Origin of the sequence: Stenotrophomonas sp. PI_27 (genome assembly GCF_027854495.1) — a bacterium.
Taxonomy (GTDB): domain Bacteria; phylum Pseudomonadota; class Gammaproteobacteria; order Xanthomonadales; family Xanthomonadaceae; genus Stenotrophomonas; species Stenotrophomonas pavanii.
Window position 1 is genome coordinate 1 of record NZ_JAJNOF010000007.1, and the last position, 226,528, is coordinate 226,528.

Below are 226,528 nucleotides of genomic sequence, written 5' to 3' on the forward strand. Positions count from 1 at the left end.
CGCGCTCGGTAGTGCCGGCCGCTGGCCGGCAGCCCGTATCCCGTGCATCCACGCATGGCGCGGATCTACCGCGCTCGGTAGTGCCGGCCGCTGGCCGGCAGCCCGTATCGCGCGCATCCACGCATGGCGTGGATCTACCGTGCTCGGTAGTGCCGGCCGCTGGCCGGCAGCCCGTATCGCGCGCACCCACGCATGGCGTGGATCTACCGCGGTCGGTAGTGCCGGCCGCTGGCCGGCAGCCCGTATCCCGCGCACCCACGCATGGCGTGGATCTACCGTGTTCGGTAGTGCCGGCCGCTGGCCGGCAGCCCGTATCCCGCGCATCCACGCATGGCGTGAATCTACCGTGCTCGGTAGTGCCGGCCGCTGGCCGGCAGCCCGTATCGCGCGCATCCACGCATGGCGTGGATCTACCGCGGTCGGTAGTGCCGGCCGCTGGCCGGCAACGTCCTGGATCGCGTCTCCGGCATGGCGTGAATCTACCGGGCTTCGTCGAGCATTTGTTCGAGGCCTGCGATCTCCGCAGCGTCGTTGAAGGCGTCGTCCTCCAGTCGCGCACGCACGAACGCCAGGCCATCGGCCGCCGCTGCGTCCAGTGTGCCGCGGTGGTCGACCGGATAGCGCCGGAACGCGACCGGCTCGCCGCGCAGGGCCAGGCCAGCGGCATACAGCAGGGTCGTCAGATAGGGGACATCGCGGTCCTCGCTGCCATGGGCCAGCATCAGCGGCTGGCTGAAGCCGCGGCGCGGCACGCCCAGGTAGTCATGCAGCATCGTCCAGATGCCCGGCACGCCGGTCAGCGGTGCAGTGAACATGCTGCCGGTATCCATGCCGTCGAGCGTGCTGGCCAGATCACCCAGGCACTGCTCGCGTGCCAGTGCAATGCGGGCGCGCCCGGCATCGCTCAGTACCCGGTCGACCTGCGGCGCAACCTGCAGCAGGCCGTCGAGCAGGTACGCGTGATACGCGTTGAGCGCGCCGGGATTGGCAGTGCGGTTGTCGGGTTTCATCACCAGCGCGGTCAGTTCGACGGCGGTCGGCGTTCCGGCGGTGAAACTGCCGCGGTACTGCAGTGAGGGCCCGCCATGGGAAGCCGCCAGGTGCCCGGCGACCAGCGCGGCTGCGCCCCCCTGCGAATAGCCTACCGAGACCCAGCGCGGCGACAACGCTGCTGCGCCCAGGTACTGCCGGCTCGCCTTGACCATGTCGATGGTGTTGCGCGCCGCGGTACGCACGTGCAGGTAGGCATGGCGGCCTGGGCTGCCCAGGCCCTGGTAGTCGGCGGCGGCGACGGCATAGCCCCGGGCCAGGAACACGTCCAGGAAGCGCCCGTCGCGTTCGGCATGGGTGGGGCCGGAGACCGAGGGCGCACAACGGTCCGCAATGCCCTGGGTGCCATGCGCCCACGACACCACCGGCCAACCGCCGATGGGCGGCGTGCCGGCGGGCAGGTACAGCAGGCCGGTGCCTTCGGCCAGCGCGCCGTGGTGATCCGGGGTGCGGTAGTGCAGCTTGTACGCCTGGGCGGCCCTGGACGGCACCCAGGGCGCGCGATAGGGCGCGGCAGACAACAGATCGCCCGGTGCGCCCCGCGCGAAGGCCGCGGGCGCCAGGGTCAGCGCCAGCAGGGCGCTGGCGAGAAGACAGGACAGGAAACGGAAACTACAGGGCCGTGTCGGCATGGGGCGCTCCGTGATGGCCGGTGTGGCCGCAGCGCCGCAGTGTGGACACCCACGCCCGGGCAGGATGCGACCGCCGTCGCAACCGCCGGGGATTCGTAGCATTCCGAGTGTCGTGGTCCACGCATGGCGTGGATCGACCGACAAAGAAAAGGCCCCTTCCGGGGCCCTCTCTCACTTCTTTTCCAGTCGCGCGTTGCGCTGGCCGGTGCTGGCGGACTTCTCGCCGGCGAACGGGTTCAGCTTGCGGATCATCCACGGGTACTTCGGCCACTTGCCTTCCAGCCACGGGTGGTCCGGCTGGTTCAGCTGCAGGACGCGGCGGGCGTCGTCGGCCAGGGTCTTGTTGCCCAGGTGGGTGTAGGAATCGGCCAGCACGGCCACGGCGTCGTACTGGAAGGCGCTCTGCGGGTAGGTTTCCAGCAGATAGTTGGCGCGGCCCACGGCCGAGACCCAGGCGCCGCGGCGCATGTAGTACAGGGCGTTGTCCAGCTCGTGCTGGGCAAACACGTCACGCAGCTCCAGCATGCGCTGGCGCGCATCGGCGGCATAGCGGCTGTTCGGGTAGCGATCAACCACGATGTTGAAGTCCGAGTACGCCTGGTGCGGCGTGGACAGGTCGCGGCGGCTGGCATCCAGCGACCATACGCGGCGCAGGAAAACCGTACTGCGATTGGAGTTGGCCAGGCCGCGCAGGTAGTACAGGTACGCAATGTTGCGGTGCGTCGGGTAGGTCCGGATGAAGCGGTCGATGCTGGACACGGCGTCATCGTGCTTGCCGGCCTTGTACTGGGCGTAGGCGGTTTCGATCATCGCCTGCTCGGTGTACGGGCCGTAGGGATACTGGGCCACCAGGCGACGGAAGCTGGCTTCGGCGCCGCTCCAGTTGCCGCCCTGCATCAGCTTGTGGCTTTTCTCGTACAGCTGTTCGACCGGCACGCCTTCGTCGGGGCGATCACCCTTCTTGGCGCCGCGGTGGCAGCCGGTTGCGGCGATGACCAGCACCAGCAGCAGGGCGGTGAGGCGGACGGGCGCGGAGAGCATGGCGGAGCGTCGGATCATGGGGTCGAGGCGGGACGCGGCTGGAATACGAAGGGTCGATGATAGCCTAGTGTCCTGTCCAGCGACTGAAACCGGCCGCCGGGACCCCAAAATTTCAAAGAATGCCCCCTGCCATGTCTGAACAACCCTCTGAATCGGCCCGCCAGGCCATCGTCCCCGACACCGCCGCCGGCCGCCGTTTCGACGCGGTCGTGGCCGAACTGTTCCCCGAATACTCGCGTTCGCGGCTGACCGAGTGGATCAAGGCCGGTGAGGTCCTGCTGGACGGTGCCCAGGTGCGCCCGCGCGATCCGCTGCGCGGCGGCGAGGTTGTGACCCTCAATGTGGTGCTGGAAACCCAGACCGACGCGCTGCCGGAGGACATCCCGCTGGACGTGCTGTTCGAGGACGAGCACGTGCTGGTGATCAACAAGCCGGTCGGCCTGGTGGTCCATCCGGGTGCCGGCAACCACAGCGGCACCCTGGTCAACGCGCTGCTGTTCCGCGATCCGTCGGTGGCGGTGCTGCCGCGCGCCGGCATCGTGCACCGCCTGGACAAGGACACCAGCGGCGTGATGGTGGTGGCCAAGACCCTGGAAGCGCAGACCGCGCTGGTCGAGCAGCTGGCGGCACGTGACGTGCACCGCCAGTACCTCGCCATCGTGATGGGCGCGCTGGTGGCCGGTGGTACCGCCGATGCCCCGATCGACCGCCACCCGCGTGACCGCCTGAAGATGGCAGTGCGCGAGGACGGCAAGGAAGCGGTGACCCACTACCGCCTGCGCGAGCGCTTCCGGGCGCACACCGCGCTGGAGTGCCGCCTGGAAACCGGCCGTACCCACCAGATCCGCGTGCACATGGCACACGTGCGCCATCCGATCATCGGCGACCCGCTGTACGGCGGCGCGCTGAAGCTGCCCAAGGGCGCCAGCGACGAACTGGTCGCCGCGCTGCGCGGCTTCAAGCGCCAGGCACTGCACGCCGAGACCCTGGAGTTCACGCACCCGATCACCGGTGAGGCGGTGCGCAATACCGCGCCGGTGCCAGAGGACATGCTGCACCTGATGAAGGTGCTGCGCGAAGACAGCGAAGCCTTCGCCGCCCGCGAGCGGGACCGCTGGTGATGGCAGCCGCGCTGCCGTTGCTGCAGGCCGACTGGCCGGCGCCCGCAGGCGTCCATGCGCTGACCACGCGCCGGCACGGCGCGGGCATCTCGCCGGCGCCGTTCGCGCAGTTCAACCTGGGCAACCGGCACGCGGCCGATGGGGATACCCCGGCCAACGTGGAGCACAACCGCCAGCTGCTGCAACAGGGGCTGGCACTGCCGTCGGCACCGCACTGGCTGCGCCAGGTGCACAGCAGCACCGTGCTGCGCTTCGATGCACCGCCGGTGCCCGGCGCGAGCGAGCCGGTGGCCGACGCGGCGGTAACCTCGGTGCCGGGCGTGGTGCTGGCGATCCTGACCGCCGACTGCCTGCCGGTGGTGTTCGCCGCCGCCGATGGCAGCGAGGTGGGCGCGGCCCATGCCGGCTGGCGTGGGCTGGCCGACGGCATGCTGGAGGCCACGGTGGCCGCCCTGCAGACGCCGCCGGCGCAGCTGCGGGCCTGGCTGGGCCCGGCCGCCGGGCCGGCCGACTATGAGATCGGCGAGGAGGTCTATCACGCCTTCGTCGGCCATGATCCGGCCGCCGAGGCGGCGTTCGTGGCCACCCGCGCAGGCCACTGGAAGGTGGACCTGTTCGCCCTGGCGCGGCAGCGCCTGCAGTCTGCGGGGATGGACCCGGCACAGGTGTATGGCGGCACGGTGTCGACCATGGCCGATCCGGACCTGTATTCGCACCGGCGCGACCGTCGTACGGGGCGCATGGCGACCCTGGCCTGGATCGCGCCCTGACTGCGCCGCTGTTCGCGCGCGTGCTGGGGCCGGCCTTCGCCACCCTGGCAGGGCCAGTGCAGGCGCTGCATGCCGCGCCGTTGCCCTGCCGCTACGTGGGACAGGCGCGCATCGTGAGGGGGCGGCACTGGCTGGTGCCGCTGCTGGCTGCGTTGGCGCGGTTGCCACAGGACGGTGACGCGCTGCCCACCGAGGTGGCGTTCAACCACTACCGGCAGGGCGAGCAGTGGGCGCGACGGTTCGGCCGCTGGCCGATGGTGTCGCGGCTGTGGGCGCATGAGGGGCATCTGCGCGAGCAGCTGGGCGCGGTGCGTTTCGAGTTCGCGCTGCAGGCCCGCGAAGGTGGCATCGACTGGTCGGTGCGGCGGGTCTGGGCGTTCGGGCTGCTGCCGCTGCCGGCACGGTGGTTTGCGGGCGTGCAGTGCCGGGAGGCCGGGGAGGGCGAGCGTTACACTTTCCGGGTTGATGTGACGTTGCCTTGGGTGGGAGCCCTGATCCGCTATGAAGGCTGGCTCGAACCGCAGTGAGGCCGCCGCCGGGGCGGGCAACCCGGTGATCGTGTTCGATGGCGTATGTGCCCTGTGCAATCGCTGGGTGCGCTTCCTGCTGCGTTTCGACCGCAAGCAACGTTATCGCTTTGCAGCGATGCAGGGCGAGCGGGGCAGTGCGCTGCTGCGCGCGTACGGGCTGGACCCGCAGGACCCGGCGTCGTTCCTGCTGCTGGACGCGCAGGGCGCGTGGACCGATACCGATGCGATCCTGCGTGTACTGGCCGGGCTGGGCAGTGCATGGCGCCTGAGCGGCGTAATGCGGATGGTGCCGCGTCGCTGGCGCGATGCAGCCTATCGCGCGCTCGCACGGAACCGCTATCGCTGGTTCGGCCGGCATGACGCCTGCCACCTGCCTGTACCGGAGCAGGCCGCGCGATTCCTGGATTGAAGAAAAGGGGACGGAGGGGATTAAGTCGTTTGTGCATAAACGACTTAATCCCCTCCGTCCCCTTTTTTCCTTCAGCCTTCCAGCGCGTCCAGGTAGCTGCGGCGCCAGTGGTTGATGTCGTAGGTGCGCAGGTGTTCCATCATGGCGTGCCAGCGCTCCTTGCGCTTGCGCAGCGACATCGTCGCCGCGGTGGCGATGGCGTCGGCAACGCCATCCAGGTCGTGCGGGTTCACCAGCAGTGCCTGCTTGAGTTCGTCGGCGGCGCCGGCCAGCAGCGACAGCACCAGCACGCCGGGATCCTCCGGGTCCTGCGAGGCCACGTACTCCTTGGCCACCAGGTTCATGCCATCACGCAGCGGCGTGACCAGCCCCACCGCCGCCGCCCGGTAGAAGCCGGTGAGGGTGGCATGGGTGAAGTTCTGGTTGACGTAGCGCAGCGGTGTCCAGTCAGGTTCGGCGTGGCCACCGTTGATGTGCCCGGCGATCTGTTCCAGCTGGCTGCGCAGCTGCCGGTACTCGGTGACATCGCCGCGCGAGACCGGGGCGATCTGCAGGTAGGTCAGCGAGCCGCGCTGGTCGGGATGGCGCTGCAGGTAGCGTTCAAAGCCAAGGAAGCGCTCGGGCAGGCCCTTGGAGTAGTCCAGGCGATCCACGCCGATCGCCAGCTGGCGGTCGCGCAGGCTGGCGCGCAGGTTCTTCACTGCGGTCTTGGTGGCCGCGGTGCCGGCCTGGCGCGCGATCAGCTCGGTGTCGATGCCGATCGGGAACGCCGCTGCGCGGAAACGGCGCCCGCCCGGCGCTTCCAGCGTACCGTTGTCGAGCACGCGACCGCCGCCGAACAGGCGCAGGTAGGTCTGGAAGCGATCGGCATCGCGCTGGGTCTGGAAGCCCACCAGGTCATACGCGTAGAGCGCGGAAAACAACCGCAGGTGATCGGGCATCGCCTGCAGCAGGTCGGCCGAGGGCATCGGGATATGCAGGAAGAAGCCGATGCGGCAGCCGATGCCGCGCTCGCGCAGCAGTGCACCGAGCGGGATCAGGTGGTAGTCGTGGATCCAGACGATGTCGTCCTCGCGCAGCAAGGGCGCGAGCTTGTCGGCGAACAGCGCATTGACCTTGTGGTAGGTCTCGCGGGTGGCACGGTCGTAGTCGACCAGATCCAGGCGGAAGTGCAGCAGCGGCCACAGCGTGCGGTTGGCAAAGCCGTTGTAGTAGCCGTCCACCTCGCGCTTGCTCAGGTCCATGGTGACGTAGTCGATGTCACCGTCCTTCTGCCGGTGCAGCGTACCGCTGCCATCCTTTACCGTCTTGCCGCTCCAGCCGAACCACAGGCCGCCGCGTTCCTTCAGGGCGGCCAGCAGGCCGACAGCCAGGCCGCCGGCGCGGTTCTCGCCGGGTACGGCCACACGATTTGAAACCACGACCAGACGACTCACGATGCCTCCTGCCAGGACCGCGACAGGCGCATCGCGGCGGTGATCAGGCCGACGTGCGAATAGGTCTGCGGGAAATTGCCCCAGGCCTCGCCGCTGTCGAAGGCCAGATCCTCCGACAGCAGGCCCAGGTGGTTGCGCTGCTTCAGCAGCAGCTCGAACATCTCGCGCGCCTCGTCCATGCGCCCGATCGCCGCCAGCGCATCGATGTACCAGAACGTGCAGATGGTGAAGCTGGTCTCCGGCTCGCCGAAGTCATCCGGCGCGACATAGCGGTACAGCGAATTGCCATGCTTGAGGTCGCGGCCGATCGCATCGACGGTGGCGATGAAGCGGGCGTCCATCGCGTCGATGAAGCCGATGTCGGCCAGCAGCAGGAGCGAGGCGTCCAAGCGATGGCCGCCGAAGGTATCGGTGAAGTGGCCCAGTTCCTCATTCCAGGACTCAGCCATGATGCGCGCATGGATGGTGTCGGCGCGCTCGCGCCAATAGTGCGCACGGTCATCGCGCTTGAGGCGCACGGCGATCTTGCACAGGCGGTCGCAGGCGGCCCAGCACATCGCGCTGGTGTAGGTGTGCACCTCGGTGCGGCCACGGAACTCCCACAGGCCCGCATCGGGCACGTCATGCAGGGCGAAGGCCTGTTCGCCCAGCGGTTCGAGGCGGGCGAAGGTGTGTGCGTCGCCGGGATCCTGCAGGCGGCGGTCGAAGAACAGCTGCGTGGAGGCCAGCACCACGCTGCCGTAGACATCGTGCTGGCGCTGTACCCAGGCCAGGTTGCCACGGCGCACCGGGCCCATGCCGCGGTAGCCGGACAGGCTGGGAACCTCATCTTCGTCCAGCTTCGCTTCGAAGCCGATGCCATACAGCGGCTGCAGCGTGCCGTCGGTGGTGGCCAGGTTGAAGATGTAGCCGAGGAACTGTTCCATCGTGCGCGTCGCGCCGAGACGGTTCAACGCCCGCACCACGAAGGCCGCGTCGCGCAGCCAGCAGTAGCGGTAGTCCCAGTTGCGCACGCTGCCCGGCGCTTCCGGAATGGAGGTGGTCATCGCCGCGATGATCGCGCCGCTGTCTTCGTACTGGCACAGCTTCAGGGTGATCGCGCTGCGGATCACCGCGTCCTGCCATTCCAGCGGGATGGACAGGTAGCGCACCCATTCGCGCCAGTAGTCGCGGGTGCGCTGGAAGGCTTCCTGCACATAACCGCTGATCGAGCGGTTGAGCGACTCATCCACGCCCAGGATCAGGTGGATGGGATGGTTGAGCACGAACGGCAGGCCATCGCGCACGAAGCGCACCGGCACATCGGTGGTCAGCCGCAGCACGTGCTCGGGCAGGATCCAGCGCACATGGTTGCTGCCCCAGGTCGACTCCGGCACGCGTGCGCCCCAGTCAGCCAGCGGGCGCGCACGCACGGTGATGCGTGGGCTGCCGGCCAGCGGGCGCACCTGGCGGATCAGGCTGACCGGCCGGTAGAAGCGGTCGTTCTGCCGCCAGCGTGGGGCGAAGTCGAGGATTTCCAGCTCGCCGCCGTGCGCGTCGCGCAGGACGGTACGCAGGATCGCCGTGTTGGTGAGGTACTCCTGCTCGCTGCCGGCGAAGTCTTCCAGTTCGATGGCGAAGTCGCCGCCGGTCTGCTGGTTGGGGCCGAGCAGGGCGCAGAAGGTGGGGTCGCCGTCGAAGGTGGGCAGGCAGCTCCAGACGACGCGGGCATGTTTGTCGACCAAGGCGCCGAAGCTGCCGTTGCCGACCACGCCCAGATCAAGATCGGGTTGGGTCATCACGCGGTACATCTCGGTTGCGGCCGTGGGGGTTGGCCGGGTCAATAGGCATTCTCACGCAGCCAGGCGTGCACGCTGCGTATGTCGGGCAGCGCAAACACCGCCGCGCTGGGTTCACGTTCACCCACCAGCACGCTCCAGCCGTGCTGGACGTTGGCGGCGTCGAAGCCGAATTCATCGGTGAGGTCATCGCCGAGGAAGACCGGAAGACGGCCGCGGAAGGGCAGGTACTGCATCATCCGGCGCACGGCGCGCCCCTTGTCGCTGCCTACCGGAACGAATTCGACCACGTGGTCGCCCGGCTGCAGGCGGTAACCGGGCCGGCCGCGCACGTGGCGGTTGGCAAAGGTGCGCACGTCACTGGCCGCGTGCGGCGCGCCGCGCCAGTGCAGGGCCAGGCCGACGCCCTTGTCCTCCACCAGCACGCCGGGATGGCCGTGGGCGAAGCGCATCGCCTGCTGGTGCAGTGCGTGCAGCCATTCGGCGGTGTCGTCATCGTGTTCGTCGCGCAGCACGCGACCATCGTGGCCGCGCAACTCATGCCCATGCAGGCCGGCGGCAGGCAGCTGGAGGGGAGCGAACAGCTGGTCCAGCTGTTCAAGCGGTCGGCCACTGACCAGTGCCACGGCGCCTTCCAGGCGGTCACTGATGCGGCCGATGGCTTCACGCACATCCGGCAGGAGCTGCACGGCATCCGGTCGTGCAGCGAATTCGACGAGGGTGCCATCGACATCGAGAAACAACGCACAGGCGTCGTCCAGCAATGGCGGTGGCGGACGCAGGGGGAGCGATTCAGCCATGACGCCCAGCCTGCCAGCGCCGGCGTGTACGTGGGGTCGAGGACAGGCTACTGATCGGGGTAGTGCCGGCCGCTGGCCGGCACCCTGAGGTTGCCGGCCAGCGGCCGGCACTACCTACCAGACTGGCGAGTCAGAACGTATAGCGGACGCGGCCGTAGTAATACGCACCGTTGCTGCCGATCGGCGACAGCACGTCGTACGGCAGGTTGCCGAAGTAGTAGATGTCGTTGTTGGATCGATCCGGGTAGTTGTCGGTCAGGTTCTGGCCGCCGATGGCCACGCTCCAGCGCGGGGTGATGCGGTACTCCACTTCCGCATCCAGCTGCCACTCGGCCTGGTAGGTCTGGCGCGGGATGTAGCCATCGCCGAAATTGAACACGCGGGTGGCGCTGCCGTAGCGGTTCACGCGGGTGCTCAGCGACCAGTGGTCGTTGTTCCAGGCGGCCGAGAAGCTGCCACGCGTGCGCGGGGTGGCATCGGTCAGGGTGTTGGTTTCCTCGATGCCGAACAGTACGTAGTCCGGGTTCAGGGCGCGCAGCTGCGCCGGCGTGGCCAGTACATTCTTCAGCGTGGTCTTGGTGTAGGCGTAGGTGCCGGTCAGCAGCAGCTGGCCATCGCCCAGCGACTGCCGCCAGTTGCTTACCAGCTCGGCGCCACGGGTGCGGGTATCGGCGGCATTGACGAAGAAGCTGGCGCTCTGCAGTCCGCTGACGCCGTAGTTGGCGGCCACGTAATCAGTCAGTGCGTCACCGGTGATGCTCTCCGACAGCGCGATGCGGTCATCGATGTCGATCTGGAAGAAGTCCAGTGACAGGTCGAAGTGCTCGCCGATGCGGCTGGTGAAGCCCAGCGAGGTGTTGATCGACTTCTCCGGCTTCAGGTTCTGCGCACCCAAGCCACGCGCGATCGGATTGTTGACCGACAGCAGGCGGCCCTGCACCAGCTGGCCGCCGGCGTTGTAACCGGTGGAGGTGGATTCGTAGCCGATCTGCGCCAGCGACGGCGCGCGGAAGTTGTTGGAGATGGCACCGCGCAATGCGAACGCCGGGGTGAATTCGTAGCGCAGGCCGAGCTTGCCGGTCAGTTCGCCGCCAAAGTCGTCGTTGTGCTCGTAGCGGGCGGCCAGATCGCTGGAGAAGTGATCGCCGAACTGGCTGGACAGGCTGGCATAGGCGCTGGCCAAGTCGCGCGCCAGGGTGGCGGCGTCCTGTGGGGTCAGGCCGCCACCGGCCTGCGAACCGGTCGGGCGGTCGGTGTACGGGCCGGCCGCATAGCTGGCCGGGTCGCCGGGGCGGGTCTGGTAGCGCTCATGGCGCGCTTCCACGCCCAGGCCCAGGGTGTGGCTGATGCTGTCGCTCTGGGTGAACACGCGGCTCAGATCGAGATTGCCCACCGTCTGTGCGTACTGGTAATCGGCAGTCTTGAAGCGGGTCGGGCTGGTCGGGCCCAGCGAGGCGTTGAGCGAATCGCGCAGGCGGTAGGTGAAGTCGTTCTGGCCGTAATCCAGGCTGCCGTCGTAGCTCCATTCGCCCCACTGCCCGCGCACGCCGGCCACGGCCTGCACGTCGCGGTTCTCGCCTTCGGAAATGGGCCGGTAACCGTTCGGATAGACCTGCTTCCAGTTGGCCTCGCCATCGGGATAGCGGAAGTAGTTGGCGCCTTCGGTGTCACGCTGGTTGAAGGTACCGAACGCGTAGAACGTCGAGGTCTGTCCCACCGGGACCTCGGTGTTCAGCCACAGGTTGATGTCCTTGCTCTTGCCATCGCCCAGCACGTAGTTGCGCTTGCCCTGCAGCGCCAGGTTGTCCGGCGTCTGGTCCCACGGCGGAATCTGGTCGAAGCCGGCGCGGTTGGTGCCGTTGCGGTGCTTGTATTCCAGGCCGACGCGCAGGAAGCCGCCGTCCTCGCCCAGCGAGGTGCCGACCTTGGCGTTGATGTTGCCGGTCTGGCCGTCGGTGAGGGTGCGGCCGATCGGCTTGAGGTCGGTGTGGTTGGCACCGTAGCTGGCCTCGATCTCGCCACCGTCGCCGCCGTTGTCGAGGATCACATTGATCACGCCGGCCACGGCGTCCGATCCGTACAGCGCACCGGCACCATCGCGCAGCACTTCAATGCGCTTGATCGCGCTGACCGGGATCGAATTGAAATCGACCGGGGTGGTGCCCTTGCCGATCTTGCTGTCAGTGTTGACCAGTGCGGTGTGGTGGCGGCGCTTGCCGTTGACCAGCACCAGCACCTGGTCCGGCGACAGACCACGCAACTGCGCCGCGCGCACGTGGTCGGCGCCACCGGAGTTGGACTGGCGCGGGAAGTTGAACGACGGCAGCAGCGCCTGCAGCGCGCTGCCCAGTTCGCCGTTGACCACGCCGGCCTTGCGGATGTCCTCGGCGGTGAGCACATCCACCGGCGAGGTGGATTCGAGCACGGTGCGGTCTGCGGCACGGGTGCCGGTGACGATCACGGTGTCCAGGTTGGTGGCGTCCTGGGCCAGGGCCGGGGCGGCAGCGGAGGAAAGCGCGAGGGCGATGGCGAGGCCGAGCGGCGACGCGGGCAGGCGGGCGGACATGGGGGGCTCCAGCAACAACGACGACGGGGAAGGGGGAGATAGTTTCACTTACATCCATCCGGATGAAGCGATATATTATCTTCGCGTGATGGCCGGTGCCGATGCAAGTCCCTGCCGGTCCGGCATGAGCTGATGCCCGGTTGGCATCAGCACGCCGGGCCGGTGGCGCTGTACGCTGCCGGCTCGCCCTGTCCCCCTTCCCCGGAGCTGTACCGATGAAACACCTTGGCCTCGTCTTCGCCGTGCTGCTGGCCACCAGTGGCTGCGCCAGCCTGTCTTCGCAGGCGCCCAGCGCCTATGCCACGGCCACCACCGCCGAACTGAAGGGCGATGCTGCCCGCCCTTCCGCCGGCCATGGCTGGGTGCGCAGCGAGCTGTACTTCGGGGTGGGCGAGGAGCAGGGGGCCGGCAACCGCCCGCAGGCCGACACCATCAGCGACGCGCAGTGGCGCGCCTTCCTGGACAAGGAAGTAACGCCGCGCTTCCCGGACGGCCTGACCGTGTTTGATGCCTACGGCCAGTGGCTGTTCCGCGGCGATGCCGCGCCCAACCGCCTGCGCACCAAGGTGCTGGTGGTGCTGCACGAGGACACCCCGCAGCGCCGCGCCGACATCGAGGCGATCCGCCTGGCGTGGAAGCAGCAGACCCGGCATCAGTCGGTGCTGTGGTCGCGGCAGGCGGTCGAGGTATCGTTCTGAGTTGAAGGTGCCGCCGCGGTGCCGCAGGGAGCAATGATGAACTACAGGAAATGCCTGCTGGGCCTGGCATTGGCAGGCGTACTGGCACCGACGGCGCAGGCGGGTGGGGACGACGGAGAAACGCTGCGCTTCCAGGTGGCCGCGCATGTGCAGGCGCATGCCGATCCGCAGCAGGACGGCAGCATCGCGGTGCAGCTGTCACCCTCGGGCAAGCGCCAGACGCTGGCCGGCGCGGCCGATGCCGACGGCAATTCGCGCTGGTCGCTCGAAGATGTCGATTTCGATGGTTACCCGGAACTGGTCGCACGCGCTCCGGTAGGCATGGTCAACGAAGCGGTGGCGGTGTACCGGTTCGATCCGGCCGTTGAGGCATTCCGCGTGCTGCAGGCCGAGACCCACGGCAAGGACAGCTGCGGTGAGCTGATGGGGCTGACGGTCGACCGTCCGAGCCGCACGCTGACCAGCAGCTGCCGCAGCGGCCCGATGTGGTACACCGACCAGTATCGCTTCGCAGGCGCGACACTCCATCTGTACCGCGCCGAGCGCGTGCTGATGCTGGGCGATACGTTGAACGCCGCGCTGCAGTGGAACCAGACCGACGAGCAGGGCCCGTTGGCAGTCTGGCGCACCTATGATGCCGCCGGCCGCGTGCTGGAAAGTGCCATCGCCGATGGCCTGGGTGCTCCGCCGGATGGACCGTTGCGTGGTCGGCAGGCCACCGTGGTGCCCGCGCGCCTGTTCCTGTTCGACCAACCCGGCGCATCCAGCACCAGGCGTTACCTGGTCCAAGGCGACCGCGTGGAACTGCTGGATGAACGGGACGGCTGGGTGAAGCTGCGCTACCGCAACCCCAGGCAGGGTGAGGTGGTGGGCTGGATCAACGTCAACGATTGACTCGATCTCCGCCGGTAGTTTGCCTATCGAGGTGATGTGCGCCTTGCCCACGGAGGCATCACTTCTTCGGGTCTAGCCTCGGATGTTCTCCCCTCGAGGATGTCTCCGATGAGCAAGCGCGTTGCCGAGATCGTTGTCGATACCCTGCAGCAGGCGGGCGTCCGCCGCTGTTATGGCATCGTCGGCGATACCTTGAATCACGTCACCGATGCCCTGCACCGCAGTGAAATCGACTGGGTACATGTACGCCACGAAGAAGTGGCCGCCTTCGCTGCCGGCGCCGATTCGCTGGTGAGTGGCGAGTTGACCGCCTGTGCGGGTTCCTGTGGTCCCGGTGGCCTGCACTTCATCAATGGCGTCTTCGAGAGCAATCGCAACCGTGCACCGATGGTGCTGATCGCCAGCCAGGTAGTGACCAGTGAGCTGGGCATGGAATTTCCGCAGGAAGTGGATTTCAAGGCGGTCTATGGCAGCTGTACGGTGTTCTGCGAACAGGTGCACAGCCCGGAGCAGGCGCGTCGCGTCGTGGCCCTGGCCTGCCAGGCGGCGATCAGCCGCCGCGGCGTGGCGGTAGTGATCCTGCCGGCCGACATCAGCCAGGCTGAGGTGAAGCACGATGTGCCGTTCTCGGTGCACTACACCCAGCCGGTGCTGCGTCCGGCGGATGCCGAACTGCAGCGCATCGCCGAACTGCTGGGGCAGGGCAAGCGCATTGGCATCTACGCCGGTGCCGGTTGCCAGGGCGCACACGCGCAGCTGCTGGAACTGGCCCGGCGCCTGCAGGCGCCGGTTGCGCATACTTCGCGCGCCAAGGATTTCGTCGAGCCGGACAACCCGTACAACATGGGCATGACCGGCATCTTCGGCATCGAATCCGGCTTCCACACGCTGATGGCGTGCGACACGCTGCTGCTGCTCGGCGCCGACTTCGCCTGGGGCCAGTTCTACCCGGACAAGGCCACGATCATCCAGGTCGACCGCGATGGCAGCCACCTCGGCCGCCGCCATCCGGTGAACCTCGGCGTGGTCGGTGACATCGCACCGACCCTGGACGCGCTGCTGCCGATGCTGCCGCCGCGTGAGGACAGCAGCTTCCTGGACGAATGCATCGAGCGTCGCGACAAGGCACTGAAGACGCGCGAGCAGGAAGAACAACCGGGCGAGGGTGAACTGATCCACCCGCAGCACCTGACCGCCTTGCTGTCCAGGCACGCCAGCGATGATGCGCTGTTCACTGCTGACGGCGGCTCGCCGATGGTGTGGGTGCTGCGCCACATCCGCGTCAACGGCCGTCGCCGCACGCTGACCAGCCTGCTGCACGGCACGATGGCCAACGCGATGCCGCAGGCGCTGGGCCTGCAGAAGGCCTTCCCCGGGCGGCAGGTGATCTCCCTATCCGGTGATGGTGGCCTGGCGATGCTGCTGGGTGACCTGCTCACGGCAGTGCAGGAGAACCTGCCGATCAAGGTGGTGGTGTTCAACAACGGCTCGCTGAACTTCGTCGAGCTGGAGCAGAAGGTGGAAGGCCTGCTGGACAACTACACCGACCTGAAGAACCCGGACTTCGGCCGCCTGGCCGAGGTGATCGGCTTCCACGGCCGCACGGTGACCCGCAGCGAGGATCTGGAAGAAGCGGTGCTGGATTTCCTGTCCCAGCGCGGCCCGGCGCTGCTGGACGTGCATACCAGCCGCGCCGAACTGGTGATGCCGCCGCAGATCGAGGCCAAGCAGGTGGCCGGTACGGCGCTGTATGCCGCCAAGGCGGTGTTGAATGGCCGCTTCGACGACGTGAAGCATCTGCTGGTGGACAACTTCCTGAAGAAGTAGGGCGAGGATGCAGGGCTGCGCCCTGCACCCGCGGTAGTGCCGGCCGTTGGCCGGCCACCTCGGAAGCAACGGCGGCCATTCTTGGGTAGGCGCCAACCTTGGTCGACACGGTAGATCCACGCCATGCGTGGATAGCGTGGAAATGATCGAATTGTTCTTGTACTGCCGGGCCATGCTCGGCTCAGAGGCGTCGCGTACAGCAGCCGAGCATGGGCCCGGCACTGCAGCGAGAGCCTGGCTTGGCTTTGGATCTTTTGATGTTCTTCCGTGGCTGGCACGCGCAGGAAACTGTCAGGGGCCGGTCGGGATGGGCTGCGCAGGACCGTTGGCGCCATGGATGGCGCCATCGAGCCCCCCAAGGACGGGTTTACGGCGCGTCCTGCGCTGCCCACCCCGACCGGCCCAACGCGCAATGCCAGTCGACTGACAGTCGACTCTACCCGCGACCAGCCACGCGGGGCCCGCCGTCCGCTGGAACCCATCATTCCACCGCGGAATTGGCGCCCGGGCCCTGCTGGGCCTACCATCGGCGCTCCCCACCCCCTCCGCCCCTTCCATGTCCGCTCCCGCTTCCGCCGCACCGCGTCGCTGGTTCGTCGCCGGCGACTTCAATGGCTTCTTCGGCCTGGTCGTCGACAACCTCTCCATCCTCGGCTTCATCGCCATGGCCCTGGTCGGGATCTTCCAGTTCCCCGCCGACGTGGTGTTCGGCCGCATGTTCCCCGGCACGGCCTTCGGCGTGCTGGTCGGCAACCTGCTGTACACGCTGATGGCGCGTCGGCTGGCTGCGCGTACCGGCCGCGACGATGTCACCGCCATGCCGCTCGGCCTGGATGCTCCCACCAGCATCGGCATGGCCCTGCTGGTGCTCGGCCCGGCCTTCATCGCCTTCAAGCAGCAAGGCATGGATCCGCATGCCGCAGGCATCGCCACCTGGCAGCTGGGCATGGCCGCGCTGGTCATCATGGGCGTGCTCAAGTTCGTGCTGTCGTTCTTCGGCGAAGCAGTCACCCGCGCGCTGCCGCGTGCGGCGCTGCTGGGCTCCATTGCCGGCATTGCGCTGGTGCTGATGGGCCTGCTGCCGCTGCTGGAAACGCTGCGCTCGCCGCTGGTCGGCTTCACCACGCTGGGCCTGCTGCTGTATGTGCTGATCGCCAAGGGCAAGTTGCCGGTGCGTGGTCCGGGCGTGCTGCTGGCCTTCGTGTTCGGCACCGTGCTGTATTACGGCCTCGGCCTGGCCGGGCTGGGCGCGCCCGGCTTCCATGTGCCGGAGTGGGTGCCGCCGCAGGTGGTGCTGCCGCTGCCGACGCTGGGCTTCCTCGACGGCCTGCCCACCGCGATGACCTACCTGCCGCTGCTGCTGCCGTTCGGCCTGCTGATGGTGGTCGGCGGCATCAACGTCTCTGAAAGCGCGCGTGCGGCCGGTGATGACTATCGCACCCGCGACATTCTGCTGGTGGAAGCGGTGGCCACGCTGGTGGCCGGCATCTGCGGCGGCGTCGCGCAGACCACACCGTACATCGGCCAGCCAGCGTACAAGCACATGGGCGCGCGCAGCGGCTACACGCTGCTGACCGGCCTGTTCGTCGGTATCGGCGGCATGCTCGGCATCATCTCCGGGCTGGTGCAATGGCTGCCGCTGGCGGTGCTGGCGCCGATCATCGTGTACGTGGCCATCGACATCACCACCCAGGCCTTCCAGGCGACGCCGCGTCACCACACCGGCGCGATGGTGTTCGGTTTCCTGCCGTCGGTGGCTTACCTGCTGGCGATCAAGGCGCCCGGCTGGATCGCACCGGACCAGCTGCCGCAGCTGCTGACCAAGCTTGACGGCCACGGTCTGCCGGAGCTGGCGGTGATCTTCACCCTGGGCAATGGCTTCATCATCACCTCGATGCTGTGGATCTCGGCCGTGGCGGCGATGGTCGATGGCCGCCTGCGCCGTGCCTGTGGCGTCCTGCTGGTGGCCGCCGGGCTGACCCTGTTCGGCCTGATCCATTCGGTGGATCCGCGCGGTGGCATCTACCTGCCATGGGACCTGGACGGCCTGGCGCGCATCATCAGCTGGCAGTTTGCCGGTGCCTATGTGGCGTTGGCACTGCTGCTGGGGTTGTTGTCGCTGCAGAAACAGCCGGTGCAGCCGCTGGGTGGGAACAGCTGACCCCCCCGGTAGTGCCGGCCGCTGGCCGGCACCGTCGTGGGCTTCGGGCGAATGGTGCAGCTGCCGGCCAGCGGCCGGCACTACCTGTGGGCTTCGGGCGGAGGGTGCAGCTGCCGGCCAGCGGCCGGCACTACCGTTCGGCGTCCAGTTCGGGGTAATGGCGGAAGATGCCGTTGGTGTTGAACGGCAACCGCCGCTCCGACGCCAGATAGGCGGCGATGTTCGGTCGCTTCGCCACCCGCTCCTGCAACGCCCGCAGCAGGGGCACGGTAGGGCCGAGCGCCTGCATGCGCTGCGGGAACATGTAGTCCAGCCCGCTCAGCAGCTGGAACAGCGACAGATCGACATACGAATGCTCGCGCAGGGCATGGCGGCCACCGTTGGCGGCCAGCACCTGTTCGAAGTAGCCGAGGAACTTCGGCAGGCGCTCGCTGCGCAGTGACGCGGCACGTGCCTTGGCTTCGGTCTTCTGCTCTTCGTAGTACTTCGACGCGGCAATCGGATGGTGGGTGTCATGCACCTCGGCCACCAGATCCGCGATGGTCAGCTGCAGTTGCAGCGCCTGCATCCGCCGCGATGCGGCCTGCGGCACCAGGTCCAGCGTCGGGCCAAGGAAATCCAGGATCGCGGCGACCTGCGCGATGACCTGGCGACCGGCCTTCAGGAACGGCGGCGCGAAGGGCTGTGCGCCTTCGCTGCGGCCCTCCAGGAACGACTGCATCACTGCATCGCCGTGCACCCGCGCCATGTCGATGTAGTCGGCGCCGGCGTCTTCCAGCGCCAGCCGCACGAACTCGCCACGGCCCTGGATGCCGGTCCAGTAATACAGCGCGTACTGCATGGTGGTGCCTCCACAGTGCAAGGCGTACAGCCTCGCGCGAAGCATGCAAAGCAGGCGTGAGCGCGACACGGGTGCAGGCGAACCCCAACGGCAGCGGAACAGGCGGGGAACCCGTTGCAACCGTGGGGGTCACACCCTTTCCATGCGTGTGATACGAGGTGCTGCATCATGCAGAGCGGAAAGGCGGTCTGGCCCTGGGTGTTGGGTATGGTGGTGATCGGTGGCGCGGGCGGCTGGTTGTTCCGCGATCAGCTGAAGCACATGGCAGACGGTGTTGCGGTACCCGTGCAATCAACCCCCGCCAGTACCGGCGCGCCGCCACAACCGCAGGCGGCCGCGCAGCCCGCGCCGGCACCACCGCCGATCAGGCATCCGCTGGATACCGAGGCCGCGGCTGACCCGGCGCTGCCGACGCTGGCCGACAGCGATGCGGCCGCCTGGGGCGCATTGAGCCAGCTGTTCCAGGGCGAGGGGCCACTGACCCTGCTGCTGCGCGACCACCTGATCCAGCGCCTGGTTACCCAGCTCGACAACCTGGACACGCCCAGCGTGCCGCCGACCGCGCTGGCCGCGCGACCGCTGCCGGGCAGCCTGCAGGTCGAACCCGCCGAGGGCGGCGAACGCATCGCCGCCAGCAACGCGGCGCGCTACGCGCCCTACGTGCAGGCCTTCACCGCGCTCGACCCGGCGGCAACGGCCACCGCCTACAAGCGCTTCTATCCGCTGATCCAGCAGGCCTACGTCGACCTGGGCCGGCCCGAGGGTTACTTCAACGACCGTCTGGTAGCAGTCATCGACCACCTGCTGGAGACCCCGGAACTGGCGCAGCCCCCGGCGGTGCAGCGCGATGCGCGCGGCCGCTACCGCTTTGTCGATCCCACCCTGCAGTCGCGCTCGGTCGGCCAGAAGGCGCTGCTGCGCATGGACGCAGCCCAGGTGCATGCGGTCAAGCAGCAGCTGCGGGCGATCCGCACCGCGATCACCCGCTGAGCCGGTCCGCCGCCCCGGACTGATCGGGATCAACGCGCCGACCACACCCGCTCCGGCATGCTGGCCGCAGGCTGACTGGCCCCGGGGTGCAGTCGCAGCCACCCTTGAAACCGGGTGGGGCAACCGCATCTTTCCAGCATTGCCGGCCCAGGCCGGCCCTGATGACCGATGAGGATTCGCAATGCGGATGGACAAGCTCACCTCGCGTTTCCAGCAGGCGCTGGCAGACGCACAGTCGTTGGCCGTGGGCCGCGACAACAGCATCATCGAACCGGTCCACCTGTTCAGCGCGCTGCTGGACCAGCAGGGTGGCAGCACGCGCCCACTGCTGGCCCAGGCCGGGGTGAACGTGCCGGTGCTGCGCGAGCGCCTGACCGAGGCGCTGGACGCACTGCCCAAGGTATCCGGCCAGGCCGGCAACGTCTCGATGGGCAACGATCTGGGGCGCCTGCTGAACCAGACCGACAAGCTGGCGCAGCAGCACGGGGACGCCTTCATTGCCAGCGAGTGGTTCGTGCTGGCGGCGCTGGACGACGGCGGCACGCTGGGCATGGCGCTGCGCGCCGCCGGTGCCGACAAGACCCGCCTGCAGGCGGCGATCGACAAGCTGCGTGGCGGTGAGAACGTGCAGTCGGAGAATGCCGAGGAACAGCGGCAGGCGCTGGAGAAGTACACCATCGACCTGACCGCGCGTGCCGAGAGCGGCAAGCTCGACCCGGTGATCGGCCGTGACGAGGAAATTCGCCGCACCATCCAGGTGCTGCAGCGCCGGACCAAGAACAACCCGGTGCTGATCGGCGAGCCGGGCGTGGGCAAGACCGCGATCGTGGAAGGGCTGGCCCAGCGCATCATCAACGACGAAGTACCCGAAGGCCTGCGCGGCAAGCGCGTGCTGTCGCTGGACATGGGCGCGCTGATTGCCGGGGCCAAGTTCCGCGGCGAATTCGAGGAGCGCCTGAAGGGTGTGCTCAACGACCTGGCCAAGAACGAAGGCCAGATCATCCTGTTCATCGATGAGCTGCACACCATGGTCGGCGCGGGCAAGGCCGACGGCGCGATGGATGCCGGCAACATGCTGAAGCCGGCGCTGGCACGCGGCGAGCTGCACTGCATCGGTGCGACCACGCTGGACGAATACCGCAAGTACATCGAGAAGGACGCTGCGCTGGAGCGCCGCTTCCAGAAGGTCTTCGTCGGTGAGCCGTCGGTGGAGGACACCATCGCGATCCTGCGCGGGCTGAAGGAAAAGTACGCCGTGCACCACGGGGTGGAGATCACCGACCCGGCCATCGTGGCCGCCGCCACGCTGTCCAACCGCTACATCACCGACCGCCAGCTGCCGGACAAGGCCATCGACCTGATGGACGAGGCTGCCTCGCGCCTGCGCATGGAGATCGACTCCAAGCCGGAGGAGCTGGATCGGCTGGAGCGCCGGGTGATCCAGTTGAAGATCCAGCGCGAGATGCTGAAGAAGGAGAAGGACGAGGCCTCGCGGCAGCGCCTGGCCGACCTGGAAAACGACATCGACGGGCTGGAGCGCGAGTTCTCCGACCTCAATGAAATCTGGAAGTCGGAGAAGGCCGCGCTGCAGGGCGCCACCAAGATCAAGGAACAGGTCGAGCAGGCCAAGCTGGAGCTGGAGGCCGCGCAGCGCCGCCAGGATTTCGCCAAGATGAGCGAGATCCAGTACGGCCTGTTGCCGCAGCTGGAAAAGCAGCTGGCCGCGGCCCAGGAAGCCGAGCACAAGGACTTCAAGCTGGTGCAGGATCGCGTGACCGACGAGGAGATCGCCGAGGTCGTATCGCGCTGGACCGGCATTCCGCTCAACAAGATGCTCGAAGGCGAGCGCGACAAGCTGCTGCGCATGGAAGAGGTGCTGCACAACCGCGTGGTCGGCCAGGAGGAAGCGATCAAGGTCGTCTCCGATGCGGTGCGCCGCTCGCGTGCAGGCCTGTCCGATCCGAATCGCCCGGCCGGCTCGTTCCTGTTCCTTGGCCCGACCGGCGTCGGCAAGACCGAGCTGTGCAAGTCGCTGGCCGAGTTCCTGTTCGACAGCGCCGACGCGATGATCCGCATCGACATGAGCGAGTTCATGGAGAAGCACAGCGTCGCCCGCTTGATCGGTGCGCCCCCGGGCTATGTCGGCTACGAGGAAGGCGGCTACCTGACCGAGGCGGTGCGTCGTCGCCCGTACTCGCTGATCCTGCTCGACGAAGTGGAGAAGGCGCATCCGGATGTGTTCAACATCCTGCTGCAGGTGCTGGACGATGGCCGCCTGACCGATGGCCAGGGCCGCACCGTGGACTTCCGCAACACCGTCATCGTGATGACCTCGAACCTGGGCTCGCACCAGATCCAGGACATGAGCGCCGACGACAGTCCGGAGGCCTACACGCAGATGAAGGCAGCGGTGATGGGCGTGGTGCAGGCGCACTTCCGTCCGGAGTTCATCAACCGCCTGGACGACATCGTGGTGTTCCACCCGCTGGACAAGCAGCAGATCAAGCAGATCGCGCGCATCCAGATGCGCGGGCTGGAGAAGCGCCTGGCCGAGCGCGGGCTGAAGCTGGCGGTCTCCGATGCGGCGTTCGACCTGCTTGGCAACGTCGGCTTCGATCCGGTGTACGGCGCGCGCCCGTTGAAGCGTGCGATCCAGTCGCAGCTGGAAAACCCGCTGGCGCAGCAGATCCTGTCCGGCGCCTTCGTCAACGGCGATACCATCGAAGTCGGCAACGACGGTGGTCGCCTGGTCTTCGCCAAGGCTTGAACCGGTGGCGCCCCGGCCATGGCTGGGGCGCCATCCGAGCCTTGGCAGCGCACGACGGTCCTGTTTCACTTTCGCAAGGATGAGGAGAACCGCATGGACGTTGCCCGCAGGGCTTCACTCTGCATGACGCTGGCGTTGGCTGCTGTTTGTGGACACGCTGCGGCCGCCGAACAGGTCCAGCTGCCGCCGATGAAGGGCTACCAGCAGGCCCACCAGAGCACCGACGCGCAAGGCAACCGCATCACCGAGTACGTGCCACAGGGCCAGACCGTGCACGACTGGACCGACATGGTCACCGTCAACGATGCGCCGAACAGTGGCCATGTGAGTCCCCGTGAGTTCCTCGGCATCATCGAGGCGGGGTGGCGCATCGCCTGTCCGGCGGCGCAGAGCCACTGGATCCGCGAAGGTGAAGAAGGGGGACGGCCCTTCGCCCTGCTGATGCTCGGCTGCCCGCAGAATCCGGGGACAGGCAAGCCCGAGTTCACCTGGATCAAGGGCATGCAGGGCAGGCAGGGCTTCCACACCGTGCAGAAGTCGTTCCGCTCCGAGCCGGAGAAGGAGGACGTCGTGCAGTGGATCGGCTGGCTGCGCGAGGTCGGGCTGTGCGGCAGCGGCGACGCGCCGGCCTGCCGCTGACCGCAGAAGGAAAGGGCGCCCAGCGGCGCCCTTCATGCATCAGAAGCGGTGGGTGTAACCGCTCATCAGCCCGAACTGGTTTGCCTTCTGCACGATCGGGCTGTCGGCCGCATCGCCGAGCAGGCGCGTGGCTTCGGCCGAGATGTACCAGTTGCCGTTGCGGCCGACGCGGTGGCTCCACTTCAGGCCGACACCGGCGCTGACCAGGCCGGCCTTCGGCGTGTGTTCGGCAAAGCCGGTGCGCGCCGCCTGTGCCGGACTGACGCCGTACCAGGTCTGCAGGTAACCGCGGTTGCCGTAGTCGGTGGAGACGCTGGCGCTGACCACGCCGCCGGCCAGGTCGAACAGCGGCAGGGTCAGGTTCAGATGGATCTGCTGGGTGGCCAGGCCATTCTCGGCCTTGTCCTCATCCTTGCGGGTGAACTGCCAGGAGCCGCTCAGCACGGCTTCGCCCAGCGTATAACCCGCCGAGACGCCGACCAGGGGACGGGCATCGATATCACCCATGCCGCGCAGGAAGTCGGAACCGCCAAGCAGCGAGTCCTTGTCCTTGCGGATACCACTGGCACCCACATAGGCCCGCACGCGGGTGTGCTCGCCGAGGGAGGTGCCCCAGCCGATGCCACTGGTGCCCAGAAACCAGCCCCCCGGCGCGGTGGCATCGAACGACAGCGAGGGCGTTGCACGATACTCCTCACTGCCGCTGTAGCGTGGTGCCACGCCGCCCCCGGCGGCGAGCTCGAAGGTCCAGTGGTCATCCTTGGCGTAAGCGATCGGGGCGGCGAACACCGGCAGCAGGGCCAGGCAGAGCAGGGCAGGGGAACGGCGAAGCGGGGACATGGAAACTCTCGACAATGGGAGGAAAGCAGCACGCGCATCCGGCGCGCGCTGCAGGGTTGCCAGCGTGGCGATACGCCGGCGACCGATCCGTCCGCAGTTGTGCGGGAGTTGTAACCAACTGTAAGCGCGCCCGTGGGCGTTCAGCTGGCAGCCAGCGGCCAGTGCATTTCCAGGCGTGCGCCGCCAAGGGTGGCGCGGCCGATGCGCAGCTCGCCGTGGTGGCGCGCGGCGATGCGGCCGACGATTGCCAGGCCCAGGCCGAAGCCGCCGGTGTCGCGGCTGCGGCTGTCATCCAGTCGGGTGAACGGGCGGACCACCTTCTCACGGTCGGCCTCGGCGATGCCGGGGCCATCGTCGTCCACGCGCAGGCAGGCGCGTCCGCCCACACCGACCAGCGACACCTCCACCTGCGAGCGCGCGTGGCGCAGCGCATTGCCGACCAGGTTGCTCAGCGCCAGCTGCAGCAGGCGTGGCTCGGCATCCACCCGTGGCAACGCACTGGGCTGCACGCGCAGCACCAGGCCGGCGCGTTCGGCATCACGGCGCGCATCGGCCAGGCAGGCCTGCAGCCAGTCATTGGCTTCGATACGCTGCATCGGCTCGCCTTCGCTGGGATGCTCCAGCCGTTCGTAGGCCAGCAGTTCGCTGACCAGCCGGTTGAGTTCGGCCAGGTCGCCATGCAGCCCCTCCGCCAGTCGCGCGCGGCGTTCGCGATCATCACTGTCCTGCATCAGGTCCAGGCCGAAGGCCACGCGCGCGATGGGCGTGCGCAGTTCGTGCGAAATGGCATGCGTGAGATCGCGCTGGCGCTGCACCAGTTCGGCCACGCGCGCGGCCATGCGGTTGGAATGGTCGACGATGACGCGGATCTGCGAGCGCGGCGAGACCTGTGCGCGTGCCTGCAGATCACCGGCACCGATGCGGTCGGCATGCAGGCGCAACGCTTCGAGATCGCGCCAGAGCAGGCGTACCCAGGCATACAGGCTGGCGCCCACCAGCAGCAGGATGCTGAGGTAGGCGGCGAGGGTCATGTACGTGGTCATCTGCACGGCCCCAGGCAGGCGCAGGTGCAGCCAGCGACCATCGACCCCCTCGATGGGCAGCAGGACCTGCTGGTACTGATCGCGCACGATGAAGCCATCGGCCTGCACGGCCGCCTGTTCCTGCCGATCGAGCGCGGGAGGACCGTCGAGCAGGGTCAAGGCAATGCCGTAGTGGGGTTGCCATTGCCGCAGGCGCTCACGCTGCTGGCCCGCGTCCAGGCCCGCAAGGCCGCTGCGCAGGGCGTACACCTGCCCGCGCACCTGCTGGACGAAAACGCGATCCTGCACGGGCGTGTAGATGCCATCCAGGATGTGGTTGAGGAAGAACACCGAGGCCAGGAAGCAGGCACCGGTGACGAACCACAGCCACAGGAACAGCCGCTTCATTCCGACCAGGCCGCAGGATTGAACTGGTAGCCGCGTCCCCACACGGTCTTGATGCGCCGCGGTTCGCGTGCGTCGTCACCGAGTTTGCGGCGCAGCTTGCCGATGCAGACGTCCACGCTGCGGTCCAGGCCGTCGAAGCCTATCCCGCGCACCGCCTGGAGGATCTGGTCACGCGAGAGGATCTGTCCGGGCTGGCTGGCCAACAGCCACAGGATCTCGAATTCGGTGGTGCCCACGTCCACCACCGCGCCGTGCAGGTGCACTTCGCGCTGCATGCGATCGATCAGCAGTTGCCCGTGCATCAGCCGGCTGGGCGTGCCGGTAGTGCTGCTGCCATGGCGGCGGCGCAGCAGGGCGCGCAGGCGGGCCAGCAGCAGGCGCGGCTCGATCGGCTTGTGCACATAGTCATCGGCACCCGACTCCAGGCCCAGCACCTGTTCGATGTCGTCCTCGCAGGCGGTCAGCATCAGGATCGGCACATCGGAAAAGCTGCGGATCTGTCGGCACACATCGATGCCGCCCAGGCCGGGCAGCATCAGGTCCAGCACCACCAGCTCCGGCACGTGCTGGCGGCAGGCCGCGCCCGCAAGGTCACCGCGGGCCACATGCCGCACGGCAAAGCCATGTTCGTGGAGGTAATCGCTGACCAGTTCGGCCAGGCGGCGGTCGTCCTCCACCAGCAGCACCGAGGTGGGTGAGTGGCTGGGCGCAGGGGTCCAGGAAGATGGCTGCATGCGAGGGGCCTCCGTGCCCGGGCAGGAGCGCCCGGCGGCGAAGCCTAGCAACGGTCCATGACGACTGCCTGAATCGCGACCAACCTGATAACCGTGGGTACGGCCGTCATCGCCAGTGGCTTTCAGCAGCGGCCCGCGGCTGGCCTATGGTGGCCGTTTCCCCGGATGGAGCCTGGCCCGATGAGCGACCCGCAGTGGCAACTGGAAACCCTGGCCGTGCACGGCGGCTACCGTCCCGACCCGACCACCCGCGCGGTGGCCGTGCCGATCTACCAGACCGTGGCGTATGCGTTCGACGACACCCAGCACGGCGCCGACCTGTTCGACCTGAAGGTGCCCGGCAACATCTACACCCGCATCATGAACCCCACCACCGACGTGCTGGAACAGCGCCTGGCCGCGTTGGAAGGCGGCATCGGCGCGCTGGCGCTGGCCTCGGGGCAGGCCGCGATCACCTACGCCATCCAGACCATCGCCGAAGCCGGTGACACCATCGTCGCCTCCAGTGCGCTCTACGGTGGCAGCCTCAATCTGCTGGCGCACACGCTGCCGCAGTACGGCATCCAGGCGCGCTTCGCCGACCCGGCCGACCCGGCCGCGTTCGCCGCGCTGATCGACGAACGCACCAAGGCGGTGTTCGTCGAATCCATCGGCAACCCGCGCGGCAATGTCACCGACATCGCCGCCATCGCCGAGGTCGCGCATGCCGCCGGGGTGCCGCTGATCGTCGACAACACGGTGGCTACGCCCTTCCTGCTGCGCCCGTTCGAGCACGGCGCCGACATCGTGGTGCACTCGCTGACCAAGTACCTGGGCGGGCACGGCAACAGCCTGGGCGGCGCGATCATCGATTCCGGCCGCTTCGATTGGGCGGCACAACCCACGCGCTTCGCGCGGCTCAACCAGCCCGACCCCAGTTACCACGGCGTGGTCTATACCGAAGCGTTGGGGCCGGCGGCCTACATCGGCCGCGCGCGGGTGGTGCCATTGCGCAATACCGGCGCAGCGCTGTCGCCGTTCAATGCGTTCCTGCTCCTGCAGGGCATCGAGACCCTGGCCCTGCGCATGGAACGCATCAACGCCAATGCGCTGGCTGTGGCGCAGTTCCTCAAGGCGCACGCCAAGGTGGCCTGGGTGCGCTATGCGGGATTACCTGACGATCCCGAGCATGCCGCCGCGCAGCGCTACCTGCGCGGGCATGGGTCGGGCGTGCTGACCTTCGGCCTGCCCGGTGGCCGTGAAGCCGGCGCACGCTTCCTCGATGCGCTGAAGCTGTTCACCCGCCTGGTCAACCTGGGGGATGCGAAGTCGCTGGCGACCCACCCGGCCTCGACCACGCATCGCCAACTGGATGCCGCCGAACTGGCCAAGGCCGGGGTCAGCGAGGACACCGTGCGCCTGTCGATCGGCATCGAGCACATCGGCGACCTGCGCGCCGACCTGGAACAGGCCCTGGCCGGCGCCTGATAGCCACGCGCTTGGTCGTCATCGCCACAGGCGATCACCACGGGCCGAGCGATGCGTTACGGTGGAACTGCCTCTCCAAGGCAGTGGCAACGTGGCGATCCAGATCCCCGGTCGATGCGGGTCGACCGGGGATCTTTTTGTTTCCGGGGTCAGATCCGTTTTCCTGCGGAAAACGGATCTGACCCCAGGAGTATTTCCGATAGATCGCGGAAAACCGTCGAAGGCGGGCTGGGTCCGGTTGCGGGAGTGTCCGCGGCATGGATGCCGCGGCCAAGCCCCCATGGAAGGGTTTACGGCGTCTCCCGCAACTGGACCCATCCCGCCATTCCACGGGATGCCAGCTTTTGCTTCTGCCTTTGCCGTTGAAGTTGATTCAGCCGGTGCAGGGCTGCAAGCCCTGCCGCAGACCCCTCACACCACCGGGATGCTGTGCTGCCCCAGGTTCCGGTACGGCGGCGTCGACATGATCATCTCCGCCAGTGAATAGGCCAGCTCGCGCTCGGCCATCACCGTGCCATCGGCACCATGTTCCAGCAGATGCTTCACCTCGGCATCGCTGTGCGCACGCGCCAGCAGCGTCAGGTCCGGATTGATCGCCCGCAGCTTGGCCAGCGCTTCACCGGCTTCCAGCGGCTGCGGAATCGCCAGCACCGCGATCTTGGCCCGCTCCGGATGCGCCTCGGCCAGCACCCGGTCGGCCGCCGCACTGCCGCGGATCGCCGCCAGGCCCTTGGCGTGGGCTTCCTCGACGTGTTCCTTGTTGTCATCGATCACCAGCACCGGCACGCCACGGTCGCGCAGCACCTGCGCCAGTTCGCTGCCGACCCGGCCATAGCCGATCACGATGGCGTGGTCATGCAGGTCGCGCGACGGGCCGATCGCTTCGGGCGGCTCGGGTGCCTGCGGCGACTGCTCCTGCTTGGCCTGCCAACGGTCCAGCAGGCCGAACACCAGCGGGTTGAGCATGATCGACACCAGCGCGCCGGCCAGCACCAGCGACTGGCCTTCCTTCGGCAGGATCTGCAGGGCCACGCCGAGGCCGGCGATGATGAAGGCGAACTCGCCGATCTGCGCCAGGCTGGCCGAGATGGTCAGCGCGGTGCTGGTCGGGTGGCCGAAGGCACGCACGATGAAGAACGCCGCCGCCGACTTGCCGAACATGATGATGGCGACGGTGGCCAGCACCTGCCACGGATGCTGGACAAGGATGTTGGGGTCGAACAGCATCCCGACCGAGACAAAGAACAGCACCGCGAACGCGTCGCGCAGTGGCAGCGAATCATGCGCGGCCTTGTGGCTCAGCTCCGATTCGTTGAGCAGCATGCCGGCGAAGAACGCGCCCAGCGCGAACGAGACGCCGAACAGCATCGCCGAGCCGAACGCCACGCCCAGCGCGATCGCCAGCACGGACAGGGTGAACAGCTCACGCGAACCGGTGCCGGCGATGCGCTCGAGGATCCACGGGATGACCCGCCGGCCGACCACCAGCATCACCGCCACGAACAGGCCCAGCTGCACGAACGTCCAGCCGATGTCGGCCAGCACGCTGCCCAGCGAGTGCGATTCCTTGGACGCGTCCGGACCGAACACGCCGGCCATTACCGGCATCATCACCAGCGCCAGCACGCAGGCCAGGTCTTCCACGATCAGCCAGCCGACCGCGATCTTGCCGCGCATGGTTTCCAGCAGGCGGCGTTCCTCCATTGCCCGCAGCAGCACCACGGTACTGGCGGTGGCCAGCGAGAAACCAAAGATGACGCCATGGATGGCCGGCCAGCCCATCAGCGAGGCCACGCCCCAGCCGAGCAGGGTGGCGACCGCGATCTGGCCGATGGCGCCGGGGATGGCGATCGCCTTGACCGCCATCAGGTCCTTCAACGAGAAGTGCAGGCCGACGCCGAACATCAGCAGCATCACGCCCAGTTCGGCAAGCTGGTTGGCCAGTGCCTGGTCGGCGACGAAGCCGGGGGTGAACGGGCCTACGCAGATGCCAGCAACCAGGTAACCGACCAGGGGAGACAAGCGGAGCTTGTTGGCCAGCGCGCCGAAGATGAAGGCGAGCCCCAGGCCAACGGCAACGATGTTGATCAGGTCGGTGTCATGGTGCATCGGCACTCGCAGGCAATCGGGGGTATCCCGATTTTCACCGATGAGGCCAGATACGGCAAATCCGCCGGCCACGTGCCGTGGCCGGCGGATTTGCCCACGCATTCCTCTTCAACCCACGCCTTCGGCGCGCCCCTTCAACAAGAAGGGGCTCTCCTCCAGGCGCGGCCCGGGTTATGCCGGCCAGCGGCCGGCAGTACCCCTTACCAGGTGTACTTGATCCGTCCGTACACATACGCGCCGTTGAAGCCGAACGGCGAGTAGTTGCTGTACGGCAGCATGCCGAAGGTGGAGTTCTGCAGGTCTTCGGTGCGGTCCGGGTACTTGTCGAGCAGGTTGTCGGCGCCCACGGTGAGGGTCCAGTTGCTGCTCGGCTTGTAGCTGGCCGAGGCATCCACCACCCAGGCGTCGCCGTAGGTCTGGTCACGCAGCGCGGTGGCCGAGTTGCGCACGGTGAATTTGCCGTAGCGGGTGGCGGCCAGGCCCAGCTCCCAGTGGTCCGAACGCCAGGTGCCGCTCAGGATCGCCTTGTCGCGCGGGTAGCTGTCCTCGATGCGACCGATCTCATCACGGCCGATCAGCGACTGGGTCAGGCCCAGCGTACCGAATACCGCCGGGGTGCCGCCGACGCGGCGCACTTCGGTGTCGTTGTAGCTGTAGGCCGCGGTCAGCTCCAGGCTGCTGGCGGTGAACGGTACGGTGTAGCTGGAGACGAAGTCGACGCCACGGGTGCGCGTATCCAGGCCGTTGGTGAAGTAGGAGAACGCGGTCACCTGCGGCAGGCCCAGGGTGCCCAGCAGCGCGCTGGTGGCCGCGTTGGTGGTGATGCTGGACGACAACGCGATGCGGTCGTCAATGTCGATCTGGTAGGCATCGACGGTGATGTACAGGCGATCGACCGGCTGCAGCACCAGGCCCAGGCTGTAGGAGGTGGAGGTCTCGGCCTTCAGCGGCGAGGCGCCCAGCGCCTGCGCGGCCTGGCTGGTGGTCGGGAAGGTGCCGCGCTCGACGAATACGCCATTGAGGAACTGGCTGGTCACCGCCTGGTAGCCCTGCTGGGCCAGCGAGGGCGCGCGGAAGCCACTGGAGGCGGTGGCCCGCAGCGCCACCTTGTCGGTGAACGCGTAGCGCGCCGACAGCTTGCCCGAGAAGCGGTCGCCGAAGTCCGAGTAGTCCTCGTAGCGGCCGGTGATGCCGGCCGAGAACTTCTCGGTCAGGTCCGCTTCCAGGCCGGCGTAGACCGCGTAGTTGTGGCGGTCGGCATGCACTTCATTGGTCGGGGTGAAGCCCGCGAAGCCCTGCGCGCCGCTGCCGGTGTACGAGTTCAGTTCGCCCGGGTTCTGGTCCCACTTCTCCTTGCGGTACTCGCCGCCGAAGGACAGCGTGACCGGGTAGGCCAGGCCCCAGTCCAGCGACTTGGTCAGATCGGCATTGAAGATGTCCTGCTGGTACTTCAGCGTGCCGTCGTAGAACGAGCGCGGGCTGGTCGTACCGAGGCTGTAGTTGATGCTGTTGCGGGTGTGGAAGTCCAGGGTGTTCTCGCCGTGGTTCAGGCTCAGGTCCCAGGTCCAGCCGTTGTCGGTGTTGCCCTTGACCCCGGCCACCAGCGAGCGGTCCTTGGAATACTGGTTGATCTCCGGCACGTAGCCGTCCGGGTAGGTCTGCGCCAGCAGCGCGCTCTGCCCGCTGTGGTTGCGCGAACGGTAGAAGGCGAACGAGGTGATGTCGCGGTTGCTGAGCAGCGCGCTGGCGTAGCCGGTCACGTGGTCGCTGAAGTCGAAGCTGGCATTGGCCGAGGCCGCGGTGGCATCCACGCGCGGGTCGCCGACGATGAAGGTCTTCTGGCCGATGCTGGGGAAGTTGCCGGTGTTCGGCGTGGTGCCGCGGTACGGGCCGGCGCGGTTGCTCTCGTCCTGCTGGCTGATCTGGCCGGCCACGTGCACGCGGCCGCGGCCGTTGCCGAACTCGACGCCGGTGTCGCCGGACAGCTGGTACTTGTTGCCGTCGCCGGCCGAGTACTGGCCGTAGTCCACTGCCAGGCTGCCGCCACTGCCGCTGCCCTTGAGCACGATGTTGATGACGCCGGCGATGGCGTCCGAGCCGTACTGTGCCGAGGCACCGTCGCGCAGCACTTCCACGCGCTCGATCGCGGCGATCGGGATCGCGTTGATGTCCACCGCCGACGAGCCACGGCCGATGCTGCCGTTGACGTTGATCAGCGCCGAGGTGTGGCGGCGCTTGCCGTTGACCAGCACCAGCACCTGGTCCGGCGACAGGCCGCGCAGCTGCGCCGGGCGCACGCCGCTGGTGCCGTCGGTCAGCGCCGGGCGCGGGAAGTTCAGCGAGGGCAGGGCGCGCGACAGTGCGGTGGCCAGTTCACTGGTACCGGTGGACTGCAGCACTTCGGGGGTGATGATGTCGATCGGCGACTGCGATTCGGCGACCGTACGGTCGGCCACGCGGGTGCCGGTGACGATCACCGTGTCCAGGGTGTTGGCAGCGGTGCCGGCCTGCTGTGCAGCGGCGACGAACGGAGAGCCACCGAGTGCGACAGCGACGGCGGCGGCGATCAGGCGGGTCTTGCGGGTCATCGGGATGGGCTCCGGTTCGCGGGGGCGGCACCGGAATCGACATCACGAGCGTGAGGCGGACGGCGGTTGTTGCGGTGCGCAATACAGCAATTAACGGGATATTCAGTGCCTGTCAAATGCCAGGCGTCAGAAAAAACGTTGCAGCAGCAACCATTTAGCCCGGATCAGCGCTGGCAGGAAGGGACCCCGGGACGCGCGCGGCGGGGACGTGGGAGAGAGGAACGTCGGCCACTGCGCATCCCGGGACGCGTCAAGTATTCGTTAACGCTAGAATTGCGTCGCAGGAACAGTGCTCACCAGCACATTCCATCCGGTTATATGGACCCCTCCCCCGATGATCTCCCTTCGTAATTTCGCCTTGCGCCGCGGCGAGCGGCTGCTGTTGTCCAATGTCGACCTGACCCTGCACGCCGGTTACCGGGTGGGTGTGGTCGGCCGCAACGGTGCTGGCAAGTCCAGCCTGTTCGCGGCGGTGAAGGGCGAGCTGGAGGCCGACAAGGGTGACGTCGACCTGCCCGGCAAGGTGCGCATCGCCAGCGTGGCCCAGGAAACCCCGTCGCTGCCGGATCCGGCGCTGAGCTTCGTGCTGGGCGGCGATACCGAGGTGGCCGCGGTGCTGGCCGAAGAGGCCGAGGCGACCGCGCGCGAAGACTGGGAGGCGGTGGCCAACGCGCACACCAAGATGGCCGAGATGGGGGCCTACGACGCCGAAGCGCGTGCCGGCAAGCTGCTGCACGGCCTCGGCTTCCCTGCCGAGACGCACCACCGTGCGGTGTCCTCGTTCTCCGGCGGCTGGCGCGTGCGCCTGAACCTGGCCCGCGCGCTGATGATGCCCAGCGACCTGCTGCTGCTCGACGAACCGACCAACCACCTGGATCTGGACGCGGTGTACTGGCTGGAACAGTGGCTGCTGAAGTACCCGGGTACCCTGCTGCTGATCTCGCATGACCGCGAGTTCCTCGACAACGTGGCCACCCACACCCTGCACCTGCACGGCGGCGGCGCCAAGCTCTACCCGGGCGGCTACACCGATTTCGAGCGTCAGCGCGCCGAACAGCTGCGCCAGCAGCAGATCGCGCACGAGAAGGAACAGGCCGAGCGCGCCCACCTGCAGAGCTTCATCGACCGCTTCAAGGCGCAGGCCAGCAAGGCCGCGCAGGCGCAGAGCCGCATGAAGCGCCTGGCCAAGCTGGCCGGCACCGAAGCGGTGCGCGCCGAGCGCGAGTTCCGCATCGAGTTCGCGCCGCCGGCCAAGCTGCCGTTCTCGCTGATCCGCCTGAACCACGTCGAGGCCGGTTACGGCAAGGACGCGGTGATCCTGCACAACGTCGGCTTCGGCCTGGAAGCGGGACAGCGCATCGGCCTGCTCGGCCCGAACGGTGCGGGCAAGACCACCCTGGTGAAGACCCTGGTGGGCGAACTCGCACCGATCGTCGGCGAGCGCATGGCGCACCCGGACCTGAAGATCGGCTACTTCGCCCAGCACACGGTGGAATCGCTGCACGAAGGCCAATCGCCGATGGAGCATTTCCGCGAGATCGCCCCGGACGCACCGAACCAGTCCTTCCGCGATTTCCTCGGCAAGTGGAACTTCCCGGGCGATCGTGCATTCGAGCCGGTTGATGGCTTCTCCGGTGGCGAGCGCGCGCGCCTGGCGCTGGCGCTGATCGCCTGGCAGCAGCCGAACGTGCTGCTGCTGGACGAACCGACCAACCACCTTGACCTGGAAATGCGCGAAGCACTGGCCGAAGCGCTGGCCACCTTCGAAGGCGCGATCGTGATGGTCTCGCATGACCGCCACCTGATCGGCCTGGTCTGCGATACCTATTGGCGCGTGGCCGATGGTGTGGTTGAACCGTTCGATGGCGACCTGGACGCGTACGCCGCGTGGCTGCGCACCCGCCCGCAGGCGCAGGGCACCAAGGCGCGCATGGAGCAGGTGGAAGAGCCGGTGGTGGTCAAGACCGCACCGGTGGCGCAGGTGGTGCAGAAGAAGCCGGTGAACCCACACAAGCTGGCGGCTGCCGAGGCCAAGGTGGCCGAACTGGAGAGCGCGCTGGCCGAGCTCGACCGCCAGCTGGCCGATCCGGCCAACTACGCCGATGCGACCCGCATGGCGGTGATCGGACGTGACCGCGAAACCACCGCCGCGCAGCTGGAAAAAGCTGAGGCAACGTGGATGGAACTGCTGGAGTCCTGATCACGCAAAAAAGGGGACGGAGGGGATTAAGTCGTTTGTGCCACAAACGACTTAATCCCCTCCGTCCCCTTTTTTTGTCATGCGCCCTGCGCCTGCAGCCACTCGCGGAAGCGCTTGGCCGGCTCGCGTTCGGCGCGCGAACGCAATCGCGTCAGCCAGTAGCGGCCCAGCTCCAGCGTGGTGCCGAACGGCTGCAGCAGGCGGCCTTCGGCCAGTTCCTGCTCGAACATGCGCAGGGGCAGCAGCGCCACGCCGGCTCCCCCTGCGGCGGCCATCGCCACGGTCAGCGAGGAATCGAACACCGGCCCGCGCGCTTCCACACCGCTGACGCCGGCCGCCTGCAGCCAACGTGGCCATTCGTCGCTGCGGTAGGAGCGCAACAACGGCAGTGTGGCCAGGTCGCGCGGCTGCTTCAGCCGCCGCGCCAATGCCGGTGCGCACAGCGGCGCGAACGGGGCATCCAGGATCGCCGTGCAGGCCTGTCCCTGCCAGTCGCCATCACCGAAGCGGATCGCCAGGTCCAGCCCTTCGCCGGCCAGGTCGATGCGGTTGTTGTGGGTCTGCAGGCGCAGTTCGATGTCCGGGTGCGCCGCCTCGAACGCGGCCAGCCGTGGCAGCAGCCAGCCGGTGGCAAAGGTACCCACCACGCCCAGCGTGAGTACTTCCCGGGCCGGCCCGCCGGTGTAGCGCGCAATGCTGGCGGAGATGCGTTCAAACGATTCGTTGAGCACCGGATACAGCGCCGCGCCCTCGTCGGTCAGCGCCACGCCGCGCGGCAGGCGATGGAACAGGCGGATGCCGAGCCGGTCTTCCAGGCCCCGGATCTGGTGGCTCAGTGCGGCCTGGCTGACGCACAGCTCCAGCGCGGCTCGGGTGAAGTTCTGGTGGCGGGCGGCCGCCTCGAACGCTCGCAGCGCGTTCAGTGGCAGGGTGGGGTGCAGCATCGGAGAGCCGTGAGCCAGGGTGATGGCTGATCCTACCCGTTCAATGAGGAATTTCGTAAATCTCAAACAGTTGATCGCGCCAGGCATGAGTTCAACTTATGGGTTGCCCTGATTTTTCGCGCTGGTCGGTCGCAGGGGAGGCGCCAATAATCGGGCAGTCCACCAGGAGAACCCCTATGCTCGCCCGTCGCCGATTCCTGCAGTTCAGTGGTGCTGCCGTTGCTTCCTCGCTGCTTGCCCCGGCGCTGGCGCGAGCTGTTTCCCCAGCGTCCGGCATACCCGCCGCCATTGCCGGCGCCGCCGATTTCGCCGCGCTGGAGAAAGCCAGCGGTGGCCGCCTGGGCGTCACCGTGCTGAATACCGGTAACGGCCGTCGCATCGGCGGGCATCGGCAAGATGAGCGCTTCCCGATGTGCAGCACGTTCAAGTCGCTGCTGGTTGCCCATGTGCTGAGCCTTGCCGATGCAGGCCGCGTTTCGCTCGACACCCGTGTGCCCATCGCCGGGAAGGATCTGCTGTCCTACGCCCCGGTGGCGCGCCGCCATGTGGGCAAGGACCTGACTGTCCGCGACCTGTGCCGGGGCACGCTGACCACCAGCGACAACACGGCGGCCAACCTGCTGCTGGAGGTGGTGGGCGGGCCGTCGGCGCTGACGGCATTCCTGCGCGGGCAGGGCGACAGCATTACCCGCACTGACCGCAACGAGCCGGACGTGAATCTGTTCGTGAAGGGAGACCCGCGCGATACCACCAGCCCGGCCGCGATGGCCACCAGCCTGGCCCGCTTCGCGGTGGGCAATGGCCTGCAGCCTGCATCGCGCCAGCAGTTCGCCGATTGGCTCATCGACAACCAGACCGGCGATGCCTGCCTGCGCGCCGGGCTGGGCACGCGCTGGCGGGTGGGGGACAAGACCGGCAGCAACGGCGATGACACGCGCAACGACATCGCCGTGCTGTGGCCGCATGCGGGCGGCGCGGCGTGGGTGGTCACCGCCTATCTGCAGGGCGCGTCGGTCGATGACGACCAGCGCGCAGCGGTGCTTGCACGGGTGGGCGCGCTGGCCGATGCAATGATTGGATGAGGTAACCGGGGTCATTCGAAATGGCTTGCCGGATCGGTCGGGCACGCGCATCCTGCGCGCGTTCGAACCCCACGGAAGACCCCGATGAGCCATGAGTTGATCTACCTGCTGCTGATCTTCGCGCTGCTGGTGATCCCGCGCGCGCTGCAGCGCTTCAGCCTGCCCGCACCGCTGACCTGCCTGCTGTTCGGCATCATCGGCATGCTGTGGCTGGGCGACCAGGCGCATGACGCGGTGATCGGCCTGCTGGCCACGCTGGGGATTTCCTCGCTGTTCCTGTTCGCAGGCCTGGAGGTGGATCTGCAGGCGCTGCGGCGCGGCATGTGGCCGTTGCTGGCGCATCTGGTGATCCGCAGTGCCACGCTGTTCGGGGTCGGCTGGTTGGCCTGGCGCTACGCGGGCCTGCCGTGGCAGGCGGCCGGACTGCTGGCGCTGGCACTGCTGACACCGTCCACCGGCTTCATCATGGACTCGCTGTCGCGGCTGGGCCTGAGCGAAGACGAGCGGTTCTGGGTCACCAGCAAGGCCATCGCCGGCGAACTGCTGGCGCTGGCGGCATTGTTCATTGTGCTGCAGGCCGGCGACCCGGGCCACATGGCGCTGTCCAGCCTGGCCCTGCTGGCGATGATGGTGGGCCTGCCGCTGCTGTTCATCGCGCTGGGACGCTGGGTGGCGCCGCACGCCCCCGGTTCGGAGTTCTCGCTGCTGGTGATGGTGGGCATGGTGGCCGCCTACATCACCTACCTGCTGGGCGTGTACTACCTGGTAGGCGCCTTCATCGCCGGCCTGGTCGCGCGCCTGCTACACCAGCGCATGCCGCTGCTGGCCTCGCACGAGAACCTGCACGCGCTGCGCCTGTTCGCCTCGTTCTTCGTGCCGTTCTACTTCTTCAACGCTGGCACCAAGGTGCCCAGCGAAGCGCTCAGTTTCGAGGCGCTGGGGCTGGGCATCGTGATCACCCTGGTGGTGCTGCCGCTGCGCATCGGCGTGGTCTGGCTGCAGCGCCGGGTGATGTTCGGCGAGAGCTTCCGCAGCAGCCTACGCGTCTCGCTGGCGCTGGCACCGACCCTGATCTTCACCCTGGTGCTGGCGGCGATCATGCGCGAGCGCTTCCAGATTCCGGCGGTGCTGTTCGGCGCGCTGCTGCTGTACGCCGCACTGACTACGCTGCTGCCGTCGCTGGTGTTCCGCACGCCGTTCGACGTCGACCCGGTCGAGCAGGAGCCGGCGGGCGAGGGCGGGATCGCACCGGTCGCGGCCACCGACGGCGGCCATGCCGAGCCGCTGAAGGCACCACTGCCACCGCCGGGCTGAGCCGCAGCCGCGTGCAGCGGCTTGCACTCCGGTGCGCCAACGCAGACACTGCGCGCCCGTGAAGCGCGCCCTGCCGTGGGCGGCCACCGTCAGGAGCAACAGGCGTGACCCAGGAAAGCAACCCAGACCGCAGCCTGTTGCCGGGCAAGATCCTGTTGTGGTTTTCGGCGGCCGCGCTGCTGATCCTGCTGGCCTGCAGCTGGTCGATGCCCCCGGTCGATGCCTCCGGTTTCCGGCAGACGCAGACTGCACTGTCGATCGACTGGTTGCTGCGCGGCGGCCCCTGGCTGGACTACGTGACCCCGGTGCTGGGCGCGCCCTGGTCGATTCCCTTCGAATTCCCGTTCTACCAGTGGTTGGCGGCGTTGCTGTCCAGCCTCACCGGCATGAGCGCCGACAACAGCGGGCGCCTGGTGTCTGCGCTCTTCCATGTCGGCTGCGTGTGGCTGGTCTACCGCACGCTGCTGGCGTGGCGCCCCGACCGCACGCTGGCGCTGTGCGTGGCCGGCGCGTTTGCCGTCTCGCCGTACGCGCAGTTCTGGGGGCGCTCGGTGATGATGGAGTCCAGCGCCGTGTTTTTCGGCCTGCTCTTTGTCTGGGCGATGGCGCGCCTGCGCAGCCAGCCGCGCGCGTGGGTGGGCGTGGTTGCCATCGTCGCCGCGGTGCTGTCGGCGGCCATCAAGGTCACCTCGTTCTTCGGCTTTGCCGCGTTCGTTGCGCTGGCCTTCCTGTGGCTGGCGCTGCGTGAACATGGCTCGCGCCCGCAGTGGCTGCGGCAGCATTGGCGCCTGCTGTTCTGGGGTGGCCTGTCCGCACTTGCCGTGCTGGCCACGCTCACCCTGTGGCTGCAGCATGCCGACGCGCTGAAGGCGCAGTCGGCGCTGGGCCGGCAGATCACCTCCGATGCGTTGTCCACCTGGAACTACGGCACCCTGCAGCAGCGCCTGGATCCGGCCACCTGGTGGGGCACGGTGTTCAAGAAGCGCTTCTCCGGTGCGATCGGCTCCAACTGGATCTTCCTCATCTTCGTCATCGCCGGGCTGTGGCAGAAGCGCACGCGCGCAGCGGTGGGGATCCTGCTGCTGGCCTACCTGGCGCCGTTCCTGGTCTTCACCAACCTGCACATCGCCCATCCCTACTACCAGGCGGCCAACATCGTGTTCGCCACCTCGATCATCGGCCTGGTGCTGTGGTCGACGGTGCTGGCGGCCGAAGCGGCAGGCAAGCCGCGCCGCGGCGTCGCGCTGGCGATCGTCCTGTGCGTGCTGTCGGTGGGCTTCGGCCTGGTGAAGTCGCTGAAGGACATCAGGGAAGCGCGCGAGCCGACAGCGGTTTCGCAGATCGCCGAGGTCATCCGTACCGGCACGACGGCGCAGGGCGTGGTGGTCGCGTTCGGGCAGGACTGGTCCTCCGAACTGCCGTACTTCTCCGGCCGCCGCGCGGTGATGATTCCAGACTGGGCGTCGGACGAGGTGCTCGCGTCGCTGGCCGCCGACGACGCGGCGCTGGGTGGGCTGCCGCTGGCCGCACTGGTCAACTGCCCCAGCCAGGTGGGAAGCAGCCCCGGACGCATGCAGTGGCAGGCGGAGATCATCCGCCGCTATGCCGCCGGTGGCCAGAAGCAGGAGATCGGCGGTTGCGAGGTCTGGCTGCACCGATGAGGTGACGTGGCCGGTGCGCAGGGTTTGCGCGCACCGGCCCGGGTCGTTAGGGTTGGGGGCATGAAACTGCCTGCCGTTGCTGCTGCTTCCGCCCTCCTGCTCACCCTTGCTGCCTGCTCGCAGCGTTCCGATTCGGTCGCCCATGATCTGGCGACCGCACCGGCCGATGCCTTCATGGCGGCCATCGCCGCGCATTGCGGCCAGGCCTTCGAGGGCCGGGTGGTGGAGGACACGCCGGCACCCACCGGCAAGGACCCATTCGCCGGCCAGCGCCTGGTCATGCATGTGCGCGGCTGTGCCGACCCGGCCCATGAGCTGCGGATCCCCTTCCATGTCGGTGATGACCATTCGCGTACGTGGGTGCTGACCCGTACCGAAAATGGCCTGCGCCTGAAGCACGATCATCGCCACCCGGATGGCAGCGCCGATGCGATCACCCTCTATGGCGGCGACAGCACGCCGCCGGGCACCGCCGAGCGGCAGCAGTTCCCGGCCGACACCGATTCCGTGGCGATGTTCCGTCGTGCCGACATGCGGGCCTCCACCTTCAACACCTGGGCGATGGAAATCGATCCGGACCAGACCTTCGTCTACGAGCTGACGCGACCGGAAGGCCGGCGCTTCCGCGTGAAGTTCGACCTGAGCAGGCCGGTCGACCTGCCGCCGCCACCGTGGGGCGACGAGAAGGCACCCGCACCCTGACCCCTGAAAGATCCCCAGTGGATCCACGCCATGCGTAGATGCGGGATACCTGACCGGGGTCAGAGCCCTGGCCGTCGGCCAGGGATCCGACCCCGGTGCTCAGCGCGCGCCGAAGCGCGCCCGGCAGCCGTTGCTCACCCACACCTGGCCGCGCGAATAGCCCCAGCTGCGGCCTTCCTGGCAGGCACTGCCGGACAGCTGCTGCTGCAGCACCGGCCGGCCCTGGCGCTCATCCCAGTCGCAGTTCTGCGTGCGGTTGTTGTTGCTGCTGCAGGTGATTGAATAATTGCTGTTGCCGCCGCCCCAGCCACCGCCGCCGCCGCCCCAGCCGCGGGCCTCGGCGAACTCGGCGCGGCAGCCGTTGCTGACCCAGACCGCGCCGTTGCGCACGCCCCAGGTGCGGCCTTCGTCGCAGGGGCTGCCGGAGAGCTGGCGGACCAGGCGGGCGTTGCGCCAGCCGACCGGGCAGCTGCGCTCACGGTTGCTCTGGCTCTCGCAGCGGATGGTTTCGCCGGGACGGCCGTTGCTGCCGCCCCAGCCACCGCCATTGCCGCCGCCCCAGCCGCCGCGGGCTTCAACGAACTCGGCGCGGCAGCCGTTGCTGACCCAGATGCTGCCATTGCGGCTGCCCCAGGTGCGGCCCTCGTCGCAGGCGCTGCCGGACAGCTGGCGGACCAGCTGCGCATTGCGCCAGCCGGTGCTGCAGACACGTTCTCGGTTGTTCTGGCTTTCGCAGCGGATCACCCCGTCCTGCGCAGCGGCCGGAGCGGAGGGCAGGGCGAGCACGGCCAGCGTGCTCAGGGTCACGGCCAGGCTGGCCAGGGACAACGATTTCATGGCGGCATCCCATACGGTGGCAGGTGGCCGACTATAGGGACCGGGGCGATCAAGCCGGCGTGACTGCCCGGATTTGCCCCGGCCGGGGCCTCGGCCGCAGAATACGAGGCTTTCCGGCCCCCATCCGGTGCCGGCGTTCTCCAGCGGAGCTTCCCCCCATGCGTACCCACTTCTGCGGCCTGGTCGACGAGACCCTGATTGGCCAGACTGTCACCCTCGCCGGCTGGACCGACGTGGCCCGTAACCAGGGCGGCGTCTGCTTCATCGATCTCCGGGATCATGAAGGCATCGTGCAGGTGACCGTGGAGGCCGACAACGCCGAAGTGTTCGCCGTGGCCGCGTCGCTGGGCTACGAGGACGTACTGCAGGTGGAAGGCGTCGTGCGCGCCCGCCACGCGGTGAACGACAAGATGCGCACCGGCAAGGTGGAAGTGATCGCCACGGCCATCACCGTGCTGAACAAGGCCGCGCCGCTGCCGTTCCACGCCCACGAGAACCCGGGCGAGGAAACCCGCCTGAAGTACCGCTACCTGGACCTGCGCCGCCCGGAAATGCAGCGCATGCAGCGCACCCGCATCAAGCTGGTGCAGGCCCTGCGCCGCCACCTGGACGAAAAGGGCTTCCAGGACATCGAGACCCCGATCCTGACCAAGGCCACCCCGGAAGGCGCACGCGACTTCCTGGTGCCGGCGCGCATGCACCCGGGCGAGTTCTACGCCCTGCCGCAGAGCCCGCAGCTGTTCAAGCAGATCCTGATGGTGGCCGGGTTCGACCGCTACTACCAGATCGCGCGCTGCTTCCGCGACGAAGCGCTGCGCGCCGACCGCCAGCTGGAATTCACCCAGCTGGACATGGAGTTCGCCTTCGTCCGCGAGCGCGACGTGCAGGACTTCGTCGAGGACATGATTCGCGCCATCTTCAAGGAGGTGGTCGATGTCGAGCTGGATGCCAGCTTCCCGCGCATGACCTGGGCCGAGGCGATGCGTCGCTATGGTTCGGACAAGCCGGACCTGCGCATCGCGCTGGAACTGGTCGACGTGGCTGAACTGGTCAAGGACAGCGAGTTCCCGGTGTTCACCGGTCCGGCCAACGATGCCGAAGGCCGCGTCGCCGCGCTGCGCATCCCGGGCGGCGCGTCGCTGAGCCGCAAGCAGATCGACGAGTACGCCGCGCATGCCGCCAAGTACGGCGCCAAGGGCCTGGCTTACATCAAGATCGCCGACAACGGCGAAGTCAGCTCGCCGATCCAGAAGTTCTTCAGCGAAGAGCGCTTCGCCGCGCTGGTGGCCCATGTCGGTGCCGGCAACGGCGACATCGTGTTCTTCGGTGCCGGTGGCTACAACAAGGTCTCCGACTTCATGGGCGCGCTGCGCCTGAAGGCCGGCAAGGACTTCGGCCTGGTTGCCGGCGGCTGGGCGCCGCTGTGGGTCACCGACTTCCCGATGTTCGAGTGGGACGAGGAAGAACAGCGCTACGTCGCCCTGCATCACCCCTTCACCGCACCGGCCGTGGACGATATCGCCGACCTGCGCGCCAATGCCCGTACCGCGGTCTCGCGCGGTTACGACATGGTGCTCAACGGCAATGAAATCGGCGGCGGTTCGATCCGTATCCACCGTCCGGACATGCAGAGTGCGGTCTTCGAACTGCTCGGCATCGGTGCCGAAGAGGCCCGCGCCAAGTTCGGCTTCCTGCTCGACGCGCTGAACTACGGCGCGCCGCCGCACGGTGGCATCGCCTTCGGCATCGACCGCATCGCCGCCCTGATGGCCGGCACGGAGTCGATCCGCGACGTCATCCCGTTCCCGAAGACCACCGGTGCACAGGATCTGATGACCGACGCGCCGTCGCCGATCGTCGACGCGCAGCTGGCCGAAGTGCACATCCAGGTTCGCCCCAAGACCAACTGATCAGGAGATCCAGGCAATGACCGAGTTTGCGTTTTCGCTGGAGTGGGAAAAGCTGGGCAATGAAGGCTCCGAGGCCACCCTGGTCACCGAGCGTGCACGCGTGTTCGGTGGTTGGCTGGTCCGTGTCGGTACCAACCCGGCGGCGATGGCGCTGACCTTCGTCGCCGACGGCGAAGGCCGTTGGGACGGTGAGGACTTCGGCGTCGAGGATTACGAGGACGACGAAGAGGAAGAGTACGACGAGGACGAGGACGGCGAGGAAGAAGAGGACGAAGAGGAATACGAGGAAGAGGACGAGGACGAAGACGCGGAATCGCCTGAAAAGGCTTGACCCGCGCTTCGCCCTGGCGTCAACTTCCTGCATGTATTCGATCCGCCGCGCCACCGTGGACGACGCGCCGACCCTGTCGGCGCTGGCCGCCCGCACGTTCACCGAAACCTTCGGCCATCTGTACCCGCCGCAGGACCTGCAGGCCTTCCTCGAAGAGGCCTACTCGATCGAGCGCCAGCGCGTGATCCTGGCCCACCCCGATTACGCGGTGTGGCTGCTGGAACTGGACGGGGAGGCGGTCGGCCATGCCGCCGCCGGCCCCTGCGGCCTGCCGCACCCGGAGGTGAAACCCGGTGACGGCGAACTCAAGCGCCTGTACCTGATCAAGACCCAGCAGAGCTGTGGCTGGGGCAGCCGCCTGCTGGAAACCGCGCTGGCCTGGCTGGAGCACGAAGGCCCGCGCACGCTCTGGCTGGGGGTATGGTCGGAGAACTTCGGCGCGCAGCGCTTCTATGCACGCTACGGTTTCGAGAAGGCCGGCGAGTACCTGTTCCCGGTTGGCGATACCAACGATCTTGAATTCATCCTGCGCCGCGCACCGCGCGCGTCCTGACGTTCACCGCGGCTTGCTGCGCGCGCGTGTTCAATCACCCCACGTTCCTGCCCCGCTGACCGCCAGGCTGTTTGCATGACTCCCCCCGTACTGCTGCTGCATGGCATCTGGAATGCCCGCGCCTGGGTCGGGCCGCTGGCCTGGCGCCTGCGCGCGCGCGGCTTCCAGGTGCATGCGTTCGGCTACTCCTCGGTGTTCGGCGGCCCCGACGTGGCCGTGCCGCAGCTGCTGGAGCGGCTGGCCGATGCCGGCCCGTTGTCGCTGGTCGGCCACAGCCTGGGCGGACTGCTGGCGCTGGAGGCGCTGCGGCGCAAGCCGGAACTGCCGGTGCAGCGCGTGGTCTGCCTCGGTTCGCCGCTGCGCGGCAGTGGGACCGCGCGCTCGTTGTCCGAACACGGCTGGGGCCTGGCGCTGGGGCGCAGCAGCGAATTGTTGCTTGATGGCCTGCCGGACTGGCAGGGCAATGCCGAAGTCGGGCTGATCGCCGGATCGGTGCCGCACGGGCTGGGCAGCCTGCTGGGTGCGATCGACGATGCGTCCGACGGCACCGTGGCACTGGCCGAGACGCGGCTGCCGGGCCTGGCCGACCATTGCGTGGTCCGCACCAGCCACAGCGGCCTGGTGGTGTCGCCTGATGCCGCGCGGCAGACCGCGCATTTCCTGCGCCACGGCCACTTCGACCACAGCCGCGACGCGGCGGCGGCCTAGCGGCAGGGGAGGCAGGGCCCTACAACAATAGCGGGCCTAGACACGGTTGCCGCCCCCGATCAGGTAGAATCCGCGCCTTGATCCTGAAGCAGCCAGACGGTAGCACCCATGGGTAGAGGCCCCTCCATCGAAGCCCGCAAGAACGCGTCCGACGCGAAGCGCGGCAAGATTTTCACCAAGATCATCCGCGAGATCGGCGTTGCCGCGCGCGGCGGTGGAGGCGACCCCAACAACAACCCGCGCCTGCGCGTGGCGGTGGACAAGGGCCTGGCCGTGAACATGTCCAAGGACGTGATCGAGCGCGCCATCAAGAAGGCCACCGGTGAACTGGAAGGCGTCGATTACGAGGAGATCCGCTACGAGGGCTATGCCCCGGGTGGCGTGGCCGTGATCGTCGACTGCCTGACCGACAACCGCGTGCGCACCGTGGCCGACGTCCGCCATGCGTTCAGCAAGTGCGGCGGCAACATGGGTACCGAAGGCTCGGTGGCCTTCATGTTCAAGCGCCTGGGCGTGCTCAGCTTCGCCCCCGGCGCCGACGAGGAAACGATCACCGAAGCGGCCATCGAGGCCGGCGCCGACGACATCGTGGTCTATCCCGACGACGGTTCGATCGACGTGGTCACCAGCCCTGACGCGTTCAACGCGGTCAAGGACGCGATGGCCGCTGCCGGGCATGTCGCCGACCACGCCGAGATCACCTTCCGCGCCGACAACGACATCAAGGTCGAGGGCGAGGTCGCCCTGCAGGTCAAGAAGCTGCTGGACATGCTCGAAGACCTGGACGACGTGCAGAACGTGTATTCCAACGCCGAACTCGGCGCCGACGCCTACGCCTGAGCCGTCCCCGACGGCCTGGGCGCGGGCCGTTGAACGGTCACCGCGGACAGTCATGAGCCCATACGCCTGCCAGCGCACTCCGTTCCGCCCCGCCAGGAGCGCGGCATGACCCGCATCCTCGGCATCGATCCCGGTTCGCAGCGGACCGGGGTCGGCATCATCGATGTCGATGCTGCCGGCCGCGTCAGTTACGTGCACCACCAGCCGCTGGTGCTGCTGGGCGCCGACGACTTCCCGCAGCGCATGAAACTGCTGGTGCTGGGGCTGGCCGACCTGTGCCGCGAGTACCAGCCGCACGAAGTGGCCATCGAAAAGGTGTTCATGGCGCGCAATCCCGATTCGGCGCTGAAGCTGGGCCAGGCCCGCGGCGCGGCGATCTCGGCGGTGGTGCTGCGCGACCTGCCGGTGCACGAATACGCTGCCAGCGAGATCAAGCTCGCCGTGGTGGGCCGTGGTGGCGCCGAAAAGCAACAGGTTCAACACATGGTCGGGCTCATGCTCAACCTGAAAACCAAGCTGCAGGCCGACGCGGCCGACGCGTTGGCGGTGGCGATCACCCATGCCCACGTAAGGGCAACGGCCAACCGCCTGGGGCTCACCGCCCGCCAGGCGTGGGGCCGCAAATGAGGAGCTGCACGCAATGATCGGTCGACTGCGCGGCATCGTCGCCTACAAGGCGCCGCCGTGGCTGGTGGTGGACGTGAACGGAGTGGGCTACGAACTGGAGGCGCCGATGAGCACCTTCTACGACCTGCCCGAACTCGGCCGCGAGGTCACCCTGTACACCCACTACGCGCAGAAGGAGGACAGCGTCTCGCTGTACGGCTTCCTGCGCGAGGGCGAGCGGCGCCTGTTCCGCGACGTGCAGAAGGTCAGCGGCATCGGCGCGAAGATCGCGCTGGCCGTGCTGTCCGGCGTCAGCGTCGAGGAATTCGCGCGGATGGTCCAGGCCGGCGACATCACCGCATTGACCCGCATCCCGGGTATCGGCAAGAAGACTGCCGAGCGCATGGTGCTGGAACTGCGTGACCGTGCCGCCCAGTTCGGTGCCGGCGGCGCGCTGCCCACCGGCAGTGGCCCGGCGCCGGCCGATCCGCTGTCCGATGCCACCGTGGCCCTGCAGCAGCTGGGCTACAAGCCGGCCGAAGCGGCCCGCATGGCCCGCGATGCCTTCAATGAAGGCGACGAAGTGGCCACCGTGATCCGCAAGGCGCTGCAGTCGGCGCTGCGCTGAACGGCCTTCCTTTCCCTCAACGAACCGCCTGAGCTTCGCCAGGAGTCCCATGTCCAGCAGTCAAACCCCGCACGCAGCCGCGCCCGGCGGCCACGGCCACGCTCCCTCCGCTGGAGGGCTGGCGCTGGTCATCGGTGCGATCGGCGTGGTCTTCGGCGATATCGGCACCAGCCCGCTGTACACCCTGAAGGAGGCGTTCTCGCCGCATTATGGGCTCAACAGCGACCACGACACCGTGCTGGGCGTGCTGTCGCTGGCGTTCTGGGCGCTGAACCTGGTGGTGACGCTGAAGTACGTCACCATCATCATGCGCGCCGACAATGACGGCGAAGGCGGCATCATGGCGCTGATGGCGCTGACCCAGCGCACGCTGCGCAACGGCTCGCGCTCGGCGTACGTGGTGGGCATCCTGGGCATCTTCGGCGCCTCGCTGTTCTTCGGCGACGGCGTGATCACCCCGGCGATGTCCGTGCTCAGTGCGGTGGAAGGCCTGGAGGTGGCCGCGCCGGGCCTGCATGTCTTCATCGTGCCGGTCACCCTGGTGGTGCTGCTGGCGGTGTTCGCCGCGCAGCGCTTCGGCACCGAGAAGATCGGCAAGGCGTTCGGGCCGATCATGGCGATCTGGTTCCTGTCGCTGGCGGCGATCGGCATCTACAACATCGTCGACGCACCGGAGGTGCTGAAGGCGTTCAATCCGTGGTGGGGCATCCGCTTCTTCATGGAGCATGGCTGGCACGGCATCTTCATCCTTGGCGCGGTGGTGCTGGCGGTGACCGGCGGTGAGGCGTTGTACGCCGACATGGGCCACTTCGGCCTGCGTCCGATCCGCCATGCCTGGTACTTCTTCGTGCTGCCGTGCCTGGTGCTGAACTACCTGGGGCAGGGCGCGCTGGTACTCAACCACCCCGAGGCGCTGAAGAATCCGTTCTTCGAGGCCGTGCCCTCGTGGGCGCTGTACCCGATGATCATCCTGGCCACCATGGCGGCGGTGATCGCGTCGCAGTCGGTCATCACCGGCGCATTCTCGGTCTCGCGCCAGGCCATGCAGCTGGGCTACATCCCGCGCATGCGCATCAAGCACACCTCGCACGACACCATTGGCCAGATCTACATCCCGGGCATCAACTGGGGCATCGCGGTGATGGTATTCGGCCTGGTGCTGGCCTTCCGCAGCTCGTCCAACCTGGCCGTGGCGTACGGCATTTCGGTGTCGGCCACGATGCTGATCGACACCCTGCTGCTGGCCGTGGTGGCGCGCACCTTGTGGCCGAAGTCGCGTGGCTGGCTGCTGCCGCTGTGCGTGGTGTTCTTCATCATCGACCTCGGCTTCGTCATCGCCAACGGCGCCAAGCTGCTGCAGGGCGCCTGGTTCCCGGTGGTGCTGGGCATCTTCCTGTTCACCATGATGCGCACCTGGCGCCGTGGCCGCGAGCTGCTGCGCGACGAGATCCGCAAGGACGGCATCCGCCTGGATACCTTCCTGCCGGGCCTGATGCTGGCCCCGCCGGTACGCGTGCCGGGCACCGCGGTGTTCCTCACCGCCGACCCGACCGTGGCGCCGCATGCGCTGATGCACAACCTCAAGCACAACAAGGTGCTGCACGAGCGCAACGTGTTCCTGCACGTGGAAACCCTGCCGATCCCCTATGCGATGGAAGGGCAGCGGCTGAAGATCGAATCGGTGGGCGACGAGTTCTACCGGGTCTACGTGCGCTTCGGTTTCATGGAGACCCCGGACGTGCCGCTGGCGCTGATGCGTTCGTGTGACCACGGCGGCATCTACTTCGACCCGATGGACACCACCTTCTTCGCCAGCCGCGAGACCATCGTGGCCACCGCCAACCGCGGCATGCCGATCTGGCGCGACAAGCTGTTCGCGCTGATGCATCGCAACGCCGCCCCGGCCACCGGCTTCTTCCGGATTCCGGGCAATCGCCTGGTGGAACTCGGGGCCCAGGTCGAGATCTGAGGTCTGGTAGTGCCGGCCGCTGGCCGGCATCCGCCGCACCACTGGTGTTCATGGGGTTGCCGGCCAGCGGCCGGCACTACCGTGCTTCCGGCCCCGGAATGCAACCATTTACCGCATAATCACGGTATGACCGACGACCGCATCATCGGCGCCGGCGCCACCCGCGAGGATGACGCCGCCGACGCCAGCATCCGCCCCAAGCGCCTGGCCGACTATCTTGGCCAGGCCCCGGTGCGCGAGCAGCTGGAGATCTACATCGAAGCGGCCAAGGCCCGCGGCGACGCGCTCGACCACGTGCTGATCTTCGGGCCGCCCGGGCTCGGCAAGACCACCCTCAGCCACGTCATCGCCAACGAGCTGGGCGTGGCCCTGCGGGTGACCTCCGGCCCGGTGATCGAGAAGGCCGGCGACCTCGCAGCGCTGCTGACCAACCTCCAGCCGCACGACGTGCTGTTCGTGGACGAGATCCACCGCCTGTCGCCGGTGGTCGAGGAAGTGCTGTACCCGGCGATGGAAGACTTCCAGATCGACATCATGATCGGCGAGGGCCCTGCCGCCCGCTCGATCAAGATCGACCTGCCCCCGTTCACCCTGATCGGGGCCACCACCCGCGCCGGCCTGCTGACCGCACCGCTGCGCGACCGCTTCGGCATCGTCCAGCGCCTGGAGTTCTACAGCGTTGAAGAACTGACCCGGATCGTGCGCCGCTCGGCCACCATCCTCGGCATCGACTGCACCGCCGATGGCGCCGGCGAGATCGCGCGCCGCGCGCGCGGCACTCCGCGTATCGCCAATCGCCTGCTGCGCCGCGTGCGTGACTACGCCCAGGTGAAGGCCGGCGGCCATATCGACGAGGCGGTGGCACAGGCCGCGATGAAGATGCTGAAGGTCGACCCGGAGGGCTTCGACGAGCTGGACCGGCGCCTGCTCAAGACGATGGTCGACTACTTCGACGGCGGCCCGGTCGGCATCGAATCGCTGGCCGCGGCGCTGTCCGAAGAGCGTGGCACGCTGGAAGACGTGGTCGAGCCGTACCTGATCCAGCAGGGCTTCCTGGTGCGTACCGCGCGCGGCCGCATGGCCACCCACAAGGCTTACCGGCACATGGGCCTGAAGCCGAAGAATCCGCCGCAGGACCTGTTCGCGGAGGTTCCCGATGTCGGTTGAGCCGCGATTCAGTTGGCCGACACGCATTTACTGGGAAGATACCGACGCGGGTGGCGTGGTCTACCACGCCCGCTACGTGGCCTTCATGGAACGGGCCCGGACCGAATGGATGCGCGCGCTCGGCTACGGCCAGGAGCGCATGCGCGCCGAGCACGGGATGGTCTTCGCGGTGCGCTCGATGCAGATGGATTTCATCAGGCCGGCACGGCTGGATGACACCCTGCAGGTGACTGCCCGCCTGGTCCAGCTGAAGAAGGCCAGCATGGTCTTCGACCAGCAGATCCTGCGCGACGGCGAGCTGCTGCTGTCGGCCCAGGTCCGCATCGCCGCACTGGAAGCGGCCAGTTTCCGCCCGCGTGGCATGGACGAGGCCGTCCTTGCCGTGCTGCAACCCCACCTCCACCCCGAATCCGAACACTGAGGAACAACGGATGATCGCAACGCTCCTGGCCCTGCAGGCCACGGTCACCGAGGCACTGCCGGCCGACGTCAGCAACGCCGCGACACAGACCCTTGCCCAGGCCACCACCGGCGGCGGCATCAACTACCTCGAACTGATGGCCAAGGCCAGCCTGCCGGTGAAGATCATCGTGCTGCTGCTGCTGGTCGGCTCGTTCGTCAGCTGGGTGATCATTTTCCGCAAGGCCCGCGTGTTCAAGCAGGCCACCCGCGAAGCCGACGAGTTCGAGAACCGCTTCTGGTCCGGTGCCGACCTGGGCAAGCTGTACAGCGCGGCCACCGACCGCAGCCGCAGCGTGACCGGCCTGGAAGCCATCTTCGAAGCCGGCTTCCGCGAGTACACCCGCCTGCGCGACAAGCGCCGCCTGGATGGCCGTGCGCAGCTGGAAGGCGCCCAGCGCGCCATGCGCACCACCTATACCCGTGAAGTGGACCAGCTCGAGCGCAACCTGGAGCTGCTGGCCAACATCGGCTCCACCGCGCCGTACGTGGGCCTGGTCGGTACCGTGTTCGGCATCATGGTGACCATGCACGACATGATCAGCAGCGGCGCGCAGGCCGGCATCGCCGCCGTCGCGCCGGGCATCTCCGAAGCCCTGTTCGCCACCGCCATCGGCCTGTTCGTGGCGATCCCGGCGGTGTGGGCGTACAACCGCTTCACCACCCGCGTCGAGCGCATGTCGGTGCGGTTCGAGACCTTCGCCGAAGAGTTCAGCTCCATCCTGCAGCGCCAGAGCGCTGGCGACGAGTAAGCGCCTGACCCGGGAGTCCAAGCCATGTCCGCTGCCATCGGTCGCCGCAAGCGCCGCAAGCTGAAATCGGAAATCAACGTCGTTCCCTACATCGACGTCATGCTGGTGTTGCTGATCATCTTCATGGTCACCGCGCCGCTGCTCACCCTGAGCTTCGACGTCGACCTGCCGCAGTCCAATGCCAAGGCGCTGGAGAGCAAGCAGGACCCGGTGATCGTCTCGGTGCGCCAGGACGGCCAGCTCAGCCTGAAGCTGCCCGACGCCAAGGAACCGACCGCCGTGTCGGCCGAGGAGCTGGAAGGCCGCCTGGCCGGCATCGCCGCCCAGGACAAGGGCGTGCGCGTGATCGTCGCCGCCGACCGCGCCGTGGCCTATGAGAAGGTCATTGCCGCGATGGACGTGATCAAGCGCGCCAAGGTAGACAAGGTAGGCCTGGCCACCGATGCACGCTGACGCCCTGCCACCCCCGCATCAGCGCGAACCCGGCTGGGGCCTGCCCCTGGCGCTGGCGTTGCTGGTGCACCTGCTGGTCGCGCTGGTCTTCATCGTGGCCTGGCTGTGGTCACCCCAACGCAATACCGACGCCGCCGCAGGCGATCCCTCGGTCGAGGCCAGCCTGGCGCTGTCCGCGTCCGAGGCCTCCGCCGCGCGCCAGGCGCTGCGCCAGTCGGAGAAGCTGGAGGACCTGCCGCCGCCGGTCGCCGAGCCGATCCCGGTGCCGGAAGACACCATCCCGCCGCCGCAGCCGATTCCCGAACCGCGCCCGCAGGACGCCCCCACGCCGCAGCAGCAACAGGCGCAGGAGCGCGTCGCGCAGCCGGATACCAAGGACCAGGAGGCGGTCAGCGCGCTGGCCATCTCGCAGGAGAAGGCCAAGCAGGAGCAGGAAGCCAAGCGCCGCCAGGAACAGATCGACCTGACCGAGCGCAAGCGCCAGGAAGAAGCGGAGCAGAAGCTGCGCCTGGCCAAGCAGCAGGAAGCGGACGAGAAGAAGAAGCAGGCCGAGCAGGAACGCGTGGCCGCCGACAAGGCCGAGGCCGAGAAGCAGAAGAAGATCGCCGAGATCCGGGCCCGCCGCGAGCAGGCCGAGAAGGAAGCCAAGCTGGCCGAGCAGAAGCTGCGCCAGGTCGCCGCCGCGCGCAATGCCGCCGGCAGTGCGGCCGCCGGTGCCAGCGGCGCCTCCCAGCCGGCCGCCGGTGGTGGCGGCAGCAGCGACGATCTTTCAGCCAAGTACGCCGCAGCGATCCAGGCCAAGGTGCTGTCGCAGTGGGTGCGCCCGGATACGGTGCCGCTGGGCCAGCGCTGCCAGATCACCATCACCCAGATTCCGGGCGGCACGGTAATGCAGGCCAAGGTCAGCCCGAACTGCCCCTACGACGAGGCCGGCAAGCGTTCGATCGAGGCCGCCGTGCTCAACGCGCAGCCGTTGCCGTACCGCGGCTTCGAGTCGGTGTTCGCACGCACGCTCAACTTCACCTTTACCGCCCAGGATCGCTGAGGCGGGGAGGGCAGGGCGGCTCTGGGGCCGCCCGCGCCGACTGATGTCGCGATTGCCGCTGGCGGACCGGGGCTCGACCCGACAGGCTGTGGGCGGTCGTCGGGCACCGTAGCGCTGGGCGGTGACCGGGGCAGGCGGCGCGATGTTAGCCACGACGTTAACGGTGTGTGAGAGGACGGGCTGGAACTGACCCGGAATTCACGTACCCTTGGTTCATGATTGCGAAGCGGTTCACTGCCGCTTTGTTATCCCTCGTTCCGGTTTCCCCCTATTGAGCGCTCCATGAAAAAGATGCCTCGCTGGCTTGCCGTGTTTGCGGCCCTGTTGCTGCCCTTTGCTGCCGTCGCGCAGCAGAAGGGGCTGGATATCGACATCATCGGCGGCAATGCCTCCGCCCTGCCGATCACCATCGTGCCGATGCCCTACCAGGGTTCGTCGGCCGCTCCGCAGACCGACGTCGCCGGCGTGGTCCGCGCCGACCTGGAGCGCTCGGGCCAGTTCCGCACGCTGCCGGAAGCGCAGATCGTCGAAAAGCCGGTGCGCGGCGGCGACATCCAGTTCGCCACCTGGCGCGCGCTGAAGCAGAACTACATCGTGGTCGGCCGCGTGCTCGATGCCGGTGCCGGCGCCTACCGCGTCGAGTACGAACTGTTCGACGTGCCCAAGGGCGAGCGCCTGCTCGGCCTGGCAATGACCGCCCGTGGCAATGCCATGCGCGACGTTGCCCACCAGATGGCCGACGCCATCTACGAGAAGATCACCGGCATCCGCGGCGCCTTCTGGACCCGCATCGCCTATGTGACCGCCAGCGGCAAGGGCGACGCCATGCGCTATGCGCTGATGGTGGCCGACTCGGATGGCTACAACCCGCAGACCATCGTGCGTTCGGCCGAGCCGCTGCTGTCGCCGTCGTGGAGCCCCGATGGCAGCAAGCTGGCCTACGTCAGCTTCGAGCGTGGCAATTCGGCGATCTACATCCAGAACATCGGCACCGGTGCACGCGAGCTGGTGACCAGCTTCCGTGGCATCAACAGCGCCCCGGCATTCTCGCCGGACGGCCGCAAGCTGGCCCTGACCCTGTCGCGCTCGGGCAACCCGGAGATCTACGTGATGGACCTGGGCAGCAAGCAGCTGACCCAGCTGACCAACCACTTCGCCATCGATACCGAGCCGACCTGGGCCCCGGATGGCAGCGCCGTCTACTTCACCTCCGACCGCGGCGGCCGTCCGCAGGTCTACAAGGTCGGTGCCGGTGGCGGCAGCGCCGAGCGCGTGACCTTCCAGGGCAACTACAATGCCAAGCCCTCGGTGTCCTACGATGGCAAGAAGATCGCCGTCGCCCAGGGCTCGGGCAACAGCTACAAGATCGCGATGATGGACAGCTCGCTGGGCTCGCCCCGCTGGAGCACGCTGTCCCCGGGTTCGCTGGATGAATCTCCGAGCTTTGCGCCCAACGCAAGCATGGTGTTGTACGCCGCCCGCGAGGGTGGCCGTGGTGTGCTGTATGCCGTTTCCGCCGATGCGCGCGTGCGCCAGCGGTTGGTTCTGGCTGACGGAGATGTGCGCGAACCGGCATGGTCCCCATACCGTACCCAGCGCTAAAAGAGTGTTAATATTTTCGCTGTCTTGAACCCCTCATCGGCTTAGGAGCCACAAAGGTATCGCCATGAACAAGTCCACCCGCGTTCTGCTTGTTTCCCTGCTGTCTGTGGCCGTCCTGGCCGGTTGCTCGAAGAAGGTCAAGGAAGAAGTGCCGGCTTCGGTCGACACCGGCACCTCGACCACCACCCCGACCGGCCCGTCGACCTCCGGCCTGTACGGCCCGGGCGACCTGGACACCGACGCTTGCCTGCGCCAGCGCGTTGTCTACTTCGACCTGGACAAGGAAGACGTGAAGCCGGAATTCCAGGCCATCATGGCGTGCCACGCCAAGTACCTGCGTGACCGTCCGTCCTCGCGCATCACCCTGCAGGGCCACACCGACGAGCGCGGTTCGCGTGCGTACAACCAGGCCCTGGGTGAGCGTCGTGGCAACGGCGTCAGCTCGGCCCTGCAGGCCAACGGTGGCTCGGCTTCGCAGCTGACCGTCGTGTCCTACGGTGAAGAGCGTCCGGTCTGCACCGAGTCGAACGAGTCCTGCTGGTCGCAGAACCGTCGCGTCGAAATCGTCTACACCGCGCAGTAATCCATGCGCATCGGCATCAAACTGATGCTGGTCGTTGCGGCAGCCCTCGTGGCTGCCGCACCGGCGCACGCACAGCGACAGAGCCTGGCCGACCGTGTCGGCGCGCTCGAGCAGCAGATGTACAACAACAGTGCCAACCAGGACCTGTTGAACCAGATCAATCAGCTGCGGCAGCAGGTCACCAGCCTGCAGGCCTCGATCGAGCAGTTGCAGCACGACAATGCCCAGCTCAAGCAGTCCGCCCAGGATCAGTACCTGGATCTGGACAGCCGCCTGAACCGGTTGGAAGGGGGCAATGCCGCCCCGGCCCTGCCGCCCGTTCCGGCGAGCGCGCCGAAGGCCGCACCGGCCCCGGCAACACCCGCAGCGGCGGCCACTTCCGAGCGGCCGCCTTCCGTACACGGTGATGCGGGCAGCCTTGCCGCCACCGGCGACGAGCGCACCTCCTACAACGTCGCCTTCGATTCACTGAAGGCCGGCAAGTACGATGATTCGGCGCAGCTGTTCCTGAGTTTCCTGCAGCTGTACCCGAACGGCGTCTATGCGCCGAACGCGCTGTACTGGCTGGGCGAGAGCTACTACGCCACCCGCAATTTCCCGATGGCGGAGGCCCAGTTCCGTGAACTGCTCTCGCGCTATCCGACCCACGACAAGGCCGCTGGCGGCCTGCTCAAGGTTGGCCTCTCGCAATACGGCGAGGGCAAGGTCGACCAGGCCCAGCAGACGCTGGAAGCCGTCGTGGCGCAGTACCCCGGCTCGGACGCCGCGCGCACCGCGCAGGACCGCCTGCAGTCGATCCGGCTGGGCAAGCAGATCCGCTGACCTGCCTGACGGGCGTACACTGCGCACCCCGTAGAGCCGAGCCCATGCTCGGCTGCTTTCGTTTCCGGCGCCGATACACCGGTCGCCCGCCCCTGAAGAATTGCCTGCCATGACCGCCGTTACCCCGTCCAACGCCGTCGCCACGCCCAGCGACATCGTGCAATCGCCCCTGCCGCGCCTGAAGATCACCGAGATCTTCACCTCGCTGCAGGGCGAAGCCGATACCGCCGGCTGGCCGACCGTGTTCGTGCGCCTGACCGGCTGCCCGCTGCGCTGCCAGTACTGCGACACCGCCTATGCCTTCCACGGCGGCACCTGGTGGGATATCGACGATATCGTGGCCGAGGTGCTGGCCCAGGGCGTGCGCCACGTCTGCGTGACCGGCGGCGAGCCGCTGGCGCAGAAGCGCTGCCTAGTGCTGCTGCAGAAGCTGTGCGATGCCGGCATGGACGTCTCGCTGGAAACCTCCGGCGCACTGGACGTCAGCGCGGTGGACCCGCGCGTGTCGCGGGTAGTGGACATCAAGACCCCGGGTTCGGCCGAAGTGGCGCGCAACCGCTGGGAAAACCTGCCGCTGCTGACCGCGCGCGACCAGATCAAGTTCGTCATCTGCAGCCGCGAAGACTACGACTGGGCCAAGGCCCTGCTGGCCGAGCACGATCTGGTAAAGCGCTGCACCGTGTTCTTCTCGCCCAGCAAGAGCGAGATCACCGCACGGCAGTTGGCCGACTGGATCGTCGAAGACCGGCTGCCGGTGCGCTTCCAGATGCAGTTGCATAAAATCCTGTGGAACGACGAGCCCGGCCGATGAGCCGGTGCAGCGTTCCCTGATGTAGCTCCGGCGCGGGACAGCGTGCTGGCTTTCCCCTCCCAACCGGAAGATTTCCCATGAAGAAGGCAGTCGTGCTTCTCTCCGGCGGCATGGATTCAGCCGCCGTCATCGCCCTGGCCCAGGAACAGGGCTTCGCCGTCCACGCCCTGAGCGTGCGCTACGGCCAGCGCCACACCTCCGAACTGGACGCCGCCGCCCGCGTGGCCAAGGCCCAGGGCGTGGTCGCGCACAAGACCGTGGACGTGGACCTGCGCAGCATTGGCGGCTCGGCGCTGACCGACGACATCGACGTGCCCGAGGCCGGCGGTGCCGGCATCCCGGTCACCTACGTGCCGGCGCGCAACACCATCATGCTGTCGCTGGCCCTGGGCTGGGCCGAAGTGCTCGGCGCCAACGACATCTTCTGCGGCGTCAACGCAGTGGACTACTCCGGCTACCCGGACTGCCGCCCCGAGTTCGTGGCTGCGTTCGAGGCACTGGCCAACCTGGCCACCAAGTCCGGCGTGGAGGGGGCGGGCATCAAGGTGCATGCGCCGCTGCAGTTCCTCAGCAAGGGCCAGATCGTCAGCGAAGGCGTGCGCCTGGGCGTGGACTTCGGCCTGACCGTGTCCTGCTACAACGCCGACGCCAACGGCGCCGCCTGCGGCCACTGCGACGCCTGCCGCCTGCGCGCGCAGGGCTTCGCCGAAGCCGGCGTGCCGGACCCTACGCTGTACGCCTGAGGTGATGGGGCTGATGCCCCCAATGGTGGGTGCGAACCGTTGGTTCGCACTCTCTGTCCCGCCGCTACCGGCGGCTGGAGTCTGGTAGTGCCGGCCGTTGGCCGGCAGCCTCATCAGGCAACCACCCCGACGCCTCGATGAAGGCCCGCACCGCCTTCGGATCGGCATAGTCCAACTCGATCATCCGCGCGATCCCAGCCTTTTCATCCTTCTGCCGCCGCATGTACTCCTGCGCGATGCGATACCCGGCGTAGTACCCCACATCACTCACCCCGAACGGATTGCGGGCGCTGTTGTACAGCCAGTTGTCCAGATCTTCGCCGTCCATTTCAGCGACGAAGCGCGCGCGGATTTCCGCCTCGTGCGCGGGCCCGTAGGTGTACAGCGGCAGCGCCGGCCGACGCCCGCTCAGCCGCTCGGCCACGTACTCGGCCACACCCTCGCGCACCACGTACTGGGCCAGGTTGCCGGTGGTCTCACGCTGCTGCGTGTGCACGTACTCGTGCAGGTTGTTCTGCGCGTTGTTCGCGCCCGGGCGGGTGTCGTAGAAGATCCGCAGCCGGTCGCGCATCTTCTCCGGCAGCTCGCTCACGTCCACGCGCTCATCGCCCAGCGCCATCTCCGCGCCAATCAGCACCTTGTCGCCCAGCGTGGTGCCACCGGTGCGCAGCACGCCCACCGCATAGGTGATGGTGGCCGGGCGCAGGGCAGGGTAGAGCGAACGGAACGCGACCAGGTCGCGCTCCAGCGTGGCGCTGGCCTGCTGTGCATTCGCGGTCAACGGCCGTACCGAGGTCCAGAAGCGTGGCCATGACTGCATGGCCTCGGCGTATTCGCGGGCACTGTAGTGGCGCACCTGCATCAGCGCGTGCAGGCCGGGACTGCCCGGATCGATGTAGCGCTGCTGGACCAGCGACACCCGGCGCTCGGCATCGGGTTCGGCGCGCACCGCGTCATAGGTGGCCCAGAAGCGGGCGATGTCGTCAGTGACGACCTGGGATGGGGCGGCCAGGGCTGCGCAGGGCAGCAGGGCGGCAAGCAGGCTGACGATCAGACGCATCCATGGCTCCAGACAGGACCACGGATGGGATGCGCCAGTGGCGCCAAAGGTTTAATCCCGCTGGTAGTGCCGGCCGCTGGCCGGCAACCCCGACACACCGGGGTTCCACGCGACCGGCCAAAATGGGGTAGAATGCCCACCCCGCCGAAAGGCCGGGGCGATGCATTGGGCCGTTAGCTCAGTCGGTAGAGCAGAAGACTTTTAATCTTTTGGTCGAAGGTTCGAATCCTTCACGGCCCACCAATTGCATCAACGACTTAGGCGCCCTTGCGGCGCCTTTTTCGTGTCTCCGGAAAAATTGCCGGAAAAATTAAGTGGTTCCACGCTCAAGTGCGTTCCTCCTGCCGGGCGGTTGAACGACCGGCAGTTCATGGTCGTAGCGCTGCCGCATCGTTTCGGTAACGTGGCCGCCTGCAGCCTTGTTGTCCCCGTCCGTGATGCCCCGGTGTTTGAGCCCGTGCAGTGCGAAGCGCTCGCTCTTGGAGATCACCCCGACGCGAATCGCCTCGGTAATGAAGCGCTGCCAGGCACTGTCGAGGGCAGACTTGGTGATGGGATCGCCACCTCGCTCCACCAGCAAGAACCTGTCGCTAGCGCGCAGTGGAACAGGGCGCACGCGGCCCTTCCGGTTCCAGATGCGGTGGCGCCGCGCCAGCAGCTGATCCCACGCCTCGATCATCGCCTCATCCCATTCCGTTACGTTGTCACGAGACCCTTTGCGGCGATTGCTATGCACCCCCTCGACCTGGCGGTGCGCGTCAGTCAGTGTGCAGACCTCGATGCCGCGTAGGCGGACGCTGTAGGCCAGGATCATCACCGGGGCCAGGTAGTCGGGAAAGCTGCCCTTGGCATTGGCGGGAAGCGCGCCCCGTTCGCGCGCGAACGCCAGCACTGCGCGAAACGCTTCCTGCGACGGCATGCGTGCGTCGCCGCGTTCTTTTGCCTGGCGTACGCCTTTGGCAGGGTTGGTCTTGCAGTAGCCCATTCGTACACCCCACGAAAGGGTGAGCCGTAGGTAACGGTGCAAATGATTGGCCTTGCTGGGGTACGCGGGTAAGGCGGGCTGGGTCCGATTCGCTGGGCGGCCTGCAGCAAACGTCTCCACCAGCCGTTGCACGACAGGCGTTGTGATGCGTTCGACCTGGATAGATCCCAGCAGGGTCCCATCCTTTCGAACGTAGTTCGCCAACACCTCGGCGTAGCCCAGGTAGTTCCTGCGGGTGCCGGCAGCGAGTTGTTTGAAATCGCTCGATTCGTGGTAGCGGTCGAAGAGAAAGCGTAGCGTGCCGCGTCCTACGCCTGTGCGCATCTCTTCCACGATGGCGTGCAGATCGGACAGACGGGCGCTGGCGTGGGCGACCGTACGCTTTATGCGCCGGCCACCCTCCGCGTGATCTTCGTAGACGAACCAGCGGTCGTCGTGCCAGTAGATCCCCTTCGGCAACGCATCCTGCTCGATGTGCCCAGGTATTGCCGGGTTGAACTTCCTTTTTCTGCCGCGTGTCATCAGATGTTGTCCTCTTCCCTTACGTCTTTGGGCTGCGGATCGATCAATCCCAGCGCGGCGTTCACCGCGTCGAGGGTGGTCCAGATTCCGCCTCGGCGGTCGTATTTGTAGCGGATGCCTTCCCTGTCTGCCCAGCGGCGGACGGTGATGGCCCTTGGGGGTGGGCCGTCGGGAGCGCAGATCCGCTGCAAGTCTGTGAAATGGAGGATCTGCGCCATGCTCAACCTCTGCCTGCGGCGAACAATTTCATCTGTAACACGTTGTTCGGCAAGGGTTCCTCCACTGCCGCGGCGGTCGGCTGCAGGCCGTGTTGCTTGTGCCAGTGCGCCCACGCCAGGTCGAACGTTTGGTGCTTCGCTGTGGTACTGCAACGGCATTCGATGAGATGGCCACCGCCCGCGCCCTCGCGACGTAGATCGTGGATGTACCGCGCCGGGTGGTTATCCGGGCAAGCGGGGAGGGGGCGCAGTGGCGTCTTCTGTCGCTGTGTCATGCGGCCTCCCGCGCACCGTCACAAACCACACAGGGTGCGGCCAGCGCGGACGCCACGGCGACGATGTACGCACCCTGGGCGAAGGGGCTGGTACCGGCCAAGATGTCGGCGGCGACGTGAGGAAGGCCAGCGCTCTCGAACTCGGCGGCGAGGAACCGGCGGCCGGCATCAATATCAACCATGGGCGACCTCCCGACGGACGGCCATTGGGGCGCGGCGACGCAGCGCCTGCGGGATTTGCCCCACGGCCAAGCCGCTATGCCGGCGGCGGGGCGGGCGTGTCTGCCACATCTTGAGCATGGTGGCGCCAGCGACCGGCAGCAGCACGCACATGGCCAGCAGTGCGACGAAATCAGCCATTGGCCACCTCCTGCGCAGCCTGCGCCACGGCAGCGGCGGTTGCCCGCTTGCCGGGCAGCATGTTGGCCACTTCGTAAGGGAACGGAATGCGGTCGGCCAGGTCGGCAAGCTCGGGCGAAATCCAGCTGGTCTCGTCTTTGAAGTCGGTTCCCCTCACCAGCTCCCAGCCCTTCCTGCTGCCCCTGCGGCGCTCGAACACGCACTGCGCGATCTTGGCCGGTCCCATGTTCAGCATCGCCGTGGCGATGACGCGGTTGTGGGTGATATGGAGGGTGACCGTAGCGCTGGCGTCGGTTTCACCGTCTGCCCCAGCATTCACACAGTTATGCACACCCGTGATAGCCTCCGCACCGGGTCCGGTGCTGGAATCCAGCGACTTTGCGAGGGTGGTCATGGCTTGGCCTATCATCTGTTGCATGGTTCTCTCCTGAACTTCGTTGGTGGATGGCCTCGGGGGCGGTGTTGGCGCACTCCCCGCCGGGCCTTTGCTGTTGCTGCGGGTCTTACTTCTGGAACACCCAGCACTTCACGGTTGTGCTGGTCGTTTGGGTGGAACGGATCGCGCTGTTCACGGCGGTATTGGCGCTAATGAACTTGTGGCGCTTCGACTCGACCAGCAGCCGTCGAAGGTCGCCAATGTCGGGCACCTGCTGACCGAAGTAGCCGGCCTTTTGAATGAACTCGTTGAGGTTGATGGCGATACGGCTTTCTTCACGCGAATGGTTCAGCACGGTTCGCCTGTCGCCACTGGCCTGCATCTCGATGTACTCGTACGCATCCCAGAACTCGGAGACGATGCGGTGATCGGCGCCTATGGCGTCCTGACGTTCGGTGGCCATTTTGACCAGGGCGTCTCGGGTCTCGCGCACCATGTGTTCCGGCAGGTTGACCACCAGCCGTAGCGCATCGAGCAGGGCAAGCATCTGCGCGTGGTTCTTGATGATGCGCTCGACGCGCAGCTCCTTCTCTTCGCGCAACCTGGCTTCGTAGAACCGAACGCGCTCGGTGAACTTCTCCATCACGGCGGTTTCCGCCTTGAGCGCTGCCAGCAGGAAGTAGCTCAGCTTCTCAACCGGTAGCGCATTGAGATTGTCCGCAGCCTGCCGGCTCTCGGTCGTCGCAGTCGGCTTCTTGAAATGCAGCTTCACGATGCGAGTGAGAATGGCTTCGCTGCCATCAACAGGCGCGTTCTGGCTGATGACGATGGTTCCCTGGAACGGCGGCTCGTAGGTTTCGTTGCCACCGTTGCGCACACCGCGCGTGGCCAGGGTGCCGCCGCCGTAGTAGTCCTTCAGTTCGTCCCACTCGAACGATTTGGCGTGTGCCTTGTCTCCGTTGTCGCTGCGGTCGGCTTCCAGCAGCACAATAGGCATGCCGGAAATCTGCCCCATGGCGCGGGCGCGGCCGGCCTTCGTGGACTTGGCGGGGTCAAAGCCTTCATGGTCGGCGCGGGCGAGCAGCTTCCATAGGAAGTTGAGCAGCGTGGTCTTGCCGGCGCCGGCTTCGCCCGTGGCTTCCAAGAACGGGAACGACTTGTGACTGCTACGGATCTGATTGGCGTACAGCGAGCCGAACCAGAACGTGAGGGCCACGATCCCGTGTGTGCCAAAGCACGTCCACAGCCAGCCGAGCCAGTCGGTGGAGTAGTTTTCGTGATCGCGCTGGATGTCCATGCGGATCGACCGCTGCGTGGTCTTGATGCGCAGCTTGTTGAACTCGAAGTAGTCCTCGGCGTTGGCGAGGGTGACCTCGCCGGCGCGCACGGCCAGGTCAGGGAAGATGTACGCCTTGTGTTCGGGGCTGTACCCGACGAAGTCGACCGTGTCGACCTTTTTGATGTTGAACAGCTGGTCTTCCATCATCCGGTCCAGCTGCTGGCCGCTACCGCTGAACACAGCACCCTGGGCAAGGCTGATGATGCGCTTCTTGAACTCGGTGGCACTGGCCACCTGGGCGCCGGTGAAGGTGCCTTTTACCGATGGCGCGTCGTGCGGGAAGTCAACGCGGAAGTAGTACCAGCTTTCGTCGGTCGCTTCGTGGCGCTGGAAGTAGAGCGCCTCGGGGTAGCAGTTGGCGATCTGCTGCACAGACGCACAGGCGCGCTGGATTTTGGCCACCGCCTCATCGCTGAGCGTACCTTCTTCGTCGTCGGGATTCTTCTCGCGCATCATCTTGTCGAAGCGCACCGCGTCGAACTCGAACCAGAACAGGCGCGAGGCGAACTCGATGTGGAACTCGGTCTTCTGCTCGCGCTGGTAGATCACAAGGCCCTTGTCGACGGCCGTGCGCGCCATCAGCACCGCGCCGTTGTGGCGCGCCTGGTCGAGGTCAGCCTGCCACTGTGCGTCGCCGTCCTCAGCCGCCTGCGCACGCAGGTGCAGATCGTTCCAATCGGTCTTCTTCTCGCCCACCTGCTCGATCTGCGCGGCCAAGCAGCGATAGCCCAGCTTCTCGGCCCGGCGGGCGTGCTTGATGGTGTAGGCGCGTGCGCCCGGCTCATTGTCCAGACCCCATACCAGCACCGGCAGGTCGTTGGGGCGTGCGGCCTTCAGTTCCTTGAGAGACAGTTCGGGATAGGCGTTGCTCGACATCGCGGCAACGGCGCAGATGCCGCGCTGCAGGAGCGCGATGGCGTCGAAGATGCCCTCCACGATCCAGACCTCACGGGCGGTGCGCAGCTGATCCTGTGCGGCGGCACCCCACCACACCCCAGCGTAGCTCTCGCCCGGCGCAAAACGGGCCTTCTGCTTGCCGAAGCGGTGCGGACGGTCGATCAGCCGTTCCCACCAGCCGCCCTTGACCAACGGGAACCGCACCGTGGCGGTACCCTCGCGCTTCGTGCGGTCGTAGTAGCTTTCCTGCGTATAAAGGCCGCGCAGTGGCTTTACATTGAAGCCGCGGCCGGTGGCCAGGTAGGCGTCAGCGGCAGCATGCGGCGCCTGTGGCGTCTGCGGGTTGCTTTTCGAGTAGTCGTCGAACAGATCATCGTAGAGGTCACGCACGCGCACCTCTTGCCCGCACTTGGCCTGTCGGCCACAGCGCAGCACCCACGGCTTGAGGTAGCTGGTGTAAAGCTCCTTCTTGCCGCAGTGAGGGCACTTGCCCCCGCGCATGTACTCGGTGCCGCTACGGTGCTTAAGGCCATAGTCGCGCTGGACGCGCGACAGTACCTGTTGGCGGATTTCTTCTTGCATGGCGGCTCAGCCTTCGTTCGCCGCATGAGCGGCGGTGCGGTGGTGTTGCATGGTTCTCTCCTGACCGCCCCCGGCGGCGTTGGCGCGCCGTCGGGGCCGGGTGGTGCATTACTCGTCTGCAGGGCGGGATCGGCTCAGGATCGCGGCCAGGTCTTCGGCCATGTACTGCGCGACGGCAGACGTGTGATCGGCTTTGATATCCAGCATCTTTGCCGCTTCGCTAGGCAGCTTGGCCAGCAACGCGGCTGCGTCGGCGATGCGGCACAGTCGCAGGTAGTCGGCGCTGCCGATGACCTGCGCACCGCGATCCATCGGGCCGGGCAGTACCGGCGTATGCCCGTTACTGCTGGCCATCAGTTCACCCCGCCTGGGTAGCTTTCGCCTGTGCGCAGCCATTGGAAGAAGCGCTCGGCCTCGCCCTTGGCGAGCAGGTAGACGACGGTTCCGATCTGGATTCCCCCGGTAGCGGTCCTGAGCACGTTGCGAGAGTGATGCGCGGTGAACGTCGCTGCTGTGTCCGACTCGATGTGTACCAGCGCCAGAAACAGGATCTTGTGCTGGTCGAACGAGGCACGCAGGCCGAGGCCAGGAATCGGCGTCTCCAGCACGATGACCGGACGCAGGCATGGTTCGGGGATGGTCACGTTGTTGGGCGGCGCCATCAGTGCGCCCCCTTACCATCAGCGCCACGGGCGTCCCTACGTGCATCGCACTGTGCGGTGTAGGCCATCAGTACGTCGCCCAGGGTGATGGCGAGCGGGGACACGCCCACACCGACCAGCCGGGCAATGAACGCCTGGTAGTCTTCATTGGGCCATTCGAGGGTGTCGGCGATGAGGCCGAAGGCGAGCGAAATCTGACGCGCGGCAGCGTTGCCGGGCGTGGAAGGGGCGCCATGAGGCATGGAGACGTCTCCTGTATCCGAGTTGTGGCCTCGGCGAGACGTTTCTAAGCGCCGCACCGAGGAAGTCGGGAGGTTAGAAACCGGGATACAGACCGGCCGACAGCTTTCCCCTTGCGGGTGTTGTATCGCTGCCGCCTCCCGACGCAGAAAAACGTCGGTGCGCTCGTTTTGCAGGCGCAAAAAAACCGCGATGCTGACGGGCGCGGATGCCGCTGTATCCTCGGAGTTTCTAAGCTCCTTGGCGCAGATCCTGCTCCCCGTCCTTGGGGAAGTCAAGTAAATCTGTGTAGAAATGTGCAGATTGGTTGATGCGGTGGACAGGCTCATGCGGACACCTGTGCGGCAGTCGTTGCAGGCAACACGTCGTACGCGCCACCGGCGGCGATGTGAGCCTCCACTAGGGCGCGAAGCTCGGCAGCGTCGCGCTGTTTCTGCGCGAAGGGCACGTACTCGACCCCTGCCGGCGCGGTGACGAAACTCGGCTGCATCGCCGAGGACCATCCATCAAATTGTGTCTTGTGGCGCATCACGGGCGCAGCACTCCCTTGCTGGCACCGTATGGCGCCAGGTCAGTTGGTGGTGGAAGGGGAAATGGCGGTCAGGAGAGGGGCGGGGCGCCGCATTCCTGCTGATTGCATTCGGTGGCTTCGATCCAGTCGATCTGCGCATCACCGAGTTCCTGGCGCCAACGTTGCTGCAGCAACGAACGCTCATAGCCGGGCGTCGGCGGTAGCTCGCATGCTGGGGCATTGGGCAGGCCGCTGGGGCTGGCGATGCTGGTCAGTTCCGACATACCCGTGTAAGTCGCGCCGCACATGGGGTTCTGGCACACGTACGCATCGGTCCGCAGATGACGGTGCTGCAAGGCACTGGTGCGCTTCGTCAACGGCGTGCCGCAGGCGTCGCAGGTGAAGACGGCGCGTTTTCCGACCGGCCCGCTCATGCCTTGGCCCTGCGCTTGGCTGCGGTCGCGACAGCCTTCGCCGGCGCCGAGGCCGTACCCCGAGCGGTCTTGGTGGTGCGAATCCGGGCGGATTTGGGCGATTCTGTGTGAGAATCAGGGGCGGCTTTCATGCCGAGGGCTACAGCGGCTGCGTGGGTCTTGCCGATCCGGCACTTGCTGTCGATCCGCAAGGCGTTGTTCACCGCATGGCGGCTCAACCCGTTGGCTTCTGCGAAGGCAGCAACCGACAGGCCGTTGTCGACAAGCCACTGGCGCGCCTGCTCAGCAGTGCGCAGCTTGGATGCGGTAGTCCGTCGTTTGGCGTTCATTCCGTTTCCCCTGTGTATTTCTGGGTGAAATGGTGGTGAAGTTAACTGCACCTGTCAAGGGGGAATTTGCGTGTCTGTAGGTATTCGCCTGAAAGAAGAACGGAAGCGGCTGGGTCTGACCCAGGAGGCCATGGGATTGGCCTGCGGTGTTGCCAAGCGCACGCAGATCCTGTTCGAGCAAGATGCCCACCTGCCTGGTGGTGCCTACTTCGTCGCCGCTGATGAACTCGGCGTCGATGTGACCTATGTGCTGGTGGGCAGGCGCGAGCGTCTGGCCGAGGCTGATGCCGACCTGCTCGATGCGTGGCGCAGTGCGTCGGCTTCGGCACGTGCCGCCGTGATGGCCGCGCTGCGCGGCGTGGCGCCGGCGTCGACCACAAGCGCGCCTCGAACCTCCTTCGAGAACACCAGCATCGGCCAGCAGATCAGCGGCGATGTTGATCTGCGCGGGCAAAAGATCGTTGTCAAGGCTCCGAAAGGATCGAAGAAAGCCGCCCGCTGAGGCTCACCCCGCATCGCATTCAGGCCGCTAACTCGCCCGTACAGGGCGCCGGTGGGGCGCGGTTTTCGATGTGAGGGAATATGGGTTGCAGCAGTGGCGTGAAGCGTGGCGAGGTGGTGTGCGTGTGCGGTGGCCCCACCGTGTTCGAGGGGGCCGTGATTGGCCAGGTGTTTACCGGCGACGTGCAGATGCAGTGTCCCCATGTGCACCACCACGGCGCGCAAGCCAATGAACGCGAACGGGCGCCCACGGAGACGGGGCGCCCGTTGTCGACAGCATTGATCGCGCTGGCGATCTGGCAGGCGACTTATCCGGCGGCAGCGGTCGCAGATGACTGCGGATCATCGCTCGCGCATGCAGCCATGTTCTTCGCCGCAGGCGCGCTTGCCCGCTACGTGAAGCCAAAGTTGGCCGGGTGGGTGCGAAGCACAATAAAGTTGACTTGCAAAGGCAGCCCGACCGACACGGCTAAGATCCGCAGCGGCAAATCTGGACTACCGATAGGGATGCCCCAGCGCTAGTATCCCTTCAAACAATCAGACGTTGGATTACTGAGATGAAAGCAAGGTTCCCTGGCTACTACCGTCCTACGGAGGCTGAACTCGATGCTCTCTGGCAGGATGGGACGCTGGTGGTGCTTGATACGAACATCCTTCTCCACCTTTACCGCGTGCCCGCGTCAACGCGAACTCTTCTGCTGTCCATCCTTGAGCGGCTGAAGGATCGTCTCTGGATTCCGCACCAGGTCGCTATCGAGTACCAACGCCGAAGGCTCGGAGTAATACGCGACGCTTTCTCCGCATCAAGGCGGCTGCTTACCGACATTGAGAAAGCCCAAGAACAGTTTGTGCGAGCCGTCCAGGCCGCCCAGCCGGAGAAGCGAGAGCTGCGGCGGGTGCCAACTGCATTGGCTGAGATTCAAACGCACGTCGCGCAGATCCGTGACGACGTACAGGGCGCAATTGCGGATCAGCTGTCCCCTACTGCCCACGACTTCATTCGGGACGCAATCGATGCGCTTATTGGCGACAAAGTGGGGGCTGCCCCAAGAGACCAGCAAACGCTTGCAGGCTGGTACAAGGAAGGCGCCTCACGTTTTGCATTGCAGATGGGTCCGGGCTACAAGGACGCCGTAAAGGCTAACTCCCCTTCCCCAAAATTCTTCGCGGGAGGTCTCACCTATGAAAGTGAGTACGGTGATCTAGTTCTCTGGAAGCAGATCATTGAGCATGCGGCGGAAGAGGGCATAAAGAAGGTGGTCTTTGTCACTCAAGACAACAAGGAGGATTGGTGGTGTCGCGTGTCCGATCCGGCCAATGGCGAAGCGAGTACGCAGGGTCCTCTACAGGAGCTTTCCGAAGAGATTCGGCGTGAGGGGCACGTTGACTTGTTCTGGATGTATCACCTTCAAGAATTCATGGAGGTGGCGAGCGAGCGATTCGGAATTAACGTCTCGGAGGAGGCGATCACAGACGTATCTATGGCGGACAAGGCGGCGGCGACCACCGCCGGTACCATTCTGCCTGGACAGATTTCTGTGCAGGGGATGTCAAGTTCTAGGTTCAGCATGCAGACGCATATGAATTTGCTCGCAGACTTGGGCCTGCATGCGTTCACTGTGCGAGAGGGTTTCTCGGTCGGAACATCATTTCACCGACCGCACTACGCTGCGATTCTGACCTCGTATGAGGCGCTATGGGGCGATCCGTTCGACACCGCAGCGACGATTGCTGAGATCTTGCAAGAAATCACTACGGGTCTAAAAGCAAAAGTTCTAGACGTCTACGTAATGTACGTGGAGCGGCCAGATCAGGCTGATCAGGACCGTACGGTAAGCTTCCTGAAGGGCTTGCTCAGCAGGGCGCGGATCTTCGACGAGACCACGATCTGGAACTGTCATCTCCAGCCCGGCAGTGAAGAAATTACTCTGGTTTCAGCTCGTACGTTCTAAGCGCCGCGTTCGAGTTCTAAGGAAGTGACGAAGCCCCCACTACCGTCAACGGTGTGGGAGGCTTTGGACACCAGCCAATTGGTGCCATCGATTTCCGGTTTGAAGCCGCTCACCGTCACCGTCTGTTCTGGATAGATATCGGCGCGGCCGAGCGCGAGGCGGTAGCTGAGCTGGGCGGTGCCGCGATCAAGCCGTTTGAACTCCGCCTCAGCGTGCTGGCGCGCTTCCTCCGCAGTGGCATAGGTGGGCTGCAGCTTCTTCTCGTTCTCTGACGTACCGACCAGGACGCCGGTGCGGCGAGCGGCCTTGCGGTCGCCCCAGTACGCGCGCACGCCTGTGTACTTCTCGCGGTCAGCCACGGTGTAGCGGTGTTGATCGCCGGATGCGCGAGTGATCTGGACACCGGGAAGCGGCTGGCCGCTGGCGGTAGTGCCGGCGCCGATGGGCGCGAAGATCAGCGCGCCGGCCTTCACCGTAGCCACCGCATCAAACCGCTTCCCCAAGCGCGTCAGGAGATTGATATCGCTCTCGTTAGCCTGGTCAAGATGCGGGATGCGGACGGACGCAAGGTTTGCGGCAATGGACGGGCGCAACGAATGCTCGGCGGCGATTGTGCCGAGAATGTCGCCCAGCGTGGCGTCATGCCAGCTGCGCTCGCGGCGGCTGCGGACAGCACCGGTCAGATCCGCCGAGCGCGCCCGGATGGAGACGATATCGGGAGCGCCGCTGTGCTCCACGTCATCGACCACGAACGTGCCCTTATCGAACAATCCGCTCTCGCGCCAGCCGATGGCCACCTGCAGCGTGACGCCACGTCGCGGCAGCGCCACGCGCCCATCATGGTCGTGCAACCGCAGATTCAGTTCGTCGGCTTCGTCGCCCCGGCTCTCCGTCAGCGACAGATCTAGCAGGCGCGGCGCGAGGCGGTCGGTCAGATCCTGCCCGTCCAGCACCACGCGCCATGCGGGGATCGGGTACGGTGCCGCCCTCATGCGACCGCCTCGGTGGCGCCGTCGTCGTCGCGCTCCAACTGCATCTGAAAGTCGATCAGGCGCGGCGTGCCGTCGGGAAAGAACTCCTTGCGCGTCTCGTTCAGGCAGACCAGCAGATAGGCGCCGTATACGCGGCCACTGCCCTCTACCAGCGCCTGTGGCTTGCCCTGGTCGCCCAGCTCCCGCAGCGTGTCGAGGACCTGCAGATCGCCTACCAGCTCGGCGGCGATGGTGCCCTGCAGGGTGATGGTGTCGTCGCCTGGGCCAACGTACTGACGGGCCGGGCGTGCGCCCAGCCGCTCGCTGCTGGCGTGGCGCCACGTCATCTGCCGTTGCAGCTGCTCGTAAGCAGCTGTTGAAAGGGAAAACACAAACGTGCCGTAGGTCATCATCATGGCGGTGGGCCTCAGTCGCTCAGGCGGGAGCCACGGCGGCTGGCCCGCTCGCGCTCGATGGTTTCAATGGTCTGGCGGACCAGGTCGGCGATGGCCTGGCCGTCGCTGCCCGGTGCCGCTGTGATCTGGATCGTGTAGCTGTTGCCGCCTGCGGCACCCGTGGCGGCCTGCGCGGCACCCGGCGCCACTACCGGGCCGGTACTGGCCATGACGGGCAGCGCAGCGGCGCCCAGGGCGATTCCTGCGCCTGCCTGCTTCATCCGGTCGCCCAGGGTAGCCACCTGCGACAGCGGCTCGCCCTGGCTGCGGTCGAGACCCCCGGCCAGGCCCTGCATGGTGAAGTCACCGAACTGCGCGAACACCCGCGATGGGCTGTGGATGCCGAGCATGCCCTTGAACTTGCCCACCACGCCCGAGGCGACGCCGGCGACGGCATCCATGGCCGCGCTGCCTTTGGACACGATGCCGTTGACCAGCCCCTGCACCATGTCGATGCCGGCCTGCATCATCTGCGCAGGCCAGCCGAGCAGGATCTGATTGACGCCTGCCCACATCGCGCTCAGGCCAGAGCGGATCTTGTCGCCGTTGCCGGTAAACAGGCCCACGATCAGATTCCACGCGCCCTGCAGGTACGTCCACGCACCGCCTACAGCGTTCTGGATCACCGGCAGGATGGTGGTAAAGGCGCTGACCAGCCAGCCGATGGCCTGCACCGCCATGCGCAGGTTCACCGTCAGCACGGTGCCCAGGATCTGGCCGAACCCGCGCCCGGCATCGGTGGCGCCCTGCAGCTGCTCGCTGGTGGCCTCGAACGGGGCGAACAGCTTCATCACCCAGCCCCACGCCTGGCTCATCGCCGAGGACACCATGTCCCACACCGGGCCGAGCGGTTCGAGCGCGGTGGCCAGCTCGGCCATGATCGGATTGACCACGTCGACAATGCCCTGCCAGGTGCCGATCATGAATGCCTTGATCGGCTCCCAGTACTTCCACACCAGCGCTGCCACCACGCCGATGGCGGCGCCGATGGCCAGCACCGGCAGGCTGATGCCCCCGAGCAGCGGCAGCAGCATGCGGCCAACGTTGAACAGCATCGGGAACGCCCGGCCGCCCAAGGACAGCACCTGGCCCGCCAGCTTGCCCAAGCCGCCGCCACCGCTGAGCAGCATCACAGCCTTGTGGATCTGCGTCAGCGCCATCGCGCCGACCCCACCTGCGACAACCAAACCGCCGAGCGCAGCAGCCAGCGCGGTGCCGCCGATGGCCAGCTTGGCGATGGTGGCGACCAGCTGAGGGTTGCTCTTGACCCACTCGGCCATGCGGTCGGCGACCTTGGCCACGCGCGCAGCCAGTTCCTTCACCGTGGGCAACAGGGTCTTGCCGATGCGCTGGGACAGCACGATGGCGCTGTTCTTGAGCAGGATCAGGCCATTCTCGGCCGTGCCGACACGGGCGGCGTACTCGGCGTTCATCGAACCGCCGTACTTCTGCTCATCGGAGACCTTGCCCAGGTTCTCCTTCAGCAGGTCGAGGTTCGTCAGCAGCGGTGCGATGGCGCCGATGGACTCGCGGCCGAACAGCTGCGTCATGGTCGCGGCCTGTTCGGCCTTGGGCAGCTGCTTGAGTTTTTCCAGCACGCCGAGAATCGCGCCGCCAGCATCGTCCTGCATCGCCTTGGCCAGATCCCCTGCCTTGAGGCCGAGCTTGTCGAACGATGCCACCTGCCGGGCAGTTGCGGCATCGCCTGAGGACAGCGTGAGCAGCATGTTCTTGATGCCCGTGGCAGACACTTCCGACTCGATGCCCATGCCGGCCACCGTCGCGCCCAGCGCCGCCAGCGGGCCGCTACCCAGGCCGGCTACCTCGCCAAGGGCACCGATACGGTTCACCACCTCGCTGATCTTCTGCACGCTGGCCGGGCCGGTGTTGCCCAGGTAGTTGATCTTGTCGGCCAGCACGACAACGTCATCCTGGCCCATGCGGAACGCGGTGCGCCAAGTCGCCATCGTCTGGCCGGCGTCTTCGGCGGTGGTATCGAACGCCACACCCATCTTCGCCGCGTCCTCGGCGAAACGGGTCAGCTCGTTGCTGGCGATGCCGGCCTGGCCGGCGGCGGCGACGATCTTGGCGATGTCGGTGGGCACCATTGGCAGGCGCCGCGACAGCTCTTGGATGTCGTTGCCCATCTTCTCGAAGCCGTCCGGCGTGTCGAAGTCCACTACCTTCTTCACGTCGGCCATAGCCGACTCGAAGTCCATGGCCTGAGTGATGGGCAGGACCTGGGCGCGCAGCGCGCCGAACGCGGCCAGTGCGACACCCGCACCGTGGGCTGCTGCATTCATGCCGGCGCTGTGGATCTTCTGGCTACGGGCCTTTGCTGCGTCCAGCGCAGCCAGGCGAGCGCGCTGCTGCTCCATCTGCTGCGAGGCGGCGGCGATATCCGTGCGCAGCCTGCGCTCATGCGCACCGAGCTGGCGCGTGCTGATGCCGGCCCGATCCAGTCCCGAGCGCAGCCGCTGTAGCTCGACCTGCTGCTGCTTCTGCTGGGCGCTCAGCTGGGCGGCGGCAGTCTTGGCCTGGCTGAACTCACGGCTCAGCTTGCGCGTGGGGGTGCCAGCCTCCCTCATCTGGCGGGCCAGCGCCGCCACGCGCGCCTGCGCCTGCTGGTAGCTCTGCTCGGTACCGCGCAGCGCCTGCTGCTGCTGGCGGTAGGCGCTCACATCGCGCTGGGCGTTGTTCAGACGCCGGAGGGTGGCTTGCTGCGCCTGCAGGGCCGAGGCCAGCCCCTTGCTGCCGGCCATGACTTTGCGGAAGGGAGCGGTGGCCTGATCGAGAGCCTGCAGCACCACCTGCAGGCGAAGGTTGCCGCCGCTCATGCGACGACAACCGCTGCGCCGGCTACGCCGAGCGCGTGTCGGTCGGTGAGGACACCAGCGCCGCCAGCAGGCGGCACAGCGCGCTCAATGCCCAGACCAGCAGCCCGCCGACCGAAGCCAGCAGGAGCAGCACAACAGCGATGGCGATCAAGGTGGCCATGGGCGAAAGGTATCACGGCTCGGCTCCACTTCTTACACGGGCGCGCTCGCGCCATTCGATCAGTTCAAACAGCGAGAGGGCCGATAGCTCGGTGAGGGTGAATGGGAAGATCACCGCGATATCGGCCATGAAATCCTCTACGCGCTGAGGAATTCCCGCTGCGCCTTCGGCACAAAAAAACCAGCGGCGAGGGTGCCGATGGCGACCAGGTCGGCAGGGTCCAGCTTGTTCACGTCGGCAGCCGTCAGCGTCGGCTCGGTGATGCGCGGCAGCAGCGCGGCCACCGCGCTAACGTCGATCTGCAGCAGGTCCACCAGCTTGATGCCGCGCAGCTCCCCAGCGTTGGGCTTGCGCAGCTTGATGGTGGCGATGACCTGCTCGCCGCGCTGGATTGGGTAGTCGAGGGTGACTGTGTTGGGGTCGATGGCTTCGGCGCCGGCGGTGGTGGTGGCTTTGTCAGTCATGTCGTGGGTCTCTCAGGGCAGAGGTGGGCCGGGCCGCTGAGGCAGCCCGGTTATGTGGGTCAGGCGCCGATGGCGCGTCGCTGGCCGGCCAGCTGGTCCACGCCGTTGACGATGAACACCATGCCGACCATGTCGATCTCGATCTCGGTACGGCCGTTGATGCTCAGCTTGTAGTAGCTGGCGGTGGTCTTCACGCTGAACTCGGTGTCGTCACCGACCTTGCCGGTGCCGGGGTCAATCTCGCTGTGGCGGCCGCGGATGACGATCTCCACCGCATCCACGTCGGCGCTGTCTTCGCGCTGGTATGCGCCAGCGAAGCGCAGCTGCACGGCGTTGTGGGCGATGGCGCCGTACTGGCGCAGCACGTCGCGCATCAGTCCGCCGCACTTCCATTCCAGTTCGATCTTTTCCTGGCCGAGGTCGATATCGATGGGGCCGAGCATGCCGCCGGCGCGGTATTCCTCCATCTTGCGGGTCAAGGTCGGCAGCTTGACCTCGGTGACCTGGCCCAGGTAGCTGAGGCCGTCGTTGAACAGGTTGAGATTCTTGAGCTTGCTGGGCATGGACATGGGAAGGGTTCCTCAGTACGGCATCAGCCGTTGATACGGGCCGGGAAGTCGGCGAAGTAGCGGTCGGTGATGCGCTGGTTCAGTACCAGGTTCTCCAGCGGCGGTACCGGCGTGTAGTCGTAATCGATGGTCACCCGGCCGGCCTTCAGCTGGCTGGGCTCGTTGGCGGCTTCGTCGTACCAGGCCGATGCACCCAGCACGTAGCCCGCGTTCACCAGCTCGCGGAATTTGGCATTGATGCTCTCCAGCATGTCGCGGATGAGCGACGGATGCTCGGGCTTGTCGATGTAGACCATCTGCGCCTCTGCAATGGTGTCGGCCAGGATCTGCGCGGTGCGCGTGGCCGTCTCGAAGGCGAACAGCGGGTCGTCGCTGCAGGTTCGCGAACCCCAGAACTTGTAGCCGTTGGAGTTGATGAGGGTGGTGATGTCGGCGGCGTTAAGCAGGCCAGCGTCGGTCGCCGGATCCTGCAGATCCCAGTGTACGTCGCGGCTGATGCCGGTCACGCCGGCGACGGCCACATTGGAGATCGATTTGTGCCAGCCCTGCTGCTCATCGATCATCGCGCGCAGGCCCAGGGCGCGGGCCGTCGCGAACGCCATGCTGGTGGTGGCGTCGGCAGTGTTGAACGCGACGAAGTCGGGATAGATCAGCATCAGCTCGCGCTGGCTGAACTGCTCGCGATAGGCGATGGCCTCGCTGACCGAGGCACTGGCGGCACAGCTCACGTAGGCCATCGCGCGCAGCTTCTTGGCGATGACCGCCAGTGCGGCCGAAACCGGTTGGGTGTCCAGACCGGGTGCGCCCAGGATGCGCGGACGCACGCCTACCTGCGCCTCAGCCACCAGCAGCGCCTGCATGCCGGTGAAGGTGGCGCCGTCCTTCTTGCCGATCACGTTGGCGGTGGTGGCGCTGTCGTCGGAACCTTCGGCGACGCGCACCACCACGGTAATGGCGTTGGCTTGGTCGGCAATGGCCTGCAGCGTGGCGCGCAGCGTGCCGCTGGTGCCGGCCTTGCCGACGGCGCCCAGCACGTCGGTCAGGAGCACGGGACGGTCGAGGGGGAACAGCGTGGCGTCGGCGTCCTGCGCGGTGCAGACGACGCCGACAACAGCGGTGGCAACAGTGCGGATCGGATGCACGCCGCCGTTGATTTCGATGACGCGTACGCCGTGGTGGTAGTCGGTGGCCATGAGGGAACTCCTGCGGTTATGGGGTGCGGAAGCGAAGCGGGACAGAGAGACGGGTGGTGCTGGAGGCGCCGGCGGGCACCGTGCGCTGGCCATCTAGATCCAGCACGAACGTGCCTGGCTCCTGACCACGCGAGAGGGTGATGCGACTGAGGCGCAGGCGCGGCTCCCAACGCATCAGCGCCGTTGCAGTAGCGCCATACAGGCGCAACCGCGTTGCTTCGTTGAACGGCTGGTCGATCAGCTCCGGCAGCAGCGAGCCGTAGTCGCGGCGCTGGATGCGCGAGCCGATGGGAGTAGTGAGAATGTCGGCAATGGACTGCCGCAGATGCGCGGTGTCGTCCTTGAAACTGCCTGCCTGACCGTCCATGCCGATCATGCCGGCGGTCCCGACGTGCCGCTGCCCGGCTGCACCGCGCCGTGCTTATGCTGCTTGAGGCTGATGCCGCCGCCCACAACGTCCTCGGAAGCCTCAGCCCTGCCGTTGATGGTGACCTGGCCGGTGATGCTGGTATCGCCGTTGATGGTGACCGGCCCGTTGATCGTCACGCCACCATCTGCGGTGATCGTGGCAATGCCACCGCTGGGCAGGATGGCTGCGAGCGCATGTGACGCGCTGTCGTAGCTGATGACAGCGCCATCACTGAACTTGACCGTGACCAGATCCGCATTGTCGGACGGGGCGGGGTACTGATCGCAGTACAGGCCGCGCAGGGCGACCGCATTGGCCAGGTCGCCGTCGCTGCACACCAGCGTCACCTGCTCGCCGATGCTCGGCGGTGCCCACACCGCGAGCGTGCCGGCGGCGGATGCCAGCCATGGGATGTAGTCGGTATGGGCCTCGCCCGTGCGGACACGACACAGCGCCCGCGCATGATCGACCGTCGTCACCACGCCATGGCGCAGCAGGTTGTTGATCTGTTGGGGCTGGGCGCTATCCATGCGCCCATGTTGTGCCGTGCCTCGCGCGCGCGCACGTAATGGCACGCGTAGATCGACGCGCTACAAAGCTGCGGTTACCACCAGCCGGCCGCGCCTACGCTGGCCACCATGATGGAACGGCTGACGTTCCCGCCGGCCCTTCGCATGAGGCAGTGGAACTCCACATCCGCGCGCACATTCTGGCCCGAAGCGCTGGGCACGCTGACCTGGGCCGAGCATGACTGCGAAGCGCTGGCATTGCGCCAGTCCGGCGCCGTACTGCCAACGTTCGCTGCGCCGACGTTGGCGAACTCGAAGCGCACGTCGTACTCGCCCACGCCGCCGTTGCGCAGCCACATCCCGCGCTCTGCCACGCGGCTGGAGTTGTTGCCGCCGCCGATGGTCGACACCCAGACCTCGTAGGCGCCATCAGCGTTAATGCGCAGCTCCACCTGCGCCGAGGTGTTGCCCTGCGCGTTGGTGTCGGATTGGTTGTGTGCGGAGAAGCCCTTGCCGTGAAAGGGCAGAACGTAGGTTGCTGTGCCCTTTGCAGCCCACAGGTTCGACACGTCGACGCCGCCGGAGCGATATCCCACGTCGCCACGCTTCTGACCGTACTGGATGTGGGCATACCGGAGCGGTTGCCCGCTCCGCCGGTACCCGCCGGCGGTCGGGCCATCGCCCATCACGTCGGGGTCGAAAAGGTCGTCGAAGTCCACGCCACCACTTCGGTATCCGCTCGCCATGTCAGCAGCCCTGCTTCAGAGCGGCGACTTCCGCATGCAGTTCGTCCACCAGGTCGGCAAGTTGAGCAATGGCCCGGTATGCCGGTGGCATCACCTGTTCTAGCTTTATGGATGCAACTCGCTCGCCGCCGAACTCAATGCTCTCAGCATCAACAGCTTCCGGCATGACTTTGGCGAACTGCTCTGCGTCGAAGAACAGACGTTTGCGCCCGTCCGGGTTGTACTCCGGCTTGTATCGGCCAATCAGGGTCGCAATGCGACGGACCTCGGCAAGGCCATAGGGCATTGGGCCGTCAATGTCCTTCAGCTTGCGTGACGATCCGAAGTCGAAGCCACCAGTAGCCACGAATCCGCTCGTTCTTGCAGCGAATAGTTCGGTGGCCGTGCCGGTGTTGCCGTTGCGAATACGTCCAAAGATCGCGTCTCCGGCCGCAGTGTAGAGCCACGCCCAGTGGTTTCCGTCCTGCATGGCGATGCCGCCACCATATGAGCCGGAGGTGATAAGCCCTGCGGCCTGTGGCGCGTCTGGATCGAACGCACCGCTGCCCTTGATACCACCATTCGCAACGAACGCCCCCGAGCCGCTCAGGCTCGCGACGATTACCCCGTCATCGCGCGTCCACGTGTGGGTTCTGGCCCGGTAACACGCATGAGCGTTAGGTAGAGCTCCGTCGTAGCTACCGCGACAGTCATAGTAGACCGTGGTTCCATCGCTGAAGATGCGGCTAACGGTATTGCCCGGATAGCCAACGCGAAGGCCAACAGTGGCCAGTTCGCCCGTCATCGTATCGCCGGCCTTGTTCACCTTCTTGGCCGGGTCAAAGTTGCCGCTGGTCCAGATGGTGCCGCCGGCCGAAAGGGTGGCGGTATACCCGCCCGCCGAGTTGGTGAAGTCGAAGTAGGCCCCGTTTTTAACGATGGAGGAGCCGGTATCGCCCAGCACCAAGATGCCGTTGCTGGCCACCCCACTCCATCCGTAGGAACGCAGCATGGCCCCATTCACCGCCAGTGGCCCGGTGAAGGTGTCTCCGGCACGGTTGGCTTTGCCGTCGAGCGCGGGCTGCAGGCCATCTACCTCGCCGATGGGGTGCGTGTGGGGAGCAGACGGAAACCTGTTCGGCAAGCCAGTGAAGTTCTTCCACTCCAGGTAGTAACCGCCGTGCTCGCCGTCGAGCAGATCGGCGTTGAGGCCGTTCCCATGGCCCTCATCGCGCAGCGCAGCGGACTTCAGGCCCAGCTCGACGCGGAACATGGCAGCGGTGGCCAAGCCGAGCAGTGTCTTGACGAAGGTGGAAGGCGCCCCGGCGCCGAAGCGGTTGTTGATGTAACGTGCCAGGCCGCGCGGGGTGATCGCCGTGGCAGGATCGCTGCCGGCGTCTGCCTCCTGCTCGGTGGCCAAGCGCACCACACCGATCTGCGTGGTCGTCGCCGGCGGATTGATGAAGTCGATATCGCCGACCTCGATGCTGGTGGCGTTGATCTTGGCGAAGCGAATGTCCGTGGCCAGCAGAAGGGTCGCGGCCGCTGCCTTTTCCATGATCGGCGTGGACTGCGAGTAGACGGCAAAGAGCGTGCCGTCCTGCAGGTACAGACCAAAGGCGCGCAGCGTGTATGTATCGGTGCCGTCGTCGCGCACGTTCAGGTGCAGCGTGTCGTCGGCAACGGCCTTGCCACCGAAGGTGGTCAGGCGCTTGAACTCCGCCGGCAGGGATGCGCCCACGGTGCCCACATCGAAGTGCTGAGCGGTCAGGCCGACCTGCGTGACCTTGACCGGCGCGGTACCGGTGTTCTCTGCGTTGACGATGGCGGCAAAGCCTGCCGGCGTAATGGTGATCTGGGGGATGGGCATGGGTATGTCCTACGGTTCGCTGGCGGCCAGCTGCAGGCGGGTAGAGGTAAGCACGCGGGCCACGCCCAGGACGCCGATGGCGCCCTCGGCGTTGATGCCCTGAGTGAAGGAGTAGTGCGAACGCACGGGCTTGGCGCGGTCCACCGCAGCCATCACTTGGTCGATAAAGTCGGCGGTGGCGTCTTGCCCACCTTGACCGCTGAGGGTCAGCAGCAGCTCGAAGGTGTGGGGCTGGCCGGGCGGGTCCATCTGCCACCACTCGCGCAGCTGCACCTGTCCGCCGAAGCTGGCCACCACGTCGGCAATGCTCTGCGCGGTGCCCTTGTGCCGTTGGATCTGGAACGAGCTGGCGATGCGGGCGCGCTTGATCTGTTCCGGCCACTCGCTGTCCCAGGTGTCCACCGACACCGTCCACGCCAGGAACGGCAGAAACTCCGCCGGGCACGTCCACGGGTTCCACAGCAGGTGGTGAACCATCGGGATGCCCATCAGCTGCGCATCGGCGCCCTCCACGGCCCGTTCCAGCGTGGTGGCATTGGGGGGCAGCAGGGTGCGCACCTCAGTCATTGGTGCCCACGTGTTCGATCACCACAGCGGTGCAGTACGCCGCGCTCTGCGGACTGACCGTGATATCTGCGGCGGGACTGTCCAGCTGCACGCGCTGCACGCCCTCGACATGCAGCGCCGAGTACAGCGCCGAGAGAGGAACGTCACGGCCCAGCCGCTGCGACTGGCTCAGGAAAAGCCGCATGCGGCGGTTGGCCTCGGCAATGACCAGGGCGCTGTCAGGTCCGTTGAAGGTGGTCAGCTGCGCGCGGACTTCGTACGGCTCAATGGTGGCTGCCGCCACAGTCACGTGGTCGGTGAGGGGGCGCACGTTCCCGTTGAGCAGGGCCGATTCCACCGCAGCCAGCAGCTGCGCGGAGGGCGTGCCATCGCCCTCCCGCGAAAGCACGGTCACCACGACTTCACCGGGCGAAGGGCTGGCCACGCTGGCGTCGAGTACGGCCACGTCGGCCGAAAGGGTGTGGAAGATGTAGGCACCTTCGGGGCCGGCAACCGACAGACCCTCCGGCGCCAGCTGGATGCGGCGCCGGAAATCGGAATCGCTCTCGTAGACCGCCGGTGTGCCCGTCTCGGGATCGGCGGGGGTCAGCAGCTTTCGCTGAACCCCGTACGGCACAGCCAGGTTGTCGAGGTCGCCGCCCTGGGAGTACGGAAGAAGGAGGCCGCGAGCGCGCTGGTTGAACTGCTCGCGCAGCAGCACCTCTCGGTACGCGCTGGCCTGCAGGATCTTCACCACCGGGTCGGATTCGACAACGGCGGTGTACTCCGGGCAAAGGCGGCGGAACTCAGCCAGACGCTCGGCGTAGATCGACTCAAACGAGCGCTGCTCGAAGATGTCGGGCGCCGGCAGCTTGTCGACTTCGATGGCGGTAAATGTGGACACGACAGCGCCGATTCGGGGATGCGTTTCAGCATCCCATCGCGCGCGCGCGTGGCCACCGGCTACTCCGTGTAGGGCGGGGGATTACGCTACAGACTGTCCAGATGGTCGAGGATCAGATCGCGCACCAGCTGTTCATCGGCGGGCGAGAAGCCCAGCAGGCGCCGACGTGCATAGGTAACGCGGGGCCCGCCCTTGCTGACCGCATCGCTGCGGCCCTCCTGATGGATCAGTGCAATGCGCGATACGCGGCCGGTGAAGCCGACAGCCACCTCATTGGGGGTCACACGTACGCGAAGGTGCCGCGCCTGCCGGATCTTGGCGAACATTGCGCCGCGCTTGATGCGCCCGGCCTTGGCCCGACGCAGGGGCGCGGCACGGCGCGCCGCGTAGGGTGTGCCATCGGGGTTTTTCTGCGTTGCGATGCGCTGCTGCTGTGCCCGGCGCAGCGCGGTACCGACTTTGCGCGCCAGCTTGCCGCGTTCGGCCGGCTGCAGACGCCGCAGCAGGGGCGCGGCCCAGGCTTCCAGTCGCTGTAGATCCTCGCTCACTCCGTGATCGCCGGCAGGGTGGCGATCTGGACACCGTCTGCGACCAGGACGCCGCCGGCCAGCGTGTCGGCGTGGGCATCCTCTGCAGGAGGCTCGGGCAGGTGCTGCAGCTGCACGCTGCCATCAGCGGCGCGGGTGACCAGCACCCGTTCGGTGAGCGGCATCTTGATGGCCAGATCCACCAGGCTGTCGCCCAGCACGTCCACCTCAAAGGTCAGCTTCTCACGGTTGGCAGGGTTGGCCAGTAGTTCGGGCTGGTGACGGGTCAGCCACTGCAGCAGCGGCACCATGACTGCCTCGGGTGCGCTGCCAAAGTCGGTCAGCACCAAGTCCAGGGTGTAGCGGTACTCGAACGCCAGACCCGGCCGGTAGGTACCGGCCAGGCCGCCACCGTCGACAAAGATCAGCAGCTTGTCAGGGTCGCTGGCCAGTGCCGGGACGGCGGCGACCAGGTGGTCGCGCAGCAGCTGCGGCTTTTTCATGGCGTACCTGCCTGCCGTTCAAGCTCGGCGTGCAGCTCGCGGGCCAGTTCCTGCAGGGCCACTACCTGCTCGGCGGTGGCGTGGCAGGTGGCGTAGTTGCTGGCGACGGTTTCGGCGACGGCAGAGAGCGGAGTGGCGGCGGCGGGCGCATCAGGATTTCCGGCAGGGCCGGCGGTGGGGCTGCCGCTCGCAGCGGTGTCGTGGAGCTGCACGAACCCAGCAGGAACAACACAGGCAGCATCAGCGTTCGCGGTGACATAGACGGGAACCTCTTTGACGATGGTGGCGCCGCGCTCGTGCACCAGCTGTACGCGGTCCACGTACTCGGTCACGACGCGGGTGGTGCCTTCGGCCAGCTTGAGGCTGCTGGCCAGGGCGGCGTTGTCGGCGACGGCCTTGGCCAAGGCCGCGTTGGCCTTGTCCAGCGCGATGGTGGCGCGGCTGACGCGCGACTGCTGGCAGCTGAAGAGGCCGGCGGTGGCCAGCACCAGGGCGGCCAGTGCGAGGGCGCGGTAGAGCATCAGCGCGCCCCCAGCGCGGCCAGGGCGCGCGTGGTGCGGGCGGTGCGGTCTGCCATGCCATTGGGCGTGGCGCGGCTGCGGGCGTTACCCAGGTTGATGACGCGGCTGACGGTCAGCACGTCGCGCTGATCGGCGTAGGTGTTGAGGCCGTTCTCTTTCCAGAACGCAGCCGCCGCCATGGCGCCGATCTCCGGCTCGATCAGCAGGCCCGGCTGTTCTTCCAGCGGCTGGCCGATCAGCTGCCCCATGCGGCGGTAATTGCCCCGGCCGGTATGCTGCAGTGGGCCACGGCCGCGGAACAGATAGCCGTCGCCGCTGGCCTCGCTACCGTTGCCGTTGCGGTTGGCGTAGACGCGGTTGCCGAGCTTTGCCGGCTGATGAACGAACCCGGCGGCCTCGGCCGGCGAGATGTACCGGCCGAACACTTCGAGCAGGCGTTCGCGGCTGTAGCTGAGCGACTCTTCGACACGCGACAGGCTCAGGCTCTCGTGGCCGACCTGTGCCAGGAAGTAGGCCGCGCGCACCGGCGTGTTGATGCCGAAGCGCCTCATGGCCGCGTTCAGCGCCTCGGCCCAGCGCTGTGCGCGCTGCAGCGGGCACTGCATGATCTGAGAGAGCAGAGCAGGGGTCAGCATGTCAGTTGCTCCCGAACAGGTGGGCCACGTTCCCACGCGCCCGATAGACCGCCACCAGCAGCACCACCAACAGTGCCAGCTGCCAAGCGGTGACGCGGGCGCCGGCGCCCTGCAGGATGATCTGCAGGGCCTGCCCACCGGTGCTGGCAATCAGCAGCCAGGCGCACCAGGCGATGCCGTGGCGATGGTTGGCGTTGGGCGCCGGCCGGTAGGTCAGCAGGCGCACGCAGATGGCCACGCAGCACAGCAGCGTGGCGGTGGTCAGTAGCTCAGCCATCGGAGCCTCCGCGCGGCAGGCGGCTCGGATCGGCGCTGCGGCTGCGCTCGATCAGGGCCAGGGTGAGGGTGATGATGGTGGCCGCACACAGGAACGCGGCCAGGCCGCTGGACGCCACGTCAAACCGGCGCATGACCTCCGTGCCGCCCATGTAGCCGGCCACCACGCTGATGGCCAGGTAGATCAGCCGCTTCCAGAGCGTCAGATCCTTGGCCGATACGACGAACAGCGTGGCACCGGCGAACGCGCCGATGAATGCGTCCGTCTCGATGCCCGGCAGCAGCGAGGCGAGGCCGACGCCGGTGGCCAGTGCGGCCATGCTGCCGGTGGAAGTTGGTTCGGTCATCTTCAATCCCATAGCTGGACAAGGGGACGCATCACTGCGCCGGTTGAGGGTGTCGGTACGTCCGGCAGTTCCACCACGGTGCCCATGGGCAGGACAGGGCCATGCAGGCTGATTCCATAGTTCAGCGCCATCACCCTCTCGACCATGCCGGCGGTGGTTCCGAGGTGCCGATGACACAGCGCGTCGATGGTGTCGCCCTGTAGTGAGCGGACGCGCATCAGATCAACTCCACCGTGACCCGGCGCAGCCCTTGCAGATCGCTGATGGCGTTGCGGTGATCGCGCCGCAGTTCATCAATGGTCGGGGTCAGATCGTCGGCGCGTTGATTGCCTTGGGCGGTAGCGTCATAGGACCGGTAGCGCTCGTGCAGCTCCACGGCGGTGCAGCACTGCACTGCGCGCCGGTACAGCTGCAGCAGCACCGACTCTCCGTCGATCTGCCGCGCCGGTATGTCTGCCAGCGCAGCAAAGCCGTCCGCTTCCTTGCGGGCCTGCCACAACGCCAGCTCCCGCGTCACCGAGGCGACGGCAAGCACCACGGTGTTGCGCAGCCGCGCCGCCAGCACATCACCCGGCACCCGGATGGCTTCGCGCAGCGCCTCCACGTCGATCTCCGGCCAGAATGCACCGGCGGTGACGGGGGCGAGCTTGGGTGCAGGCGATGCGTTGGCGGTGAATGCGCTCATGGTGTGTCCGTAGGTCGCCGGTGGTCGGGGCGTCACACCAAGGGAGAGAGGTCTTGGTGATCGGCCCCGAGCCGGCGGGGTCGCGGGGTACGCTCGGTGTGAGGTCAGTCGTTGGACTGGCTGTCCTCGAACTTCTTCTTCAGGCGCTCGGCGCGCTTGAGGTCTTCCTTGCCGCCGCAGCTGTCATGCAGCTGGATGGCGGTGCGCAGGTCTTCGATGGCCCGGGCGACTGCGTCGGCGCTCAGCGGCGCAGCCTCGGTATCGGTGGCCAGCAGGCTGCGTCCACGCGCCAGCAGCAGACGGGCGCGCACTTCGTCGGGCATGTCCTGGCCGTCGGTGAGCGTGGCCGCCCGGTCGATCACATTCAGGTCGAACGGGGCGCTGGTCTTGAGCGCGTTCAGCGCGGCCAACCCGATCTCCTCAGCCACCACGCAAGCCGCTGTGCGCTTGTGGGTGTCCGGCATATCCAGACCGTGGGCCAGGACGTACCGCGCAATGTCGAGGCCGGCATCGAACAGCCCGGCATCGAAGTGCCACAGCATCAGCGTAGAGACGATTTCGTCCTTGCCGCCGGCGTCCGCCGAAAGCACACCCTCCAGATACGGGGCGTAGGACGGCAGCAGTGCAGCCTTGAGCTGAGCCTTGCCCTGCGTGGACTGGATCTGTTTCAGGCGGGCGCGGTCGGAGGCCAGGCGCACCTGCATCTGCTGGTAGATCGTGGTCCCTTCCATCAGGTTGCTGCCGGCGGTGCGCGCCGCCTCCTTCGAGGCGAGCGCACGCTTTACATGGCGGCTTGCGGGGGTGTCGGCCATGGTCAGATCCCGAACTCGATGTTCTCGGCCACCGCGCCCAGACCATAGTCCTCCACCACGTAGTCATCATTGGACGACTCAAAGTTGGCGACGCGGTTCTTGTTCGGCTGCTCGATGATGTGACGGCGGCGCGAGGCAATCTGCCAGTACAGCGACAGGTTGCTGAGGCTGGTCACCATCAGCGACTTGGCCGGGAAGAACGGCACGATGACCGGCTGCAGGCCACCGATGCGCTTGGCGCCCAGGATCAGTTCGGCCGCGACCTTCTCGGTGGGGGCGTTGTCACGGTTGATGATCGGGAAATACTTGTCGTGCACCAACTGGCGGCCGCAAATCACCACCAGGCTCGGATCTTCCTGATGCCACGGGTCGATCAGGTTGGCGACCAGGTCCATCACCAGGGCATCGATGTTGCCGTAGTCAGCGTCGGTACCGCCCACCTTGATCTTGCCGCTGCCATCGACGCCTTCGGTCATGACGCGCTCGGGCGCATGCTCGCGGTACTTCTGCAGCCAGCCCTTGTTCACATCCTGAAGCATCGGATTGGCGACGCGGTTGGTGTTGATGGCAATGCTGGTGCCGTGCCAACCGATCATGATCCGGTCCAGTGCCTGGCGCTGGATGATCGCGTCCCGGATCAGGGTCTGGAACTCGGGGCGATGTGCCCAGGCGTCCAGACGGGCATAGGGCAGGGCGGTGTCAAAGTCGGTCTTCTGGCACTCGTAGGTGTTGGACACCAGCGAGGTCGGATCGGACGGATTGCGCTCGCCGTTGCCGCTGGTGTCGGTGCGGCCGGCAATGGTGCCGGTGATGCCAACGCCAACCTTCTGGCCCTTCAGTTCGTTCACGCCGACCATGTTGATCGCCTGCAGGAAGGTACTGCTTTCCTGCATGCGGGCTTCGAGGCTCTGCTGCACGGTCGGCTCGACAGAGAAGGTGTTGGCCACACCGCTGACGTTGTTCAGCGTGGCAACCTGCTGGGTGTAGCCCTCGAACAGGCGGCGGGTTTCGGTACGCATGGGGTAGCTCCGGAATGTTGAGAGAGGGTCCGATCAGCAATCGGTGATGTTGGCGGCGTCCACATCCTTGCCACCCGGAACAACCGGACGCTGGGTGAGTGCCTGCGGGGTGTCGTCCAGCCTCTTGCGCAGGCCGGCGACCTGAGTGGACAGCGCCTGCACCTGCTCGCGCAGTGCGCGGTTGTCCTGGCCGAGCTTGGCCATGGCCGCATCCTGTTCACCCACCGCGCCGAGCAGCTGAACGGCGAACTCGGCCACGTTGAACTCGGGATCTTCCTTGGCAGGCGCCGGCGCGGCCTTCTTGCCCAGGCCGAGGCTCGAAAGGAACGCGGCGACAGGGCCGGGGCGATCCTCCGGCTCATCCTCGGCGGTGAACTTGATGACCGTCTCGGTGGCTTCGGTGAACAGGTTCTCCGGGGCCTGCTTGCGGTCCTTGAGCGGGCTGCTCTCCGGGTGCTGGGCCGAGAACGCGAGCATGCTGGTGCCCAAGCTGGCGGGGGAGTCCGTCACGGCCAGGCCGAACAGGTACGCCTTGCCGCTGTCGGCGAACTCCGGGGAAATCTCGATGCTGGTAAAGACCTTCTGCTTGCGCACGTTGACCATGTCGACCAGGTCATCGGTCGGCTCGACCTGGGCGAAGAGCGCCAGCTTCTTCTTGCCGGCAATTTCGACTTCCTCGGCCTTCACCGCCAGCACGTCGCCATAGGCGCGGAACGGGCTGTCCGGCAGCGTGCTGCGGAAGTGTTCCAGCCAGATGCGTGCGCCGTACACCTCCGGGTTGTAGGTCTCGGCGATCTCGGCAATCTGCTGGCGCTCGATCACTCGGCCATCGGTGGTGGCGCCTTCGACGGCAACACGAAAGAACTCGGAACGCTTCTTGGTTTTGCTGGCCATCTCGCCCTCTTCTGGTGTCGTTGCGCATCGGTTCTCGATGCGATGACCCATGGTCGAATGAGGGCGCTGTAGCGGCAACGCGGTCAGTTTGTAAGCCGCTGTTCTACGTGGGTTTTTCGTGTCGCGCGCGCGTGGCGGCGGGCAACCTGTTCACGTGACCAGCGTAGCCGAAAAACTCCACGTCGATCCACGACGCCAAGCCAAGTTCCTGTACTGGATGGGTTGGCGCGTGTGCGATATCGCCTCGCTGATCGGCGAGAAGGAAAAGACGGTCCACAGCTGGAAGGCGCGAGACGAATGGGACCGAGCAGACACCGTCGAGCGCATCGGTGGCGCCTTGGAGGCACGCCTGGCCATCCTGATCCACAAGGAAGGCAAGACCGGCGGTGACTTCAAAGAGATTGATCTGCTGCACCGCCAGCTGGAACGGCAGGCGCGCATTCAACGGTACCAGGGCGGTGGCAACGAGGCTGACCTCAATCCGGCGGTGGCCAACCGCAACGCCGCTCCCAAGAAGAAGGCGCGCAAGAACGAGTTCAGCGAGGAAGAGATCGAGCGCCTGCAGACGGCGTTCGTGGATGGCTGCTTCGACTACCAGCGCGATTGGTACCGGGCGGGCAACGAACGCACGCGCATCATCCTGAAGTCGCGCCAGATCGGTGCCACCTACTACTTCGCACGCGAGGCGCTGATCGACGCGCTGACCACCGGCCGCAATCAGATTTTCCTGAGCGCATCCAAGAGCCAGGCGCACATCTTCCTCGGCTACATGCGCGGGTTCGTGCGTGAGGTGCTGGACCGTGACCTGACTGGCGACCCGATCACCCTGGCCAATGGCGCCGAGCTGTTCTTCCTGGGCACCAACGCCCGCACTGCACAGGGCTACCACGGCAATTTCTACTTTGACGAGTTCTTCTGGACCTACGGTTTCAACCAGCTGAACAAGGTCGCCAGCGGCATGGCGATGCACAAGAAGTGGCGCAAGACCTACTTCAGCACGCCGTCCACCATGGCGCATGAAGCCTTCGATTTCTGGACCGGCGAGCGCTTCAACAAAGGACGCTCGGTGTCCCAGCAGATCCAGCTGGATGTGAGCCACGCGCGCCTGATGGGCGGCCGGCGTTGCGAGGACGCGATCTGGCGCCAGATCGTGACCGTTCTCGATGCGGCAGGCCGTGGCTGTGACCTGTTCGATATTGAGGAACTACGCCGCGACTACAGCGCCGAGGAATTCGCCAATCTGCTGATGTGCGAGTTCGTGGATGACAGCGCCAGCGTATTCCCCCTCACGATGCTGCAGCCCTGTCAGGTCGATAGCTGGGTCGAGTGGGCGGACGACTACAAGCCGTTTGCCGTCCGGCCCTACGGCGACCGCGCTGTGTGGATCGGCTACGACCCGGCCGAGACCGGCGACAGCGCGGGCATCGTGGTGGTGGCCCCGCCACTGGTGCCTGGGGGCAAGTTCCGCGTGCTGGAACGCCATCAGTTCAAGGGCATGGAGTTCAAAGACCAGGCCGCGTTTATCGAGCAGATCACCAAGCGCTATTGGGTGACCTACATCGGCGTGGACGCGACCGGCATGGGCACCGGCGTTGCACAGCTGGTGCGCCAGTTCTTCCCCGGCGTGACCGTCTTCAACTACTCGCCCGAGGTGAAAACGCGGCTGGTGCTGAAAGCCTACGACGTTATCAATGACGAACGGCTGGAGTACGACGCCGGCTGGACCGACCTCACGCAATCGCTGCTGGCGATCCAGAAAACCATCACCCCGAGCGGGCGCCAGGTGACCTACACCGCAGGGCGCACGCGTACCACTGGCCATGCCGACTTGGCCTGGGCACTCATGCACGCGCTGCAGAATGAACCGCTGGAAGGCGGACAGGCTGCGCGCGGCACCATGGAGATTTTCTGATGACCGACACTGACCAGGGCGCACCCAGCGCGCCGCCGGCGAGTATCGAGGCGTTCACCTTTGGCGAGGCCAGCCCGGTGCTGGAATCGCGTGGTTTCCTTGATTACCTCGAATGCTGGCGCAATGGCCGCTACTTCGAGCCGCCGGTGGATCTGCAAGGGCTGTCGCGCACCACGCGCTCCAACCCGTACCTGCACAGTGGCCTGACGTTCAAACGCAACATGCTGGTGCGCACGTTCCGGCCGCACCGGCTGCTGAGCCGCGAAGCGTTCTCGCAGCTGGCGCTGGACTACACCACGTTCGGCATGGCGTATGTCGAGCGACGCCGTGCCATGTCAGGCGCCGCACACAGCCTGGCCGTGCCGCTGGCGCAGTACGTGCGCCGTGGTGTCCAGCCCGGTGAGTTCTTTCAGGTGCGCGCCGGACGGGTGGAGCATGAGTTTCCCGCCGGTGAGGTGTTCCAGCTGCGGGAGGCGGATGCCGATCAGGAAATCTACGGATTGCCGGAATGGATGCCGGCCGTGCAGGCCGCGCTGCTCAACGAATCGGCCACGCTGTTCCGGCGGAAGTATTACAACAACGGCTCCCACGCCGGTTACATCCTCTACCTGACCGACGCCCAGGCGGATGGCGCGGATGTGGATGCGCTGCGCGATGCACTGCGGCAATCGCGCGGGCCGGGCAACTTCAAGAACCTGTTCGTGCACTCGCCCAGCGGGAAGAAGGACGGGCTGCAGGTGATTCCGGTCAGCGAGGTCGCGGCCAGGGACGAATTCACCGGCATCAAGAGCGTGACCCGTGATGACATGCTGGCTGCGCTGCGGGTGCCGCCGCAACTGCTCGGTATCGTCCCGCAGAACAGCGGCGGCTTTGGCTCGATTCGGGACGCCGCGGCGGTGTGGGCGGCAATGGAACTCGCCCCTCTGCAGACGCGCATGACCGCGATCAACGAGTGGCTCGGGCAGGAGGTGATCCGCTTTGACGCCTTCGAGCTGGGAGCGGCATTGGGCTAAATGGTGTGCGAAAGAAGTTCGCTGTGGTGAAATCGCTCGGGATGCAGTTGGGAGGGGGCATCATTGTCCGCGCATGGCTCTTCGATCCGCATCGTCGCGGGGCCGGCGCACTAGGGGGCCGCCCCGCGCCCAACAACTATTTCTAAGCTTCTTCGTCATACTCCACAGGGGTTGGGTCGGCGGCAGATCCTTCCTTGAGCTTCAAGACTTTGATAAGCGCGGGATGAACAACGACTTCACCGGCGATGTTCTTCTGGCTGAAGCGGTTGTCGTAAACAAACTCCACTTTGCTGCCGCCAGCGTTTCCGCCAACGATGGGAACTCCCACGACGCCATAGTTATAAAGATGGTTTAGCCATACGTCGGGGTCCGTACATTGCGCGTCTACTGACTTGACGGCTGCGCTCCATGCCGCCTGATTGAACTTGACGTGCGCAACTTTGTTCAGCGCAGCGAAGTATCGATCGGTATCGGGTAGCTGCTTGTGCATTTCATCAACCAGCTCCCCGTATATATGAGCGGAATATGCTTCCTCTGCCTTGTAAACTTCTGCTCGAGTGGCAACCGATACCCCGCTGCTCTTAGCGGCCTTTTTGATTTCCAGACAGAACGCCACGAGGTCACGAGGCCGGCGCATTGTGCGTTTGAGGATGTATCGCTGAATCGTCGTGCGCTGGCGGATACGCTCAGTTGAGAAGACGGAATCCCATGCATCTTCCACGCGAACTGGGCAAGAATTGGCAATGCGCTTGTTGACCATCGAGATAAGTGCCTGGTCAGACCATTCGATGTTCTCGAGGTCTTGCGAGAGCTTCCCCTTGTCCCCGAACCGCAGAAGCTCGTAGATGTCCGTACGCAAGAACAGAACCACGAATGGTGTCTTCTGCAGACGCCGGAACCGTAGATTGAGATTGCGGGCGGCCTTAATTGCACCGGCGAGCATCAGTTTAATTTCCTCGGACGCATCCCAGCCATCATCAAGCCTATCGATGAAGATAGTAAGCGGGTGCTTCGCGAGACATGCCTTTGCGAGTTGCTCCAATAGCGGGACCCATTGATGAGCTGTTTGAGCGAGTTGTGCGCCGACGGGTTCGGCAAACTCTAAGGAGCCTAGGCCGGCGAAGTCTCCAGCATGAGGAAGTTCAATCTGGCGGAGTCGCTTGGCACGGTCGAACAGAATGTCGAGCTTTCCGCCCACAGCATCTGCGCCGTAGATGCGCAGGTGCATCGCTTTTGCTGCGTCGCGCACTTCGGCGAATGGCGACGTCATCCATTCTTGACACGCGGCCACCAGGAATGTGAACGCCCAGGACGCCATGTACCTCGAGTCAGCTGAGCCGCCCAGCTCTTGGATTGCCTTATGGGCGTCCCACGCGTAGTCATCGAAATCGAGACGGAGGATGCCAGGGCGCAGCTTGGCTTCGGTGAAAAGAGCAGTCTTTCCGGAGCCCTTTCGGCCGAGAATGAGCATGAGCTCGCCATTGCCAATGCGTGAAGTAACGCCTGTATCTAAGAAGAATTCGCCAAGATCGGGGTCGCTTTCCGCGTCAAGGCGGCCGAAGTTGACGTCGCGGATATCACCGGTTGCAGCCTTGCTCATGTGTACCTCCCTAGAGGGGTTTGAGTGTAATCACCCAATTGAAGTTAGAGAACTTTTTTGTTCGCACCTTTACCGATCCTTGGACCCCGATAGGACCAGTCGTCCAAGCCAGATTCTAGCTGGGAACGCTGCCGGCAAGAGCATTCGACGCGCTCTCGCCGGTCACCCGTACGCCATCGGCGGCGCGCGCGCCGCTTTGCGCCAGTAGCCACCATCGGTAAAGCATGTACGCAGCGGGTTGCACTCCGACTTGAAGCTAACGAGCGAGGTCGGCGCTTTCGCCTGGCCTGTGTGCAAGGGCGGGATACCTTTCAGGTGTGTTCTGCGGGGCAGGCTCAGAGCGGGCAAACACCACGCCGGCACCGGAAGAACCTGCGTGAAGACTCGTCCAACGGAACAGGTCAGATGACGGTTCGTAGGTCCCGGCGCCTTTGCGCCAACTCTGGCCTTGCCGAGCGCACTCGTCTCCCCGCCACGCCTGCGCACTTAGTAGGGTGCTTTTTCTGCACTGCCTGCAACAAGGCCCAGCCCCGGCCCTGTATGGCGTTCTCCGGGCTTCGCTGGCACCGGCTCGCCCTGCGGTTCCCTGCGGGATAGGGGGTGTCTGCGTGGCGCCATGTGGCGTCCTTCGGCCACCTTGGGGCGCAGCCAATTTTTCAGGTGACCACGGGAACGAGGTAACCAGGTAACACGAGCATTCCAATCGCTTATAAGTGATTGATATAAAAGGAAAAGTGGTGGTTACCTTTCGAGGTGATTTGAGGTAATTTTTCGATCCCTACAAAGTAATGTCATTGATTCATAAGGAAATTTTCTTTCGCCAATGTTACCTCTGAAGAAGGTAATGGGATTACTCAGAGGTTACCCTATTGTTACCTTGATAGATTCAATATAAGCCATTGTTTATAAAGGAGAATTGGTCGCTTATTTCAGAGAGGTTACCTTTGTTACCTCTTTCCCGTGGTCACCTGAAAAATTGCACCTTATCGCGCGTAAGGGGGCCATCAGCATCCCCGCCGCGCATACACTCACGTCTGCCGCCCACTCCCTTGTCGCAGCGTTTGCGACGCCCAGCCGTATCCCGTCGGCCATGCCGCTGCCCCCGACTTCTACTGGACAACGAGTTCTGCAAGCGTCCCCAGCGAGCCACCGACCGTCATCGCCTGCAGTGGTGTGTGGGTGGTTTCGCTGGCGCAACGGGTGGGCGACGGCATCTGGATTGCCAATCTCGACCGGCACCGGCATGGCCCGGGTGGGCCGTTCCGCTGGTGTACCAGCTACGAGCAGGGCCGGGCCGGCGCCGAGATGTGGGTGACCCGCCACGAGGTTCGGCTGCGCGAGGATGTGGCCAAGGTCCAGGCCTTTCGGGAGGCGGTGCGCGCAAACAGGTTGGCGAAGCTGCACATCAAGCCACCGTTCGGCTGGGAGGGATAGCCGGGTGCTGGCGTTCGCTCAGCGTAGCGGTCAGCCCGTTGCTCGTTTCGCCACCGCTAAGTGGAGTGGCGCGGGCCTGCGGAAGCTATCAGCCAGGAGCTCTCTACTCCGTGATGGAAGTGAGGAGGCAAGAGGCGCTGCTCGGTTAGACGTTGTGGAGATTAGCCGTCGCCGTGATGCCGCGCGGAGTAGCAGGTTGACTAAGAGCAACGCCTGCGGGGGGCGGTCAAGCTAAATTCAGATCCATATCGCGAACTTTTGAACGATGAGCCTCAACCGAAGCAGCGGCGGCACGTAGTTGTTCGTCCGACAAATGGTGGAACGCCGGCAAGAGCGCCTCAAAATTTTCGTACCTTTGCTGCATACCGGTCATGCTGATGCCGTCAACGTAAGATCTTCGAAGCACTTTTCTCGCGAGATCGAAAAGCGCGGGTGGGAGCTTTCGATCAAGAAATTTCTGGGCGATCCAAAGATAAATGTCGACGATCTGAAGGCCTATTGAGTCTTCACTATTTGCGATATCGATTTGCTTGCCTGGAAGGTTCAGTCCAAGAAGATCCCCTTCAGCCATGTGCATATAGAGCGGGTGGTTCGTGAGTAGCAAGCGCTGATTAGCTGGCGCCCCTCGCATTCCGTCGTGCATGAGCTTCAGTACTTGGTGCGTTTTGATCTGGGCTTCGTTGAACTCGGTCTGCCGATCGACAACAATTTTGGACGCATCTCCTGCACACTTGTTTCTCAGTCGTCGTGCTATGGAACTGACCACAAATTGAAAGCCAACCGCATTTGGCGATACGAGTTTGCGATCAGGCTGTCCAAAGTCGAGAGCAAGCGGATTCTTCATTCCGTATGAGAGGGCGTCTGCGATTACCTCTTTGCTTCGGATGTCCCAATTCGTAGCTAGTGCGCGACTCTTTATCTCTTTCAGAAGCGCCACAATTTCTGCGGCACGAGGTTCGATCCTTCGGGTGGTGCACAAGTCCCACGCTTTGCGGAGGAGACTGTCGTCCATGAGATACGCAAGCTTATGAATGATGATAAATCGCATTGGCGTCCAGTAGTTCTCCCACCTGACGGCAGGATTGATGCCGGCGTCGAAGACTGCGTCGAAAAAGAGGATGATCGCTAGCGTCTCCTTCTCGATGAAGTAGAAGTCGAAATCGAACTTCATCTTGTCCTGGAGCTTTTCCAACATCGGTGCCAACGCGATAATTCCATTAGCGCGCAAGTTCTTTGCGTGTAGCTCGCCTCGGCCTGCCTTCCTGAGCATCTGACGATGGATGTCGACGCCGAGGGCGTCGACATTGGTTCTGCTTGAAATTACACCGTAGCTGAGCTTGGGCTGATCCCTGTTAAAGAGATCGTTTCCCGTGTTTCCTGATTCATCAATATGGAAGTACACGGTGATCCCCTAGGTTCGTAGGATTAGGGATGATAGCGGAAAAATTCTGCGGCTCACCTAGCTGGGGCAGACGTTTCACGATCCGGCGGCGGAAAAATTGAGCTGGTTAAGATATTGATTGATAATGGATGTCTGGCTGACTTTTAATCTTTTGGTCGAAGGTTCGAATCCTTCACGGCCCACCATTGCATCCGGTATCCAGATCATTCCGAAAGGCACCGCTTGGCGGTGCTTTTTTGTTGCACCTGTTCGCCGCCTTTACTGCGTCCCTGCCGCCTTCGCTTTGGCGGCCGCCACGTCGGCAGCTTGCTGTGCAGCCGTCGCTGCCGCATTCGCAGAACGTGCCGCCTGCGCCTGGACCGCCGCGAAGTCGGCCTGCCGCTGTTCACTGAACCTGCGTTCCAGCTCCATCGCTGCGGCAAAGCTCTCCGGATGCTTCGCAGCACATGCCTGCTGTATCAGTTGTACCGCAGGGTCGGACGACCCGGGTTGGATGTTGCCAAGCAGGCAATCGGCGTAGGTTGGCGAGCCGGCGGCCAGCGCGGTCATGATCACGGCATTCAGCATGTGAACCTCCTTGCAAGTCTGGATGGGGTCCGAGAAGGAACCAGGCCGAGCATGGCCCGGATCATGGCGCAGTGTTCCTGCTTCGGCGTCCGGCGTCCGGCGCCCGGCGGCTGGGGTCGGGCACGGCGCAAAGCGCGGAATGCGGATGACCCGGCCCGAACGGAGGGGCATGAGGCGAGTTCCGCGTCCGCGATCAATGGCGGATGTACGCACGTGTCGTGCTGGCTTTGTATGCCATTCGCTGTGCGTGCCGTCAGTGACGATTCAAAGACGACACTTTCCCAGGCGCCTGTCCCGGCAAGGCCTGGAACTATGCAGGCCTGCTGAGCCCGCGCTGTGCCATCCGCTGCGGCAACAGCAGCAACGGCCGTTCGACCACGCGATGCACCAGATAGCCGACCACGCAGCATGCCAGCAGGGTCGCAGCAACGAAGAGGCCGTGATTCCACCAGGCCCCTGCGGGCAGCAGCATCGACCATAGGCGGCCGGCGACCGAGATCACGAAGATATGGGACAGATACAGGGCATAGGACGTATCGCCCAACAGGATCAGGCTGTTCGGTGGCGCTCGCCGTGCACGCGCTTCGATCAGCACTGCCCCGGCGACAAGGAGCGCGCTGGCCGTGCCAAACAGCATGACCCGGGTCCACACCGGCATGATCGACGGGCCTTCGGTGGGCAGAAGACTGGCTGCGGCCACCGCGAGTGCTCCCCCGCCAAGTGCCAAGGGCCAGCCAAGGCTGCGCGGAAGGTAGCGCCAGTGCAGGCCCAGCAGCGCACCCGCAATGAATTCGAAGGTGAGCGGATTGATGACCAGCACATGGGCTGGCGAAGTGGCCGCCGGTGCAAACAGATGGGCGGCGCCGATCAGAGCGGCCCACCCGAGCAGGAACGTGGTCAGGGCTCGAGCCGGGACAAAGGCGATCGCCACGGCGAACATCAGATAGAAGTAGGCCTCGTGCACCAGAGTCCACCCTACCGTCAACACTGGAAGTTGCTGGTGCGGAATCAACAGATAGGAGGCCAGTATGCTCTGGTCGTGGTAAGACGAGTTCACCATCGTCGGGACCAGGGCCATCAACACCACCACCAAGGTAGTGAATATCCAGTACGGCGGCAGCACCCGCCACGCACGCCGGGCCAGGAAGGTGCCGGCGGCGGCAATTCCTCCCTCGCGACCGGCGGTGAGGGTGGTCATGACGAAGCCGGACAACACGAAGAACAGATCCACGCCGGCGTCCGCGTAGCGCCCGATCCCGTCGAGGATCGCCTCACCAGGCAGATATTTGATCTCGACACCCCGAAGATGGAACACGACCACGGCCAGCGCTGCGACGCCGCGTAGAACTTGCAGCGACAGAAAGCGGTGTGGACTGGCGTGCTGGCTCATCTTTTCTCCCCTGCTGCCGCGCATTGTACTGACCCGGTCCCGTCCTGGGGCGGCACCGGACCGGCCAGTGCGTCGGGTGGGCTTGCACGACTGTGTGCGACGCCTGGCCGACCCGCAGAACCGGAGGTTCGGGCCACGCGCTGATGGCGTGCAGCGCGGCGCAGCCCCCCTGCGAACAAGGGAGGCCGCAGCTGAGAAGCTACTACCTTCGCTTGAGAACAATCGCTGCGATGACGGCGGCGATGCCGACCGGGATGAGAACGACGGCCAGAAGAATGATCCAGTGCCAGATGCTGAAACCTCCCATATCCGAACCCCTTGCAGGAAACGATGCAGGGTAGCACCCGGATGCCAGCCATTCTTTGAGGGACTTCAAGCATCGCGCAGTGCCGTTGTACACGTGCAGGCATGCGGAGTCGCCAATGCCCTGGCCTTGACGCTATGCTCGGCGTCTTTCCCAGGAGGGGGCCCGTCATGCGCCTGATCGTGCTGTCACTGTTGTTGTCGGTTGTCTCCACAGCACCTCTGAAGGCGGCAGAACCCGCGCCGCCCGCACAGGCTGCCGCAACCCCACTGGTGATCGGCGAAACCTTCACCATCGAGTCGAAGGCGCTGGGCGAAACCCGCCGCATCAACGTCTACCGCCCGCAGCCGTGGGGCCTGGACCCGAAGGCGCCGTTGCCGGTGCTGTACATGCCCGACGGCGGCATCGGCGAGGACTTCCTGCACGTGGCCGGGCTGGTGCAGGTGCTGAGCGGCAACGGCAGCATGCGCCCGTTCCTGCTGGTCGGCATCGAGAACACCGAGCGCCGCCGCGACATGACCGGCCCCAGCAGTGATCCGCAGGACCAGAAGATCGCGCCACGCATTGGTGGATCGGCGGCTTACCGCAGCTTCCTGCGCGATGAACTGATGCCGCAGGTACGGCAGCGTTACCCGACCACCGAAGAGCGCGCGCTGATCGGCGAGTCGCTGGCCGGACTGTTCGTGGTCGAGACGCTGCTGCAGGAGCCGGCGCTGTTCAACAGCTACATCGCGCTGGACCCCAGCCTGTGGTGGAACCAGGGTGCAATGCTGGCCGGGGCGGCCAGACAGCTGCCGGCGGTGACGCGCGCACGGCCGCGCGTGTTCCTGGCCAGCAGTGGGCAGCCGGAACTGGCCGCATCCACTGCACGACTGGCCGAGATCCTGCAGCAGGCCTCGCCGTCGCCGCTGGTGAAGTACCTGCCGCTGCCGGAGGAAACCCACGCCACGATCTATCATCCGGCCGCATTGCAGGCGCTGCGCACGCTGTTCCCGGCGCCGCCGTCGGCCTCGCCCTGATCCGGAGGATTGGCGCGCCGCGGCATGCCATGTGAGGATGCGGCAGCGGCGCCATCCGGTGCGTCGCCCGCAACGGGAGAGTGTGGATGCAGCGTGTGCGTGGATGGAGTGTGGCGGCCTGCCTGGCCGTGAGTGGCTGTGCGATGTCGGTGGCGCCGCCCACAATGCGGAGTGAAGCGAAGGACAGTGCGCCGCCTGCCACGCCGGGCGTGGTGCTGCCGGAGACCGAAGCGCTGCGCGTGCATGACCCGGCGGGGCGCGATTACCCGATCTGGGTCGCACTGCCGGCCGACTACGCCGCGCATCCGGAGAAGCACTATCCGGTGCTGTACGTGACCGATGCGCTGTACAGTTTTCCGCTGGTGCGCAGCGTGCGCAACCTGGTGGGGCAGCAGGGCGTCAACATCGAGAACTTCATCCTGGTCGGGCTGCCGCCGCAGGAGGGGCTGACCTCCAAGCAGAGCCGCTCGCGCGACTACACGCCCAGCAGCCCGGCGCGTACGGTCGATGGCTATTACAGCGGTGACGTCACCTACGGCGGGGCCGCGCACTACCGCGATTTCCTGGCGGCGCAGGTGCTGCCGATGGTCGATGCGCGCTACCGCACCGATCCCACCCGCCGCATGTTCGCCGGCCACTCCTATGGCGCGCTGTTCGGCGCCTATGTGCTGACCACCCAGCCGGACTTGTTCAGCACCTACATCCTGTCCAGTCCGTCGCTGTGGTTCGACCAGCTGCTGCTGCCACGCATGCAGGACGCCGCCGTCATCCCGGCGCAGCCCACGCGCGTGCTGTTGTCGGTGGGCAGCTATGAAACGGACAAGCCCGGGCCGCGCTATTCAACCGGCAACGACATGCTGCGCCAGACCGCCGACTTCACCGCCCAGCTTCAGCGCAGTGGCCGCAAGCTGAAGGTGGACAACGTGGTGATCGACGGTGAGGACCACCTGACCGTCTACCCGCGGGCGATCACCCGTGCGCTGCTGGAAGTGATGCCGGGCGAGGGACCGTATACCGGCGGTTGATGGCCGGTGGCATCCACGCATGGCATGGATGTCGGGGTGTGGTGTGGATGAATGCTTCAGGCTGCCTGTGCATCCGGTCCGGTCAATACGCCCACATCGGCGTGCCGGAAGCAGAGCCGGATCGCATCGAGCAGTTCGCTCATGTTGTAGGGCTTGGGCAGGAAATGAATGCCGTCGCGCAACTGGGGCAGCACCGCGTGCTGGTCCATGCCCGAAGTCACCAGGATCGGCAGCTGGGGGTGGAGGTTGCGGACCCGGTTGGCGGCCTCGATGCCGCTGATCGGGCCCAGGTTGACATCGGTGAACAGCAGGTCGAAACGTTCGCCGGCTGCCAGCAGGCCCAGTGCCGCTTCGGCAGAGCTCACGCCCACCACATGGCACGCCTGGCTTTCCAGCGCCAAGCGGCTCAGTTCACGGGTTTCTTCTGCGTCCTCGATCAACAGGACGCGGGGCTCAACGTGGCGCTTGGACAGCAACATGACGCGGCAACTCCGGACAACAGGGGAGCGAAAGGCGCGCAAGTATGCGCAAGCCGGGGGTGATACCGGCGTGCACGGCAAGCTAAGTGGGCGTTACAGGTGCGTCTGGCGCCGGCGGCGCACCTGCCAGGCCAGGACCGCGACCGCCAGCAGGGCGGTGCCGATGCGCAGGCCGGTGGCCTGCCAGCCCAGCGCGACGGCGTCGTCGAGGCTGAACACATTCCAGGCAAGGTTCATCGAAACGTGCAGGATCAGGCCGCACCACAGGGTGTCGCCGTCGAGGTGGTCGAGCCAGGCGAAGCTGAAGCCACCGAGGGCGATCACCGCACCGACGAACAGTGCGGTGCCGCCGCCATCAAGCCCGCCGAATCCGAGCCAGTGCACCATGCCGAACAACAGCGCCTGCGGCAGCGCGAGCCATGGCCAGGGGGCGCGCACGATCTTCACCAGCAGCACGAAGCCGAGGCCGCGGAACAGCACTTCCTCGGCCAGTGGGAACATTACCGCCAGCATCGTGGCGTCCAACGCGGTCAGCGCGGTGTTCGGCGTGCCGAGCAGCGCCAGTCCCAGCCAGCAGGTCAGGCTGGCCAGCAGCACCCACAACGGTCCGCCCCAGCCGTTTCCGCGCAGCCCGAGGCTGGCCAGCAGGCCCATGCCGCGGGGGCGCAGCAGCAGGGCCAACAGCACTGCCATCAGCACCGCCAGTGCGTTGTCGAGCAGGCTGCCGCCATAGGGGATCGGCAGCGCCGGGATCGGTGTGCCGATGGCCGCGGCGATATCGCGCAGGTTCAGGCCCAGGCCGACGCCGAGTAGGACCAGCAGCACGCGTACGGGGGCGGGCTGGCGGGACAGCACAGTCATGCACGCACCTCCGGCTGAACGAGACCGCAGTGTGCTGCGCGGCAGGTGGGCTGGCACGCGCCGGAAGTCCTTGTGCCATCGGTCATGTGTTGCCGCAGAGTCATCGCCGCGCAGGTAGAGTCGTTACCACACCGACAGGAGCGACGCCGATGCTGTGCCCCGTGTGCAAGACCCAGACCCTGCAGATGGCCGAACGCCATGGCATCGAGATTGACTACTGCCCGAGCTGCCGGGGGGTATGGCTGGATCGTGGCGAGCTGGACAAGATCATCGAGCGTGCGGGTGCTGCAGTACCTTCGCCAGCGCCCGTGCAGGCTCAGCCGGCGTCCGCGCCGCCACCGGTGATGCACCGTGACACCCGCCACCTCGGCCAGCGCTACGAGGACAACCGGGGCCAGGGCTACCGCAAAAAGAAGAAGGACAGCTTCCTGTCGGAGCTGTTCGATTTCTAGCTTGTAGCGTCGAGCCATGCTCGACTGGATGTCGCCGCCGATAGTCGAGCGTAGCTCGACTCTCCATGGGGCGAATGATTACGGCCGCCGCAGGATGAACTCGCGGTCGTGCGTGTCACCGACGATGAAGTCGTACTCGCCGACCTTGCTGCAGCCGTATCGCGCGTAGAAGCGCTGCGCGCCGAAGTTTTCTTCCCATACGCCCACCCACAGGGTGCGGCGGTGCGGCTGGTCCAGCCAGGCCATGAACGCGTCCATCAGGCGTGCACCATGGCCGCCATTCTGGTGTGCGGCCAGGATGTAGAACCGCTTCAGTTCGATGTCGCCCTCGCATGCATCGGCATGCGGCAGGGTGTTGGCGCCGGCAGCCAGGTAGCCGACCACGGCGTCACCGTCCATCAGCAGCCAGATCGCGCTGCGCGGGTCGGACAGTTCGGTGCGCTGCGGTTCGCTGCTGTAGTGCGCCTGCAGGAAATCATGCAGTTCCTGCGGCGGATAGGAATCGCCCCAGGTTTCGTTATAGGTGGCGATCGCGATGGCCGACAGGGCGTCGACATCAGCCAGGGTGGCGCGGCGGATCTGCAATGACATGGGGGTGCCTGCAATGGAGCGTGGCGCAGTGTAGCCGGCCCCGGCGGCTGCCGGGGCTGGCCACTGCCTACGAACCGCTGCTCAGAACCACATGCGCACGCCGACGACCCAGCGCGTGTCGCGCGCGTGGTCCCCGGCATAGTCGGCGGTGTCGCCAAACGTGCGTTCGTGGCTGATGCCGATGTACGGCGCAAAGCGGCGGCTGAACTCATAGCGCAGGCGCAGCCCGGCTTCGACCTTGTTCAGGCCGCGACCAATGCCGTACTCCGGTTCATCCTTGGCCGCCACGGTGGCTTCCAGCAGCGGTTGCAGGATCAGGCGGTTGGTCAGCAGCACGTCGTACTCGACCTCGGCCTTGGCCAGCACCTGGCCACCGGAGCCCATGTACAGCGTGGCCGAGCTCTCGAACTTGTACGGCGCCAGGCCCTGGATGCCGAGCGCTGCCCAGGTGCGCGAGTCGGCCGGCCGGAAATCCTGGCGCACGCCCACCAGCACGTCCCACCACGGCGACACACTTCGGCCATACAGGACTTCAACCGCCGATGACTCGGTGCGGCCTTTGCTGCGTTCGCCGTCGGTGCGCAGCCACAGGCGGTTGATGTTGCCACCGACCCAGCCGGTGGCCTCCCAGGCCTGGCCCGTGCTGTCCTTGCCGTCCCAGTGTTCGAGGCGGTCGATCAGCAGCAGGCTGTTGATCTCCGGCGCGTGCTCCATCGCGCCATGGGCGATCGGCGGGAAGGCCGCAGCGCGGTCAGCATCGGTGGGCACCGGGATGGGTTCGCGCGGTTCGGTGGATGCGGGCGAGGCGGGCGAGGCGTGACCCATTGCTGCGTGGTCCATCGTGGAGTGATCCATCGTCGAATGGTCCATCGTCGAATGGTCCATTTTCGAATGATCGACCGGATCGACCTGTTCGGCCGGCGTTCCTGCGGTCTTCGCCGCTGGCTCCATCGCGCCCCTGTCATGCCCGGCATGCGATTGCGCGAACGCCGGCAACGCGGCGGCCAGCCCCAGGGCCAGCAGGCTGGGGGAAAGCAGTGAGCGGCTCATTCTTCGATCCTCACTTCGCGCATCATGCCCGCTTCCATGTGGTAGAGCAGATGGCAGTGGTAGGCCCAGCGGCCGAGCGCATCGGCGCGCACGCGGTAGCTGCGGCGGGTGCCCGGCGGCATGTCGATGGTGTGCTTGCGCACCTGGAATTCCTCCTGCGCGTTCTCCAGATCGCTCCACACGCCGTGCAGATGGATCGGGTGCTGCATCATGGTGTCGTTGACCAGCACGATGCGCATGCGCTCGCCGTAGTTCAGCCGCAGTGGTTCGGCGCTGGCGAACGGGATGCCGTCGAACGACCAGGAGAATTTCTCCATGTGCCCGGTCAGGTGCAGCTCGATCTCGCGGCCCGGCTCGCGGCCATCCGGATCCTCGAACAGGCTGCGCATCGCGCCGTAGGTCAGCACCTTGCGGCCGTTGTCGCGCAGGCCGATGCCAGGGTCGTCCAGCTTCGGTTCGGTCGCCGAACTCTGCATGTCCACCAGCGGGTTGTTGCGCTCGCTGGCCGGGTGCTTTGGCGCCTTGCTGGCGGCATCACCGCCGCCATGCGCACCGTGGCCCATGCTGGCGCCGCAGCCGCCTTCCATGCCCTTCATCGCGGTCATGTCGTGCCCGCCATGACCGCCACCGCCCATGTCATGCCCCATGTCGCTCATGGTCAGCAACGGGCGCGGGTCACGTGCAGGGATCGGCGCCTGCAGGCCATGGCGTACCGCCAGCGTGCCGGCGGCGAAGCCGGTGCGGCCCATGTCCTGGCAGAAGATGGTAAACGCGTCCTGGCCGGTGGGCTCGACCAGCACATCGTAGGTTTCGGCGGGAGCGATGCGGAACTCATCGATGCTGACCGGATGGATGTACTGGCCATCGGCGGCGACCACGGTCATCTTCAGGCCGGGAATGCGCACATCGAAGTAGGTCATCGAGGCGCCATTGATGAAGCGCAGCAGTACCTTTTCCCCGCTGCGGAACAGCCCGGTCCAGTTGCCGGCGGGCGCCGTACCGTTCATCAGGTAGGTGTAGGTGTGCGCGTTGATGTCGGAGATGTCGGTGGGCGTCATCCGCATCCGGCCCCACATGCCGCGGTCGGACAGCGCGGCCGACCAGCCGTCACGCTTCGCATCGCGCAGGAAGTCGGGCAGGGTGCGCTTGTAGTAGTTGTCGTGCTCGGCGAGCTTCTTCATGCGCCGGAACAACGCCCCCGGGTCCATGTCGGTCCAGTCGGACAGCAGGATCACGTGCTCGCGGTCGTGGTGGTACGGCGCTGGCTCGGCCGGATCGATGATCAGTGCACCGTACAGGCCGGCCTGCTCCTGGAACATCGAATGACTGTGGTACCAGTAGGTGCCCGACTGCTTCAGCTGGAAGTGGTAGTGGTAGGTCTCGCCGGGGCCGATGCCGTTGAAGCTCAGGCCGGGCACGCCGTCCATGTTGGCCGGCAGCAGGATGCCGTGCCAGTGGATCGAGGTCGGGTGGCGCTCCAGCGTGTTGCGCACGAACAGGTCCACGGTCTGGCCTTCGCGCCAGCGCAGGATCGGTGCCGGCAGCGATCCGTTGACGGTGATCGCCGGACGGGTGCGCCCGGTGAAGTTGGCCAGCGATTCGCCGATGGCCAGTTCGATGCGGGTGTCGCTGAGGACAGCGGGGGCGCCGGCCAGGCGAGGCGTGGCGCGGGCGGCGGCAAGCGCGCGCTGCGGCACGCCGACGGCGGCGATGCCAGCGACCACGCCGCCAGCAGCCAGGCCTTGCACGAACAGGCGGCGCGACGGCATGGGCACAGCGCCCGGACCGGGGGGAATGCGGGTATTCATGGTGGTGACTCCAGACACGTGAAGACGCCGGCAGGCGGCCGGCTGCGGTGCGCAGGGCGCACGATGCGTGTGGAATCAGCCGATGGGAGGGCGCGAGATCGGCGGCAGCGGCGGCGCCGGACGCCCGCTGGCCGGGATCGGCTGCGGGGCCAGCGACAGCGCGGGACCAGCCATGAACGGCAACGGCTGCACGACCAGCAGCGGGTGCTGGGCGCAGCTGCGCACGCAGTCCTTGATCTGGCAGTGGGCGTCGTGGGCGGGGGCCTTGGCCTGCGGGGCCGGGTCGGCCTGCATGCCGGCGTGGTGATGGCAGTCGGCCCCGCCGTCCACCGCAGCGGCGGCCATGGAGTGCGCCATCCGCCCCATGTCCTCGTGGCCACTGGCCATGGCCGCGTTCAGCCCGTTGAGCAACAGGCTGAGCATGAGCACGACACGCAGCAGGGTCGAGGCGAGGGACATGGCGTCAATTTAGCCGCAAGCGGGCGCGGATGCACTTGTTGCTGAATGTCGTGTTCAAGATTGGACCTGCACCAATGTAGCGCCACGCCCGCGCTCGGCGGCTTCTGCGGCAACGGCAGCCGAGCGTGGGCTCGGCTCTGCAGGGCGCCCGGCGTTACCCTTCCTCGCGCACGATCTCGACCAGGCGCGGGCCGTAACGGCTCAGCTTGGTGCCGCCGATGCCGCCGATCCGGGCCAGCGCATCCAGGCTGGTCGGGCGCTGCTCGGCGATGTTGCGCAGGGTGCTGTCGTGGAAGATCACGAAGGCCGGCACGTTCTGTTCGCGTGCCAGTTCGGCGCGCAGGTCGCGCAGCGCGTTGAACAGGGCCAGGTCCTGCGGCAGCACCGACAAGCCGGTGCGCTGCGCACTGCGCTCGCGACCGCTGCTGCTGCTGGCCGGGTCGCGGCGCATGCTGATCTGGCGCCGGCCGGTCAGCACGTCGCGGCTGGCGTCAGTCAGGCGCAGGCCACCGTGGCCCTCGCTGTCCACTTCCAGCAGGCTGGCCGCCACCAGCTGGCGGAACACGCTGCGCCAGGTGCGTGCATCCAGGTCGCGGCCGATGCCATAGGTGCTGAGCTTGTCGTGGCCCTGCTGCTTCACCTTCTCGTTCTCGCTGCCACGCAGGATGTCGATCAGGTGGCCGACGCCGAAGCGCTGGCCACTGCGGTAGACGCAGCTCAGCGCCTTCTGCGCCGGGATGGTCGCATCCCACGAAGCTGGCGGGGTCAGGCAGTTGTCGCAGTTGCCGCAGGGCTGGGGATAGGTCTCACCGAAGCCGGCCAGCAGCACCTGGCGACGGCACTGCATCGATTCGCAGTAGCCCAGCAGGTGGTCGAGCTTGGCCCGCTCCAGCTGCTTGCGCTCTTCACCGGCCTCGGACTGTTCGATCATCTGCTTGAGCAGCACCACGTCGCCCAGGCCGTAGCACAGCCACGCTTCGGCGGATTCACCATCGCGGCCGGCGCGGCCGGTTTCCTGGTAGTAGCCTTCCATCGACTTGGGCAGGTCGGTGTGCGCGACAAAGCGCACGTCCGGCTTGTCGATGCCCATGCCGAAGGCGATGGTGGCGCACATCACGATGCCGTCCTCTCGCAGGAAGCGGCGCTGGTTGTTGGCGCGCACCTCCGGCGGCAGTCCGGCGTGGTAGGGCAGGGCATTGAAGCCCTGGCCGCAGAGGAATTCGGCGGTCTCCTCGACCTTGCGCCGCGACATGCAGTAGACGATGCCGGCCTCGCCACGATGGCCATGCAGGAAATCGGTCAGCTGCTTGCGGGCATTGTCCTTCTGCACCACGGTGTAGCGGATGTTGGGGCGGTCGAAGGAACTGACGAAGTGGCGCGCTTCCTGCAGGTCGAGGCGCTCGGCGATCTCGCGCTGGGTCGGCGGATCGGCGGTGGCGGTCAGCGCGATCCGCGGGATCTGCGGCCAACGCTCGTGCAGCACGGTCAGCTGGCGGTACTCGGGGCGGAAATCATGGCCCCACTGCGACACGCAGTGCGCTTCGTCGATGGCGAACAGGGCGATGCGGCTGCGCGACAGCAGTGACAGGAAGCGGCCGGTCAGCAGCCGCTCGGGGGCGACATAGAGCATGTCCAGCTCGCCGGCAAGCAGTTCGCGCTCGACGCGGCCGGCGGTCTCGGCATCCAGGGTTGAATTCAGGTACTCGGCACGCACGCCCAGCTGGCGCAGGGCTTCGACCTGGTCCTGCATCAGCGCGATCAGTGGCGAGATGACGATGCCGCAACCGTCACGCAGCAGGGCCGGCACCTGGTAGCACAGCGACTTGCCGCCGCCGGTGGGCATCAGCACCAGGGCATCGTGACCGGCAGCGACGTGCTCCACGATGTCCTGCTGGGGACCACGGAAATCGTCGTAACCAAAGACGCGTTGGAGCAGGTCGTGCGCGGGACGGGAAGGCATCCGGCTAGTTTACCCCGGCGGGGGAGTCGGCAGGGCTGCGCCCTGCACCTGCTACAAGCCAGAGCAACGTCAAAGGCAACAGCCGGCTCTGGGGTGTCTTCTGGCTGGGCGGGGCGGTGTGGGCTTGCAGGACACGCCGTAAACCCGTCCTTGGGGGCTCGATGGCGCCATCCATGGCGCCAACGGTCCTGCAAGCCCGCACCGCCCCGCCCCCGACAGCTTCCCGTTGACGGTGGGGCCATCCACGCCATGCGTGGATGAAAACTGTCAGATATCGAAAAACAAGATGGGGTCGGATCCGTTTCCCGTCGGAAAACGGATCTGACCCCAATGGCTTTGCCGGCAGATCGCGGAAATCTGTCGAAGGCGGGGTGGGTCCGGTGGCAGGGGTGTCCGCGGCATGGATGCCGCGGCCAAGCCCCCAAGAACGGGTTTACGGCGTCCCCTGCCACCGGGCCCACCCCGCCATCCCTCAGGAAACCCGCTTCTGCTGTCGCTGTTGCCGGCCAGCGGCCGGCACTACCACGGGTGCAGGGCGCAGCCCTGCCGAGCCCCTAACCCTTACTGCAGCAGCGAGCGCAGCATCCAGGCATACTTCTCGTGGGTCTGCAGCCGCTGGGTCATCAGATCCTCGGTCGGGGCGTCGTCACCCTTGGCCGCCACCTCCAGCACTTCACGTGCCGTACGGCAGACCGCTTCGTTGGCGACCACCAACTGGCGTACCATTTCCCGCCAGTCCGCGCTGTCGGTCAGGCCCGGTTCCTCGGCGATCGAGGTCAGCGCAGCGAATTCCCGGTAGGAGCCCGGGGCATTGAAGCCCAGCGCGCGGATGCGCTCGGCCACATCGTCCAGTGCCGCCCACTGCTCGGTGTACTGCGTCTCGAACATGGTGTGCAGCGAGTTGAACATCGACCCGGTCACATTCCAGTGGAAGTTGTGCGTCTTCAGGTAGAGCGTGAACGCGTCAGCCTGGAAGCGCGACAGACCGTCGGCGATCTTCTTGCGGTCGCCCTGGGTGATCCCGATATCGATGTTCGGCGCCGACGGTGCCGCCGCTGCAAGCTTCTGCTTGCCGGTCTTGGCCTTGGTCGTGCTCTTGGTCTTCGCCATGGGGTTCCTCCTTGTGGAATCGTTGGCCTTCACAATAAACCGGTCGTGATGACTGGTCGCTTTCAAAGTTTTGAACGAACCGATTGATGAACTCTATCGATAAAAATCCGTCGCCCCGCCTGCGCCAACAGCGTGCCGCCATCGACGGTGCCATGAGCCGCGACCGGGGCCGTTTGCTGGGGATGCTCTCGCGTTGCCAGGCCAAGCCACAGGATGCGGCGCTGGCCGCCACCTTCGAGCAGGCCTTGCAGGCGTCGGTGCAGCGCCGGCAGGTGCGGGCGCAGCAGCAGCCGTCCATCACTCTGGACCCGCAGCTGCCGATTGCGCGTGAAGCCGATGCCATCGTCGGGCTGATCCGCGACCACCAGGTCGTGGTGATCGCCGGTGAAACCGGCTCGGGCAAGACCACCCAGCTGCCGAAACTGTGCCTGGCCGCAGGCCGTGGCCAGGCCGGCATGATCGGCTGCACCCAGCCGCGACGGATTGCCGCACGTGCGGTGGCCAGCCGCGTGGCGCAGGAACTGCGGAGCGAACTGGGCCAGCTGGTCGGCTACCAGGTGCGCTTCAACGACAAGGTCAGCGAAGACAGCCGCATCAAGTTCATGACCGACGGCATCCTGCTGGCGGAGATCGCCAGCGACCGCTGGTTGTCGAACTACGACACGATCATCGTCGACGAGGCGCACGAACGCAGTCTCAACATCGACTTCCTGCTGGGCTACCTGAAGCAGCTGCTGCGCAAGCGCCCGGACCTGAAACTGATCGTCACCTCGGCCACCATCGATACCGAACGCTTCGCCCAGCATTTCGACAATGCGCCGGTGATCAGCGTGGAAGGCCGTACCTACCCGGTGGAAGTGCGCTACCGCGCGCTGGAAGGCGAGGGCGAAGACCAGGGCGAACGCACCGTCAACGATGCCATCGTGTCGGCCATTGACGAGATCACCCGCCTGGACGCGCGCGGCGACGTGCTGATCTTCCTGCCCGGCGAGCGCGAGATCCGCGATGCGCACCAGTCGCTGGAACGGCGCAAGTACCGCAATACCGAGGTGCTGCCGCTGTACGCGCGCCTGTCCAACCAGGACCAGGACCGGGTGTTCAATCCCGGACCGAACCGGCGCATCGTGCTGGCCACCAACGTGGCGGAAACCTCGCTGACGGTGCCGCGCATCCGTTACGTGGTCGATCCGGGCTTCGCCCGCGTCAAGCGCTACAGCCCGCGCAACAAGCTGGATCGCCTGCACATCGAACCGATCTCGCAGGCCAGCGCCAACCAGCGCAAGGGCCGCTGCGGTCGTATCGCCGAGGGCATCTGCTACCGCCTGTACGCCGAAACCGATTTCCAGGCGCGGCCGGAGTTCACCGATCCGGAAATCCGCCGCTCCAGCCTGGCCGGGGTGATCCTGCGCATGCTGCAGCTCGGCCTGGGCCGCATCGAGGACTTCCCGTTCCTGGAAGCGCCGGACGAGCGCGCGGTAGCCGATGGCTGGCAGCAGCTGACCGAACTGGGCGCGATCGACGCCGAGCGACGCATGACCACCATCGGCAAGCAGATGGCACGCCTGCCGGTGGACGTGAAGCTGGCGCGCATGCTGGTCGCCGCGCAGGCCGCCGGCTGCCTGCGGCCGATGCTGGTGATCGCCTCGTTTCTGGGCATCCAGGACCCGCGCGAACGTCCGCCCGAAGCACGCGGCGCGGCCGACAGCGCGCATGCGCAGTTCGCCGATGGCCGTTCCGAGTTTGTTGGCGTGCTGCGCCTGTGGGATGCCTATCGGCAGGCCCATGAAGACCTGACCCAGTCGAAGCTGCGCGACTGGTGCGGCCGTCATTTCCTCGGCTTCCTGCGCATGCGCGAGTGGCGTGAGCTGCATCGCCAGCTGCGCCTGCTGTGCGAGGAACTGGGCTGGAAGGAAGAGGCCAGCGAGGCGTCGATGGCGCCGCTGCTGGCTGGCAGCAGTGCACCGGCCCCGGCGCGCGATGACGCGGCGGCGGTGAAGGCGACCCGTGGCCAGCTGCACCGCGCCGCACGCCTGGCCCGCGAAGGCAAGGCCGAGGCCGCACCGGCCCCGGTGGCCGTGCGTGCGCAGAAGGAGCAGGCACCGGCGGGAGGGGGTTTCAGCGAACGTGTGCGTGCCGCTGCCTACCAGACCCTGCACCGCGCGCTGGTGGCGGGCCTGCCGACGCAGATCGGCCACCGCACCGAGAAGGGCGATTTCCAGGCGCCGCGCCAGCGTCGCTTCCTGCCGTTCCCGGGTTCGGCGCTGTCCAAGCGGCCGCCGCCGTGGCTGCTGGTGGCCAACCTGTTGGATACGCAGAAGGTGTGGGGCATGACCCTGGCCGCGATCGAGCCGGACTGGGTGATTGCAGAGCTGCCACACCTGCTGCTGCGCAAGCACTTCGACCCGCACTGGTCGCGCGCGCAGGGCCAGGTGCTGGCGTCCGAGCAGATCAGCCTGTTCGGCCTGGTGCTGGCGCCGAAAAAACCGGTGCACTATGGCCGCATCGCACCGGGCGAAGCGCATGACATCTTCGTGCGCCAGGCGCTGGTCACCGGCGAGATCAATACCCGCGCCAGTTTCGTGGCCGACAACCAGAAAGTGCTGGAGATCGCCCGCGAGGAAGAGGCCAAGCTGCGCCGCGCCGGCATTGTTGCCGACGAGGACTGGCAGGCGCGCTGGTACCTGGACCGGGTACCCGCGCAGATCCATTCGGCCGCCGGCCTGGATGCCTGGTGGAAGGGGCTGGCGCCGGAACAGCGCAAGTCCCTGCACTGGTCGCTGGTTGATCTGTTGCCAGGCGAGGGCAGCGAACAGGAGCGCTATCCGAAGTACCTGGCGCTGGGCCAGGCGCGGCTGCCGCTGCATTACCGCTTCGAGCCGGGCGCCGACGATGATGGCGTGACCCTGGACGTACCGCTGCACCTGCTCAACGCGCTGGACCCGGTGCAGCTGGGCTGGTTGGCGCCGGGCTTCGTCGCCGACAAGGCCTCGGCACTGATCCGCAGCCTGCCCAAGGCGCTGCGCCGCAACTACGTGCCGGCGCCGGATTTTGGCCGCGCGTTCTACGAAGCGTTCCCGCAGCCCAGCGCGGATGCCATCACCGGTGAGCTGGCGCGCTTCCTGTCACGCGCCACTGGTGCCACGGTGACTGCGCTCGATTTCGAGCCTGGTGCGATCGAGCCGCACCTGCACATGAACCTGCGCCTGCGCGACGAGCAGGGCAAGGTGCTGGCAACCTCGCGGGATCTGGATGCGTTGCGCGCGAAATTCGGTGGCCGTGCCGGCGATGCCTTCGCTGCACGCGCTGGGCGCGAGATGGCAGCCGATGGCCTGCGTACGTTCCCGGCCACGCCGATCCCGCTGCAGGTGCCTGGCGAAGCCGGCGTGCCGGCCTATCCGGCGCTGCTCGATGAAGGCGACAGCGTGGCGCTGCGCATCTTCGCCGACCGCCAGCAGGCGCAGGAAGCGCACCCGCTGGGTGTGCGCCGGTTGCTCGAGATTGCCCTGGCCGACAAGGTGAAGCAGGCCCGCAAGCAGTTGCCGGTCGGTGCCAAGACCGGTCTTCTCTACGCGGCGATCGAATCGCAGGAGCGGCTGCGCGGCGACCTGGTCGATGCGGCGATGAATGCCGTGCTGGCCGAGGGCCTGGGGGAAATCCGCGATGCGACGGCGTTCGAGCAGCGTCGCGAACACGCTGCCAAGGCCCTGTTTGGCGAGGCGATGTCGCGGCTGAAGCTGGCCGAGACCATCCTGGCGCTGGTGGCCGAACTGAAGCCGATGCTGGAGGCGCCGCTGATGGGCTGGGCGCGCGGCAACCTGGACGACATGGAAGCGCAGCTGGCCGGGCTGATCCACCCCGGCTTCCTGCGCGACACGCCGGCCGACGCGCTGGCGCAGTACCCGCGCTACCTGAAGGCGATGATCCTGCGCACCGAACGCGCCAAACGCGATCCGCCGCGTGACCAGGCGCGCATGCTGGAACTGCATCCGTTCCTGGAAGCGCTGGAGGCGGGCGAGCAGCAGGGCCTGCGTGATCGCCCGCAATGGCAGGCGCTGCGCTGGGATCTGGAAGAGCTGCGGGTGTCGCTGTTCGCGCAGGAGTTGGGCGCGCGCACCGGCATCTCGGCGAAGAAGCTGGCGCAGCGGGTGGCCGCGCTGCGCCAGGCCTGATCGGGCGCCAGGGTCGCCCCTTCCGGCGACCCTGGCAGCCAGGCATGAATCCGGCGCGGCCGGAATGCCCGGGCGCTATTTGGTGCGACGTACCTTCGGCTGCACGTTCACGCCGTCCACCTTCATGTACCAGGCGCCCATCACGCCCGGGCGCATGCTGACCTTCGGGGCATCCTTGCGGCCGCCGGAGTACTGCGTGGCATCGATCTGCTCCCATTCCTGGCCGTTCTGCAACACGTAGCGGCGGCCCTGGCCGAAGCCACGGAACTCGCCCTGCAGGTGGCTTTCGATCGGCTCGCTGCTGCCGAAGTCGAGGAAGCCGCGGTTCTTCTTGATCACTTCCTGGCGGCCTTCTTCGCGCGCGGCGGCGACGGCCTGGGTGGTGGCCGCCTCGACCTTGCCCTGCAGCCAGCGGTTGAGCGTGGCCAGTTCACCGGCACTGAGCTTGTCCAGGCCGGCGGCCTTGAACTCGGCGGGCGACATCTGCTGCTGCAGATCGCCCTCCACCACGCGCTGGGCCAGCGCAGGCGCGGACAGGGACAGCAGCACGGCGGCACAGGCCAGCAGCCGTGGACGGACGCGCGGGGCAATCGAAGGCATGGCGGGTCTCTCCTGGGTGTGTTCGCGAGTGTAGCGGCATGTCCTCATGCCGGGTGGTGGTGGCCGCAGTGATTGTCCCTGAACGGTACCGGCGCTAGTGTAGGACCCTCTGTCTTGCCTGCTCGATGCTGTGAACCGCGCTTCCGTCCCCGGCCTGGATGCCTTGTTGAACCGTCCTTCGGCAGCGGTGCTGCCTGCTCCGCTGCGCCAGGCCCTGCGCGAGCACTGGGAAGCGCCAGCGTGCGACCACCAGATGCGTGCCACCTGGTCGGTGCTGGGCGACACCCTCGACGCGCTGGCGATGCTCTCGGCCGACGAAGGCGCGGTGGTTGCCGCCTTGCTGTTTGACCTGCCGGGCCTGCGTGCCAGCCTGGACCAGCTGCCGCTGGGCAACCACAAGGCGGCGGTGATCGGCCTGCTCGACGGCCAGGATGCCGCCGATCCGGTGTGGGCACTGCATGCCGGCCGCGAGGCCGGGCGCAACAGTGAAGGCCTGCGCCGGCTGCTGCTGGCGATCATCCGTGACCTGCGCGTGGTGCCGATCCTGCTGGCACGCCAGCTGGCGCGGATGCGTGCGGCCGACAAGCTGGACGAGGGGCAGCGCCGCGCACTGGCGCAGCTGACCCGTGACATCCACGCTCCCCTGGCCAACCGCCTGGGCATCTGGCAGCTGAAATGGGAGCTTGAGGATCTGGCGTTCCGCCACCTGGAACCGGAGACCTACCGCCGCATCGCCCGCGAGGTGGACGAAACCCGCATCGCGCGCGAGCGTTACGTCGAGAACGTCAAGAAGGTGCTGTCGCGCGAACTGGTCGCGCAGGGCATCAAGGCCGAAGTGAGTGGCCGGCCGAAGCACATCTACAGCATCTGGCGGAAGATGCAGAAGAAGCGGTTGGCCTTCGACCAGCTGTATGACATCCGCGCAGTGCGGGTGATGGTCGACGATGTCGCTGCCTGCTATGCCGCGCTGGGCGTGGTGCACGCTCTGTGGGCACCGGTACCGAGTGAGTTCGACGACTACATCGCACGGCCCAAGGCCAACGACTACCGCTCGCTGCACACTGCGGTGGTCGGTCCGGAAGGGCGCACCATCGAAGTGCAGATCCGGACCCATGAAATGCACTCGCAGGCCGAGCTGGGCGTCGCCGCGCACTGGAAGTACAAGGAAGGCGGCAAGGGCGCCGAGAAGGCCTTTGATCGCAAGATCACCTGGATGCGCCAGCTGCTGGAGCAGGCCCAGGACGGGCAGGGCAATGAACTGGCCGGGGCGCTCGATGCCGAGCTGACCGAGGACCGGGTCTATGCACTGAGCCCGAAGGACGAGGTGCTGGACCTGCCGCAGGGCGCCACCCCGCTTGATTTCGCCTACCAGGTGCACACCATGGTCGGCCACCGCTGCCGCGGTGCCAAGGTCAACGGCCGCATCGTGCCGCTGACCTATCGCCTGCGCAGTGGCGACCGCGTCGAGATCCTGACCGGCAAGGAGGCCGACCCCCGTCGCGACTGGCTGATGCCGGCCAACGGCTTCCTGGCCAGCAACCGGTCGCGCGAAAAGGTGCGCAGCTGGTTCCACAAGCTGGACCGTGCGCGCAACGTACAGGCCGGCCGCGAGCTGCTCGAGCGCGAACTGAAGCGGCTGGGTCTGCAGCACTCGGACCTGGCCATCGCGGCGAAGAAATTCCATGCCGACAGCGTCGATGACCTGTACATCCAGGTGGCGCTGGGCGATACCGGCCCGAACCAGGTCAGCCGCGCGCTGCTGGAGGCGGAGCGCGCCGCAAGCCAGCCGCCGCCGGCGCCGACCCTGCCGCGGCCGACCGCGCGTCGCGAGAATCTGGGCAAATCGAAGTTCACGGTGCAGGGCGTGGGCAACCTGCTGGTGCAGCTGGCACGCTGCTGCCAACCGGTGGCCGGCGAGCCGATCGTCGGCTACCTGACCCGTAGCCGGGGTGTCACCGTGCATCGTGCAGACTGTGCAGCGCTGGCCCGGTTGGCGGCCACCAGCCCGCAGCGCATCCTGCCGGTGGAATGGGGCCAGGCCGGCGGTGGCTATGAAGTGGACGTGGTGGTCGACGCCGTCGACCGCCGCTGGCTGCTGAAGGACATCACCAACCTGATCGCCCAGGAGGACGCTTACGTGCTCGACATCCACAGCGACAACGTGCGCAACAGCGGCCGTGCGCACCTGCGGCTGCGGCTGAAGGTGAGCGATTACGGCCAGCTGTCGACCCTGCTGGGCAAGCTCGATGCGCTGCCGGGCGTGAGCGAGGCCCGTCGCCTCGGCTGAGCTTCACGCTGCCCCGGCTACCCTTGCACGCATGGAACGCGAGCCCCCGCATCGCCCGCATGGCGCTGAACACCCGGCGCTGGACCGCGTCCGCCGCGAGGGGCGTTGGTGGTGGCTGCAGGCGCGCCATGCGCGCCGGATCTGGCGCTGGGCGCTGCTGGCAGCGCTGGCGGTGTTCGTGCTGCTGGTCCTGCTGCGCAAGCCGCTGGCCGACTGGTTCTGGGATGAGCCGCAGATCGAACAGCTGCTGGCCGAAGGGGATCGGGCGCTGGCCGCCGGGCGCCTGAGCGATGCTGATGGCAGCGGTGCACGCGAGCGCTACCAGGCAGTGCTGGCACTGGATGGCGATCGGCCGCAGGCGCGCCAGGGCCTGGCCAATACCGGCGCGGCAGCGCTGCAACAGGCCCGCGACCGCCTGCAGGCCGATGACCTGGAGGGTAGTGCACGGGCACTGGCACTGGCCCGCGAACTGCAGGTGCCGCAGGCTGAAGCCGAAGCGGTTGCCCGTCAGTTGCAGGCGCGACGCAGTGCCGGTGCGGGAATCGGGGCACTGCTGGCACAGGCGCGCAATGCGTTCGCGGCCGGGCGCCTGGATGACGGCGAGAGCAGTGCATTGCCCCTGTTCCAACGCATCCTGGCCCTGCAGCCGGACAACCTGCCCGCGCTGGAAGGGCGCGAAGACGCATTGAGCGACCTGCTGCAGCAGGCGCGCATGCGGGCCGGGCGAGGGGAGCTTGCCGACGCAGCGGCGATCCTGCGCCGCGCCCGTCAGTTCGATGCCGGGCATGCCGATCTGCCAGCCAGCGAGGAAGCCCTGGCGCGCGCGGTCGACCCGCGCCTTCGGCAGGCGCAGCGTTCGTTGCAACGGCAGCAGCTGGACGCAGCGGCCAGGGGCTTCCTGGCGGTGCTGGCGGTGGCCGCCGATGATCCCAACGCCCAGCGCGGGCGTGAGCAGGCCTTGCAGGCGGTGGTGGCGCGCAGCCAGAAGCTCGCCGACGATTTCCAGTTCGACGCGGCGCAACGTGATGCGGCATTGGCCGTGGAGCTGGGGGCGTCGCAGGCAGTGCAGCAGCAGCTGACGCAACGCCTGCAGCGCGCGCGGCAGGCGCAACAGGCCCTGCAGCAGCCTGCGGTCAGCAGTGCGCAGCGCGAACGCCAGCTGCGCGACCACCTGCGGAAGATCGAGCGCGCCGAGCGTGCAGGACAGTGGATCAGCCCGCCGGGACACAGCGCGTTCGACGCGCTGCGCGAAGCCCAGTCACTGGCGCCCCGCGACGCGCGGGTGAAGGCCGCTGCCGCGCGCCTGCTGCCCGCCAGTCGCCGCTGCTTCGACGACAATCTGCGGCAGAACCGCGTACAGGCCGCAGGCGCCTGCCTGCAGGCCTGGCAGACCCTGTCACCGACTGCGTCGGGGTTGCCCTCGGCGCGGCTGCGCCTGGCCCAGCGCTGGCTGGCAATCGGTAGCGAACGGCTCGGCAGCGGCGACCTGGCCTTTGCCGAACATGCCGCCGAACAGGCGAGGTTGCTGCAACCGGACCTGGCCGAACTGCCGGCGTTTGAAGATCGCCTGCGCCGCGCCGGTGGACGGGTGGACTAGTCGAAGAACACGCGCTGCACGGTTGCGCGGGCGGCTTCGAGCGAGAAATGCTCGGCGACATTGGCCAGACCGGCGTCGGACAACTGTTGCCACAACTGCGGATCCTGGTACAGGCGGATCACCGCATCGGCGAATCCTTCGGCGTCGTCGGCCACCAGCACATCCTTGCCCGGGTGCAGGTGCATGCCTTCCACGGCGCACGTGGTACCGACCACCGGCTGGCCATGGGCCATGCTCAGGTTGATCTTGCCCTTCACTCCGGCGCCGAACCGCAGGGGTGCGATGGCGATGCGCGCGCCGTCCATGTAGGGCGTGATGTCTTCGACGAAGCCGTGCATCTGCACGCCGGGTTGGCGCGCGGCCAGTGCCAGCAGCGATTCCGGGGCCGCCGCGCCGATGCAGTGCAGGCGTACCTCCGGCAGGCGGGCACGGATGCGCGCGAAGACCTCGCCGATGAACCATTGCATGCCATCCAGGTTCGGCGGATGGCGGAAGCCACCGACAAACACCAGGTCGTGGCGCTGCTCGAACGCCGCGCCTGCACCGGCAACCTCGTGCAGGTTGGAGATCAGCTCCACCCGCACCCGTGGCGCATCGGCCTGCAGCTGCTCGCGCTCTGCGGCACTGACCAGCACCGTGATGTCGCACTGTTCCATCACGGCCAGTTCGCTGCTGCGGGTGCGTTCTGCGGCGCGCAGCAGGGCCGCATCGCCGGCCACTTCGGCACCGCGGCGTTCACGCAGGTAGTGCAGGTCGACGGTGTCGAACACCGTGCGTGCCTGCGGCGCATAGCGCTTGAGCAGGGGCAGGCACTCGTGGGCGACGTGGTGGCGCACCAGCATCGCCACGTCGAACCGCGAGCCGTGGCTGCGCAACCAGCCGGCCACGCCGTCAAGGAACGGTGCGTACCAGACTTCCACGCCCATCCGCTGCAGCGCTTCGGTCGCCGCGCCGGCATGCTCGCGCCGGGTCGGCACGAACACCACATGCGCACCGCCCTGCAGCAGCAGGCGAATCAGATTGACCTGGCGCAGCGATCCGGAATCACGATCCGGCTGCGGCACTTCCTCGTCCAGGATCAGCACCTGGCGCCGGCCGCGCAGCAGCAACGCCGGCGACGGCACGTCGCCGACCGCCGGGTGGCGGGCCAGTTCGGTGGCCCAGCGGGCGGCGAAGATGGCCTGGTTGCGCACCTGGTAGGCCTTCACCCCGCTGCCGGTGTCGGTGCCGTTGCTGGTGCCTTCGTCGTGGACCACCCGGCTGGCCGGCTGCACCAGCACGCGCAGGCCGTGTGCACGCACGCGGAAGGCCAGGTCGGTGTCCTCGTAGTACGCCGGCCTGTAGCGGGTGTCGAAGCCATCCAGCTGCTGCCACAGCGCGCGCGGCAGCATCAGCGCCGCACCGGAGCAGTAGTCGACGTCGCGCAGGCTGGCAAAGCGCGGATCGTCAGCCGCTTCGAAGCGGCCATAGCTCCAGCCACTGCCATCGGTGAAGATCACGCCGCCCGACTCCTGCAGGCGGCCATCCGGGTACAGCAGCTGGCTGCCGACCAGGCCGGCGCCGGGCACGCTGCCGAAGGTGTCCAGCAGGGCATCAAGCCAGCCGGGTTGCGGCACGGTATCGTTGTTGAGCAGCACCACGTAGCGGCCGCGTGCGCGCGACACGCCATCGTTGCAGGCGTCGATGAAGCCGCCGTTGTGCTCGCGTACTTCATAGCGCAGCCCGGCCACCTGCGGCATCCACTGCACGGTGGCATCGCTGCTGCCGTCATCCACCACCAGGATCTCGCAGGCGGCCGCCGGCGGGTGCGCCGCCAGCGCGCGCAGACAGGCCAGGGTGTGGTCGACATGGTTGTAGACCGGAATGATGATGCTCACCTCCGGCGACGCGCTGAACGGCACCGCGAAGGGGGCGAACTCCTGGGCCGGCGGCAGGAACAGCGGCGTGCGCGGCGCGGGAACGGCGCGCTGGGTGTGCACGCGGATGCGTTGCCAGGTGGCCCGCCAGCCACGGGTGCGCAGGCTTGCCAGGCTCCGGCGGGCCAGGCCCGACAGGCGGTTGATCAGGTATCGGATCTCGGCCAGGGACATCGCCATCCGGTTGCAACTCCAGCTTAAGCAGGGGAACCCGGGAGAACCCGCCAGCCGCAGCGGCTGGGGTAGACTCGCCAGACCCTACATTCTCGCATTCCCGTGCCCCGACGCTACGATTCCGACGACATCGACGATTTCGACGACGACGACCAGCAGGACAGCGGTCCGCTGTGGCGGCGCCGGCTGATCACCTGGAGCATGGCTGCGGTCGCGTTGGGACTGGGGTTCCTCATTCCCTATACGCTGTACCTGAACCAGCAGGTGACCCAGCGTTTCGGCGAGCTGCGCTGGCAGATCCCGACGCGCGTGTACGCGCGCCCGCTGGTACTGACCCCCGGCAAGGCGATGGATGCGTCCACGCTGAAGACCGAGCTGGCCGCCTCGGCCTACCGCGATGACGGCCAGGGCAAGGAGCCGGCCACCTACGCGGTGAACGGCGGGCGCTTCGTGATCGCCAGCCGCGGCTACAACGACGTTGACGGCCGGGTGGCCCCGCGCCGGGTGGAACTGACGCTGGCCGATGGCGGCGTGGCCTCGCTGCGTGACGCCGACAGCCGCAAGGCGTTGAAGGCGGCGCGGCTGGATCCGGCGCGTATCGCCACCCTCTATGGGCAGAAGCAGGAAGAACGCCGGCTGATCCGCATGGACGAGGCGCCGGACCTGCTGGTGACCGGCCTGCAGGCGGTGGAGGACAAGGACTTCAACCGCCACCACGGCATCGACCTGTCCGGCATCGCGCGCGCCGTGTGGGTGACGATCCGCTCCGGTGGCCAGAGCCGCCAGGGCGCTTCGACGCTGACCCAGCAGCTGGCCCGCAGCGGCCTGCTCGGCATCGGCAAGGAACAGACGATCACCCGCAAGTTCAATGAAGTGCTGTACGCGCTGATCATGGAAGCGCGCTACGACAAGCGCACCATCTTCGAGGCCTATCTCAACCAGGTGTACCTGGGCCAGCGCGGCAGCCAGGCGATCCATGGCATGTCCTCCGGTGCCGAGTTCTGGTTCGGCCGCGACCTGCAGTCGCTGGAGACCGAGCAGATCGCCCTGCTGATCGGGCTGGTCAAGGGGCCGTCCTTCTACGACCCGCGGCGCAACCCGGAGCGCGCGCTGGATCGCCGCAACTTCGTGCTGGGCAAGCTGCATGAGGCCACGCTGATCGACGACGCCGAGTACCAGCGCGCACTGAAGGCACCGCTGGGCGTTCCCAAGACGCCGGGCCTGGTCGCGGCCAACCGCTTCCCGGCCTACGTTGACCTGGTCCGTCGCCAGCTCGGCCATGACTACCCGGAATCGGCGCTGCAGGGTGCGGGCCTGAGCGTGATGACCGGCATGTCGCCGTCCGCGCAGGCCTACGCCGAAGGCGCGGTGACCCGCACCATCAAGTCGCTGGAAAGCAAGCGCCGCCCCGAGCTGCAGGCCGGCATGGTGCTGACCGACGTGCACAACGGCGACGTGCTGGCGGTGATCGGCAGCCGCGAGGTGTCCGAGGTCGGCTTCAACCGCGCGATCGAGGCGCAGCGTCCTGTCGGTTCGCTGCTCAAGCCGTTCGTCTACCTGCTGGCCCTGGCACAGCCGGACCGTTACTCGCTGGCCAGCTGGGTCGATGACTCGCCGGTGACGGTGCAGCTCGGCCGCGGCCGCAACTGGAGTCCCGGCAACGCGGACAACCGCAGCCACGGCACGGTGCGCCTGATCGACGCACTGGCGCATTCCTACAACCAGGCCACGGTGCGCGTGGGCATGCAGGTCGGCCCGGAGCGCGTGACCCAGCTGATCCATGTCCTGGCCGGCATCAAGGCCGACGCCAACCCGGCGGTGATCCTCGGCTCGACCGACCAGAGCCCGTACGCGATGGCGCAGCTGTATCAGTTCCTGGCGTCCGGCGGCGAGATCCAGCCGCTGCACGCGGTGCGTGGCGTGCTCGATCCGCAGGGCAAGCTGCTCAAGCGTTACGACAAGACGCCGGCACCGGCACAGGAAGGCGATTCGATTGCCGCCAACCTGATCAGTGTCGGCCTGCAGCAGGTGGTCGCCAGCGGCACCGCGCAGCGGCTCAATGCCGACGGCCTTGGCCGCCTGCAGCCGGCCGGCAAGACCGGTACCACCAACGACGGGCGCGACAGCTGGTACGCTGGTTACACCGGCGATCACCTGGCGGTGATCTGGATCGGCAACGACCAGAACGAGCAGGCCGGCCTGTATGGCGCCACCGGTGCGATGCGGGTCTGGTCGGGCATCTTCCAGCGCCTGCCGAGCGCGCCGCTACGGGTCAGCAACAAGGGCCTGGACTGGCAGTCGGTGGCCCCGACCGGCCTCAACAGCACCGATGAAGGCTGCCCCGGCGCGCGCCGTTTCCCGTTCGTGGTGGGCTATGCCCCGGCCTACGCCCCGTGTGCACCGGCCGCGCCGCCGGACGGGCAGGGCGAGGCTGAAGGCGAGGGCGGTGGCTGGCGCAGCTGGTTCGGCCTGGACCGCAAGCCGGATGCCCCTGCCGAGCCCGCCGCCGCCTCTCCTCCGCCAAGCCGATGATGCCGATGAACATGCGAATCCTGCTGCAGCCCCTTGCCCTGACCGGCCTCAGCCTGGCCCTGGCCGCTTGCGTCAGTACTGCACCGCCGGTGGTCAAGCCGGTGGATACCACGACGCCGGCGCAGCGGCTGGCCGCGGTGGACGCGGCCGCGGGCCCGGATGACAAGGAGTTGTCGGTGCAGCCGCTGCGTGATTCGCAGGTGGAAGACCTGCGGCTGACCGCACAGGCGCAGCGCCAGGCCAACGACCTGGCCGGTGCCGCCAGCAGCCTGGACCATGCGCTCGACATCGTGGCCGGGGACCCGGCCGTGCTGCAGGAGCGGGCTGAACTGGCGCTGCTGCAGGGCCAGTGGGCGCAGGCGGAGACGTTCGCACGCAAGGCGGTGGATCTCGGCTCGAAGACCGGGCCGCTGTGCCGGCGGCACTGGGCGACGATCGAACAGTCGCGCCTGGCGCGGGGCGAGAAGGAGAATGCGGTGTCGGCGCACGCGCAGATTGAAGGCTGCACGGTGCCGGGGATCAAGCGGTACTGAGTTACTCCACTCCATCGGGCGCTGCCCCCTCTGCGGCGCGCGCTCGCACTGATGGATGCTGGTGATGGGCCGGGTAGGTGGGGCGTGCAGGACACGCCGTAAACCCATCCTTGGGGGCTCGATGGCGCCATCCATGGCGCCAACGGTCCTGCACGCCCCACCCACCCGGCCTACCCTACATCGCGCGGGCCGCAGGCAAGAACGAAATCAAAATCAAAAGCGGGTCGCACGCTGCGCGCGCGCGGTAATTCATCCTCTTTCCCCGTTCCCTCCACCGCTTCTGACATCCCAGTCGAGCAAGCTCGACTCTACGAAGCGCGTGCCTCCGTCACCGGGACACTGTCGAAGGCGGGGGACTGTGGGTTTGCGGGGTGTCTGCGGCATGGATGCCGCGGCCAAGCCCCCAAGGACGGGTTTACGGCGTCCCCGCAAACTCACAGTCCTCCGCCTGCCCTCAGTGCAACCCAGAGCCATGACTGTCGTTGCCGTTGCTGTTGCCCTGGCTTGAAACGGGTGCCGGGCAGCGCCCGGCCGGGTATCCTCTCCCTCTGATGTCCGACCTTGTCCATGCCAGCCGCGAAGCCCTCAGCGACGGCGGCGCGCTCGCCTCGCACCTGGATGCCTTTGTCCCGCGTCCAGCACAGCTGCACCTGACCGAAGCCATCGCCGACGCGCTGCAGCAGCGTGACCTGCTGCTGGCCGAGGCCGGTACCGGCACCGGCAAGACCTTCGCCTACCTGGTGCCGGTGCTGCTTTCCGGGCTGCGCACCATCATCTCCACCGGTACCCGCGCGCTGCAGGACCAGCTCTACCATCGCGACCTGCCACGCGTGCGCCAGGCGCTCGGCGTCGGCCTGCGCAGTGCACTGCTGAAGGGGCGCGCGAATTACCTGTGCCGCTACCGCCTGCAGCAGGCCCGCGGCGAACCGCGGTTCTCCAGCCCCGAACAGGCCGCGCAGTTCCAGCGCATCCTGGCCTGGTCCGGTCGCTCGGAGTTCGGCGACATCGCTGAGCTCGACGGCCTGGCCGATGATTCGCCGCTGCTGCCGATGGTCACCTCCACCGTCGACAACTGCCTGGGTACCGATTGCCCGTTCTGGGATGACTGCTTCGTGGTGCGTGCGCGGCAACGTGCGCAGGCCGCCGATGTGGTGGTGGTCAACCATCACCTGCTGCTGGCCGATCTGGCCCTGAAGCAGGACGGTTTCGGCGAACTGCTGCCGGGGGCGCAGGCCTTTGTCATCGACGAGGCACACCAGTTGCCCGAACTGGCTGCGCAGTTCTTCGGCGAGGGGTTCGGCATGCGCCCATGGCAGGAACTGGGCCGCGACTGCCTGGCCGAGGCGCGCGGCGTAGGGGGCGCGCAGTCGGCCCTGCAGGAACCGGTGGATCAGCTGCAGCAGGCATTGCTGGCGCTGCGTTCGGCGATGGAAGGGCTGCCGCTGCGGGGTACGCAGTGGCGTGCGCTGGCCATGCCGCAGGTCCGCGACGGATTCGATACGGTGATGGCCGGCCTGGTGACGCTCGAGCAGGCTTTGCAGCCGCTGCGCGAAGCGGCGGCGGGCCTGGATGCCTGCCATGCACGGGCGCGCGAGGCAGTCTCGCGGCTCGGTCGCTGGCTGGGCGATGATGCGCCAGCGCTCGATTTCGATACCGACCCGGCCGACGCTGCCAGTCCCGCCGATGTGCTGTGGTACGAACTCACGCCGCGCGGGTTCCGCTGCCAGCGCACGCCGATGGATGTGTCCGGCCCATTGCGCGAGCATCGCGAACGCAGCCGTGCGGCGTGGATCTTCACCTCGGCCACGCTGACCGTGGGCGGTGGTTTCGACCATATCGCCACGCGCCTGGGCCTGGACGATCCCCACACGCTGGTCCAGCCAAGCCCGTTCAACTGGCCCGAGCAGGCGTTGTGCTACCTGCCCGAAGGCCTGCCCGATCCGGCGGCGCGCGGATTCGGCACCGCGCTGATCCAGGCCCTGCGGCCGGTGCTGCAGGCCTCGCAGGGCAGGGCGTTCCTGCTGTTCGCCTCGCACCGCGCCTTGCGCGAGGCCGCCGAGGCACTGCGGGATGGGCCGTGGCCGTTGTTCGTGCAGGGCGAGGCGCCGCGCGCAACACTGCTGCAGCGCTTCCGCGAGTCGGGCAACGGCGTGCTGCTCGGTTCGGCCAGTTTCCGCGAAGGCGTGGACGTCGTCGGCGAAGCGCTGAGCGTGGTGGTGATCGACAAGCTGCCGTTTGCGGCACCGGACGATCCGGTCTACGAAGCGCGGCTGGAGGCGATCCGCAGCCAGGGCGGCAATCCGTTCCGCGACGAACAGCTGCCGCAGGCGGTGATCGCCCTGAAGCAGGGCGTCGGCCGCTTGATCCGCAGCGAAAGCGATCGTGGTGTGCTGGTGTTGTGCGATCCGCGCCTGCTCAACCGGGGGTATGGCCGGGTCTTCCTGGATTCACTGCCGCCGTTCCGCCGTACCCGCAGCCTGGCCGATGTGCAGGCCTTCTTTGCGCCACAATGGGCGCCCGTGGCCGACGATGCGGCTGCTCCGGCGGCCACCGTGGCGGGCCCGGAGCCCACTCACGGTGCCACGTTCCCCCTGTTCTGACCCGATCCGATGAAACTGCTCGCCTTTGAAACCGCCACCGAAGCCTGTTCCGTTGCCCTGCATGTCGATGGGCAGGTGCTGGAACGGTTCGAGATCGCCCCGCGCCGGCATGCCGAGCTGAGCCTGCCGTGGGCCGAGGCGTTGCTGGCCGACGCCGGCATCAGCCGTCGCCAGCTCGATGGCATCGCGCTCAGTCGCGGCCCGGGTGCATTCACGGGCGTGCGCCTGGCGATTGCCATCGCCCAGGGCATCGCCCTGGCGCTGGACCGCCCGCTGCTGCCGGTCTCGACGCTGCAGGTGCTGGCGCTGCGCGCACCGGCCGGGGAAACGCAGCTCCTGTCGGCGATCGATGCGCGGATGGGCGAACTGTATGTCGCCCGCTTCGAGCGCGTGGACGGCCTGCCGGTGGCGCGCGATGCCGAGCGCGTCTGCGCGCCGGCGGCGGTGGCGTTGCCGGAAGGGCTGTCCGTCTACGGTGTGGGTACCGGTTTCGCCGCAGCCGAGGGTGCGCTGGTCGCGCAGCTTGGTGCAGGCCTGCGCGGTTTCGACGCCACGGCATTGCCGCGTGCGTCGGACGTGCTCGCACTGGCGGTGCCGGCGTTCGCGCGCGGCGAAGCCATTGCACCGGAGAAGGTCGAGCCGGCCTACCTGCGCGACAACGTGGCACTGACCCTGGTCGAGCAGCAAGTCGCGCGCGAGGCGAAGGCGAAGGCCAACGGCTGAGCCCCTCGTGGCGGGATTGGTCGCGTAGATCAAAAGCCGTGGTTTGGCCGGGCGGGTGGGCTGCGCAGGGGGCGCTGCAAGTACGTCCCTGTAAGCTCGGTCGCCGCATCCATGCGGCTCACGCCCCTGCGCAGCCCACCCGCCCGGCCTCTGACAGTTTCCGTGTGCGTCCGCCACGGAAAATCAAGAAAAGAAAAGTCAAAGTCAAAAGCGGGTCGCTTCGCTCGCATCCACGCGTGGCGTGGATGTGTGTCGACCAAGGTCGACACCTATCAACAGCGGAGCGGGACGTGATACGCCGCGATCTGTCAGAGGTGGGGCGGTGTGGGCTTGCAGGACCGTTGGCGCCATGGGCCCGAGGCACGCCTCGAGCGGGTTGGGCAGGACGCCCAACCCCGGTCTTGCCGTGTGCGCAGGACAGCGCACACGAGCAAGGCGCCATCGAGCCCCCATGGATGGGTTTACGGCGTGTCCTGCAAGCCCACACCGCCCCGCCAAACTCAAAGCCCAACCGCCGCTTTTGACGTTGACGTTGACGTTGACGTCCAGCGGGTCCCGGGCCGCAGGCCCGGGCCACAAAACCCTACCGGTCGTCGTGCAGGGTGCCACCCGGCAGGAACACCCACGTGCGGGTGACCTGCAGGATGTCGATCTCGTCCTCGGTCTTCGGCAACGGCGGGAACGGCTGGGCCAGCTGCACCACCCGCAACGCCGCCTCATCCAGCAACGGCGTCCCGCTCGAACGCAGGATCCGGCTGCTCTCCACGCTGCCATCGCGGCGCACGCCGACGCTGATCACCACCTGGCCGCCGAGCCGGCGCTGCCGGGCCTCGTCCGGGTAATTCAGGTTGCCGACGCGCTCGGCGCGGTCGACCCAGGCGCGCAGGTAATTGGCGTAGGCATATTCGCGCGTGCTGGCCGACACGAACTTGCGGTTCGGGCGCTTGGCGTACTGCGCCGAGCGCAGATGCACCTCGGCCGCCAGCCGCGCCATTTCGGCATCACGCTGCTCACGTGCCGTCAGCGGTGCATCCGGTTCCGGCTGCTCCGGTGTCGGGCGCGCCTGCGCCTGGGCCACCGCCTCTTCGCCGTTGCGGCTGCTGACCACCCGCGCCTGCGGCGGGGGCGCCGGGGCGGCCGACTGCTGCTGTTGCGGTACCGGGCTCAGTCCGGCCTGGGCCTGCGGCACGATGCCGGCCTGGTTGTCGCGTGGGCGCTGCGCACGGTCGTGCTCGCCACCGCCCTCCTGGCTGGCCGCGGCAAGGAAGTCGGCCTGCTTGGGCGTCAGCGCAGTGCGCGTCTGGCTGAAGATCACCTCCAGCGTCGGCACCAGGGGTGCATCGCCCTTCACCGCAAAGCCCACGCCCAGGATCAGCAGGGCGTGGACCACGACCGACAACGCAACGGTGGCGCCCAGCCGTTGCGCTTCGCGCCGCGGCGGCGGCAGGACGGCGGGTGCGGCCTCCATCAGCGCAGGCCGGCCTCGAGCGCGTCGAACAGGGTGCCAGCGATGTTCAGGCCGTACTGCGCGTCCAGCTCGCGCACGCAGGTCGGGCTGGTCACGTTGACTTCGGTCAGGTAATCGCCGATCACGTCCAGGCCGACGAAGCGCATGCCACGGCGCTTCATCTCCGGCCCGACCTGGGCGGCGATCCAGCGGTCACGCTCGCTCAGCGGGCGGCCTTCGCCGCGGCCGCCGGCCGCGAGGTTGCCGCGGAACTCGTCGCCCTGCGGGATGCGCGCCAGGCAGTAGTCGACCGGTTCGCCGTCGACCAGCAGGATGCGCTTGTCGCCGGCCGTGATGTCGGGAATGAACTTCTGGGCCAGCGCCAGCCTGCGGCCGCCGTCGGTCAGGGTCTCCAGGATCACGTTCAGGTTCGGATCGCCCTGGCCGCTGCGGAAGATCGAGCGGCCGCCCATGCCGTCCAGCGGCTTCAGCACGGCCTGGCCGTGTTCCAGGGCGAAGGCCTTCAGCGCCTTGGCATCGCGGCTGACCAGGGTCGGCGGGCAGCACTGCGGGAACAGCAGGGCGGCCAGCTTCTCGTTGTAGTCGCGCAGCCCCTGCGGGTTGTTGACCACGCAGGCGCCGGCGGCGGCAGCCACGTCCAGCACCTGGGTGTCATAGACGTACTCGGCGTCGACCGGCGGGTCCTTGCGCATCAGCACGATCTGGCCGGGACCGAACGCGGTACGACTGAACGCGCCCAGCTCATACCAGCCGGCCGGGTCGTCGCGCACCTGCAGCGGCGCGGTCTGGGCGACCGCCACGCCACCTTCCAGCGCCAGGCCGCCCGGTCGCACGTAGTGCAGGGCATGGCCGCGGCGCTGGGCTTCCAGCAGCATGGCGAAGGTGGTGTCCTTGGCGATCTTGATGTGGGCGATGGGATCCATCACCACGATGACGTTCAACGGCATGGGCGCACCTGTCAGGCAAGGCGTTGATGGTAGCGGCAACGCTGGCCGCGCGCCTCCCCGGCGGACTGCAACGCAGCGTCCGCCTGCCGGCGGCGCAGTCATTGCGAACCCGGTCACGTTCAGCCCGGTGCTACCCCCTGCGCGGCAGGCCGGCCTTGAAGCGGGCGCGGAAAGTGCGATATAGATACGCTTTCGCAGCGGCTCCCGCCAGAGATTGGGCCGTGCGCTTGGGGATAGGCAATGACTGAAAACACGACTGCGGGCGGGGAACTCGCAGGACTCCGGGTGATGGTCATCGATGATTCGAAGACCATCCGCAGGACTGCGGAAACGCTGCTCAAGCGCGAAGGCTGCGAGGTGGTCACCGCCACCGACGGCTTCGAAGCGCTTGCCAAGATCGCAGACCAGCAACCGCAGATCATCTTCGTCGACATCATGATGCCGCGCCTGGATGGGTACCAGACCTGTGCGCTGATCAAGGGCAACCAGCTGTTCAAGGCGACCCCGGTGATCATGCTGTCATCCAAGGATGGTCTGTTCGACAAGGCGCGGGGGCGCATCGTCGGCTCGGAGCAATACCTGACCAAGCCTTTCACGCGCGAAGAACTGCTGGGTGCCATCCGCACATACGTCAACGCCTGACCAGGGGGGAAAGGCACAATGGCTCGTATCGTCCTGATCGAGGATTCACCGACCGACCGCGCGGTGTTCACCCAGTGGCTGCGCCGTGCCGGCCACGAGGTGCTGGAAGCGGACAACGCCGAGGATGGCCTGCAGCTGGTCCGCGACCAGGTGCCGCAGCTGGTGCTGATGGACGTGGTCCTGCCCGGCATGAGCGGTTTCCAGGCCACCCGGGCGATGGCCCGCGATGCGGCGATCAAGCACATCCCGGTGATCATCGTCAGCACCAAGGCGATGGAAACCGACAAGGCCTGGGGCCTGCGCCAGGGCGCGGCCGATTACATCGTCAAGCCGCCGCGCGAGGATGAACTGATCGCGCGGATCAACGAACTGGTGGCCTGATGCGCTCGCCCTTCGACATACTTGAAGCCTACGAACGACGCAGCCTGGCCCATGCAGTGCAGCTGCCCGGGCGGCAGTTCGCCCAGGACCTGTGGCGTGGCGTGGGTTACCGCGTCGGCCAGCGCCGGCTGGTGTCCGATTTCCGCGAAGTGGTGGAAATCGTGCCGATGCCGCCGGTGACCCCGGTACCCTGCGCGCAGCCCTGGCTGCTGGGCGTGGGCAACCTGCGCGGCAACCTGTTCCCGGTGGTGGACCTGAAGTACTTCCTGGAAGGCACGCGCACCGTGCAGCAGGAAGGCCAGCGCGTGCTGATCATGCGCCAGGCCGGCGGCGACGTCGCACTGACCATCGATGAACTGTTCGGCCAGCGCAGCTTCGAGCTCGACCAGCAGATCGAAGCGGGCACGCTGGCCGAAGGTCGCTACGGCCATTTCGTTGACCGTGCCTTCCATGCCGACGGCCACGACTGGGGCGTGTTCTCGCTCTCGCTGCTGTCGCGCACCCCTGAATTCCGGCAAGCCGCGGCCTGAGGCCGGGCATCGCCCCCTGCATTGAAGATCGAGGTTGAACGATGAGTACTGCTTCGGACGCCACCAAGACCGGCAAGCTGCGGCTGGGCGGCAGCAACCTCTGGCTGTTCCTGCTGCTGGCATCGATGATCCTGTTCGGCGTCAATACCGGCGTCGCCACCTGGCAGGGCAGTCGCCTCGCCGACGCCGGCTCCAAGGCCGCCGACCTGCAGGTGCTGTCGCAGCAGCTGGCCAACCAGGGACGTGACGCGGTCGGCGGCAATGCCCAGGCCTTCACCGCCTTCAAGGCCACCCGCAACGCGATCGAACAGAACGTGTCGACGCTGCAGGGCCGCTATGGCAAGGAGCCGGGCGTGTCCGGCGCCATCGCCACCCTGGGCGAAACCTGGGCGCCGCTGGGCAAGCAGGCCGGGCAGCTGGTGGCCAGCGAGCCGGCGGTGCTGGCGCTGGCCGGCAATGCCAACAACTTCACCGGCGCGGTACCGGGCCTGCAGGCCCAGCTGAACGAGCTGGTGCGCGCGATGTCCGCCTCCGGCGCCCCCTCGTCGCAGGTGTACAGCGCACTGCAGCAGGTGGTGGTGGCCGGTTCGATGGCGCGCCGCGTGACCGAAATGCGTGCCGGTGGCGGTGCCGCAGCGACCTCCGGTGATGCGCTGGCGCGTGACATCACCGTGTTCTCGCAGGTGCTCGACGGCCTGCGCAACGGCAACGAGGAACTGGGCATCACCGCCGTGCGCGGCGGCGCCGCCGTGGCCGCACTGGAGCAGTCGCAGCAGAAGTGGGAAGCGATGAAGCAGGACGCCGACGCGATCCTGGCCAGCTCGCGCCAGCTGTTCGCGGCGCAGTCCGCCGCCACCGCGCTGGGCCAGGGCTCGGCCCACATGCTGGACGACAGCCGCAAGCTGTTCGATGCGTTCTCCTCGTTCGGCTCGGTCTCCGACACCCGCCTGTTCCCGAACTTCTGGATCGGCGTGGTGTCCGGCGCGCTGTCGCTGATCGCGATCATCGGCTTCGTCTCCACCAACGTGCGCAGCCGCTCGCGCGAGCAGGAACTGCGCTACCAGACCCAGGTGGAATTCAACAGCCGCAACCAGCAGGCGATCATGCGGCTGCTGGACGAAATCTCCTCGCTCGGTGAGGGTGACCTGACGGTGAAGGCGTCGGTGACCGAGGACATGACCGGCGCGATCGCCGACGCGATCAACTATGCGGTGGACGAACTGCGCCACCTGGTGACCACCATCAACGACACCTCGGCCAAGGTCGCGATGTCCACCCAGGAAACACAGGCCACCGCGATGCAGCTGGCAGAGGCGGCGGGCCACCAGGCCAACCAGATCACCTCCGCCTCGGACCGCATCGGTGAAATCGCAGCGAGCATCGAGCAGGTGTCGCGCAACTCGGCCGAGTCGGCCGACGTGGCACAGCGCTCGGTGGTGATCGCCGCCGAAGGTGCCGGCGTGGTGCGCGAGACCATCCAGGGCATGGACCAGATCCGCGACCAGATCCAGGAAACCTCCAAGCGCATCAAGCGCCTGGGCGAGTCGTCGCAGGAAATCGGTTCGATCGTGGAACTGATCAATGACATTTCCGAGCAGACCAACATCCTGGCGCTGAACGCGGCGGTGCAGGCTGCGTCGGCGGGTGAAGCCGGCCGGGGCTTCGCGGTCGTGGCCGACGAAGTGCAGCGCCTGGCAGAACGTACCTCGGGTGCGACCCGACGCATCGAAAACCTGGTCCAGGCCATTCAGGCCGATACCAATGAAGCGGTCACCTCGATGGAACAGACCACGGCCGAAGTGGTGTCCGGTGCGCGCCTGGCCGAGGACGCCGGTACCGCGCTGACCGAGATCGAGCGCGTGTCCAACGCCCTCAATACCCTCATCAAGAACATCTCCATCGCTGCCCAGCAGCAGTCGGCCGCGGCCTCGGACATCACCCGCACCATGGGCGTGATCCGGCAGATCACCGGCCAGACCTCGCAGGGTGCCGGGCAGACCGCAGAGTCGATCGGCCACCTCGCGCAGCTGGCGGCGGACCTGCGCCGTTCGGTCGCCGACTTCAAGCTGCCGGCGTGACGCGGGCAGGGCGGCGAGCAAGGAACCAGTCGATGAAGCATTTCCATTCCCCACGCCAGAACTCGCGCGGCCACCGCGCGGCGGCGAACGGAGCGCATCCATGAGCAGTCTGCGCGATGCGATGAGCCACGCAGCACTGGGCTGGGTCAAGCCCGAGCTGGACGAGACCCTGCGCCAGGTGCGCAACGAGGTCGAGTACTACGCGGAAGACCCGAGCGATGCCAGCCGCATGCGCATCTGCGCCGGCTACCTGCACCAGGTGCAAGGCACCCTGCGCATGGTCGAGCTGTATGCCCCGGCGATGGTGGCCGAAGAGCTGGAGCAGCTGGCCAATGCCATCGGCGCCGGCCAGGTGGCCGACCGGGACGAAGCCTGCGCGACTCTGATGCGTGGCAGCGTGCTGCTGCCTGACTATCTGGAGCGCCTGCAGAACGGCCATCGCGACATTCCGATCGTGCTGATGCCGCTGCTCAACGAGATCCGTGCGTCGCGCGGCGAAGAAGGCGTCAATGACAGCGTGCTGCTGGCCTTTGCGCCGGACAGCGTCACCGCCACCGAGGCCGAGCTGGACCATGCCCGGGGCAGCCTGAGCGGGCGCAACCGCGAACTGCTCGACACGGTCGGCAGCGCGGTGAAGGAAGAACTGCTGCGCATCAAGGATGCGCTGGACCTGCACCTGCGCACCGGCGGTGCGCCGGAACAGCTGCAGACCCAGGCCAACGAGCTCGGCGCCGTGGCCGACACGCTGGGCATGATGGGCCTGGGCGTGGCCCGCGGCGTGGTCGTGCAGCAGCGCGACGCGCTGCGTGGCGTGGTCGAAGGCCGCCAGCAGATCGACGAGAACCTGCTGCTGGATATCGCCGGTGCGCTGCTGTACGTCGATGCGTCGCTGGACGATCAGGTCGCCCATCTGGGCGCCGGCGGCAGTGGCGAGGACGACCCGAGCGCGGTCGAGAACCGGCGCACGGTGGAGGTGCTGGCGCATGAAGCCATCGCCAACTTCGCCGCCGCGCGCGAGCATTTTGTCGCCTTCATCGAAACCAGCTGGAACCATGCCGAGCTGCAGGATGTCCCGCGCCTGCTGGGCGATGTGTCCGGCGCGCTGCGCATGCTTGACCTGGGTACTGCCGCCGACTACCTGCGCGGCGTGCAGCAGTACATCGAGGCCGAGCTGATCGGCCGCCAGCGCGTACCCAGCGGCCGCCAGCTGGACACCCTGGCCGATGCCATGGCCAGCCTGGAGTACTACCTGGAAGCCCTGCGCGACCGCCGCCCGGGCCGCGAGGATATTCTCGAAATCACTCGCAGCAGCCTCGAGGCACTGCGCTACTGGCCGCTGCCCGAACGCAACGCCGCCGCGCCGGAAGCGCCGGCTCTGCTGCCGGTTGAACGCGAGCCGGTTGCGTTGCAGGCCGAGCCGCTGCAGCCCGAGCGCATCGAGGTGCCGGTGCAGCCTGCTGCGCCCGCGGCCGGCGACGTGCCGGTACCGCTGCCGGACTTCACCTTCGATCCGCCGCCGGCCACGCCGGCACCGAGGGTGCCCGACAACAGCCTGATGTTCGGCGCGCTGGGCACCGCAGGCGTCGTGGCCGCCAGCCCGTTGGATGCTGGCGCCTCGCCGCTGCCAACGCAGGAAGATGCCGAGGCAGCACTGGTCTTTGCCGCGTCCAGCGCACCTGCGCCGGATGTCCCGCAGTGGGAGCTGGCGCCGTTCTACCCCGAAGCCGAAGCGCTCGCGACCGCTGACGAACGCGCGCCGACGTTCGCCAGTTTCGATCCCGTCAGCTTCGAACTGGCCGACAGCGATCACGCCGGTGCGCCGCAGTGGTCGCTGTCCGAGGCGCCACAGGTGCTTGAGGATGTCGAGGCGCCTGCCAGCGACGAGCCGACCGACGCAGTGCTGGCCTCCGTCGCCGAGTTCGATGCTGCACCGGTGTTCGATCCGGTCGCCGCGGAACAGGATGCAGTTGCGGTGGCCGATGACGTGGTGTTCCGCTTCGACGCCGATGCACTGGACAACGCTGACGATGTCCTGTCGCTGCATGCGATGGAGACGCTGTCGCTGGATGACGACGCCGGGTTGCCGGCTTCGCTGGAGTTTGCCGATGCGGTGATGCCGCCGCAGGCCGATGCCGTGCCGGCGACGGAGCCCGGGATGGATGCGGCCGCGGATGAGCCGCCGGCACCATCCATTGCGCTGCCGACGCCCGAAGAGGCGGCTGCGACTTCAGAAGCGTCCGCTCCGGCCGTGTCGGTGATCGATATCGACACCATCGCGCCGATCGATTTCAGCGAAGCCGATGCCCAGTTCTTCGCCGAGCTGAGTGCGGCGGCTGCCGATTTCAATCCGCAGGCGATGGCCGCGGCTGCAACCCCGGAAACGGCGGTTGCGAATGCGGCCGACGCCGACGCCGACGCAAATGCGGGCTTCGACGCCGGCTTTGACGACGATGCCGAGAACATCGACGAGGACATCCGCGAGGTGTTCCTGGAAGAGTTCGACGATGAATTGGCCAACCTCGGCACGTTGCTGCCGGCGTGGCGCATGCAGCCGGACAACATGGACCGGCTGCGTCCGATCCGCCGCATCTTCCACACCCTCAAGGGCAGCGGCCGCCTGGTCGGCGCGCGTACCCTGGGCGAGTTCGCCTGGAAGATCGAAGGCATGCTCAACCGCGTGCTGGATGGCAGCCGCGCCGCGTCGCCGGCGGTGCTGGCCATGGTCGACAACGCCCATGCGGCGCTGCCACAGCTGAACGCGGCGCTGCGCCACGGCCAGCGCATCAGCGTCGACCTGCAGGCCATGCAGGCCATCGCCGATCGCGTCGGTGCAGGCGAGGAAACCTACTACGTACCGCTGCCGGGCGCTGCCGCATCGGTGGCGGCGGAGAGCAATGCCGACGCCGAAGACGAGATCAGCCGCATTCTCGAGGCCGAGGCTGCAGGTCCGGAAGCTGGCGAAACCGCCGAGGCCGAGGCCATCGGCACGCCGGCCAACATCGACAGCGTGCTGCGCGAGATTCTCGAGGCCGAGGTGGAAGTCCACCAGGCCACGCTGCAGGACTGGCTGCGTTCGGCGCAGCAGGCGCCGCTGCCGGTCAGCGATGCACTGCTGCGCGCGGTGCACACCATGAACGGCGCCTTCGCGATGACCGAAGTGCCCGAGATTACCGCCGTGACCGGCGGGGCCGAGTCCTACATCAAGCGCGCCCTGGCGGCCGAGGTGGTGCCGGGCGAAGACGCCGTGGCCGCCCTGGATGCGACCGCGCAGGCGATCACCGCCACCATGGAAGCGCTGCAGGCCGAACAGCCGCGCATCGCGCCGCAGCAGGTGTTGGCGCAGCGCCTGCAGGCGCTGGCCGGCGAGCTGCCGGAAGCGCGCTGGCCGATGGTCGGCCTGGAAGCCGACGACGACGAGCTGGCGCTGGAGGACGGACCGGCGGCGGAATCGGAGGCGGACGCATCGGCGCCCGTCGACGTCGAAACCGATGCCCTGTCGCTGTCGCCTGCCGAATCGGCACCGGAGCGCGACGCGCCTACCGATGCTGGGGCTACCGCAGTTGCCGACGCGGCGGTCGAGGCCGGGCTGGAGGTGGGCGAGTTGACTGCCAGCGACGACCTGTCGCGCTATTTCGATGCGGAATGGCCGTCCGCGCCGGGCGAGGGCGAGCTGGGCCTGCCGGGGGGTGAATCGATCCAGGTCGCGGAGGTGGCACAGGAAGCCGCGGCGGATAAGGTCGAGGCGGAGGCCGAGCGCGTGTCGCCGTTGTCCGACGAGGCGGGGCTGACCGTCGTCGACGATCTGTCGCCCTACCTGGACGCCAGTGCGCTGCCGGTCGACGACCGCGATGCGGAAGAAGATCCGACGACTGTCGAATCCGTCGCCCCTGACCTGAATGGGGCAGCGCCGGAGCGTGCAGACCTCGCCGACGCGGTGGAGTTCGAGACGCCTGTTGCACTGCCACTCGACAGCGAGCTGTCGAGCCTGCAGGATGAAATGGCTGCGCCGGGGTTTGCAGAACCGGTCTCGCTGGAAGCCGCGCTCGAGGCCGGCCTGCACGTGATCGACGAAGAGCAGCCCCTGGCCGACGACGGGCAATGGCCCCTGCTCGGCCTGCAGGCCAGCGAACTCGCGCCGGGCGAGGCGGAAGCCTTTGCCGAGGATGCGGACGTCGGCGGGGAGGCGGCGATCGGTGAAGGAGAGAGCGCCGATCAGCCGTCCCCGGCGACGGTGAACGAGCAGGCGGCCGCGGACGCAGCGCCGGGCACCGCCGAACCGGTGCGCTTCTTCGAAATGGAAGACGCGCCGGGCCAGGCCGAAGGCCACGCCGACATCGGCAACGCAGGGGCGGTCACCGCGTTGGATGACGTGGAAGCCGATCCGGCCGAAGGCGTTGCATCTGAACCCGAGGCAGCCGAGGCTGCTGCCGCGACGGTGGCGGAAGAGAGTGCCGATGCACTTGACTTCAGCGTCTATGATCGCGAACTGGTCGACATCTTCGTCGAGGAAGGCAAGGACCTGCTCGACCATTGCGATGGCCTGATCAGCGAACTGCGCGATGCGCCGCAGGACCGCGAGGTGCTGGCCGGCCTGCAGCGTGACCTGCACACCCTGAAGGGTGGTGCACGCATGGCCGGCATCAATGCCATCGGCGATCTGGGCCACAGCATCGAATCGTTGCTGGAAGCCGTTGCCGCCGGTCGCACCGACATCGAACGCCGCGATGTGCAGTTGCTGGAGCGCGGGTTCGATCGCCTGCACCAGCTGCTGACCCGCACCGGCGACCACCGCGTGGTGGAACCGGCGCAGGACCTGCTGGACGCGTTCGAAGTGCGCACCACCACCGACATCGCCGCCGCTGCGGCGGCGTCCGCAGCCGCAGCGGCAGCCGCGAACGAAGCCACTGTTGCCGAAACGGCGCAGGCACCGGACGCGGTCCCGGCACCGGCCCTGCTCGATGCGCCGTTGTCGGCGCCGCTGCCGGCCGAAGGCGGGGTCGATGAAGATCCGCTGGCACGCCCGCAGCAGGAACAGGTGCGCGTGCGCGCGGATCTGCTCGACCGCCTGGTCAACCATGCCGGTGAAGTGGCGATCTACCGTTCGCGGCTGGAACAGCAGCTGGGTGCCTTCCGTGGTGCCATGGGCGAACTGGAGCGCACCAACGCGCGTCTGCGCGACCAGCTTCGCCGCCTGGACCTGGAAACCGAAGCGCAGATCGTCGCCCGCTACCAGCGTGAGCAGGACCAGGCCGACCAGAAGTTCGATCCGCTGGAACTGGACCGCTTCTCCACCCTGCAGCAGCTGAGCCGGGCGCTGAACGAATCGGCGGCCGACCTCGGGGGCCTGCAGGGCGTGCTCGACGATCTGTCGCGCCAGTACGACTCGCTGCTGCAACAGCAGTCGCGTGTCAGTTCCGAACTGCAGGATGGCCTGATGCGCGCGCGCATGGTGCCGTTCGACGGCCTGGTGCCGCGCCTGCGTCGCGTGGTCCGCCAGTCCGGCATGGACACCGGCAAGCAGGTGCACCTGACCCTGGAAGGCACCCACGGCGAACTGGACCGCAACGTGCTGGATCGCATGGTCGCGCCGCTGGAGCACATGCTGCGCAACTCCGTGGCCCACGGCCTGGAAGCGCCCGAGCAGCGTCGCGCCGCCGGCAAGCCGGAAGAGGGCGAGGTCGCCATCCGCCTGCATCGCGAAGGCTCGGAAATCGTGCTGGAAGTGGCCGATGACGGCGCGGGCCTGGATCGCGAAGCGATCCGCCGGCGCGCCATCGATCGCGGGCTGCTGGCAGCCGATGCGCAGCCCAGCGAGCAGGACCTGGACAACCTGATCTTCGCCTCCGGCTTCTCCACCGCCGACCAGGTCAGCCAGCTGGCCGGCCGCGGCGTGGGCATGGACGTGGTGCGCAATGAAGTGCGCCAGCTCGGCGGCTCGGTCGACATCCAGTCGGTGCGCGGCCAGGGCGTGCGTTTCACCCTGCGCCTGCCGCAGACGCTGGCTGTCACCCAAGCGGTGTTCGTGCAGATCGGCGACACCACCTTTGCCGTGCCGGTGGCCTCGGTCAGTGGCATCGGTCGCCTGTCGCGCGAGCGTTTCGAGGCCGCCGACAGCAGCTACCGCTACAGCGGCGAAGACTATCCGCTGTATGACCTGGGCAGCCTGGTCGGGCAGGCCCCGGCGCGGGCGGATGGGCAGGACCAGGTGCCGCTGTTGCTGGTCCGCGCCGGTGACCTGCGCGCGGCCGTGGCGATCGACCAGGTGCTGGGCAACCGCGAAATCGTGGTCAAGCCAGTCGGCCTGCAGATCGCCTCGGTACCGGGCATCTACGGTGCCACCATCACCGGCGATGGCCGCGTGGTGGTGATCCTGGACGTCGCGCCGCTGGTGCGCCGCTTCCTGGCCAATCCGACCGCACCGGTGCTGGCCAATGCGCCGCGTGACGAACGCCAGGTGCCGCTGGTGATGGTGGTCGATGATTCGCTGACCATGCGCAAGGTGACCGGTCGCATCCTCGAACGGCACAACTTCGAAGTCAGCGTCGCCCGCGATGGCGTGGAAGCACTGGAGCGGCTGGAAGAGCGCGTGCCGGACCTGATGCTGCTGGATATCGAGATGCCGCGCATGGACGGCTACGAGCTGGCCACCGCGATGCGTGCCGACCCGCGCTACAAGGATGTGCCGATCGTGATGATCACCTCGCGCAGCGGCGACAAGCACCGCCAGCGCGCCTTCGAGATCGGTGTCCAGCGTTACCTGGGCAAGCCGTACCAGGAACTGGACCTGATGCGTAACGTGTACGACCTGCTGGGGATCGCCCGTGTCCGTGAGTGAAGCCCATCCGGCCCCGGCCGTTGCCCTGCTGGCGCGCCCCGGCGCGGCGCGTGAGCGCCTGCGCGAAGCGCTGTCGCATGCGGATGTGCAGCTGGTCCTGGAAGATGATCCGAACGGCCTGGAGCCACAGGTCCTGCAGGCTGCGGACCCGCAGTTCGTGGTGATCGCGCTGGAAGCGGCGATCGAGGACGCGCTGGAACGCCTGGAAGCCGTCCTCTCCGCCCCCGGGCTGACCCTGGTGTTCGATGAAGCCGAGCTGGCCGCACGCCGCGATGGCTGGGAGGCCCAGCGTTGGGGCCGGCATCTGGCCGCCAAGCTGCACGGACACCAGCAGGTGTTGCCGCCGGGTGCCGAGGACGAACCGGGCCTGCAGCTGGAGCCCGGCCATCCGGCGCCCGCGCCGGCGCCACAGGAAGAAGCCCTGCAGCCGCACCTCGAACAGGCGCTGAGCTGGGCCGATGACGTCCCGGCCGACGGCCTGTATTCGCCGCCGACGCACCTGCACGAGCCGATCGCGCTCGAACAGGCCCTGGCGGCGCTGCAGCCGGTCGTGCCGTCGCCGCTGGATCCGCCGCCGCTGGCCGAGCCGGCGGCGCCCGCGGCACCACCGGTTTCGTTCGATCACACCGCCTGGTCGCTGGTCGACGAATCCAGCGAGTCCCCGGCACCGGCCGCCGTGGCGGCGCCCGTGGCCGCGACGCAGCCGGCCTTTGATACCGATCATTTGAGCCTGGTCGACCTGGACGCCGCGGCACCGGTCGGTGCGCGGGCCGCCTCGCTGCTGGTGTTGGCCGGCATTGGCGGGCCGGATGCACTGCGTCGCCTGCTCGGCGCGCTGCCTGCATCGCTGAGCGTCCCGGTACTGGTGCACATGCGCCTGGACGGTGGCCGCTACGGCAACCTGGTCAAGCAGATGTCGCGCGTTTCGCCTCTGCCGGTGCAGCTGGCCGAGGCTGGCCAGCGCGCCGTACCGGGCGAGGTGCACGTGCTGGCCGATGACATCGGCGTACGCGCGGCCGGTGATGGCCTGCATTTCCAGAGCGATGCCCAGGGCATTTCGCTCGCTTCGCTGCCGGCAGGGCACACCGCGCTGGTGCTGCTCAGTGGTGCCGACCTGGCCCACGTCGGTCCGGCACTGGATCTGGCGGCCGCCGGTGCATGGGTGGCCGGGCAGGTGGGCGAGGGCTGCTATGACCCGGCTGCGGCCACCGCAGTGGTCGCTGCCGGCATGGTGGCCGGCGAGCCGCAGGAACTGGCGCAGGCGATTGCCGCGCGCTGGGGCGAACAGCAAGAGAACGGAGAGGCACCATGAGCTACGCCAGCAATGACGAAATCCGCGGCGTCCTGATCCAGGCCGGCAACGAGCGCGTGCTGCTGCCCAATGCCACCGTGGCCGAAATGATGTCGCGGGTGCCGGTGCAGCCGGTGTCCGAGGCGCCGCGCTGGCTGGTCGGCGAGATCGGCTGGCATGGCTGGCAGGTGCCGCTGGTGTCGTTCGCGCGGCTTTCGGGGCTGGGCGAAGAGGTGGTGGCCGGCCACAACAAGGTGGTGGTGCTGAAGTCCCTCAGCGGCAACGCGCAGCGCCCGTACTACGCGCTGCTGACGCAGAACTTCCCGCAGCTGATCTCGGTGCCACGCGATGGCCTGCTGGCCGACGCCTCCGAGGAAACCCTGCCGCAGACCGTGCACATGCGCGTACTGCTGGGTGAGCAGAGCGCCCTGCTGCCGAACCTGGATGCCCTGGAAGCGGCGCTGGATTCGCTGGCGGCCTGATCGGGAACCCGCCGGTCGGGTTCCCGGTAGTGCCGGCCGCTGGCCGGCAACGTCATGTTCCCATGGATGCCGGCCAGCGGTCGGCACCACCACGAATCTGCCTTACCCCAGGTCGCCCAACCGCGCCTGCAATGCGGCAATCGCGGCCAGCCCGGCCGTTTCCGTGCGCAGGATCCGCGGGCCCAGCTGCAGCCCCTGGAAGCCGGCCGCTTGCAATCACGATGCCGCCAGCGGGAGCGGCTTCCAGCGTCGACATTCGCTGGCGGCCTGATCGGCAATCCGCCGGTCGGGTTCCCGGTAGTGCCGGCCGCTGGCCGGCAACCCCATGATCCCGTGGATGCCGGCCAGCGGCCGGCACTACCACGAAGCCTTAGCCCAGATCGCCCAACCGCGCCTGCAACGCCGCAATCGCGGCCAGTCCGGCCGTTTCCGTGCGCAGGATCCGCGGCCCCAGGTGCAGCCCCTGGAACCCTGCCGCTTGCAATCACGATGCCGCCAGCGGGAGCGGCTTCCTGCGTCGACATTCGCTGGCGGCCTGATCGGTAATCCGCCGGTCGGGTAGCTGGTAGTGCCGGCCGCTGGCCGTCAACCTCATGATCCCGTGGATGCCGGCCAGCGGTCGGCACTACCACAAATCTGCCTTACCCCAGGTCGCCCAACCGCGCCTGCAATGCGGCAATCGCGGCCAGCCCGGCCGTTTCCGTGCGCAGGATCCGCGGGCCCAGCTGCAGCCCCTGGAAGCCGGCCGCAGCCAGTTGATCGCGATCACGGGGTGACCAGCCGCCCTCCGGGCCGATCGCGATCACGATGCCGCCTGCCGGCGCAGCCTGCAGCGTCGACAGCCGATGCGCGCCCAGTGGGTCCAGGGTCAGGCGCAGCGTATCGGCCGGCAGCGCCGTGGCGGCCTGGGCCAGCGACAGCGGCGAACCCACCCGCGGGATGCGTGCACGCCCGGACTGGCCACAGGCCGACGTCACCACGTTGTTCCAGTGCGCCACGCGCTTCTCGGCCCGTGCCGCATCCAGCTTCACCTCGGTCCGCTCGGCGTTGACCGGAATGATCGCCGCCACGCCCAGTTCGGTGGCCTTCTGCAGGATCAGGTCCATCTTCTCGCCGCGGGCGATGCCCTGCAGCAGGGTGATGGCCAGCGGCGATTCGTTGTCGACGGCCTGCACCGCGTCGATGCGGGCCTGGACCTCGCGCTTGCCGGCCACGGTCAGCGTCGCGCTGTAGTCATGGCCGTCGCCATTGAACAGTACGCAGGTATCTCCCTCGCGCAGGCGCATCACCCGCACCAGGTGGTTGGCCGTCTCTTCCGGCAGGGTCACGGTCTGGCCGCTGTGCAGCGCCAGGTCGATGGGGCAGCGGGTCACGCGCATGCAATCGCCTCGTCGATGGCTGCCAGCGTCGCATGCGCCAGCAGCTCCAGTTGTTCGTCGTCCACGCAATAGGGTGGCATCCAGTACAGCACGTCGCCCAGCGGGCGCAGCACCACGCCACGTTTCAGCGCGGCCTTGTACGCGTGCAGGCCCAGCCGCAGGGCCGGGTCGAACGGCGTGCGCCGGTTGCCGTCACGCGACAGTTCGAAGGCGACCACCATCCCCGCCTGGCGCACGTCGGCCACGTGCGGATGGTCGCTGAAAGGAGCCGCCAGGGTGCCCATCACCGAAGCGATGCCGCGGTTGCGGGCGATCACATCGTCGTCGCGGAAGATGTCCAGCGTCGCCAGTGCGGCTGCGCAGGCCAACGGGTTGCCGGTGTAGCTGTGCGAATGCAGGAACGCACGCTCGCGCGTGTCGTCAAGGAAGGCGTCGTACAGCGCCTGGGTGGCCAGCACTGCGGCCAGCGGCAGGAAGCCGCCGGTCAGGCCCTTGGACAGGCACATCAGGTCCGGCATCACCCCGGCCTGCTCACAGGCGAACAGGGTGCCGGTGCGGCCGAAGCCGGTGGCGATCTCGTCGGCGATCATGAACGCGCCGTGCGCGTCGCACAGTTCGCGCACGCGCTGCAGGTAGACCGGATCATGCATGCGCATGCCACCGGCACACTGCAGCCGTGGCTCCAGCACCACCGCGCAGACTTCTCCCCGGTGCTGGTCGAACAGCGTGGCCAGGCCATCGGCGGCCTGCCGCGCACGATCGGCCGCGCTCTGGCCCGGTTCGGCCAGGTAGGCATCGGGCGAGGGGGCGAACAGGCCTTCGGCCAGCAGCGGCGCATAGACCCGGCGATACAGCGGGATGTCACCCAGCGCCAACGCGCCCAGGGTTTCGCCGTGGTAGCCGTTCTCGAGCGCGATGAAGCGGGTGCGCTGGGACTCTCCGCGATTCTGGAAGTACTGGAAGGCCATCTTCAGCGCCACTTCCACGCCGGCCGAACCGTTGTCGGCGTAGAACACCTTGGCCAGCGGTGCACGGCCGGCCTGGCGTGGCGCGAGTGCCAGCAGGCGTTCGGCCAGGGTAATGGCCGGCTCGTGGCCGAAGCCTGCCAGCATCACCTGTTCCAGTTGCCCGGCCTGGGCGGCGATGGCGCCCCCGATGCGCGGCTCGGCGTGGCCGAACAGGTTGGTCCACCAGCTGCTGACCGCGTCCAGGTAGCGGTTGCCATCGTGGTCGATCAGCCAGGCCCCTTCGCCACGGGCGATCGGCACCAGGGGCAGGGTGTCCGGATGCTCACGCATCTGCGTGCACGGGTGCCACAGCACCTGCAGGTCGCGCTGCCGCCAATGGCTGGCCAGCGGGGAAGGGGTTGGGTCTGCTAGCATTTCGGGCTCATGAACATGTTGCTGCCTGCACATTCTATCGGCCCCGGCACAGCCGCCGGTCGCCGCGGAGATCCCGCATGAACGATGACCGTGCCGGCCGTCGCTTGCCGATCATCCATCGGATCACCGATGAGGAGAACGGCCCCTTCCAGCGCCAGCATCTGGACCTGGAGTTCTCCAACGGCGAACGCCGCCGCTTCGAGCGGCTGGTCAGCCGTGGGCATGGGGCGGTGGTGGTGGTGCCGATGCTCGACGACGAAACCGTGCTGCTGGTACGTGAATACGCCGCTGGCATGCACCGCTACGAGCTGGGGCTGGTCAAGGGCCGGATCGACGCCGGCGAGACCCCCGAGCAGGCCGCCGACCGCGAACTGAAGGAAGAGGCCGGTTATGGTGCGCGCCGGGTCGACGTGCTGCGCGCGATGACCCTGGCCCCGACCTACATGAGCCACCAGTCGTGGCTGGTGGTGGCGCGCGACCTGTACCCGGAAAAGCTGGCCGGCGACGAGCCGGAAGAACTGGAAGTGGTGCCGTGGAAGCTGGCCGATCTGGACCGGCTGATGCTGCGCGAGGACTTCTCCGAGGGACGCTCGCTGGCGGCGCTGTTCATTGCCCGCCAGTGGCTGCAGGGAACGCGATGATCAAGCTGACCACGGACCTGCGCGAGACCGCCATCGCCATCGCCCAGGAAGCCGGACAGGCCATCATGCAGGTGTACGCCGATGGCTTCGAGGTGCAGATCAAGGACGACGACAGCCCGGTCACCGCTGCCGACCTGGCCGCCAACCAGGTCATCGAACTGGGCCTGCGCCAGCTGACCCCGGACCTGCCGATCCTGTCCGAGGAATCGGCACAGGTGGGGTGGGAACAACGGCGCCACTGGGGCGCGTACTGGCTGGTGGACCCGCTTGACGGCACCCGTGAATTCGTCAAGCGCAATGGCGAGTTCAGCGTCAACATCGCGCTGATCTACCAGGGCGCGCCGGCCTTCGGCGTGGTGCTGGCGCCGGTCACCGGCATCGTCTGGCATGCCATGCGTGGCGAGCTGGCCTACCGGCGGCAGGGCCTGCACGACACCGTGCTGCGTACCCGCGCGCCGGCCACCGCCCCGCTGCGCGTTGCCGCCAGCCGCTCGCACCGTTCGCCGGAAACCGAGGCGCTGCTGGCGCGCATGGGCCGCATCGAGACCATCGCGCAGGGCTCGTCGCTGAAGTTCTGCCGGATCGCCGAAGGCGGCCTGGATGTCTACCCGCGGCTCGGCCCGACCTCTGAATGGGATACCGCAGCCGGCCAGTGCGTGCTGCACGCCGCTGGTGGTGCGGTGCTGTCGGCGGCGACCGGCAAGCCGTTCCGCTACAACCGCCGCGAAACCCTGTTGAACGGCGATTTCATCGCCCTTGGTGATACCAGCCTGCCGTGGCGGGACTGGTTGTCCGACTGATTCCTGGAGGCCGCATGAGCGCGCACGACACCCCTGCCACCGGCAGCGAGGCAAGCCATCAACTGCAACGCCTGCTGGTCATCATGGCGCGCCTGCGCGACCCGCAGGGAGGTTGCCCGTGGGACCTGGAGCAGGACTTCTCGACCATTGCCCCGTACACCATCGAGGAAGCCTACGAGGTGGCCGATGCGATCGACCGCGGCGACCTCGACGATCTCTGCGACGAGCTCGGCGACCTGCTGCTGCAGGTGGTGTTCCATGCGCGCATGGCCGAGGAGCAGGACGCGTTCGGCTTCGCCGACGTCGCCCGCGCGATCAGCGACAAGATGCAGCGCCGCCACCCGCACGTGTTCGCCGATGTCAGCGTCGACGATGCCGATGGGGTGATGCGCAACTGGGAGGCGATCAAGCGCGCCGAGCGTGCCGCCAAGGGCGAGCAGGACACCTCCGCACTGGCCGGCATCTCGCGCGGCCTGCCGGAGTGGCAACGTGCGGTGAAGCTGCAGTCGCGCGCGGCCAAGGTCGGTTTCGACTGGCCAGGTCCGCTGCCGGTGCTGGACAAGGCGGCCGAGGAGCTGCAGGAGCTGCGGGAGGAGTTCGAGCGCGGCGATATCGCGGGCAACAAGGCGCGGCTGCAGGAAGAGCTCGGCGACCTGCTGTTCGTCTGCGCGAACCTGGCACGCCATGCCGATGTCGACCTGGGCGCCGCCCTGCGCGGCGCCAACCACAAGTTCGAGCGCCGTTTCCGTGCGATGGAGGCGCAGGCCGAAGCACAGGGCAGCGCATTGCCCGCACTGGACCTGGATGCGCAGGAAGCGCTGTGGCAGCAGGCCAAGGCGGCGGAGAAAGCGTGAAGACGCTGGGCCTGTTCCTGCTGACCGCGCTGGCCGAGATCGTCGGCTGCTACCTGCCCTGGGTATGGCTGCGCAAGGGCGGCAGCGTCTGGTTGCTGTTGCCGGCCGCGGCCAGCCTGGCCCTGTTCGCGTGGCTGTTGACGCTGCACCCGACCGCCAGTGGGCGGGTCTATGCGGCCTACGGTGGCGTGTACATCGGCACCGCGCTGTTCTGGTTGTGGTTGGTCGACGGCATCCGCCCCAGCCGCTGGGACCTGCTGGGCGCTGCGCTGTGCCTGGCCGGCATGGCGGTGATCATGTTCGGGCCGCGCACCTCATCAGGGTAGCGCCGGGCCATGCGTGGCTGCGCTTCCTGCCGACCGTGCTGGCGCGCGCAAGCCGGGCATGGCTCGGCGCCACAAGGTCGGCGATGGTGCATGATGGCGACGACCCTGGTTCCCGGAGCACGCGCATGTCCCGCTTCGCCAGCTTCCGCGAGTTCTATCCGTTCTACCTCAGCGAGCATCGCCACCCGGTGTCGCGCCGCCTGCACTTCATCGGCAGCTGCGGGGTGCTGCTGCTGGTTGCGGCGGCAATCCTGCGCGGGCAAGCCATCCTCATGCTTGCCGCCCTGTTCTGCGGTTACGGCTTCGCCTGGGTCGGTCACTTCTTTTTCGAGAAGAACCGCCCGGCGACATTCCAGCACCCGCTGTACTCGTTCATGGGCGACTGGATGATGTTCGCCGACATCCTGCGCGGGCGCGTGCCCTGGTAGTTCCTCTGTGAATGTGGCCTTCACGCGCTATGCTGGGGCCTGGACGTCACAGATAAGGAAAGCGAGATGTTCCCGACCATGTTTTTTACCGCGGTACTGGCTTTCGTGGCCGTGGTCATCCTGTTCAAGGCGGTACGGATGGTACCGCAGGGCTACGAATGGACCGTCGAGCGCTTCGGGCGGTACACGCACACCATGAGCCCCGGCCTGCACTTCCTGATCCCGATCGTGTACGGCGTGGGACGCAAGGTGAACATGATGGAGCAGGTGCTGGATGTGCCCAGCCAGGAAGTGATCACCAAGGACAACGCCGCCGTGCGCGTGGACGGCGTGGTGTTCTTCCAGGTCCTGGATGCGGCCAAGGCCGCCTACGAGGTGGCCAACCTGGAAGTGGCGATGATCGCCTTGGTGCAGACCAACATCCGTACCGTGATCGGTTCGATGGACCTGGATGAATCGCTCAGCCAGCGCGAGGTCATCAATGCCCAGCTGCTGAGCGTGGTCGACCATGCCACCAATCCCTGGGGCGTGAAGGTCAACCGCATCGAGATCCGCGACATCCAGCCGCCGCGCGATCTGCTGGACGCGATGGCGCGGCAGATGAAGGCCGAGCGCGAAAAGCGCGCGCAGATCCTCGAGGCAGAGGGTTCACGCCAGTCGGAGATCCTGCGCGCCGATGGCGAAAAGCAGGCCACCGTCCTGGAGGCCGAGGGCCGTCGCGAAGCCGCGTTCCGCGATGCCGAGGCGCGCGAACGCCTGGCCGAGGCCGAAGCGATGGCCACCAAGGTGGTGTCGGCGGCGATCGCCGAGGGTGACGTGCAGGCGATCAACTACTTTGTCGCGCAGAAGTACGTGGAAGCGTTCAAGGAACTGGCCAGTTCGCCGAACCAGAAGCTGGTGCTGATGCCGATGGAGGCCAGCGGGGTGATCGGATCGATCGCAGGCGTGGCCGAACTGGCAAAGCAGGCGCTGGCCAGCCAGGACAACAAGGCCGCGGGCAAGCGGCCGCCGCCGCTCGGAGGCTGACATGCGCTGGGAAGTCGTCGGTTGGGGCGCGTTGGCGCTGCTGCTGTTCGCGGCCGAAGCGCTGGCGCCGGGTGCGTTCATGCTGTGGATCGGCATTGGCGCGGCCGCCGTGTTCGTGCTGGTTGCGGTATTCAGCGACATTCCGCTGTTGTGGCAGGTGATCGCCTTCGTCCTGCTGAGCGTGGTGTCGATCCAGTGCTACCGGCGCTGGGGACGGCCGCGGGCACGGCCCAGCGATGCGCCGTTGCTCAACCGCCGCGCCGAGCAGCTGGTCGGCCGGGAGGTGGTACTGCAGCAGGGTATCGTCGATGGCCAGGGACGGGTCAGCATCGACGATGCGTCCTGGCCGGTGAGCGGCCCGGAGCTGCCGGCGGGTACGTGGGTGCGGGTGGTGGCGGTGCAGGGCAGCACGCTGCAGGTCGAGGCTGCGGGCCGCTCCTTGTAGAGCCGGGCCGCTTCGTGCGGGCGCCGGGCGTGGGCTCGGCGCTTGCGCTCCGGCGCTGCGCTGCGGCACGCCTGCGGGCGACCGATCTGGGATAATGGGGATTCTTGTTTCCTCTGCTGCCGGACCCGGTCATGACCCAGAAGACGCTGCTCAACGATACCCACCGCGCCCTCGGCGCCAAGATGGTCGATTTCGGGGGTTGGGACATGCCCATCCACTACGGCTCGCAGCTGGACGAGCATCATCTGGTGCGTCGCGACGCCGGCGTGTTCGACGTCAGCCACATGACCGTGGTCGATCTGCGCGGTGACCAGGTCAAGCCGTTCCTGCGTCGCCTGCTGGCCAACTCGATCGACAAGCTGAAGGTGACCGGCAAGGCGCTGTACTCGTGCATGCTGAATCCGCGCGGCGGTGTCATCGACGATCTGATCGTCTATTACCTGGACGAAGATTTCTTCCGCATGGTGGTCAACGCATCCACCCGCGAGAAGGATCTGGCGTGGCTGCGCGAGCAGGCCGCGCCGTTCGGCGTTTCGGTCGAGCAGCGTCCGGACCTGGCGATCCTCGCCGTGCAGGGCCCGAAGGCGCGCGACATCGTGATCGGCCTGGCCCGCGAAGCCGACCGTGCCGCGTTGACCAAGCTGGGGCGTTTCGCCGCCCTGCAGGCGCAGTCCGATGATGGCGTCGAGCTGTTCGTCGCGCGCACCGGCTACACCGGTGAAGATGGTTTCGAGATCCTGTTGCCGCAGGATGCCGTGGTCGCGTTCTGGAACCGCCTGCTGGCGGCAGGGGTGAAGCCGGCTGGCCTCGGCGCGCGCGACACCCTTCGCCTGGAAGCCGGCATGAACCTGTACGGCCAGGACATGGATGAAGAGATCAGCCCGTATGAAGCGGCGCTGGCCTGGACCGTGTCGCTGGACGAAGGCCGCGACTTCATCGGCCGCGACGTGCTGGAGGCGCAGAAGGCCGCCGGCACCGCGCGCCAGATGATCGGTCTGGTGATGGACGAGAAGGGCGTGCTGCGCCACGGCCAGGCGGTGACCACGGCCAGTGGCCAGGGCGAGATCCTGTCCGGCACCTTCTCGCCGACCCTGGCCAAGGGCATCGCCTTCGCCCGTGTGCCGGCCGGTGAGCTCGGCGAGGTCACCGTCGATATCCGCGGTCGGCAGGTGCCGGTGCGCGTGGTCAAGTTCCCGTTCGTGCGCGAAGGCCAGGCCCAGCCCGGCGTGCTCGCCGACGCCTGATCCGGACATGCCGGTCGTCACTGACAGCAGTGGCGGCCGGTTGGTTACACTAGCCCCGTTTTTTCCACCCCCTGCATATCTCTGGAGCAGTCCCATGAGCGAGATCCCCGGCGACCTCAAGTTCCTCAAGTCCCATGAGTGGGCCCGTGTCGAAGGCAATGGCCGCGTCACCGTCGGTATTTCCGACCACGCCCAGGGCCTGCTGGGTGACCTGGTCTACGTCGAACTGCCGGAAGTCGGCGCCGACGCCAAGGCCGGCGAGCAGATCGCCGTCGTCGAGTCGGTGAAGGCCGCCTCGGACGTCTACAGCCCGGTCAGCGGCAAGGTCGTCGAGGTCAACGCGGCGCTGTCCGACAAGCCGGAAACCATCAACGAAGATGCCTACGGCGAAGGCTGGATGTTCGTGGTCGAACTGACCAACGCCGAAGAGATCAACGACCTGCTCGATCCGGACGCGTACGCCGAAGCCCTGGAGAACGACGACCACTGAGTCGTCGCCTCCGGGTTCTGGAACGGCCACCTTCGGGTGGCCGTTTTTGTTTTGACGACCGCATCGGACTCATGCCGGCCGGTTCGCTGCGCGCCCTCGGCGCGGCATCAGCAGACAGACGAACGGTGCCGACAGGCGTGCGCAGTTTTGCGCAAATCCACGTTTCCGCCCCGCTCCGACGCAGTCGGATGTGAAAACTTTTCGCCCCCCGTTGCGGCCCCGTTGTGCTGGCGGTGGCGGCGGTGCCAGGAACCATCGGCGAAGCACGCGCACGCGCGCGGCGGCACTGCGCATGATTGCGCGGAGTGCTTATTTCAAGTGGTTTTTGTTCAACGTGTGCATTGGCGTTGGTCGCTGCGGCGCACGTGGTCAGCGCGTCAACCGCCATTGCAGGCCGTGCGTGCCGGCGGCGCAGGCGGTGTCCGGGATGGCGCGGATGTGAAAATTTTTCGCGGGGGTTGTTGACAGTAAAAAAAACCGTGATTAGGTTTCGCCTCAGCAGACCTTGCCTGCCCAACCGAGTGCGCAGAATCAATCGTCCGATGCGAAGCAGCCCCCTCAAGACCACCGCGACCCTGATGACGGTGGACACGGCCCCGCTTCCCCCGGAGAAATGCAAGGCACCTTCCGTTCCAGTGCCCGCTCCGCCGATCGAGGCGGGCATTGCCGCATCCGTAACGGCGCGCCTGACGCGCCGGCGGTCCCCGCACGCAGCATCCGCGGGTTTGATCCACCTGGGCGTTTCAACTCCCTATCACTGACGAGGAGCCATCCCATGGCAACCAAGAAAGCTGCGAAGAAAAAGCCCGCCGCCAAGAAGGCGGTGAAGAAGGTCGCGAAGAAGGCCGCTGCCAAGAAGGCAGTGAAGAAGGTCGCGAAGAAGTCGACCGCCAAGAAGGCAGTGAAGAAGGCGGCGAAGAAGGTCGCCAAGAAGGCCACTGCGAAGAAGGCAGTGAAGAAGGCGGCAAAGAAGGTCGCCAAGAAGTCCACTGCCAAGAAGGCCGCGAAGAAGGTAGCCAAGAAGGCCACCAAGAAGACCGCCAAGAAGGCAACGGCCCGCAAGCCTGCCAAGAAGGTCGCGAAGAAGGCCACTGCCAAGAAGGCCGTCAAGAAGACCGCCAAGAAGGCAGTGAAGAAGACCGCGAAGAAGGCCACCAAGAAGGCTGCCCCGAAGAAGGCGGCGAAGAAGGTTGCCAAGCGCAAGCCGGCCGCCCGCAAGAAGAAGGCCGCTCCGGTCGCTCTGCCGGCAACCCCGGCGCCGCTGATCTAAGTACTTCCCGATAGCCGCATCCTGAAACCCCTTCCCTGGCTGCCCAGCGGGGAGGGGGTTTTTTTATGGGGCCGCCTGTAGCGTCAAGCCATGCCCGACGGCTTTTCAGACGGTCGACGTTATCGGTGCGGCGCCGGTGGAAAGCGCTCCACCAGGAAATCCAGGAAGCTGCGCAGGCGGGTCGAACGGTAACGGTCGTGGGCGTAGACCACGTGCATCGGCCGACCGGCCTGGCCGTGTTCGGGGAACAGCTGCACCAGGCGTCCGGCGTCGACATCGGCGCCCAGCAGCAGCGTCGATTGCAGGACGATGCCCAGGCCATGCAGCGCCGCCGAACGCAGCGCTTCGCCATTGTTGATCTGCAGCCGCCCGTCGGGAACGCGGTCGAGCCCGCCAGCATCGCCCTGCAGCCACTGTGCCAGCGCGCTCGGTTCGAACGACAGGCACTGGTGCCGGGCAAGCGCCTGCACGCTGTGTGGCGTGCCATGCCGGGCCAGGTACGCGGGCGAGGCGCACATCATCAGGCGATAGGGCGCCAGCGCACGCGCAACCAGCACGCTGCTGTCGGCCAGCGTTCCAATGCGCAGCGCCGCCTCGAAGCCCTCTTCGGCCAGGTCGACCACACGATCGGTCAGCGTGGCTTCGACCCGGACATCCGGATGACGCGCCATGTACTCGGCCAGCGCCGGTACCAGCGCGTGTGTACCGAAGATCACCGGTGCACTGATGCGCAGCGTGCCCGCCGGTGAGAGCTGCTGGTGCTGCGCCTGCGCGTCGGTTTCCTCCACCAGGCGCAGGATCTCCTTGCAGCGCGTGTAGTAGTCCTCGCCGAATGGCGTCATGTGCTGGCGCCGGGTGGTACGGCTCAACAGCTGCATCCCCAGCCGGGCTTCCAGCGCACGCAGGTGCTTGCCCGCCATCGTCGCGGAGATCTCCATCGCCGCCGCGGCCGCACTGAGGCTGCCCTTGTCCACGATCAGCACGTAGACCTGCATGCTTTCCAGCAGGTTCATCTGACACCCCGGGTGTTGAATGCTGAAACCTGCGCGGAGTTTATCAATCAGGGGTGATCGTACAGCCTGTCCTGCACCGGCCGGATGCACCGGCCCCACTGACAGGAGACCCCCCATGGACTTGAATCTTGCAGGCCGTACCGCACTGGTGACGGGCGCGGCCAGCGGCATCGGTGCCGCCGTCGCCAGGCAGCTGGCGGCGCAGGGCGTGCACGTCGCCATCACGTCGCGGCGCCAGGAACCGCTGCTGACATTGGCGGCACGGATCGAAGCCGACGGCGGCGCAGCACCGGTCGTCGTGGCCGGCGATCTCACCGTTGCCGAGGACGTCCTGCATGTCGCACAGGCATCGCGGGCCGCGTTGCAGCGCATCGACATCCTGGTCAATGCGGCGGGAGGCTCGCGTCCGACCACGGTGGACGCCGCTGACGAGGTATGGGACGAGGCGATCGCCCTGAACTTCTCCGCTGCGCGACGGCTGACCCAGGCACTGTTGCCGGACATGCAGGCGCGCCGATGGGGGCGGGTGATCAACTTCAGCGGTTCGATGGAGCCACGCGCGCTCAATGCCGCTACCGCGGCGAAGGCGGCACTGCATCTGTGGAGCAAGGGGCTGGCATCGGAGCTGGCTGGGCAGGGCATCACGGTGAATGCGATCGCGCCGGGGCGTATCAACAGCGCGCAGATCCTCGATCGCCTGCATCCCACCGAAGCCAGCCGGCGCGAGTTCACTGCGCGCAACATCCCCATCGGACGCTTCGGAGAGCCGGAGGAAGTGGCGCCGCTGGTGGCGTTCCTGGCCTCGCCGCTGGCTGGCTACATCACCGGTGCGGTGATCCCGGTGGACGGTGGCATGCACTACTTTGCGCACTAGCGCTGCGGAGCTGCAGCGCCGAACCCCGCTCGGTTGTTTTTCACCACGATGCCGCTCGGCCGAGCGTGGCTCGGCTCAACACAACAACAAAAAAGGGCGGCCCGCAGGCCGCCCTTCAGGCTCACGGTCGAGCCCGCCCGATCAGCGCGGCGAGGCGACCGCGCGATTGCCGGAGGCACCCTTGCCCTTGCGCTTGTCCTGCTGCGCCGGGCTCGCACCCTCGGCCATCAGGTTGTCGCTGCCAAAGTCGGTGTCCACGTCCAGCCAGCGCTGCGCCGGCAGGCCCAGCGCGGAGTCGAGCACGGTCGGCAGCAGGCCGCTGGGCAGGCCGCTTTCGCCATTCCAGAGGATGGCGATGCCGAGGTCGCGTTCCGGCACCAGCGCGACCAGGCCGCGATAGCCCTGCACGGCGCCGGCATGGAACACCACGTCGTGGCCGGCGTAGTCGAACGTGCGCCATCCCAGGGCGTAGCCCGCCGAGTGCAGGCGCTCGCGACGCCACCCCGAACGCATTTCGCCCGGGGTGTTGATCAGGCTCGAATGCAGCGTGGCCAGCAGCGGGGCCGGCAGCACGTCGGGGCGATGGCCGGTATGGGCCAGCAGCCACTGCGCCATGTCACTGGCGCTGGCATTGACGCCCGCCGCCGGCGCCACGCGGTAGTAGGTCGGCTTCGGCGTCAGCGAGACCCAGCCATTGCGGCTGCGCACGTGCGGACGCGCCCAGCGCGAGCTGGCCTGGATGCCGGCCAGGCCCAGGCTGGCATCGTTCATGCCCAGCGGCTTGAAGATGCGGCGCTCCACCGACTGCTCGTAAAAGCTGCCGGACGCGGCATAGACGACGTCGCCGATCAGGCTGAAGGCCACGTTCTGGTAGGCGTAGCAGTCGCCCGGCAGGCACTTGAGGCTGGTGTTGGCCAGCTTCTGGGTCAGCGCGTAGTACTCGGCGTTGCCTTCGATATCGCGGTCATAGGCGTTGTAGGGCAGGCCGACGCGGTGGCTGAGCACATCGGCCACGGTCAGCCGATCGGTTGCTTCCGGCGAGCTCAGGCGGAAGCCCGGCACGTAGTCGGTGACCTTGCTGTCCCAGCGCAGCGTACCGTCGTTGACCAGCAGGCCGGCCATGGTGCCGGCGAACGCCTTCGACAGCGAGGCCAGGCGGAACACGGTGTGCGCATCGACCGGCTGCGGATTGTTGACGTCGGTGACGCCATAGCCGCGCGCGCTGAGGATGCGGCCGCCCTGCACGATCGCCACCGCCATGCCCGGCACGCGCTCGCCATAGGTGAGCTGCTGCGCCATCGACTCGATGTTGGCGACGTTGAAGCCGGGGGCCGGCGCCTGCACATGCGGCACCAGCCCGGTGCGGTAGGCCGCTGGCTGGGTGTGCGGCACGGCGCTGGTGGCGGCCGATTCAATGTTGGCCGGCATCGGTGGCAACGCCGGCGGGGTCTGCGCGGTGGTGGACAAGGCAACGGGCATCAACATGCCCAGCAAACCGGTGGCCGCCGAACGGATCGGACGACGCAGGCTGTTCTTTTTCATCGGTTGGACCCGTGCGCGACTGCTGATGGCGATTCTAGCGCCGCTTTTCCTCTGTGCACAAACAAAGCGAAGATGAATGCGCATCTCGTTGAAAAAGTTGGAATTTTGACGCCCCGAAAGTGTGTCGGAACGTGTCGCCGCCGGGCTGCGTCCTGCGCCGTCGCAGGCGCCAGGACGGGGCACGCTGGCGCTGTTGCGGTGCATTGGCTAACGTACGCGCTTCACTGCCCCCCGGAGCCTGCCATGCCGCTGTCCAACCGCCGTCTGCGGGCGAGGGCCGCTGTGTGAGCGCGGCACCGGGCAAGGGGGCACTGCGCGGACTGACGATGGCGCTGCGCGAGTCGCCGGCGCTATGGTGGTCGTTCCTGTACTTCTTCTGCCTGCTCAGCGGCTACTACGTACTGCGCCCGGTGCGCGAGGCGATGGCCGCTTCCGCCGACCTGGAAACGGTGTTTCCGCCCGTGCTGATTGCCTGGTTCGAGAGCCATGGCATCGCATTGAAGGATTTCGTCCTGCAGTTCCTGTTCTCCTGCGTGTTCGTGATCATGCTGGTGCTGCAGCCGGTCTACGGCTGGCTGGTCAGCCGCTTCCCGCGCCGCGTGTTCCTGCCCGCGGTGTATGGCTTCTTCATCGTTACCCTGCTGGGCTTCTATGTCATGTTCGACAGCGGCGTGCCGGGCCGCGGCATGGCGTTCTTCTTCTGGATCACGGTCTTCAACCTGTTCGCGGTGGCGGTGTTCTGGAGCTTCATGGCCGACGTGTTCTCCAACGCGCAGGCACGCGCCTTCTACGGCTACATCGGCGCGGCAGGCACCATCGGGGCCTTCCTCGGCCCGATCATCACCAGTGCGCTGGTGCAACGCGTGGGCATCGCCAACCTGATGCTGGTCTCGGCCGGTTTCCTCGCCATCTGCCTGTTGAGCATCTGGCGGCTGCGGCACTGGGCGGTGCTGCGCGAACGGGAGCAGCGGCTGGTGTCCGGCGAGCAGCCGATGGGCGGCAGCGTACTGGATGGCCTGAAACTGATCGTGCGCGAGCCGCTGCTGCGCTGGCTGGCGGTGATGGTGGTGTTCGGCGTGGGCGTCGGCACGCTGCTGTACAACCAGCAGGCCAGCATCGTGCGTGCGGCCTTCACCGACCCGGCGGCCAGTACCGCGTTCTTCTCGCGCATCGACCTGGCGGTGAACGCGCTGGCGCTGCTGATGCAGCTGGGCCTGACCCGCTGGCTGCTGTCGCGCCATGGCATCGCGCCGGCGCTGCTGGTTCCCGGGTTCGCGATCCTGATCGGCTTCTCGGTGCTGGCTGCCTCGCCGATGCCGCTGATGGTCGCGGTGGTGCAGGTGATGACCCGCGCCAGCGAATTCGCACTGGCCAAGCCGGCGCGCGAGACCATCTACACGCGCGTGGACCGGCAGTGGCGCTACAAGGCCGGTGCGGCGATCGACACCGTGGTCTACCGCGGCGCGGACCTGAGCTTCGCGTGGCTGCACAAGGGCCTGTCCCTGTTCGGATCGCACGTCGTGTTCATCGGTGGCGTGGTGGTGGCCGCGTGCATGACCGCTGCCGCATTCGGCGTGCTGCGCGAAGAACAGAAACTGCCGCGCGACCGTTGATTTGCCGGGGTCAGAGCCCTTTCCCGCGGGGAAAGGGCGCTGACCCCATTCTCCTTCCCTGTCCAAGGAACCGCACATGTACTGGATCGCACTCGCCCTGACCCTGCTGGTCGCACTGCTGCACGTCTATTTCCTGGTGCTGGAGATGTTCCTGTGGACCCGCCCGCTGGGCCTGAAGACCTTCCGCAACACGCCGGAGAAGGCCGAGACCACGCGCGTGCTGGCGGCCAACCAGGGCCTGTACAACGGCTTCCTGGCGGCAGGCATCGGGGTGGGGCTGGCGATGGCACAGCCGGTGCTGGTGACGTTCTCGCTGGCCTGTGTGGTCGTGGCGGGGTGCTATGGCGCCTACAGCGTGAGCCGCCGTATTTTCATGATCCAGGCGGTGCCGGCGATCCTGGCGTTGGTGTTTCGCGCGCTGGCGTAGTTTCCAGCCAACGGCGCAGCCCCCCGTGGGTTGGTCGCGGAATGCGGGTCGTGGATCTGGCCGGGCGGATGGGCTGGGCAGGGGACGCCGTAAACCCGTCCCTGGGGGCTTGGCCGCGGCATCCATGCCGCGGACACCCCTGCCCAGCCCATCCGCCCGACCCCGGACAGTTTCCGTGTGCGGCCAGCCCACGGAGAAGAAAAAGAAGATCAAGGGCAACAGCGGGTCGCTGCGCTCGTGGGTTCGGCGCGCATGAAAAAAGCGGCCGAAGGGCCGCTTTTGCTTTTGCTTTTGCTTTTGATCTTTTTTTTCTTCCGTGGGTGGACGCCACAGAGATCTGTCAGAGGCTGGGGGCGGTGGGTTCGCGGGGGTGTCCGCGGCATGGATGCCGCGGCCAAGCCCCCAGGGACGGGTTCACGGCGTCCCCCTCGAATCCACCGCCCCCGGCCCCCACCGGAAACCAGCGCTTTCCGCGATCAACCGTCTACCCACGAGGGGCTGCGCCGTTCGCGGGAACACTACTTCGCCGGCGACATCCACATGTCGATGACCGCGCTGAACACCTCCGTGCCCGCACGGTCGCGCACGCTGACCGTCACCGGCAGCGCATACCCCTCGGCCGCGACGACAATCGGCTGTGCCGGCAACGCCACCGCCTGCAGCGTGCCCCGTGCCTTGGCCAGGTACTGCACCTGCATTCCCTTCGGAATCCAGCGCATCCCCTTCGGCAGCGATGCATCGACCATCAACCCGGCGGTCAGTTCGGCCAGGTTGCACATCGCGATCGCGTGCACCGTGCCGATGTGGTTGCGCACCCTGCGGCGGTCGGCCAGCGTGCCTTCGCAGCGGCCGTGTTCCAGGCGGGTGATGCGTGGCGCGATGCTGGCGAAGTAGGGCGCCTTGAAACACACCGCGCGCGAGAACAGCCAGTTGCCGGCAGGCCAGCGCTGCAGACGGTTGTAGAGCGAGAGCAGGGGCGTGGACATGGTAGGTATTCCGGTCGGCGGATAAAGCGACGGCGGGCCGAGGCCCGCCGTCGAGGCAACGCGTGTCGCGGGCGATCAGGCGGCCTGCGAATGCGGATCCTTGTGCTGGCGGTCGTAGTAGCTGGCCGCGCGCAGTTCGTGGGTGTCGAAGTCGTCCACGGTGATGGTGTCCAGGGTCAGCGTGCGCAGCTCTTCCAGCAGGCTGCGCTCGTCCTGAGTGATCACGCCCTCGGCCACGGCCTCGTCCAGCTGTGCCTTGAAGTCCAGCGCCTCGATGCCCTTGCTCTTCAGCGCCTTCAGGAACTTGCGCTCCACCGGCTCGGCCATGATCGCCTTGCTCAGGTAGCTGTTGATGCGGCCACCCGGGTTGTTCTCGCAGGGGGTCAGGAACACGCCACTGGCCAGGCGGTCGCGGGCTTCGTTCGGCGCCATCAGCAGGGCGGCGACGCGGCGGCTCAGGCGGTCGCCCGGAGCCTCGGCACGACGGCCCAGCGGGAAGATCAGCGCCCACATCAGCCAGCCGATCGGACGGATCGGGAAGTTGCGCAGCGCGGCCGACAGCGACTCTTCGATCTTGTGCACGCTGTCATGGAAGGCCCAGGCCAGCAGCGGCTGGTCGGCCTGCGGCGCGCCTTCGTCGTGGTAGCGCTTGAGCATGGCGCTGGTCATGTAGACGTGGCTCAGCACATCGCCCAGGCGGCCGGACAGCGATTCCTTGAACTTCAGCTTGCCGCCCAGGGTCATCATCGAGATGTCGGCCATCAGCGCCAGGTTGGCCGAGTAGCGGTCCAGCTTGCGGAAGTAGCGGCGGGTGTAGGCGTCGCCCGGGGCGGCACCGAAGCGCGCGCCGGTCAGGCCGAACCAGAACGAACGCACGGCATTGGAGATGCCGAAGCGGATGTGGCCGAACAGGCTGCGGTCGAACTCCTGCAGGCCGGCGCGGGTATCCGGATCCTGCGCGGCCTTCATTTCCTTCAGCACCCACGGGTGGCAGAGGATCGCACCCTGGCCGAAGATCAGCAGGCTGCGGGTCATGATGTTGGCGCCTTCCACGGTGATAGCGATCGGCGCGGCCTGCCAGCTGCGGCCGGCGAAGTTGCGCGGCCCCAGGATGATGCCCTTGCCGCCGATCACGTCCATCATGTCCGAGATCACTTCGCGGCTCATGGTGGTGCAGTGGTACTTGGCGATGGCCGACGGCACCGACGGCACGTCGCCACGGTCGACCGCGGCAGCGGTGGCCTGCGACAGTGCGCTGATCTTGTAGGCCTTGCCGCCGATGCGGGCCAGTGCTTCCTCGACGCCCTCGAAGCGGCCGACCGACAGGCCGAACTGCTTGCGGATGCGGGCGTAGGCGCCGGTGACGGCAGCACCGGCCTTGGCACCACCACTGGCGGTGGACGGCAGGGTGATCGAGCGGCCCACGGCCAGGCACTCGTTGAGCATGTTCCAGCCCTTGCCGGCCATGGCCGCGCCGCCGATCAGCTGGGTCAGCGGAATGAACACGTCCTTGCCGCGGATCGGGCCGTTCTGGAACGTCGAGTTCAGCGGGAAGTGGCGACGGCCGATCTCGACGCCGGCGGTGTCGCGCGGCAGCAGGCCCAGGGTGATGCCGATGTCGCGGGTGTCGCCGATCAGGCCATCCGGGTCATACATGCGGAAGGCCAGGCCGATCAGCGAAGCCACCGGGGCCAGGGTGATGTAGCGCTTGTCGAAGGTCAGCTTGACGCCGAGCACCTGCTCGCCGTTCCACTCGCCCCTGCAGACAATGCCGTAGTCCGGAATCGAGGTGGCATCGGAGCCGGCGAACGGACCGGTCAGACCGAAGCAGGGCACTTCACGGCCATCGGCCAGGCGCGGCAGGTACTGGTCCTTCTGTTCCTGGGTGCCGTAATGCACCAGCAGTTCACCCGGGCCCAGCGAGTTGGGCACGCCGACGGTGGAGCTGACCACCGAGGACACCGAGGCCAGCTTCTGGATCACCTTGTGGTGGGCCAGCGCGGAGAAGCCCAGGCCACCGTATTCCTTCGGGATGATCATGCCGAAGAACTTGTTCTTCTTGATGAAGGCCCACAGCTCCGGCGGCAGGTCGGCATGGACGTGGGTGATTTCCCAGTCGTTGACCATCGCGCACAGCTCTTCCACCGGGCCATCGAGGAAAGCCTGCTCTTCGGCGGTCAGCTGCGGCTTGGGGTAGTTGAGCAGGATGTTCCAGTCCGGATCACCGGTGAACAGTTCGCCCTCGAAACCGACCGAACCGGTTTCCAGCGCGATGCGCTCGGTCTGCGACAGCGGCGGCAGCACCTTGCGGAACACCTTCATCATCGGGCCGGTCAGCAGCGGCTTGCGGATGAACGGCAGCAGCAGCGGCACGGCGATGACGGCCAGCACCGCTGCGGCGACGATCGTGGCGGTCTGGTTGACGTAGGGAATGAACCAGCAGGCGACCAGCAGGGCCACGCTGATCAGCGTCCAGGTAACCAGCCGCATGCGGTGGTAGGCGACGAACGCGCCTGCCAGCAGCAGGGCGAGGAAGGGAAGAACGATGCTCATGAGCGTGCTCCGGTGACGTGCTCGTTTGTGGCGGACGAAGCCGCAGCGTCCGCTGCGGGCAACACGTCCAGATAGTCCAACACAGTAGCGGTAAAGGCGTCGTTGTCATCGCCGGCGACCATGTGCGTGGCCTGCGGCAGCTGTACATGGCGAGCGTGCGGCGCCAACGCCAGGAATTCGGCCACGGTCTGTGGCGTGACCAGGTCGCTGCGGCCGCCACTGACCAGCAGCAGCGGGCACTTCACCTGGCGCGCTGCGTCGGCCAGCGCATCCTGATGCTGCTCGCTGTCGCGGGCCAGTTCGGCCACCAGGCGCGGATCCCAGTGCCAGCGCCAACGCCCGTGGCCGTCCTCGCGCAGCAGCGCACGCAGCGACTGCTCGGATTTGCGCGGACGGTGGGGCATGTAGGCCGAAATCACGTCGGCGGCCTGGGTCAGCGAGGCGAAGCCGTCGGGATGGGCGGTCATGAAGGCGAGGATGCGCTCGACACCGGCGGTATCCCAGCGCGGGGTGATGTCGACCAGCACCATCGCCGAGAACAGCCCCGGCCAGCGCGACTCGGCCAGCAGCCCGAACAGCCCGCCCATCGAGGCGGCAACCAGTACCGGCGGGCGCGGCTGTTCACCGGCCAGCACGATCAGGTCGTCGGCGAACTGTTCGCCGTGATAGGGCAGGTCGGCGCCATTCCAGTCGGAATCGCCATGGCCGCGCGCGTCGTAGGCCAGCGTCTGCAGGCCGGCCGCGCTCAGTGCGCGGGCGGTGGCATTCCAGGCGTGGCGGGTCTGGCCGAAGCCATGCGCGAACAGCACCCGGCCGCGCCGGCCATGGTCGCTTACGGTCGCCGCCAGGCGAGCGCCATGGGCGGCGTCCAGGCGCAGGTCATGAAACGCAGCGGGAGTTGGGGACGTAACCATACTTGCTAGTATGGATCGCTTCCGAGGGAAGTCAATACTGCATGGTATGGTGCGCTGCGGAAGGTGCCTGGAGAGGGGCTCACGGGACCCTGTGACGGTTTCGACCGCAACCGCGTACTGCAACGAACCCCGGCGTATGGTTAAATCAGTCCATGAATCAACCTGACGCTTCCGCCGGCGAACCGCGCGCCGGCCGCAACAGCCGCCTGAGTGCCGAAGACTGGGCCCAGGCGGCCCTCGATCTGATTGCTGAACAAGGTGTCGGCGCCGTCGCGGTGGAGCCCCTGGCTCGGCGACTGGGTGTCACCAAGGGCAGTTTCTACTGGCATTTCCCCTCGCGCGACGCATTGCTGCAGGCGGCACTGGAACGCTGGGAACTGTTTGAGCAGGAACAGGTATTCGGCAGCCTGGAAGACGTGCCGGATCCGCGCGTGCGCCTGCGCCAGCTGTTCCAGATGGTGGCGCATGAAGTGCAGCCGCATATCATCTACAGCGAATTGCTGAAGGCGCTGGACCATCCGATGGTGCGGCCGGTGATCGACCGGGTCTCGCAGCGTCGCCTCGACTATCTGGTCGCCTCGTTCCGACAGGCCGGCCTCAGCTCGACCGATGCACGCCATCGCGCGCGCCTGGCCTATGCCGCCTACGTCGGCTTCCTGCAGTTGTCGCTGCAGCTGCAGCAGCCCAAGCAGGCGCGCGAGGACTTCGAAGCGTACGTCGAGCATCTGATCGAGACGCTGATTCCGAACGGATGAGCGTCCCGGGATCAGGGTGAACAAGGACCGCGGCGATGCCGCGGTTTTTTTTCAGGCGGCGCAGCCCCTTTCCAGGCGGCATAACGAACAACGGCCCCTTGCGGGGCCGTTGCGGCATCAGCTGATCGGAGTACCGATCAGAACTTCTGCTTGTACTGCATGTACATGTAGCGGCCCGGCAGGTCGTACTGCGGGTCGAACATGTTGTACGAGGTCGAGTAGGAAACCGGCGGATCCTTGTCCCACACGTTGTTCAGGCCCACCATGATGATGCCGTTCCACGGAGTGTTGTAGCGGAACTGGACGTCGTGGTAGGTCGTCGCACCCATATGGTTCTTGCCATTCGCACCGTCGGAGCAGTAACCCACCAGATCGGCATCGCCAACCGGATCGAACGGGCAGGCCTCGGTCATGCCGGACTTGTAACGCAGACCGTAGTTGACACCGAAATCACCGTACGACCAGTCAACGTAGACGTTGGAGCGGATGCGCCAGTACGGATCCTGGTCCAGATAGCGGCCGGCTCGGCCGTCAACCGGTGCGTCGTCGGTCGATTGAGTGTCCCACTTGGAAAGATAGGTGCCATCCAGGCTGATGGTGAACTGGCCGATCGAAGTCTCCGGCAGCTTGTACTGGATGCCCAGATCCCAACCTTCCACCTTGTAGGACGAGAGGTTCTGCAGCGGCATGTCGACATTGGTGATCGTGTAGCGCTGGGTCGAGGTGCCGTAGTTCGGATCACGCGTGATCAGGCCGCAGTAAGCTGCCTGTTCCTGCGGCGAACCGCCGTAGCAGCGATCCATGATGTCCTGGATTGCAGGACGGGTAATGGCGTCTTCGATCTTGATCTGCCACCAGTCCAAGGTCACGTTCAGGCCACTGACGAAGCTCGGGCTCCACACCAGACCCAGCGTCTTGCTGGTCGACGTTTCCGGCTTCAGATTCGGATTCGACTTCCAGGTAAACGCTTCTGGGGTCTGCTTGTTGGCACCGCTGCCGGCACCGGGCTGCTGGAAGTTCGCCGGGACGCCTTCGGCGGCGCACTGGGCGGCAACCGCACCGGTGCGACGACCGCTGGAAGCGGAGCAGGGATCGGCGTAGGTTTCAAACGAATCGGTGTTGCCGCGATACAGATTGTTGATGCTCGGAGCGCGGAAGCCCTCTGAGTAGTTGCCGCGGACCATCAGTTCATCAATCGGCTTCCAGCGGAAACCGAATTTGTTGTTCGTGGTGTTGCCGAAGTTGCTGTAGTCAGAGAAGCGCGAGGCGACGCTGAAGTCGAGCAGCTTGGCACCCGGCAGATCGGCCAGCACAGGGATCGAGAGTTCCAGGAAGAACTCGTCCAGGTCGTAAGCGCCCTTGGTGGGTGCCGCACCGTTGCCAGTGCTAAGGCCTGCGGCGATGAAGGCATCTGGATCGAACTGGCCGCTTTCTTTACGACCCTCATAGCCGGCCGCAAAGCCCAGCGGACCCGCCGGGAGCTGCACGATTTCACCGGAGATGTTGGCGTAATAGCTCTTGGAAACCAGGCTGGCAGAGTCATGCGCCGTGAATGAAGCGTAGTCCAGCGCAGCCTGCGAGATGGAACCCAGGCCACCCAGCGGGTTGATCGGTACGCAGCCAGTGATGACCGCACCGGCAGAGGTCAGGCAGACCGGCTGACCGTCGCGGATCGCTGACGGACCGTAGGCTTCCGCCAGGCGCTGGCGATTGAACAGGCCGTAGGTCAGGTCATTCTGGTCGGTCTTGTCGTAGCGGTAGCCGACATCCCAGTCGAAGTTCCTGTCAGCGATTTCGAAGAAGCCTTCGAAGCCCCCGTAGAAGTGCCAGTTCTTGACGTTCTGATTGAACGAGCGACCGCCGGTTTCATTGAAACGACGCGATACGCTGGTCAGATCCACACCGTAGGGGTTGTAGATGCTTGAGGCGCTCAGACGCTGGCCGGTCACGGGCATGGCCGCCAACAGCTGCTCGGACTTGCGCTCGTTGTACATCGCCTCGGTGCGGAAAATCACATTGTCGGTGATGTTGTACGAGCCAATCGCGAAGAGCGAGGTGCGCTCGTTCGGGGTCAGCAAGTAATTGTCCGGAGAAGTGTTGTAGCCGTGGACATTGGCGTTGAACGGAGTTTCAACGCCATTGATGATGACGTAGCGCTGGTCATTGCGGATGTACGAGCCCGGCAGGCCGGTGCTGCTCTGGCCGCCAAAGAACGGCGGGCCGCCGGCGGAGATCTTGCGATCGCCAGCCATCACTTCCTTTTCGTTCACGTAGGACGCACCGAGCACGAGTGACGCGCGATCAGTGGTGGTACCAATGGTGAAATCGGCCGCTTCGCGTTCGCCATCACCGGCGCTGTACTGGCCCTTGTAGAAGTTCGCCTCCGCACCGTCGAAGTTTCGCTTGGTGATGATGTTCACTACGCCGGCAATCGCATCCGAACCGTAGATGGTCGATGCGCCGTCCTTGAGGACATCGATGCGCTCAATCATCGCGGTTGGGATGGTGTTCAGGTCGACGCTGCCGTCCAGGCCGGTGGTCCAGCGGCGGCCATTGACCAGCACGAGGGTCCGCTCAGCGCCCAGGTTGCGCAGGCTGACGCCGGCCGAGCCGTCACCACCATTGTTGAAGGTGCGGTTCAGCGCGGCACCGTTGGCGGAAACTCGCTGGAGGATGTCGGCGACCGAGGTCACGCCCTGCTTTTCAATGTCGGCGCGAGTCAGGCTCAGAACCGGTTGCGATGTTTCAATGTCAGTGCTCTTGATCCGCGAACCGGTGACCGAGATACGGTCCAGGTTGGTGGCTTCCTGGGCATGGGCCGTCGCGACAGTGGCACCGGCGACAAGCGCGATCACGACTGCGTCGCGCAGTCGGCTGGACTTGAGTTTCATTGGCTCTCTCTCTCTCCAAGAAATCTTGGCTGGGGTTAGTGCCCGGCGGGGGAGCGAAAATGCGCTCCCAAATCGCGAGGCTGACCCGATAGTAGCGGGCGTTCGCCAAGAATTAAAGCTGTGTTAATCAAGCCTGTATTTCTGGCCAAGATCGGCTTTATCCATGCCAATCAATGTGTTGCTGAAAGGAGGGGCCCGTCATGCCTCGTTTGTTAACAAGGAATGATGAAAAAAGTTTCCGTTGTTATGTATCCGAGTATTTCGGCGCGTTGTGTTTCATTTCCCAGCGACCATTGCGAACGCGTCGTTGTGCGTCTGGCACGCACATGCAAAGGGCGCCTTTCGGCGCCCTCGGGTCTGTCGCTGCACAGCGTGACTGCCGGGATCAGAGATCCTGTTCGTAACGGACATACGGCACGGTGCCGTCGTCGTTGCTTTCATTGCGCGGGGAGAACGGGTTCTTGCCGCGGCTGATCACGTTCTCGGCGCCGACGGTGAGCTGGCCCGACCACGGGGTCCGCCAGGTCAGGCCGATGCCCAGGCCTTCCCACTTGCCGGGCTTGCCCGGGACGTCGACCACGCGGCCGATGATGCTGCCGGTGAAATTGCCGTAACCGGCACCGAGGCTCAGGCTCTTGCTGTCCCAGCGATCGACGAGGGCCGGCGAGGCGTCAGCCAGCGGGACCAGGCGGGCCTTGGCATAGGTGCCGGCGATGGACACGAAGCCTTCGCGACCGATGTTCTTCTGCGCGAACACGGTCAGATCGTTCTGCTCGGCACGCAGGGAGGGCGTCTTGTTCGGGCCCGACAACCAGGCCGGCAGGGTTTCACGGCCGGTGCCGGCGGTGATGCCCAGGCGGCTGCTGCCACGGTTCAGTGCCGCGGTGCCGGTGAAGCGGCGGCTGTTGAGGTCATCGTCGTCGCCCAGGCTGGCCAGCATGCAGTGGCTGGCCAGTCCGCTGATGCTGGTGCCGCTGCTGCTGTTGCAGAGCAGGCCCAGCGAATCGCCGGACGACAGGCCAAAGGCCGCGTCCAGGGAATTGCGGCCGAAATGCCAGCGGGCGCCGGCCGCCTGTTCGCCGGTCGGCTCCAGGTACAGCAGCGCCTCGACCTTGCCGCTGCCCTTGTTCCATACCGGCAGCACGGTGCGGGTGTCCTTGCTCTGCGCATGCGCGCCCGTGATCGCGCCAAGGGCGATCAGCAGGGCCAGCGGTAGACGCAGGAAGGTACGCATCGGACCAGTTCAGACAGGGACAGACAACGGAAGTTCCCGTGGGGACGGGAACTTGATCCTAGGGTGTTTATGAATTCTTAACAAGCCTTGATCCTCCCCAGGTACAAGACTGCCGTTCATTGAAGCCGTTCAGGCGCCGGTACAGCCCCCTGGGCGCCGTGGAACAGTATGCCGAACTCCGTCAATGGAAAGTGATACTCACGCCCGCAGAATTCGCAACGCACCTCGACCGCGCCGGTGTCCTCGGCGGCCGCACGGGCTTCTTCCTCGCCCAGTGACTGCAGCATGCCGGCCACCCGCTCGCGCGAGCAGGAGCAGGCGAAGGACAGGGGCTTGCTGCCCAGCAGTTCCGGCCGCTCTTCGTGGAACAGGCGGTGCAGCAGCGCTTCGGCCGGGGTGGCCAGCAGTTCGGCCTTGCCCAGGGTTTCGAACAGGGCGCTGGCACGCGCCCAGCCGTCCTCGTCGCCTTCGTCGCCCGGCAGCTTCTGCAGCAGCAGGCCGGCGGCGCCGTTGCGGTCGGCGGCCAGCAGCAGGCGGGTCGGCAGCTGTTCGGACTGGCGGAAATAGTCTTCGAAGGCTTCGTCCAGTTCCGGCGCGGCCAGCGCAACCAGGCTCTGGTAACGCTGCGGCTCACGCGGATCCAGGCCGGGGTTCTCGATGGTGATGGCGAGGATGGCGTCATCGCCGAGGCTGGACAGGTCACGCGGCGCGTCGGCGCCCTCGCTGAGCTGGGCGATACCGCGCAGCGTGCCGGCGGCGGTGCATTCGGCGAACAGGGTGCGCAGCGCGGTGCTGCTGCGCAGCTGCACCGACAGGCGGCCGTCGATCTTGGTGTGGCCGGTGAACAGTGCCGAAGCGACGCAGGCCTCGCCGAGCAGTTCGGCAGCGGCGTCCGGGTACGCCGCGTGGGACAGGATTTCCTGCCAGGTGGCCTGCAGGTGCACATGCACGCCGCGGACGCCGGCGGCGGGGAGCAGGAAGCGGATCAGGGAATCGGGGTTGGCGGTCATCGGCTCACATCGCGCGTAAACGGGGGCGGTTGCCGGATAATGCGCCGACAACCAGACAGAAGAAGGATGCACCAGTAATGGGGGCAGCGGGAGAGCAGCACAAGGTAGAGGCGGCGGCCACCGCGCCGCGCCGGCGGCGCTGGCGCTGGAAGCGGCTGCTGTGGCTGCCGGTGCTCCTGGCTGCTTTCAGCTGCCTGCAGGTGCTGGTGCTGCGCTTCATCGACCCGCCGGTGTCCACGGTGATGCTGTGGCGCTACGGCGAGGCGCTGGGCGAGGCGGACTGGTCCTATCGGCTGCATTACCAGTGGCGCGACCTCGACCAGATGGCGCCGAGCCTGCCGATCTCGCTGGTGGCCGCCGAGGACCAGCGCTTCCCCGACCACAACGGCTTCGACCTGCAGGCCATCGAAAAGGCCCGCGACCACAACGCCAGGGGCGGGCGCCTGCGCGGCGCCAGCACGATCAGCCAGCAGGTGGCCAAGAACCTGTTCCTGTGGCAGGGCCGCAGCTGGATACGCAAGGGCCTGGAAGTCTGGTACACGGTGCTGATCGAGGCGCTGTGGCCGAAGGAGCGGATCCTGGAGATGTACGCCAACATCGCCGAGTTCGGTGATGGCGTGTACGGGGCACAGGCGGCGGCGCAGAAATTCTGGGGCAAGGACGCGGCCCGGCTGAGCCCGGCCGAGAGTGCGCGCCTGGCTGCGGTACTGCCGGCACCGCGGCGCTACAACGCGGCCGCGCCCGGGCCTTACGTGCAGCGGCGTGCCGCCTGGATCCAGCGCCAGGCGCGCCAGCTGGGGGGCGCGTCCTACCTGTCGGAGGACTGAGGCGCATACGGCGTGATCGTCATGCGACCGGCCGCGTGCGTGCCGGCAACGTACAATCCGGGCATGACCCGCGAACGGCTCACCTTCGTCATCGCCGCCTACAACGAGGCCCTGGCACTGCCGCTGCTGCATCCGCGGCTGTGCGCGGTGCTCGACGGCATGCCCGACATCGAGGGTCACATCCTCTATGTGGACGACGGCAGCCACGACGGCACCTGGGAGGTGATTGCCGGGCTTGCGCAGGCCGATGCGCGCGTATCGGCGCTGAAGCTGTCGCGCAACTTCGGCAAGGAAGCGGCGCTGACGGCGGGCCTGGACCTGGTGCACGAAGGCGCGGCGATGATCCTGGATGCCGACGGCCAGGACCCGCCGGAGCTGGTGCCGCAGTTCGTCGCCCGCTGGCGCGAGGGCCATGACAACGTCTACGGCACGCGCATGGCCCGCGATGGCGAGGCCTGGATCAAGCGCGCCACGGCAGCCATGTTCTATCGGGTGATGGGCCGCCTGTCGCGTACACCGATTCCGGCCGACACCGGGGACTTCCGCCTGCTGTCGCCGCGCGCGCTGAGCGCCCTGCGTGGCATGCGTGAGCGCCACCGCTTCATGAAAGGGCTTTTCAGCTGGGTCGGATTCAAGCGGATCGCCGTGCCCTATCACCGCCACGCGCGCGTGGCCGGCACCAGCAAATTCAGCCTCTGGCGGCTGTGGAATTTCGCGCTGGAGGGCATCACCGGATTCTCCACCGTGCCGCTGCGGGCGGCCACCTACCTGGGGCTGGCAACGGCAGCGGTCGCCTTCCTGTTCGGCCTGTGGGTGATCGTCAAAGCGGCGCTGTATGGCGACCGGGTGGCGGGCTGGCCGACGATGATGGCGGTGATCCTGTTCCTGGGTGGGGTGCAGCTGATCGCGCTGGGCCTGATCGGCGAGTACCTGGGGCGGCTGTACGAAGAGTCCAAGCAGCGGCCGCTGTACCTGGTTGACGCCTGGCTAGCATCCGCCGTGGCAGACTCGGCCCTGCAACCCACCCTCGGAGGGCAGGCAGATGACCACGGTACGGCAACTGTTGGACGGCAAGTCTCCTGAAGTACATGCGGTCGCGCCGGAAGCGGCGGTGATCGATGCGATCCGATTGATGGCGGAAAAAGGCATCGGTGCGGTGCTGGTGATGGACGGGCCGAAACTGGTCGGGATCCTGTCCGAGCGTGATTACGCGCGCAAGATCGTGCTGCGCGATCGTTCGTCGCGGGATACCGCGGTGGCGGAGATCATGACGGCACAGGTGGTGACGGTGTCGCCGGGCGAGCAGGTGGAGCACTGCCTGCAGCTGGTGACCGACTACCGCATCCGCCACCTGCCGGTGGTGGAGGGCGCGCAGGTGCTGGGGGTGATCTCCATCGGCGACCTGGTGAAGTCGGTGATCGATGCGCAGCGGCGGGAGCTGGACCAGCTGCAGCAGTACATCGTGGCGGGGTGAGGTGTTCGCTGGCGGGCCTGCGGCCCGCCGGCCCGCCAACAGCAAGTGCAGAAGCAGAAGCAGCGCCTTCCTGATACGTCGGAGAGGCAGAGGGCATGGGCGTGCAGGACACGCCGCAAGTACGTCCCTGTAGGCTCGATGGCGCCATCCATGGCGCCAACGGTCCTGCACGGCCATGCCCTCCGCCTCTGGATACATCACCGCGAGCGCGGTGCGTACATGCGCGGTGCCTCGCCTTTGGTAGCTGCCAACCTTGGTTGGCAACCGCTTTTGACTTTGCTTTTTTTTTTGACTTTGAATTTCGCTCTCGTTCCGCGCGCGCAGGAAACTGTCCGGAGCCGGAGCAAGGCGGCAGGCAGGACCGTGAGGCGCATGGATGCGCCGACCGAGCCTACAGGGACGTATTTACGGCGTGTCCTGCCTGTCGCCTTGCTCCGGCTCTACGCGCGGGAAAGGAGGCGCCGCGAACAACGCTGTAACCCTACTTCGCATACTGCCCACCGCAGTCGGCATCCTTGCCCGGCCCCAGTTCGATGGTTGCCAGCAACGCCGCTGGCGGGGCAATGCTGCCCAGCGCCAGGGCCACCGCGCCGCGGATGCCCAGCGCCTTGAAGTCCGGGCGGAACGACGGGTCCTTGAACGTACCGGCGATGTGCAGCGGCGAGCGCAGCACCAGGATGCTCTTGTCCTTCGGGCGCGGTTTCAACAGCAGGTCCAGGGTCTCGTCGCGCAGGCTCACCGTGCCTTCGCCGATGAGGATCGTGTCGGTGGTGTCCACCGCCAGTGCCTGGCTGGTCATCAGGCCGTCGCGCACGCCGAAGTCGGCGAAGGCACACCGCAGGGGAATCTGCTTGTCGCCGGTCACCAGGAATTTCAGCGACTCGGTGATGTCCAGGCCGGCCAGCTCCATCACGAGGTTGCCGACATGGCCGCGGCCCATCGCCAGGCCGACCTTGCCGCTGCTGCTGCCGAGCATCGCCGCGATCGAATTGCCACGGCCGCTCAGGTCCACTTCGCCGCCGATGCCGCCCTTGGCCTGCTCGGCCAGCTTGGCATCGGGGAACAACTGGCCCAGCTGCACGCCGCGCACGCTGGCCTTCAGTGCGGTGCTGATCTGCGGTTGCCGCGCGTCCATGCGGACCGTGCTGCGGATATCGCCGCCGGCGACGCCGAAGTTCAGCGGGTCCAGCCGTAGCAGGCCGTCATCCAGCAGCAGGTGCGCATCCATGTCATCCAGCGGCAGCGACGGAGCGTTGATGCGATGGGCTTTCCAGCGCACGTCGGCATCCATCGCCCGCAGCTTGCCGAGGTTGTAGGGCGTATCGGGCAGCACGCGCGGGCGGGCAGCCACCCGCGCCGCCTCGGCCTTCTGCTCCGCATTGGCGGTTTCGCCACCGCCGGTCTTTGGCGGGGCGCCAACGAAGCCGGCCAGGTCATCGAAGTCCAGGCGCCTGGATTCCAGCGTGGCGGTCAATCGCGGGCGAGCGCCGCCCACGTCGAACTGCAGATTGCCACCCAGGTCGCTGTCGCCGACCTTGCCGGAGAACCGCTCGTAGCGCCAGGTGTCGTGGTCACGCTTGAGGCGGCCGTTCAACGCATACGGCGGGGAGGGCGGGATGGCGATGCCGAGCAGCGGGTAGAGGTCGGCAAGATCCTGCCCGCTCAGCGCGAACTGCAGGTCGAACACGCGCAGCTGGAATGGATTGGTGAGCGTGCCGGTGGCGACGGCGTGGGTAGCGCCGGCGCGGCCGTCAAGGTGGATGCGGAACGGGTGGTCGCTGTCGGTCAGCTCCAGCGGGGATTCGGTGCCACCGCGCAGGGTGAACGGGTTGCCCTGCCAGCGTCCCTTGCCCTGCACCAGCAGCGGCGGCGCGCCGTCGGTCTGCTTCGGTTGGCCGCTGCGCACCTCCATGCGGATATCCGTGCGGCCGAGCGCGTCGAGGAACTGCAGACGACCGTCGTCGATGCGCAGTCGCTTGAGCTGGGGACGTGTCCCGCCGGCGCTGTCACCGAGGAAGTCCCAGTTGCCGGGCTCACCCTTGCGCGGGGCAGTCTGCAGCAGCAGGTCCGGCCGGGTCAGGCGTACTTCGGGCAGTTCCACGCGGCCGCGCAGCAGTGGCCAGAGCCGCACGTCGATCTCGACGCGGTCGGCCGTGGCCATGTTCGGCTGCTTTGCCCAGCGGGCATTGGCGAAGGTGATCGCATCGGCGCGAAGGGTGCTGGTGCGGCCGAGGTCGACGTCGAGATTCCCGATCTGCAGCGCACGGCCGGTGCGGGCCTGCACCGCGCGTTCAACCGGGCCCTTGAACCAGTTCCAGTCCCATAGCGCGATCAGCACCAGCACCGCCGCGAGCAGGAAGACCAGCACGGTCAGCCAGCGGCGGCCCCGGGGACCGGGGCGACGGAGGCGCCAGCGGGGCGAGCGCCGTGCAGCAGGGGAGGCGGCAGCATTCACGCTGCCATGGTTGCCCCCTCATCGTGGACGGGGCGCGAAGCGTCCATGTGCGTGGCGTGCACAAGCGGCGCGGACGCCGGTCTACAGCACCTGCATGGTCACTGCGACGAAGTGGCAGACGCTGCCACCGATCACGAACAGGTGCCAGATCGCGTGCGAATAGGGAATCGATTCGCGATGGTAGAAATAGGTGCCCAGTGTGTACGACAGGCCGCCGGCCAGCAGCCAGCCCAGTGTCCAGCCGTCGATCGAAGCCAGCATCGGCTTGACCGCCACGATCACCAGCCAGCCCATGGCGACGTAGATGGCCGTGGACAGGCGCTTGAAGCGGCCGGTGTAGAACAGCTTGAACACCACACCGGCCAGGGCCAGGGTCCAGATTGCGGCGAACAGGCCCCAGCCCCACGGGCCGCGGAGACCGATCAGGGTGAACGGGGTGTAGGTGCCTGCAATCAGCACGTAGATCGCGCAGTGGTCGAACACCTTGAGTCGCCCCTTGGCGACCGGGTGCTGGATGGCGTGGTACAGGGTCGAGGCGGTGTACAGCAGCAGCAGCGCAATGCCGAACACGATGGCACCGGCCAGCTGCCAGCCATCGCCGTAGATCGCGGCCAGGGTGATCAGGACCGCGCCGGCACCCAGCGCGAACACGGCACCCAGTCCGTGGGTCAAGGCACTTGCGATTTCTTCGCGGATCGAAGCAACGGAAGTCGTGGACATGGCGTAGGCATCGTTCGCGGGGAGGTGGGGACCCGCGCCCCCCTATCATCGCCGCGATGGGCGGGATGTGCACGCCCGTCACCGTATGGTCGATGAATTACCGGCCTGCGCCGGTAGGGGGAGCGCCCTTTCCTCGCGGAAAGGGACCTGACCCCGTTGTTCAGCCCGCCGAAACGGTATGGGCGGCTTCGCGGGTGGCCGAGAAGCGGACATCCGGCGAGCGTTCCTGCGCCAGCTGCAGGTTGACCCGGGTCGGCGCCAGGTAGACCAGGTGCCCGGCGGCATCCAGGGCCAGGTTCAGCGCGTTCTTCTCGCGGAACTCTTCCAGCTTCTTCTCGTTGCTGCAGTGGACCCAGCGCGCGGTGGTCACGCTGACCGGCTCGAAGGTGGCTTCCACGCCGTACTCGTCCTTCAGTCGGTACGCGGCCACGTCGAACTGCAGCACGCCGACCGCACCCAGGATCAGGTCGTTGCTGGTGAGCGGGCGGAAGAACTGGGTCGCGCCTTCCTCGGACAGCTGCGCCAGGCCCTTCTGCAGCTGCTTGAGCTTGAGCGGATCGCGCAGGCGGGCGCGGCGGAACAGTTCCGGCGCGAAGTTGGGGATGCCGGTGAAGGTCACCGCTTCGCCTTCGGTGAAGGTATCGCCGATGGAGATGGTGCCGTGGTTGTGGATGCCGATCACATCGCCCGGCCAGGCCTCGGCCGCGATCTCGCGGTCGCTGGCCATGAAGGTCAGCGCGTTGGCCAGCTTCATTTCCTTGCCGGTGCGCACGTGGAAGGTCTTCATGCCGGCGCTGAAACGGCCGGAGCAGACGCGCATGAAGGCCACGCGGTCACGGTGCTGCGGGTCCATGTTGGCCTGGATCTTGAACACGAAGCCGGTCAGCTTGTTCTCTTCCGGGGCGATCTCGCGGCCGGTGGTCGAACGCGCCTGCGGCGACGGTGCATGCTCGACGAAGAAGTCCAGCAGCGGCTGCACGCCGAAGTTGTTCACGCCGGAGCCGAAGAACACCGGGGTCTGCTTGCCGGCGCGGTAGGCGTCCAGGTCGAACGGGTGGCTGGCGCCCTGCACCAGTTCCAGCTCGTCGCGCAGGTCGGCCAGCATCTGTGCACCGATCTTCTCGGCCAGGCCGGGGGCATCGATGGACGGGAAGATGGTCGAGTCCTGGCGGGTGAAGTTGCGGCCGGGCTCATACAGGTGCACTTCACCGGTCAGCAGATGGACCACGCCCTTCAGGCGCTGGCCCATGCCGATCGGCCAGGTCACCGGCGCGCACTGGATGCCGAGCACGGTTTCCACCTCATCCAGCAGCTCGATCGGGTCCTTGCCCTCCCGGTCGAGCTTGTTGATGAAGGTCATGATCGGGGTGTCGCGCAGGCGGCAGACTTCCATCAGCTTGATGGTGCGCTCTTCCACGCCCTTGGCCACGTCGATCACCATCAGCGCCGAGTCCACCGCGGTCAGCACGCGGTAGGTGTCCTCGCCGAAGTCGGCGTGGCCGGGGGTGTCGAGCAGGTTGACGATCTTGCCTTCGTACGGGAACTGCATCACCGAGGAGGTCACGGAGATGCCGCGCTCCTTTTCCAGTGCCATCCAGTCGGAGGTGGCGTGGCGGGCGGCCTTGCGGCCCTTCACCGAACCGGCCATCTGGATCGCGCCTCCGAACAGCAGCAGCTTTTCGGTCAGCGTGGTCTTGCCGGCGTCAGGGTGGGAAATGATGGCGAAGGTGCGGCGACGCGACGCTTCGTTGGCGACTTCGGACATGGCAGTGGCGCCCGCCCGGGGCGCTTTTCAAAGAGATAAGCGCCCGATTATACCGGCCGGGGCCGGTCAGCGCCCGGTCCCGCCGTCGGCTTCGCCGTGGCGGGCGAACTGCAGCTGGCCCTGTTCGGCGAAGATGCGCACCGGCACCGAGCGCAGGCCCATGCCGCGGTTGACCTGCACCACGAAGTGCAGGTGCGGCGCGCTGCTGTAGCCGCTGTTGCCGGACAGGCCGATCGGCTGCCCGGCCCCCACGGCCTGGCCGCGACGCACGCGCATGCCGCCGGCCTGCAGATGGCCGTACAGGGCCATGCTGCCGTCACTGTGCAGCACGCGGATGAAGTTGGCGCGGGCGCCATCGCGCTCGCGGTCCTGGCCGTTGCCACGGAAGCCATCCTGGATCTGCATCACCGTGCCCTCGCGCGCGGCCAGCACCAGGGTGCCCTCCGGCAGTGCGAAGTCGATTGCATCGTGGTTCTCCTCGTCGCCATGGCTGAACCGTCCCTGCGGCGCCTGGTCCACGCGCAGGCGGGCTGCATCGAAGGGCAGGCGATAGGCAACATCGTCGGCCTGCGCGGCCGGGTTGCCCGGCACCGACTGCAGGCGCAGGTCCAGCGTGCGCCCGTCGATCGGGGCGGGCAGGTGGCCGACCACCAGGCTGCTGTCGCCCTGGATCAGTGACTGCACCGGTAGGCCGTCGACCGGGTGACCGGGGGCCGCGCGCAGTTCGATCTGCAGCGGGCCGGCCAGGGCGTTGTCGATGCGTGCCTGCCATTGCCCGCCGACCGGCTGCAGGCGCAGCTGGGCCATGGGGGCGGCGCCCGCGGACCCGCCTGCGGGCGTCGCCTGGCCAGGCGGGGGAACCAGTCCCCAGCCCTGGCGCCAGTCGTCGGCGTGCACGCTCGCGCTCGCCAGCAGGGACAACAGCAGGCATGACAGGGGCAGGCGCGACATCGGCGTTTCCAGCGGAATGGACCGCCGGGACTGTACCCGATCCTGAACGGGGCGACCGGAACGGACTGCGCAGTGTGGACCTGAAAATATTCATCGCTTTATCCGCATGAAGGGATTGACAGTGCCGGAAAGGGCTGGCATCGTGGCTCCACCATCGAGACCGGCAGAGGGACAGGCCCTTTGAAGCCGGGGCAGCCCGCAGGCGCGCAAGCGTCTGCGTAGGTGCCAAATCCTGCGGGGACCGTGGCGTCCACCGAAAGATGGTTCGAACCATGCACCCCACGTGCATCTCGAACGCGGGCCCCGCGAAGGCTCGATGGCCGATTCCCCAACCGGATCCCGCCATGAGCTTCGCCGCCAGTACCGCCATTCGCTCCGAGTCCTTTGTCCCCGTCAGCGTGCCGGTCGAAGACCGCGTGCATGCCGAGCGCGGCGAGTTCGCCGCGGTGCTGTCGATGCGCCACGCCGGCCCCAGCCCGGTGCGCCTGCGCTATGAGTGGGTCGGCCCGGCCGATGCACCGGTGGTGGTGCTGGCCGGTGGCATCTCCGCGCACCGCCACGTGGCGTCCAATGCACAGTTCGGCGAGAAGGGCTGGGCCGAAGACCTGGTGGGCAGCGGGCGCGCGCTGGATCCGCAGCAACTGCGCGTGCTGGCCTTCGACTTCATCGGTGCCGACGGTGCGCTGGATGTGCCGATCGATACCGCCGACCAGGCCGATGCGCTGGCGCTGCTGCTGGACCACCTCGGCATCCGTGCGCTGAAGGCGTTCGTGGGCTATTCGTATGGTGCGCTGGTCGGCCAGCAGTTCGCGATCCGGCACCGGGCCCGCGTGCGCCAGCTGGTGCTGGCCAGCGGCGCGCATCGCCCGCATCCCTATGCCGCCGCCTGGCGCGCGCTGCAGCGCCGTGCGGTCGCGCTGGGCCAGCTGCAGTGCGGCGAAGACCACGGCCTGGCCCTGGCGCGGCAGTTCGCCATGCTCAGCTACCGCACGCCGGAAGAATTCGGCGAGCGCTTCGACGCCGCGCCGGAAGTGATCAACGGCCGCGTGCGCGTGGCCGCCGAAGACTACCTCGACGCGGCCGGTGCGCAGTACGTCGCGCGCACGCCGGTGACCGCCTACCTGCGCCTGTCCGAATCGATCGACCTGCATCGTGTGGACCCCACCGCGATCCTGCCGCCGACCGTGGTGGTGGCCGTGGAGGGTGACCGCCTGGTGCCGCTGGCCGACCTGGTCGGCCTGGTCGAAGGGCTGGGCCCGCGCGGCAGCCTGCGCGTGCTGCGCTCGCCTTACGGCCATGACGCCTTCCTCAAAGAAACCGATCGCATCGACGCGATCCTCGCCACCGCCTTCCGCACTTCTGGAGAGTCCGCATGAGCCTGCACGCAAACGAGCCGTCCTGTAGTCGCACCACTGCCGCCGTCCGTGCCGGCATCGATCGGGACACCGCGCATGGCGCGGTCACGCCGCCGATCGTGCTGTCGTCGAACTTCAGCTTCGAAGGCTTCGGCAACAAGCGCCAGTACGACTACACGCGCAGTGGCAACCCGACCCGCGACCTGCTGGGTGAGGCGCTTGCGGAACTGGAGGGTGGCGCCGGTGGCGTCATCACCGCCACCGGCATGGGCGCGATCAACCTGGTGCTGAACGCGCTGCTGCAGCCGGGCGATACGCTGGTGGTGCCGCACGATGCATACGGTGGCAGCTGGCGCCTGTTCAATGCGCTGGCCCGGAAGGGACACTTCGAACTGGTCACTGCCGACCTGACCGACCCGCGTGCGCTCGCCCAGGCACTGGCGACCCAGCCGAAGCTGGTGTTGGTGGAAACCCCGTCCAACCCGCTGCTGCGCATCACCGACCTGCGCTTCGTCATCGATGCCGCGCACAAGGCCGGTGCCCTCGTCGTGGTCGACAACACCTTCCTGTCGCCGGCCCTGCAGCAGCCGCTGTCGTTCGGTGCGGACCTGGTGCTGCATTCGACCACCAAGTACATCAATGGTCACAGTGACGTGGTCGGCGGCGCCGTGGTCGCGCGCGATCCGGCGCTGCACGAACAGCTGGTGTGGTGGGGCAATGCGCTGGGCCTGACCGGTTCGCCGTTCGATGCCTTCCTGACCCTGCGCGGCCTGCGCACGCTGGACGCGCGCCTGCGCGTGCACCAGGAGAACACCGCATCGGTCGTTGCCCTGCTGGACCAGCATCCGGCCGTCGGCAGGGTGTACTACCCGGGCCTGGCCGATCATCCGGGCCACGCCATCGCGGCGCGCCAGCAAAGCGGCTTCGGCGCGATGCTGTCGTTCGAACTGGCGCACTGCGCCGGTGACGATCCGCATGCGGCGGTGCGCGCGTTCGTCGATGGCCTGCGCTGTTTCACCCTGGCCGAATCGCTGGGCGGCGTCGAAAGCCTGATCGCCCATCCGGCGACCATGACCCATGCGGCGATGAGCGCCGAAGCGCGTGCGGCGGCCGGCATCAGTGAAGGACTGCTGCGCCTGTCGATCGGCATCGAGGCTGAGCGTGACCTGCTGGCCGATCTCGGCGCCGCGCTGCAGCGCGCCGAAGCGGTGATCGACGCGGCCGCACGCCGCAAACAGGTGGTGGACGCATGAACGCGCTCGCCGCTGAAATTCCCGCGCTGGGCACAGGGCGGCTGGCGCTGCTCGGCACCGGCACGGTCGGGTCGGCCTTCGTGCAGCGTTACCAGGCGTTGCAGGCACGCGGGCTGGAACTGCCCAGCGTGCAGTGGCTGGCCAACTCGCGCACCGCACTGGCGATCGACCGCGATCTGGCGTTGCCGCTGGAGCTGGCGCGCCGCGCACCGCGCGACGGCCTCAGTTCGCCGCCTTGGGCCAGCGCCGAAGGCCTGGAGCGGGGTGATGTGGTGGTCGATGCCACCGCCAGCGAAGAGGTGGCCGCGCGCCACGTGCAGTGGCTGGCGCGGGGCGTGCATGTGGTCACCGCCAACAAGCTCGGCCGCGGCGCGCAACTGGCACGCGCCACGGCCATCGCCGAGAGCTGCGCCGACAGTGGTGCGCGTTATGGCGACAGCGCTACCGTCGGTGCCGGCCTGCCATTGTTGAGCAGCCTGCGCGCGCTGGTCGCCGGTGGCGACCGTATCCATGCCATCGAGGGCGTGCTGTCCGGTTCGCTGGCGTGGCTGTTCCACCGCTACGACGGGCAGTCGCCGTTCTCGGCGGCGGTGCGCGAGGCGCTGGCGGCCGGCTACACCGAACCCGATCCGCGCCTGGACCTGTCCGGCGAGGACGTGCGCCGCAAGCTGCTGATCCTGGCACGCAGCAGCGGGCTGGCCCTGGATGCCGCGCAGGTGCAGGTGGATTCACTGGTCCCGGACGCGCTGGCAGCGCTGCCGCTGGAGGATGCAGTGGCTGCACTGGAGCAGCTGGATGCACCGCTGCAGGCGCGTTGGCAACAGGCACGGGACAACGGCCGCGTGCTGCGTTTCGTGGGCCGTGTTGACGGCCAGGGTGCACAGGTCGGCCTGCGCGAACTGCCGTCCGATCACCCGTTGGCGCAGGGCGCAGGCACCGACAACCGCGTGGCCATCCACAGTGATCGCTATCAGCGCCAGCCGCTGTTGATCCAGGGACCGGGTGCCGGTGCGGAAGTCACCGCTGCCGCGCTGCTGGATGACGTGCTGCGGATCGTGGGTTGATCGCAGGGTGCCTGTAGAGCCGAGCCGATGCTCGGCTCTACAGGAGCACAACCGGTCAGCGTGACTTCAAGGACTTCAGCAACGCGGTGTTGAACTGCTTCGGGTCCTGCACCTGCGGCGAATGGCCCAGTTCGGCGAACTCGACCAGGGTCGCCCCGGGAATTGCCGCGGCCGCCGCCTTGCCGAGCGCAGGATAGTTGCCCAGCGTCGCCTTCACCGCCGGCGGCGCCAGGTCGCGCCCGATCGCGGTGCGGTCCTTCTGGCCAATGAACAGCGTGGTCGGCACCTGCAGGTGCTTCAGCTCGTAAACCACCGGTTGGTTGAACACCATGTCCGAGGCCAGCGCCTGGCTCCATGCAACAGCCTGCTTGCCCGGCCCTTCGTACATGCCCGACTGCATCCGCGCCCACGGTTCGTAGGCCGGCTTCCACTTGCCGTCGTAGTACACCTCCAGCTGGTAGCGGCGGATGCTGTCATAGCTGATGTTCATTTCGCCGGCGTACCACGCGTCCACGCTGCGCCACGGAACGCCCAGCGCCTTCCAGTCCTCCAGCCCGATCGGGTTGACCAGCGACAGGCTGCGCAGGTCCTGCGGGAACATCAGCGCGTAGCGTACCGCCAGCATGCCGCCCATCGAGTGGCCCACCAGATGCACCGGTACCTCGCCCAGCTGCAACTGCTGCAGCAGGGCATGGGTGTTGGCCGCCAGTTGCGCGAACGAATACTGGTAGCGCTCGGGCTTGCTGGATTTGCAGAAGCCCACCTGGTCCGGGGCGATCACCCGGTAGCCGGCGGCGACCAGCGGCTTGATCGATTCCTTCCAGGTGGCCGCGCAGAAATTCTTGCCGTGCAACAGCACCACCACGCCGATCGGTGCCTTCTTCGGCGCGATGTCGAGGTAGGCCATCTCCAGTGGCTGGCGCTGCGATTCCAGCGCGAAGGTCTTTACCGGATAGCCATAGTCGAAGCCCTCCAGCCGCGGCCCGTAGGTGGGCGCGGCCAGGGCAGGCAGCGAAAGGCAGGCAAGCAGGGCGGCGGCGATTACGCGCATGGGGCAATCCGGGGCGGGGGAACCCCGAGCCTAACCGCAACGCGGTGACGGTGTCGCCAGTGCGGGCCAGGGGGGCCGGGGTAGCGTCGACTGTTAGTCGACTGCTCTTCCCTCAGGCCGTGAAAATCCCGCGCTGCGCGCGATAGTCGACTAACAGTCGACTCTACCCGTGGCCCGTCGCCATCGCGCCGGAGCCGGCCGCCCTCAACACTCGATGACGTTCACCGCCAGGCCACCGCGGCTGGTTTCCTTGTATTTGTCCTGCATGTCGCGGCCGGTATCGCGCATGGTCTTGATGACCTTGTCCAGCGATACCTTGTGCTTGCCATCACCGCGCATCGCCATGCGCGAGGCGTTGATCGCCTTCACCGCACCCATCGCGTTGCGCTCGATGCAGGGGATCTGCACCAGGCCACCGATCGGATCGCAGGTCAGGCCGAGATTGTGTTCCATGCCGATCTCCGCGGCGTTCTCGATCTGGCTCGGGTTGCCACCCAAGGCCGCGACCAGGCCGCCGGCGGCCATCGAGCAGGCCACGCCGACCTCGCCCTGGCAGCCCACTTCGGCCCCGGAGATCGAAGCGTTTTCCTTGTACAGGATGCCGATCGCCGCCGAGGTCAGCAGGAAGTCGAACACGCGCTGCTCATTGGCGCCGGGGCAGAAACGATCGAAGTAATGCAGCACCGCCGGCAGCACGCCGGCGGCGCCATTGGTCGGCGCGGTCACTACTCGGCCGCCGGCCGCGTTCTCTTCATTCACCGCCAGCGCATACAGGTTGACCCAGTCCAGCGTGGTCAGCGGGTCGCGCATCGCCGCTTCCGGCTTCGACGACAGCTCGCGGTACAGCGCCGGTGCACGACGGCCGACCTTCAGGCCACCGGGCAGCACGCCTTCCTCGCGGATGCCGCGCGCCACGCAGGACTGCATCGCGCTCCAGATCTCGCGCAGATTGGCACGGATCTCGTCTTCGCTGCGCCAGCACTTCTCGTTCTCGAACATCAGCTGGGCGATGCTCAGGCCGCTGCGCGCGGTCTGCGCCAGCAGTTCGTCGCCACTCTTGAACGGGTAGGGCAGCGGGGTCTCATCGGGCACGATGCGGTCATCGGCCGCATCGTCCTGGTTGACCACGAAGCCCCCCCCGACGGAGTAGTAATCGCGGGTGGCGATCACTTCGTCGTCGGCGTTGTACGCGGTGAAGCGCATGCCGTTGGTGTGGTAGGGCAGCTTCTGGCGCTTGTTCATGCCGAGGTCGCGCTTCTCGTCGAAGGCGATCTCGTGCTGGCCCATCAGCTGGATGCGCTTGCTGCTGCGGATGCGCTCCAGCGTGGCCGGAATGATGTCCGGGTCGATCAGGTTCGGCCGCTGGCCTTCCAGGCCGAGCAGGATCGCCTTGTCGGTGCCGTGGCCGCGGCCGGTCAGCGCCAGCGAGCCGTAGACATCGGCGCGGATGCGCGCGACCTCGTGCAGGCGGCCCGGGTCGAGCAGCCAGCGATGGATGAATCGCTCGGCGGCCTTCATCGGCCCGACGGTGTGCGAGGAACTCGGGCCAATGCCGATCTTGAAAACGTCGAACGTGCTGACAGCCATGGTTGCCGTACTGCGGGTACCGGAAGAGACCGCTATTCTAGCGGTTCACGCCGCAGTTCCATGGCTGCGGCGCAGCATTTCCGCCACGGGAGCCTGGCCGGTGTTGATCCTTATCCAGCGTGACGATTGCCACCTGTGCGATATGGCCCTGGCCGAACTGGCCAGGGCGCGGGCGCCGGAGTTCGAATCGGTGTTCCTGGATGACCAGCCGGCGCTGGAGGCCCGCTACGGCGCGCGGGTGCCGGTACTGCGTGACGAGCGCGGCGACCGCGAGCTGGACTGGCCGTTCGACGCGGCCACGGTGCAGGCGTGGTTGGCCGCCGACCGGTAGTGCCGGCCGCTGGCCGGCACCCCGTCTGTTTCCGGTGATGCCGGCCAGCGGCCGGCACTACCCAATGCGTTGCGATGCCCGGTGATGCCGGCCAGCGGCCGGCACTACCGGAAGCGCCTTATTTCGCGTCGAACTTCACGATCGTGCTGATCGCGGTTTCATCCGGGATGGTCTTGGTGTCGGCCCAGTCACCGCCGCCGACGCCGAAGTCCAGTCGCTTGACCGTGGCCTTGCCGGTCAGTACCGGCTGGGGGCCCGGCTTCCAGGTGAAGGTCAGCGTGACTGGCTTGCTGACGCCGCGCAGTTCCAGCGTGCCATCGGCGGCGAACTGGTCGTTGCCCACCGCGCGGAAACCCTTGGCGGTGTAGCGCGCCGTGGCGAACTTGCCGACATTGAAGAAGTCGGCACCCTGCAGGGTCGAATCACGGTCACTGTTGCCGCTCTTGGCCCCGGCCAGCGGAATCACCACGTCCAGCGAACCGGCGGCCGGATTGGCCGGGTCGAAGCTGAGCTTGGTGGCGAAGCCGGGGAAGCTGCCGGTGAACACTTCACCGTCGTACTTGGTGGCAAACACCAGGATCGAGCCGGCACCCGGGGCCTGCGCATAGTCGGCGGCGAGCGCCGGGGCAGTGGCCAGCATGCCGGCCAGGGCGGCGGCCACAGCGGCCGGAGTGGTCAGTTTCAGGTTCATCGGTCAGTCCTTCTGAGGGGAGGCGAGCCAACCGCGTGGCAACATGCGGGACAGTGTTGCATCGCGCTGGAACAGGTGGTGGTAGAAGGCAGCGCCGGCATGTGCCAGCACCACCGCGATCAGCAGCCAGAAGCCATATTCGTGCAGGGCATGGGACACCGCGACGACCTGCGGATCCGGAGCGCTCAGCTTGGGCACGTCAACCAGGCCGAACCAGCGGAACGGGCGCAGGCCACTGGCCGAATCGTACAACCAGCCCGACAGCGGAATGGCGAACATCAGCACGTACAGCAGCACGTGGGTGGCGCTGGCGATGCGCTCCTGCCAGCTGGGCACGCCCGGCACCGGCTTCGGCGCACCGGCATACAGGCGCCAGCCGAGACGGAACAGCACCAGGGCCAGGACCGTGATGCCGATCGACTTGTGCGCGGTGTACACCCAGAAGTACTTGGGCGTCTTGGGCAGTTCGCCCATGGTCAGGCCGACCACGCCGAGGGCGAGGATCAGCAGTGCGATCAACCAATGCAGGATCTGGCTGACACTTCCCCACGCGGCGGGGGTGTTCTTGGCGGTCATGAAGGGTCCTTGGGGGCCGTCGTGTGGTCGGAGTGGGAAACAGGAGCCGGAGTTCCCGGGGCATCGTTGCGGTCGAGGGTGGCTTCGGCCTCGATCCGCACCTGCACCGCATCACCGATGACGCCCGGCCAGGCGGTGATGCCGAACGCGCGCCGGCTCAGCGTGGTGCTGGCGGAAAACCCGGCGGTGCGCCGGAACGGCGGGAGCGGATAGCGCTTGAGCGCGTTGAAGGTCACTTCCAGAGTGACCTCCTGGCTGACCCCGCGCAGGGTCAGCGTGCCGGTCACGCGCGCGTGTCGGGCGTCGATCGGTTCCACCCGATGGGAGACGAAGCGTGCCGTGGGATGGCGCTCGCCGTCGAGCAGGCTGCGCGCCAGCGTGGCCTGGTTCCACTTGGCGTCACCAAGGTCCAGTCGCGACACCGGAATGTCCACTTCCACGGTCGCATCGCGCCAGTTGTCGGGATCGAACAGCACTCGGCCCTCGCTGCCGGATACCGTGCCCATGGCCTGCGAGTAGCCGGCGTGGTCGATGGAGAACAGCACCCGCGTATGCACCGGATCGAGGCGGTAGGTATCAGCGGCCGCCCAGGCAGGAGCGGTGGCGAGCAGCATCGGCAGCAGGGCCAGGCAGGGACGCATCGATGGCGGGCTCCGGAAGGGGACGCTGCGATCATACGCACAGCCCCCCGACAACGTTGCGTACATGGCTGCAACAGTTCGTGGTGGCACCTCCATGGGAAACAGGCTGTTGCAGCCATGAACGCGGCCCTGTGTGACAATCGGGCCAGGACAGGGGGTTCAGGATGACGAGCGGCTGGCGCCGGTGGTGCCGTGGCATCGCGGGTATGGGACTGCTGCTGATGGCGTTGGCCACGGCGGCTGCGACCCTGGATATCGCAGAAACACCGCGCCTGCGCCGCTTCGGTGCCGCCGAAGGCTTGCCGTCGCGCATGGTGGTGGCGTTGGCCGAGGACCGGCAGGGCCATATCTGGGCCGCCACCGATGGCGGGCTCGCGCGCTACGATGGCAACAGCCTGCGGGTCTGGGAGCACGACCCGGAACAGCCGGGCGCGCTGCCGGGAAACGAAATCGAGACCCTGCTGATCGATCCGCTGGACCGCGTCTGGGTGGGCATCAACGGCAAGGGCGTGGCCCGCCTGGATGCCGACCGCGAGCGCTTCCGGACCTTCGACAAGGTCAATGCCACCTGCCAGGGGCAGTTCTGGGCACTGGCCTATGTCGACGACGCATTGTGGATCGGCACCAACAACCACGGCGTCTGCCGCCTGGGCGAAGACGGCAGCGTGCGCCTCTACACCCATGATCCAGCGCACCCGGATGGGCTGCCCAGCAACAGCATTTTCACCAGCCTGGTCGATGCGCAGGGGCGCCTGTGGGTGGGCACCGAAGCCGGTGTGGCGCGATGGAATGGCAGCGGATTCGAGCCGGTGGCCGCGTCGCAGCTGGGAACGCTGAGCGTGCTGCGGTTGAGCCGTGATGCGGACGGTTCGATCTGGGTCGGCAGCCAGAACGACGGGCTGTACCGTATCGATGCGCAGGATCGGGTCAGTCGCCCGCGATGGGCCGACAGTGCCCAGCTGCGCTCGGCGCTGGTGCTGGCCGATCGCCAGGGGGGCTACTGGGCCGGCACATCCGATGGCCTGTTGCGGGGCGACGCGGCCGCGCTGCGCCGGCTGGAGGGCGACCGCGGCAGTGGCTTCCTGACCGCGCACAGCGGTGTGCTGGATCTGCTGCAGGATCACGAGGGTGGGTTGTGGGTGGCCCTGCTGACCCAGGGCCTGGCCTATCTGCCACCGGACTGGCGGCGCTTCTCGATCTGGAACCAGCTCGACGGCAAGCCGTTGGACAGCCAGTACCTGTTGAGTGCGGCCAGCGACGGGAAGAATTACTACGTCGGCTCGGCGCGCGGGGTTTACCAGTTGGATGCGCAGGGCACGCTGCGCCTGCTGGCCACCGATCGGCAGCTGGGCAACGGCGTGGTGTGGTCGGTGCTGCCGCGCCCGGACGGTCGCCTGTGGCTCGGGCGCGGCGGCCGCATCACCCTCTACGATCCGGCCTCCGGTGCATTGCGTGACCTGCGGATCGACGGCAGTGCCGACCTGCGCCAGCGCATCGATCTGATGCGCGAGGCCCCTGACGGTACGGTGTGGGTGTCGGTGATGGGCCTGGAACTGCAGCAGCGTAGTGCAGAGGGCCGGCTGCTGCACCGCTATCCGCTGGAGTATTTCCGCGGTACCGCCGATGCGCCGATCGAGCAGATCCGCTTCGACGCCCACGGCCGGCCGTGGGTGATGGGTGACATGGGCATCTGGCGTGAGCAGGCCGGACGCTTCGAGGCGGTGCCGGGCGTATCGCGGGGGCCGATCTACGACCTGGTGTGGATCGATCCGCAGCAGTTGTGGCTGGCGCGCCAAGGCGCTTTCGAGCGCTACCAGTGGGACGGCATGAGCCTGCGCCTGATCCAGCGCATCGACGGCGGCGCCGGCGTGCCACCGCTGACCATGGGGGGGCTGGCCCTGGCCGCCAACGGCCAGTTGTGGGCGACCACGCCGCGCGGCCTGCTGCGCTGGGATCCGAAGACGCGGCGCTTGCAGCAGTTCAACGAGCGCGACGGCCTGTCCGACGCGGAGTTCACGGGCCGGCCACCGGCGGTGAACGCCGATGGTCGCGTGCTGGCGGTGACCCAGACCGGTTTGGTTGCCTTCGATGTGAACGCCGACGACACCGTGCTGCCGGCGTCATCGCTGGTGATCGCCGAAGTGCGGGTGCGCCGCGACGACGCCCGCGGCTGGCAGCCGTTGCCGCTCACCGGCACCCTGCTGCTGGGGCCGGATGACCGCGACCTGCAGATCGATGCGCGGCTGCTGTCCTACGCCAGCCCGCAGGGCAACCGCTACCGGTTCCGCGTGCAGGGCTACGACCAGGACTGGGTGGAGCAGGGCGGTGATGGCCAGCGCACCCTGTCGCGGCTGCCGACCGGCAGCTACCTCATCGAGGTACAGGCCGCGACTGCCCGGGGCGCGTGGACGCCTTCGCAGCAGTTGCAGGTGAAGGTGCTGCCGCCGTGGTGGCGAAGCGGCATGGCGATCTTCGGCTACATCCTGCTGGGGTCGTTGCTGCTGGTGATCCTGGTCTGGTCGATCCGGGCGCGGCTGCGGCGTCGCCAGCAGTGGCAGTTGACGGTGCACAAGCAACAGCTGGCCGAACAGGCCTCGCAGGCCAAGAGCCGTTTCCTGGCCACGCTGGGCCACGAAGTGCGCACGCCGATGACCGGCGTGCTGGGCATGAGCGAACTGCTGCTGGCCACCCCGCTGGATCCGGTGCAGCGCAGCTATGCCGGCTCGATCCAGCAGGCCGGCAGCCACCTGCTGCGGCTGGTCAATGATGCGCTGGACCTGGCCCGCATCGAAGCCGGGCGGCTGGAACTGGACCTGCGCCCGTTCGACCTCGGGGAGCTGCTCGACCAGGTGCAGGGCCTGATGCAGCCGATGGCGCAGCAGCGCCAGTTGGAATTCCGGCGCGGCGAGGACCCGCCCGGGCCGATCACGGTCAGTGGCGACGAGATGCGGGTGCGCCAGATCCTGCTGAACCTGCTCGGCAACGCCATCAAGTTCACCGAACGTGGCCACGTCGGCCTGGCCGTCCGCCTGGAAGAAAAGGGCGGGCTGTGCTTTGAAGTGCATGACAGCGGCCCGGGCATCAATGCCGAGCAGCAGCAGCGCCTGTTCCATCGCTTCGAGCAGGCTGACGGCCCGCGCACTGCCTCGCGCTACGGGGGCAGTGGGTTGGGGCTGGCGATCTGCCAGGAGCTGGCGGTGGCGATGGGCGGGCGTATCGATGTGGTCAGCCAGCCCGGCAGGGGCGCGCGCTTCCGCGTTCGCCTGCCATTGCCCTGGACGCGGCAGGCTGTCAGCCCGGCGGGCGAGGCGGCAGTGCTGCCGGTACTGCCACCGTTGCGCATCCTGCTGGTGGAGGACGATGCCACGGTGGCCGAGGTCATCGCCGGCCTGTTGCGCGTGCGCGGACATACGGTGGTGCACGTGCTGCACGGCCTGGGCGCGTTGTCGGAGATCGCCACCGACGGCTTCGACGTGGGCCTGCTCGATCTCGATCTGCCCGCGCTGGATGGTACGGCCATCGCCCGCCAGCTGCGCACGATGGGCTATGACCTGCCCCTTGTGGCGGTGACCGCCCGTTCCGATGCCTATGCCGAAACCCAGGTGCTGGCGGCTGGCTTCGATGGCTTCCTGCGCAAGCCGGTGACCGGCGACCTGCTGGTGGCGGCCATCGCCCAGGCGCGTGCGAAGCGACAGGCGACTGCGTGACCGCGCCGGCGCCGGGCGTGAACGGTGCGACTTTCGGTTTACCATGCCGACGCCCGCGGCGCGGGAATCATCAGGACCAGCGTGAGGAGGCAATCGGTGGTGTATCTGCGGGCGGCGATGCTGCTGCTGGTCCTGCTGTGCTGCGCGTTGCCCGTTGCGGCACAGCCGGTGCCGCCCAGCCCACGGCAGGTGACGGTGTTCGACGGCCTGCCGTCCAATACCGTCAACCGCATGGCCGAGGATCGCTACGGCTACCTGTGGATCGCCACCAACGATGGCCTGGCCCGCTACGACGGGCGTACCTACCGGGTGTGGCGTTCCGAGGACGGGCTGCGTGACAACCGCATCTGGACGGTGCTGGTCGATGCCCGCAACCAGTTGTGGATAGGCACCGAGAACGCAGGCCTGGTACGCATGTCGGCCGACCGCAGGCAGCTGCACTTCTACGACCGCAGCAGCCAGCCGCTGATGGGCACCAACACGGTCTGGAGCCTGGCCAGCACGCCCGACGGCTCGATTTGGTTCGGCACCCACGAGGGCGGCCTGTACCGCCTGGACAGCCAGGACCGCCTGCAGCGCTTCCTGCCCGAGCCGAACAATCCGCGCAGCCTGCCGTCGTCGTCGGTGCCCTACCTGGCCACGCTGCCTGATGGCAGCCTGTGGATCGGCACCAAGCATGGCGTGGCGCGCTGGACCGGGACCGACTTCGAGCGCGTTGGTACGGACATCATTCCCAGCCTGCTGATCAACGGCCTGACCACCGAGCCGGACGGCAGCCTGTGGATCAGCACGATGGCCGGGGCCACCGTGCGCCGCCCGGACGGCCGCTTCGAGGCACCGCCGTGGAAGCTGCCACCGGGCGAGCAGGTGCTGGGCATGATGCTGCGCGACGAGCAGGGTGGGCACTGGCTGGACACGCGCACCGGGTTGGGACGTGCGGTGGATGGCCAGTACCAGACCGTGCCGCTGTACAGCGTCATCGCACGCGGCCCGGTACGGCCGAACTGGACCGGTGCCTATGAGGATCGGGAAGGCGGCATCTGGCTGGCCAGCACCAACGCCGGCCTGTGGCACCTGTTGCCGCGCTGGTGGCAGTTCTCGGTGCTGTCGCGCCTGGAGGACGACCCCACCTCGCTGCGCAATGCACTGGTGCTGGGCACCAGCCCGTCCAGCAACGGCGGCGTATGGACGGTGGGCAGCCACGGTGCGCTGGATCGCTTCGATCCGAAGACGGGCCGGATCGAGCAGCACCGCACCTGGGTCAACGGCATGCACTGGCTGACCTCGGTGAGGGAAGACCGGCGCGGGCAGGTGTGGATTGGATCGAACGACGCACTGGTGCGCTATGACCCGCAGCGTCGCGAGCTGCGTCGCTGGGGTCGTGATGCCGGTGCTGATGCGGCGATGGAGGGGGTCATCGAATCGATGATGACCTGTGACGGCGACAGCCTCTGGCTGATGCTGCCCGCCGGCCTGCAGCAGCGCGACCTTGACGGACACCTGCGGCGCCAGCTGGACAATGGCCAGCGCGGGCTGCAGCAGGGCCAGCTCAACCTCGACGTGGAATGCGGACCGCAGGACCACATCTGGCTGGCCAGCAGTCGCGGCCTGTTGCAGTGGCTGCCGGAAAGCGAACGCTTCCAGCCGGTGCCGGGTGCGCCGGCGACCGCCATCCACGCGCTGCACGTGGGCCGGGATGGCCAGGTCTGGCTGTCCGAGGATGGCCGCTTGTCGCGTTACCGCTGGAGCCAGGGGCGCCTGGAACGACAGGCGGTGGTGGGGGCCGAGCAGGGCTATCCGGCAATCTCCGCGACCGGCCTGGTGGTGGATGCCCAGGGCGTGGCGTGGGCGACCAGCGCACGCGGCCTGGTGCGTGTCAGTGCCGATGGGCAGAGCGTGCGCCTGTATGGCGTGCACGACGGCCTGCCGAGCCAGGAATTCCGCGACCACACCTTGATTGCGGCGGGCGACGGCCATCTGGTGGCCGGAACGGCGGCAGGTGCGGTGGTGTTCGACCCGGAGCAGGTGCGGCCCTCGGTGCGTCGGGCCCCGCTGGTGATCGAGCGGGTGGAGGTGCGCCGCAACGAGCAGGTGCTGGACATGACCCACGATGCGCCGTTGCAGATCGCCGACGGCGACCGCGACCTGCGCATCGTCGCGCGGCTGCTGTCCTTTGCCGACTCGGCGTCCAATACCTACCGCTACCGCCTGGCCGGTTACGACCCCGATTGGGTCGAAGTCGGCCCGGCCGGTGAGCGCCTGTTCTCGCGCCTGGCGCCGGGCAGCTACCGGCTGGAAGTGCAGGCCCGGTCGGCCGACCACGTGTGGTCGCGGGTGCAGAGCCTGGAATTCCGCGTGCAGCCGCCGTGGTGGCGCAGCCTGTCCGGCCTGCTGGTGCTGGCGTCGGTCGGGCTGCTGCTGACCAGCTGGTTCGCCTGGTTGTACCGTCGCCGCCTGCAGCGGCGCCACGCCTACCAGCTGGCGCTGCACAAGCAGGAACTGGCCGAGCAGGCTTCAGCGGCCAAGACCCGTTTCCTGGCCAATCTGGGCCATGAGATCCGTACGCCGATGACCGGTGTGCTGGGCATGAGCGAGCTGTTGCTGGCGTCGCCACTGGACCCGCAGCAGCGCGGCTACACACAGTCGATCCGGCATGCCGGCGAGCACCTGCTGCACCTGGTCAACGATGCGCTGGACCTGGCGCGGATCGAGTCCGGCCGCCTGGAGCTGCAGTCGAAGACCTTTGCGTTGAACGGCCTGCTGCACGACCTGGCGGCCCTGATGGGCCCGCTGGCCGCGCAGAAGGGCCTGCGCTTCACCCTCGACAACCAGCTGCCGCCGGGGCTGCAGGCCACCGGCGATGCCATGCGCGTGCGGCAGATCCTGCTCAACCTGCTGTCGAACGCGGTGAAGTTCACCAGCCGTGGCACCATCACCCTGCACGCGCGCTGCGATGGCGAACTGCGCGCACTGCACTTCGAAGTGCGTGACACCGGCCCCGGCATCAGCCAGGAACAGCAGCAGCGCCTGTTCCGCCGCTTCGAGCAGGCCGACGGTGCACGTACTGCCGCGCAGTACGGCGGCAGCGGCCTCGGCCTGGCCATCTGCCGCGAGCTGGCGCATGCGATGCAGGGGCGCATCCAGGTGGAGAGCCAGCTGGGCCGGGGCACCTGTTTCGGCGTGACCCTGCCATTGCCACTGGTGGTGGACAGTGATGCCGAGGGCGCCGCCGACGGGCATCGCGACGAGGCGGCCAACGTGCCGCCACTGCGGGTGCTGCTGGTCGAAGACGATGCCACCGTGGCCGATGTGGTGCGCGGACTGCTGAGCGCGCGTGGCCACGAGGTGGTGCACGCCGGCCATGCGCTGGCGGCGCTGCGCGAGATCAGTGCGGGCGATTTCGACGTCGGCCTGCTGGACCTGGACCTGCCGGGCCTGAGCGGTTTCGAGCTGGCCCAGCACCTGCGCAACCAGGGCTACATGCTGCCGTTGCTGGCGGTGACCGCACGGACCGACCCGGACCTGCAGCAGCAGGTGGAAGCGGTCGGCATCGGTGGCTTCCTGCGCAAGCCGGTGACCGGCGAGCTGCTGGTGGACGCGATTGCCAGGGTGATGGGCAGGTAGGGAGTTTGGCAGGGCCTGCGGCCCTGCACCTGCTGCAAGCCGGAGGAACAGCAACAGCAACAGCAGAAGCAAAAGCTGGCTTCCTGTGGGATGGCGGGGTGGATCCGGTTGCGGGAGACGCCGTAAACCCATCCATGGGGGCTTGGCCGCGGCATCCATGCCGCGGACACTCCCGCAACCGGACCCACCCCGCCTTCGACAGTTTTCCGCGATCTGTCGGAGCACGGGGTCGGATCCCGTTGCTGTGCAACGGGCTCTGACCCCAATCTGGAATTCGAGATCTGACAGATGTGTCGACTAAGGTCGACACCTACCAACAACCGCGCGTTCCAACAGTCGCTGTTACCCACGGCCGCGTGAACCTGTCAGAGGCGGGGCGGTGTGGGCTTGCAGGACCGTTGGCGCCATGGATGGCGCCATCGAGCCCCCAGGGATGAGGGCGCTTTGCTTGCGAAGCACTGCTTCGCGAGCACCCGAACGCCCAGCCGCCAGCGGCTGGGCCGGACCGCGGAGCGGGGTTTACGGCGTGTGCTGCAAGCCCACACCGCCCCGCCAACCCACGGAATGCTCGCTGTTGTTGTTGCCGGCCAGCGGCCGGCACTACCGCGGGTGCAGGGCCGCAGGCCCTGCCGAACCCTTCACTCCGCGACGTGCTCGACCTGCCGCGGTTCGGGCTTGGTGTCGGGCAGCTGCCAGAAGATCATCGTCGAGGTCAGGGTGATCGCGCCGACGCACAGGAATGTCGCGTGCAGTGCTGCGGTGGCGCTGCTGCTGTCCAGGTGATTGCCGAACGCGGCCAGCAGGCTGCCGGCGGCTGCGGCACCGAAACCGGCGGCCAGCATCATCACCATCGACAGCAGGCTGTTGCCGGAGCTGGCGAATTCGCGGTCCAGATCGCGCAGGGTCACGGTGTTCATCACGGTGAACTGCAGCGAATTGACCGCACCGAAGAAGGCCAGTTGCAGCAGGCGCCAGGCCAGGTGCTGGCCCGGTGTCATCAGGATGAAGCTGGCCATCGCCAAGCCCACCAGCACGGTGTTGACCATCAGCACGCGGCGGTAGCCATAGCGCTCGACCAGCTTCACCGCCAGCTTCTTCGACACCATGCCGGCCGCCGCCACCGGCACCATCATCAGGCCGGCGTTCATCGGGCCCAGGCCGAGACCGACCTGCAGCAGCAACGGGATCAACATCGGCATGGCACTGCTGCCGATGCGCGAGAACAGGTTGCCCAGGATGCCGATGCGGTAGCTGGGCACACGGAACAAAGCCAGCGAAAACAGCGGCGCGGTGGAGTTGGCGGCGTGCAGCCAGTAACCCACCAGCGCAGCCAGGCCGGCCACGGTCATCAGCATCACCAGCGCATGTGGTGTACCCAGGCCGGAGATGCCGTCCAGCGCCAGCGACAGCACCACCATCGCGAAGGCCAGCATGATGTAGCCACGCAGGTCGAAGCGGGTGCGATGGCTGGCGTAGTGGTCGGGCATTATCTTCATCGCAGCGATGAAACCGATCACGCCGATCGGCAGGTTGATCAGGAACACCCAGTGCCATGAGGCGATCTCGACCAGCCAGCCGCCCAGCGTGGGGCCGATCAGGGGGCCAACCAGCGCGGGGATGGCGATGAAGCTCATCGCGCGCAGGAAATCCTCGCGTGGCACCGAACGCATCACTGCCAGGCGGCCCACGGGAAGCAGCATCGCGCCGCCGATGCCCTGCAGCACGCGCGCCCCGACCAGCTGGTGCAGGTGCTGGGCCAGTGCGCACGCAAGCGAGCCGAGCGTGAACAGAATGATCGCCACCAGGAACGTGCGGCGGGTGCCGTAGCGGTCGGCGATCCAGCCGGAGGCGGGAATGAAGGTGGCCACCGCCAGCGCGTAGCTGAACACCACCGACTGCATCTGCAGCGGGCTCTCGCCCAAGCTGGCCGCCATCGCCGGCAGCGCCGTGTTGACGATGGTCGAGTCCAGCATCTGCATGAAGATCGCCAGGGACACCAGCCACAGCAGGGGGCGGTGGCGGTTGTAGGTCGATGACGATGTAGGCATGGCGTGCGGCCGGTGCAGCGTGGGGGCCGCCATGATCGCGCAACGCGGGTCACGGCGCGATCAAGGTCGCGCCGTGATGGCCTGCGGAATGCTCAGCGCTGGCTGTGCGCGTGCACCGCGTCGACCAGCACCTGTACGTGTGCCGGGTCCATGTCCGGCGACATGCCGTGGCCAAGGTTGAACACATGGCCCTCGCGCGAGCCGCCGTTGCCGGCGGCATAGGTGTCGAGCACGCGTGCGGCGGCCGCGGCGATCGCATCCGGCGAGGCGTACAGCGTGGTCGGGTCGAGGTTGCCCTGCAGGGCGACGCGGCCACCGGTGCGGCGCAGTGCCTCGTCCAGGTCCAGCGTCCAGTCCAGGCCCAGCGCATCGGCACCGGTGTGCGACAGCGCTTCCAGGTGCAGGCCGGTGCCTTTGCCGAACAGGATCAGCGGCGTGCGCTCGCTGCCTTCGCCGCGCTCCAGCCCCTCGGCGATGCGCTGCAGGTAGCGCAGCGAGAACTCGCGGTACATCGACGGTGACAGCACGCCACCCCAGGTGTCGAACACCTGCAGCGCCTGTGCACCGGCCGCGCGCTGCGCGCCGAGGTAGGCGATCACGGCGTCGGTGGTGACCTCCAGCAGCCGGTGCAGGGCCTGCGGGTGGTTCAGTGCCATGGCCTTGATGCGCGCAAAGTCCTTGCTGCCACCGCCTTCCACCATGTAGCAGGCCAGTGTCCACGGGCTGCCGGAGAAGCCGATCAGCGGCACCTGGCCGTCCAGTTCGCGGCGGATCAGGCGCACCGCATCCATCACGTAGCCCAGGTCCTGTTCCATGTCCGGCACCGCCAGCCGGGCGATGGCGGCTTCGTCACGCACCGGGTGCCGGAACTTCGGGCCTTCGCCTTCGACGAAGTACAGCTCCAGGCCCATCGCATCGGGAATGGTGAGGATGTCCGAGAACAGGATGGCTGCATCCAGCGGGAAGCGGCGCAGCGGCTGCAGGGTGACTTCGCAGGCAATCTCCGGGGTCTTGGCCATGGCCAGGAAGCTGCCGGCCTTGGCCCGGGTCGCGCGGTACTCCGGCAGGTAGCGGCCGGCCTGGCGCATCAGCCAGACAGGGGTGCAGTCCACCGGTTCGCGGCGCAGGGCGCGCAGCAGGCGATCGTTGCGGAGAGGGCTGGTCACGATGGGCATTCCTTGGGCGAAAGTTGGCAGCGGCGTCAGTCGCCGTGCGAGAGAATCTGGAAACCGCGATGCAGTTCGGCATCGCGGGCCTTCTCGAAGGCGTGGCGGGCGTCGTCAGCGTGCAGGAACAGTTCGCGCCGCAACTGCGAGCGGCTGCCGACGCGGCCGCTCTCGCGCAGCAGCTCCCAGCCGCCGAACAGGTCCGGCTGCAGGCTCAGGCGCAGGAAGCGCGGTGCCTGCGCACCGGCGTCGGGATGTTGCAGGTAGACGTGCATGGGCCGATTGTAGCGGGGCCAGGGTGACCCCGGCCGCAACGCGGTCGTGCCGGCCGCTGGCCGGCAATGCTGCCCCGCATCCCGGTAGTGCCGGCCGCTGGCCGGCAATCCCCCCGCGCATCCCGGCTCTACCGGGCCGACAGCACCTTCAGCACCGCCGCCTCATCCACGTCCGGCACCACTTCGGCACGCCCCATGCCGCGCCACAGCACCAGGCGCAGGCGGCCGGCCACGTTCTTCTTGTCCAGGCGCATGCGGCCGAGCAGGGCCTGCGGGTCGAGCCCGTCCGGGATCGCCACGGGCAGGCCCAGGCGTTCCAGCAACGCCTGCAGGCGCACGCGGTCGGCATCGTCGGCCAGGCCCAGGTCGGTGGACAGTTTCGCCGCCAGCACCATGCCCACCGCCACCGCCTCGCCATGGTTCAGCGCATCGCGGCCGGGCGCGGAGTAGCCCTGCTCGGTTTCGATGGCATGGCCGAAGGTGTGGCCGAGGTTGAGCAGGGCACGTTCGCCCTTCTCGAACGGATCGCGCTCGACGATGGCGGCCTTGTGCCGGCAGCTGCGCGCGATGGCTTCGGCCAGCGTGGCATCCTCGCCGGCCAGCAGCGCATCGGCATGCTGCTGCAGCCATTCGAAGAACACGGCATCACCCAGCGCGCCGTACTTGACCACTTCGGCCAGGCCCGCACGCAGCTCGCGCGGCGGCAGGGTGGCCAGCACGCGGGTATCGGCGATGACCGCGCGCGGCGGATGGAACGCACCGACCAGGTTCTTGCCCGCCGGAATGTCGACCGCGGTCTTGCCACCGACTGACGAATCGACCATCGCCAGCAGGGTGGTGGGCAGCTGCACGCAGTCGACGCCGCGCATCCAGCAGGCCGCGGCAAACCCGGCGAGATCACCGACCACGCCGCCGCCGAGCGCGAACACGCAGGCATCGCGGGTGGCGCCGAGCGCAGCCAGCGCTTCGATCGCGCGGCCGAATTCGGCCAGGGTCTTGGACGCTTCGCCCGCGGCGAGGACATGCTCGCCGACGATCAGGTCGGGGCGCGCGGCCAGCAGCGCCTGCTTCACCGGCGCCAGATAACGCGGGGCCACTTCGCTGTCGCTGAGCAGCAGCACATGGCGGCCGCGCACTTGCGCGGCCAGCGCGGCGCCGTCGGCCTGCGCGCCTGCGCCGATGGTGATGGAGTAGGGCCGGTCGCCGCCAACGGCGACCTGCAGCAGGGCGGGAGAAGTCATGCGTTCAGGTCCTGGCGCTGCCATTGCGTGGCCAGCTTGACCACCAGCTGGGCGGTCGCGTCGGCAGCGGTGTACGGGTCGGTATCGAGGGTGAGGTCGGCCAGTTCGCGGTACAGCGGGTCGCGGTGCGCGGCCAGATCGTGCAGCACCTGCTCGCGGTCCGGGCGCTGCAGCAGCGGCCGGCCCTTGTCGCGGGCGAGGCGTTCCAGCTGCGCGGCCACGCTGACCCGCAGGTAGACCACGAAGCCACGCTGGGCGATCAGTGCACGGTTGTCCGGATCCAGCACCGCGCCACCGCCGGTGGAGACCAGCTGGCCGCGGCCTTCCAGCACGCGGGCCAGGGCCTGGCGTTCATGGTGGCGGAAACCGGCTTCGCCGGCATGCTCGAAAATGGTCGGGATGCCGGCGCCGGCAGCCTCGACGATGGCCTGGTCGACATCGACGAAGTCCAGCGTGAAGCGCTCGGCCAGGCGGCGGCCGATGCAGGTTTTGCCGGCGCCCATCGGGCCGATCAGGATCAGGTTCGGAGCAGGATTCATGCCCTCTGATGCTAACACCTCCGTGCCCTGGCCTTTACGTTCTTCACGTCAGGGTGGGCATTCCTGCGGGGGTTCCCGCGCCAACCGGAGCACAGGTCATGACGGTCGCCAAGGTCATCGAGATCACCGCCTCCTCGCCGAAGAGCGTGGAGGACGCGGTGCGCAGCGGACTGAAGAAGGTTTCCGAGACGGTCAAGGGCATCCAGGGCGCCTGGGTGAACGAGACCAAGGTGGTCACCAACGGCAGCGGCGAGATCACCGAATGGCGGGTCAACCTGCGGGTGACCTTCCTGGTGGAATAGCCGCGCTCAGCGCACGGCCTGCACCTGCCGCTGGCCGTCCAGGACCACGACGTGGTCGGCAAGCGTGGGAAGCGTGCGCAGTGCCTGCCGGCTGATCCGCTCGTAGTACTGCACGAAACGCTCCAGCTGCGGCCGGCTCATGCCGTGCCGGCCCGGCTGCGCGGCCTGCAGGTTCTGCTCCTGCTGCCAGCGCCAGCGCGGTACCACCGCGAAATCCGGCGGTTGCAGGAACCACAGGCGGTCGCAACGCTGCCACAGCGCGGGGTAGTCGCGGGCCAGCGCCTGGTTGCACCAGCGGCGCCAGCGGCCGTCGCTGTCGGCTTCGCGTTCCAGCGCGTTCAACGGGGCATCCAGTGCAGCGTCATCCTGCGCGGGCGTACCGAGGAACCATCCCTCGAACACCAGCAGGTCCAGTGGCGTGTCCAAGTGCGGCCATTGCGCCTCGGCCAAGCGTTCATCGGCCAGCTTGTCAAAGCGCGGCATCGCCAGGGGGCGGCGCGCTGCCACGGCGTCCAGCACGCTGTGCGCCAGCGTCAGGTCATGGGTACCGGGTGGGCCGCGGGTCATCAGCAGCGGATGCACCTGGCGCGCCAGGCGCTGGCGCTGCGCACGGGTCAGGTAGACATCGTCGATCGAGAGGCTGGCCGCGCACAGGCCGCGGGCCCGGGCGCGTGCGACCACCTGTGCGGCCAGCGTCGATTTGCCGCTCCCCTGCAGGCCGCTGATCGCCAATACTGGAACCGCTGCACCGCTGGACAGTGCATCGTCCAGCGCCTGTTCGGCCAATGTTTCGGGGAATCCTTTCACCTGGGGCATATACGCAGCAGCGGCCATGCAGCCACAATAGCCCAAACCGTGTGAGAACAACGCCATCATGAGCGACCTGTACGCCGAAGCCCTGTCCACGTTTGCCCGCCTGTTCGAGGAGGCCAAACAGAGCCGCGAGGTCGAGCCCAACGCGATGACCGTGGCGACTGCAGATGCGCAGGGACGCCCGTCGGCGCGCACCGTGCTGCTGAAGGCCTTCGACGAGCGCGGCTTCGTCTTCTACACGCACCTGGACAGCCACAAGGGCCGTGAGCTGCGGTCCAATCCGCAGGCCGCGCTGCTGTTCCTGTGGCGCAGCCTGCGCGAGGCCGGCATCCAGGTGCGCATCGAGGGTCGTGTCGAGCAGGTCGCCGACGCCGAGGCCGACGCCTATTTCGCCAGCCGCCCGCGCATGAGCCAGATCGGCGCCTGGGCCTCGCAGCAGTCGAAGACGCTGGCAACCCGCGAGGAGTTCGACGCGCGCGTGGCCGAGGTCGAAGTGCGCTTCGAAGGCAAGGACGTGCCGCGCCCGGAAGGCTGGAGCGGCCTGCGCGTGGTGCCCGACCGCATCGAGTTCTGGTACGGCGCGCAGTTCCGCCTGCACGAGCGCTGGTGCTATGAAGCCGGTGCGGAAGGGCGCTGGAGCAAGCGCCTGCTGTACCCGTGACCGGCAGCGCGGCCACGATCCGCCCGGCCACGGCGGCCGATGCGGTCGCGTGGGCGCAGCTGCGTCTGGGCCTGTGGCCCGATGCCGATGATCCGCTGGAGACGCTGGTGGCGGCGCTGGCCGAGGACGCAGGAGCGGTTTTCCTGGCGTGTGCAGCGGGTGGCCAGGCGATCGGCTTCGCCGAAGTGCGCCTGCGCCATGACTACGTGAACGGCACCGATTCCTCGCCGGTGGGCTTTCTGGAGGGCTGGTACGTGCAGCCGCAGTGGCAAGGCTGCGGCGTGGGCCGCGCCCTGCTGGCGGCGGTACGGGCGTGGACGCGCGATGCGGGCTGCCGCGAACTGGCTTCGGACAGTCGCGTGGAAGACGTGCAGGCTCACGCCGCGCATCGGGCCTGCGGCTTCGAAGAAACCGAACGGGTGGTCTATTTCCGCATGCCGCTGGAGCCATCGGCGTGAATCGCGTGGCGCTGTACCGCGTGGTGGTGTTTGTTCCATCGGCCGCGCTGGACGCAGTGAAGCAGGGCATCCTCGCGGTGGATGCGCTCGCGGCCGGCGACTACGAGCATGGCATGTGGTGGTCGGCGCCCGGATTCGAGCAGTTCCGTCCACGCATGGGGGCGTCGCCCGTGCAGGGTGAAGCGGGTCGCACCGAAGTGGTCGACAGCGTGCGCCTGGAATTCTGCCTGCCGCGCGATCCGCAGCGGCTGCAGCGCATCTTCGAGCAGGGCATCGTGCCGCATCATCCGTGGCAGGTACCGGTGGTGCAGGTGGAGGACATCGAGCTGCTTCTCGCTGACGGGCGGCGGTTGTAGAGCCGGGCCATGCCCGGCTGCTTTCGCGCGAACATCAGCCGAGCATGGGCTCGGCTTTACAGGCCTTCTGCGCGCAGCCAGCGCCACAGCGTGGTGCGGGACACCCCCAGCGCCTGCGCCATGCCCTCGCGATCATGCCGGTGTTCCCGCAGCAGTGCTTCCAGCTGCGCACGCGGTGGCCGCTTGCCGTTGCTTTCCACCGGCAACGCCGCGACACCTTCATGCACCAGCTCGGGTGCCAGCTGCAGCAGCCGCGCCGCATCGATCAGCCCTTCACCGGGCTGCCAGTGGATGCGCAGCCGATCGACCAGATTGCGCAGTTCGCGCACGTTTCCCCGCCACTCGGCCGCGCTCAGTACCGCCAGTGCCTCCTCATCCAATGGCGCGTCGATGCCACGCAGCTGGCGGAAGAAGTGCTGTGCCAGCAACGGGATGTCACCACGTCGCGCGCGCAGTGCGGGCAGGGTGATGCGCAGCGCGGCCAGCCGGTAGTACAGGTCGCGACGGAAGCTGCCGGTCGCCGCGCGCTGCTCCAGTGACTGCAGAGTGGCGGCCACCACGCGCAGGTCGACCGGGGTCGGTTCGGTGGCGCCGACGCGCAGCACCTCCCGTTCCTCCAGCACCCGCAGCAGGCGGGTCTGCAGCGGTAGCGGCAGCTCGCCGATTTCATCCAGGAACAGGGTGCCGCCGTCGGCCGCTTCGACCAGGCCGACGCGGCCGCCGCGACGCGCGCCGGTGAAGGCGCCGTCGCTGTAGCCGAACAGTTCGGCTTCCAGCAGCGACTCACTGATCGCGCCGCAGTTCAGCGCCACGAAGCGTCCACGACGGCCACTGGCCGCATGCAGCTGGCGCGCCACCAGTTCCTTGCCGGTGCCGGTTTCGCCGCTGACCAGCACGGTGCTGTCATGCGGCGCGTAGAGCGCGATCTGCGCACGCACCTGTGCCATCGCGTCGCTGTCGCCGAGCAGTTCATGCGCGTCGCTGCGCACTGCCGGGCGCCGGCGCAGGGGCGGCCGGCTTCCCGTGGAGCGAGCCAGGGCCTGGGTCAGTTCGAGGGCGTGTTCGAACGCCTGCCGTACCGAATCGGCCGAGTACAGCAGCACGCCGGGCAGGCCGGCCTGCTCGGCATGGTCGATGGCCATGCCGGTGCCGACGATCACTTCGATGCCGTTGGCACGCAGGTCGGCAATGCAATCGCGTGCGTCCTCGCGGGTGACGAAGCGACGGTGCTCGATCTCCAGGCCAAAACTCTGCTGGAAGTTGCTGAACACCGGTACGTCGCTGGCGTGGGTGACCAGGCCGATGCGGCTGGCGATCCGTCGCGCGCGCGCCAGCGCTTCCATCAGGTCGAAGCCGTTGGCCTGGATCGGCACCAGCGGCAGCTCCAGCCGACCACGCAGCCACGCCGCATTGGAGCCGCCGGCGATGACCACGTCGCAGTGTTCCCGGCGCAGGCGTTGGCCGATCACGGCCACCGCTTCCTCGAAGCCGAGGTTGATCTGCTCGATGCGCGCGCGACGGTCGAACTCAGGAATGACGTCGCCGAGCAGGCCGGTCAGGCGCGAAACGCTGACGGTCCAGATGACCGGGCGGCCGGGGTCGGCATCGGCGTGGCGCAGGGGCGAGCGGGGCAGGTACATGGCGGCAGCCATCGGTCGGAATGTTTCATGATACATCCGTTTCAATGTTTCATATGTTTCACTTTGGTCGACCCGTCACGCCCGTGAAATCAAGAGCTTGCAGCTTGGCACGGTGCTTGCGCCCTCGTTTCCGGACTTCAACCTGGATTGCCGCATGACCGCTTCCGCCCCTTTCTCTGCCGGTGCCCGCTTCCGTGAGGCGCTGGCTGCCGAATCGCCGCTGCAGGTGATCGGCGCCATCAACGCCAACCATGCCCTGCTGGCCAAGCGCGCCGGATTCCGCGCCATCTACCTGTCCGGTGGCGGGGTTGCGGCAGGCTCGCTGGGCCTGCCGGACCTGGGCATCAATACGCTGGAAGACGTGCTGGTGGACGTGCGCCGCATCACCGATGTCTGCGACCTGCCGTTGATGGTCGACATCGATACCGGCTTTGGCCCGAGCGCGTTCAACATCGCGCGCACCGTGAAGTCGCTGATCAAGGCCGGTGCGGCCGCCTGCCACATCGAGGACCAGGTCGGTGCCAAGCGTTGCGGTCACCGTCCGGGCAAGGAGATCGTCTCGCAGGGTGAAATGGTCGACCGTGTGAAGGCCGCTGCCGATGCCAAGACCGATCCGGACTTCTTCCTGATCGCGCGTACCGATGCCATCCAGGTGGACGGCGTGGACAAGGCGATCGAGCGCGCCATCGCCTGCGTCGAGGCCGGTGCCGACGGCATCTTCGCCGAGGCCGCCTACGATCTGGACACCTACCGCCGCTTCGTGGACGCGGTGAAGGTGCCGGTGCTGGCCAACATCACCGAATTCGGTGCCACCCCGCTGTTCAGCCGCGATGAACTGGCCTCGGCCGGCGTCGCCATCCAGCTGTTCCCGCTGTCGGCGTTCCGCGCGGCCAACAAGGCGGCCGAGAACGTCTACCAGGCAGTGCGCCGCGATGGCCACCAGCGCAACGTGGTGGAGACCATGCAGACCCGCGAAGAGCTGTACGACCGCATCGGCTACCACGCCTTCGAGCAGCAGCTCGATGCGCTGTTCGCCGCCAAGAAATAAGCAGTACCCTGCACCATCAAGTTTCGGAGGGAAACATGAACGATACGACCGCAACCCCGACCTTCAAGCCGAAGAAGTCCGTCGCCCTGTCCGGCACCGCGGCCGGCAACACCGCGCTGTGCAGCGTGGGCCGCAGCGGCAACGACCTGCACTACCGCGGCTATGACATTCTGGACCTGGCCAACACCAGCGAGTTCGAGGAAATCGCCTACCTGCTGGTGCACGGCAAGCTGCCGACCCGCGCCGAGCTGGTTTCGTACAAGGCCAAGCTGAAGTCGCTGCGTGGCATCCCCGCCGCGGTGAAGGCCGCGCTGGAAGAGCTGCCGCCGTCGGCGCATCCGATGGACGTGATGCGCACCGGCGTGTCCGTGCTCGGCTGCGTGGCACCGGAGAAGGACGACCACAACCACCCGGGCGCGCGTGACATCGCCGACAAGCTGATGGCCTGCCTCGGTTCGATGCTGCTGTACTGGTACCACTGGAGCCACAACGGCCGCGCCATCGACGTGGAAACCGACGATGATTCGATCGGCGGCCACTTCCTGCACCTGCTGCATGGCGAAAAGCCGCAGGATTCGTGGGTGAAGGCGATGCACACCTCGCTGATCCTGTACGCCGAGCACGAGTTCAACGCCTCGACGTTCACCTGCCGTGTCATCGCCGGTACCGGCAGCGACATGTACAGCGCGATCTGCGGTGGCATCGGGGCGCTGCGTGGCCCGAAGCATGGCGGCGCCAACGAAGTGGCGTTCGAAGTGCAGAAGCGCTACGACAACCCGGATGAGGCCGAGGAAGACATCAAGGCGCGCGTCGAGCGCAAGGAAGTGGTGATCGGTTTCGGCCACCCGGTCTATACCGTCTCCGATCCGCGCAACAAGGTGATCAAGGACGTGGCCCGCGAGCTGTCCGAAGAACAGTCGAGCATGAAGATGTACGACATCGCCGAGCGCCTGGAATCGGTGATGTGGGACATCAAGAAGATGTTCCCGAACCTGGACTGGTTCAGTGCGGTCAGCTACCACATGATGGGCGTGCCGACCGCGATGTTCACCCCGCTGTTCGTGATCGCGCGCACCGCCGGCTGGAGCGCGCACATCATCGAGCAGCGCATCGACGGCAAGATCATCCGCCCGAGCGCCAACTACATCGGCCCGGAAGACCGCGACTTCGTCGCCATCGACAAGCGCGTCTGATCCTCCTGCTGTCCCCATCCGGCCGGCCGCGTGCCGGCCGGATGCTCTCGCCGCCGCTCCGCCGGCACCCGGCCCGCCCCAAGTACTCCGCCAGCCCATGAATACCGATTACCGCAAGAACCTCCCCGGCAGCGCGCTGGATTATTTCGACGCGCGCGCCGCGGTCGATGCGATCCAGCCCGGCGCCTACGCCACCCTGCCGTACACCTCGCGCGTGCTGGCCGAGAACCTGGTGCGCCGCTGCGATCCGGCCACGCTTGGCGATTCGCTGAAGCAGCTGATCGAGCGCCGTCGCGACCTCGACTTCCCGTGGTTCCCCGCACGCGTGGTGTGCCACGACATCCTCGGCCAGACCGCGCTGGTGGACCTGGCCGGCCTGCGTGATGCGATCGCCGACAAGGGCGGCGACCCGGCCAAGGTCAATCCGGTGGTGCCGGTGCAGTTGATCGTCGATCACTCGCTGGCGGTGGAGTGCGGTGGCTACGATCCGCAGGCGTTCGAGAAGAACCGCGCCATCGAGGATCGCCGCAACGAAGACCGTTTCCACTTCATCGACTGGACCAAGCAGGCGTTCCAGAACGTGGACGTGATTCCGCCGGGCAACGGCATCATGCACCAGATCAACCTGGAGAAGATGTCGCCGGTGATCTACGTGCAGGACGGCGTGGCCTTCCCGGATACCTGCGTGGGCACCGACAGCCACACCCCGCACGTGGACGCGCTGGGCGTGATCGCGATCGGTGTTGGCGGCCTGGAAGCGGAGAACGTGATGCTCGGCCGCGCGTCGTGGATGCGCCTGCCGGATATCGTCGGCGTCGAGCTGACGGGCAGGCCGCAGCCGGGCATCACCGCCACCGACGTGGTGCTGGCGCTGACCGAATTCCTGCGCAAGCAACGCGTGGTCGGTGCGTATCTTGAGTTCTTCGGCGAGGGAGCGTCGGCACTGACCATCGGTGACCGCGCCACCATCTCCAACATGTGCCCCGAATACGGCGCCACCGCCGCGATGTTCTATATCGATGGGCAGACCCTCGATTACCTGCGCTTGACCGGCCGCGAGGAGTCGCAGGTGGCGCTGGTCGAGAATTACGCGCGCACCACCGGCCTGTGGGCCGACGCGCTGGCCACCGCGCAGTACGAGCGCGTGCTGCGCTTCGACCTGTCCAGCGTGGTGCGCAACATGGCCGGCCCCTCGAATCCGCACAAGCGCGTGGCCACCGCCGAGCTGGCCGAGCGCGGCATCGCCGACGAAGCCAAGCTGGCAGCGGGCAAGGCCGAGCAGGCCCAGGGCCTGATGCCGGATGGCGCGGTGATCATCGCCGCCATCACCAGCTGCACCAACACTTCCAACCCGCGCAACGTGATCGCCGCCGGCCTGCTGGCACGCAAGGCCAATGAACGTGGCCTGCTGCGCAAGCCGTGGGTGAAGTCGTCGCTGGCGCCGGGCTCGAAGGCGGTGCAGCTGTACCTGGAGGAAGCCGGCCTGTTGCCCGACCTGGAGAAGCTCGGCTTCGGCATCGTGGCGTTCGCCTGCACCACCTGCAACGGCATGAGTGGCGCGCTGGATCCGGCGATCCAGCAGGAGATCATCGACCGTGACCTGTATTCCACGGCCGTGCTGTCGGGCAACCGTAATTTCGACGGCCGCATCCACCCGTATGCGAAGCAGGCCTTCCTGGCGTCGCCGCCGCTGGTGATCGCCTATGCCATCGCCGGCACCGTGCGTTTCGACATCGAGAAGGACGTGCTGGGCGTGGACGCCGACGGCAATGAGGTGCGCCTGAAGGACATCTGGCCGAGCGACGCCGAGATCGACGCAGTGGTGAAGACCGCGGTGAAGCCGGAGCAGTTCCGCAAGGTGTACAACCCGATGTTCAACGTGCGCGTGGAGCATGGTGCGGCGGTCAGCCCGCTGTACGACTGGCGCCCGCAGAGCACCTACATCCGCCGCCCGCCCTACTGGGAAGGCGCGCTGGCCGGGGAGCGCTCGCTGTCGGGCATGCGCGCGCTGGCAGTGCTGCCGGACAACATCACCACCGACCACCTGTCGCCGTCCAACGCGATCCTGGCATCCAGTGCGGCCGGTGAATACCTGGCGAAGATGGGCCTGCCGGAAGAGGACTTCAACTCCTACGCGACCCACCGTGGCGACCACCTGACCGCGCAGCGCGCCACCTTCGCCAACCCCAAGCTGTTCAACGAGATGGTGCGCAACGACGACGGCAGCGTGAAGCAGGGCTCGCTGGCGCGGGTGGAGCCGGAAGGCAAGGTGATGCGCATGTGGGAAGCGATCGAGACCTACATGGACCGCAAGCAGCCGCTGATCATCATCGCCGGTGCCGACTACGGCCAGGGCAGCTCGCGTGACTGGGCTGCCAAGGGCGTGCGCCTGGCCGGTGTGGAAGCGATCGTGGCCGAAGGCTTCGAACGCATCCACCGCACCAACCTGATCGGCATGGGCGTGCTGCCGCTGGAGTTCAAGCCGGGCACCACCCGCCTGACCCTGGGCATCGACGGTACCGAGACCTTCGACGTGATCGGCGAGCGCACCCCGCGCGCCGACCTGACCCTGGTCATCCACCGCCGCGACGGTCAGGACGTGATCGTGCCGGTCACTTGCCGCCTGGACAGCGACGAGGAAGTGGCGATCTACGAAGCCGGTGGCGTGCTGCAGCGCTTCGCCCAGGACTTCCTGGAAGGCGCCAGGGTGGCGTGATACCGGCCTGAATGCCTGCCCCCGGAGGCCGGGGGCGGGCTTGTCCGACACCCGGGCAGGGCGCACACTGACTTGGCAAAAACTGCCAATGGAGAGTCTCATGGCCACCATGAACATTTCGCTGACCGACCCGCTCAAGCAGTTCGTGGACGAGGAAGTGCGTGAAGGCGGCTACTCCAGTACGTCGGACTACGTGCGTGACCTGATCCGCCAGCGCCAGCGCAGCAAGGCGGAAGAGCTGCTCAAGCAGTTGATAGCCGAGGGGCTGGCTTCTGGGCCTGGCGTCCCGGTGACGGCCGACACATTCGAGCGCATGCGTCGCGAACTGACCGAAAGGATGGAGCGTGAAGGCGATTGAATGGCGGCCCAAGGCCGAAGCCGACGCAGCCGATGCCGCGCTGTGGTTCGCACGGCAGGGTGGGCTGGTACTGGGTCGGCGCTTTCTCGCCGAGTTGGAAGCCACGCTTCAGCGCATCGCGGTGTTTCCTGGCTCGGGTTCCACCCGGCACGCCGACCTCGCAGCACAGCTGCCGGTGCCGTTGCCGTTGCGCTTCATGCTGGTTCCGGGCTTCGAACGCTACCTCGTTTATTACCTCGATCGACCGGACCGTGTGGACATCATGCGTGTGTGGTGCGTTGATCGTGGTCTTGACGCGCTGACGCAAGACATTTCCTGAAATTCAAACGCGTGGATTCGACGATGACCTTCCTCCCGCAACTCCGTATTCCCGCCACCTACATGCGCGGTGGCACCAGCAAGGGCGTGTTCTTCCGCCTGCAGGACCTGCCCGAAGCCGCGCAGGTGCCGGGCGCCGCACGCGATGCGCTGCTGATGCGCGTGATCGGTTCGCCCGATCCGTATGGCAAGCAGACCGACGGCATGGGCGGTGCAACGTCCAGCACCAGCAAGTGCGTGATCATCTCCGCCGCTTCGGTGCCTGACCACGATGTCGACTACCTGTACGGCCAGGTCTCGATCGACACCGCCTTCGTCGACTGGAGCGGCAACTGCGGCAACCTCAGCACGGCAGTGGGGCCGTTCGCGATCGCCAACGGGCTGATCGATCCGGCCCGCGTGCCGCGTGATGGCCTGTGTACCGTGCGCATCTGGCAGGCCAACATCGGCAAGACCATCATCGCCCACGTGCCGATGCGCGACGGCGAAGTCCAGGAGATCGGCGATTTCGAGCTGGATGGCGTGACCTTCCCGGCCGCTGAGATCCAGCTGGAGTTCATCGATCCGTCCGATGACGGCGATGCGGGTGCCATGTTCCCGACCGGCAACCTGGTCGACACCCTGGACGTGCCGGGCGTGGGTCGTTTCGAGGTGACCATGATCACCGCCGGCATCCCGACCATCTTCCTCAATGCGGCCGACCTGGGCTACACCGGCACCGAGCTGCAGCCTGCAATCAACGAAGACAAGGCGGCGCTGCAGAAATTCGAGGCCATTCGTGCTTACGGCGCGCTGCGCATGGGCCTGATCCCGAAACTGGAAGACGCCGCGACCCGCCAGCACACGCCGAAGGTGGCCTTCGTGGCGCCGGCACAGGACTACGTGTCGTCCAGTGGCAAGGCCATCCCGGCCTCGGCCATCGACCTGCACGCGCGGGCGCTGTCGATGGGCAAGCTGCACCACGCGATGATGGGCACTGCCGCGGTTGCAATCGGTACCGCAGCGGCGATCCCGGGCACGCTGGTCAATCGCGCGGCCGGTGGTGGACAACGCGAAGCGGTGACCTTCGGCCATCCCTCCGGCACGTTGCGCGTGGGTGCGCAGGCCGGTCTCGTTGACGGCCAGTGGACAGTGACCAAGGCCATCATGAGCCGCAGCGCCCGCGTGCTGATGGAGGGCAAGGTGCGGGTGCCGGCCGAGTGATGCTCGGGTAACCGCCAACCGGGGTTGGCATGGTGCACGGGCAACCGTGCACTCCCACGAGGAGGGCCACGATGTCCGACAGCCACACCCGATCCAACGAGCGTGCAGCGTGGGATGCGCTGCTGGTGGACATCGTCGATTACGTACGCGACGCGCGCATCGACTCGCCGCTGGCGTTCCAGACCGCGCACCACTGCCTGCTCGACACGCTCGGCTGCGGCCTGGAAGCACTGTCCTTCCCGGCCTGCAGCAAGCTGCTCGGCCCCCTGGTGCCGGGCATCAGCGTGGTCAACGGTGCGCGCGTGCCGGGTACGCATTACGTGCTGGACCCCGTGCAGGCGGCTTTCAACCTTGGCGCGATGGTGCGCTGGCTGGATTTCAACGACACCTGGCTGGCCGCGGAATGGGGTCACCCCTCGGACAACCTGGGCGGCATCCTCGCCGTCTCCGACTGGCTGGGGCGCAACGCGCAGGCCCTGCGCCGCCCGGTGCCCACGGTGCACGACGTGCTGTTGGCGATGATCAAGGCGCACGAGATCCAGGGCGTGCTGGCCCTACAGAACTCCTTCAACCGCGTTGGGCTGGACCATGTGGTGCTGGTCAAGGTCGCCACCACCGCGGTGGTCGCGCAGTTGCTTGGGCTCGACCGCGAACACATGCTCAATGCACTGTCGCTGGCCTGGGTAGATGGCCAGGCGCTGCGCACCTACCGGCATGCGCCCAACACCGGCTCGCGCAAGAGCTGGGCGGCCGGCGATGCGACCAGTCGTGGCGTGCGACTGGCGCTGATGGCGGCCAGCGGCGAGATGGGTTACCCCAGCGTGCTGAGTGCGCCGACCTGGGGCTTTGAAGCGGTATCGATGCACGGCAGGGCCCTGACGCTGGGGCGACCGCTGGGCAGCTATGTGATGGAGAACGTGCTGTTCAAGATCAGCTACCCGGCCGAGTTCCACGGCCAGACGGCGGTGGAGGCGGCGATCACGCTGCACCAGCAGCTGCGCGCGATGGGGCGACGGGTCGAGGACATCGCGCATATCGCCATCCGGACCCAGGAAGCCTGCATCCGCATCATCGACAAGCAGGGACCGCTGCATAATCCGGCCGACCGCGACCACTGCGTGCAGTACATGGTCGCCATCGCACTGCTGCACGGGCGGCTTGTGGCCGAGGACTACGAGGATGACGTCGCGGCCGACCCGCGCATCGACGCGCTGCGCGCAAAGATGGCCTGCCATGAGGACCCGCAGCTCAGCGCCGATTACCTGGACCCGGGCAAGCGCAGCATCGCCAACGGCCTGACAGTGCGCTTCATCGATGGCACCGCATTGCCGGAGGTGCTGGTGGAATACCCGCTCGGCCACGCGCGTCGCCGCCAGGAGGGAATCCCGCTGCTGATGGACAAGTTCCGCCGGCATCTGGCCCATCGCTTCCCGACCGTCCAGCAACAGCGCATCCTGGCCGCATCGCTGGACCCGGTGGCCCTGGCGGCAATGCCGGTGCCCGACTACGTGGACCTGTACCTGCCGGGGTAGGGCGATCGGTAGTGCCGGCCGCTGGCCGGCAATTCCATCCAACCTGCCATGCCGGCCAGCGCCGGCACTGCCCGCACCGGGGCGATTGCCGAATTCGCGTCAACACCTTGACGTGGCCTGCCTATAATGGCCGCCTCGATCAAGGAGTGACGACATGAGCGGTCCGGCACGGCGGAAGCGGTGGGGATGGGCGGCGGCTGTACTGGCAGGAGGCCTGTTGCTGGGCCTGGCCGGCTGTCGCAATGACAGCGGGCAGCTGCCCAAGGCCAGTGGCGAGGCCATCACCACCAAGGCCGAGCAGGTGAAGGAGTTCACCCTGCTGCGCGCCTACCCGGACCAGAAGAATGACGGCCTGTCGCTGGCGCTGGAGTTCTCGCGTCCGCTGGTCGGCACCCAGGATTTCGACAAACTGGTGCGCTTTGAAGAGAAGGTCGGCACCGAGGACAGCAGCTGGACGCTGTCCGATGACGGCCTGACCCTGCGTTACCCGTTCGTCGAGGCCGGCAAGGAGTTCAGCCTGGTGGTCTCGCCGGACCTGCTGGCCGCCGATGGCAGCCGCCTGGGCAAGGAACTGAAGCAGAAGGTGTTCAGCGGCGAGCTGAAGCCGGTGGTGGGTTTCGCCTCGCAGGGCAGCGTGCTGCCGGCCAAGGACAGCCGCGGCCTGCCGGTGGTCTCGGTGAACGTGCCGGAAGTCGACGTCGAATTCCTGCGCGTGCGCGAGAAGGACCTGCCGACCTTCTTCAGCCAGTACCAGCGCGGCGGCCGCCGTGGCAGCTGGGAACTGAGCAGCGACTACGAGCGCAGCCCGATCAACAAGCTGGCCGAGCCGGTCTACGTCAACCGCTTCATCCTGGGCGGCAAGAAGAACGAGCGGGTGCTGACCTACCTGCCGACCCAGGACATCAAGGAACTGCAGGAGCCGGGCCTGTACTTCGCCCTGCTCAAGCGCACCGGTGACTACGAAGGCGAGTTCGATACCGCGTTCTTCTCGGTCAGCGACATCGGCCTGCATACCCGTGCCTACAAGGACAAGCTGTTCGTGCACACCGCCGGCCTGAAGGACGGCGCGCCGCTGAAGGGCATCGACCTGCGCGTGCTCGACGCCAAGGGCGAGGTGGTGCTGAAGGGCAGCACCGACGGCAATGGCAATGCGCTGCTGAACTACACCCTGGATGCCACCCACGTGCTGGTCGCCAGCAGCGGCAAGGACACCAGCTTCCTGCCGTTCAACCAGCCGGCGCTGGACCTGAGTGAGTTCGCCGTGGCCGGTCGTGACAACGCCTGGTTCGACGTCTACGCCTGGTCCGGCCGCGACCTGTACCGCCCGGGCGAGACCGTGCGCCTGTCCGCGCTGCTGCGCGACAACGACGGCAAGCCGGTCAAGGCGCAGCCGGTGTTCCTGCGCCTGAAACAGCCCGACGGCAAGACCTTCCGTGAGACCCGCCTGCAGCCGGGCGAGCAGGGCTACATCAGTTTCGAGCAGGTCATCCCGGCCGAGGCGCCGACCGGGCGCTGGCAGGTCGAGTTCCGCACCGACCCGGCCAGCAAGGAAGCGATCCAGGGCATGACCCTGCGCATCGAGGAGTTCCTGCCCGAGCGCATGAAGCTGGACCTGGACAGCGCGCAGAAGACGCTGAAGCCGGGCGAGGACCTGCGCCTGCAGGCCAACGGCGCCTATCTGTACGGTGCGCCGGCCGACGGCAACCGCTTTACCGCGCGCATGGCGGTGGCCGCCGAACAGCAGCCGGTGGAGGGCCTGCCGGGCTATTTCTTCGGTGACCCGACCCTGCAGCTGCCGCGCGAGGCCAAGGACGTGATCGATACCACGCTGCCGGCCAACGGCCAGCTGCGTGAGGACGTGGCGTTGCCGGAAGAAGCGGCCAAGGCCAAGGCGCCGATCGCCGTGGTGCTGTCCGGCAGCCTGTATGAAACCGGCGGGCGCACGGTCACCCGTACCCTGAAGCGGGTGATGTGGCCGGCCAACGCGCTGGTCGGCGTGCGGCCGCTGTTCAACCCCGACGATGGTGCTGATTCCAACGGCAACGCACGCTTCGAACTGATGCGCGTGGATGCCGCCGGCACACCGCAGCCAGCCAAGGGCCTGAAGATCACCCTGGTGCGGGAACTGCGCGACTACCACTGGACCTTCAACGACAACCGCTGGGATTACGATTTCACCCGCCGTTTCGAGAACAAGGAAACCCGTACCGTCGATGCCGGCAGCAGTGCGGTCGCCTTCGATTTCCCGGTGGAGTGGGGCGAGTACCGGGTGGACGTGTTCGATCCGTCCACCGGCCTGACCAGCCGCTACCCGTTCCGCGCCGGCTGGAGCTGGGGCGATGACAACCGTGGCCTGGACGCGCGCCCGGACAAGATCAAGCTGGGCCTGGACAAGACCGGCTATAAGGCCGGGGACACCCTGGAAGTGACGGTGACCCCGCCGCACGCCGGCAAGGGCATCCTGATGGTCGAGACCGACCGCATGCTGTACGTGCAGGACATCGACGCCAAGCCGGGTTCGACCTTCAAGATCCCGGTCACCGCCGACTGGGAGCGGCACGACGTCTACATCACCGCGCTGGTGTTCCGTGGCGGCAGTGCGCCGAGCAAGATCACCCCGGCCCGTGCCGTGGGCGTGGTGCACGTGCCGATGGACCGCAAGGGCCGCACCGTGGCCGTCGGCCTGGTCGCGCCCAAGCAGATGCGCCCGGAGCAGGACCTGCCGGTGACGGTCAGCGCGCCGCAGCTGGCCGGCAAGACGGCGCATGTCACCGTCTCGGCGGTGGACGTGGGCATCCTCAACATCACCCGCTTCCCGGTGCCCGATGCCGGCGCGCACTTCTTCGCCCAGCGCCGTCTCGGCATCGACGCCTATGACATCTACAGCCGGGTGATCGAGAGCTTCGACGGCGGCAGTGGCAAGCTCAAGTTCGGCGGCGACATGGCCTTGCAGGCGCTGCCGCAGGCCAAGCGCCCGACCGCGCGCGTACAGACCGTGGACCTGTTCTCCGGCCCAGTGCAGCTGGATGCCAAGGGCAATGCCCGCATCCGCCTGAAGGTGCCGGACTTCAACGGCACCCTGCGCGTGTCGGCACTGGTCTACAGCGATGACCAGTACGGCAAGCGTGACGTGGAGACCGTGGTGCGCGCGCCGATCCTGGCCGAGGCCAGCATGCCGCGGGTGCTCGCCCCGGGTGACCGCAGCACCGTGACCCTGGATGTGCAGAACTTCACCGGCAAGCCGGGCCAGTTCAACGTGAAGGTGGATACCGAAGGTCCGCTGAACCTGGGCGAGGGCAGCCGCAGCGTGCAGTTGAATGCCGATGCCAAGACCACGCTGAGCTTCCCGCTGTCGGCACGCGAGGGCCACAGCGTGGCCAAGGTGCGGGTGCGGGTGGACGGCAACGGCTTCAAGGCCGATCGCCGTTATGACCTGCCGGTGCGTGCGGCCTGGCCGCAGGTGCTGCGTTCGCAGGTGCGTACGCTGGATCCGCTGGCCGCGGTCAGCCTCGACAACAGCCTGACCGATGGCCTGATGGCCGAATCGGTGAATGCGCGCCTGCTGGTCAGCCCGCTGCCACCGATCCCGTTCGCCAGTGCGCTGCAGGGCGCGCTGAACTATCCGTATGGCTGTGCCGAGCAGACCACCAGCAAGGGCTATGCCGCGCTGATCCTGGACCAGGCCACCTCGTCGATGCTCGGCGCCGACGGGCTGGATGCCAAGACCCGCCGCGAGCGCATGGAGGGTGCGTTCGGTCGCCTGGCGTCGATGCAGGTGGCCAATGGCAACTTCTCGATGTGGGGTGACGACGGCTACGTGAACCCGTGGCTGACCCCGTACATCACCGAGTTCCTGCTCGACGCCAAGGATGCCGGTTTCGCGGTGCCCGACAACGTGCTGCAGAAGGCGCTGAACCGGCTCAGCGAGGATCTGCTGTCCGGTGGCAACCAGTTCTATGGCCAGGACGACCGAGAGAAGCTGAAGTTCGCCAACCAGGCGTATTCGGGCTACGTGCTGGCCCGGGTCAACCGTGCGCCGCTGGGTACCCTGCGCACGCTGTACGACAACGAGCGCAGCAAGGCGGTCGGCGGCCTGTCGCTGGTCCACCTGGGCGTGGCGCTGTCGCTGCAGGGTGATGCCAAGCGTGGCCAGGCCGCGCTGGCGGCGGCCTTTGCCAAGTCCAGCAGCGAGCGGCCGTCGTACTTCGGCGACTATGGCAGCGCCATCCGCGATGACGCGCTGATGATCGCGCTGACCCACGAGAACAAGCTGGCCAAGCCGGCCTGGGATGCGCGTGCGGTCGATCTCGGCCGTGGCCTGGATGCGCGCCGCAACGCCGGCTGGATGTGGCTGAGCACGCAGGAACAGGTGGCGATTGCACGTCTCGGCAAGGCGCTCGCTGCCAACCAGAAGGCGCTGGTGGCCGGTGAACTGGTGATCGGTGGCAACACCGAAGCCATCGGCGAGCGCAAGCTGTTCGGCCGCAACTTCAGCGCCAGCGAACTGGCCAGCGGCGTGCGCTTCACCCCACAGGGCCAGCCGCCGATGTTCGCCAGCATCGATGTGGCCGGCATTCCGCGCAGCGCACCCGCACCGGACAACAGCGTGCTTGGCGTCGAGCGCAGCTACTACGGCACCGATGGCAAGCCGTGGTCGCCGCGGCCGCTGAAGGAAGGCGAAGCGCTGATCGTGCGCGTCACGGTGACTGCGGACACCACGATGCCCGATGCGCTGCTGACCGACCTGCTGCCGGCGGGCCTGGAAATCGAGAACTTCAACCTGGGCGACGCCAAGCAGTGGGCCGACGTGGTGGTCGATGGCATTACCATCAGCGACCGTGGTGAGGCCGCCGACACCAAGCACGAGGAGTTCCGCGATGACCGCTATGTGGCCGCGCTGAAGCTCTCGCGTGGCAGCAAGGCCAACGTGTTCTACCTGGTACGCGCGGTGACGCCGGGAACCTACTCGGTGCCGCCGCCGCTGGTGGAGGACATGTACCGGCCGCAGCTGCGTGGGGTGGGCCGCAGCAACCCGACTACGATCACGGTGGTACAGCCGTGACCGCGCGGACGGGCCGCGACGGCGCGGCCCGTCCTGCTGGCAACCTGCAATGAAGAACACGATGACGACCCGGCTGGCGGCGCTGCGCTGCCGGTTGCGGCCGCTGTGGCCATGGCTGCGCTGGGGCACGGCCGCCACGCTGGCGCTGCTGCTGGTGCTGGATTTCGCCTTCCCACCGCCGCTGCCGAAACAGCGCGATACCAGCACCCTGGTGGTGGCTGCCGACGGCACGCCACTGCGTGCGTTCGCCGATGCCGAGGGCGTGTGGCGCTATCCGGCCTCGATCGACAGCGTTTCGCCGCTGTACCTGCAGGCGTTGCTGACCTACGAAGACCGCTGGTTCTGGCGCCATCCGGGCATCAACCCGGTGGCGATCGTGCGTGCCGGCGGCCAGCTGCTGCGTGGGGGCCGCATCGTTTCCGGTGGCTCGACCCTGACCATGCAGGTGGCACGCATCCTCGACCCGCACTCACGCACGCCGTGGGGCAAGCTCAAGCAGATGCTGCGCGCGTTGCAGCTGGAAGTGCACCTGAGCAAGCCGCAGATCCTGGCCCTGTATCTGGAGCGCGCGCCCTACGGCGGCACCATCGAGGGTGTGGAGGCCGCCAGCTGGGCCTACCTGGGCAAGCCGGCGGCGCAGCTGTCACATGCCGAGGCCGCGTTGCTGGCAGTGCTGCCGCAGGCGCCGAGCCGGCTGCGTCCGGACCGCCATCCGGAAGCAGCGCAGAAGGCGCGCGACAAGGTGCTGTCCCGCATGGCCGAACTGGGCGCGTGGACGGCGGAAGACGTGGAAGATGCGCGCATCGAGAACGTGGTCGCACGCTCGCTGCGGCCGCCGCTGCATGCCGCGTTGCTGGCACAGCGCCTGCACTCGGCCCATCCAGGCCAGGCACGCATCCAGAGCAGCATCGACGTCGGCTTGCAGCGCACGCTGGAAGAGCGCGTGGCCAGCTATTTCTCGACGCTGCCCGAGCGGACCTCGGCGGCCCTGCTGGTGGTCGACAACCAGACCCTGCAGGCGCGTGCCTATGTCGGCACGCTGGCGTTCGGTGACCGCCAGCGGCTGGGCCACGTGGACATGGTGCAGGCCTGGCGGTCGCCGGGCTCGACGCTCAAGCCGTTCCTGTATGCCATGGCGCTGGACGATGGCCTGATCCATTCGGAAAGCCTGCTGGTCGACGCGCCGCAGAGTTTCGGCAGCTATCGCCCCGGCAACTTCGACATGGCCTTCAATGGGCCGATCGGCGCGTCCAGCGCGTTGCGGTTATCACTGAACGTGCCCTCGGTGGACCTGCTGCAGCGGGTCGGCGCCGCGCGCTTCGCCGCACGCCTGTCGCACGCGGGCATCCAGCTGCGCTTCCCGCCCGGCAGTACGCCCAATCTGTCGCTGATCCTGGGCGGAACCGGCGCACGCCTGGAAGACCTGGTCGGCGCGTTCGCCGCGCTCAACCGCAACGGCATTGCCGGCCGCGTGCGTTACACCGACGACGAGCCGATGATCGAGCGGCGCCTGGCCTCGCCGGGTGCCAGCTGGATCGTGCGCGAGATGCTGGAATCGAACCCGCGCCCGGGATACAGCGCAGGGACGTTCGATGTTGGAGGCCGCCCGCGCGTGGCCTGGAAGACCGGTACCAGCTATGGCTATCGCGATGCGTGGGCGATCGGCAGTACCCGCCATTACACCGTGGGCGTGTGGGTGGGCCGGCCGGACGGCACACCCTTGCCGGGCCAGTACGGCGCGGTCACCGCGCTGCCGCTGATGTTCGAAGTGGTGGACAGCCTGCCGCGCCAGCGGGGTGACTCGGCGGCCGCGCCGATGCCGGCCAGCGTCAGCCAGGAGGATGTCTGCTGGCCCACCGGCGAACGTGCCGAGGGCCTGCCGGCGGCACTCTGCCAGCGGCGGATGTCGGCCTATCTGCTGGAAGGCGCAGCACCGCCGACCTTCCCCGAGCGCGAGGCGCGGCGGTGGCAACCGGGCCGACAGCGCTACCTGGCCGATGCGCGGACCGGCCTGCGCGTGTCCGCTGACTGCCGTCTTCCGCATGAGGAAGTGGCGCGCGAGATTGCACGCTGGCCGGCGCTGCTCTCGCCGTGGTTGTCCAGGGCCACGCGCGAGGCGTCACAGCTGCCGGCGCTGTCACCGGACTGCCGCGACGACGGCCGCGAGGCCAGCGTGGCGCTGCACGTGGACGGGCTCAATGACGGCGCGACGCTGGCGCGCGCGCCGAATGCCGAACACGGGGTGCGCCTGCAGCTGCGCGCGCTGGGCAGCGAGCAGGCCGTGGACTGGTTGCTGGATGGCCGCTGGATCGCGCAGACCCACGGCGCACAGTTGATGCAGCGCGAGTTCGCCGAGCCGGGCGCACATACCCTGACTGCGCTGGCGGCCGACGGCGCGTGGACGCAGGTCAGGTTCAACGTCCTCCGGTAGGTGCCGGCCCTGATCGGGGCCGGCCACGCCGTTGTTCAGCCGGGCATGGGCTCGGCTCTACAGGGAGCGCCGCGCCGCTATTCCCCGATCCACCCTTCCAGCAGGTCGGCGAACTCGTCGGCGTGTTCTTCCTCCTGCGCCAGGATCTCTTCAAGGATGCGCTTGGTGGTGGTATCGCGGTCGCCGATGAAGTTGATCATCTCGCGGTAGCTGTCGATGGCGATCCGCTCGGCGACCAGGTTCTCGCGCACCATGTCGCGCAGGTCGCTGCCTTCCTTGTACTCGGCGTGCGAGCGCGCGGTCAGCGTGTCCGGGTTGAAGTCCGGCTCGCCGCCAAGCTGCACGATGCGCTCGGCCAGCTTGCCGGCGTGCGCCTGCTCCTGCTGCGCATGCTCCAGGAACTCGGCCTTGACCGCGTCGGCCAGCATGCCCTTGGCCATGAAATAGTGCCGGTAGTAGCGGAGCACGCACACGTACTCGGTGGCCAGGGCATCGTTGAGCAGCTTGATCACGACCTTGCGGTCGGCGCTGTAGCTGTCGGTGATTGCGCCGTCTTCGATGTTGTGCCGGGCACGCTCGCGCAGGGTCTGGCGGTCACTGATGCCGGGAATCCCGGCGGCGGGCTTGCTGGCTTTGGCTGGCTTGCTGGACATGGCTGGCCGTTTCCTTTTGCAATGGGGGTCAGGTGGGCAGGTGTTCAAGTACGTATTCGGCGGATGACACCTCGAACTGGCCGGGCTGTTCGATCCAGGCGGCGCGCACCACGCCATCGACCACGTACAGCGCGAAGCGCCGCGAGCGGATGCCCATGCCCGAGGCGCTGGCATCGAGCTCCAGGCCCAATGCGCGGGTCAGCTCGGCATTGCCGTCGGACAGCATCAGCAGGCCGTCGGGCACCTTCTGGTCGGCTGCCCAGGCTTTCATCACGAACGGGTCGTTGACCGCCATGCAGTAGACATCGATGCCGCGCTGGCGGAAGGCCTCGAATTTTTCGACGTAGCCGGGCAGGTGGCGGGCCGAGCAGGTGGGCGTGAACGCGCCGGGCACCGCAAACAGCACGACCTTGCGGGCGTCGAACAGCGAATGCGTATCAAGCGTTTCGATGCCCTCGCGGATGCGCTTGAGGGTCACTTCCGGAATGCGGTCGCCGACATGGATGGTCATGGTGAACTCCTTGCTGGGGGCAGGCTAGTGGGCCGGATGGGACAGGGGCGTCAAGACATTGGAAACCCGGTGTGCAGGCCCCATCTTCAGGCCTCGTGGCGGGGGCTTCCAGCCCTAGCGTGGTGCATCGGCAGGGCAGCGGCATTGCGCAGGATCAGTCGGCCTCACCGGGGCCGCACGAGGGGCGGCGTAGCATCGCCGGCGCGTAGAATGAACCCGGGGCGGCGCCACCGGCGCGGCCGAAGCGAATCGAGGTAGCTGGATGGAATTCAAGGATTACTACGCCACCCTGGGGGTGGAACCGAGCGCGGGCGAGGCGGAGATCAAGACCGCCTACCGCCGGCTGGCACGCAAGTACCACCCGGACGTCAGCAAGGAGGCCGGGGCCGAGGACAAGTTCAAGGCGGTCAACGAAGCCTATGAGGCACTGCGCGATCCGGAAAAGCGCGCGGCCTACGACCAGCTGCGCGCACAGGGCTATCGCCCGGGCGAGGAGTTCAACGTGCCGCCGAACTACGGCGGTGCCGGAGGCTTCAATTTCGAGGAAGTGTTCGGTGGCGGTGGCGCCAACGGCGGCTTCAGCGACTTCTTCGAAAGCCTGTTCGCGCGCCAGCGCGGCGGTGCCGGCCCGGGCCCGGGCTTCAGCAGCCAGGGCCACGCGCCCAACCGCGACACCCGCGCCAAGCTGTCGGTGCCGCTGGAAGCGGCCTACAGCGGCGACAGCCTGCGCATCACCGTCAACGGCAAGCAGCTGGACGTGCGCGTGCCCAAGGGCATCCGCCCGGGCCAGGTGATCCGCCTGGCCGGGCAGGGCAACCATGGCGGCAACCTTCTGCTGGAGGTGGAGTACGCCGCGCACCCGCAGTTCGAAGTCGATGGCCGCAACATCCTCTATACGCTGCCGCTCACGCCGTGGCAGGCCGCGCTGGGCACCAGCATCAGCGTGCCGACCCTGGGCGGCGCGGTGGAACTGAAGATCCCGGCCGATTCGGATGCCGGCCGCAAGCTGCGCCTGCGCGGGCGTGGCCTGCCGGGCAACCCGGAGGGCGACCAGATCGTCGAAATCGAGATCGTGGCGCCGGCGGCGACCGACGAGGCGCAGAAGAAGGCCTACCGCAATCTGGCCAAGGCCTTCGGCGAGGCCATTTGAAGGTAGTGCCGGCCGCTGGCCGGCAACTTCATTGCCCTGGACGGTGATGCGTGGTTGCCGGCCAGCGGCCGGCACCACCGCGCGTTCAGCCCTGCCCGGCGAACACGCGCTCCAGCACCTCGGACAGCTCGTCTTCCGAGAACGGCTTGGTGATGTAGGCCTTGGCGCCCTGGCGCATGCCCCACATGCGATCGGTGTCCTGGTCCTTGGTGGTCACCAGGATCACCGGGATATGCCGGGTCGCCTCGTCGCGGGCGAGGGTGCGGGTGGCCTGGAAACCATTGAGGTTGGGCATCACCACGTCCATCAGGACCAGGTCGGGCAGTTCGGCCTTGGCGGTTTCGACCCCTGCGGCGCCATCGGTGGCGGTCAGGATCTGGTGCCCGAGCTTCTCGACGATGCGCTGTATCCCCAACAGCTGCGACGGTGAGTCGTCGACGATCAGAATGCGTGCCATGTTGTTCCCCATGTAATGCCCGCAGTGTAGTGCGGGCACCTTACCGGCGGGAGGGGCGCGATTGCCGTCCGTCGCCTGCCTGCGACGTTCAGTCGATCCGCACCACGGTGCGCCCCAGCGAACCACCGGACAGCATCCGCTCGAACACCGCCGGCAGGCCATCCAGGCCCACCTCGGCGGTGCAGATGCGGTCCAGGTGCTGCGGTTTCCACTCGTCTCCCAGCCGCGCCCACACGTCCTCGCGCAGGTTGCGCGGTGCATTGGCCGAGGACACGCCCAGCAGCGATATGCCGCGCAGGATGAACGGCATCACCGTCATGTCCAGCGCCGGGCTGGCCGCCAGGCCCGCACTGACCACGCTGCCATAGGGCACCGTCTGCGCCAGCAGGCCGGCCAGCATCGCGCCGCCCGCATTGTCCAGGCCCCCGCCGAAGCGCGCCGATTGCAGCGCAGCGGTATCGGCCAGCGCTTCGCGCGGCAGTACCTCGGTGGCGCCGATGCTGCGCAGGAAGTCGGCCTGGTCCGGTTTGCCGCTGATTGCATGCACCGTGTAACCGGCACGGCTGAAGATCGACAGGGCCAGCGCACCGACGCCGCCGCTGGCGCCGGTAACCGCGAGCGGGCCGAGCGCCGGGGTCTGCCGGTTGTCCTGCATGCGCAGCAGGGCCAGCGCCGCAGTGAATCCAGCGGTGCCCAGTACCATCGCCTCACGCGCGCTCAGCCCGGCCGGCTGCGCGATCACTGCACGCGACTCCAGCCGCACATACTGGCTGTAGCCGCCGTCGCGGGTCTCGCTGAGGCCGCAGCCGGTGGCCAGCACGGCATCGCCTTCACGCCAGTCCGGATCGGTGCTGGCAACCACCGTGCCGGCCACATCGATCCCCCCCACCAGCGGGAAGCGGCGCAGGATCTTCCCTTTGCCGGTGCCGGCCAGGGCATCCTTGTAGTTGACCGAAGACCACTGGGCGCGGATCAGCACCTGCCCGGGATTGAGGTCGTCGATCCGGAGCTGGGCCAGGCCGCTGCGGTAGCCGGCGTCGTCGTTTTCGATGCGGAAGGCGGTGAACGGGGTGGTGGGGGCCATCGGCGTTGCCTGACTTCGAGGAAAACGCCACCTTACCCCGTCGGCCCCCTTTCGATCCTGCCGATCCGCCCCATCTTGTATGATCGGTGATGGTTTCACGGCTGGCGCCGCGGGAAGGGCCCGCGCCGCAGCCCACATCTTGATGGAGCGTGCATGGCCTGGAATACACCCGGCGGCAACAAGGGCGGACAAGGCCCCGAGGACAATCGACGCGGGCCGTTCGGGTCGCGCGGCGGTGGCAATGGTGGTGGCTGGGGCGGACTGCCCGGGCCGCTGAAGGACCTGTTCGACGGCGGCATCGTGCGTTGGGTGGTGGCCGCCGTGGTGCTGCTGGTGCTGTTCTCCAGCTTCCAGCTGATCGGCGAACAGCAGCGCGGCGTGGTGCTGCGCTTCGGCCAGTTCTCGCGCATCCTGCAGCCCGGCCCGAACTTCAAGCTGCCGTGGCCGATCGAATCGGTCACCAAGGTCAACGCCACCGAGATCAAGACGTTCTCGATCCAGGTACCGGTGCTGACCCGCGACGAGAACATCGTCAACGTGTCGCTGAACGTCCAATACCGCATCGACGATCCGCAGCAGTACCTGTTCGGCACCGTCGATGCCAACCAGGTACTGGAGCAGTCGGCGCAGAGCGCGGTACGCGAGGAAGTCGGCCGCGCCGACCTCAATGCCGTGCTGAACAACCGTGGCCCGCTGGCCGTGGCCGCCGAGGAGCGCCTGCAGGCGCTGCTGAAGGCATTCAAGACCGGCCTCACCGTGACCGGCCTGACCCTGCAGGACGCCCGTCCGCCGGAAGAAGTGAAGCCGGCCTTCGACGAGGTCAACGGTGCCCAGCAGGTCAAGGAGCGCCTGATCAACGAAGCCCAGGCGTACGCCGCCAAGGTCGTGCCGGAGGCCCGTGGCCAGGCCTCGCGCGCCCGTACCACCGCCGAAGGCTACAAGCAGGCCGTGGTTTCCAAGGCCGAGGGTGACGCGCAGCGCTTCAGCCTGTTGCAGGCCCAGTACAAGGACGCGCCGGAAGTGACCCGCAAGCGCCTGTGGCTGGAGACCGTGCAGCAGGTGCTGAGCGAGAACCGCAAGGTGATCGGTGGTGATGGACGCCAGCTGATCTACGTGCCGATGACCGGCGATACCCGTCCGAGCACGTCGGCTCCGGCCGCCGTGGCCAACCCGGACGTGGTCATGCCGTCGCTGCCGGGTGCAGCGGTGGAAGCTTCCCGTGATCCGGGCCGGCCGGTGGGCCGCCCGACCGGGCGACCGAGCGGCCGTGAGGAGGGCAGCCGATGAAGAGTCCAATCTGGATCGCCGTGATCGTGGCGGTGGTGCTGGGCCTGCTCGGCTCGGTGTACGTGGTCCGCGAGGACCAGACCGCCATGGTGCTGAACCTGGGCAAGGTGGTGCGTTCGGACATCAAGCCGGGCCTGCACTTCAAGGTGCCGGTGGTGGAAACGGTGAAGGTCTTCGACCGCCGCTTCCAGGTGCTCGACACCGCGCCGGCACGCTACTTCACCGCCGAGCAGAAGGACGTCAGCGTCGACTTCTTCGCCATCGGCTACATCTCCAACGTAGGTGACTACTTCCGCGCCACCGGCGGCGACCCGCGCGTGGCCAACGCCCGCCTGGCGCCGATCATCACCGATTCGCTGCGCAACCAGATCAACTCGCGCACCCTGCAGCAGCTGGTGTCCGGCGACCGCAGCGAGCTGATCGCCGAGCAGTTGAAGGGGATCAACGAGGCCGTGGCGGGCCTGGGCATGCAGATGATCGACCTGCGCATCAAGCAGGTGGACCTGCCGACCGACAGCCAGGTCATCAACGATGTGTACGAGCGCATGCGTGCCCAGCGCAAGCAGGAAGCGGCCAAGCTGCGCGCGGAAGGCGAGGAGCAGTCGCTGACCATCCGCGCCCAGGCCGACCGTGACAGCACCGTGCTGATCGCCGAGGCAGAGCGCGATGCACAGCGCCTGCGCGGTGAAGGTGACGCGGAAGCCACCCGCATCTACGGCAAGGCCGGTTCGGCTGATCCGTCGTTCTACGCGTTCTACCGCAGCCTGGAGGCGTACCGCGGCTCCATGACCGACGGCAACGGCGTGATCGTGCTCGACAAGAACGACCCGTTCCTGCAATACCTGAAGAACGACCGCTGAGGTCGCAGGGCATTACCCCACGGGGCCCGGCCAACTGCCGGGCCCCGTGCTTTTTCCGGAGTTCCCCATGAAAGATCTGTTCGCCGCCGTCTGCCTGGTGGCGGTGCTGGAAGGCCTGTTCCTGTTCGTTGCGCCGTTTGCCTGGAAGCGCATGGCCGAACGCCTGCTGGACCTGCCCAGCCCGGCCCTGCGCAGCTTCGGGGGGCTGGTGCTGCTGGCCGGCCTGAGCCTGCTGTGGTGGGCCCGCCACTAGCAGGGTAGTGCCGGCCGCTGGCCGGCATCCCGGGATTGCCGGCCAGCGGCCGGCACTACCGGGCGGGGCCTGACCGGCCGGCACGACCGGGCGGGGCGGCTGACCGGCCGGTGAAGCCGTCCGTCGGAAAGGTGGCAGCGGACCCCGGAAACCCGGATAATGCACAAAAGCCGGACGGGCCTCCCCGTTCGGCTTTTTCCGTGTCTGGGCCTTCCATCGCCGGCCGCTCCCCGTTTGGAGCCGCCCTCCAGGTGCTGGCCAGCCCCGCCACGGTTTACCCGTCCGCGGCCCCGATGGCCGCAACAAATCGAGGAGCCCGTCATGGGTCAGTCTGTCGTAGTGTTGGGTGCCCAGTGGGGCGATGAAGGCAAGGGCAAGATCGTCGATCTGCTCACTGAGGAAATCGGCGCCGTCGTGCGCTTCCAGGGCGGCCACAACGCCGGCCACACCCTGGTCATCAACGGCAAGAAGACCGTCCTGCACCTGATCCCGTCGGGCATCCTGCGTGACGACGCGCTGTGCCTGATCGGCAACGGCGTGGTGATCTCGCCGGCTGCGCTGCAGAAGGAAATCGCCGAGCTGGAAGCCTCTGGCGTGGAAGTGCGTTCGCGCCTGAAGATCTCCCCGGCCGCGCCGCTGATCATGCCGTACCACATCGCCCTGGACCAGGCGCGCGAGCGCGCCGCCGGTGGCAAGGCGATCGGCACCACCGGCCGCGGCATCGGCCCGGCCTACGAAGACAAGGTGGCACGTCGCGGCATCCGCATCGCCGACCTGCATTACCCCAAGCAGCTGGAAGAACTGCTGCGCACCGCGCTGGATTACCACAACTTCGTGCTGACCAAGTATCTGAATACCGATGCGGTCGATTTCCAGAAGACCTTCGACGAAGCGCTGGCCTTCGGCGAATACGTGCAGCCGATGAAGTCCGACGTGGCCGGCATCCTGCATGACCTGCGCAAGCAGGGCAAGCGCGTGCTGTTCGAAGGTGCACAGGGTGCGCTGCTGGACATCGACCACGGCACCTACCCGTACGTCACCAGCTCCAACACCACTGTTGGTGGTGCGCTGGCCGGTTCCGGCGTCGGTGCCGATTCGATCGACTACGTGCTGGGCATCGCCAAGGCCTACGCCACCCGCGTCGGCGGCGGCCCGTTCCCGACCGAGCTGGACGACGAAATCGGCCAGGGCATCCGTGACCGCGGCGCCGAGTACGGTGCGTCGACCGGCCGTCCGCGTCGTTGCGGCTGGATGGATATCGTCGCGCTGAAGCGTGCGGTGGCCATCAATGGCATCAGCGGCCTGTGCATCACCAAGCTGGACGTGCTGGACGGCATGGAAAAGCTGAAGGTCTGCATCGCCTACGAATACAACGGCAAGCGCACCGAGTACGCGCCGCTGGACGCGCAGGGCTGGGAAGAATGCACCCCGGTGTACCTGGAGTTCCCGGGCTGGAGCGAGAACACCCACGGCATCACCCAGTGGGACGACCTGCCGCCGGCCGCACGCGCCTACCTGCGTTCGCTGGAAGAGCTGGCCGGCTGCCCGATCAGCATCGTCTCCACCGGCCCGGACCGCGACCACACCATGGTGCTGCAGGATCCGTTCGCCTGAGGTAGCGCCGGCGCTGCCCGGCATAGGTGACCGCAAAAGCCCCGCGAAAGCGGGGCTTTTTCGTCATTGGGCGGCAGGGCCAGCGCGAAAGCGACGCGATGACCAGGGTGTCAACGTGCGCTACAGAGGCGGACCCAGGGGTGCTGCTGCGCATCGATACGCCCACCGATCATGGAGACTTCACGGCCGCGGCGACGCATTGCCAAGCGGCCGCTCATGGTTGCGGATAACCGTGCTGGAGGTCGATCCGCCGCTGGCGGGGCAACCGGCAGACATCGAGCTGCAGCCACCGCTGGATCTGCTGAAGCTGACCGACCTCGATTACCTCTGGCTGTGGCCGTTCTTCCTCTGGAAGAGGGCGTCGCTGTTGCTGCTGATTCCTGGGGCTGCGTTGGCTGTCATCACTTTGGCGTTGCGGCGCTGGCAGCGCCGGGCATCAGTGCCGCCGATTTCAGCAGCGGATAGGGATTGATCGACTCTCCCTTCCACCACTGTTTTTCCGGCCCCAGCACATGCACCTCGAAATGCAGATGCGGCGCGTCGGCACTGGCGTTGCCGGTGCTGCCGACGTAGCCGATCACCTCCCCGCGTTTGATCACCTGCTTTTCCGCCAGGCCATCGGCATAGCGCTGCAGATGCGCGTAGTAGTAGCACCAGCGTCCGCTGGGCTCGAACTGGTAGATCGTCAAGCCACCGCGTTTGCTGTCGAACAGTTTTTCCACCGTGCCATCAGCCACCGCGAGTACCGGCGTACCGGCATCGGCCAGGATGTCGATGGCATCGTGCACGCGGCCTTCGCTGCGCGCATCGGTGAAGGTGTCGCGCAGCTGCGAGGCCGCGACGCCCTGCACCGGCAGCAGCAGGCCGGACGGCGCATCCGCAGACCGCGCGGCTGACGGTGGGGTGGCGGCGGGGACAGGGGCCGTGGCGAGCGGCGCTACGGATTCCTTCGCCGGCGCCACAGCGGCTGCCGGTTGTGCTTCCGGCAGCGAGGCGGCTACCGGCTCGCCTGCATCGCGGTGCAGCCACCAGCCGGCCCCCAGTCCCAGCAGCACGCCCAGCACGATCAGCTGAGAAAGGCGCATCGGTTCACTCCTGCATCAGCACGGGTACCGAGCTGTCTACTGCGTCGGCCACGCGCAGTGCATCCCAGTTGGTCATGCGCACGCAGCCATGTGACTCGGTCTTGCCGACATGCCCGGGCTCGGGCGTCCCATGCAGGCCGTAGTGTGGCTTGGACAGGTCGATCCAGACCCGGCCGACCGGATTGTTCGGGCCCGGCGGCAGCGTCGCCTTCTTTTCGCCCTTGCGCGCATCCCAGAACAGCTTGGGGTTGTAGTGGAACGGCGGGTCGCGGTAAACGCCCAGGATCTTCCATTCGCCGATCGGCAGCGGATCATGCTGGCTGCCGGATGAGACAGGCACCTGCGCGATCACCTTGCCCTGGGCATCCAGCAGTTGCAGGGTCGAGTCGGATTTGTCGACGACCACCTTGGCTGCCTTCGGCAGTGCCGATGGTGCGATGTTGGGCACCTGGATGCGGTTGCCGGCCTTGCTCAGATCCACGCCCGGGTTGAGCAGCTTCAACAGCTCAGGGGATGCGTGGAAGCGTTCGCCCAGCGACTCTTCGACGTTGTTGAAGCCCAGCGATTTCAGTTTGGCCTGTGCGGCGGGGCCCTTCGGCACCGCTTGGAACGGCCCGGCGACATCCTCGCTGGTCAGCGTGTAGCTGGCCAGGGGGGTGACCGCATCAGCCTGCAGGGCCTTCCAGGTCGCGTCGTCCAGCTCACCGGTGACGGTCAGGCCGTGCGCCGCCTGGAAACCCGACACCGCGCGCCGCTGGTTGCTGCCCACTTCGCCGTCGATCTGGCCGGGCGAGAAATTCGCGCGATCCAGCAGCACCTGGGCGTGCAGGGCGGAGCGTGCTGCGGTGTCCGGCCCGGCTTTTTCAGCGATCGGGGCGGGAAGGCCAAGAGGCGCAGCCTGCGCAAAGACAGAAGGTGCCAGCAAGGTGAGGGACAGCAAAGCGACGCGGGCTGAAAGCATGGGCGGCTCCAAGGGGATGCCCGTCCACCATGCCAGCGGAGCACGAGCAGCCCGCGTGAAAAGCCTGACCCACACCTGAGCAGTCTGTCTTCACGCAGCTTTGGCAACTGTATGCGCGTGGTTGCCGCGCATGCTGAAGGCATGTCGCTCTCCGTAGCGCCTGATCATGTCCGGCAGAGGAAGAGTCACTACCTCTAATGGTGGGTTCCAGGCAGGCGAGCTGCGGATGTGAATCCGCTGCGCTTCGCCTCCGGGGAGCCAGAACTCCAGGGTGATCGTTGCCGATACCTGCTCCACCGCAGCAAGGTGACGGTGCAGCAGAAGTCCATACAACTCAATGTTGTCCAGATCCTTCTGCGCTTTCTCCTTCAAGGAGGGCGCCTTCTCGTCTTCGTCGCGACGGCTTCGCTGATGCCAGTCGGGTGCGATGGGGTAGTACTTGAAATCGACCACGGTGTACGCGGAGCCGCGTTGCAGCAACAGGTCGGGACGGCGACAGAGTCCGTTATGGGCGAACATTGAATGCTGTCGCTGTCCCCAGGTGTCCCGTTGCTCGATCGCGATGGGGTGGGATGGGAGATAAGTACTGTCACAGGTGACGACGGATGTGCCGTGCGTGTCGCTCGCCTGTTGCAGGGCATCATGCAGGCACATGGATTCCCAGACAGGCCAGAAATCCCGCATGCCCCAGACCTGGCCCTGCTGCACACTACCTGCGAGCGCGGGATGAAGGTAGCGTTCCAGTGCTGCATGCAGCGAAAGAAACTCCGCGCTGCGCAGCGTTGCCTGCCGGTAGCACGTTCTCAGGAGTTGCTGGAGTCGCCGCAGCAGCAGCTCCTGTGCCCAGGCATCACCTTCATGCAGCGAGTCACCCTCGCGCAGATGGCGATGGCGGAAGTCCGTTGCGCGCTGTACGGCATCCATGGTGAAGCGTCCCCAGATGATGCCGGGATCGATCTGCAGCAGGTTGCGATAGAAGTCGTCAGCGAGAAAAAAATACAGGCCGACGATGTCGGCGGTCCCGCGTTCGCATACGCTTCGCCGGGTGGGAAGCTTCGGAAAGAAGGGGGCGTCGTCGTCGTTGAACAATGCATGGTTAAGGTGGCGGTCAGCGTAGTTCAGATTGCCATCCTGCCGCCGCGCGATCTGTGAGCGAAGTGACAGCAGTCGAAGTGGATTGGAATGGTTGAACAGCGAGTCGATGGCAATGGCGTCGACGAACGAAGCGGGGGCCGCTGCAAGTCCACGTCCATGCGTGTCTGCCTCAACGCCGTCCTGCTGCGGTGCATGTCCGAGATCTGATTGGACATTCCTGAAAGCGGCGAAAGCCAGGTAGAGCAGACGGAATGCGTCGCGGGGCGCGGTGGAGGTCGGCATGCCATGCGGCACGCGCAGCTCGGTGCGCCCATCTCCCACGAACAGGCCCACAGCGCTGGACCCAGCCGCGACGACGCTGACGTCATGCAGCTGCATGCAGATCTTCCGAAACAGTGAAGCTGCGGATGAAGTCATCGCGTCGGGCGGAAAACTGTCCGAAGGTCCTCAGTGATTCCGGGGGAATACGCAGCCATTCTGCAAGTGGGGACTTGTCCCTTTCGAAGACGTTGTCCCACAGGTAGAGGAATAGCTTTCCCTCGATATCACTGGCGGCGATATGGTGGGCAATGGGATGGACTTCCTGTGTCACGGCAAGCGCTTCGACGAAATCCTCAATGAGCATCCCGTCCTTGGTCTTCTGGAAGTTTATCTTTGACTTGTAGTAGGGGGATGAGCCACTGATGGCAAAGGCAATAGTCTTCAATTTGCGCTTGGCGGACTCGTCAAAGCCCGAGAGTGTGTCGATTGCCTTCAAGGTCTCGGCATTGCAGGATTTCCGGAGCTTGCAGAATGCATCGTCGAACCTCTGGCTGTAGTCCGCGCCCTGCATGTACTCCGCAGCCCCTGGGGCGAGCTTGCGCAGTTCGGCAATCGATGCAGCGTGCGTCTGTTCCAGCGTCGCGGGTGGTGTTGTTGCAGCGATGGCCCGCGCCTTGATGAACCAGGGGCCGATCAGTTTGTCGTCGAGATTCGGAGAGGTGCATTTCTCGACGATCATCGCATTGAGAGCATCCACCAGCATCTTCCAGGTAACCGATGGGTGGCCTTCGATCGTTGCATTGGCCTGCGCAGCGGGAACTGCATTGAACTCGGCTGGACTGAACTGGAAATTCCAGCGGCGCTTGAATGCAGAGTCCATGAAGAAGATCGATTCGTCGCCAGTGTTCATGGTCCCGATCAGGTAGAGATTCGCCGGAAGCCTCAGCATGCGCTCATCTTCGATACGACCGATCAGCGTGGAGGAGTCTCTGTCATCGCGAGCTTCAAGTTCGCGGATCTCGTTGATCAGCGCCTGCACCGTCAGTTTCGAGGCACAGACGGAATAGCTGGATTGTCCGTCATCGTCCCGGTCCAGCAGCTGGAAAATGTCGCCGAAGATTTCCGCACAGTTGCCGCGGTTGATTTCGTCAATGAGCAGGACAACGTTGCGAGGCGGCGAATCGGCCGTGCCATGCTCTGAACGGTGAAGGGCAAGTGCCAATGCGCGGATGAAGGGGCCGGCATGCACTTGGTAATGGACCTTGTTGCCCTCGGACAGTGGCAACAGGCGGGAGACGAAATCGCCGTAACCAAACTCGGCGTGGAACGTCACAGGGATGACCTCGTCCGGGCGAATGCCGAGCATCGGCGTCTTCTCATGCCGGGCCTTGTAACTCTTGCTGGTTCCCGGTGGGCCGAAAATAATCAACTGGTGGGGAAAATCGTGGCTCATCAGATGTATCCATTCATCTTCAAGGATCGATTCGATTCTAAGGGGCCACGATGTAGGCGGGCACCCTTGGCAGCATGGAAGGGAACTTTAGGGTCGCTAGCGCCAGGAATCGACGCCATCACCTCTCTGAACCGCACCCG

The 226,528-nt window shown here is 67.1% G+C and carries 201 protein-coding genes, 1 tRNA gene, 3 pseudogenes and 1 riboswitch; of the genes and pseudogenes, 101 read left to right on the forward strand and 104 right to left on the reverse strand.

Annotated elements, in window-relative coordinates:
• Nucleotides 1-479: 479 nt before the first annotated feature.
• The gene (locus LRM18_RS10745; RefSeq protein ID WP_270954339.1) at nt 480-1,682 is read right to left on the reverse strand and encodes a lipase family protein; all 1,203 of its coding nucleotides are present in this window, start codon (nt 1,680-1,682) and stop codon (nt 480-482) included.
• Between the two features lie 171 nt (nt 1,683-1,853).
• Nucleotides 1,854-2,741: an outer membrane protein assembly factor BamD gene (locus tag LRM18_RS10750; RefSeq protein WP_032960726.1), complete on the reverse strand. Its 888-nt coding sequence runs from the start codon at nt 2,739-2,741 to the stop codon at nt 1,854-1,856.
• Nucleotides 2,742-2,854: 113 nt separating this feature from the next.
• Between LRM18_RS10750 and rluD the strand changes: the two genes are divergently transcribed.
• Genes rluD through LRM18_RS10770 form a run of 4 tightly spaced genes read left to right on the forward strand, consistent with a single transcriptional unit; the run spans nt 2,855 to nt 5,553 of the window.
• Nucleotides 2,855-3,844 carry a 23S rRNA pseudouridine(1911/1915/1917) synthase RluD gene (gene rluD / locus LRM18_RS10755; protein WP_270954349.1) on the forward strand — a complete coding sequence of 330 codons (990 nt, stop codon included), beginning with the start codon at nt 2,855-2,857 and terminating at the stop codon, nt 3,842-3,844.
• Nucleotides 3,844-4,614 (forward strand): peptidoglycan editing factor PgeF, encoded by a 771-nt coding sequence (gene pgeF / locus LRM18_RS10760; protein WP_049437910.1) that lies wholly within the window; start codon nt 3,844-3,846, stop codon nt 4,612-4,614. The genes rluD and pgeF overlap by 1 nt, the downstream gene beginning before the upstream one ends.
• Nucleotides 4,615-4,634: 20 nt before the next feature.
• Nucleotides 4,635-5,141 carry a DUF4166 domain-containing protein gene (locus LRM18_RS10765; protein WP_064239072.1) on the forward strand — a complete coding sequence of 169 codons (507 nt, stop codon included), beginning with the start codon at nt 4,635-4,637 and terminating at the stop codon, nt 5,139-5,141.
• Nucleotides 5,116-5,553 (forward strand): thiol-disulfide oxidoreductase DCC family protein, encoded by a 438-nt coding sequence (locus LRM18_RS10770; RefSeq protein WP_270954354.1) that lies wholly within the window; start codon nt 5,116-5,118, stop codon nt 5,551-5,553. The genes LRM18_RS10765 and LRM18_RS10770 overlap by 26 nt, the downstream gene beginning before the upstream one ends.
• A 71-nt stretch (nt 5,554-5,624) precedes the next feature.
• Here LRM18_RS10770 and otsA read toward each other — a convergent pair whose 3' ends face one another.
• The 4 genes from otsA to LRM18_RS10790 all read right to left on the reverse strand — a co-directional run bounded on the left by otsA (nt 5,625) and on the right by LRM18_RS10790 (nt 12,133).
• Nucleotides 5,625-6,989 (reverse strand): alpha,alpha-trehalose-phosphate synthase (UDP-forming), encoded by a 1,365-nt coding sequence (gene otsA / locus LRM18_RS10775; RefSeq protein ID WP_270954357.1) that lies wholly within the window; start codon nt 6,987-6,989, stop codon nt 5,625-5,627.
• Nucleotides 6,986-8,767 carry a glycoside hydrolase family 15 protein gene (locus tag LRM18_RS10780; protein ID WP_049467587.1) on the reverse strand — a complete coding sequence of 594 codons (1,782 nt, stop codon included), beginning with the start codon at nt 8,765-8,767 and terminating at the stop codon, nt 6,986-6,988. The genes otsA and LRM18_RS10780 overlap by 4 nt, the downstream gene beginning before the upstream one ends.
• 41 nt (nt 8,768-8,808) lie before the next feature.
• Nucleotides 8,809-9,567, reverse strand: coding sequence for a trehalose-phosphatase (otsB, locus tag LRM18_RS10785; protein WP_049467582.1), 759 nt, complete (start codon nt 9,565-9,567; stop codon nt 8,809-8,811).
• Nucleotides 9,568-9,697: 130 nt separating this feature from the next.
• Nucleotides 9,698-12,133, reverse strand: a complete 2,436-nt coding sequence (locus LRM18_RS10790) for a TonB-dependent receptor (protein WP_270954361.1) — start codon at nt 12,131-12,133, stop codon at nt 9,698-9,700.
• Nucleotides 12,134-12,348: 215 nt separating this feature from the next.
• Between LRM18_RS10790 and LRM18_RS10795 the strand changes: the two genes are divergently transcribed.
• The 4 genes from LRM18_RS10795 (at nt 12,349) to LRM18_RS10810 (ending at nt 17,713) form a co-directional block, all read left to right on the forward strand.
• Nucleotides 12,349-12,831, forward strand: a complete 483-nt coding sequence (locus LRM18_RS10795; protein ID WP_053461179.1) for a DUF3574 domain-containing protein — start codon at nt 12,349-12,351, stop codon at nt 12,829-12,831.
• A gap of 36 nt (nt 12,832-12,867) precedes the next feature.
• On the forward strand, nt 12,868-13,725 hold the full coding sequence (locus LRM18_RS10800) for an SH3 domain-containing protein (RefSeq protein WP_270954363.1): 858 nt from the start codon (nt 12,868-12,870) through the stop codon (nt 13,723-13,725).
• Nucleotides 13,726-13,833: 108 nt separating this feature from the next.
• Complete coding sequence (locus tag LRM18_RS10805) at nt 13,834-15,552, forward strand: thiamine pyrophosphate-dependent enzyme (RefSeq protein ID WP_053506764.1); 1,719 nt, start codon at nt 13,834-13,836, stop codon at nt 15,550-15,552.
• Nucleotides 15,553-16,108: 556 nt separating this feature from the next.
• Nucleotides 16,109-17,713, forward strand: a complete 1,605-nt coding sequence (locus LRM18_RS10810; RefSeq protein WP_049467574.1) for a membrane protein — start codon at nt 16,109-16,111, stop codon at nt 17,711-17,713.
• Between the two features lie 130 nt (nt 17,714-17,843).
• On the opposite strand, the gene LRM18_RS10815 is transcribed toward LRM18_RS10810, so the two are convergent.
• On the reverse strand, nt 17,844-18,554 hold the full coding sequence (locus LRM18_RS10815; RefSeq protein ID WP_154331085.1) for a glutathione S-transferase: 711 nt from the start codon (nt 18,552-18,554) through the stop codon (nt 17,844-17,846).
• Nucleotides 18,555-18,722: 168 nt separating this feature from the next.
• On the opposite strand from LRM18_RS10815, the gene LRM18_RS10820 reads away from it, so the two are divergent.
• From LRM18_RS10820 to LRM18_RS10830, 3 genes are all read left to right on the forward strand, one after another.
• On the forward strand, nt 18,723-19,544 hold the full coding sequence (locus LRM18_RS10820) for a DUF3014 domain-containing protein (protein WP_270954366.1): 822 nt from the start codon (nt 18,723-18,725) through the stop codon (nt 19,542-19,544).
• Between the two features lie 181 nt (nt 19,545-19,725).
• Complete coding sequence (clpB, locus tag LRM18_RS10825) at nt 19,726-22,311, forward strand: ATP-dependent chaperone ClpB (protein WP_270954368.1); 2,586 nt, start codon at nt 19,726-19,728, stop codon at nt 22,309-22,311.
• Between the two features lie 93 nt (nt 22,312-22,404).
• Nucleotides 22,405-22,950, forward strand: a complete 546-nt coding sequence (locus tag LRM18_RS10830) for a hypothetical protein (RefSeq protein WP_210240849.1) — start codon at nt 22,405-22,407, stop codon at nt 22,948-22,950.
• 39 nt (nt 22,951-22,989) lie between these two features.
• Here LRM18_RS10830 and LRM18_RS10835 read toward each other — a convergent pair whose 3' ends face one another.
• The 3 genes from LRM18_RS10835 to LRM18_RS10845 form a co-directional block, all read right to left on the reverse strand.
• Entirely contained in the window at nt 22,990-23,790 is an 801-nt protein-coding gene (locus LRM18_RS10835) for a MipA/OmpV family protein (protein ID WP_270954371.1), read from the reverse strand.
• A 140-nt stretch (nt 23,791-23,930) separates the two neighbouring features.
• The gene (locus tag LRM18_RS10840; RefSeq protein WP_057494718.1) at nt 23,931-25,220 is read right to left on the reverse strand and encodes an ATP-binding protein; all 1,290 of its coding nucleotides are present in this window, start codon (nt 25,218-25,220) and stop codon (nt 23,931-23,933) included.
• The gene (locus LRM18_RS10845) at nt 25,217-25,954 is read right to left on the reverse strand and encodes a response regulator transcription factor (RefSeq protein WP_057494719.1); all 738 of its coding nucleotides are present in this window, start codon (nt 25,952-25,954) and stop codon (nt 25,217-25,219) included. The genes LRM18_RS10840 and LRM18_RS10845 overlap by 4 nt, the downstream gene beginning before the upstream one ends.
• 180 nt (nt 25,955-26,134) lie before the next feature.
• On the opposite strand from LRM18_RS10845, the gene LRM18_RS10850 reads away from it, so the two are divergent.
• Nucleotides 26,135-27,421: an aminotransferase class V-fold PLP-dependent enzyme gene (locus LRM18_RS10850; protein ID WP_074725042.1), complete on the forward strand. Its 1,287-nt coding sequence runs from the start codon at nt 26,135-26,137 to the stop codon at nt 27,419-27,421.
• A gap of 411 nt (nt 27,422-27,832) precedes the next feature.
• Here LRM18_RS10850 and ybaL read toward each other — a convergent pair whose 3' ends face one another.
• Together ybaL and LRM18_RS10860 are read right to left on the reverse strand one after the other, a co-directional pair.
• The gene (ybaL, locus tag LRM18_RS10855) at nt 27,833-29,530 is read right to left on the reverse strand and encodes a YbaL family putative K(+) efflux transporter (RefSeq protein WP_049467962.1); all 1,698 of its coding nucleotides are present in this window, start codon (nt 29,528-29,530) and stop codon (nt 27,833-27,835) included.
• Nucleotides 29,531-29,730: 200 nt separating this feature from the next.
• A complete protein-coding gene (locus LRM18_RS10860; protein ID WP_064239065.1) occupies nt 29,731-32,118 on the reverse strand; it encodes a TonB-dependent receptor in 2,388 nt (795 codons plus the stop codon).
• Between the two features lie 334 nt (nt 32,119-32,452).
• On the opposite strand from LRM18_RS10860, the gene LRM18_RS10865 reads away from it, so the two are divergent.
• Nucleotides 32,453-34,318, forward strand: coding sequence for an ABC-F family ATP-binding cassette domain-containing protein (locus tag LRM18_RS10865; RefSeq protein WP_149901974.1), 1,866 nt, complete (start codon nt 32,453-32,455; stop codon nt 34,316-34,318).
• 77 nt (nt 34,319-34,395) lie between these two features.
• Here the strand turns inward: LRM18_RS10865 and ampR are convergent, their stop codons facing one another.
• The gene (ampR, locus tag LRM18_RS10870; RefSeq protein ID WP_049465574.1) at nt 34,396-35,262 is read right to left on the reverse strand and encodes a LysR family transcriptional regulator AmpR; all 867 of its coding nucleotides are present in this window, start codon (nt 35,260-35,262) and stop codon (nt 34,396-34,398) included.
• Nucleotides 35,263-35,438: 176 nt separating this feature from the next.
• Between ampR and blaL2 the strand changes: the two genes are divergently transcribed.
• From blaL2 to LRM18_RS10890, 4 genes are all read left to right on the forward strand, one after another.
• The gene (gene blaL2 / locus LRM18_RS10875) at nt 35,439-36,344 is read left to right on the forward strand and encodes a L2 family extended-spectrum class A beta-lactamase (RefSeq protein ID WP_270954381.1); all 906 of its coding nucleotides are present in this window, start codon (nt 35,439-35,441) and stop codon (nt 36,342-36,344) included.
• An 84-nt stretch (nt 36,345-36,428) separates the two neighbouring features.
• Nucleotides 36,429-37,658, forward strand: coding sequence for a cation:proton antiporter (locus tag LRM18_RS10880; RefSeq protein WP_206631978.1), 1,230 nt, complete (start codon nt 36,429-36,431; stop codon nt 37,656-37,658).
• A gap of 104 nt (nt 37,659-37,762) precedes the next feature.
• Nucleotides 37,763-39,319, forward strand: coding sequence for a glycosyltransferase family 39 protein (locus LRM18_RS10885; protein ID WP_270954383.1), 1,557 nt, complete (start codon nt 37,763-37,765; stop codon nt 39,317-39,319).
• A 60-nt stretch (nt 39,320-39,379) separates the two neighbouring features.
• Nucleotides 39,380-40,021, forward strand: a complete 642-nt coding sequence (locus LRM18_RS10890; RefSeq protein WP_103282493.1) for a hypothetical protein — start codon at nt 39,380-39,382, stop codon at nt 40,019-40,021.
• Nucleotides 40,022-40,120: 99 nt separating this feature from the next.
• Here LRM18_RS10890 and LRM18_RS10895 read toward each other — a convergent pair whose 3' ends face one another.
• Nucleotides 40,121-40,858 carry a DUF3011 domain-containing protein gene (locus LRM18_RS10895; RefSeq protein WP_270954386.1) on the reverse strand — a complete coding sequence of 246 codons (738 nt, stop codon included), beginning with the start codon at nt 40,856-40,858 and terminating at the stop codon, nt 40,121-40,123.
• A 158-nt stretch (nt 40,859-41,016) separates the two neighbouring features.
• Between LRM18_RS10895 and aspS the strand changes: the two genes are divergently transcribed.
• The 18 genes from aspS to queC all read left to right on the forward strand — a co-directional run bounded on the left by aspS (nt 41,017) and on the right by queC (nt 56,840).
• Nucleotides 41,017-42,768: an aspartate--tRNA ligase gene (gene aspS / locus LRM18_RS10900; protein WP_049465557.1), complete on the forward strand. Its 1,752-nt coding sequence runs from the start codon at nt 41,017-41,019 to the stop codon at nt 42,766-42,768.
• 16 nt (nt 42,769-42,784) lie between these two features.
• Nucleotides 42,785-43,099: a hypothetical protein gene (locus LRM18_RS10905; protein WP_057494726.1), complete on the forward strand. Its 315-nt coding sequence runs from the start codon at nt 42,785-42,787 to the stop codon at nt 43,097-43,099.
• A gap of 31 nt (nt 43,100-43,130) precedes the next feature.
• Nucleotides 43,131-43,652, forward strand: coding sequence for a GNAT family N-acetyltransferase (locus LRM18_RS10910; RefSeq protein WP_053461158.1), 522 nt, complete (start codon nt 43,131-43,133; stop codon nt 43,650-43,652).
• A 75-nt stretch (nt 43,653-43,727) separates the two neighbouring features.
• The gene (locus LRM18_RS10915; RefSeq protein ID WP_270954390.1) at nt 43,728-44,360 is read left to right on the forward strand and encodes an alpha/beta hydrolase; all 633 of its coding nucleotides are present in this window, start codon (nt 43,728-43,730) and stop codon (nt 44,358-44,360) included.
• 108 nt (nt 44,361-44,468) lie between these two features.
• Nucleotides 44,469-45,200 carry a YebC/PmpR family DNA-binding transcriptional regulator gene (locus LRM18_RS10920; RefSeq protein WP_049465548.1) on the forward strand — a complete coding sequence of 244 codons (732 nt, stop codon included), beginning with the start codon at nt 44,469-44,471 and terminating at the stop codon, nt 45,198-45,200.
• Between the two features lie 105 nt (nt 45,201-45,305).
• A complete protein-coding gene (gene ruvC / locus LRM18_RS10925) occupies nt 45,306-45,827 on the forward strand; it encodes a crossover junction endodeoxyribonuclease RuvC (protein ID WP_206631980.1) in 522 nt (173 codons plus the stop codon).
• A gap of 13 nt (nt 45,828-45,840) precedes the next feature.
• A complete protein-coding gene (ruvA, locus tag LRM18_RS10930) occupies nt 45,841-46,434 on the forward strand; it encodes a Holliday junction branch migration protein RuvA (RefSeq protein WP_005418517.1) in 594 nt (197 codons plus the stop codon).
• Nucleotides 46,435-46,483: 49 nt separating this feature from the next.
• A complete protein-coding gene (locus LRM18_RS10935; protein ID WP_049465542.1) occupies nt 46,484-48,403 on the forward strand; it encodes a potassium transporter Kup in 1,920 nt (639 codons plus the stop codon).
• 126 nt (nt 48,404-48,529) lie between these two features.
• The gene (gene ruvB, locus LRM18_RS10940) at nt 48,530-49,570 is read left to right on the forward strand and encodes a Holliday junction branch migration DNA helicase RuvB (protein ID WP_014038223.1); all 1,041 of its coding nucleotides are present in this window, start codon (nt 48,530-48,532) and stop codon (nt 49,568-49,570) included.
• A complete protein-coding gene (ybgC, locus tag LRM18_RS10945) occupies nt 49,560-49,991 on the forward strand; it encodes a tol-pal system-associated acyl-CoA thioesterase (protein ID WP_049465537.1) in 432 nt (143 codons plus the stop codon). Before ruvB ends, ybgC begins: the two co-directional genes overlap by 11 nt.
• Nucleotides 49,992-50,001: 10 nt before the next feature.
• The gene (tolQ, locus tag LRM18_RS10950; protein ID WP_005410752.1) at nt 50,002-50,781 is read left to right on the forward strand and encodes a protein TolQ; all 780 of its coding nucleotides are present in this window, start codon (nt 50,002-50,004) and stop codon (nt 50,779-50,781) included.
• Between the two features lie 24 nt (nt 50,782-50,805).
• Nucleotides 50,806-51,234, forward strand: a complete 429-nt coding sequence (gene tolR, locus LRM18_RS10955) for a protein TolR (RefSeq protein ID WP_005410751.1) — start codon at nt 50,806-50,808, stop codon at nt 51,232-51,234.
• The gene (tolA, locus tag LRM18_RS10960; protein WP_053461156.1) at nt 51,224-52,279 is read left to right on the forward strand and encodes a cell envelope integrity protein TolA; all 1,056 of its coding nucleotides are present in this window, start codon (nt 51,224-51,226) and stop codon (nt 52,277-52,279) included. Before tolR ends, tolA begins: the two co-directional genes overlap by 11 nt.
• A 282-nt stretch (nt 52,280-52,561) precedes the next feature.
• Nucleotides 52,562-53,881 carry a Tol-Pal system beta propeller repeat protein TolB gene (gene tolB, locus LRM18_RS10965; RefSeq protein ID WP_049465532.1) on the forward strand — a complete coding sequence of 440 codons (1,320 nt, stop codon included), beginning with the start codon at nt 52,562-52,564 and terminating at the stop codon, nt 53,879-53,881.
• Between the two features lie 64 nt (nt 53,882-53,945).
• Complete coding sequence (gene pal, locus LRM18_RS10970; protein WP_049465529.1) at nt 53,946-54,464, forward strand: peptidoglycan-associated lipoprotein Pal; 519 nt, start codon at nt 53,946-53,948, stop codon at nt 54,462-54,464.
• Between the two features lie 3 nt (nt 54,465-54,467).
• A complete protein-coding gene (gene ybgF, locus LRM18_RS10975; RefSeq protein ID WP_049465527.1) occupies nt 54,468-55,286 on the forward strand; it encodes a tol-pal system protein YbgF in 819 nt (272 codons plus the stop codon).
• A gap of 109 nt (nt 55,287-55,395) precedes the next feature.
• Nucleotides 55,396-56,097: a 7-carboxy-7-deazaguanine synthase QueE gene (gene queE / locus LRM18_RS10980; RefSeq protein WP_049465524.1), complete on the forward strand. Its 702-nt coding sequence runs from the start codon at nt 55,396-55,398 to the stop codon at nt 56,095-56,097.
• A gap of 77 nt (nt 56,098-56,174) precedes the next feature.
• Nucleotides 56,175-56,840, forward strand: coding sequence for a 7-cyano-7-deazaguanine synthase QueC (queC, locus tag LRM18_RS10985; RefSeq protein WP_049465521.1), 666 nt, complete (start codon nt 56,175-56,177; stop codon nt 56,838-56,840).
• A gap of 64 nt (nt 56,841-56,904) precedes the next feature.
• Here the strand turns inward: queC and LRM18_RS10990 are convergent, their stop codons facing one another.
• Nucleotides 56,905-57,900 (reverse strand): DUF2268 domain-containing putative Zn-dependent protease, encoded by a 996-nt coding sequence (locus LRM18_RS10990; RefSeq protein WP_270954420.1) that lies wholly within the window; start codon nt 57,898-57,900, stop codon nt 56,905-56,907.
• Between the two features lie 167 nt (nt 57,901-58,067).
• Between LRM18_RS10990 and LRM18_RS10995 the strand changes: the two genes are divergently transcribed.
• Nucleotides 58,068-58,143: transfer RNA gene (locus LRM18_RS10995), tRNA-Lys, on the forward strand.
• Between the two features lie 67 nt (nt 58,144-58,210).
• On the opposite strand, the gene LRM18_RS11000 is transcribed toward LRM18_RS10995, so the two are convergent.
• The 12 genes from LRM18_RS11000 to LRM18_RS11055 all read right to left on the reverse strand — a co-directional run bounded on the left by LRM18_RS11000 (nt 58,211) and on the right by LRM18_RS11055 (nt 65,630).
• Nucleotides 58,211-59,407, reverse strand: a complete 1,197-nt coding sequence (locus LRM18_RS11000) for an integrase (protein ID WP_270954422.1) — start codon at nt 59,405-59,407, stop codon at nt 58,211-58,213.
• Nucleotides 59,407-59,625: a hypothetical protein gene (locus LRM18_RS11005; protein ID WP_270954423.1), complete on the reverse strand. Its 219-nt coding sequence runs from the start codon at nt 59,623-59,625 to the stop codon at nt 59,407-59,409. The genes LRM18_RS11000 and LRM18_RS11005 overlap by 1 nt, the downstream gene beginning before the upstream one ends.
• A 271-nt stretch (nt 59,626-59,896) precedes the next feature.
• Nucleotides 59,897-60,082, reverse strand: coding sequence for a hypothetical protein (locus LRM18_RS11010; RefSeq protein ID WP_270954425.1), 186 nt, complete (start codon nt 60,080-60,082; stop codon nt 59,897-59,899).
• Nucleotides 60,075-60,260, reverse strand: a complete 186-nt coding sequence (locus LRM18_RS11015; protein ID WP_270954427.1) for a hypothetical protein — start codon at nt 60,258-60,260, stop codon at nt 60,075-60,077. The genes LRM18_RS11010 and LRM18_RS11015 overlap by 8 nt, the downstream gene beginning before the upstream one ends.
• Entirely contained in the window at nt 60,253-60,654 is a 402-nt protein-coding gene (locus LRM18_RS11020; RefSeq protein ID WP_270954429.1) for a hypothetical protein, read from the reverse strand. Before LRM18_RS11020 ends, LRM18_RS11015 begins: the two co-directional genes overlap by 8 nt.
• A gap of 109 nt (nt 60,655-60,763) precedes the next feature.
• Complete coding sequence (locus LRM18_RS11025) at nt 60,764-63,454, reverse strand: toprim domain-containing protein (RefSeq protein WP_270954431.1); 2,691 nt, start codon at nt 63,452-63,454, stop codon at nt 60,764-60,766.
• A gap of 108 nt (nt 63,455-63,562) precedes the next feature.
• Nucleotides 63,563-63,808 (reverse strand): hypothetical protein, encoded by a 246-nt coding sequence (locus LRM18_RS11030; RefSeq protein WP_049419434.1) that lies wholly within the window; start codon nt 63,806-63,808, stop codon nt 63,563-63,565.
• Entirely contained in the window at nt 63,808-64,116 is a 309-nt protein-coding gene (locus LRM18_RS11035; protein ID WP_049419435.1) for a hypothetical protein, read from the reverse strand. Before LRM18_RS11035 ends, LRM18_RS11030 begins: the two co-directional genes overlap by 1 nt.
• A complete protein-coding gene (locus LRM18_RS11040; protein WP_235648725.1) occupies nt 64,116-64,685 on the reverse strand; it encodes a hypothetical protein in 570 nt (189 codons plus the stop codon). The genes LRM18_RS11035 and LRM18_RS11040 overlap by 1 nt, the downstream gene beginning before the upstream one ends.
• A complete protein-coding gene (locus LRM18_RS11045; protein ID WP_241776752.1) occupies nt 64,682-64,885 on the reverse strand; it encodes a hypothetical protein in 204 nt (67 codons plus the stop codon). Before LRM18_RS11045 ends, LRM18_RS11040 begins: the two co-directional genes overlap by 4 nt.
• Before the next feature lie 71 nt (nt 64,886-64,956).
• Entirely contained in the window at nt 64,957-65,301 is a 345-nt protein-coding gene (locus tag LRM18_RS11050) for an ogr/Delta-like zinc finger family protein (protein WP_270954438.1), read from the reverse strand.
• Nucleotides 65,298-65,630 (reverse strand): hypothetical protein, encoded by a 333-nt coding sequence (locus LRM18_RS11055; protein ID WP_061478813.1) that lies wholly within the window; start codon nt 65,628-65,630, stop codon nt 65,298-65,300. Before LRM18_RS11055 ends, LRM18_RS11050 begins: the two co-directional genes overlap by 4 nt.
• 70 nt (nt 65,631-65,700) lie before the next feature.
• Between LRM18_RS11055 and LRM18_RS11060 the strand changes: the two genes are divergently transcribed.
• The 3 genes from LRM18_RS11060 to LRM18_RS11070 all read left to right on the forward strand — a co-directional run bounded on the left by LRM18_RS11060 (nt 65,701) and on the right by LRM18_RS11070 (nt 68,083).
• Complete coding sequence (locus LRM18_RS11060; protein ID WP_239510497.1) at nt 65,701-66,132, forward strand: helix-turn-helix domain-containing protein; 432 nt, start codon at nt 65,701-65,703, stop codon at nt 66,130-66,132.
• 98 nt (nt 66,133-66,230) lie between these two features.
• The gene (locus LRM18_RS11065) at nt 66,231-66,653 is read left to right on the forward strand and encodes a hypothetical protein (protein ID WP_270954443.1); all 423 of its coding nucleotides are present in this window, start codon (nt 66,231-66,233) and stop codon (nt 66,651-66,653) included.
• 35 nt (nt 66,654-66,688) lie between these two features.
• Entirely contained in the window at nt 66,689-68,083 is a 1,395-nt protein-coding gene (locus tag LRM18_RS11070) for a PIN-like domain-containing protein (RefSeq protein WP_270954445.1), read from the forward strand.
• Here the strand turns inward: LRM18_RS11070 and LRM18_RS11075 are convergent.
• The 25 genes from LRM18_RS11075 to LRM18_RS11195 form a co-directional block, all read right to left on the reverse strand.
• The gene (locus tag LRM18_RS11075) at nt 68,080-69,075 is read right to left on the reverse strand and encodes a phage late control D family protein (RefSeq protein ID WP_270954447.1); all 996 of its coding nucleotides are present in this window, start codon (nt 69,073-69,075) and stop codon (nt 68,080-68,082) included. The two genes, LRM18_RS11070 and LRM18_RS11075, sit on opposite strands and share 4 nt — an antisense overlap.
• Nucleotides 69,072-69,470 (reverse strand): phage tail protein, encoded by a 399-nt coding sequence (locus tag LRM18_RS11080; RefSeq protein WP_270954449.1) that lies wholly within the window; start codon nt 69,468-69,470, stop codon nt 69,072-69,074. The genes LRM18_RS11075 and LRM18_RS11080 overlap by 4 nt, the downstream gene beginning before the upstream one ends.
• 11 nt (nt 69,471-69,481) lie before the next feature.
• Nucleotides 69,482-72,346 (reverse strand): phage tail tape measure protein, encoded by a 2,865-nt coding sequence (locus LRM18_RS11085; RefSeq protein WP_270954450.1) that lies wholly within the window; start codon nt 72,344-72,346, stop codon nt 69,482-69,484.
• A gap of 22 nt (nt 72,347-72,368) precedes the next feature.
• Complete coding sequence (locus tag LRM18_RS11090) at nt 72,369-72,506, reverse strand: hypothetical protein (protein ID WP_270954451.1); 138 nt, start codon at nt 72,504-72,506, stop codon at nt 72,369-72,371.
• Between the two features lie 12 nt (nt 72,507-72,518).
• Nucleotides 72,519-72,635: a GpE family phage tail protein gene (locus LRM18_RS11095; RefSeq protein WP_014648142.1), complete on the reverse strand. Its 117-nt coding sequence runs from the start codon at nt 72,633-72,635 to the stop codon at nt 72,519-72,521.
• Between the two features lie 8 nt (nt 72,636-72,643).
• Nucleotides 72,644-72,970 carry a phage tail assembly protein gene (locus tag LRM18_RS11100; protein ID WP_270954455.1) on the reverse strand — a complete coding sequence of 109 codons (327 nt, stop codon included), beginning with the start codon at nt 72,968-72,970 and terminating at the stop codon, nt 72,644-72,646.
• Between the two features lie 59 nt (nt 72,971-73,029).
• Nucleotides 73,030-73,539 (reverse strand): phage major tail tube protein, encoded by a 510-nt coding sequence (locus tag LRM18_RS11105; protein ID WP_014648140.1) that lies wholly within the window; start codon nt 73,537-73,539, stop codon nt 73,030-73,032.
• Nucleotides 73,540-73,562: 23 nt separating this feature from the next.
• A complete protein-coding gene (locus tag LRM18_RS11110; protein ID WP_270954458.1) occupies nt 73,563-74,732 on the reverse strand; it encodes a phage tail sheath protein in 1,170 nt (389 codons plus the stop codon).
• Between the two features lie 16 nt (nt 74,733-74,748).
• Nucleotides 74,749-75,108 (reverse strand): GPW/gp25 family protein, encoded by a 360-nt coding sequence (locus LRM18_RS11115; protein WP_049405126.1) that lies wholly within the window; start codon nt 75,106-75,108, stop codon nt 74,749-74,751.
• Nucleotides 75,105-75,671 (reverse strand): phage baseplate assembly protein V, encoded by a 567-nt coding sequence (locus LRM18_RS11120; RefSeq protein WP_270954463.1) that lies wholly within the window; start codon nt 75,669-75,671, stop codon nt 75,105-75,107. The genes LRM18_RS11115 and LRM18_RS11120 overlap by 4 nt, the downstream gene beginning before the upstream one ends.
• 74 nt (nt 75,672-75,745) lie before the next feature.
• On the reverse strand, nt 75,746-76,369 hold the full coding sequence (locus LRM18_RS11125) for a hypothetical protein (protein WP_270954465.1): 624 nt from the start codon (nt 76,367-76,369) through the stop codon (nt 75,746-75,748).
• A 28-nt stretch (nt 76,370-76,397) separates the two neighbouring features.
• A complete protein-coding gene (locus LRM18_RS11130) occupies nt 76,398-78,245 on the reverse strand; it encodes a hypothetical protein (RefSeq protein WP_270954467.1) in 1,848 nt (615 codons plus the stop codon).
• Between the two features lie 9 nt (nt 78,246-78,254).
• Nucleotides 78,255-78,812 carry a phage tail protein I gene (locus tag LRM18_RS11135; RefSeq protein ID WP_064237456.1) on the reverse strand — a complete coding sequence of 186 codons (558 nt, stop codon included), beginning with the start codon at nt 78,810-78,812 and terminating at the stop codon, nt 78,255-78,257.
• Nucleotides 78,805-79,695, reverse strand: coding sequence for a baseplate J/gp47 family protein (locus tag LRM18_RS11140; RefSeq protein ID WP_014648133.1), 891 nt, complete (start codon nt 79,693-79,695; stop codon nt 78,805-78,807). The genes LRM18_RS11135 and LRM18_RS11140 overlap by 8 nt, the downstream gene beginning before the upstream one ends.
• Before the next feature lie 86 nt (nt 79,696-79,781).
• On the reverse strand, nt 79,782-80,243 hold the full coding sequence (locus LRM18_RS11145; RefSeq protein ID WP_270954471.1) for a phage virion morphogenesis protein: 462 nt from the start codon (nt 80,241-80,243) through the stop codon (nt 79,782-79,784).
• The gene (locus LRM18_RS11150; RefSeq protein ID WP_049419450.1) at nt 80,240-80,725 is read right to left on the reverse strand and encodes a phage tail protein; all 486 of its coding nucleotides are present in this window, start codon (nt 80,723-80,725) and stop codon (nt 80,240-80,242) included. The genes LRM18_RS11145 and LRM18_RS11150 overlap by 4 nt, the downstream gene beginning before the upstream one ends.
• A complete protein-coding gene (locus LRM18_RS11155) occupies nt 80,722-81,246 on the reverse strand; it encodes a hypothetical protein (RefSeq protein ID WP_270954474.1) in 525 nt (174 codons plus the stop codon). Before LRM18_RS11155 ends, LRM18_RS11150 begins: the two co-directional genes overlap by 4 nt.
• A complete protein-coding gene (locus tag LRM18_RS11160) occupies nt 81,246-81,881 on the reverse strand; it encodes a glycoside hydrolase family 19 protein (RefSeq protein ID WP_270954475.1) in 636 nt (211 codons plus the stop codon). The genes LRM18_RS11155 and LRM18_RS11160 overlap by 1 nt, the downstream gene beginning before the upstream one ends.
• 1 nt (nt 81,882) lies before the next feature.
• Entirely contained in the window at nt 81,883-82,158 is a 276-nt protein-coding gene (locus LRM18_RS11165; RefSeq protein WP_014648128.1) for a phage holin family protein, read from the reverse strand.
• A complete protein-coding gene (locus LRM18_RS11170) occupies nt 82,151-82,504 on the reverse strand; it encodes a putative holin (RefSeq protein ID WP_041863730.1) in 354 nt (117 codons plus the stop codon). The genes LRM18_RS11165 and LRM18_RS11170 overlap by 8 nt, the downstream gene beginning before the upstream one ends.
• A gap of 2 nt (nt 82,505-82,506) precedes the next feature.
• Nucleotides 82,507-82,722, reverse strand: coding sequence for a tail protein X (locus tag LRM18_RS11175; protein ID WP_014648126.1), 216 nt, complete (start codon nt 82,720-82,722; stop codon nt 82,507-82,509).
• Nucleotides 82,722-83,189 (reverse strand): head completion/stabilization protein, encoded by a 468-nt coding sequence (locus LRM18_RS11180; RefSeq protein WP_270954481.1) that lies wholly within the window; start codon nt 83,187-83,189, stop codon nt 82,722-82,724. The genes LRM18_RS11175 and LRM18_RS11180 overlap by 1 nt, the downstream gene beginning before the upstream one ends.
• 104 nt (nt 83,190-83,293) lie before the next feature.
• Complete coding sequence (gene gpM, locus LRM18_RS11185; protein WP_270954482.1) at nt 83,294-84,001, reverse strand: phage terminase small subunit; 708 nt, start codon at nt 83,999-84,001, stop codon at nt 83,294-83,296.
• 2 nt (nt 84,002-84,003) lie between these two features.
• Complete coding sequence (locus LRM18_RS11190) at nt 84,004-85,020, reverse strand: phage major capsid protein, P2 family (protein WP_049419457.1); 1,017 nt, start codon at nt 85,018-85,020, stop codon at nt 84,004-84,006.
• A 33-nt stretch (nt 85,021-85,053) separates the two neighbouring features.
• Nucleotides 85,054-85,914, reverse strand: coding sequence for a GPO family capsid scaffolding protein (locus LRM18_RS11195; RefSeq protein ID WP_235643093.1), 861 nt, complete (start codon nt 85,912-85,914; stop codon nt 85,054-85,056).
• Nucleotides 85,915-86,068: 154 nt separating this feature from the next.
• Between LRM18_RS11195 and LRM18_RS11200 the strand changes: the two genes are divergently transcribed.
• A complete protein-coding gene (locus LRM18_RS11200) occupies nt 86,069-87,826 on the forward strand; it encodes a terminase ATPase subunit family protein (protein ID WP_270954486.1) in 1,758 nt (585 codons plus the stop codon).
• A complete protein-coding gene (locus LRM18_RS11205; protein ID WP_270954488.1) occupies nt 87,826-88,839 on the forward strand; it encodes a phage portal protein in 1,014 nt (337 codons plus the stop codon). Before LRM18_RS11200 ends, LRM18_RS11205 begins: the two co-directional genes overlap by 1 nt.
• A 142-nt stretch (nt 88,840-88,981) precedes the next feature.
• Here LRM18_RS11205 and LRM18_RS11210 read toward each other — a convergent pair whose 3' ends face one another.
• A complete protein-coding gene (locus tag LRM18_RS11210; protein WP_270954490.1) occupies nt 88,982-90,439 on the reverse strand; it encodes a hypothetical protein in 1,458 nt (485 codons plus the stop codon).
• A 1,179-nt stretch (nt 90,440-91,618) separates the two neighbouring features.
• Here LRM18_RS11210 and LRM18_RS11215 point away from each other — a divergent pair.
• On the forward strand, nt 91,619-91,873 hold the full coding sequence (locus tag LRM18_RS11215) for a hypothetical protein (RefSeq protein WP_270954492.1): 255 nt from the start codon (nt 91,619-91,621) through the stop codon (nt 91,871-91,873).
• A gap of 226 nt (nt 91,874-92,099) precedes the next feature.
• Here the strand turns inward: LRM18_RS11215 and LRM18_RS11220 are convergent, their stop codons facing one another.
• The 3 genes from LRM18_RS11220 to LRM18_RS11230 all read right to left on the reverse strand — a co-directional run bounded on the left by LRM18_RS11220 (nt 92,100) and on the right by LRM18_RS11230 (nt 95,232).
• Complete coding sequence (locus tag LRM18_RS11220; protein ID WP_270954494.1) at nt 92,100-93,275, reverse strand: DUF3800 domain-containing protein; 1,176 nt, start codon at nt 93,273-93,275, stop codon at nt 92,100-92,102.
• Between the two features lie 258 nt (nt 93,276-93,533).
• A complete protein-coding gene (locus LRM18_RS11225) occupies nt 93,534-93,842 on the reverse strand; it encodes a hypothetical protein (protein ID WP_270954496.1) in 309 nt (102 codons plus the stop codon).
• A gap of 310 nt (nt 93,843-94,152) precedes the next feature.
• Entirely contained in the window at nt 94,153-95,232 is a 1,080-nt protein-coding gene (locus LRM18_RS11230) for an acyltransferase (RefSeq protein ID WP_270954498.1), read from the reverse strand.
• A gap of 474 nt (nt 95,233-95,706) precedes the next feature.
• On the opposite strand from LRM18_RS11230, the gene LRM18_RS11235 reads away from it, so the two are divergent.
• Both LRM18_RS11235 and LRM18_RS11240 read left to right on the forward strand, forming a co-directional pair.
• A complete protein-coding gene (locus LRM18_RS11235; protein ID WP_270954500.1) occupies nt 95,707-96,555 on the forward strand; it encodes an alpha/beta hydrolase-fold protein in 849 nt (282 codons plus the stop codon).
• Between the two features lie 86 nt (nt 96,556-96,641).
• A complete protein-coding gene (locus LRM18_RS11240; RefSeq protein WP_281058445.1) occupies nt 96,642-97,580 on the forward strand; it encodes an alpha/beta hydrolase-fold protein in 939 nt (312 codons plus the stop codon).
• A 56-nt stretch (nt 97,581-97,636) separates the two neighbouring features.
• Here the strand turns inward: LRM18_RS11240 and LRM18_RS11245 are convergent, their stop codons facing one another.
• A complete protein-coding gene (locus LRM18_RS11245; protein ID WP_049469893.1) occupies nt 97,637-98,059 on the reverse strand; it encodes a response regulator in 423 nt (140 codons plus the stop codon).
• A 93-nt stretch (nt 98,060-98,152) separates the two neighbouring features.
• Nucleotides 98,153-98,920 (reverse strand): CPBP family glutamic-type intramembrane protease, encoded by a 768-nt coding sequence (locus LRM18_RS11250; protein ID WP_270954505.1) that lies wholly within the window; start codon nt 98,918-98,920, stop codon nt 98,153-98,155.
• A 149-nt stretch (nt 98,921-99,069) separates the two neighbouring features.
• Here LRM18_RS11250 and LRM18_RS11255 point away from each other — a divergent pair, with 149 nt between their 5' ends.
• Nucleotides 99,070-99,372 (forward strand): zf-TFIIB domain-containing protein, encoded by a 303-nt coding sequence (locus tag LRM18_RS11255; protein ID WP_197640781.1) that lies wholly within the window; start codon nt 99,070-99,072, stop codon nt 99,370-99,372.
• Between the two features lie 78 nt (nt 99,373-99,450).
• On the opposite strand, the gene LRM18_RS11260 is transcribed toward LRM18_RS11255, so the two are convergent.
• From LRM18_RS11260 to LRM18_RS11285, 6 genes are all read right to left on the reverse strand, one after another.
• Nucleotides 99,451-99,963 carry a GNAT family N-acetyltransferase gene (locus LRM18_RS11260; RefSeq protein WP_049469903.1) on the reverse strand — a complete coding sequence of 171 codons (513 nt, stop codon included), beginning with the start codon at nt 99,961-99,963 and terminating at the stop codon, nt 99,451-99,453.
• An 81-nt stretch (nt 99,964-100,044) separates the two neighbouring features.
• Nucleotides 100,045-101,013: a copper resistance protein B gene (locus tag LRM18_RS11265; protein WP_270954512.1), complete on the reverse strand. Its 969-nt coding sequence runs from the start codon at nt 101,011-101,013 to the stop codon at nt 100,045-100,047.
• On the reverse strand, nt 101,010-102,821 hold the full coding sequence (locus tag LRM18_RS11270) for a copper resistance system multicopper oxidase (RefSeq protein ID WP_270954514.1): 1,812 nt from the start codon (nt 102,819-102,821) through the stop codon (nt 101,010-101,012). Before LRM18_RS11270 ends, LRM18_RS11265 begins: the two co-directional genes overlap by 4 nt.
• A gap of 75 nt (nt 102,822-102,896) precedes the next feature.
• Complete coding sequence (locus tag LRM18_RS11275; protein ID WP_270954516.1) at nt 102,897-103,280, reverse strand: CopL family metal-binding regulatory protein; 384 nt, start codon at nt 103,278-103,280, stop codon at nt 102,897-102,899.
• A 154-nt stretch (nt 103,281-103,434) separates the two neighbouring features.
• Nucleotides 103,435-105,240, reverse strand: a complete 1,806-nt coding sequence (recQ, locus tag LRM18_RS11280) for a DNA helicase RecQ (protein ID WP_270954518.1) — start codon at nt 105,238-105,240, stop codon at nt 103,435-103,437.
• A 561-nt stretch (nt 105,241-105,801) separates the two neighbouring features.
• Entirely contained in the window at nt 105,802-106,350 is a 549-nt protein-coding gene (locus LRM18_RS11285) for a Dps family protein (RefSeq protein WP_005410730.1), read from the reverse strand.
• Nucleotides 106,351-106,436: 86 nt separating this feature from the next.
• Between LRM18_RS11285 and hrpA the strand changes: the two genes are divergently transcribed.
• A complete protein-coding gene (gene hrpA / locus LRM18_RS11290; RefSeq protein WP_270954525.1) occupies nt 106,437-110,519 on the forward strand; it encodes an ATP-dependent RNA helicase HrpA in 4,083 nt (1,360 codons plus the stop codon).
• Between the two features lie 75 nt (nt 110,520-110,594).
• On the opposite strand, the gene LRM18_RS11295 is transcribed toward hrpA, so the two are convergent.
• Nucleotides 110,595-111,119 (reverse strand): hypothetical protein, encoded by a 525-nt coding sequence (locus LRM18_RS11295; protein ID WP_049466497.1) that lies wholly within the window; start codon nt 111,117-111,119, stop codon nt 110,595-110,597.
• A gap of 130 nt (nt 111,120-111,249) precedes the next feature.
• Here LRM18_RS11295 and LRM18_RS11300 point away from each other — a divergent pair, with 130 nt between their 5' ends.
• Nucleotides 111,250-113,406 (forward strand): bifunctional (p)ppGpp synthetase/guanosine-3',5'-bis(diphosphate) 3'-pyrophosphohydrolase, encoded by a 2,157-nt coding sequence (locus LRM18_RS11300; protein WP_270954527.1) that lies wholly within the window; start codon nt 111,250-111,252, stop codon nt 113,404-113,406.
• 31 nt (nt 113,407-113,437) lie between these two features.
• The gene (locus LRM18_RS11305) at nt 113,438-115,003 is read left to right on the forward strand and encodes a hypothetical protein (protein ID WP_270954529.1); all 1,566 of its coding nucleotides are present in this window, start codon (nt 113,438-113,440) and stop codon (nt 115,001-115,003) included.
• Here the strand turns inward: LRM18_RS11305 and LRM18_RS11310 are convergent.
• Complete coding sequence (locus LRM18_RS11310) at nt 115,000-117,099, reverse strand: glycosyltransferase (protein ID WP_270954531.1); 2,100 nt, start codon at nt 117,097-117,099, stop codon at nt 115,000-115,002. The two genes, LRM18_RS11305 and LRM18_RS11310, sit on opposite strands and share 4 nt — an antisense overlap.
• 96 nt (nt 117,100-117,195) lie before the next feature.
• On the opposite strand from LRM18_RS11310, the gene mrcB reads away from it, so the two are divergent.
• The 4 genes from mrcB (at nt 117,196) to tsaB (ending at nt 123,481) form a co-directional block, all read left to right on the forward strand.
• The gene (gene mrcB / locus LRM18_RS11315) at nt 117,196-119,625 is read left to right on the forward strand and encodes a penicillin-binding protein 1B (RefSeq protein WP_049466504.1); all 2,430 of its coding nucleotides are present in this window, start codon (nt 117,196-117,198) and stop codon (nt 119,623-119,625) included.
• 11 nt (nt 119,626-119,636) lie between these two features.
• Nucleotides 119,637-120,158 carry a hypothetical protein gene (locus tag LRM18_RS11320; RefSeq protein WP_049466507.1) on the forward strand — a complete coding sequence of 174 codons (522 nt, stop codon included), beginning with the start codon at nt 119,637-119,639 and terminating at the stop codon, nt 120,156-120,158.
• 551 nt (nt 120,159-120,709) lie between these two features.
• Complete coding sequence (locus LRM18_RS11325; protein WP_057495230.1) at nt 120,710-122,758, forward strand: ATP-dependent DNA helicase; 2,049 nt, start codon at nt 120,710-120,712, stop codon at nt 122,756-122,758.
• 9 nt (nt 122,759-122,767) lie between these two features.
• The gene (gene tsaB / locus LRM18_RS11330; protein WP_270954535.1) at nt 122,768-123,481 is read left to right on the forward strand and encodes a tRNA (adenosine(37)-N6)-threonylcarbamoyltransferase complex dimerization subunit type 1 TsaB; all 714 of its coding nucleotides are present in this window, start codon (nt 122,768-122,770) and stop codon (nt 123,479-123,481) included.
• A gap of 583 nt (nt 123,482-124,064) precedes the next feature.
• Here tsaB and LRM18_RS11335 read toward each other — a convergent pair.
• Nucleotides 124,065-124,949: an energy transducer TonB gene (locus tag LRM18_RS11335; protein ID WP_049468077.1), complete on the reverse strand. Its 885-nt coding sequence runs from the start codon at nt 124,947-124,949 to the stop codon at nt 124,065-124,067.
• Nucleotides 124,949-125,896 carry a glutathione synthase gene (gene gshB, locus LRM18_RS11340; protein ID WP_057494962.1) on the reverse strand — a complete coding sequence of 316 codons (948 nt, stop codon included), beginning with the start codon at nt 125,894-125,896 and terminating at the stop codon, nt 124,949-124,951. The genes LRM18_RS11335 and gshB overlap by 1 nt, the downstream gene beginning before the upstream one ends.
• A gap of 240 nt (nt 125,897-126,136) precedes the next feature.
• On the opposite strand from gshB, the gene pilG reads away from it, so the two are divergent.
• The 7 genes from pilG to LRM18_RS11375 all read left to right on the forward strand — a co-directional run bounded on the left by pilG (nt 126,137) and on the right by LRM18_RS11375 (nt 138,135).
• On the forward strand, nt 126,137-126,538 hold the full coding sequence (gene pilG, locus LRM18_RS11345) for a twitching motility response regulator PilG (protein ID WP_005418455.1): 402 nt from the start codon (nt 126,137-126,139) through the stop codon (nt 126,536-126,538).
• Between the two features lie 18 nt (nt 126,539-126,556).
• A complete protein-coding gene (locus LRM18_RS11350) occupies nt 126,557-126,919 on the forward strand; it encodes a response regulator (protein WP_005410717.1) in 363 nt (120 codons plus the stop codon).
• Nucleotides 126,919-127,449: a chemotaxis protein CheW gene (locus LRM18_RS11355; protein WP_049468081.1), complete on the forward strand. Its 531-nt coding sequence runs from the start codon at nt 126,919-126,921 to the stop codon at nt 127,447-127,449. Before LRM18_RS11350 ends, LRM18_RS11355 begins: the two co-directional genes overlap by 1 nt.
• Nucleotides 127,450-127,490: 41 nt before the next feature.
• Nucleotides 127,491-129,527: a methyl-accepting chemotaxis protein gene (locus LRM18_RS11360; protein WP_270954560.1), complete on the forward strand. Its 2,037-nt coding sequence runs from the start codon at nt 127,491-127,493 to the stop codon at nt 129,525-129,527.
• Between the two features lie 100 nt (nt 129,528-129,627).
• Nucleotides 129,628-136,362 (forward strand): Hpt domain-containing protein, encoded by a 6,735-nt coding sequence (locus LRM18_RS11365; protein WP_270954562.1) that lies wholly within the window; start codon nt 129,628-129,630, stop codon nt 136,360-136,362.
• The gene (locus LRM18_RS11370) at nt 136,349-137,674 is read left to right on the forward strand and encodes a chemotaxis protein CheB (protein WP_270954564.1); all 1,326 of its coding nucleotides are present in this window, start codon (nt 136,349-136,351) and stop codon (nt 137,672-137,674) included. The genes LRM18_RS11365 and LRM18_RS11370 overlap by 14 nt, the downstream gene beginning before the upstream one ends.
• On the forward strand, nt 137,671-138,135 hold the full coding sequence (locus LRM18_RS11375) for a chemotaxis protein CheW (protein ID WP_064239037.1): 465 nt from the start codon (nt 137,671-137,673) through the stop codon (nt 138,133-138,135). The genes LRM18_RS11370 and LRM18_RS11375 overlap by 4 nt, the downstream gene beginning before the upstream one ends.
• 102 nt (nt 138,136-138,237) lie before the next feature.
• Here the strand turns inward: LRM18_RS11375 and LRM18_RS11380 are convergent.
• The 4 genes and pseudogenes from LRM18_RS11380 to bioA all read right to left on the reverse strand — a co-directional run.
• Nucleotides 138,238-138,342 (reverse strand): annotated as a pseudogene (locus tag LRM18_RS11380) (16S rRNA (uracil(1498)-N(3))-methyltransferase); the annotation flags it as partial.
• Between the two features lie 163 nt (nt 138,343-138,505).
• Nucleotides 138,506-138,610 (reverse strand): annotated as a pseudogene (locus LRM18_RS11385) (16S rRNA (uracil(1498)-N(3))-methyltransferase); the annotation flags it as partial.
• A gap of 166 nt (nt 138,611-138,776) precedes the next feature.
• Nucleotides 138,777-139,514, reverse strand: a complete 738-nt coding sequence (locus tag LRM18_RS11390; protein ID WP_103282538.1) for a 16S rRNA (uracil(1498)-N(3))-methyltransferase — start codon at nt 139,512-139,514, stop codon at nt 138,777-138,779.
• Entirely contained in the window at nt 139,505-140,896 is a 1,392-nt protein-coding gene (gene bioA / locus LRM18_RS11395) for an adenosylmethionine--8-amino-7-oxononanoate transaminase (protein WP_270954565.1), read from the reverse strand. Before bioA ends, LRM18_RS11390 begins: the two co-directional genes overlap by 10 nt.
• A gap of 77 nt (nt 140,897-140,973) precedes the next feature.
• On the opposite strand from bioA, the gene nudE reads away from it, so the two are divergent.
• The 10 genes from nudE (at nt 140,974) to LRM18_RS11445 (ending at nt 148,420) form a co-directional block, all read left to right on the forward strand.
• Nucleotides 140,974-141,537, forward strand: a complete 564-nt coding sequence (nudE, locus tag LRM18_RS11400) for an ADP compounds hydrolase NudE (RefSeq protein WP_064239035.1) — start codon at nt 140,974-140,976, stop codon at nt 141,535-141,537.
• Complete coding sequence (gene cysQ / locus LRM18_RS11405; RefSeq protein ID WP_206633220.1) at nt 141,534-142,337, forward strand: 3'(2'),5'-bisphosphate nucleotidase CysQ; 804 nt, start codon at nt 141,534-141,536, stop codon at nt 142,335-142,337. The genes nudE and cysQ overlap by 4 nt, the downstream gene beginning before the upstream one ends.
• A gap of 14 nt (nt 142,338-142,351) precedes the next feature.
• Nucleotides 142,352-143,191, forward strand: a complete 840-nt coding sequence (gene mazG, locus LRM18_RS11410; protein ID WP_270954566.1) for a nucleoside triphosphate pyrophosphohydrolase — start codon at nt 142,352-142,354, stop codon at nt 143,189-143,191.
• Nucleotides 143,188-143,517 (forward strand): YnfA family protein, encoded by a 330-nt coding sequence (locus LRM18_RS11415; protein WP_049395784.1) that lies wholly within the window; start codon nt 143,188-143,190, stop codon nt 143,515-143,517. Before mazG ends, LRM18_RS11415 begins: the two co-directional genes overlap by 4 nt.
• Nucleotides 143,518-143,642: 125 nt before the next feature.
• Nucleotides 143,643-143,945 (forward strand): DUF962 domain-containing protein, encoded by a 303-nt coding sequence (locus LRM18_RS11420; protein WP_206633222.1) that lies wholly within the window; start codon nt 143,643-143,645, stop codon nt 143,943-143,945.
• 66 nt (nt 143,946-144,011) lie between these two features.
• Entirely contained in the window at nt 144,012-144,971 is a 960-nt protein-coding gene (locus LRM18_RS11425; protein ID WP_049469781.1) for an SPFH domain-containing protein, read from the forward strand.
• 1 nt (nt 144,972) lies between these two features.
• Nucleotides 144,973-145,416: an NfeD family protein gene (locus LRM18_RS11430; protein WP_064239032.1), complete on the forward strand. Its 444-nt coding sequence runs from the start codon at nt 144,973-144,975 to the stop codon at nt 145,414-145,416.
• A gap of 131 nt (nt 145,417-145,547) precedes the next feature.
• Nucleotides 145,548-146,660: a glycine cleavage system aminomethyltransferase GcvT gene (gcvT, locus tag LRM18_RS11435; protein WP_057494970.1), complete on the forward strand. Its 1,113-nt coding sequence runs from the start codon at nt 145,548-145,550 to the stop codon at nt 146,658-146,660.
• 94 nt (nt 146,661-146,754) lie between these two features.
• Entirely contained in the window at nt 146,755-147,150 is a 396-nt protein-coding gene (gene gcvH, locus LRM18_RS11440; RefSeq protein WP_049469771.1) for a glycine cleavage system protein GcvH, read from the forward strand.
• A gap of 775 nt (nt 147,151-147,925) precedes the next feature.
• Nucleotides 147,926-148,420 (forward strand): hypothetical protein, encoded by a 495-nt coding sequence (locus LRM18_RS11445; protein ID WP_270954567.1) that lies wholly within the window; start codon nt 147,926-147,928, stop codon nt 148,418-148,420.
• A gap of 119 nt (nt 148,421-148,539) precedes the next feature.
• On the opposite strand, the gene LRM18_RS11450 is transcribed toward LRM18_RS11445, so the two are convergent.
• On the reverse strand, nt 148,540-149,433 hold the full coding sequence (locus tag LRM18_RS11450; RefSeq protein ID WP_270954568.1) for a LysR family transcriptional regulator: 894 nt from the start codon (nt 149,431-149,433) through the stop codon (nt 148,540-148,542).
• Between the two features lie 115 nt (nt 149,434-149,548).
• On the opposite strand from LRM18_RS11450, the gene LRM18_RS11455 reads away from it, so the two are divergent.
• On the forward strand, nt 149,549-150,307 hold the full coding sequence (locus LRM18_RS11455) for an SDR family oxidoreductase (RefSeq protein ID WP_270954569.1): 759 nt from the start codon (nt 149,549-149,551) through the stop codon (nt 150,305-150,307).
• 141 nt (nt 150,308-150,448) lie between these two features.
• On the opposite strand, the gene LRM18_RS11460 is transcribed toward LRM18_RS11455, so the two are convergent.
• On the reverse strand, nt 150,449-151,849 hold the full coding sequence (locus LRM18_RS11460; protein WP_049469759.1) for a serine hydrolase domain-containing protein: 1,401 nt from the start codon (nt 151,847-151,849) through the stop codon (nt 150,449-150,451).
• A gap of 326 nt (nt 151,850-152,175) precedes the next feature.
• On the opposite strand from LRM18_RS11460, the gene LRM18_RS11465 reads away from it, so the two are divergent.
• Nucleotides 152,176-153,462, forward strand: a complete 1,287-nt coding sequence (locus LRM18_RS11465) for an MFS transporter (protein ID WP_270954670.1) — start codon at nt 152,176-152,178, stop codon at nt 153,460-153,462.
• 76 nt (nt 153,463-153,538) lie between these two features.
• Complete coding sequence (locus LRM18_RS11470; RefSeq protein ID WP_049469749.1) at nt 153,539-153,889, forward strand: DUF1304 domain-containing protein; 351 nt, start codon at nt 153,539-153,541, stop codon at nt 153,887-153,889.
• A 518-nt stretch (nt 153,890-154,407) separates the two neighbouring features.
• Here LRM18_RS11470 and LRM18_RS11475 read toward each other — a convergent pair.
• From LRM18_RS11475 to LRM18_RS11485, 3 genes are all read right to left on the reverse strand, one after another.
• The gene (locus tag LRM18_RS11475; RefSeq protein WP_064239027.1) at nt 154,408-154,875 is read right to left on the reverse strand and encodes a hotdog fold domain-containing protein; all 468 of its coding nucleotides are present in this window, start codon (nt 154,873-154,875) and stop codon (nt 154,408-154,410) included.
• A gap of 75 nt (nt 154,876-154,950) precedes the next feature.
• On the reverse strand, nt 154,951-157,428 hold the full coding sequence (locus LRM18_RS11480) for an acyl-CoA dehydrogenase (protein WP_053506718.1): 2,478 nt from the start codon (nt 157,426-157,428) through the stop codon (nt 154,951-154,953).
• Nucleotides 157,425-158,342, reverse strand: a complete 918-nt coding sequence (locus LRM18_RS11485) for an alpha/beta hydrolase (protein ID WP_057493488.1) — start codon at nt 158,340-158,342, stop codon at nt 157,425-157,427. The genes LRM18_RS11480 and LRM18_RS11485 overlap by 4 nt, the downstream gene beginning before the upstream one ends.
• Nucleotides 158,343-158,494: 152 nt before the next feature.
• On the opposite strand from LRM18_RS11485, the gene LRM18_RS11490 reads away from it, so the two are divergent.
• Nucleotides 158,495-159,097: a TetR/AcrR family transcriptional regulator gene (locus LRM18_RS11490; protein ID WP_005418411.1), complete on the forward strand. Its 603-nt coding sequence runs from the start codon at nt 158,495-158,497 to the stop codon at nt 159,095-159,097.
• A gap of 137 nt (nt 159,098-159,234) precedes the next feature.
• Here the strand turns inward: LRM18_RS11490 and LRM18_RS11495 are convergent, their stop codons facing one another.
• From LRM18_RS11495 to LRM18_RS11505, 3 genes are all read right to left on the reverse strand, one after another.
• Nucleotides 159,235-161,988, reverse strand: a complete 2,754-nt coding sequence (locus tag LRM18_RS11495; protein ID WP_064239024.1) for a TonB-dependent receptor — start codon at nt 161,986-161,988, stop codon at nt 159,235-159,237.
• 385 nt (nt 161,989-162,373) lie between these two features.
• On the reverse strand, nt 162,374-163,222 hold the full coding sequence (locus tag LRM18_RS11500) for a hypothetical protein (protein WP_049469298.1): 849 nt from the start codon (nt 163,220-163,222) through the stop codon (nt 162,374-162,376).
• A 116-nt stretch (nt 163,223-163,338) separates the two neighbouring features.
• Nucleotides 163,339-164,232: an Hsp33 family molecular chaperone HslO gene (locus LRM18_RS11505; RefSeq protein ID WP_049469301.1), complete on the reverse strand. Its 894-nt coding sequence runs from the start codon at nt 164,230-164,232 to the stop codon at nt 163,339-163,341.
• Nucleotides 164,233-164,309: 77 nt separating this feature from the next.
• Between LRM18_RS11505 and mtgA the strand changes: the two genes are divergently transcribed.
• The 3 genes from mtgA to LRM18_RS11520 all read left to right on the forward strand — a co-directional run bounded on the left by mtgA (nt 164,310) and on the right by LRM18_RS11520 (nt 166,533).
• The gene (gene mtgA / locus LRM18_RS11510; protein WP_049469305.1) at nt 164,310-165,059 is read left to right on the forward strand and encodes a monofunctional biosynthetic peptidoglycan transglycosylase; all 750 of its coding nucleotides are present in this window, start codon (nt 164,310-164,312) and stop codon (nt 165,057-165,059) included.
• Between the two features lie 63 nt (nt 165,060-165,122).
• Entirely contained in the window at nt 165,123-166,142 is a 1,020-nt protein-coding gene (locus tag LRM18_RS11515; RefSeq protein WP_049469308.1) for a glycosyltransferase family 2 protein, read from the forward strand.
• Nucleotides 166,102-166,533: a CBS domain-containing protein gene (locus tag LRM18_RS11520; protein WP_049469311.1), complete on the forward strand. Its 432-nt coding sequence runs from the start codon at nt 166,102-166,104 to the stop codon at nt 166,531-166,533. The genes LRM18_RS11515 and LRM18_RS11520 overlap by 41 nt, the downstream gene beginning before the upstream one ends.
• A gap of 481 nt (nt 166,534-167,014) precedes the next feature.
• Here LRM18_RS11520 and LRM18_RS11525 read toward each other — a convergent pair whose 3' ends face one another.
• From LRM18_RS11525 to LRM18_RS11540, 4 genes are all read right to left on the reverse strand, one after another.
• Entirely contained in the window at nt 167,015-168,988 is a 1,974-nt protein-coding gene (locus tag LRM18_RS11525) for an AsmA family protein (protein ID WP_270954578.1), read from the reverse strand.
• 81 nt (nt 168,989-169,069) lie between these two features.
• Nucleotides 169,070-169,708 (reverse strand): hemolysin III family protein, encoded by a 639-nt coding sequence (locus LRM18_RS11530; protein ID WP_049465643.1) that lies wholly within the window; start codon nt 169,706-169,708, stop codon nt 169,070-169,072.
• Between the two features lie 160 nt (nt 169,709-169,868).
• Nucleotides 169,869-171,473, reverse strand: coding sequence for a peptide chain release factor 3 (locus LRM18_RS11535; protein WP_049428108.1), 1,605 nt, complete (start codon nt 171,471-171,473; stop codon nt 169,869-169,871).
• Between the two features lie 66 nt (nt 171,474-171,539).
• A complete protein-coding gene (locus LRM18_RS11540) occupies nt 171,540-172,424 on the reverse strand; it encodes a M23 family metallopeptidase (RefSeq protein ID WP_270954582.1) in 885 nt (294 codons plus the stop codon).
• A 148-nt stretch (nt 172,425-172,572) separates the two neighbouring features.
• Nucleotides 172,573-172,691: riboswitch (SAM riboswitch) on the forward strand.
• 77 nt (nt 172,692-172,768) lie between these two features.
• Here LRM18_RS11540 and LRM18_RS11545 point away from each other — a divergent pair.
• From LRM18_RS11545 to LRM18_RS11555, 3 genes are read left to right on the forward strand one after another with little or no spacing between them, the layout of a single operon-like run.
• The gene (locus LRM18_RS11545) at nt 172,769-173,800 is read left to right on the forward strand and encodes a homoserine O-succinyltransferase (RefSeq protein WP_049465649.1); all 1,032 of its coding nucleotides are present in this window, start codon (nt 172,769-172,771) and stop codon (nt 173,798-173,800) included.
• On the forward strand, nt 173,797-175,032 hold the full coding sequence (locus LRM18_RS11550) for an O-succinylhomoserine (thiol)-lyase (protein WP_049465652.1): 1,236 nt from the start codon (nt 173,797-173,799) through the stop codon (nt 175,030-175,032). Before LRM18_RS11545 ends, LRM18_RS11550 begins: the two co-directional genes overlap by 4 nt.
• Nucleotides 175,029-176,096: a homoserine dehydrogenase gene (locus LRM18_RS11555; protein WP_270954585.1), complete on the forward strand. Its 1,068-nt coding sequence runs from the start codon at nt 175,029-175,031 to the stop codon at nt 176,094-176,096. The genes LRM18_RS11550 and LRM18_RS11555 overlap by 4 nt, the downstream gene beginning before the upstream one ends.
• Before the next feature lie 55 nt (nt 176,097-176,151).
• Here LRM18_RS11555 and LRM18_RS11560 read toward each other — a convergent pair whose 3' ends face one another.
• Complete coding sequence (locus tag LRM18_RS11560) at nt 176,152-177,147, reverse strand: alpha/beta hydrolase (RefSeq protein ID WP_270954586.1); 996 nt, start codon at nt 177,145-177,147, stop codon at nt 176,152-176,154.
• Between the two features lie 204 nt (nt 177,148-177,351).
• Nucleotides 177,352-178,734 carry an L-serine ammonia-lyase gene (locus tag LRM18_RS11565; RefSeq protein WP_049456519.1) on the reverse strand — a complete coding sequence of 461 codons (1,383 nt, stop codon included), beginning with the start codon at nt 178,732-178,734 and terminating at the stop codon, nt 177,352-177,354.
• Nucleotides 178,735-178,834: 100 nt separating this feature from the next.
• Here LRM18_RS11565 and LRM18_RS11570 point away from each other — a divergent pair, with 100 nt between their 5' ends.
• Nucleotides 178,835-179,065, forward strand: a complete 231-nt coding sequence (locus LRM18_RS11570) for a glutaredoxin family protein (protein WP_053461085.1) — start codon at nt 178,835-178,837, stop codon at nt 179,063-179,065.
• 118 nt (nt 179,066-179,183) lie between these two features.
• Here the strand turns inward: LRM18_RS11570 and LRM18_RS11575 are convergent, their stop codons facing one another.
• The 3 genes from LRM18_RS11575 to LRM18_RS11585 are packed head-to-tail and all read right to left on the reverse strand — an operon-like array spanning nt 179,184 to nt 180,973.
• Entirely contained in the window at nt 179,184-179,756 is a 573-nt protein-coding gene (locus tag LRM18_RS11575) for a YceI family protein (RefSeq protein ID WP_270954592.1), read from the reverse strand.
• A gap of 3 nt (nt 179,757-179,759) precedes the next feature.
• Nucleotides 179,760-180,332 (reverse strand): cytochrome b, encoded by a 573-nt coding sequence (locus LRM18_RS11580; protein WP_049465672.1) that lies wholly within the window; start codon nt 180,330-180,332, stop codon nt 179,760-179,762.
• A complete protein-coding gene (locus LRM18_RS11585) occupies nt 180,329-180,973 on the reverse strand; it encodes a YceI family protein (RefSeq protein WP_270954594.1) in 645 nt (214 codons plus the stop codon). Before LRM18_RS11585 ends, LRM18_RS11580 begins: the two co-directional genes overlap by 4 nt.
• 164 nt (nt 180,974-181,137) lie before the next feature.
• On the opposite strand from LRM18_RS11585, the gene LRM18_RS11590 reads away from it, so the two are divergent.
• Both LRM18_RS11590 and LRM18_RS11595 read left to right on the forward strand, forming a co-directional pair.
• Nucleotides 181,138-184,680 (forward strand): ATP-binding protein, encoded by a 3,543-nt coding sequence (locus LRM18_RS11590; RefSeq protein ID WP_049465678.1) that lies wholly within the window; start codon nt 181,138-181,140, stop codon nt 184,678-184,680.
• A gap of 96 nt (nt 184,681-184,776) precedes the next feature.
• A complete protein-coding gene (locus LRM18_RS11595) occupies nt 184,777-188,304 on the forward strand; it encodes a hybrid sensor histidine kinase/response regulator (RefSeq protein ID WP_057493478.1) in 3,528 nt (1,175 codons plus the stop codon).
• 638 nt (nt 188,305-188,942) lie between these two features.
• Here LRM18_RS11595 and mdtD read toward each other — a convergent pair.
• From mdtD to LRM18_RS11620, 5 genes are all read right to left on the reverse strand, one after another.
• Nucleotides 188,943-190,352, reverse strand: coding sequence for a multidrug transporter subunit MdtD (gene mdtD, locus LRM18_RS11600; protein ID WP_270954599.1), 1,410 nt, complete (start codon nt 190,350-190,352; stop codon nt 188,943-188,945).
• Between the two features lie 92 nt (nt 190,353-190,444).
• Nucleotides 190,445-191,527 carry a uroporphyrinogen decarboxylase gene (hemE, locus tag LRM18_RS11605; RefSeq protein WP_064239016.1) on the reverse strand — a complete coding sequence of 361 codons (1,083 nt, stop codon included), beginning with the start codon at nt 191,525-191,527 and terminating at the stop codon, nt 190,445-190,447.
• A 26-nt stretch (nt 191,528-191,553) separates the two neighbouring features.
• A complete protein-coding gene (locus tag LRM18_RS11610; RefSeq protein ID WP_270954601.1) occupies nt 191,554-191,793 on the reverse strand; it encodes a WGR domain-containing protein in 240 nt (79 codons plus the stop codon).
• A gap of 128 nt (nt 191,794-191,921) precedes the next feature.
• On the reverse strand, nt 191,922-193,034 hold the full coding sequence (gene aroB / locus LRM18_RS11615; RefSeq protein WP_270954603.1) for a 3-dehydroquinate synthase: 1,113 nt from the start codon (nt 193,032-193,034) through the stop codon (nt 191,922-191,924).
• The gene (locus tag LRM18_RS11620; protein WP_049468779.1) at nt 193,031-193,573 is read right to left on the reverse strand and encodes a shikimate kinase; all 543 of its coding nucleotides are present in this window, start codon (nt 193,571-193,573) and stop codon (nt 193,031-193,033) included. Before LRM18_RS11620 ends, aroB begins: the two co-directional genes overlap by 4 nt.
• A 98-nt stretch (nt 193,574-193,671) precedes the next feature.
• Between LRM18_RS11620 and LRM18_RS11625 the strand changes: the two genes are divergently transcribed.
• The gene (locus LRM18_RS11625; RefSeq protein ID WP_005410663.1) at nt 193,672-193,875 is read left to right on the forward strand and encodes a dodecin family protein; all 204 of its coding nucleotides are present in this window, start codon (nt 193,672-193,674) and stop codon (nt 193,873-193,875) included.
• Nucleotides 193,876-193,881: 6 nt separating this feature from the next.
• Here the strand turns inward: LRM18_RS11625 and LRM18_RS11630 are convergent, their stop codons facing one another.
• Complete coding sequence (locus LRM18_RS11630; RefSeq protein ID WP_270954612.1) at nt 193,882-194,709, reverse strand: kinase; 828 nt, start codon at nt 194,707-194,709, stop codon at nt 193,882-193,884.
• Between the two features lie 40 nt (nt 194,710-194,749).
• Here LRM18_RS11630 and pdxH point away from each other — a divergent pair, with 40 nt between their 5' ends.
• From pdxH to LRM18_RS11645, 3 genes are read left to right on the forward strand one after another with little or no spacing between them, the layout of a single operon-like run.
• Nucleotides 194,750-195,349, forward strand: a complete 600-nt coding sequence (gene pdxH, locus LRM18_RS11635; RefSeq protein ID WP_154331043.1) for a pyridoxamine 5'-phosphate oxidase — start codon at nt 194,750-194,752, stop codon at nt 195,347-195,349.
• Nucleotides 195,346-195,807 carry an aminoglycoside N-acetyltransferase AAC(6')-Iak gene (aac(6')-Iak, locus tag LRM18_RS11640; RefSeq protein ID WP_049468785.1) on the forward strand — a complete coding sequence of 154 codons (462 nt, stop codon included), beginning with the start codon at nt 195,346-195,348 and terminating at the stop codon, nt 195,805-195,807. Before pdxH ends, aac(6')-Iak begins: the two co-directional genes overlap by 4 nt.
• On the forward strand, nt 195,804-196,163 hold the full coding sequence (locus LRM18_RS11645; RefSeq protein ID WP_197640855.1) for a hypothetical protein: 360 nt from the start codon (nt 195,804-195,806) through the stop codon (nt 196,161-196,163). The genes aac(6')-Iak and LRM18_RS11645 overlap by 4 nt, the downstream gene beginning before the upstream one ends.
• A gap of 56 nt (nt 196,164-196,219) precedes the next feature.
• Here LRM18_RS11645 and prpR read toward each other — a convergent pair whose 3' ends face one another.
• Nucleotides 196,220-197,803: a propionate catabolism operon regulatory protein PrpR gene (gene prpR / locus LRM18_RS11650; protein WP_270954617.1), complete on the reverse strand. Its 1,584-nt coding sequence runs from the start codon at nt 197,801-197,803 to the stop codon at nt 196,220-196,222.
• Between the two features lie 154 nt (nt 197,804-197,957).
• Between prpR and prpB the strand changes: the two genes are divergently transcribed.
• The 9 genes from prpB to pbpC all read left to right on the forward strand — a co-directional run bounded on the left by prpB (nt 197,958) and on the right by pbpC (nt 213,664).
• Nucleotides 197,958-198,851 (forward strand): methylisocitrate lyase, encoded by an 894-nt coding sequence (gene prpB, locus LRM18_RS11655; RefSeq protein WP_005418360.1) that lies wholly within the window; start codon nt 197,958-197,960, stop codon nt 198,849-198,851.
• Between the two features lie 35 nt (nt 198,852-198,886).
• Nucleotides 198,887-200,044 carry a 2-methylcitrate synthase gene (prpC, locus tag LRM18_RS11660; protein ID WP_005418357.1) on the forward strand — a complete coding sequence of 386 codons (1,158 nt, stop codon included), beginning with the start codon at nt 198,887-198,889 and terminating at the stop codon, nt 200,042-200,044.
• A gap of 97 nt (nt 200,045-200,141) precedes the next feature.
• Nucleotides 200,142-202,760, forward strand: coding sequence for a Fe/S-dependent 2-methylisocitrate dehydratase AcnD (gene acnD / locus LRM18_RS11665; protein WP_103282554.1), 2,619 nt, complete (start codon nt 200,142-200,144; stop codon nt 202,758-202,760).
• Between the two features lie 100 nt (nt 202,761-202,860).
• Nucleotides 202,861-203,118 (forward strand): type II toxin-antitoxin system ParD family antitoxin, encoded by a 258-nt coding sequence (locus tag LRM18_RS11670; protein WP_019338677.1) that lies wholly within the window; start codon nt 202,861-202,863, stop codon nt 203,116-203,118.
• A complete protein-coding gene (locus LRM18_RS11675) occupies nt 203,105-203,437 on the forward strand; it encodes a type II toxin-antitoxin system RelE/ParE family toxin (RefSeq protein WP_057493471.1) in 333 nt (110 codons plus the stop codon). The genes LRM18_RS11670 and LRM18_RS11675 overlap by 14 nt, the downstream gene beginning before the upstream one ends.
• Before the next feature lie 23 nt (nt 203,438-203,460).
• On the forward strand, nt 203,461-204,639 hold the full coding sequence (gene prpF, locus LRM18_RS11680; RefSeq protein WP_103282556.1) for a 2-methylaconitate cis-trans isomerase PrpF: 1,179 nt from the start codon (nt 203,461-203,463) through the stop codon (nt 204,637-204,639).
• A 71-nt stretch (nt 204,640-204,710) separates the two neighbouring features.
• Entirely contained in the window at nt 204,711-206,171 is a 1,461-nt protein-coding gene (locus LRM18_RS11685; RefSeq protein ID WP_270954623.1) for a bifunctional 2-methylcitrate dehydratase/aconitate hydratase, read from the forward strand.
• 154 nt (nt 206,172-206,325) lie between these two features.
• Complete coding sequence (locus LRM18_RS11690) at nt 206,326-211,233, forward strand: alpha-2-macroglobulin (protein ID WP_270954625.1); 4,908 nt, start codon at nt 206,326-206,328, stop codon at nt 211,231-211,233.
• Nucleotides 211,234-211,282: 49 nt separating this feature from the next.
• Complete coding sequence (pbpC, locus tag LRM18_RS11695; protein WP_270954627.1) at nt 211,283-213,664, forward strand: penicillin-binding protein 1C; 2,382 nt, start codon at nt 211,283-211,285, stop codon at nt 213,662-213,664.
• 77 nt (nt 213,665-213,741) lie between these two features.
• Here pbpC and LRM18_RS11700 read toward each other — a convergent pair whose 3' ends face one another.
• Complete coding sequence (locus tag LRM18_RS11700; RefSeq protein WP_049468795.1) at nt 213,742-214,317, reverse strand: ferritin-like domain-containing protein; 576 nt, start codon at nt 214,315-214,317, stop codon at nt 213,742-213,744.
• Nucleotides 214,318-214,345: 28 nt separating this feature from the next.
• Nucleotides 214,346-214,828: a peroxiredoxin gene (locus tag LRM18_RS11705; protein WP_057493466.1), complete on the reverse strand. Its 483-nt coding sequence runs from the start codon at nt 214,826-214,828 to the stop codon at nt 214,346-214,348.
• Between the two features lie 262 nt (nt 214,829-215,090).
• On the opposite strand from LRM18_RS11705, the gene LRM18_RS11710 reads away from it, so the two are divergent.
• Nucleotides 215,091-215,978 (forward strand): DnaJ C-terminal domain-containing protein, encoded by an 888-nt coding sequence (locus tag LRM18_RS11710; RefSeq protein WP_053461063.1) that lies wholly within the window; start codon nt 215,091-215,093, stop codon nt 215,976-215,978.
• An 85-nt stretch (nt 215,979-216,063) separates the two neighbouring features.
• On the opposite strand, the gene pilH is transcribed toward LRM18_RS11710, so the two are convergent.
• Both pilH and LRM18_RS11720 read right to left on the reverse strand, forming a co-directional pair.
• Nucleotides 216,064-216,435: a twitching motility response regulator PilH gene (gene pilH / locus LRM18_RS11715; protein ID WP_005410644.1), complete on the reverse strand. Its 372-nt coding sequence runs from the start codon at nt 216,433-216,435 to the stop codon at nt 216,064-216,066.
• Between the two features lie 88 nt (nt 216,436-216,523).
• Nucleotides 216,524-217,519, reverse strand: a complete 996-nt coding sequence (locus LRM18_RS11720; RefSeq protein ID WP_270954644.1) for a YhdH/YhfP family quinone oxidoreductase — start codon at nt 217,517-217,519, stop codon at nt 216,524-216,526.
• A gap of 153 nt (nt 217,520-217,672) precedes the next feature.
• Between LRM18_RS11720 and hflK the strand changes: the two genes are divergently transcribed.
• From hflK to LRM18_RS20340, 5 genes and pseudogenes are all read left to right on the forward strand, one after another.
• Entirely contained in the window at nt 217,673-218,806 is a 1,134-nt protein-coding gene (hflK, locus tag LRM18_RS11725; protein WP_057493463.1) for an FtsH protease activity modulator HflK, read from the forward strand.
• Nucleotides 218,803-219,666 (forward strand): protease modulator HflC, encoded by an 864-nt coding sequence (locus tag LRM18_RS11730; RefSeq protein ID WP_014648031.1) that lies wholly within the window; start codon nt 218,803-218,805, stop codon nt 219,664-219,666. Before hflK ends, LRM18_RS11730 begins: the two co-directional genes overlap by 4 nt.
• A 67-nt stretch (nt 219,667-219,733) precedes the next feature.
• Nucleotides 219,734-219,919, forward strand: a complete 186-nt coding sequence (locus LRM18_RS11735) for a DUF2065 family protein (RefSeq protein WP_005410640.1) — start codon at nt 219,734-219,736, stop codon at nt 219,917-219,919.
• A 321-nt stretch (nt 219,920-220,240) separates the two neighbouring features.
• A complete protein-coding gene (locus LRM18_RS11740) occupies nt 220,241-221,533 on the forward strand; it encodes an adenylosuccinate synthase (protein ID WP_049468806.1) in 1,293 nt (430 codons plus the stop codon).
• A gap of 122 nt (nt 221,534-221,655) precedes the next feature.
• Nucleotides 221,656-222,005 (forward strand): annotated as a pseudogene (locus LRM18_RS20340) (hypothetical protein); the annotation flags it as partial.
• Here the strand turns inward: LRM18_RS20340 and LRM18_RS11745 are convergent.
• The 4 genes from LRM18_RS11745 to LRM18_RS11760 form a co-directional block, all read right to left on the reverse strand.
• A complete protein-coding gene (locus LRM18_RS11745) occupies nt 221,935-222,618 on the reverse strand; it encodes a M23 family metallopeptidase (protein WP_049468808.1) in 684 nt (227 codons plus the stop codon). The pseudogene LRM18_RS20340 and the gene LRM18_RS11745 sit on opposite strands and share 71 nt — an antisense overlap.
• A 4-nt stretch (nt 222,619-222,622) precedes the next feature.
• Nucleotides 222,623-223,579, reverse strand: a complete 957-nt coding sequence (locus LRM18_RS11750; protein ID WP_270954651.1) for a L,D-transpeptidase family protein — start codon at nt 223,577-223,579, stop codon at nt 222,623-222,625.
• A 90-nt stretch (nt 223,580-223,669) separates the two neighbouring features.
• Entirely contained in the window at nt 223,670-225,052 is a 1,383-nt protein-coding gene (locus LRM18_RS11755; protein ID WP_270954653.1) for a hypothetical protein, read from the reverse strand.
• On the reverse strand, nt 225,039-226,388 hold the full coding sequence (locus LRM18_RS11760) for an AAA family ATPase (RefSeq protein WP_103282563.1): 1,350 nt from the start codon (nt 226,386-226,388) through the stop codon (nt 225,039-225,041). Before LRM18_RS11760 ends, LRM18_RS11755 begins: the two co-directional genes overlap by 14 nt.
• Between the last annotated feature and the right edge of the window lie 140 nt (nt 226,389-226,528).

Excerpts from the sequence above, each read along its gene's own strand:
- LRM18_RS10745 (WP_270954339.1), bottom strand. The coding sequence starts at position 1,682 with ATGCCGACACGGCCCTGTAGTTTCCGTTTCCTGTCCTGTCTTCTCGCC.
- LRM18_RS10750 (WP_032960726.1), bottom strand. The coding sequence starts at position 2,741 with ATGATCCGACGCTCCGCCATGCTCTCCGCGCCCGTCCGCCTCACCGCC.
- rluD (WP_270954349.1), top strand. The coding sequence starts at position 2,855 with ATGTCTGAACAACCCTCTGAATCGGCCCGCCAGGCCATCGTCCCCGAC.
- pgeF (WP_049437910.1), top strand. The coding sequence starts at position 3,844 with ATGGCAGCCGCGCTGCCGTTGCTGCAGGCCGACTGGCCGGCGCCCGCA.
- LRM18_RS10770 (WP_270954354.1), top strand. The coding sequence starts at position 5,116 with ATGAAGGCTGGCTCGAACCGCAGTGAGGCCGCCGCCGGGGCGGGCAAC.
- LRM18_RS10780 (WP_049467587.1), bottom strand. The coding sequence starts at position 8,767 with ATGACCCAACCCGATCTTGATCTGGGCGTGGTCGGCAACGGCAGCTTC.
- otsB (WP_049467582.1), bottom strand. The coding sequence starts at position 9,567 with ATGGCTGAATCGCTCCCCCTGCGTCCGCCACCGCCATTGCTGGACGAC.
- LRM18_RS10790 (WP_270954361.1), bottom strand. The coding sequence starts at position 12,133 with ATGTCCGCCCGCCTGCCCGCGTCGCCGCTCGGCCTCGCCATCGCCCTC.
- LRM18_RS10795 (WP_053461179.1), top strand. The coding sequence starts at position 12,349 with ATGAAACACCTTGGCCTCGTCTTCGCCGTGCTGCTGGCCACCAGTGGC.
- LRM18_RS10800 (WP_270954363.1), top strand. The coding sequence starts at position 12,868 with ATGAACTACAGGAAATGCCTGCTGGGCCTGGCATTGGCAGGCGTACTG.
- LRM18_RS10805 (WP_053506764.1), top strand. The coding sequence starts at position 13,834 with ATGAGCAAGCGCGTTGCCGAGATCGTTGTCGATACCCTGCAGCAGGCG.
- LRM18_RS10810 (WP_049467574.1), top strand. The coding sequence starts at position 16,109 with ATGTCCGCTCCCGCTTCCGCCGCACCGCGTCGCTGGTTCGTCGCCGGC.
- LRM18_RS10815 (WP_154331085.1), bottom strand. The coding sequence starts at position 18,554 with ATGCAGTACGCGCTGTATTACTGGACCGGCATCCAGGGCCGTGGCGAG.
- LRM18_RS10820 (WP_270954366.1), top strand. The coding sequence starts at position 18,723 with ATGCAGAGCGGAAAGGCGGTCTGGCCCTGGGTGTTGGGTATGGTGGTG.
- clpB (WP_270954368.1), top strand. The coding sequence starts at position 19,726 with ATGCGGATGGACAAGCTCACCTCGCGTTTCCAGCAGGCGCTGGCAGAC.
- LRM18_RS10830 (WP_210240849.1), top strand. The coding sequence starts at position 22,405 with ATGGACGTTGCCCGCAGGGCTTCACTCTGCATGACGCTGGCGTTGGCT.
- LRM18_RS10835 (WP_270954371.1), bottom strand. The coding sequence starts at position 23,790 with ATGTCCCCGCTTCGCCGTTCCCCTGCCCTGCTCTGCCTGGCCCTGCTG.
- LRM18_RS10840 (WP_057494718.1), bottom strand. The coding sequence starts at position 25,220 with ATGAAGCGGCTGTTCCTGTGGCTGTGGTTCGTCACCGGTGCCTGCTTC.
- LRM18_RS10845 (WP_057494719.1), bottom strand. The coding sequence starts at position 25,954 with ATGCAGCCATCTTCCTGGACCCCTGCGCCCAGCCACTCACCCACCTCG.
- LRM18_RS10850 (WP_074725042.1), top strand. The coding sequence starts at position 26,135 with ATGAGCGACCCGCAGTGGCAACTGGAAACCCTGGCCGTGCACGGCGGC.
- ybaL (WP_049467962.1), bottom strand. The coding sequence starts at position 29,530 with ATGCACCATGACACCGACCTGATCAACATCGTTGCCGTTGGCCTGGGG.
- LRM18_RS10860 (WP_064239065.1), bottom strand. The coding sequence starts at position 32,118 with ATGACCCGCAAGACCCGCCTGATCGCCGCCGCCGTCGCTGTCGCACTC.
- LRM18_RS10865 (WP_149901974.1), top strand. The coding sequence starts at position 32,453 with ATGATCTCCCTTCGTAATTTCGCCTTGCGCCGCGGCGAGCGGCTGCTG.
- ampR (WP_049465574.1), bottom strand. The coding sequence starts at position 35,262 with ATGCTGCACCCCACCCTGCCACTGAACGCGCTGCGAGCGTTCGAGGCG.
- blaL2 (WP_270954381.1), top strand. The coding sequence starts at position 35,439 with ATGCTCGCCCGTCGCCGATTCCTGCAGTTCAGTGGTGCTGCCGTTGCT.
- LRM18_RS10880 (WP_206631978.1), top strand. The coding sequence starts at position 36,429 with ATGAGCCATGAGTTGATCTACCTGCTGCTGATCTTCGCGCTGCTGGTG.
- LRM18_RS10890 (WP_103282493.1), top strand. The coding sequence starts at position 39,380 with ATGAAACTGCCTGCCGTTGCTGCTGCTTCCGCCCTCCTGCTCACCCTT.
- LRM18_RS10895 (WP_270954386.1), bottom strand. The coding sequence starts at position 40,858 with ATGAAATCGTTGTCCCTGGCCAGCCTGGCCGTGACCCTGAGCACGCTG.
- aspS (WP_049465557.1), top strand. The coding sequence starts at position 41,017 with ATGCGTACCCACTTCTGCGGCCTGGTCGACGAGACCCTGATTGGCCAG.
- LRM18_RS10905 (WP_057494726.1), top strand. The coding sequence starts at position 42,785 with ATGACCGAGTTTGCGTTTTCGCTGGAGTGGGAAAAGCTGGGCAATGAA.
- LRM18_RS10910 (WP_053461158.1), top strand. The coding sequence starts at position 43,131 with ATGTATTCGATCCGCCGCGCCACCGTGGACGACGCGCCGACCCTGTCG.
- LRM18_RS10915 (WP_270954390.1), top strand. The coding sequence starts at position 43,728 with ATGACTCCCCCCGTACTGCTGCTGCATGGCATCTGGAATGCCCGCGCC.
- LRM18_RS10920 (WP_049465548.1), top strand. The coding sequence starts at position 44,469 with ATGGGTAGAGGCCCCTCCATCGAAGCCCGCAAGAACGCGTCCGACGCG.
- ruvC (WP_206631980.1), top strand. The coding sequence starts at position 45,306 with ATGACCCGCATCCTCGGCATCGATCCCGGTTCGCAGCGGACCGGGGTC.
- ruvA (WP_005418517.1), top strand. The coding sequence starts at position 45,841 with ATGATCGGTCGACTGCGCGGCATCGTCGCCTACAAGGCGCCGCCGTGG.
- LRM18_RS10935 (WP_049465542.1), top strand. The coding sequence starts at position 46,484 with ATGTCCAGCAGTCAAACCCCGCACGCAGCCGCGCCCGGCGGCCACGGC.
- ruvB (WP_014038223.1), top strand. The coding sequence starts at position 48,530 with ATGACCGACGACCGCATCATCGGCGCCGGCGCCACCCGCGAGGATGAC.
- ybgC (WP_049465537.1), top strand. The coding sequence starts at position 49,560 with ATGTCGGTTGAGCCGCGATTCAGTTGGCCGACACGCATTTACTGGGAA.
- tolQ (WP_005410752.1), top strand. The coding sequence starts at position 50,002 with ATGATCGCAACGCTCCTGGCCCTGCAGGCCACGGTCACCGAGGCACTG.
- tolR (WP_005410751.1), top strand. The coding sequence starts at position 50,806 with ATGTCCGCTGCCATCGGTCGCCGCAAGCGCCGCAAGCTGAAATCGGAA.
- tolA (WP_053461156.1), top strand. The coding sequence starts at position 51,224 with ATGCACGCTGACGCCCTGCCACCCCCGCATCAGCGCGAACCCGGCTGG.
- tolB (WP_049465532.1), top strand. The coding sequence starts at position 52,562 with ATGAAAAAGATGCCTCGCTGGCTTGCCGTGTTTGCGGCCCTGTTGCTG.
- pal (WP_049465529.1), top strand. The coding sequence starts at position 53,946 with ATGAACAAGTCCACCCGCGTTCTGCTTGTTTCCCTGCTGTCTGTGGCC.
- ybgF (WP_049465527.1), top strand. The coding sequence starts at position 54,468 with ATGCGCATCGGCATCAAACTGATGCTGGTCGTTGCGGCAGCCCTCGTG.
- queE (WP_049465524.1), top strand. The coding sequence starts at position 55,396 with ATGACCGCCGTTACCCCGTCCAACGCCGTCGCCACGCCCAGCGACATC.
- queC (WP_049465521.1), top strand. The coding sequence starts at position 56,175 with ATGAAGAAGGCAGTCGTGCTTCTCTCCGGCGGCATGGATTCAGCCGCC.
- LRM18_RS10990 (WP_270954420.1), bottom strand. The coding sequence starts at position 57,900 with ATGCGTCTGATCGTCAGCCTGCTTGCCGCCCTGCTGCCCTGCGCAGCC.
- LRM18_RS11000 (WP_270954422.1), bottom strand. The coding sequence starts at position 59,407 with ATGACACGCGGCAGAAAAAGGAAGTTCAACCCGGCAATACCTGGGCAC.
- LRM18_RS11005 (WP_270954423.1), bottom strand. The coding sequence starts at position 59,625 with ATGGCGCAGATCCTCCATTTCACAGACTTGCAGCGGATCTGCGCTCCC.
- LRM18_RS11010 (WP_270954425.1), bottom strand. The coding sequence starts at position 60,082 with ATGGTTGATATTGATGCCGGCCGCCGGTTCCTCGCCGCCGAGTTCGAG.
- LRM18_RS11015 (WP_270954427.1), bottom strand. The coding sequence starts at position 60,260 with ATGGCTGATTTCGTCGCACTGCTGGCCATGTGCGTGCTGCTGCCGGTC.
- LRM18_RS11020 (WP_270954429.1), bottom strand. The coding sequence starts at position 60,654 with ATGACCACCCTCGCAAAGTCGCTGGATTCCAGCACCGGACCCGGTGCG.
- LRM18_RS11025 (WP_270954431.1), bottom strand. The coding sequence starts at position 63,454 with ATGCAAGAAGAAATCCGCCAACAGGTACTGTCGCGCGTCCAGCGCGAC.
- LRM18_RS11030 (WP_049419434.1), bottom strand. The coding sequence starts at position 63,808 with ATGGCCAGCAGTAACGGGCATACGCCGGTACTGCCCGGCCCGATGGAT.
- LRM18_RS11035 (WP_049419435.1), bottom strand. The coding sequence starts at position 64,116 with ATGGCGCCGCCCAACAACGTGACCATCCCCGAACCATGCCTGCGTCCG.
- LRM18_RS11040 (WP_235648725.1), bottom strand. The coding sequence starts at position 64,685 with ATGAGCCTGTCCACCGCATCAACCAATCTGCACATTTCTACACAGATT.
- LRM18_RS11045 (WP_241776752.1), bottom strand. The coding sequence starts at position 64,885 with ATGCGCCACAAGACACAATTTGATGGATGGTCCTCGGCGATGCAGCCG.
- LRM18_RS11050 (WP_270954438.1), bottom strand. The coding sequence starts at position 65,301 with ATGAGCGGGCCGGTCGGAAAACGCGCCGTCTTCACCTGCGACGCCTGC.
- LRM18_RS11055 (WP_061478813.1), bottom strand. The coding sequence starts at position 65,630 with ATGAACGCCAAACGACGGACTACCGCATCCAAGCTGCGCACTGCTGAG.
- LRM18_RS11070 (WP_270954445.1), top strand. The coding sequence starts at position 66,689 with ATGAAAGCAAGGTTCCCTGGCTACTACCGTCCTACGGAGGCTGAACTC.
- LRM18_RS11075 (WP_270954447.1), bottom strand. The coding sequence starts at position 69,075 with ATGAGGGCGGCACCGTACCCGATCCCCGCATGGCGCGTGGTGCTGGAC.
- LRM18_RS11080 (WP_270954449.1), bottom strand. The coding sequence starts at position 69,470 with ATGATGATGACCTACGGCACGTTTGTGTTTTCCCTTTCAACAGCTGCT.
- LRM18_RS11085 (WP_270954450.1), bottom strand. The coding sequence starts at position 72,346 with ATGAGCGGCGGCAACCTTCGCCTGCAGGTGGTGCTGCAGGCTCTCGAT.
- LRM18_RS11090 (WP_270954451.1), bottom strand. The coding sequence starts at position 72,506 with ATGGCCACCTTGATCGCCATCGCTGTTGTGCTGCTCCTGCTGGCTTCG.
- LRM18_RS11095 (WP_014648142.1), bottom strand. The coding sequence starts at position 72,635 with ATGGCCGATATCGCGGTGATCTTCCCATTCACCCTCACCGAGCTATCG.
- LRM18_RS11100 (WP_270954455.1), bottom strand. The coding sequence starts at position 72,970 with ATGACTGACAAAGCCACCACCACCGCCGGCGCCGAAGCCATCGACCCC.
- LRM18_RS11105 (WP_014648140.1), bottom strand. The coding sequence starts at position 73,539 with ATGTCCATGCCCAGCAAGCTCAAGAATCTCAACCTGTTCAACGACGGC.
- LRM18_RS11110 (WP_270954458.1), bottom strand. The coding sequence starts at position 74,732 with ATGGCCACCGACTACCACCACGGCGTACGCGTCATCGAAATCAACGGC.
- LRM18_RS11115 (WP_049405126.1), bottom strand. The coding sequence starts at position 75,108 with ATGATCGGCATGGACGGTCAGGCAGGCAGTTTCAAGGACGACACCGCG.
- LRM18_RS11120 (WP_270954463.1), bottom strand. The coding sequence starts at position 75,671 with ATGGATAGCGCCCAGCCCCAACAGATCAACAACCTGCTGCGCCATGGC.
- LRM18_RS11130 (WP_270954467.1), bottom strand. The coding sequence starts at position 78,245 with ATGCCCATCCCCCAGATCACCATTACGCCGGCAGGCTTTGCCGCCATC.
- LRM18_RS11135 (WP_064237456.1), bottom strand. The coding sequence starts at position 78,812 with ATGACTGAGGTGCGCACCCTGCTGCCCCCCAATGCCACCACGCTGGAA.
- LRM18_RS11150 (WP_049419450.1), bottom strand. The coding sequence starts at position 80,725 with ATGAAAAAGCCGCAGCTGCTGCGCGACCACCTGGTCGCCGCCGTCCCG.
- LRM18_RS11155 (WP_270954474.1), bottom strand. The coding sequence starts at position 81,246 with ATGCTCTACCGCGCCCTCGCACTGGCCGCCCTGGTGCTGGCCACCGCC.
- LRM18_RS11160 (WP_270954475.1), bottom strand. The coding sequence starts at position 81,881 with ATGCTGACCCCTGCTCTGCTCTCTCAGATCATGCAGTGCCCGCTGCAG.
- LRM18_RS11165 (WP_014648128.1), bottom strand. The coding sequence starts at position 82,158 with ATGGCTGAGCTACTGACCACCGCCACGCTGCTGTGCTGCGTGGCCATC.
- LRM18_RS11170 (WP_041863730.1), bottom strand. The coding sequence starts at position 82,504 with ATGACCGAACCAACTTCCACCGGCAGCATGGCCGCACTGGCCACCGGC.
- LRM18_RS11175 (WP_014648126.1), bottom strand. The coding sequence starts at position 82,722 with ATGCGCGTCCGCTCACTACAGGGCGACACCATCGACGCGCTGTGTCAT.
- LRM18_RS11180 (WP_270954481.1), bottom strand. The coding sequence starts at position 83,189 with ATGAGCGCATTCACCGCCAACGCATCGCCTGCACCCAAGCTCGCCCCC.
- gpM (WP_270954482.1), bottom strand. The coding sequence starts at position 84,001 with ATGGCCGACACCCCCGCAAGCCGCCATGTAAAGCGTGCGCTCGCCTCG.
- LRM18_RS11190 (WP_049419457.1), bottom strand. The coding sequence starts at position 85,020 with ATGCGTACCGAAACCCGCCGCCTGTTCGAGGGCTACACCCAGCAGGTT.
- LRM18_RS11195 (WP_235643093.1), bottom strand. The coding sequence starts at position 85,914 with ATGGCCAGCAAAACCAAGAAGCGTTCCGAGTTCTTTCGTGTTGCCGTC.
- LRM18_RS11205 (WP_270954488.1), top strand. The coding sequence starts at position 87,826 with ATGACCGACACTGACCAGGGCGCACCCAGCGCGCCGCCGGCGAGTATC.
- LRM18_RS11210 (WP_270954490.1), bottom strand. The coding sequence starts at position 90,439 with ATGAGCAAGGCTGCAACCGGTGATATCCGCGACGTCAACTTCGGCCGC.
- LRM18_RS11225 (WP_270954496.1), bottom strand. The coding sequence starts at position 93,842 with ATGCTGAATGCCGTGATCATGACCGCGCTGGCCGCCGGCTCGCCAACC.
- LRM18_RS11230 (WP_270954498.1), bottom strand. The coding sequence starts at position 95,232 with ATGAGCCAGCACGCCAGTCCACACCGCTTTCTGTCGCTGCAAGTTCTA.
- LRM18_RS11235 (WP_270954500.1), top strand. The coding sequence starts at position 95,707 with ATGCGCCTGATCGTGCTGTCACTGTTGTTGTCGGTTGTCTCCACAGCA.
- LRM18_RS11240 (WP_281058445.1), top strand. The coding sequence starts at position 96,642 with ATGCAGCGTGTGCGTGGATGGAGTGTGGCGGCCTGCCTGGCCGTGAGT.
- LRM18_RS11245 (WP_049469893.1), bottom strand. The coding sequence starts at position 98,059 with ATGTTGCTGTCCAAGCGCCACGTTGAGCCCCGCGTCCTGTTGATCGAG.
- LRM18_RS11250 (WP_270954505.1), bottom strand. The coding sequence starts at position 98,920 with ATGACTGTGCTGTCCCGCCAGCCCGCCCCCGTACGCGTGCTGCTGGTC.
- LRM18_RS11255 (WP_197640781.1), top strand. The coding sequence starts at position 99,070 with ATGCTGTGCCCCGTGTGCAAGACCCAGACCCTGCAGATGGCCGAACGC.
- LRM18_RS11260 (WP_049469903.1), bottom strand. The coding sequence starts at position 99,963 with ATGTCATTGCAGATCCGCCGCGCCACCCTGGCTGATGTCGACGCCCTG.
- LRM18_RS11265 (WP_270954512.1), bottom strand. The coding sequence starts at position 101,013 with ATGAGCCGCTCACTGCTTTCCCCCAGCCTGCTGGCCCTGGGGCTGGCC.
- LRM18_RS11270 (WP_270954514.1), bottom strand. The coding sequence starts at position 102,821 with ATGAATACCCGCATTCCCCCCGGTCCGGGCGCTGTGCCCATGCCGTCG.
- LRM18_RS11275 (WP_270954516.1), bottom strand. The coding sequence starts at position 103,280 with ATGTCCCTCGCCTCGACCCTGCTGCGTGTCGTGCTCATGCTCAGCCTG.
- recQ (WP_270954518.1), bottom strand. The coding sequence starts at position 105,240 with ATGCCTTCCCGTCCCGCGCACGACCTGCTCCAACGCGTCTTTGGTTAC.
- LRM18_RS11285 (WP_005410730.1), bottom strand. The coding sequence starts at position 106,350 with ATGGCGAAGACCAAGAGCACGACCAAGGCCAAGACCGGCAAGCAGAAG.
- hrpA (WP_270954525.1), top strand. The coding sequence starts at position 106,437 with ATGAACTCTATCGATAAAAATCCGTCGCCCCGCCTGCGCCAACAGCGT.
- LRM18_RS11295 (WP_049466497.1), bottom strand. The coding sequence starts at position 111,119 with ATGCCTTCGATTGCCCCGCGCGTCCGTCCACGGCTGCTGGCCTGTGCC.
- LRM18_RS11305 (WP_270954529.1), top strand. The coding sequence starts at position 113,438 with ATGGAACGCGAGCCCCCGCATCGCCCGCATGGCGCTGAACACCCGGCG.
- LRM18_RS11310 (WP_270954531.1), bottom strand. The coding sequence starts at position 117,099 with ATGGCGATGTCCCTGGCCGAGATCCGATACCTGATCAACCGCCTGTCG.
- LRM18_RS11320 (WP_049466507.1), top strand. The coding sequence starts at position 119,637 with ATGCGAATCCTGCTGCAGCCCCTTGCCCTGACCGGCCTCAGCCTGGCC.
- LRM18_RS11325 (WP_057495230.1), top strand. The coding sequence starts at position 120,710 with ATGTCCGACCTTGTCCATGCCAGCCGCGAAGCCCTCAGCGACGGCGGC.
- tsaB (WP_270954535.1), top strand. The coding sequence starts at position 122,768 with ATGAAACTGCTCGCCTTTGAAACCGCCACCGAAGCCTGTTCCGTTGCC.
- LRM18_RS11335 (WP_049468077.1), bottom strand. The coding sequence starts at position 124,949 with ATGGAGGCCGCACCCGCCGTCCTGCCGCCGCCGCGGCGCGAAGCGCAA.
- gshB (WP_057494962.1), bottom strand. The coding sequence starts at position 125,896 with ATGCCGTTGAACGTCATCGTGGTGATGGATCCCATCGCCCACATCAAG.
- pilG (WP_005418455.1), top strand. The coding sequence starts at position 126,137 with ATGACTGAAAACACGACTGCGGGCGGGGAACTCGCAGGACTCCGGGTG.
- LRM18_RS11350 (WP_005410717.1), top strand. The coding sequence starts at position 126,557 with ATGGCTCGTATCGTCCTGATCGAGGATTCACCGACCGACCGCGCGGTG.
- LRM18_RS11355 (WP_049468081.1), top strand. The coding sequence starts at position 126,919 with ATGCGCTCGCCCTTCGACATACTTGAAGCCTACGAACGACGCAGCCTG.
- LRM18_RS11360 (WP_270954560.1), top strand. The coding sequence starts at position 127,491 with ATGAGTACTGCTTCGGACGCCACCAAGACCGGCAAGCTGCGGCTGGGC.
- LRM18_RS11365 (WP_270954562.1), top strand. The coding sequence starts at position 129,628 with ATGAGCAGTCTGCGCGATGCGATGAGCCACGCAGCACTGGGCTGGGTC.
- LRM18_RS11375 (WP_064239037.1), top strand. The coding sequence starts at position 137,671 with ATGAGCTACGCCAGCAATGACGAAATCCGCGGCGTCCTGATCCAGGCC.
- LRM18_RS11390 (WP_103282538.1), bottom strand. The coding sequence starts at position 139,514 with ATGCGCGTGACCCGCTGCCCCATCGACCTGGCGCTGCACAGCGGCCAG.
- bioA (WP_270954565.1), bottom strand. The coding sequence starts at position 140,896 with ATGCTAGCAGACCCAACCCCTTCCCCGCTGGCCAGCCATTGGCGGCAG.
- nudE (WP_064239035.1), top strand. The coding sequence starts at position 140,974 with ATGAACGATGACCGTGCCGGCCGTCGCTTGCCGATCATCCATCGGATC.
- cysQ (WP_206633220.1), top strand. The coding sequence starts at position 141,534 with ATGATCAAGCTGACCACGGACCTGCGCGAGACCGCCATCGCCATCGCC.
- mazG (WP_270954566.1), top strand. The coding sequence starts at position 142,352 with ATGAGCGCGCACGACACCCCTGCCACCGGCAGCGAGGCAAGCCATCAA.
- LRM18_RS11420 (WP_206633222.1), top strand. The coding sequence starts at position 143,643 with ATGTCCCGCTTCGCCAGCTTCCGCGAGTTCTATCCGTTCTACCTCAGC.
- LRM18_RS11425 (WP_049469781.1), top strand. The coding sequence starts at position 144,012 with ATGTTCCCGACCATGTTTTTTACCGCGGTACTGGCTTTCGTGGCCGTG.
- LRM18_RS11430 (WP_064239032.1), top strand. The coding sequence starts at position 144,973 with ATGCGCTGGGAAGTCGTCGGTTGGGGCGCGTTGGCGCTGCTGCTGTTC.
- gcvT (WP_057494970.1), top strand. The coding sequence starts at position 145,548 with ATGACCCAGAAGACGCTGCTCAACGATACCCACCGCGCCCTCGGCGCC.
- gcvH (WP_049469771.1), top strand. The coding sequence starts at position 146,755 with ATGAGCGAGATCCCCGGCGACCTCAAGTTCCTCAAGTCCCATGAGTGG.
- LRM18_RS11445 (WP_270954567.1), top strand. The coding sequence starts at position 147,926 with ATGGCAACCAAGAAAGCTGCGAAGAAAAAGCCCGCCGCCAAGAAGGCG.
- LRM18_RS11450 (WP_270954568.1), bottom strand. The coding sequence starts at position 149,433 with ATGAACCTGCTGGAAAGCATGCAGGTCTACGTGCTGATCGTGGACAAG.
- LRM18_RS11455 (WP_270954569.1), top strand. The coding sequence starts at position 149,549 with ATGGACTTGAATCTTGCAGGCCGTACCGCACTGGTGACGGGCGCGGCC.
- LRM18_RS11460 (WP_049469759.1), bottom strand. The coding sequence starts at position 151,849 with ATGAAAAAGAACAGCCTGCGTCGTCCGATCCGTTCGGCGGCCACCGGT.
- LRM18_RS11465 (WP_270954670.1), top strand. The coding sequence starts at position 152,176 with ATGGCGCTGCGCGAGTCGCCGGCGCTATGGTGGTCGTTCCTGTACTTC.
- LRM18_RS11470 (WP_049469749.1), top strand. The coding sequence starts at position 153,539 with ATGTACTGGATCGCACTCGCCCTGACCCTGCTGGTCGCACTGCTGCAC.
- LRM18_RS11475 (WP_064239027.1), bottom strand. The coding sequence starts at position 154,875 with ATGTCCACGCCCCTGCTCTCGCTCTACAACCGTCTGCAGCGCTGGCCT.
- LRM18_RS11480 (WP_053506718.1), bottom strand. The coding sequence starts at position 157,428 with ATGAGCATCGTTCTTCCCTTCCTCGCCCTGCTGCTGGCAGGCGCGTTC.
- LRM18_RS11485 (WP_057493488.1), bottom strand. The coding sequence starts at position 158,342 with ATGGTTACGTCCCCAACTCCCGCTGCGTTTCATGACCTGCGCCTGGAC.
- LRM18_RS11490 (WP_005418411.1), top strand. The coding sequence starts at position 158,495 with ATGAATCAACCTGACGCTTCCGCCGGCGAACCGCGCGCCGGCCGCAAC.
- LRM18_RS11495 (WP_064239024.1), bottom strand. The coding sequence starts at position 161,988 with ATGAAACTCAAGTCCAGCCGACTGCGCGACGCAGTCGTGATCGCGCTT.
- LRM18_RS11500 (WP_049469298.1), bottom strand. The coding sequence starts at position 163,222 with ATGCGTACCTTCCTGCGTCTACCGCTGGCCCTGCTGATCGCCCTTGGC.
- LRM18_RS11505 (WP_049469301.1), bottom strand. The coding sequence starts at position 164,232 with ATGACCGCCAACCCCGATTCCCTGATCCGCTTCCTGCTCCCCGCCGCC.
- mtgA (WP_049469305.1), top strand. The coding sequence starts at position 164,310 with ATGGGGGCAGCGGGAGAGCAGCACAAGGTAGAGGCGGCGGCCACCGCG.
- LRM18_RS11515 (WP_049469308.1), top strand. The coding sequence starts at position 165,123 with ATGACCCGCGAACGGCTCACCTTCGTCATCGCCGCCTACAACGAGGCC.
- LRM18_RS11520 (WP_049469311.1), top strand. The coding sequence starts at position 166,102 with ATGACCACGGTACGGCAACTGTTGGACGGCAAGTCTCCTGAAGTACAT.
- LRM18_RS11530 (WP_049465643.1), bottom strand. The coding sequence starts at position 169,708 with ATGTCCACGACTTCCGTTGCTTCGATCCGCGAAGAAATCGCAAGTGCC.
- LRM18_RS11535 (WP_049428108.1), bottom strand. The coding sequence starts at position 171,473 with ATGTCCGAAGTCGCCAACGAAGCGTCGCGTCGCCGCACCTTCGCCATC.
- LRM18_RS11540 (WP_270954582.1), bottom strand. The coding sequence starts at position 172,424 with ATGTCGCGCCTGCCCCTGTCATGCCTGCTGTTGTCCCTGCTGGCGAGC.
- LRM18_RS11545 (WP_049465649.1), top strand. The coding sequence starts at position 172,769 with ATGAGCTTCGCCGCCAGTACCGCCATTCGCTCCGAGTCCTTTGTCCCC.
- LRM18_RS11550 (WP_049465652.1), top strand. The coding sequence starts at position 173,797 with ATGAGCCTGCACGCAAACGAGCCGTCCTGTAGTCGCACCACTGCCGCC.
- LRM18_RS11555 (WP_270954585.1), top strand. The coding sequence starts at position 175,029 with ATGAACGCGCTCGCCGCTGAAATTCCCGCGCTGGGCACAGGGCGGCTG.
- LRM18_RS11560 (WP_270954586.1), bottom strand. The coding sequence starts at position 177,147 with ATGCGCGTAATCGCCGCCGCCCTGCTTGCCTGCCTTTCGCTGCCTGCC.
- LRM18_RS11565 (WP_049456519.1), bottom strand. The coding sequence starts at position 178,734 with ATGGCTGTCAGCACGTTCGACGTTTTCAAGATCGGCATTGGCCCGAGT.
- LRM18_RS11575 (WP_270954592.1), bottom strand. The coding sequence starts at position 179,756 with ATGAACCTGAAACTGACCACTCCGGCCGCTGTGGCCGCCGCCCTGGCC.
- LRM18_RS11580 (WP_049465672.1), bottom strand. The coding sequence starts at position 180,332 with ATGACCGCCAAGAACACCCCCGCCGCGTGGGGAAGTGTCAGCCAGATC.
- LRM18_RS11585 (WP_270954594.1), bottom strand. The coding sequence starts at position 180,973 with ATGCGTCCCTGCCTGGCCCTGCTGCCGATGCTGCTCGCCACCGCTCCT.
- LRM18_RS11590 (WP_049465678.1), top strand. The coding sequence starts at position 181,138 with ATGACGAGCGGCTGGCGCCGGTGGTGCCGTGGCATCGCGGGTATGGGA.
- mdtD (WP_270954599.1), bottom strand. The coding sequence starts at position 190,352 with ATGCCTACATCGTCATCGACCTACAACCGCCACCGCCCCCTGCTGTGG.
- hemE (WP_064239016.1), bottom strand. The coding sequence starts at position 191,527 with ATGCCCATCGTGACCAGCCCTCTCCGCAACGATCGCCTGCTGCGCGCC.
- LRM18_RS11610 (WP_270954601.1), bottom strand. The coding sequence starts at position 191,793 with ATGCACGTCTACCTGCAACATCCCGACGCCGGTGCGCAGGCACCGCGC.
- aroB (WP_270954603.1), bottom strand. The coding sequence starts at position 193,034 with ATGACTTCTCCCGCCCTGCTGCAGGTCGCCGTTGGCGGCGACCGGCCC.
- LRM18_RS11620 (WP_049468779.1), bottom strand. The coding sequence starts at position 193,573 with ATGAATCCTGCTCCGAACCTGATCCTGATCGGCCCGATGGGCGCCGGC.
- LRM18_RS11625 (WP_005410663.1), top strand. The coding sequence starts at position 193,672 with ATGACGGTCGCCAAGGTCATCGAGATCACCGCCTCCTCGCCGAAGAGC.
- LRM18_RS11630 (WP_270954612.1), bottom strand. The coding sequence starts at position 194,709 with ATGGCCGCTGCTGCGTATATGCCCCAGGTGAAAGGATTCCCCGAAACA.
- pdxH (WP_154331043.1), top strand. The coding sequence starts at position 194,750 with ATGAGCGACCTGTACGCCGAAGCCCTGTCCACGTTTGCCCGCCTGTTC.
- prpR (WP_270954617.1), bottom strand. The coding sequence starts at position 197,803 with ATGTACCTGCCCCGCTCGCCCCTGCGCCACGCCGATGCCGACCCCGGC.
- prpB (WP_005418360.1), top strand. The coding sequence starts at position 197,958 with ATGACCGCTTCCGCCCCTTTCTCTGCCGGTGCCCGCTTCCGTGAGGCG.
- prpC (WP_005418357.1), top strand. The coding sequence starts at position 198,887 with ATGAACGATACGACCGCAACCCCGACCTTCAAGCCGAAGAAGTCCGTC.
- acnD (WP_103282554.1), top strand. The coding sequence starts at position 200,142 with ATGAATACCGATTACCGCAAGAACCTCCCCGGCAGCGCGCTGGATTAT.
- LRM18_RS11670 (WP_019338677.1), top strand. The coding sequence starts at position 202,861 with ATGGCCACCATGAACATTTCGCTGACCGACCCGCTCAAGCAGTTCGTG.
- prpF (WP_103282556.1), top strand. The coding sequence starts at position 203,461 with ATGACCTTCCTCCCGCAACTCCGTATTCCCGCCACCTACATGCGCGGT.
- LRM18_RS11685 (WP_270954623.1), top strand. The coding sequence starts at position 204,711 with ATGTCCGACAGCCACACCCGATCCAACGAGCGTGCAGCGTGGGATGCG.
- LRM18_RS11690 (WP_270954625.1), top strand. The coding sequence starts at position 206,326 with ATGAGCGGTCCGGCACGGCGGAAGCGGTGGGGATGGGCGGCGGCTGTA.
- pbpC (WP_270954627.1), top strand. The coding sequence starts at position 211,283 with ATGAAGAACACGATGACGACCCGGCTGGCGGCGCTGCGCTGCCGGTTG.
- LRM18_RS11700 (WP_049468795.1), bottom strand. The coding sequence starts at position 214,317 with ATGTCCAGCAAGCCAGCCAAAGCCAGCAAGCCCGCCGCCGGGATTCCC.
- LRM18_RS11705 (WP_057493466.1), bottom strand. The coding sequence starts at position 214,828 with ATGACCATCCATGTCGGCGACCGCATTCCGGAAGTGACCCTCAAGCGC.
- LRM18_RS11710 (WP_053461063.1), top strand. The coding sequence starts at position 215,091 with ATGGAATTCAAGGATTACTACGCCACCCTGGGGGTGGAACCGAGCGCG.
- pilH (WP_005410644.1), bottom strand. The coding sequence starts at position 216,435 with ATGGCACGCATTCTGATCGTCGACGACTCACCGTCGCAGCTGTTGGGG.
- LRM18_RS11720 (WP_270954644.1), bottom strand. The coding sequence starts at position 217,519 with ATGGCCCCCACCACCCCGTTCACCGCCTTCCGCATCGAAAACGACGAC.
- hflK (WP_057493463.1), top strand. The coding sequence starts at position 217,673 with ATGGCCTGGAATACACCCGGCGGCAACAAGGGCGGACAAGGCCCCGAG.
- LRM18_RS11730 (WP_014648031.1), top strand. The coding sequence starts at position 218,803 with ATGAAGAGTCCAATCTGGATCGCCGTGATCGTGGCGGTGGTGCTGGGC.
- LRM18_RS11735 (WP_005410640.1), top strand. The coding sequence starts at position 219,734 with ATGAAAGATCTGTTCGCCGCCGTCTGCCTGGTGGCGGTGCTGGAAGGC.
- LRM18_RS11740 (WP_049468806.1), top strand. The coding sequence starts at position 220,241 with ATGGGTCAGTCTGTCGTAGTGTTGGGTGCCCAGTGGGGCGATGAAGGC.
- LRM18_RS11745 (WP_049468808.1), bottom strand. The coding sequence starts at position 222,618 with ATGCGCCTTTCTCAGCTGATCGTGCTGGGCGTGCTGCTGGGACTGGGG.
- LRM18_RS11750 (WP_270954651.1), bottom strand. The coding sequence starts at position 223,579 with ATGCTTTCAGCCCGCGTCGCTTTGCTGTCCCTCACCTTGCTGGCACCT.
- LRM18_RS11755 (WP_270954653.1), bottom strand. The coding sequence starts at position 225,052 with ATGCAGCTGCATGACGTCAGCGTCGTCGCGGCTGGGTCCAGCGCTGTG.
- LRM18_RS11760 (WP_103282563.1), bottom strand. The coding sequence starts at position 226,388 with ATGAGCCACGATTTTCCCCACCAGTTGATTATTTTCGGCCCACCGGGA.